The organism is Bradyrhizobium sp. USDA 4341 (assembly GCF_054063755.1).
The window spans coordinates 6774093-7000589 of the sequence record NZ_JBSSGO010000002.1 but is presented as its reverse complement, the minus strand read 5'-3'; the positions used below and the strand labels follow the sequence as shown (position 1 = coordinate 7000589).

Annotated in this window: 220 protein-coding genes, 2 tRNA genes and 2 pseudogenes (2 of these 224 running past the window's edge); 97 read left to right on the top strand and 127 right to left on the bottom strand. The window is 63.3% G+C overall.

Features of this window, described 5'->3' with window-relative positions; all coding sequences use genetic code 11:
- From ACVIGB_RS39145 to ACVIGB_RS39130, 4 genes are all read right to left on the bottom strand, one after another.
- Positions 1–491, bottom strand: partial view of a carbohydrate ABC transporter permease gene (locus tag ACVIGB_RS39145; RefSeq protein WP_171947724.1) — the 5' portion only. It extends 382 nt beyond the left edge of the window; the window shows 491 of its 873 coding nt (coding positions 1–491); its start codon is at positions 489–491; its stop codon lies beyond the left edge, outside the window.
- 136 nt (positions 492–627) lie between these two features.
- Positions 628–1941, bottom strand: coding sequence for an ABC transporter substrate-binding protein (locus ACVIGB_RS39140; protein ID WP_092116649.1), 1314 nt, complete (start codon positions 1939–1941; stop codon positions 628–630).
- A 158-nt stretch (positions 1942–2099) separates the two neighbouring features.
- Positions 2100–3053 carry a sugar-binding transcriptional regulator gene (locus tag ACVIGB_RS39135; RefSeq protein WP_456718673.1) on the bottom strand — a complete coding sequence of 318 codons (954 nt, stop codon included), beginning with the start codon at positions 3051–3053 and terminating at the stop codon, positions 2100–2102.
- A 9-nt stretch (positions 3054–3062) separates the two neighbouring features.
- Positions 3063–3728, bottom strand: a complete 666-nt coding sequence (locus tag ACVIGB_RS39130; RefSeq protein ID WP_456718674.1) for an HAD family hydrolase — start codon at positions 3726–3728, stop codon at positions 3063–3065.
- Positions 3729–3843: 115 nt separating this feature from the next.
- Between ACVIGB_RS39130 and ybaL the strand changes: the two genes are divergently transcribed.
- Positions 3844–5577, top strand: a complete 1734-nt coding sequence (gene ybaL / locus ACVIGB_RS39125) for a YbaL family putative K(+) efflux transporter (RefSeq protein WP_456718675.1) — start codon at positions 3844–3846, stop codon at positions 5575–5577.
- A gap of 39 nt (positions 5578–5616) precedes the next feature.
- Positions 5617–5850, top strand: coding sequence for a hypothetical protein (locus ACVIGB_RS39120; RefSeq protein ID WP_456718676.1), 234 nt, complete (start codon positions 5617–5619; stop codon positions 5848–5850).
- Positions 5851–5855: 5 nt separating this feature from the next.
- On the opposite strand, the gene ACVIGB_RS39115 is transcribed toward ACVIGB_RS39120, so the two are convergent.
- The 5 genes from ACVIGB_RS39115 to ACVIGB_RS39095 form a co-directional block, all read right to left on the bottom strand.
- The gene (locus ACVIGB_RS39115; RefSeq protein WP_021081495.1) at positions 5856–6080 is read right to left on the bottom strand and encodes a hypothetical protein; all 225 of its coding nucleotides are present in this window, start codon (positions 6078–6080) and stop codon (positions 5856–5858) included.
- A gap of 40 nt (positions 6081–6120) precedes the next feature.
- Positions 6121–6396, bottom strand: coding sequence for a chaperone modulator CbpM (locus ACVIGB_RS39110; protein ID WP_092116655.1), 276 nt, complete (start codon positions 6394–6396; stop codon positions 6121–6123).
- A complete protein-coding gene (locus ACVIGB_RS39105) occupies positions 6393–7295 on the bottom strand; it encodes a DnaJ C-terminal domain-containing protein (protein ID WP_456718677.1) in 903 nt (300 codons plus the stop codon). Before ACVIGB_RS39105 ends, ACVIGB_RS39110 begins: the two co-directional genes overlap by 4 nt.
- 122 nt (positions 7296–7417) lie before the next feature.
- On the bottom strand, positions 7418–7600 hold the full coding sequence (locus tag ACVIGB_RS39100) for a hypothetical protein (protein ID WP_456718678.1): 183 nt from the start codon (positions 7598–7600) through the stop codon (positions 7418–7420).
- An 86-nt stretch (positions 7601–7686) separates the two neighbouring features.
- Positions 7687–9072 carry a hypothetical protein gene (locus ACVIGB_RS39095; RefSeq protein ID WP_456718679.1) on the bottom strand — a complete coding sequence of 462 codons (1386 nt, stop codon included), beginning with the start codon at positions 9070–9072 and terminating at the stop codon, positions 7687–7689.
- Positions 9073–9727: 655 nt separating this feature from the next.
- On the opposite strand from ACVIGB_RS39095, the gene clpB reads away from it, so the two are divergent.
- From clpB to ACVIGB_RS39070, 5 genes are all read left to right on the top strand, one after another.
- Positions 9728–12340 carry an ATP-dependent chaperone ClpB gene (gene clpB, locus ACVIGB_RS39090; RefSeq protein ID WP_456718680.1) on the top strand — a complete coding sequence of 871 codons (2613 nt, stop codon included), beginning with the start codon at positions 9728–9730 and terminating at the stop codon, positions 12338–12340.
- 102 nt (positions 12341–12442) lie between these two features.
- Positions 12443–12712 (top strand): DUF2171 domain-containing protein, encoded by a 270-nt coding sequence (locus ACVIGB_RS39085; protein WP_050628119.1) that lies wholly within the window; start codon positions 12443–12445, stop codon positions 12710–12712.
- 118 nt (positions 12713–12830) lie between these two features.
- Entirely contained in the window at positions 12831–13892 is a 1062-nt protein-coding gene (locus tag ACVIGB_RS39080) for a Dyp-type peroxidase (protein ID WP_456718681.1), read from the top strand.
- Positions 13885–14700 (top strand): family 1 encapsulin nanocompartment shell protein, encoded by an 816-nt coding sequence (locus ACVIGB_RS39075; protein WP_456718682.1) that lies wholly within the window; start codon positions 13885–13887, stop codon positions 14698–14700. Before ACVIGB_RS39080 ends, ACVIGB_RS39075 begins: the two co-directional genes overlap by 8 nt.
- 85 nt (positions 14701–14785) lie before the next feature.
- Positions 14786–14977, top strand: coding sequence for a hypothetical protein (locus ACVIGB_RS39070; RefSeq protein WP_097672779.1), 192 nt, complete (start codon positions 14786–14788; stop codon positions 14975–14977).
- Positions 14978–14986: 9 nt separating this feature from the next.
- Here ACVIGB_RS39070 and ACVIGB_RS39065 read toward each other — a convergent pair whose 3' ends face one another.
- The 4 genes from ACVIGB_RS39065 to ACVIGB_RS39050 all read right to left on the bottom strand — a co-directional run bounded on the left by ACVIGB_RS39065 (position 14987) and on the right by ACVIGB_RS39050 (position 19603).
- Positions 14987–16276, bottom strand: a complete 1290-nt coding sequence (locus ACVIGB_RS39065) for an MFS transporter (protein WP_456718683.1) — start codon at positions 16274–16276, stop codon at positions 14987–14989.
- A 118-nt stretch (positions 16277–16394) separates the two neighbouring features.
- Positions 16395–17420 carry a glycoside hydrolase family 5 protein gene (locus ACVIGB_RS39060; RefSeq protein WP_456718684.1) on the bottom strand — a complete coding sequence of 342 codons (1026 nt, stop codon included), beginning with the start codon at positions 17418–17420 and terminating at the stop codon, positions 16395–16397.
- Positions 17417–18706, bottom strand: coding sequence for an O-antigen ligase family protein (locus ACVIGB_RS39055; protein ID WP_456718685.1), 1290 nt, complete (start codon positions 18704–18706; stop codon positions 17417–17419). The genes ACVIGB_RS39060 and ACVIGB_RS39055 overlap by 4 nt, the downstream gene beginning before the upstream one ends.
- Before the next feature lie 72 nt (positions 18707–18778).
- Positions 18779–19603, bottom strand: a complete 825-nt coding sequence (locus tag ACVIGB_RS39050; RefSeq protein WP_456718686.1) for a WecB/TagA/CpsF family glycosyltransferase — start codon at positions 19601–19603, stop codon at positions 18779–18781.
- Positions 19604–20086: 483 nt separating this feature from the next.
- Here ACVIGB_RS39050 and ACVIGB_RS39045 point away from each other — a divergent pair, with 483 nt between their 5' ends.
- On the top strand, positions 20087–21217 hold the full coding sequence (locus tag ACVIGB_RS39045) for a GNAT family N-acetyltransferase (RefSeq protein ID WP_456718687.1): 1131 nt from the start codon (positions 20087–20089) through the stop codon (positions 21215–21217).
- A gap of 28 nt (positions 21218–21245) precedes the next feature.
- Here the strand turns inward: ACVIGB_RS39045 and ACVIGB_RS39040 are convergent, their stop codons facing one another.
- Positions 21246–22466: an FAD-dependent monooxygenase gene (locus tag ACVIGB_RS39040; protein WP_092116684.1), complete on the bottom strand. Its 1221-nt coding sequence runs from the start codon at positions 22464–22466 to the stop codon at positions 21246–21248.
- Positions 22467–22977: 511 nt separating this feature from the next.
- Here ACVIGB_RS39040 and ACVIGB_RS39035 point away from each other — a divergent pair.
- Positions 22978–24303 (top strand): lipopolysaccharide biosynthesis protein, encoded by a 1326-nt coding sequence (locus ACVIGB_RS39035; protein ID WP_456718688.1) that lies wholly within the window; start codon positions 22978–22980, stop codon positions 24301–24303.
- Between the two features lie 66 nt (positions 24304–24369).
- Here the strand turns inward: ACVIGB_RS39035 and ACVIGB_RS39030 are convergent, their stop codons facing one another.
- Complete coding sequence (locus tag ACVIGB_RS39030; protein ID WP_456718689.1) at positions 24370–26484, bottom strand: GumC family protein; 2115 nt, start codon at positions 26482–26484, stop codon at positions 24370–24372.
- Positions 26485–26761: 277 nt separating this feature from the next.
- Here ACVIGB_RS39030 and ACVIGB_RS39025 point away from each other — a divergent pair, with 277 nt between their 5' ends.
- Positions 26762–27952, top strand: a complete 1191-nt coding sequence (locus tag ACVIGB_RS39025) for a glycosyltransferase family 4 protein (protein ID WP_456718690.1) — start codon at positions 26762–26764, stop codon at positions 27950–27952.
- Positions 27953–27967: 15 nt separating this feature from the next.
- A complete protein-coding gene (locus ACVIGB_RS39020; protein ID WP_456718691.1) occupies positions 27968–29521 on the top strand; it encodes a glucosamine inositolphosphorylceramide transferase family protein in 1554 nt (517 codons plus the stop codon).
- Between the two features lie 20 nt (positions 29522–29541).
- Here ACVIGB_RS39020 and ACVIGB_RS39015 read toward each other — a convergent pair whose 3' ends face one another.
- From ACVIGB_RS39015 to ACVIGB_RS38960, 12 genes are read right to left on the bottom strand one after another with little or no spacing between them, the layout of a single operon-like run.
- Entirely contained in the window at positions 29542–30744 is a 1203-nt protein-coding gene (locus tag ACVIGB_RS39015) for an ABC transporter substrate-binding protein (protein WP_456718692.1), read from the bottom strand.
- Between the two features lie 55 nt (positions 30745–30799).
- Positions 30800–31501 (bottom strand): SDR family NAD(P)-dependent oxidoreductase, encoded by a 702-nt coding sequence (locus ACVIGB_RS39010; RefSeq protein ID WP_092116696.1) that lies wholly within the window; start codon positions 31499–31501, stop codon positions 30800–30802.
- 39 nt (positions 31502–31540) lie between these two features.
- Complete coding sequence (locus ACVIGB_RS39005) at positions 31541–32347, bottom strand: glutathione S-transferase (protein ID WP_456718693.1); 807 nt, start codon at positions 32345–32347, stop codon at positions 31541–31543.
- Between the two features lie 25 nt (positions 32348–32372).
- Positions 32373–33533, bottom strand: a complete 1161-nt coding sequence (locus ACVIGB_RS39000; RefSeq protein WP_456718694.1) for an iron-containing alcohol dehydrogenase — start codon at positions 33531–33533, stop codon at positions 32373–32375.
- Positions 33534–33574: 41 nt separating this feature from the next.
- Positions 33575–34348, bottom strand: a complete 774-nt coding sequence (locus ACVIGB_RS38995) for an enoyl-CoA hydratase-related protein (RefSeq protein WP_456749287.1) — start codon at positions 34346–34348, stop codon at positions 33575–33577.
- Positions 34349–34360: 12 nt separating this feature from the next.
- Positions 34361–35371, bottom strand: a complete 1011-nt coding sequence (locus ACVIGB_RS38990; RefSeq protein ID WP_456718696.1) for an NAD(P)H-dependent flavin oxidoreductase — start codon at positions 35369–35371, stop codon at positions 34361–34363.
- Between the two features lie 21 nt (positions 35372–35392).
- Positions 35393–36580, bottom strand: a complete 1188-nt coding sequence (locus ACVIGB_RS38985; RefSeq protein WP_456718697.1) for an acetyl-CoA C-acyltransferase — start codon at positions 36578–36580, stop codon at positions 35393–35395.
- A gap of 15 nt (positions 36581–36595) precedes the next feature.
- Positions 36596–37726, bottom strand: coding sequence for an acyl-CoA dehydrogenase family protein (locus tag ACVIGB_RS38980; RefSeq protein WP_456718698.1), 1131 nt, complete (start codon positions 37724–37726; stop codon positions 36596–36598).
- Between the two features lie 20 nt (positions 37727–37746).
- Positions 37747–38928, bottom strand: coding sequence for an acyl-CoA dehydrogenase family protein (locus tag ACVIGB_RS38975; RefSeq protein WP_456718699.1), 1182 nt, complete (start codon positions 38926–38928; stop codon positions 37747–37749).
- 12 nt (positions 38929–38940) lie between these two features.
- On the bottom strand, positions 38941–39678 hold the full coding sequence (locus ACVIGB_RS38970) for an SDR family oxidoreductase (RefSeq protein ID WP_092116714.1): 738 nt from the start codon (positions 39676–39678) through the stop codon (positions 38941–38943).
- A 51-nt stretch (positions 39679–39729) separates the two neighbouring features.
- Positions 39730–41277, bottom strand: coding sequence for a class I adenylate-forming enzyme family protein (locus ACVIGB_RS38965; RefSeq protein ID WP_456718700.1), 1548 nt, complete (start codon positions 41275–41277; stop codon positions 39730–39732).
- A 50-nt stretch (positions 41278–41327) separates the two neighbouring features.
- Positions 41328–41966, bottom strand: coding sequence for a 2-hydroxychromene-2-carboxylate isomerase (locus tag ACVIGB_RS38960; protein ID WP_092116716.1), 639 nt, complete (start codon positions 41964–41966; stop codon positions 41328–41330).
- A 208-nt stretch (positions 41967–42174) separates the two neighbouring features.
- On the opposite strand from ACVIGB_RS38960, the gene ACVIGB_RS38955 reads away from it, so the two are divergent.
- Complete coding sequence (locus tag ACVIGB_RS38955) at positions 42175–42687, top strand: winged helix-turn-helix transcriptional regulator (protein ID WP_092126007.1); 513 nt, start codon at positions 42175–42177, stop codon at positions 42685–42687.
- A 5-nt stretch (positions 42688–42692) separates the two neighbouring features.
- On the opposite strand, the gene ACVIGB_RS38950 is transcribed toward ACVIGB_RS38955, so the two are convergent.
- The 3 genes from ACVIGB_RS38950 to ACVIGB_RS38940 form a co-directional block, all read right to left on the bottom strand.
- Entirely contained in the window at positions 42693–43568 is an 876-nt protein-coding gene (locus ACVIGB_RS38950) for a PhzF family phenazine biosynthesis protein (RefSeq protein ID WP_456718701.1), read from the bottom strand.
- Between the two features lie 26 nt (positions 43569–43594).
- Positions 43595–44638, bottom strand: a complete 1044-nt coding sequence (locus tag ACVIGB_RS38945; RefSeq protein ID WP_456718702.1) for an alpha/beta fold hydrolase — start codon at positions 44636–44638, stop codon at positions 43595–43597.
- A gap of 110 nt (positions 44639–44748) precedes the next feature.
- Entirely contained in the window at positions 44749–47070 is a 2322-nt protein-coding gene (locus ACVIGB_RS38940) for a molybdopterin guanine dinucleotide-containing S/N-oxide reductase (RefSeq protein WP_456718703.1), read from the bottom strand.
- 419 nt (positions 47071–47489) lie between these two features.
- On the opposite strand from ACVIGB_RS38940, the gene ACVIGB_RS38935 reads away from it, so the two are divergent.
- Together ACVIGB_RS38935 and ACVIGB_RS38930 are read left to right on the top strand one after the other, a co-directional pair.
- Positions 47490–48149, top strand: a complete 660-nt coding sequence (locus ACVIGB_RS38935) for a hypothetical protein (protein ID WP_456718704.1) — start codon at positions 47490–47492, stop codon at positions 48147–48149.
- Positions 48146–48412: an HGGxSTG domain-containing protein gene (locus ACVIGB_RS38930; RefSeq protein WP_456718705.1), complete on the top strand. Its 267-nt coding sequence runs from the start codon at positions 48146–48148 to the stop codon at positions 48410–48412. Before ACVIGB_RS38935 ends, ACVIGB_RS38930 begins: the two co-directional genes overlap by 4 nt.
- Before the next feature lie 120 nt (positions 48413–48532).
- Here ACVIGB_RS38930 and ACVIGB_RS38925 read toward each other — a convergent pair whose 3' ends face one another.
- Complete coding sequence (locus ACVIGB_RS38925; RefSeq protein WP_456718706.1) at positions 48533–49213, bottom strand: hypothetical protein; 681 nt, start codon at positions 49211–49213, stop codon at positions 48533–48535.
- Between the two features lie 193 nt (positions 49214–49406).
- On the opposite strand from ACVIGB_RS38925, the gene ACVIGB_RS38920 reads away from it, so the two are divergent.
- The 4 genes from ACVIGB_RS38920 (at position 49407) to ACVIGB_RS38905 (ending at position 53380) form a co-directional block, all read left to right on the top strand.
- Complete coding sequence (locus tag ACVIGB_RS38920; RefSeq protein WP_456718707.1) at positions 49407–50033, top strand: hypothetical protein; 627 nt, start codon at positions 49407–49409, stop codon at positions 50031–50033.
- A gap of 450 nt (positions 50034–50483) precedes the next feature.
- Positions 50484–51113 (top strand): HipA family kinase, encoded by a 630-nt coding sequence (locus tag ACVIGB_RS38915; RefSeq protein WP_456718708.1) that lies wholly within the window; start codon positions 50484–50486, stop codon positions 51111–51113.
- 30 nt (positions 51114–51143) lie between these two features.
- A complete protein-coding gene (locus tag ACVIGB_RS38910) occupies positions 51144–52241 on the top strand; it encodes an ISAs1 family transposase (protein WP_456718630.1) in 1098 nt (365 codons plus the stop codon).
- 266 nt (positions 52242–52507) lie between these two features.
- Complete coding sequence (locus tag ACVIGB_RS38905) at positions 52508–53380, top strand: DUF3037 domain-containing protein (protein ID WP_456718709.1); 873 nt, start codon at positions 52508–52510, stop codon at positions 53378–53380.
- Positions 53381–53501: 121 nt separating this feature from the next.
- Here ACVIGB_RS38905 and ACVIGB_RS38900 read toward each other — a convergent pair whose 3' ends face one another.
- On the bottom strand, positions 53502–54452 hold the full coding sequence (locus ACVIGB_RS38900; protein ID WP_456718710.1) for a hypothetical protein: 951 nt from the start codon (positions 54450–54452) through the stop codon (positions 53502–53504).
- Between the two features lie 319 nt (positions 54453–54771).
- On the opposite strand from ACVIGB_RS38900, the gene fabF reads away from it, so the two are divergent.
- Entirely contained in the window at positions 54772–56034 is a 1263-nt protein-coding gene (gene fabF / locus ACVIGB_RS38895) for a beta-ketoacyl-ACP synthase II (RefSeq protein WP_456718711.1), read from the top strand.
- A gap of 59 nt (positions 56035–56093) precedes the next feature.
- On the opposite strand, the gene ACVIGB_RS38890 is transcribed toward fabF, so the two are convergent.
- Genes ACVIGB_RS38890 through ACVIGB_RS38880 form a run of 3 tightly spaced genes read right to left on the bottom strand, consistent with a single transcriptional unit; the run spans position 56094 to position 61620 of the window.
- Positions 56094–58766 (bottom strand): carboxypeptidase-like regulatory domain-containing protein, encoded by a 2673-nt coding sequence (locus tag ACVIGB_RS38890; RefSeq protein WP_456718712.1) that lies wholly within the window; start codon positions 58764–58766, stop codon positions 56094–56096.
- Entirely contained in the window at positions 58763–61003 is a 2241-nt protein-coding gene (locus ACVIGB_RS38885) for a hypothetical protein (protein ID WP_456718713.1), read from the bottom strand. The genes ACVIGB_RS38890 and ACVIGB_RS38885 overlap by 4 nt, the downstream gene beginning before the upstream one ends.
- Before the next feature lie 23 nt (positions 61004–61026).
- The gene (locus ACVIGB_RS38880) at positions 61027–61620 is read right to left on the bottom strand and encodes a hypothetical protein (RefSeq protein WP_456718714.1); all 594 of its coding nucleotides are present in this window, start codon (positions 61618–61620) and stop codon (positions 61027–61029) included.
- A 435-nt stretch (positions 61621–62055) separates the two neighbouring features.
- Between ACVIGB_RS38880 and ACVIGB_RS38875 the strand changes: the two genes are divergently transcribed.
- Complete coding sequence (locus ACVIGB_RS38875) at positions 62056–64365, top strand: tetratricopeptide repeat protein (RefSeq protein ID WP_456718715.1); 2310 nt, start codon at positions 62056–62058, stop codon at positions 64363–64365.
- A 46-nt stretch (positions 64366–64411) separates the two neighbouring features.
- Here the strand turns inward: ACVIGB_RS38875 and ACVIGB_RS38870 are convergent, their stop codons facing one another.
- On the bottom strand, positions 64412–65008 hold the full coding sequence (locus ACVIGB_RS38870; protein WP_456718716.1) for a TetR/AcrR family transcriptional regulator: 597 nt from the start codon (positions 65006–65008) through the stop codon (positions 64412–64414).
- A gap of 94 nt (positions 65009–65102) precedes the next feature.
- On the opposite strand from ACVIGB_RS38870, the gene ACVIGB_RS38865 reads away from it, so the two are divergent.
- The 3 genes from ACVIGB_RS38865 to ACVIGB_RS38855 all read left to right on the top strand — a co-directional run bounded on the left by ACVIGB_RS38865 (position 65103) and on the right by ACVIGB_RS38855 (position 72011).
- Positions 65103–66398: an MFS transporter gene (locus tag ACVIGB_RS38865; RefSeq protein WP_456718717.1), complete on the top strand. Its 1296-nt coding sequence runs from the start codon at positions 65103–65105 to the stop codon at positions 66396–66398.
- 360 nt (positions 66399–66758) lie between these two features.
- A complete protein-coding gene (locus tag ACVIGB_RS38860; protein ID WP_456718718.1) occupies positions 66759–71591 on the top strand; it encodes an NAD-glutamate dehydrogenase in 4833 nt (1610 codons plus the stop codon).
- 75 nt (positions 71592–71666) lie between these two features.
- A complete protein-coding gene (locus tag ACVIGB_RS38855) occupies positions 71667–72011 on the top strand; it encodes a hypothetical protein (RefSeq protein ID WP_456718719.1) in 345 nt (114 codons plus the stop codon).
- 138 nt (positions 72012–72149) lie between these two features.
- Here ACVIGB_RS38855 and ACVIGB_RS38850 read toward each other — a convergent pair whose 3' ends face one another.
- Together ACVIGB_RS38850 and ACVIGB_RS38845 are read right to left on the bottom strand one after the other, a co-directional pair.
- A complete protein-coding gene (locus ACVIGB_RS38850) occupies positions 72150–74933 on the bottom strand; it encodes a UPF0182 family membrane protein (RefSeq protein ID WP_456718720.1) in 2784 nt (927 codons plus the stop codon).
- A gap of 222 nt (positions 74934–75155) precedes the next feature.
- Positions 75156–75245: transfer RNA gene (locus ACVIGB_RS38845), tRNA-Glu, on the bottom strand.
- Between the two features lie 105 nt (positions 75246–75350).
- Between ACVIGB_RS38845 and ACVIGB_RS38840 the strand changes: the two genes are divergently transcribed.
- Positions 75351–76736: a tyrosine-type recombinase/integrase gene (locus ACVIGB_RS38840; RefSeq protein WP_456718721.1), complete on the top strand. Its 1386-nt coding sequence runs from the start codon at positions 75351–75353 to the stop codon at positions 76734–76736.
- Between the two features lie 426 nt (positions 76737–77162).
- Here ACVIGB_RS38840 and ACVIGB_RS38835 read toward each other — a convergent pair whose 3' ends face one another.
- On the bottom strand, positions 77163–78110 hold the full coding sequence (locus ACVIGB_RS38835; RefSeq protein WP_456718722.1) for a helix-turn-helix domain-containing protein: 948 nt from the start codon (positions 78108–78110) through the stop codon (positions 77163–77165).
- Positions 78111–78119: 9 nt separating this feature from the next.
- A complete protein-coding gene (locus ACVIGB_RS38830) occupies positions 78120–78599 on the bottom strand; it encodes a MarR family winged helix-turn-helix transcriptional regulator (protein ID WP_456718723.1) in 480 nt (159 codons plus the stop codon).
- Positions 78600–78783: 184 nt separating this feature from the next.
- Between ACVIGB_RS38830 and ACVIGB_RS38825 the strand changes: the two genes are divergently transcribed.
- Complete coding sequence (locus tag ACVIGB_RS38825) at positions 78784–78996, top strand: hypothetical protein (RefSeq protein ID WP_456749286.1); 213 nt, start codon at positions 78784–78786, stop codon at positions 78994–78996.
- A 395-nt stretch (positions 78997–79391) separates the two neighbouring features.
- Here ACVIGB_RS38825 and ACVIGB_RS38820 read toward each other — a convergent pair whose 3' ends face one another.
- The 13 genes from ACVIGB_RS38820 to ACVIGB_RS38760 form a co-directional block, all read right to left on the bottom strand.
- Entirely contained in the window at positions 79392–80702 is a 1311-nt protein-coding gene (locus ACVIGB_RS38820; RefSeq protein WP_456718725.1) for an NRAMP family divalent metal transporter, read from the bottom strand.
- A gap of 701 nt (positions 80703–81403) precedes the next feature.
- The gene (gene ccoS / locus ACVIGB_RS38815) at positions 81404–81562 is read right to left on the bottom strand and encodes a cbb3-type cytochrome oxidase assembly protein CcoS (protein ID WP_456718726.1); all 159 of its coding nucleotides are present in this window, start codon (positions 81560–81562) and stop codon (positions 81404–81406) included.
- Positions 81562–83748, bottom strand: a complete 2187-nt coding sequence (locus ACVIGB_RS38810) for a heavy metal translocating P-type ATPase (RefSeq protein ID WP_456718727.1) — start codon at positions 83746–83748, stop codon at positions 81562–81564. The genes ccoS and ACVIGB_RS38810 overlap by 1 nt, the downstream gene beginning before the upstream one ends.
- Positions 83749–83759: 11 nt before the next feature.
- Positions 83760–84260 (bottom strand): FixH family protein, encoded by a 501-nt coding sequence (locus ACVIGB_RS38805; RefSeq protein ID WP_456718728.1) that lies wholly within the window; start codon positions 84258–84260, stop codon positions 83760–83762.
- 15 nt (positions 84261–84275) lie between these two features.
- Complete coding sequence (gene ccoG / locus ACVIGB_RS38800; protein ID WP_456718729.1) at positions 84276–85733, bottom strand: cytochrome c oxidase accessory protein CcoG; 1458 nt, start codon at positions 85731–85733, stop codon at positions 84276–84278.
- A 96-nt stretch (positions 85734–85829) separates the two neighbouring features.
- Positions 85830–86702, bottom strand: coding sequence for a cytochrome-c oxidase, cbb3-type subunit III (ccoP, locus tag ACVIGB_RS38795; RefSeq protein WP_456718730.1), 873 nt, complete (start codon positions 86700–86702; stop codon positions 85830–85832).
- A gap of 6 nt (positions 86703–86708) precedes the next feature.
- A complete protein-coding gene (locus ACVIGB_RS38790) occupies positions 86709–86873 on the bottom strand; it encodes a cbb3-type cytochrome c oxidase subunit 3 (protein WP_050402627.1) in 165 nt (54 codons plus the stop codon).
- Positions 86874–86883: 10 nt separating this feature from the next.
- Positions 86884–87618 carry a cytochrome-c oxidase, cbb3-type subunit II gene (gene ccoO / locus ACVIGB_RS38785; protein WP_176533347.1) on the bottom strand — a complete coding sequence of 245 codons (735 nt, stop codon included), beginning with the start codon at positions 87616–87618 and terminating at the stop codon, positions 86884–86886.
- A gap of 8 nt (positions 87619–87626) precedes the next feature.
- Positions 87627–89249, bottom strand: coding sequence for a cytochrome-c oxidase, cbb3-type subunit I (ccoN, locus tag ACVIGB_RS38780; protein WP_456724972.1), 1623 nt, complete (start codon positions 89247–89249; stop codon positions 87627–87629).
- A 26-nt stretch (positions 89250–89275) separates the two neighbouring features.
- On the bottom strand, positions 89276–89677 hold the full coding sequence (locus ACVIGB_RS38775; protein WP_456749285.1) for a hypothetical protein: 402 nt from the start codon (positions 89675–89677) through the stop codon (positions 89276–89278).
- Between the two features lie 209 nt (positions 89678–89886).
- Positions 89887–90114, bottom strand: a complete 228-nt coding sequence (locus ACVIGB_RS38770; RefSeq protein ID WP_456718732.1) for a hypothetical protein — start codon at positions 90112–90114, stop codon at positions 89887–89889.
- A gap of 223 nt (positions 90115–90337) precedes the next feature.
- Positions 90338–90547, bottom strand: a complete 210-nt coding sequence (locus ACVIGB_RS38765) for a hypothetical protein (protein ID WP_456718733.1) — start codon at positions 90545–90547, stop codon at positions 90338–90340.
- Positions 90544–91293 carry a CBS domain-containing protein gene (locus ACVIGB_RS38760; RefSeq protein ID WP_456718734.1) on the bottom strand — a complete coding sequence of 250 codons (750 nt, stop codon included), beginning with the start codon at positions 91291–91293 and terminating at the stop codon, positions 90544–90546. The genes ACVIGB_RS38765 and ACVIGB_RS38760 overlap by 4 nt, the downstream gene beginning before the upstream one ends.
- Positions 91294–91399: 106 nt before the next feature.
- Here ACVIGB_RS38760 and ACVIGB_RS38755 point away from each other — a divergent pair, with 106 nt between their 5' ends.
- From ACVIGB_RS38755 to ACVIGB_RS38720, 8 genes are all read left to right on the top strand, one after another.
- Positions 91400–91660: a hypothetical protein gene (locus tag ACVIGB_RS38755; RefSeq protein WP_456718735.1), complete on the top strand. Its 261-nt coding sequence runs from the start codon at positions 91400–91402 to the stop codon at positions 91658–91660.
- A 333-nt stretch (positions 91661–91993) separates the two neighbouring features.
- Positions 91994–92350, top strand: a complete 357-nt coding sequence (locus tag ACVIGB_RS38750) for a hypothetical protein (protein WP_456718736.1) — start codon at positions 91994–91996, stop codon at positions 92348–92350.
- Between the two features lie 101 nt (positions 92351–92451).
- Entirely contained in the window at positions 92452–92580 is a 129-nt protein-coding gene (locus ACVIGB_RS38745) for a hypothetical protein (protein WP_456749284.1), read from the top strand.
- A gap of 101 nt (positions 92581–92681) precedes the next feature.
- Entirely contained in the window at positions 92682–94112 is a 1431-nt protein-coding gene (locus ACVIGB_RS38740) for a PAS domain S-box protein (protein WP_456718738.1), read from the top strand.
- Positions 94109–94717 carry a response regulator FixJ gene (gene fixJ, locus ACVIGB_RS38735; protein ID WP_456718739.1) on the top strand — a complete coding sequence of 203 codons (609 nt, stop codon included), beginning with the start codon at positions 94109–94111 and terminating at the stop codon, positions 94715–94717. Before ACVIGB_RS38740 ends, fixJ begins: the two co-directional genes overlap by 4 nt.
- Positions 94718–94967: 250 nt before the next feature.
- Positions 94968–95225 (top strand): hypothetical protein, encoded by a 258-nt coding sequence (locus tag ACVIGB_RS38730; protein WP_456718740.1) that lies wholly within the window; start codon positions 94968–94970, stop codon positions 95223–95225.
- Positions 95226–95709: 484 nt separating this feature from the next.
- The gene (locus ACVIGB_RS38725) at positions 95710–98121 is read left to right on the top strand and encodes a phosphoketolase family protein (RefSeq protein ID WP_456718741.1); all 2412 of its coding nucleotides are present in this window, start codon (positions 95710–95712) and stop codon (positions 98119–98121) included.
- A gap of 28 nt (positions 98122–98149) precedes the next feature.
- On the top strand, positions 98150–99334 hold the full coding sequence (locus tag ACVIGB_RS38720; protein ID WP_456718742.1) for an acetate/propionate family kinase: 1185 nt from the start codon (positions 98150–98152) through the stop codon (positions 99332–99334).
- Between the two features lie 82 nt (positions 99335–99416).
- Here the strand turns inward: ACVIGB_RS38720 and ACVIGB_RS38715 are convergent, their stop codons facing one another.
- Genes ACVIGB_RS38715 through ACVIGB_RS38705 form a run of 3 tightly spaced genes read right to left on the bottom strand, consistent with a single transcriptional unit; the run spans position 99417 to position 102396 of the window.
- Positions 99417–100526: an ABC-type transport auxiliary lipoprotein family protein gene (locus ACVIGB_RS38715; protein WP_456718743.1), complete on the bottom strand. Its 1110-nt coding sequence runs from the start codon at positions 100524–100526 to the stop codon at positions 99417–99419.
- A 17-nt stretch (positions 100527–100543) separates the two neighbouring features.
- On the bottom strand, positions 100544–101281 hold the full coding sequence (locus ACVIGB_RS38710; RefSeq protein ID WP_456718744.1) for an ABC transporter ATP-binding protein: 738 nt from the start codon (positions 101279–101281) through the stop codon (positions 100544–100546).
- A 2-nt stretch (positions 101282–101283) separates the two neighbouring features.
- Positions 101284–102396, bottom strand: a complete 1113-nt coding sequence (locus tag ACVIGB_RS38705; protein WP_456718745.1) for an MlaE family ABC transporter permease — start codon at positions 102394–102396, stop codon at positions 101284–101286.
- 179 nt (positions 102397–102575) lie between these two features.
- Here ACVIGB_RS38705 and ACVIGB_RS38700 point away from each other — a divergent pair, with 179 nt between their 5' ends.
- On the top strand, positions 102576–102986 hold the full coding sequence (locus ACVIGB_RS38700; RefSeq protein ID WP_456749283.1) for a hypothetical protein: 411 nt from the start codon (positions 102576–102578) through the stop codon (positions 102984–102986).
- Here ACVIGB_RS38700 and ACVIGB_RS38695 read toward each other — a convergent pair.
- The 3 genes from ACVIGB_RS38695 to ACVIGB_RS38685 all read right to left on the bottom strand — a co-directional run bounded on the left by ACVIGB_RS38695 (position 102956) and on the right by ACVIGB_RS38685 (position 106733).
- The gene (locus ACVIGB_RS38695) at positions 102956–105727 is read right to left on the bottom strand and encodes a bifunctional acetate--CoA ligase family protein/GNAT family N-acetyltransferase (RefSeq protein ID WP_456718747.1); all 2772 of its coding nucleotides are present in this window, start codon (positions 105725–105727) and stop codon (positions 102956–102958) included. The two genes, ACVIGB_RS38700 and ACVIGB_RS38695, sit on opposite strands and share 31 nt — an antisense overlap.
- Entirely contained in the window at positions 105709–106185 is a 477-nt protein-coding gene (locus ACVIGB_RS38690; protein WP_456718748.1) for a CBS domain-containing protein, read from the bottom strand. The genes ACVIGB_RS38695 and ACVIGB_RS38690 overlap by 19 nt, the downstream gene beginning before the upstream one ends.
- 74 nt (positions 106186–106259) lie before the next feature.
- Positions 106260–106733 (bottom strand): Hsp20/alpha crystallin family protein, encoded by a 474-nt coding sequence (locus ACVIGB_RS38685; RefSeq protein WP_456718749.1) that lies wholly within the window; start codon positions 106731–106733, stop codon positions 106260–106262.
- Positions 106734–106864: 131 nt separating this feature from the next.
- Between ACVIGB_RS38685 and ACVIGB_RS38680 the strand changes: the two genes are divergently transcribed.
- From ACVIGB_RS38680 to ACVIGB_RS38670, 3 genes are read left to right on the top strand one after another with little or no spacing between them, the layout of a single operon-like run.
- The gene (locus ACVIGB_RS38680; protein ID WP_456718750.1) at positions 106865–107848 is read left to right on the top strand and encodes a zinc-dependent alcohol dehydrogenase family protein; all 984 of its coding nucleotides are present in this window, start codon (positions 106865–106867) and stop codon (positions 107846–107848) included.
- Positions 107845–109440 carry a bifunctional aminoglycoside phosphotransferase/ATP-binding protein gene (locus ACVIGB_RS38675; protein WP_456718751.1) on the top strand — a complete coding sequence of 532 codons (1596 nt, stop codon included), beginning with the start codon at positions 107845–107847 and terminating at the stop codon, positions 109438–109440. The genes ACVIGB_RS38680 and ACVIGB_RS38675 overlap by 4 nt, the downstream gene beginning before the upstream one ends.
- A gap of 54 nt (positions 109441–109494) precedes the next feature.
- Positions 109495–109749, top strand: a complete 255-nt coding sequence (locus ACVIGB_RS38670; RefSeq protein ID WP_456718752.1) for a hypothetical protein — start codon at positions 109495–109497, stop codon at positions 109747–109749.
- Between the two features lie 219 nt (positions 109750–109968).
- Here the strand turns inward: ACVIGB_RS38670 and ACVIGB_RS38665 are convergent, their stop codons facing one another.
- The 5 genes from ACVIGB_RS38665 to phbB form a co-directional block, all read right to left on the bottom strand.
- A complete protein-coding gene (locus tag ACVIGB_RS38665; RefSeq protein WP_456666038.1) occupies positions 109969–110136 on the bottom strand; it encodes a hypothetical protein in 168 nt (55 codons plus the stop codon).
- 87 nt (positions 110137–110223) lie between these two features.
- Positions 110224–112038, bottom strand: a complete 1815-nt coding sequence (locus tag ACVIGB_RS38660; RefSeq protein ID WP_456718753.1) for a PHA/PHB synthase family protein — start codon at positions 112036–112038, stop codon at positions 110224–110226.
- A gap of 85 nt (positions 112039–112123) precedes the next feature.
- On the bottom strand, positions 112124–112504 hold the full coding sequence (locus ACVIGB_RS38655) for a hypothetical protein (RefSeq protein ID WP_456718754.1): 381 nt from the start codon (positions 112502–112504) through the stop codon (positions 112124–112126).
- Positions 112501–112980 carry a CBS domain-containing protein gene (locus ACVIGB_RS38650; RefSeq protein ID WP_456718755.1) on the bottom strand — a complete coding sequence of 160 codons (480 nt, stop codon included), beginning with the start codon at positions 112978–112980 and terminating at the stop codon, positions 112501–112503. The genes ACVIGB_RS38655 and ACVIGB_RS38650 overlap by 4 nt, the downstream gene beginning before the upstream one ends.
- 15 nt (positions 112981–112995) lie before the next feature.
- Positions 112996–113721, bottom strand: a complete 726-nt coding sequence (gene phbB, locus ACVIGB_RS38645; protein WP_456718756.1) for an acetoacetyl-CoA reductase — start codon at positions 113719–113721, stop codon at positions 112996–112998.
- Between the two features lie 165 nt (positions 113722–113886).
- On the opposite strand from phbB, the gene ACVIGB_RS38640 reads away from it, so the two are divergent.
- From ACVIGB_RS38640 to ACVIGB_RS38610, 7 genes are all read left to right on the top strand, one after another.
- Positions 113887–114723: a universal stress protein gene (locus ACVIGB_RS38640; protein ID WP_456718757.1), complete on the top strand. Its 837-nt coding sequence runs from the start codon at positions 113887–113889 to the stop codon at positions 114721–114723.
- Between the two features lie 47 nt (positions 114724–114770).
- The gene (locus ACVIGB_RS38635) at positions 114771–115094 is read left to right on the top strand and encodes a c-type cytochrome (protein ID WP_456718758.1); all 324 of its coding nucleotides are present in this window, start codon (positions 114771–114773) and stop codon (positions 115092–115094) included.
- 61 nt (positions 115095–115155) lie between these two features.
- Positions 115156–115878, top strand: coding sequence for a CBS domain-containing protein (locus ACVIGB_RS38630; protein ID WP_456718759.1), 723 nt, complete (start codon positions 115156–115158; stop codon positions 115876–115878).
- A gap of 19 nt (positions 115879–115897) precedes the next feature.
- Positions 115898–116062, top strand: a complete 165-nt coding sequence (locus tag ACVIGB_RS38625; protein ID WP_456718760.1) for a hypothetical protein — start codon at positions 115898–115900, stop codon at positions 116060–116062.
- 176 nt (positions 116063–116238) lie between these two features.
- Positions 116239–116916, top strand: a complete 678-nt coding sequence (locus ACVIGB_RS38620; RefSeq protein ID WP_456718761.1) for a helix-turn-helix domain-containing protein — start codon at positions 116239–116241, stop codon at positions 116914–116916.
- A 53-nt stretch (positions 116917–116969) separates the two neighbouring features.
- Complete coding sequence (gene hemN / locus ACVIGB_RS38615) at positions 116970–118322, top strand: oxygen-independent coproporphyrinogen III oxidase (RefSeq protein WP_456718762.1); 1353 nt, start codon at positions 116970–116972, stop codon at positions 118320–118322.
- 218 nt (positions 118323–118540) lie between these two features.
- Entirely contained in the window at positions 118541–119278 is a 738-nt protein-coding gene (locus ACVIGB_RS38610; protein ID WP_456718763.1) for a CBS domain-containing protein, read from the top strand.
- A 70-nt stretch (positions 119279–119348) separates the two neighbouring features.
- Here ACVIGB_RS38610 and ACVIGB_RS38605 read toward each other — a convergent pair whose 3' ends face one another.
- Together ACVIGB_RS38605 and ACVIGB_RS38600 are read right to left on the bottom strand one after the other, a co-directional pair.
- Positions 119349–119561, bottom strand: coding sequence for a DUF6894 family protein (locus ACVIGB_RS38605; protein ID WP_456718764.1), 213 nt, complete (start codon positions 119559–119561; stop codon positions 119349–119351).
- Between the two features lie 252 nt (positions 119562–119813).
- Positions 119814–119978, bottom strand: coding sequence for a hypothetical protein (locus ACVIGB_RS38600; protein ID WP_456718765.1), 165 nt, complete (start codon positions 119976–119978; stop codon positions 119814–119816).
- 400 nt (positions 119979–120378) lie between these two features.
- On the opposite strand from ACVIGB_RS38600, the gene mgtA reads away from it, so the two are divergent.
- Positions 120379–122985 carry a magnesium-translocating P-type ATPase gene (gene mgtA / locus ACVIGB_RS38595; RefSeq protein ID WP_456718766.1) on the top strand — a complete coding sequence of 869 codons (2607 nt, stop codon included), beginning with the start codon at positions 120379–120381 and terminating at the stop codon, positions 122983–122985.
- A 372-nt stretch (positions 122986–123357) separates the two neighbouring features.
- On the opposite strand, the gene ACVIGB_RS38590 is transcribed toward mgtA, so the two are convergent.
- The 3 genes from ACVIGB_RS38590 to ACVIGB_RS38580 form a co-directional block, all read right to left on the bottom strand.
- A complete protein-coding gene (locus ACVIGB_RS38590; protein ID WP_338692189.1) occupies positions 123358–123618 on the bottom strand; it encodes a hypothetical protein in 261 nt (86 codons plus the stop codon).
- Positions 123619–123627: 9 nt separating this feature from the next.
- Complete coding sequence (locus tag ACVIGB_RS38585) at positions 123628–123840, bottom strand: YgaP family membrane protein (RefSeq protein ID WP_456718767.1); 213 nt, start codon at positions 123838–123840, stop codon at positions 123628–123630.
- Positions 123841–124419: 579 nt separating this feature from the next.
- Positions 124420–124791 carry a carboxymuconolactone decarboxylase family protein gene (locus ACVIGB_RS38580; protein ID WP_456718768.1) on the bottom strand — a complete coding sequence of 124 codons (372 nt, stop codon included), beginning with the start codon at positions 124789–124791 and terminating at the stop codon, positions 124420–124422.
- A 288-nt stretch (positions 124792–125079) separates the two neighbouring features.
- Between ACVIGB_RS38580 and ACVIGB_RS38575 the strand changes: the two genes are divergently transcribed.
- The 3 genes and pseudogenes from ACVIGB_RS38575 (at position 125080) to ACVIGB_RS38565 (ending at position 127047) form a co-directional block, all read left to right on the top strand.
- Positions 125080–125814, top strand: coding sequence for a CBS domain-containing protein (locus ACVIGB_RS38575; protein ID WP_456718769.1), 735 nt, complete (start codon positions 125080–125082; stop codon positions 125812–125814).
- A 151-nt stretch (positions 125815–125965) separates the two neighbouring features.
- Positions 125966–126262 carry a hypothetical protein gene (locus ACVIGB_RS38570; RefSeq protein WP_456718770.1) on the top strand — a complete coding sequence of 99 codons (297 nt, stop codon included), beginning with the start codon at positions 125966–125968 and terminating at the stop codon, positions 126260–126262.
- Between the two features lie 64 nt (positions 126263–126326).
- Positions 126327–127047, top strand: a pseudogene (locus ACVIGB_RS38565) (CBS domain-containing protein).
- Positions 127048–127083: 36 nt separating this feature from the next.
- Here ACVIGB_RS38565 and ACVIGB_RS38560 read toward each other — a convergent pair.
- Both ACVIGB_RS38560 and ACVIGB_RS38555 read right to left on the bottom strand, forming a co-directional pair.
- Positions 127084–128439: an MBL fold metallo-hydrolase RNA specificity domain-containing protein gene (locus ACVIGB_RS38560; protein WP_456749395.1), complete on the bottom strand. Its 1356-nt coding sequence runs from the start codon at positions 128437–128439 to the stop codon at positions 127084–127086.
- A 29-nt stretch (positions 128440–128468) separates the two neighbouring features.
- A complete protein-coding gene (locus tag ACVIGB_RS38555; protein WP_456749394.1) occupies positions 128469–129026 on the bottom strand; it encodes an LOG family protein in 558 nt (185 codons plus the stop codon).
- Here ACVIGB_RS38555 and ACVIGB_RS38550 point away from each other — a divergent pair.
- On the top strand, positions 128928–129332 hold the full coding sequence (locus tag ACVIGB_RS38550; protein ID WP_456725310.1) for a hypothetical protein: 405 nt from the start codon (positions 128928–128930) through the stop codon (positions 129330–129332). The two genes, ACVIGB_RS38555 and ACVIGB_RS38550, sit on opposite strands and share 99 nt — an antisense overlap.
- A 152-nt stretch (positions 129333–129484) precedes the next feature.
- Here ACVIGB_RS38550 and ACVIGB_RS38545 read toward each other — a convergent pair whose 3' ends face one another.
- Entirely contained in the window at positions 129485–129670 is a 186-nt protein-coding gene (locus ACVIGB_RS38545) for a hypothetical protein (RefSeq protein WP_456718772.1), read from the bottom strand.
- Between the two features lie 196 nt (positions 129671–129866).
- Entirely contained in the window at positions 129867–130328 is a 462-nt protein-coding gene (locus ACVIGB_RS38540; RefSeq protein WP_456718773.1) for a CBS domain-containing protein, read from the bottom strand.
- A 369-nt stretch (positions 130329–130697) separates the two neighbouring features.
- Here ACVIGB_RS38540 and ACVIGB_RS38535 point away from each other — a divergent pair, with 369 nt between their 5' ends.
- Complete coding sequence (locus ACVIGB_RS38535) at positions 130698–131318, top strand: LysE family translocator (RefSeq protein WP_456718774.1); 621 nt, start codon at positions 130698–130700, stop codon at positions 131316–131318.
- A gap of 40 nt (positions 131319–131358) precedes the next feature.
- On the opposite strand, the gene ACVIGB_RS38530 is transcribed toward ACVIGB_RS38535, so the two are convergent.
- Complete coding sequence (locus tag ACVIGB_RS38530; RefSeq protein ID WP_456718775.1) at positions 131359–131823, bottom strand: host attachment protein; 465 nt, start codon at positions 131821–131823, stop codon at positions 131359–131361.
- A gap of 129 nt (positions 131824–131952) precedes the next feature.
- On the opposite strand from ACVIGB_RS38530, the gene ACVIGB_RS38525 reads away from it, so the two are divergent.
- The gene (locus ACVIGB_RS38525; RefSeq protein ID WP_456718776.1) at positions 131953–132639 is read left to right on the top strand and encodes a CBS domain-containing protein; all 687 of its coding nucleotides are present in this window, start codon (positions 131953–131955) and stop codon (positions 132637–132639) included.
- 52 nt (positions 132640–132691) lie between these two features.
- On the opposite strand, the gene ACVIGB_RS38520 is transcribed toward ACVIGB_RS38525, so the two are convergent.
- The 5 genes from ACVIGB_RS38520 to acs all read right to left on the bottom strand — a co-directional run bounded on the left by ACVIGB_RS38520 (position 132692) and on the right by acs (position 137410).
- Entirely contained in the window at positions 132692–133462 is a 771-nt protein-coding gene (locus tag ACVIGB_RS38520) for a S1C family serine protease (protein ID WP_456718777.1), read from the bottom strand.
- Positions 133463–133479: 17 nt separating this feature from the next.
- On the bottom strand, positions 133480–133980 hold the full coding sequence (locus tag ACVIGB_RS38515) for a hypothetical protein (RefSeq protein ID WP_456718778.1): 501 nt from the start codon (positions 133978–133980) through the stop codon (positions 133480–133482).
- Positions 133981–134158: 178 nt separating this feature from the next.
- The gene (locus ACVIGB_RS38510; RefSeq protein ID WP_456718779.1) at positions 134159–134581 is read right to left on the bottom strand and encodes a c-type cytochrome; all 423 of its coding nucleotides are present in this window, start codon (positions 134579–134581) and stop codon (positions 134159–134161) included.
- A 211-nt stretch (positions 134582–134792) separates the two neighbouring features.
- Positions 134793–135371, bottom strand: a complete 579-nt coding sequence (locus ACVIGB_RS38505) for an adenylate kinase (protein ID WP_456718780.1) — start codon at positions 135369–135371, stop codon at positions 134793–134795.
- Between the two features lie 59 nt (positions 135372–135430).
- A complete protein-coding gene (acs, locus tag ACVIGB_RS38500; protein WP_456718781.1) occupies positions 135431–137410 on the bottom strand; it encodes an acetate--CoA ligase in 1980 nt (659 codons plus the stop codon).
- 441 nt (positions 137411–137851) lie between these two features.
- On the opposite strand from acs, the gene ACVIGB_RS38495 reads away from it, so the two are divergent.
- From ACVIGB_RS38495 to ACVIGB_RS38480, 4 genes are read left to right on the top strand one after another with little or no spacing between them, the layout of a single operon-like run.
- Positions 137852–138154, top strand: a complete 303-nt coding sequence (locus tag ACVIGB_RS38495; protein ID WP_456718782.1) for a DUF485 domain-containing protein — start codon at positions 137852–137854, stop codon at positions 138152–138154.
- The gene (locus tag ACVIGB_RS38490) at positions 138151–139842 is read left to right on the top strand and encodes a cation acetate symporter (protein ID WP_456718783.1); all 1692 of its coding nucleotides are present in this window, start codon (positions 138151–138153) and stop codon (positions 139840–139842) included. The genes ACVIGB_RS38495 and ACVIGB_RS38490 overlap by 4 nt, the downstream gene beginning before the upstream one ends.
- A 34-nt stretch (positions 139843–139876) precedes the next feature.
- Positions 139877–141679: a putative nucleotidyltransferase substrate binding domain-containing protein gene (locus ACVIGB_RS38485; RefSeq protein WP_456718784.1), complete on the top strand. Its 1803-nt coding sequence runs from the start codon at positions 139877–139879 to the stop codon at positions 141677–141679.
- A 1-nt stretch (position 141680) separates the two neighbouring features.
- Positions 141681–142325, top strand: coding sequence for a 3'-5' exonuclease (locus tag ACVIGB_RS38480; protein WP_456718785.1), 645 nt, complete (start codon positions 141681–141683; stop codon positions 142323–142325).
- A gap of 795 nt (positions 142326–143120) precedes the next feature.
- Here ACVIGB_RS38480 and ACVIGB_RS38475 read toward each other — a convergent pair.
- The 9 genes from ACVIGB_RS38475 to ACVIGB_RS38435 all read right to left on the bottom strand — a co-directional run bounded on the left by ACVIGB_RS38475 (position 143121) and on the right by ACVIGB_RS38435 (position 152528).
- Positions 143121–144476 carry an MFS transporter gene (locus tag ACVIGB_RS38475; RefSeq protein WP_456718786.1) on the bottom strand — a complete coding sequence of 452 codons (1356 nt, stop codon included), beginning with the start codon at positions 144474–144476 and terminating at the stop codon, positions 143121–143123.
- A gap of 162 nt (positions 144477–144638) precedes the next feature.
- The gene (locus tag ACVIGB_RS38470; RefSeq protein ID WP_456718787.1) at positions 144639–145691 is read right to left on the bottom strand and encodes a leucyl aminopeptidase; all 1053 of its coding nucleotides are present in this window, start codon (positions 145689–145691) and stop codon (positions 144639–144641) included.
- The gene (locus ACVIGB_RS38465) at positions 145672–146562 is read right to left on the bottom strand and encodes an alpha/beta fold hydrolase (protein ID WP_092117154.1); all 891 of its coding nucleotides are present in this window, start codon (positions 146560–146562) and stop codon (positions 145672–145674) included. Before ACVIGB_RS38465 ends, ACVIGB_RS38470 begins: the two co-directional genes overlap by 20 nt.
- Positions 146559–147275, bottom strand: coding sequence for an isochorismatase family protein (locus tag ACVIGB_RS38460; RefSeq protein ID WP_092117156.1), 717 nt, complete (start codon positions 147273–147275; stop codon positions 146559–146561). The genes ACVIGB_RS38465 and ACVIGB_RS38460 overlap by 4 nt, the downstream gene beginning before the upstream one ends.
- Positions 147272–148513, bottom strand: coding sequence for an FAD-dependent monooxygenase (locus ACVIGB_RS38455; RefSeq protein ID WP_456718788.1), 1242 nt, complete (start codon positions 148511–148513; stop codon positions 147272–147274). The genes ACVIGB_RS38460 and ACVIGB_RS38455 overlap by 4 nt, the downstream gene beginning before the upstream one ends.
- Entirely contained in the window at positions 148510–149040 is a 531-nt protein-coding gene (locus ACVIGB_RS38450; RefSeq protein ID WP_456718789.1) for a (2Fe-2S)-binding protein, read from the bottom strand. Before ACVIGB_RS38450 ends, ACVIGB_RS38455 begins: the two co-directional genes overlap by 4 nt.
- The gene (locus ACVIGB_RS38445; protein ID WP_456718790.1) at positions 149037–149909 is read right to left on the bottom strand and encodes an FAD binding domain-containing protein; all 873 of its coding nucleotides are present in this window, start codon (positions 149907–149909) and stop codon (positions 149037–149039) included. The genes ACVIGB_RS38450 and ACVIGB_RS38445 overlap by 4 nt, the downstream gene beginning before the upstream one ends.
- 2 nt (positions 149910–149911) lie before the next feature.
- Positions 149912–150361 (bottom strand): CoxG family protein, encoded by a 450-nt coding sequence (locus tag ACVIGB_RS38440; RefSeq protein WP_092117164.1) that lies wholly within the window; start codon positions 150359–150361, stop codon positions 149912–149914.
- A gap of 4 nt (positions 150362–150365) precedes the next feature.
- Positions 150366–152528 carry a xanthine dehydrogenase family protein molybdopterin-binding subunit gene (locus ACVIGB_RS38435; RefSeq protein ID WP_456749393.1) on the bottom strand — a complete coding sequence of 721 codons (2163 nt, stop codon included), beginning with the start codon at positions 152526–152528 and terminating at the stop codon, positions 150366–150368.
- Positions 152529–153023: 495 nt separating this feature from the next.
- On the opposite strand from ACVIGB_RS38435, the gene ACVIGB_RS38430 reads away from it, so the two are divergent.
- A complete protein-coding gene (locus tag ACVIGB_RS38430; RefSeq protein ID WP_456718792.1) occupies positions 153024–153491 on the top strand; it encodes a MarR family winged helix-turn-helix transcriptional regulator in 468 nt (155 codons plus the stop codon).
- Between the two features lie 146 nt (positions 153492–153637).
- Here ACVIGB_RS38430 and ACVIGB_RS38425 read toward each other — a convergent pair.
- Positions 153638–153925 (bottom strand): annotated as a pseudogene (locus ACVIGB_RS38425) (ABC transporter substrate-binding protein); the annotation flags it as partial.
- Between the two features lie 36 nt (positions 153926–153961).
- On the opposite strand from ACVIGB_RS38425, the gene ACVIGB_RS38420 reads away from it, so the two are divergent.
- Both ACVIGB_RS38420 and ACVIGB_RS38415 read left to right on the top strand, forming a co-directional pair.
- Positions 153962–154462 carry a recombinase family protein gene (locus ACVIGB_RS38420; RefSeq protein WP_456718793.1) on the top strand — a complete coding sequence of 167 codons (501 nt, stop codon included), beginning with the start codon at positions 153962–153964 and terminating at the stop codon, positions 154460–154462.
- 89 nt (positions 154463–154551) lie between these two features.
- Positions 154552–155250, top strand: coding sequence for a hypothetical protein (locus ACVIGB_RS38415; protein ID WP_456724974.1), 699 nt, complete (start codon positions 154552–154554; stop codon positions 155248–155250).
- On the opposite strand, the gene ACVIGB_RS38410 is transcribed toward ACVIGB_RS38415, so the two are convergent.
- From ACVIGB_RS38410 to ACVIGB_RS38390, 5 genes are all read right to left on the bottom strand, one after another.
- Positions 155207–155283 (bottom strand) — tRNA-Met (locus ACVIGB_RS38410). The two genes, ACVIGB_RS38415 and ACVIGB_RS38410, sit on opposite strands and share 44 nt — an antisense overlap.
- A 116-nt stretch (positions 155284–155399) precedes the next feature.
- Positions 155400–155756 (bottom strand): hypothetical protein, encoded by a 357-nt coding sequence (locus ACVIGB_RS38405; RefSeq protein ID WP_456718794.1) that lies wholly within the window; start codon positions 155754–155756, stop codon positions 155400–155402.
- 52 nt (positions 155757–155808) lie between these two features.
- Complete coding sequence (locus ACVIGB_RS38400) at positions 155809–156447, bottom strand: class I SAM-dependent methyltransferase (RefSeq protein WP_173640979.1); 639 nt, start codon at positions 156445–156447, stop codon at positions 155809–155811.
- 25 nt (positions 156448–156472) lie between these two features.
- Positions 156473–157669, bottom strand: a complete 1197-nt coding sequence (gene mnmA, locus ACVIGB_RS38395) for a tRNA 2-thiouridine(34) synthase MnmA (protein WP_456718795.1) — start codon at positions 157667–157669, stop codon at positions 156473–156475.
- Positions 157670–158069: 400 nt separating this feature from the next.
- Entirely contained in the window at positions 158070–158384 is a 315-nt protein-coding gene (locus tag ACVIGB_RS38390) for a hypothetical protein (RefSeq protein WP_456718796.1), read from the bottom strand.
- Positions 158385–158424: 40 nt separating this feature from the next.
- On the opposite strand from ACVIGB_RS38390, the gene ACVIGB_RS38385 reads away from it, so the two are divergent.
- Positions 158425–159624: a flagellar hook-length control protein FliK gene (locus tag ACVIGB_RS38385; protein ID WP_456749282.1), complete on the top strand. Its 1200-nt coding sequence runs from the start codon at positions 158425–158427 to the stop codon at positions 159622–159624.
- A 10-nt stretch (positions 159625–159634) separates the two neighbouring features.
- Entirely contained in the window at positions 159635–160351 is a 717-nt protein-coding gene (locus ACVIGB_RS38380; RefSeq protein ID WP_092117260.1) for a flagellar hook assembly protein FlgD, read from the top strand.
- 366 nt (positions 160352–160717) lie between these two features.
- Here ACVIGB_RS38380 and ACVIGB_RS38375 read toward each other — a convergent pair whose 3' ends face one another.
- Positions 160718–161758, bottom strand: coding sequence for an IS110 family RNA-guided transposase (locus ACVIGB_RS38375; RefSeq protein ID WP_456718797.1), 1041 nt, complete (start codon positions 161756–161758; stop codon positions 160718–160720).
- A gap of 863 nt (positions 161759–162621) precedes the next feature.
- Between ACVIGB_RS38375 and ACVIGB_RS38370 the strand changes: the two genes are divergently transcribed.
- A complete protein-coding gene (locus tag ACVIGB_RS38370; protein WP_420966696.1) occupies positions 162622–162804 on the top strand; it encodes a hypothetical protein in 183 nt (60 codons plus the stop codon).
- A gap of 136 nt (positions 162805–162940) precedes the next feature.
- On the opposite strand, the gene ACVIGB_RS38365 is transcribed toward ACVIGB_RS38370, so the two are convergent.
- On the bottom strand, positions 162941–163228 hold the full coding sequence (locus tag ACVIGB_RS38365) for a hypothetical protein (RefSeq protein WP_456718798.1): 288 nt from the start codon (positions 163226–163228) through the stop codon (positions 162941–162943).
- Between the two features lie 391 nt (positions 163229–163619).
- On the bottom strand, positions 163620–164612 hold the full coding sequence (locus ACVIGB_RS38360) for a helix-turn-helix domain-containing protein (RefSeq protein WP_456718799.1): 993 nt from the start codon (positions 164610–164612) through the stop codon (positions 163620–163622).
- Between the two features lie 545 nt (positions 164613–165157).
- On the opposite strand from ACVIGB_RS38360, the gene ACVIGB_RS38355 reads away from it, so the two are divergent.
- Together ACVIGB_RS38355 and ACVIGB_RS38350 are read left to right on the top strand one after the other, a co-directional pair.
- Positions 165158–165337, top strand: coding sequence for a hypothetical protein (locus ACVIGB_RS38355; protein WP_342726626.1), 180 nt, complete (start codon positions 165158–165160; stop codon positions 165335–165337).
- Positions 165338–165481: 144 nt separating this feature from the next.
- Positions 165482–166708, top strand: coding sequence for an OpgC family protein (locus ACVIGB_RS38350; RefSeq protein WP_456718800.1), 1227 nt, complete (start codon positions 165482–165484; stop codon positions 166706–166708).
- A 141-nt stretch (positions 166709–166849) separates the two neighbouring features.
- On the opposite strand, the gene ACVIGB_RS38345 is transcribed toward ACVIGB_RS38350, so the two are convergent.
- Positions 166850–167629 carry an alpha/beta fold hydrolase gene (locus tag ACVIGB_RS38345; RefSeq protein WP_342726624.1) on the bottom strand — a complete coding sequence of 260 codons (780 nt, stop codon included), beginning with the start codon at positions 167627–167629 and terminating at the stop codon, positions 166850–166852.
- A 541-nt stretch (positions 167630–168170) separates the two neighbouring features.
- Here ACVIGB_RS38345 and sciP point away from each other — a divergent pair.
- The 6 genes from sciP to flbD all read left to right on the top strand — a co-directional run bounded on the left by sciP (position 168171) and on the right by flbD (position 173769).
- Positions 168171–168446 (top strand): CtrA inhibitor SciP, encoded by a 276-nt coding sequence (gene sciP, locus ACVIGB_RS38340; RefSeq protein ID WP_002714638.1) that lies wholly within the window; start codon positions 168171–168173, stop codon positions 168444–168446.
- A 227-nt stretch (positions 168447–168673) separates the two neighbouring features.
- Positions 168674–170251 carry a flagellar basal-body MS-ring/collar protein FliF gene (gene fliF / locus ACVIGB_RS38335; protein WP_456724975.1) on the top strand — a complete coding sequence of 526 codons (1578 nt, stop codon included), beginning with the start codon at positions 168674–168676 and terminating at the stop codon, positions 170249–170251.
- Between the two features lies 1 nt (position 170252).
- Entirely contained in the window at positions 170253–171338 is a 1086-nt protein-coding gene (gene fliG / locus ACVIGB_RS38330; protein WP_021077001.1) for a flagellar motor switch protein FliG, read from the top strand.
- Positions 171338–171961 carry a FliH/SctL family protein gene (locus tag ACVIGB_RS38325; protein ID WP_092117272.1) on the top strand — a complete coding sequence of 208 codons (624 nt, stop codon included), beginning with the start codon at positions 171338–171340 and terminating at the stop codon, positions 171959–171961. Before fliG ends, ACVIGB_RS38325 begins: the two co-directional genes overlap by 1 nt.
- 18 nt (positions 171962–171979) lie before the next feature.
- Positions 171980–172330 carry a flagellar motor switch protein FliN gene (gene fliN, locus ACVIGB_RS38320; RefSeq protein WP_050631817.1) on the top strand — a complete coding sequence of 117 codons (351 nt, stop codon included), beginning with the start codon at positions 171980–171982 and terminating at the stop codon, positions 172328–172330.
- Between the two features lie 53 nt (positions 172331–172383).
- A complete protein-coding gene (flbD, locus tag ACVIGB_RS38315) occupies positions 172384–173769 on the top strand; it encodes a sigma-54-dependent transcriptional regulator FlbD (protein ID WP_092117274.1) in 1386 nt (461 codons plus the stop codon).
- Positions 173770–173811: 42 nt separating this feature from the next.
- On the opposite strand, the gene ACVIGB_RS38310 is transcribed toward flbD, so the two are convergent.
- Positions 173812–173967, bottom strand: coding sequence for a hypothetical protein (locus ACVIGB_RS38310; RefSeq protein WP_171947754.1), 156 nt, complete (start codon positions 173965–173967; stop codon positions 173812–173814).
- A gap of 135 nt (positions 173968–174102) precedes the next feature.
- Here ACVIGB_RS38310 and ACVIGB_RS38305 point away from each other — a divergent pair, with 135 nt between their 5' ends.
- Positions 174103–174480, top strand: coding sequence for a hypothetical protein (locus tag ACVIGB_RS38305; RefSeq protein WP_456718801.1), 378 nt, complete (start codon positions 174103–174105; stop codon positions 174478–174480).
- Positions 174481–174506: 26 nt separating this feature from the next.
- Here ACVIGB_RS38305 and ACVIGB_RS38300 read toward each other — a convergent pair whose 3' ends face one another.
- The 7 genes from ACVIGB_RS38300 to ACVIGB_RS38270 form a co-directional block, all read right to left on the bottom strand.
- A complete protein-coding gene (locus tag ACVIGB_RS38300) occupies positions 174507–175097 on the bottom strand; it encodes a flavin reductase family protein (protein WP_456718802.1) in 591 nt (196 codons plus the stop codon).
- 7 nt (positions 175098–175104) lie between these two features.
- A complete protein-coding gene (locus ACVIGB_RS38295) occupies positions 175105–175950 on the bottom strand; it encodes an ATP-binding cassette domain-containing protein (RefSeq protein WP_456724976.1) in 846 nt (281 codons plus the stop codon).
- 8 nt (positions 175951–175958) lie between these two features.
- Positions 175959–176765 (bottom strand): ABC transporter permease subunit, encoded by an 807-nt coding sequence (locus tag ACVIGB_RS38290; protein ID WP_092117282.1) that lies wholly within the window; start codon positions 176763–176765, stop codon positions 175959–175961.
- Positions 176762–177943: an FMNH2-dependent alkanesulfonate monooxygenase gene (gene ssuD / locus ACVIGB_RS38285; protein ID WP_456718803.1), complete on the bottom strand. Its 1182-nt coding sequence runs from the start codon at positions 177941–177943 to the stop codon at positions 176762–176764. Before ssuD ends, ACVIGB_RS38290 begins: the two co-directional genes overlap by 4 nt.
- The gene (locus tag ACVIGB_RS38280; protein ID WP_092117286.1) at positions 177925–178878 is read right to left on the bottom strand and encodes a sulfonate ABC transporter substrate-binding protein; all 954 of its coding nucleotides are present in this window, start codon (positions 178876–178878) and stop codon (positions 177925–177927) included. Before ACVIGB_RS38280 ends, ssuD begins: the two co-directional genes overlap by 19 nt.
- A gap of 39 nt (positions 178879–178917) precedes the next feature.
- Positions 178918–179868: a sulfonate ABC transporter substrate-binding protein gene (locus ACVIGB_RS38275; protein ID WP_456718804.1), complete on the bottom strand. Its 951-nt coding sequence runs from the start codon at positions 179866–179868 to the stop codon at positions 178918–178920.
- A 246-nt stretch (positions 179869–180114) separates the two neighbouring features.
- Positions 180115–181320, bottom strand: coding sequence for an LLM class flavin-dependent oxidoreductase (locus ACVIGB_RS38270; RefSeq protein ID WP_456718805.1), 1206 nt, complete (start codon positions 181318–181320; stop codon positions 180115–180117).
- Positions 181321–181539: 219 nt separating this feature from the next.
- On the opposite strand from ACVIGB_RS38270, the gene ACVIGB_RS38265 reads away from it, so the two are divergent.
- The 6 genes from ACVIGB_RS38265 (at position 181540) to ACVIGB_RS38240 (ending at position 185563) form a co-directional block, all read left to right on the top strand.
- Complete coding sequence (locus ACVIGB_RS38265; RefSeq protein WP_456718806.1) at positions 181540–182649, top strand: ATP-dependent DNA helicase; 1110 nt, start codon at positions 181540–181542, stop codon at positions 182647–182649.
- A gap of 391 nt (positions 182650–183040) precedes the next feature.
- Complete coding sequence (gene msrA / locus ACVIGB_RS38260) at positions 183041–183757, top strand: peptide-methionine (S)-S-oxide reductase MsrA (RefSeq protein ID WP_456718807.1); 717 nt, start codon at positions 183041–183043, stop codon at positions 183755–183757.
- Positions 183758–183778: 21 nt separating this feature from the next.
- Positions 183779–184192 (top strand): peptide-methionine (R)-S-oxide reductase MsrB, encoded by a 414-nt coding sequence (gene msrB / locus ACVIGB_RS38255; protein WP_212316107.1) that lies wholly within the window; start codon positions 183779–183781, stop codon positions 184190–184192.
- Positions 184193–184370: 178 nt separating this feature from the next.
- Complete coding sequence (locus tag ACVIGB_RS38250; protein WP_456718808.1) at positions 184371–184748, top strand: hypothetical protein; 378 nt, start codon at positions 184371–184373, stop codon at positions 184746–184748.
- Positions 184749–184885: 137 nt separating this feature from the next.
- Positions 184886–185050 carry a DUF3309 family protein gene (locus ACVIGB_RS38245; RefSeq protein WP_016844323.1) on the top strand — a complete coding sequence of 55 codons (165 nt, stop codon included), beginning with the start codon at positions 184886–184888 and terminating at the stop codon, positions 185048–185050.
- A gap of 222 nt (positions 185051–185272) precedes the next feature.
- The gene (locus ACVIGB_RS38240) at positions 185273–185563 is read left to right on the top strand and encodes a hypothetical protein (protein ID WP_092117298.1); all 291 of its coding nucleotides are present in this window, start codon (positions 185273–185275) and stop codon (positions 185561–185563) included.
- A gap of 111 nt (positions 185564–185674) precedes the next feature.
- On the opposite strand, the gene ACVIGB_RS38235 is transcribed toward ACVIGB_RS38240, so the two are convergent.
- The 6 genes from ACVIGB_RS38235 to ACVIGB_RS38210 form a co-directional block, all read right to left on the bottom strand.
- Positions 185675–186226, bottom strand: coding sequence for a DUF4112 domain-containing protein (locus ACVIGB_RS38235; protein ID WP_456718809.1), 552 nt, complete (start codon positions 186224–186226; stop codon positions 185675–185677).
- Between the two features lie 206 nt (positions 186227–186432).
- A complete protein-coding gene (locus tag ACVIGB_RS38230) occupies positions 186433–186801 on the bottom strand; it encodes a Crp/Fnr family transcriptional regulator (protein ID WP_456718810.1) in 369 nt (122 codons plus the stop codon).
- A gap of 63 nt (positions 186802–186864) precedes the next feature.
- A complete protein-coding gene (locus ACVIGB_RS38225; protein WP_456749281.1) occupies positions 186865–188385 on the bottom strand; it encodes an inorganic phosphate transporter in 1521 nt (506 codons plus the stop codon).
- A 389-nt stretch (positions 188386–188774) separates the two neighbouring features.
- Positions 188775–189209, bottom strand: a complete 435-nt coding sequence (locus tag ACVIGB_RS38220) for a DUF5413 family protein (RefSeq protein WP_456718812.1) — start codon at positions 189207–189209, stop codon at positions 188775–188777.
- Positions 189210–189402: 193 nt separating this feature from the next.
- A complete protein-coding gene (locus ACVIGB_RS38215) occupies positions 189403–190971 on the bottom strand; it encodes a hypothetical protein (protein ID WP_456718813.1) in 1569 nt (522 codons plus the stop codon).
- Between the two features lie 35 nt (positions 190972–191006).
- Positions 191007–192299, bottom strand: coding sequence for an adenylosuccinate synthase (locus ACVIGB_RS38210; RefSeq protein WP_092117316.1), 1293 nt, complete (start codon positions 192297–192299; stop codon positions 191007–191009).
- Between the two features lie 349 nt (positions 192300–192648).
- Here ACVIGB_RS38210 and ybaK point away from each other — a divergent pair, with 349 nt between their 5' ends.
- Positions 192649–193131 carry a Cys-tRNA(Pro) deacylase gene (gene ybaK, locus ACVIGB_RS38205; RefSeq protein ID WP_212316129.1) on the top strand — a complete coding sequence of 161 codons (483 nt, stop codon included), beginning with the start codon at positions 192649–192651 and terminating at the stop codon, positions 193129–193131.
- A 204-nt stretch (positions 193132–193335) separates the two neighbouring features.
- Here the strand turns inward: ybaK and ACVIGB_RS38200 are convergent, their stop codons facing one another.
- From ACVIGB_RS38200 to ACVIGB_RS38190, 3 genes are read right to left on the bottom strand one after another with little or no spacing between them, the layout of a single operon-like run.
- Positions 193336–193539: a hypothetical protein gene (locus ACVIGB_RS38200; protein WP_375787403.1), complete on the bottom strand. Its 204-nt coding sequence runs from the start codon at positions 193537–193539 to the stop codon at positions 193336–193338.
- A 53-nt stretch (positions 193540–193592) separates the two neighbouring features.
- The gene (locus ACVIGB_RS38195) at positions 193593–194957 is read right to left on the bottom strand and encodes a cytochrome P450 (RefSeq protein ID WP_456718814.1); all 1365 of its coding nucleotides are present in this window, start codon (positions 194955–194957) and stop codon (positions 193593–193595) included.
- Positions 194917–195573, bottom strand: coding sequence for an acyl-homoserine-lactone synthase (locus ACVIGB_RS38190; protein WP_456718815.1), 657 nt, complete (start codon positions 195571–195573; stop codon positions 194917–194919). Before ACVIGB_RS38190 ends, ACVIGB_RS38195 begins: the two co-directional genes overlap by 41 nt.
- 79 nt (positions 195574–195652) lie before the next feature.
- Between ACVIGB_RS38190 and ACVIGB_RS38185 the strand changes: the two genes are divergently transcribed.
- The 5 genes from ACVIGB_RS38185 to ACVIGB_RS38165 all read left to right on the top strand — a co-directional run bounded on the left by ACVIGB_RS38185 (position 195653) and on the right by ACVIGB_RS38165 (position 200777).
- The gene (locus tag ACVIGB_RS38185) at positions 195653–196426 is read left to right on the top strand and encodes a LuxR family transcriptional regulator (RefSeq protein ID WP_456718816.1); all 774 of its coding nucleotides are present in this window, start codon (positions 195653–195655) and stop codon (positions 196424–196426) included.
- A 420-nt stretch (positions 196427–196846) separates the two neighbouring features.
- Positions 196847–197233: a hypothetical protein gene (locus ACVIGB_RS38180; protein ID WP_092117330.1), complete on the top strand. Its 387-nt coding sequence runs from the start codon at positions 196847–196849 to the stop codon at positions 197231–197233.
- 290 nt (positions 197234–197523) lie between these two features.
- Positions 197524–198453 (top strand): DMT family transporter, encoded by a 930-nt coding sequence (locus tag ACVIGB_RS38175; protein ID WP_456718817.1) that lies wholly within the window; start codon positions 197524–197526, stop codon positions 198451–198453.
- A gap of 252 nt (positions 198454–198705) precedes the next feature.
- Positions 198706–199515, top strand: a complete 810-nt coding sequence (locus tag ACVIGB_RS38170) for an MlaD family protein (RefSeq protein ID WP_092117334.1) — start codon at positions 198706–198708, stop codon at positions 199513–199515.
- Positions 199516–199622: 107 nt separating this feature from the next.
- A complete protein-coding gene (locus ACVIGB_RS38165) occupies positions 199623–200777 on the top strand; it encodes an alpha-hydroxy acid oxidase (protein ID WP_456718818.1) in 1155 nt (384 codons plus the stop codon).
- Between the two features lie 165 nt (positions 200778–200942).
- On the opposite strand, the gene ACVIGB_RS38160 is transcribed toward ACVIGB_RS38165, so the two are convergent.
- Complete coding sequence (locus tag ACVIGB_RS38160; protein WP_456718819.1) at positions 200943–201347, bottom strand: hypothetical protein; 405 nt, start codon at positions 201345–201347, stop codon at positions 200943–200945.
- Between the two features lie 74 nt (positions 201348–201421).
- Here ACVIGB_RS38160 and ACVIGB_RS38155 point away from each other — a divergent pair, with 74 nt between their 5' ends.
- Positions 201422–202039 (top strand): TetR/AcrR family transcriptional regulator, encoded by a 618-nt coding sequence (locus ACVIGB_RS38155; protein WP_456718820.1) that lies wholly within the window; start codon positions 201422–201424, stop codon positions 202037–202039.
- A gap of 160 nt (positions 202040–202199) precedes the next feature.
- On the opposite strand, the gene ACVIGB_RS38150 is transcribed toward ACVIGB_RS38155, so the two are convergent.
- Complete coding sequence (locus ACVIGB_RS38150; RefSeq protein WP_050403288.1) at positions 202200–202601, bottom strand: DUF1330 domain-containing protein; 402 nt, start codon at positions 202599–202601, stop codon at positions 202200–202202.
- Positions 202602–202734: 133 nt separating this feature from the next.
- On the opposite strand from ACVIGB_RS38150, the gene ACVIGB_RS38145 reads away from it, so the two are divergent.
- The gene (locus tag ACVIGB_RS38145; protein ID WP_456718821.1) at positions 202735–203580 is read left to right on the top strand and encodes a metal-dependent phosphohydrolase; all 846 of its coding nucleotides are present in this window, start codon (positions 202735–202737) and stop codon (positions 203578–203580) included.
- Positions 203581–203872: 292 nt separating this feature from the next.
- The gene (locus ACVIGB_RS38140) at positions 203873–204832 is read left to right on the top strand and encodes a DMT family transporter (protein ID WP_456718822.1); all 960 of its coding nucleotides are present in this window, start codon (positions 203873–203875) and stop codon (positions 204830–204832) included.
- Between the two features lie 114 nt (positions 204833–204946).
- Here the strand turns inward: ACVIGB_RS38140 and ACVIGB_RS38135 are convergent, their stop codons facing one another.
- On the bottom strand, positions 204947–205903 hold the full coding sequence (locus ACVIGB_RS38135) for a LysR family transcriptional regulator (protein ID WP_456718823.1): 957 nt from the start codon (positions 205901–205903) through the stop codon (positions 204947–204949).
- A 135-nt stretch (positions 205904–206038) separates the two neighbouring features.
- Here ACVIGB_RS38135 and ACVIGB_RS38130 point away from each other — a divergent pair, with 135 nt between their 5' ends.
- Positions 206039–206422 (top strand): nuclear transport factor 2 family protein, encoded by a 384-nt coding sequence (locus ACVIGB_RS38130; RefSeq protein WP_456718824.1) that lies wholly within the window; start codon positions 206039–206041, stop codon positions 206420–206422.
- 263 nt (positions 206423–206685) lie between these two features.
- Here ACVIGB_RS38130 and ACVIGB_RS38125 read toward each other — a convergent pair whose 3' ends face one another.
- Entirely contained in the window at positions 206686–208371 is a 1686-nt protein-coding gene (locus ACVIGB_RS38125) for a methyl-accepting chemotaxis protein (RefSeq protein ID WP_092117350.1), read from the bottom strand.
- Between the two features lie 269 nt (positions 208372–208640).
- Between ACVIGB_RS38125 and ACVIGB_RS38120 the strand changes: the two genes are divergently transcribed.
- From ACVIGB_RS38120 to ACVIGB_RS38100, 5 genes are all read left to right on the top strand, one after another.
- Positions 208641–209537 carry a C-terminal binding protein gene (locus ACVIGB_RS38120; RefSeq protein WP_456749280.1) on the top strand — a complete coding sequence of 299 codons (897 nt, stop codon included), beginning with the start codon at positions 208641–208643 and terminating at the stop codon, positions 209535–209537.
- Positions 209440–209685 (top strand): hypothetical protein, encoded by a 246-nt coding sequence (locus ACVIGB_RS38115; protein ID WP_456749279.1) that lies wholly within the window; start codon positions 209440–209442, stop codon positions 209683–209685. Before ACVIGB_RS38120 ends, ACVIGB_RS38115 begins: the two co-directional genes overlap by 98 nt.
- Positions 209686–209830: 145 nt before the next feature.
- Positions 209831–211177, top strand: coding sequence for an ABC transporter substrate-binding protein (locus ACVIGB_RS38110; RefSeq protein ID WP_456718825.1), 1347 nt, complete (start codon positions 209831–209833; stop codon positions 211175–211177).
- Positions 211178–211308: 131 nt separating this feature from the next.
- Entirely contained in the window at positions 211309–212265 is a 957-nt protein-coding gene (locus tag ACVIGB_RS38105) for a carbohydrate ABC transporter permease (RefSeq protein ID WP_456718826.1), read from the top strand.
- 46 nt (positions 212266–212311) lie between these two features.
- Complete coding sequence (locus ACVIGB_RS38100) at positions 212312–213154, top strand: carbohydrate ABC transporter permease (RefSeq protein WP_375789772.1); 843 nt, start codon at positions 212312–212314, stop codon at positions 213152–213154.
- Positions 213155–213321: 167 nt separating this feature from the next.
- On the opposite strand, the gene ACVIGB_RS38095 is transcribed toward ACVIGB_RS38100, so the two are convergent.
- The 6 genes from ACVIGB_RS38095 to ACVIGB_RS38070 all read right to left on the bottom strand — a co-directional run bounded on the left by ACVIGB_RS38095 (position 213322) and on the right by ACVIGB_RS38070 (position 218819).
- Positions 213322–214143 (bottom strand): TonB family protein, encoded by an 822-nt coding sequence (locus tag ACVIGB_RS38095; protein WP_456718827.1) that lies wholly within the window; start codon positions 214141–214143, stop codon positions 213322–213324.
- 65 nt (positions 214144–214208) lie between these two features.
- The gene (gene exbD / locus ACVIGB_RS38090; protein ID WP_456718828.1) at positions 214209–214655 is read right to left on the bottom strand and encodes a TonB system transport protein ExbD; all 447 of its coding nucleotides are present in this window, start codon (positions 214653–214655) and stop codon (positions 214209–214211) included.
- 3 nt (positions 214656–214658) lie between these two features.
- Positions 214659–215411: a tonB-system energizer ExbB gene (gene exbB / locus ACVIGB_RS38085; protein WP_456724977.1), complete on the bottom strand. Its 753-nt coding sequence runs from the start codon at positions 215409–215411 to the stop codon at positions 214659–214661.
- A gap of 58 nt (positions 215412–215469) precedes the next feature.
- Positions 215470–215943, bottom strand: a complete 474-nt coding sequence (hutX, locus tag ACVIGB_RS38080; RefSeq protein ID WP_456724978.1) for a heme utilization cystosolic carrier protein HutX — start codon at positions 215941–215943, stop codon at positions 215470–215472.
- Positions 215944–215990: 47 nt separating this feature from the next.
- Complete coding sequence (locus ACVIGB_RS38075; RefSeq protein WP_456718829.1) at positions 215991–216323, bottom strand: antibiotic biosynthesis monooxygenase family protein; 333 nt, start codon at positions 216321–216323, stop codon at positions 215991–215993.
- A gap of 147 nt (positions 216324–216470) precedes the next feature.
- Positions 216471–218819 carry a TonB-dependent hemoglobin/transferrin/lactoferrin family receptor gene (locus ACVIGB_RS38070; protein WP_456718830.1) on the bottom strand — a complete coding sequence of 783 codons (2349 nt, stop codon included), beginning with the start codon at positions 218817–218819 and terminating at the stop codon, positions 216471–216473.
- A 251-nt stretch (positions 218820–219070) separates the two neighbouring features.
- On the opposite strand from ACVIGB_RS38070, the gene hemP reads away from it, so the two are divergent.
- The 6 genes from hemP to ACVIGB_RS38040 all read left to right on the top strand — a co-directional run bounded on the left by hemP (position 219071) and on the right by ACVIGB_RS38040 (position 224292).
- Positions 219071–219277 carry a hemin uptake protein HemP gene (gene hemP, locus ACVIGB_RS38065; protein WP_456718831.1) on the top strand — a complete coding sequence of 69 codons (207 nt, stop codon included), beginning with the start codon at positions 219071–219073 and terminating at the stop codon, positions 219275–219277.
- Positions 219278–219285: 8 nt separating this feature from the next.
- Positions 219286–220236: a heme/hemin ABC transporter substrate-binding protein gene (locus ACVIGB_RS38060; RefSeq protein WP_456718832.1), complete on the top strand. Its 951-nt coding sequence runs from the start codon at positions 219286–219288 to the stop codon at positions 220234–220236.
- Positions 220233–221333, top strand: a complete 1101-nt coding sequence (locus ACVIGB_RS38055) for a FecCD family ABC transporter permease (protein ID WP_456718833.1) — start codon at positions 220233–220235, stop codon at positions 221331–221333. The genes ACVIGB_RS38060 and ACVIGB_RS38055 overlap by 4 nt, the downstream gene beginning before the upstream one ends.
- Positions 221330–222133 carry a heme ABC transporter ATP-binding protein gene (locus ACVIGB_RS38050; protein WP_456718834.1) on the top strand — a complete coding sequence of 268 codons (804 nt, stop codon included), beginning with the start codon at positions 221330–221332 and terminating at the stop codon, positions 222131–222133. Before ACVIGB_RS38055 ends, ACVIGB_RS38050 begins: the two co-directional genes overlap by 4 nt.
- A gap of 108 nt (positions 222134–222241) precedes the next feature.
- Complete coding sequence (locus ACVIGB_RS38045) at positions 222242–223594, top strand: esterase-like activity of phytase family protein (protein ID WP_456718835.1); 1353 nt, start codon at positions 222242–222244, stop codon at positions 223592–223594.
- 254 nt (positions 223595–223848) lie between these two features.
- A complete protein-coding gene (locus tag ACVIGB_RS38040; RefSeq protein WP_456718836.1) occupies positions 223849–224292 on the top strand; it encodes a hypothetical protein in 444 nt (147 codons plus the stop codon).
- Between the two features lie 21 nt (positions 224293–224313).
- Here the strand turns inward: ACVIGB_RS38040 and ACVIGB_RS38035 are convergent, their stop codons facing one another.
- Together ACVIGB_RS38035 and ACVIGB_RS38030 are read right to left on the bottom strand one after the other, a co-directional pair.
- Positions 224314–225150, bottom strand: coding sequence for an enoyl-CoA hydratase-related protein (locus tag ACVIGB_RS38035; protein ID WP_456718837.1), 837 nt, complete (start codon positions 225148–225150; stop codon positions 224314–224316).
- 83 nt (positions 225151–225233) lie between these two features.
- Positions 225234–226497: the 3' portion of a mucoidy inhibitor MuiA family protein gene (locus ACVIGB_RS38030; RefSeq protein ID WP_456718838.1), read on the bottom strand. 398 nt of this gene lie beyond the right edge of the window; only the last 1264 of its 1662 coding nucleotides appear in the window; the start codon falls outside the window, past its right edge — the gene reads right to left on this strand; it ends in the stop codon at positions 225234–225236.

Sequence of the window (226497 nt, the reverse complement as noted above, 5' to 3'; positions counted from 1 at the left end):
CAGGAGACGATCAGGATCACCGAGAACAGCGGTGCATCGTTGAACCAGTCGATTGCCGGCAGCCCGAACAGATGCGCGATCCAGGCGAACAGTCCCGACACCGGATGCATCAACAGGTTCTTCCAGACCAGCGCGCTCACCGTCGGCATCACGAAGAACGGCGCGATCACCATCAACCGGACGATCGAGAGCCCGACCACCTGCTGGTCGAGCAACAGCGCCAGCGGCACGCCGAGGATGATCGTGATCGCGAGCACCGAGCCGACCAGCACCAGCGTGTTCTGCAGCGAGGCGAGGAAGGCCGGATCGGTGAGGAAGTAGCGGAAGTTCTCCAGCCCGACGAAGGATTCGGAGCCGGGATCGAGCAGATTGTAGTGCAGGGTCGCGAAGTAGATCGTGAGCGCCAGCGGCACGATCATCCAGATGAACAGCAGCGCCACCGCGGGCGTGAGCAGCGTGCGTGCGAGCAGTTGGGTCTGCTGGGTCGCCATCCCCGCCTCCTTCTTAAGGAAAGGAGCGACCATCCCGCTGCGGGACAGGATGGTCGCGAGTGGCCCAGCCCGGGAGGTTTGAGCTGGTCGGGCGGCCAAGGCGTTCGTCACGCCCTGGCTTTGGTCTTGGGGCGTTCTACTTGATGTAGCCCGCGCGCTTCATCTCGCGCTCGGTCACGGACTGCGCAGCGGTGAGCGCCGCATCGACGGTGGTCGAGCCGGACAACGCGGCCGAGAACTGCTGCCCCACCTGGGTGCCGATGCCCTGGAATTCAGGGATCGCCGCATACTGCACGCCCACGTAAGGCACCGGCTTCACCGTCGGCTTGTTCGGATCGGCGGCATCGATCGAGGCCAGCGTCAGCTTGGCGAAGGGCGCGACCTTCAGATAGTCGGGATTCTTGTACAGTGACGTGCGCGTGCCGGGCGGCACGTTGGACCAGCCGTCCTTCGCGGCGACGAGCTTGGTGTAATCCTTGCTGGTCGCCCAGGCGATGAACTTCTCGGCCGCCTCGACCTTCTTCGAGCCGGCAGGAACCGCGAGACTCCACGCCCACAGCCAGTTGGCGTTCTTGCCGAGCCCGGTGTTCGGCGCCAGCGCGAAGCCGACCTTGTCGGCAACCTTGGAATCCTTCGGGTTGGTCACCATGGACGCCGCCACCGTGGCGTCGATCCACATCGCGCATTTGCCGGCGCTGAACAGCGCGAGGTTCTCGTTGAAGCCGTTGGACGAGGCACCGGGAGGTCCGGCCTGCTTCATCAGGTCGACATAGGTCGTGAGCGTCTTCTTCCATTCCGGCGAATTGAACTGCGGCTCCCACTTCTCGTCGAACCAGCGCGCGCCGAACGAGTTGGACATCGCGGTCAGGAACGCCATGTTCTCGCCCCAGCCGGCCTTGCCGCGCAGGCAGATGCCGTAGACGCCGCCGGCCTTGTCGGTCAGCTTCTTGGCGGCATCGACCACGAAGTCCCAGGTCGGGCTTTCCGGCATCTTCAAGCCGGCCTTGTCGAACAGGTCGGTGCGATACATCACCATCGAGCTCTCGCCGTAGAACGGCGCGGCATAGAGCTTGCCGTCGACCGAGACCGCATCCTTGATCTTCGGCAGCAGGTCGTTGACGTCGTAGTCGGCGCCGAGCTTGTCGAGCGGCACCAGCCAGCTCTTCTTGGCCCAGATCGGCACCTCGTAGGTGCCGATGGTGAGCACGTCGAACTGGCCGCCCTTGGTGGCGATGTCGGTGGTCACGCGCTGGCGCAGCACGTTCTCCTCGAGCGTCACCCATTTCACTGATATGTCGGGGTTCTTCGCGGTGAATTCGCTGGTGAGCCCCTGCATGCGGATCATGTCGCTGTTGTTGACGGTCGCCACCGTCAGCGTGGTCTGGGCGATCGAGGGGGCAGAGATCAAAAGAGCAGCCGCGCCCGCAACGGCGCAAAGGACGTTTTTCAAGGTGACCTCCCTTATGTCACGTTGAGCATATGCCCACGTGTTGAGCGTATGTTCATCCCGTCGTTAAAATTTGTCAAGCACGCCGGTGCGCCGTCCCGCGCGATTGCGGGTTCCAACACAGCCTGGAATGGAGGTTTTTGCGGAAGCGAAGAACGCGCCTAGCGATCCAAAACGGCGCGTGCGGTGGCCTCATCCGTAATGAGGCCGTTGATCACCCGGCCCGCCAGCGCGGCCTTGATCGACGGCACCTTGGCGGCGCCGACGGCCGCGGCGATCGTGGTCGATACCGCGGGGATCTGCGGCGGAATGCTGGTCAGGCGCTTGTTGGTGCCGCCCTTGATCAGGCGACCCCTGGCGTCATAGGCCCAGCCCGTCACCTCGCCGACCGCGCCGAGCCGCATCATCTCCAAAAGCTCTTCGCGGGTGACGAATCCGTCGACATGGACCTGGGCCTTCTGGTCCATCTGGCCGATGCCGATCAGGCGCAGATCGGCCTTGGCGGCGACCGCCCTCACCCGCGCGATCGGATCGATCCGGATCATGCGGTTGCGCTCGTCCTCGCTCGACATCAGGAACGGCAGCGGCATCGGGTAATGCCGCGCGCCGGTGCGGTCGGCGAGCCGCCCCACCGTATCGTAGAAGCTCGCCGAGCCGTCGGCGGAGATGTTGCCGACCAGCGAGACGATCTGATGATCGGGCCGCTCGATCGGCGAGACCCGCTCGACCGCGGCGCGCACCGCGCGGCCGGTGCCGAGCGCCACGATCACCGGCGTCTCCGAGCGCAGCGTCAGCTCCAGCAGATTGGCGCTGCGTTCGGCGATCCCTGCATTCGACAGCGGCGCCGCCGGATCCGATGGCACGACGTCGCAATGCACCAGATCGAACCGCGCCTTCAGCCGCGATGCCAGCTCCATGCAGGCCGCAATGGGGTGCTCGAGACGAAACGTGATCAGCCGCTCGGCAAGACACAGCGACACCAGGCGCTGCGCCGAGGCGCGCGACACCTGCAGCATTTTTGCAATCTCGTCCTGGGTGTGGCCCGCGATGAAATACAGCCAGCCGGCGCGCGCCGCATCGTCAAGGCGAGACTTTTCGTTGTCGGGCGCAGCCATGATCGTGCGTCAGCCTTCGTTCCAGAAATCCGTCATCGCGGCGAAGATTCGATCCGCCCCGGCCTGCTTCAGCAGAGCACTGCCGTCCATCGACCGATAGTGGGCGCCGCCGACAAATCCCCACACTTTCATGCCGGCGGCCTTTGCCGCCGTTACCCCGCTGACGCTGTCCTCGATGACCAGCGTGCGGCGCGGATCGGCTCCCATTTTGCCGGCGGCAAACAGGAACAGATCCGGCGCCGGCTTGCCGTGCTCGACCATCTGCGCGGTGTAGAGCCGCGGCCCGAAGTTCGACGCAAGACCGGTCAGCTCCAGCGAATACTTCACCCGCTCGAGATCACTCGATGAGGCGACACAACACGGCAGATGCAATTCCGCGAGCACAGCGGCGATGCCGACGATCGGCTTGAGCTGCGCGCGGAAGGTCTCGTGCACCTGGTGCGCCAATTCAGGCAGGAAAGTCGCGGGCAACGGTTTGCCCACGCCCCGGCAATACTCGACCAAGGCCGTGGTGCTGCGCCCGAGAAAGAGTTCGAGCGCCCGTTCGGTGCTCATCTCGATGCCGGCCTTCGCCATCGCCTCGGCGAGGCAGCGGCAGCTCAACTCCTCGCTGTCGACGAGCACGCCGTCACAGTCGAAGATGACCAGATCGGTCTTGGGCAGCCGCGGATCCATTCCGACATGAGATCATATGCTCACGTCATGAGCAATAGATCACAGTTCCGCGCGCGGAATGCCGCGCCTCAAATGGTCGCGGTGCACCGCCAACCATGCTGTGCGACAAGGCGAAATGCCGCATGACACACCTCTGATCGCGACCGTCGTCGCGGGCCTCGGACTCGCCTTCGTCTTCGGAACCATCGCCCAGCGCTTTCGGGTTCCGCCACTGGTCGGTTATCTCATCGCGGGCGTCGCCGTGGGTCCGTTCACACCCGGCTTCGTCGCCGATCAAGCGCTCGCGACCGAGCTTGCCGAGCTCGGTATCATCCTCCTGATGTTCGGCGTCGGCCTGCATTTCTCGCTGAACGATCTGTTGTCGGTGCGCGCGATCGCGGTGCCCGGCGCGATTGCGCAGATTGCGGTCGCCACACTGTTGGGCCTCGGCCTCGCGCTGGTGATGGGCTGGACCGTCGGCGCGGGCCTGGTGTTCGGGCTCGCGCTGTCGGTCGCAAGTACCGTCGTGCTGTTGCGCGCGCTGCAGGAGCGCCGCCTGATGGACACCGAACGCGGCAAGATCGCGGTCGGCTGGCTGATCGTCGAGGACCTCGCCATGGTGCTCGCGCTGGTGCTGTTCCCGGCGGTGGCGAGCTTCCAGGGCGGCGATGGCGCGGCACTCACCTCCGACCCGCTCGCCACCCGCTTCGGCCTCGGGCTGACCGGCGTGCTGGTGCTGACGCTGATCAAGATCGCCGTGTTCATCGCGCTGATGCTGGTGGTCGGACGGCGGTTGATCCCGTGGGCCCTGCACTACATCGCGCATACCGGGTCGCGCGAGCTGTTCCGGCTGGCCGTGCTCGCGATCGCGCTTGGCATCGCGTTCGGCGCGACCAAGCTGTTCGGGGTGTCGCTTGCGCTCGGCGCCTTCTTCGCCGGGATGATGCTGCGGGAATCGCCGCTGAGCCAGCGCGCTGCCCAGGAGACCCTGCCGCTGCGCGACGCATTCGCGGTGCTGTTCTTCGTCTCGGTCGGCATGCTGTTCGATCCGCTCAGCGTGGTGCGCGAGCCGTGGCCGTTTCTCGCGACGTTGTTCGTCATCGTGGTCGGCAAGTCGCTCGCTGCGCTCTTGATCGTCGTGCTGTTCCGTCATCCGATGGCAACCGCCTTGATGATCTCGGCGAGCCTCGCCCAGATCGGCGAATTCTCCTTCATCCTGGCGGAGCTCGGCGTTGCGCTCAATCTGCTGCCGAAGGCCGGCCGCGACCTGATCCTGGCCGGCGCGATCTTCTCGATCATGCTCAACCCGCTGGTGTTCGCGGTCGTCGACTGGCTGACCGCGCGGCTCGAGAAGCCGCAGGCCGCCTCGCCAACCGTTGCGACCGCCGAAGCGATCCCGGTGACCGACTTGCAGGATCACACCATCCTGGTCGGCTACGGCCGGGTCGGCAGCATCGTCGGCGATGCCCTGCATCAGCGCAACGCGCCGTTCCTCGCGGTCGAGGCGTCCGACGACATGGTCGCAAACCTCAGGCAGCGCGGCATCGAAGCCCTGATGGGCAACGCCGCGCGCGCCAGCGTGCTGCGCGCGACCAATCCGGCCGGCGCGCGATCGCTGGTCATCGCGATTCCCGAAGCGTTCGAGGCCGGACAGATCGTCGAACAGGCGCGCGCCGCCAATGCCGACATCCAGATCATCGCGCGCGCCCATTCCGACGCCGAGGTCGATCATCTGAAGGGGCTCGGGGCCGACATCGTGATCATGGGCGAGCGCGAGATTGCCCGTGGCATGATCGAGGAGCTCGACCGCAGACACGCTGGTGTGGCCGCGCAAAATGCCGCAACCGCGAGGGAAGATTCCGCGGCCTGAAGCAACGGCGCCCACTGCGCGACGAAAGGAGATCAAGACATGGCGTTCAAGAGCCCGCACGTTTCATTGGTGTCGTTCTCGATCGAGATCGGCGCCGCGGCCACGACCAATGTGATGCAGATCGAGACCGATCTGCATCTGAACACCCGTCATCCGAGCTATGACACCGCGGCGATCCAGCGTCTGGTGCGCGACGCGCAGTCCTATCTTGCCGGCAATGCCGACCAGATCACGCAAATCCGGCTGGTCTCCAACCGCAGCGGCCAGACCTGACGAAATCAACCGCCGAGGAATGCCGGCGCCAGATCTTCCTGCACGATGATGTTGGCGGCTTCCGTCGTCAGCTCGCTGCCGACAAGGTCCAGGTTTTTCGCGGCCTCGAACAGCATCGCGCGGACATCGTCCGGCGTCAGCACGCCCTTTGCGATCAGCTTGCGCACCAGCGCCTGCAAGATCAGCACGTCGATCTCGCCATGGGCCAGCGGCGTCGGCTTGTCCGTCATGAATGTCTCCCGGGACCGAGGTTCGTCGCAAGCGAGGCGGCTAGCGCGGCGATGACGCGATATCCTTGTGCAATTCTTCGAACGCACGGCGCAAGCCATGCAGCTGGTCGACCAGATGGAGGATGACGTCGATCCCCTCGTCGTTGACGCCGAAGTCGCCCTTCAGATCCCGGATCAGATGCGCGCGCGCCAGGTCGGTGTCGGAAAAGCTGATCTCGTGCGTGGTCTCGTCCGGAACCAGCCATTGCTGCTCGATCCAGAACTCCAGGGTCTGCACCTCCAGACCCGCATCGATCAGGAACTGCTGCTTGTTCATGATGCACCATCATCGCGTGGATTGAATCCCTTGCGATCCCAGTTCGACACGAACGCCTCGAGCGCGGGATCGGGTCCCTTGGGCAGGACCACCTTGAGCTTGACGAACTCATCGCCATGACCGCCGCCGACCTTGGGCGCGCCCTTGCCGCGCAACCGCATTGTCGTGCCGGTGTTCGAGCCCTTCGGAACCGTCATGGTGACCGCGCCGGTCGGCGTTGGAACGTTGACCTTGCCGCCGAGCACAGCCTCTGACAGCGAGATCGGCAATTCCAGCGAGATGTCGTCGCCCTCGCGGGTGAAGCGCGGATCGGGGCGAACCTCGACCTCGATCAGCGCATCGCCGGGACCGCCCTTGCCGCTGCCGGGCATGCCCTTGCCGCGCAGACGAATGACCTGGCCGTCGACGAGCCCCGGCGGGATCGTGACGTCGAGCGTGCCACCATCCGGAAGCGTCAGGCGTTTGCTCGCGCCGGTGATCGATTCCGCGAAATCGATCGCGAGGCTGTAGTGCAGGTCGCGGCCGCGCCGGTTGGCGCGTGCCTGCTCGCTGCGCCGGAGCAGCTCGGCGAACGCGTCGTCCTGGTCCATATAGTCGGCATAGCCGGAACTGTCGGCGTAGGGATGCCCCTCGTCCGCGGTGGCGAAATCCCGGTAGTAGCGATGCTGCGGCCGCTCGGCACCGCTGGCATCGATCTCGCCGGCGTCGAAGCGCTTGCGCTTGTCGGCATCCGAGAGCAGATCGTTCGCCGCGGCGACTTCCTTGAATCTTTCCTCGGCCGCCCTGTCACCCGGATTGAGATCCGGATGCAGCTTCTTCGCCAGCTTGCGATAGGCCTTCTGGATATCGGCCGAGGACGCCGTCGGGGCAACGCCAAGAACCTCGTACGGATTTCTCACAACCTGCTCCGCAACACCGTGAGGGCACCTGCAATCATGAGGGCGCAAAAGCAGCCGATTTGCAAGTGCGCTCGCACATCGCCCGGCAATGGGCGACGCAGCATGCGCTCAGATCGCGGGCGCTACGAGGTATGTCCGGGATCGACATAGTTCGGCATGTTCTTTTTCTGCTGCGGAGTCATCCTGGCGGGATCCGGCTTGCCCGGCACGCCCCGCGGACCCAGCAGGGCTCGCTGCATATCGTCCTCGCTCAGGCGCGGCTTGCCGTCGTCAAGCTGTCCGCTGCCACCGTGACTCTGTGCCATGACCAACCTCCAGTGATGATCGCTTGCGCGCGGGTGGAAGAGAGTGCGCGCTCCGCCGGAACGAGCCGGCGGAGCGCGATTGTACCTCAGCGTTGCTCCTGTCGCTTCTCCTCTGCAGGATGACCTGCGGCGGGCGCAGCATGCGGCGGCGCCTGAACGTGCGGCTCCGGCCGTGCCGCCGGCTGCGGATGCGCCTCAGGGCGAGCCATCGTCTCCGGCCGCGCTTCCGGCCTTGCCGCAGGCTCCGGTCGTGCCTCGGGCCTTGCTGCCTGCTCCGGCCGCACGACGGGCTTCGCTGCAGGCTCGGGTCGCGGCTCCTCCTTGCGCACCTCCTCAGGCCGCCTCTCCGGTGTGGCAGGACGCGCCGCTTCCGTTGCAGGCCGCGGCTCAACCTTCGGCTCGGCGGCGGGCGCTGCGCGCTTTTCCTCGACCGCAGGCCTGCTCACCTCGGCGGGCGGATGCGCCGCAATCCCCTTCTCGGGGACCGGAAGCGCATGGGATTCGGCAGGCGCCGGTGCAGCGGGATGCGGCTCAACCTTCGTCTCGGGAGTTGCGCGCTTCTCCTCGGCCGCAGGCTTGGTCTCCTGAGCGGACGGATGCGCCGCCGGAAGCTCCTTGCCCGGCACCGGGAGCGCATGGGAGTCAGCCGGTGCAGCCGCGGCGCCTGGCCGGGCCGGCTCCCCGGCCGCCGGCCGTGCGGCGTTGGCAGGCACCACCTCGCCGGCCGGCCGCGCGCGGACCACGCCTGGTCCCTTCAATTCGCCGGGCCGTGCCGTTGCAGCGACGGCGGGCACGCCGTTGTTGGTTCGCTTGAACAGGCTCGGATCCTGGCTTGCGGTCTCGACCTGCTTGCGTTGCAACGGCGTCGCCGCGAAATGCTGTTCCTTGGCGACCGCACGTTCGGCGGGAGTCGGCCGTACCTCGATGCCGCCGCGGCCGCCATTGTAGCTGACGTTGTTGATGGTGGTCTGATTGATCGTGACGTTCTTCTCGTAGACGTTGGTGATGCGCGTGCCCTGCAGATTGTTCACGGTGCGATTGTAGAAGAAGTTGCCGTGATCCCAGCGGCCGCCTTCATAGCCTGAACCGCCGTAGCCGAAGCCGTAATTGATGCCGCCGTAGAAGCCGACGCGATCGCCCCAATAGCCCTGATGGAAAATGAAGCCGCCGCCGAACGCGCCCCAGTAACCAGGGGTCCACAGCAGCCCGACCCGCGGCGGCTGCACCCAGGTGCCCGGCACCCAGTAGTAATCGCCGCGATCCTCGTCCCACGACCAATTGCCCGGCGACCACATGTAACCGGGCCCGGGCACCGGCGGCTGATCGTAGGTCGGCAACGGCGGCGGCGCGGTCTCGACGGCAGAGACCGGCGCGCATGCCGCATCCTGCGCGATTGCCGGCACAGCCGTCGCAGTGAACAGCGCCGTGGCAATCGCTGCGCACGACGCGGTCGAAAGAAGACGAGTGATCATTGGGGGAGCCTCTTCGATGAGCACATTCAACGTGAGAACCGGAACAAAAGTTCCGTGCATCGGCAATGCACCGACACACTTCATCGCTAGCGCCTTGACCTTACATCAACCTGAAACAGCGCCAAACGCATCACACAGCCATTCATCGACGGTTCAGAGTGTGCAGTGACTCATCATCGCGCGATTCAGTGGAACAGCGCGCGACGCACGTCTGCATCATCGCGTGCATTCCGCGAGGTGCGAGATGACAGTTACTGAAATCGCGAACGTGACTTCGGCTCTCGCATGATTGCAACCATCCGGGCTCGTCGGGCCGCTCATTTCGCAAGCATCACGATCAGCCGAGCCGCCATTGGCGTGATGCCGGCCCCCGATTTGTCGGCGCGTCCGTAGCGGTGCCTCCGGATGAGCGCCAGAAGCGAACACCGGCAGTCGCAACACCTCAAAAGCGGTATGCCGGCGGCCGCGCTCCGCGATTGACACACCCCTGAAAGGACCACACGATACGAACTGCGGCAGCGTCAGGCCCGCGGTCCGCCCGGCACGATTGCACTGGACTGTCGCATGATGGATGTCATCGTTCCGCCATCTGTCGCCGGCGGCAATGCATGGCATAATGGATCTCGACGAGCCTGTGCTGCCTTGAGGTGCCACGATGAACATTGAAAAATATACCGATCGCGTCCGCGGCTTCATTCAGTCGGCACAATCGCTCGCGACGCGCGAAGGACACCAGCAGTTCTCGACGCTCCACATCCTGAAGGTGCTGCTCGACGACAGTGAAGGCCTCGCAGCCGGCCTGATCGACCGGGCCGGCGGCAACTCGCGCGCGATCCTCAAGGCGACCGAAGACGCGCTGGCGAAGGTGCCGAAGGTGAGCGGCGCCGGCTCCGGACAGATTTACCTCGCGCCCGAGACCGCGCGCGCCTTCGCCGCAGCGGAACAGGCCGCCGACAAGGCCGGCGACAGCTTTGTCTCGGTCGAGCGCCTGCTGCAGGCGCTGGCCGCCGACAAGGACAGCGAGGCCGGCAAGCTGCTCGCCAAGGGCGGCGTCAATCCGCAGAACCTGAATGCGGCGATCAACGCGCTGCGCAAGGGCCGCACCGCCGACAGCGCGTCGGCCGAGAATGCCTATGACGCGCTGAAGAAATACGCCCGCGATCTCACCCAGGCCGCGCGCGACGGCAAGCTCGATCCGGTGATCGGCCGCGACGAGGAGATCCGCCGAACGATTCAAGTTCTGTCACGCCGCACCAAGAACAATCCCGTCCTGATCGGCGAGCCCGGTGTCGGCAAGACCGCGATTGTCGAGGGGCTGGCGTTGCGCATCGTCAATGGCGACGTGCCGGAGAGCCTGCAGGACAAGGCGCTGCTCGCGCTCGACCTCGGCGCGCTGATTGCCGGCGCAAAGTATCGCGGCGAGTTCGAGGAACGGCTCAAGGCGGTGCTGCAGGAGGTGACGTCCGCCGAGGGCGGCATCATCCTGTTCATCGACGAGATGCACACGCTGATCGGCGCCGGCAAGGGCGACGGCGCGATGGACGCATCGAACCTGTTGAAGCCTGCGCTCGCCCGCGGCGAACTACATTGCATCGGCGCCACCACGCTCGACGAGTACCGCAAGCATGTCGAGAAGGATGCCGCGCTGGCCCGGCGGTTTCAGCCGGTGTTCGTCTCCGAGCCGACGGTCGAGGACACCATCTCGATCCTGCGCGGCCTCAAGGACAAATACGAGCAGCATCACGGCGTGCGCATCGCGGATTCGGCGCTGGTGGCCGCCGCCACGTTGTCGAACCGCTACATCACCGACCGTTTCCTGCCCGACAAGGCCATCGATCTGATGGATGAGGCGGCTGCGCGGCTGAAGATGCAGGTCGATTCCAAGCCTGAGGAACTCGACTCGCTCGACCGCGAGATCATCCGGCTCAAGATCGAGCAGGAGGCGCTGAAGAAGGAAACCGATCTCGGCTCCAAGAGTCGCCTGCAAACCCTCGAGAAGGATCTTGTCGAACTCGAGAAGAAGTCGGCGGACATGACGTCGAAATGGCGGTCGGAGAAGAGCAAGCTGTCCGACGCGCAGAAGATGAAGGGTGAGCTCGAGCAGTTGCGCACCGAGCTCGCCAATGCGCAGCGCAAGGGCGAATTCCAGAAGGCGGGCGAGCTTGCCTATGGCCGCATTCCGGAGCTCGAGAAAAAGCTCGCTGCCGTCGAGGCCAGCGAGACCTCCTCCGCCAGCGAGACCGTGACCGCCGACAACATCGCGCAGGTCGTCTCGCGCTGGACCGGCGTGCCGGTCGACAAGATGCTGGAAGGCGAGAAAGACAAGCTGCTGCGCATGGAGGAGATGATCGGCAAGCGCGTCGTCGGCCAGGCCGAGGCCGTGCGTGCGGTGTCGACCGCGGTGCGCCGCGCCCGCGCCGGCCTGCAGGATCCGAACCGGCCGATCGGCTCGTTCATGTTCTTGGGTCCGACCGGCGTCGGCAAGACCGAACTCGCAAAAGCGCTCGCCGAATATCTGTTCGACGACGAGACCGCGATGGTCCGGCTCGACATGTCCGAGTTCATGGAGAAGCACTCGGTCTCGCGGCTGATCGGCGCGCCGCCTGGCTATGTCGGCTACGACGAGGGTGGTGCACTGACCGAAGCCGTGCGGCGCCGGCCCTACCAGGTCGTGCTGTTCGACGAGATCGAGAAGGCGCATCCCGACGTCTTCAATGTGTTGTTGCAGGTGCTCGATGACGGCCGCCTGACCGATGGTCAGGGCCGCACCGTCGATTTCCGCAACACGCTGATCATCATGACCTCGAATATCGGCGCGGAATATCTCGTCAACCAGCCGGAGGGCCAGAGCACAAGCGCGGTGCGCGAGCAGGTGATGAACATGGTGCGGGCGCACTTCCGGCCCGAGTTCCTCAACCGGATCGATGAAATCATCCTGTTCCACCGGCTGCAGAAGAGCGACATGGGCCGCATCGTCGAGATTCAATTCTCGCGCCTGCGCAAGCTGCTCGAGGATCGCAAGATCGATCTCGAGCTCGATCCGAAGGCGCGCGACTGGCTCGCGGAAAAGGGCTGGGATCCGGCTTACGGCGCCCGTCCGCTGAAGCGGGTGATCCAGCGCAGCGTGCAGGATCCGCTCGCCGAGATGATCCTCGCCGGCGACGTCCGCGACGGCTCGCAGGTGAAGCTCTCCGCCACCAAGGCCGGCCTCACCTTCAACGGCAAGAAGCCCGAGAACGCCGCAGCGGACGAATTCGAACCGATGTGAGAGAAACCCGGACTGCCAACGACGCGCCGTCATCGCCGCGTCGTCCGGGCGCATCATATGCAAGCTGAATATACAAGACGACCTGCAACCAGGGAGAGCGCCATGACGCAGCAGAACATCAAGGACAACATGGAGGTCATCGGCGCCGACGGCGTGCATGTCGGCACCGTCGATCACGTCGAAGGCAACCGCATCAAGCTCAAGAAGAGCGAAAGCGACGGCTTCCACAAGGGCCATCACCACTATATCGAGCTCGGCTTCGTTGCCGGTGTCGAAGGCTCCAAGGTGCGGCTGTCAGCCAACGCCGCCATTGCCGTGACCCTCGAGGAGGAAAAGTCCGGAAAGCCGGTTGGTCCGTCCGCGGAAGCCTAGCAATCCGGGCTCTTGTAAAGGCTCCGATGGCATGCTCCTCTTCCCCTGTCTGGACGTCGATCCGGCGTCCGGTTCAGACCTTTTTCGCGTGGAAGTGCCGTTAGTTAAGGAGAGATGCGTGCCATCAGCCGTTCCGCAACCGGTCGCTGCGAAACTGACGCGCGCGGCCATCTTCCTTGCGGTCACGATCAAGCCCAATCCGGAATATGATACTGTGGTGCGGTCGCTGTGTGCCGATCTGGCTGCGCTGGTGCGCGCGGTCGGCTTCCGCGATCTCGAGGGCCGGCTGTCCTGCGTCATGGGCATCGGCTCGGATGCATGGGACCGGCTGTTCGGTGCGCCGAAGCCGCAAGGTCTGCATCCGTTCCGCGAGATCAACGGCGTCCACCACGCCGTCGCCACACCAGGCGACGTGCTGTTTCACATCCGCGCGGTGCCGATGGACCTGTGCTTCGAGCTCGCGACACAGATCATGTCGCGGCTCGGCGATGCGGTTGCCACCTCGGACGAGGTGCACGGCTTCAAATATTTCGACGAGCGCGACCTGCTCGGCTTTGTCGACGGCACGGAGAATCCGGAGGACCAGGCGGCGACGGAGGCCACGATCATCGGCGACGAGGACGCGGCCTTCGCCGGCGGCAGCTATGTGATCGTACAAAAATACCTGCACGACCTGAAGAAGTGGAACGAGCTGCCGGTCGAGATGCAGGAGAAGATCATCGGCCGCACCAAACTGTCCGACATTGAGCTCGACGATGCGGTGAAGCCGAGCTACGCGCACAACGCCCTGACGACGATCGTCGAGAACGGCGAGGAGCTCGATATCGTCCGCGACAACATGCCGTTCGGCAACATCAGCAAAGGCGAGTTCGGCACCTATTTCATCGGCTATGCCAAGTCCCCGCACCGGATCGAGCAGATGCTGGAGAACATGTTCGTCGGCAAGCCGCCGGGCAATTACGACCGCCTGCTCGACTTCAGCCGCGCCGTGACCGGCACGTTGTTCTTCATCCCGTCGGCGACCTTCCTGGAGGATGTCACCAGCGAGGCGCCTGCGGCCGCGCCGGCTGAGCCGTCGCTGGACGACGCCGGGGCTGACGAGGCACCTGTACCAAGAATATCGCCGTCCGACGGCTCGCTCGGGATCGGCTCACTCAAAGGAGAGGCTGGACATGAATAATCTTCATCGGGGACTAGCCCCGATCTCGGACGCGGCATGGGCCCAGATCGAAGAGGAAGCCTCGCGGACGTTGAAGCGCCATCTGGCGGCGCGCCGTGTCGTCGACGTCGATGGTCCGAAGGGCACGGACTTCTCCGCGGTCGGCACCGGCCATCTGAAGAAAATTGCGACGCCCGGCGACGGGGTCGAGGCGACGCAGCGTGACGTCCGCGCACTGGTCGAGCTGCGCGTGCCGTTCGAGCTCTTGCGCCAGGCGATCGACGACGTCGAACGCGGCTCCAATGATTCCGACTGGGACCCGCTCAAGGAGGCCGCGCGAAAGATCGCCTTCGCCGAGGACCGCGCGGTGTTCGATGGCTACACCGCCGCCGGGATTCAGGGCATCCGTCAGGGCACCAGCAACCCGGTGCTGAAGCTGCCGTCGAGCATCAAGAATTACCCCGCCGTGGTCGCGCAAGCAGTCAGCCAGTTGCGGCTCGCCGGCGTCAACGGTCCCTACACGCTGCTGCTCGGCACCGAGCCCTATACCGCGATCGGCGGTGCGACCGACGACGGCTATCCCGTGCTGCAGCACATCCAGCGCCTGATCGACGGCAAGATCATCTGGGCGCCTGCGATCGAGGGCGGCGTCCTGCTCACCACCCGCGGCGGCGATTTCCAGCTCTCGATCGGTCAGGACCTTTCGATCGGCTATCTCAACCATTCGGCGACCTCGGTCCAGCTGTATTTCCAGGAGACCATCACCTTCCTGATGCTGACCAGCGAAGCGTCGGTGGTGCTTGCGCCGGAGGCGAAGAAACCCGCCTAGACCCGCCGGCGTTGACTCTTCCAGGAAGCCTCCGGCCAATCTGCGCCGGAGCTTCCGTTGAACTTCAACGGAGAGGAGGCGCGCAATGGACTACGATCTCTACATCAACCCGAAGAAGGCGTCGGTCGGCCTTTATGTCCGCAAGGGCGCCGGCCTCCCCGATCTCGGCGACGCCAAGGACTGGGTGTTCGACGGCACCTCGGCGCAGGCCAATCTGCCGCCGCAGCTCGTGAAGGAGATCGAGGCCAACGGCCACGCCTTTCGCGACATGGACTGAGCTCAGCAGTTACTTCTCGCCGACCTTCACTGGCGCGGTCTCGGGCATCAGGCTCATCGCCACGATGCCGACCGCCGCCGCGAGCAGCAGATACCAGGACGGCGCCAGCGGATCTCCCGTCGCGTGCAGCAGCCACGTGACCACGAGCTGCGCGGTGCCGCCGAAAGTCGCGATCGCGACCGCGTAGATCGTGGCGAACACGCCGCCGCGAATATTCTGCGGCAGCGCTTCGGTGAAGGCCGCATAGAATGCCGTGAATGGCAGCGATCCGATGAATGACAGGATGCCGAAGCCGAACAGCAGCGACCACGCGCCGGGATCCCGGACGATCCACAGGAAGGCCGGATAGGTCAGCACCAGCACGACCAGCTGCGGCCAGATCATGATCGGCTTGCGTCCGAGCCGGTCAGCAAGCCAGCCGCCCAGCACCGCGCCGATGATCTGAAGCCCGTTGCTCACCAGCGAGACGGTGAACGCAAGCGACGGCGACACATGCAGCGTATTCTTGGCGTAGGTCGTCATGTATTGCGTCACGTAGGTCGAGATCGTGCCGCTGGCCAGGATCATCACGGCCAGCAGGATCGTACGACTGTGCCGGCGCGCCAGCGTGACATGGTTCGCGCGCTCGACGCCCGCCACGGCGCGGTCGCCGTGAGGCACCGTTTCCGGCAGCGTCCGGCGCATCCAGATGCCGAACGGCAGGCAGACGGCCCCGAGCAGGAATGCGACCCGCCATCCGTAAGCCTGCAGCATGTCGGGCGCCATCGTGCTGCTCAGGATGACCCCGACCAGGGCGCCGACGGTCGCTGCGATCTCCTGGCTGGCCGGCTGCCATGCCACCACCAGGCCGCGATTCCTGGGTGCCGCGATCTCGATGAGATAGGCCGTGGTCGGTCCGACCTCGCCGCCGAGCGCGAACCCTTGCACCATCCGCGCCAGGATCACGATGATCGGCGCCACGACGCCGATCGCGGCATAGGACGGCGTCAGCGCGATGGTCAGGATCGCGCCACCCATCAGCGCAAAGCTCAGCAGCATCGCCGGCCGCCGGCCGACCCGGTCGGAGAAGATGCCGAGCACGATGCCGCCGATCGGCCGCGTCAGGAAACCGGCGCCGAAGGTCGCAAGCGACAGCATGAGGCTGCCGTACTCGCTATGCGCTGGGAAGAAGGTGCGCCCGATCTCGGTCGCAAAGAAGCTGTAGGTGATGAAGTCGTAGAACTCCAGCATATTGCCGATGGTCGCGGCAAAGGCTGCGCGCTTGACATCGAACTGTTCCCTGCTCGCAATGTCCGGCAACGCTCTCGATTCCTTAAGCTTGGCTGTCCCGAGCGAGTATTATTCCTCAGGCCATGCAAGGCAAGGCATGGCGTTCCGCGCAATCCTGAATCAGAGGCCGCGCAAGGGCCGCATGGGTTCATCGAGCCGGAGGAATGATTGCGCGGAGGACGTCCCTGTTCCAGCGTTGCCGGGCGCCGTCGAATGCCGCGAAATCGTGATCGAATTGCCAATAGGCCCACGCCCAGCCGAAGCTTTCAGCGCGCTTCGCCACGAACGACAGGTACTTCGCCCGGCTCTCCGCCGGCGCGCGCTCATAGACGCCGAACTCGCCGAGATAGATCGGGCGCTGCTCCCTCTCCGACCAGGACCTGACCTTGTCGAAATCGGCGGCGGCCTTGGCTTCGTCCTCCGCGGAGCCCCAACTCAACGGGCCGATCTTCGAGAAAGTCGCCGACCACGGCGCGCCTTGATGGGTGAATTGCAGCGGCAAGTAATAGTGGAACGTGACGATCAGGTTCCTGTCGCCGGCCGGCAGCGGCAGCTGCTCGACCGGCAGCTCCTCGGTGTTCAGGACGGCGACGACGACATCGCGCTTCGGATTCGTGCCCCTGACGATGGCCAGGCATTCGCCGAGCAGCACGTTCCACTCGGCCGACGTCATATTCCCACCGGGCTCGTTCAGGATCTCGAACACCAGCGCCGGGTATTTGCCCGCGTAGCGCGACGCGATCTGGCGCCAGAACGCCGTGAGCTTCGCCGTACATTCCGGCACGTCGCGTTGGCAGAGATCGGTGTCGTGCTCATCGAGGATCGGGATCAGTTTGCTCGCCAGCACCTGCTCGATCACGGCATCGAGGCGCCGCAAGACGGCTTCATCCAGGATGTTGCCGGCATCCATGTGCTTGAAGCCGAAGAAGTTGATCCGGACGTGCGAAAAGCCCGCCTTGCGGATGGCGGTGAGGTTTTCCAGGCGAAATGGCGCGTTCGGGTAACCTTCCCAGATGCCGTCATAGCCAAGAATATTGATGCCGCGCCCCAACGCCGCGACGTCCGGTGACGCCCCCTGCCCGGCCGCACGCGCGGGCGAGATCAGCACGGCAGAAAGCGCCGCCGCCAGCAGCACGCTCAAGGCTCTTTGCGGAGCAAATCGAAACGCGGTCATGACGGCTCCGGCTCGCGCAGCTGCGGGCGCTGCGACGGCAACGAGCGGCAAGCGGCGAGGAAAAATGCGATCAACAGCACCGATGTGAACATCGTCGAACGCAGGAAGACCGTTTCGGTAAAATTGGTCTGGCAGTTGAGGAAGACGAACCCGACGATCAGCGCGCAATGCAGCCGGTCGATCGCCCGCTCCGCGATCAAACAGAGCATCTTGTAGGAAAACAGAAAGACGCTCGCCATGAACAGGAAATAGCCCAGGAATCCGGTTTCGACGAGAATGGCGATGTAGCCGTTGTGGTAATTGTCGAGCACCCAGCCGTGGTTCTGGTTGAAATAGTCATAGATCTCCGGTCTGGTCCAGAACCCGTTGATGCCAAACCCGAACAGCGGCGCATCATCGAAATGGCTGATGGCGTAATGCCAGATGAAGGTTCTTTCGGTAAAATTGATCGTGGTGTCGAACACGTGGATCGAGTCGTACCCAGTCGTGTAGAAGTACAGCATCAGCAACGCGGCCGCGACGCACATGGCACATGGCAGCACCGCGTAGACCCGCATGCAGCTGACCGACCACAGGGAGGTCAGCAACAGCGCACAGGCGACCAGCGACAAGGCCCCGGCGCCGCGCGACTCCGAAAAGACGACGCAGGTCGAAGCGAGTGCGAACGTGACGAGGAACGGCAGCCATCCCTGTCCGGTTATCTTTCGATAACAGGCAAAGAACATGAGATAGGCGCCGGCGAAGCCCAGGGTCTGCTTCGACTCGAAGACGCCCTGCCATTGCCCATTGTGCATCCAGGTCTGGTCCACGCCGATGTCCGGGAGTACGACCGCGCAAAACGCCGAGCTGGCGATCAGGACGAAGAGGCCGCGGGTGGTCGACTTCACGATGTCGTCGATGTCGACGCGAGTGACCATGCAGAACGCGCCCAGCGTCGTGATCGCGAGCGCCGCGGCCTTCATCAGCGCCGCCGCGTCCAAATTGGTCCAGAACACCGAAATCGTGGCGAACGCATAGAATGCGACGATCACAAGCATATCCAGATTGAACGCCAGCCGCAGGCAGGGACGGACGAACAGGCTCGCATAGATCAGCACGCCCCACATCAGCAGGGCGACGGCCTGCTGAACCAGTGTTACCTCGGTCGGAAGCAGCGCGGGGTGGAACGTCCCCATCGACATGATCACGTTGACGGTGATCGACCAGTTGACGACGGTTCGCGCGAAATTTTCAGCATCAACGCCCGGCGCCTGCCAGACCGAGCTATCGACTGCTCGACCGTCCATCGGTTGTACTCCGCTCATTGAAGAGCTCGCCGCTCCGGTGGATCGGAGCGGCACATTGCACTCGGTACGGACTCAGTCCCTGGTCGCCGAGGACCGGGTCCGGTTGAACAGCAGATAGAGAGCGTGCGGATTGGTCGTCAGATAGCGCCAGAACAGCCGGCGTGGCTCGAGCCAAAGCCGCCAGGCCCATTCGAGCCCGACGATCTGCATCCATCTCGGCGCGCGCGGCCGCGATCCGGACAGGAAGTTGAACAATCCGCCCGACGTCTTGATGACGCCGACATTACCAAGCCGCGACATGAATTCGTCGACGAAGGCCTGCTCGTAGGGCACGCCAAGCGCGACCCAGAGAAAGTCCGGCGCCAGGGCGTTGATCTCATCCACCTTGGCCCGAAGCGCGTCACCACGCAGATAGCCGTGCGAATGGCCGACGATCTTGAGAGCCGGATAGGCCCGGCGGACATTCGCGATTGCCGCCTTGTTTTCGGCCTCGTTGGCGCCAAACAGGTAGAAGGTCAGCCCGAGTTCTTCGGCCTTGTGCGCGACGTTGTGGAACAAATCCGTGGTCGCAACGCGCTCGGGAAGCGGGTTCGGCGAGCGCAGCTTCGACACCATGACCAGCGGCTGCCCGTCGGCATTGATCAGGTCGGCGGCGCGGAACAGCCGATCGGTCATCGGCTCGGTGGAGCAGCGCGACAACACCTCGCCATTGGCAGATGTCAGATACAGCGGCCGATCGATACGCCGGTTCGGATACACCGCCTCGACCATGAAATCCGCGGTCTGCTCGCGATCGAGCACGGCGAGCCGCAGCCCGCCGATCGTAGCGCGAGCAACGCCGGCGGTCGCAGCCCTGCCGACAGGATTGGTGCGCCGCTCCGGCACGCCGTTCGGCATCGTTGATTCGGCTGGCCCATCCGCGAAGGAAACCGGCTGCCCGGCGCTCGAAGTGTTGCAAATCCGGACAGCTGGAGCAGCCATATCCGAATCGAGACGCCGCGGCCGCTCGCGATCGGCCTGCAGGGGCGAGATTGCGTCGGAAACGCGGGCTTTTTGGCTGTTAGTCAACATTTCAGCAGGGGCTCCAGTGCTTACGTGCACCTAACTGCAATATCCGGTCCAGATGGATGCGATATCACGCGGCAGCGTGACGTGAGACGGACCGTAAGGGATTGTTAACGATGCCGGCGCTGGGCGGAGCGACAGCATCACACAGGATTCCGCAAGGCCGGCGACGTTTGAGCAGCAACACTGCGCAAAGGTCAAGGGACTACATTAATACAAATCGTAATCTCCCGGTGCCCGAGATCATCAGCCTTTGCTATAAGGAGATCACGGCGGCTCGACCGGCGCTTTGAAAACCCGTTTGTTTGGTTTCACATGAATAAGAATGATGACGCGTTCGATGTTTGCATCGACGACGCATTCGACTTCCTGTCTGAAGAATACGCGACATTGTTCGAAGGCTCGGACGCGACCGCCTTCCAGCATCCGCTATGGCTCGACAGCCTCTACCGCAAGCTCGCTCCCGCCGCGGCAGCGAAGCCGCTGGTCGTCGTCGTCCGTCATCGCGCAAACAAGGCGCTCGCGACCGTGCTGCCGCTGCTGCGGGTGCGGCGCGGCCCGATGCGCACGATTGAATTCGCGGACCTTCGCGTGTCCGACTATTTGTCGCCGGTCTGCGCCGCCAAGACATTCGCCGACCTGCTGCAGGACCGGCCGGCCTGCGAGCAGCTTCGCAAACTGGTCCGGCCATTCGACCTGCTGCGCATTCCCAAGCTGCTCGATGCCAGGATGCCGATCGAGAATTTGCTCGGGGCGCCGCACCGCAGCCTGATGGATACCAATGCCTATGCGACGGTCCTGTCCGCGCCGTTCGAGCAATGGGAGCTCAACGCGCTGGGAAAATCCTATCAGAAGGAACTGGCAAAGAAATGGCGCCAGATCCACAAGAAGGGCACGCTCACCTTCGCATGCTGCAACGACAGCACTTCCATCGGCGAAGCCATGGACGTGATGAGGAAGTTTCGCGGCCCGCGTTTCCAGGCACACGGCGACGGTGACCTGCTGCAGCGTCCGGAATATTTCGATTTCTACTCGAGCGTGGCGCTTCGCGGCATGGGCTCCTTTACCCGGCTCTACGCCATGAAGATGGATGGCGAGGTCATCGCCACCGCCCTTGGGCTGGCTCACCGCGGCAGCCTGCTCGTCGTCATGACGGCTTTCGACATCGAGGGATACAAGAGCCAGTCGATCGGCGCGCTGACGTTCGAGAGTGTTGCCAAGGACTGCATCGAGCGCGGAGACCGGGTGCTGGATTTCACCATCGGTGACGAACCCTACAAGATGCAGTTCGGAGGCCAGCCCACGCCGATGTCGAGCGTGACGCAGGCCGGCAGCGCGGCCGGATCGCTTGCACTGTTTGCGCTGAAGCAGGCGCCCTGGATCAAGCAGGCCGCCAAGCGGGTGACCGACCTCAGGCCGGTCCGCACCTCGACCGGCACGCGGTAAGGCCGCCTGGGAAAAGCCTTACTGCCGCCTAGCGGAGCGCGCTACGAACGCGCATGACCCATCCCGGATGAATCCGGTCCACCTGATGCGTGATCATGCGGCGCAGGAAGTGCAGCTTCCGCTGCATGGTCCAGCGTACATCGGTGTTGGAGGTCAAAGCCTGGCGGAAGCGCGCCAGTTGCAGTGAATGCCGGTCGGCGGCGAGCTTGTCGCGATCGGAGTAGAACTGCGCAATCTTCTCCGTGCCCATGCCGTCGGTCTCGAGCCAGCGCGGCACATATTCGGTGCAGAGACGCTCGACATCCACCAGCAGGCGGCTCACGCCGGTACCGGCCGCGGGACAGTTGGTCTGGTAGGCATCGCCGATCAGCACGACGCCCGGCTGCAGATGGCCCTCGGTCACGGACAGGTCCATCACCCAGTTGTGCACCTGGCCGACGATCTGGAAATCGCCAAGGTAGCGCTCCAGTCCCGGCATCAGACGGAGCAGCGTCCGCCTGGTGTCGCGGCGCAGCTCGCGCATGATCGGATCGGTCGGGTCGCGGAACATGAACAGGTTCGCGCGCATGCCGCCCGACATCGGAAACAGGCTGAGATAGTCGACGCCGTCAGCCGCCTGCTTGCCGTAGCAGGTCAGCGCGTCGAAGCCGAATGGCGCGTTATCCGGCCGCGCGATCGTGAAGCCGAACGTCACCGAATGGCGCGCGGCGATCATCTGCCGGCGCATTCCGAGATTGTAGCCAAGCGCGCCCGCCATGCCGGTCGCCAGAACGACCAGACGCGAGACGACGCGCTTTCCAGAGACCAGTGTCAGTTGCTGACGATCCTCGCTGCAGCTGACATTGGTCACCTGGTCGAGCAGGAAGCTCGACGCACCAGGCGTCAGGCCGCGGGCCATGTCGACGAGGTTGGCATAGGAAACCCCGTAGGACCGGCCGACGCCGATATCGACCAGTCTGCCGTCCCTGATGTTGAGCACCCGGTCATAGGACGAGGCGACGGCCTCGACATCGTCGATGAAGCCCAGGCGGCGGAAGATATCGATCTGCCGTCCGGCGATCTTTTCGACGCGGAATTCATCCGGCGGGATCGAGCGCTTGTCGATCAGGACGACCCGATACCCGGCACGCGTGAGGACGGCCCTCGCGAGCGAGCCCGCCAAACCGGCGCCAACAATTGCAACGTCCGCTTCAATCGTTTCAGCCTCGCAGGTTGCGATCGGCTGGGTCATGCTTTCCTCGGCAATCATCTTTGTCCGCTCCGACGGCTAATTGGCTACGGAACTGCAATTTCCTTGCCTACCCTGCCGCCTCGCAGAACGGACACGACGAGTTCCATGATTGAGGTTAACGACAACGCCCCCACCGCGATCAGCCCCTTCCCGGCACATGGCTTGCAGCCACAGCGGTCATGAAACCGACGTTTTGGGCGCTCCACAGCAGGCTGGCGGGGCAATTGCGCGGCCGTGGCGCTTCGACGAGTGCCGTTGACGCGCTAACGCGGCTTCAACCAGCGCAGTCCACGCTGTCGAACCGGGCGCCGGGCAAAAAATCCAATCTGCGCCGTTTGGATACAGCGAGGACGGCAGCGTTCCAGAATGGAGCAGCGAGACATATTGGCCGACTGCGTGCGCCCGGGAGCCGGTTGGAAGGAACGGAATCTTAGCAAGAGAACATTAACACTCCTGACCTCACCGATTGCTAGGGTCAGCAGCCTGACAGGATATTGAGACGTCTCTTGTGATTGCCTCTGTTCTTCAAATGCTACGGCGCGATGTCACGCGCGGCGTTGCCGGGACCATCCTCCTCAAGGTTGGCAGCGGCGGACTCGCGTTCGCCCTGTTCTCGCTGGCGGCGCGGACGATGACGCCTGACGCGTTCGGAGACTTCGCAACCTTGCTCTCCGTCGCCCAGATCGCCGCGGTCGTGGGCCTGGTCGGCCAGGAGCTGCTGCTGGTTCGCTTCCTCAATGAGTACGAGGTGCGCGGCCAGGCCGAGTTGACCAAGGGTGTGCTACTGTCGAGCCTGAAGTACTCGGCGATCGGGATGCTGATCTCGATCGCCGCGATCGCCGCGGTGGCAAGCATTCGCGGCGAATGGTGGCTCTTGATCCTCTCGGTCTCGGCGTTCACCGCCGTCAATGCCGGGCTGATGCTCGGCAGCCAGATCGCACGATCGCTGGTCAGCATCCTGATGGGCGAAGGCAATCGCGAATTCTTCTGGCGGGTTGCCGTTGTCCTGGTCCTGATCGCGGCACTGTTCGGCCACCGCCAGCTCACCCCCGCCGAACTGTTCGCCGCGATGACTGTCGCGATGGCGTTGGGACTGGTCGTGCAGATCGTGTCGATCATGCGCGTGCTGCCGAACCTGCGCGCTGTCACGGCGCGCTTCGAGACGTCGCGCTGGAACCGCAGTGCGTTCCGCTTCTGGCTCGCATCGATTCTCGAAGCGGCGAACCAGTATTTCGACGTCATCCTGGTCTACTGGATGCTGGATCCGGCCACTGCGGGCGTCTATTTCGCCGCCTCGCGTCTGGCCAACATCTTCGCGATGCTTTCCGCTGCGCTCTACACGTTCGGCGCGCGCCGGCTGCCGTCGCTGTATTTCAGCAAAAATCACCGCGAGCTCGAACATACGCTGAAGCTGATGGCCGAGGTGACCGCGCTCTGCGTGCTCAGCGGGCTCGTCATCGTCTGGGTCGGCGCTCCCTACCTTCTCGGCCTGTTCGGACCGCATTTCGCCGCGCAGCAGTGGGTGTTGATCGTGCTCGCGATCGGAACGGCCTTCCAGGCGGCAGGCGGGCCGTCCGCCGCGGTCCTGCAGCTGACGGGGCATGAGCGCGATTATGTTCCGGTTGTCGCCGCCAACGTGGCGTTGCGGCTGATCGGATTTGTCGTGCTGATCCCCTGGCTCGGCGTGCTCGGGGCAGCGATCTCGGCGACTGTTTCCCTGGTGCTCGCCACCGTCGCGCTCAATGTGCTGTGCCGCCGGCGAACCGGCGTCGACCCGTCAATTCTGGTGCTGTCGCGTCTCTCGTCGTCGAAGGCTGGCGCTTACGCAGTCCGTGTTGCGGATAGCAAGGACTAGAGCGTTTTCAAGCGAAGTGGACGCCGCTTCGCGTGAAGAAAACGCGTCAAACAAGAATCTAGACCTTCAGCTTGCCAATCCCAGGGCTTCGCGCTGAGGGTTGCTGACCGCGGCATTGGCCGCCACGCGATTGACGACGAGCGCAATCGGGACCGAACCGAACCTGGACAGATCGGCCCGCGCCTTGCCGATCGCAGCCGGGTTGGCGGCGCCCTCTCGAACCACCAGGATCACCAGGTCGGCCTGTGCGGCCAGCGCGACCGCGGCCGGCTGCATGGCAAGCGACGATGCGTCGACGATGATCAGGCCGAAATCGGCGCGAATGTCGTCCTGGGGATAGGGCGGCGCCTTGCTGCTGGCGCCCAGCAGCTCGACGACCGACGGCAGATCGGCCTTGATGATCCCCGAGCCTTGCGGCGGCGCGGCTTCGGCGCGCCTGGTTTCCATCTCGATCAGGACGCTGAGCATCCCGTTCTTCACCGCGGACCGGTTGAGCGACCGTGCGACGGTGCTGCCGCCCGCACCGGTCTCGACCGACAGCAGCAGCGCCACCTTGCCGTGCTCACCCGGAAGCTGCTCGATGTTCTCGATGAGCAACTGAAGATGCGGACTGAGATCGGGCTCGGCCGTCGTCGAAATCGGGGTCTGCCAGACGCTCCTGACGGCATCTGACGACACCATGTTGGGAATGCGGGCCAGCACCGGCAATCCCGGCGGCAGCGCAGATTGCGGCGCGGCCGGGGCCGGTGCCGGTGCCGGTGCGGGCGCCTCGGCGCGGCGAAGCGGAATACTTTTGATCGGGAGCTGCTTCAGATCCAGACCGGGCACGGCGACGATCGCCGTCGACGTCAGCAGCGAGACGATCGCGAGCGCGACGAGCAACAGCGGCAGCGGCGGAAGCGTCGAACGCACCGGCGGCGTCGCGGGCGATGCCACCTTGGTCTGCGAGTTCTGAAGACCGCGCTGCTCGTCGGTCGTCCTGTAGCGCGACAGGAACTGCTCGTAGATATTCTTGTTGGCATCGGCATCGCGCTGCAATTCCTGCAGCTTGACGAGCGCTTGACCATCGACAAGGATCTGCTGCTCGGCCGCCTTCAGCTGCTCTTCGAGCGCCTTCTGCTGGTCGCGCTGCGCCTCGTATTCCGACTTCGCGGTGTCGATGTTCTTCTTGCGCTCGATCTCGATCTGCCGGTTGAGATCGCTCAACTGGCTGAGCGCCATCACGAGGTCGGGATGACGATCGCCGAGCACGCCGCGCTTCTGCGCAATCTGGTCGTTGAGCGCGGAGCGCTGGGCGCGCAGCGCGCTCAGCAGGTCCTGCTTGACCGGCCCGTCGACATTGGCCTTCAGGTCGCGTTGCAGCTGCTCATAGCGCGACTTGGCCTCCTCGGCACGGGCGCGCGCCGCGGCAACCTGCTGCGTCAGGTCGGTGACGCGCAATTGCTGTGTGGTGGATTCCTTGCCGGCGTTGACGATCCGGTGCTCGAGCTTGAACTTGGCAACGGCATCTTCCGATGACCGCAGCCGGTCGTTCAACGTCTTGAGCCGGCTCTTCAGCCAATCGGCGGCCTCGTCGGTTGCCACGCTGCGCGTCCCGCGCTGGCTGGCGACGAATGCCTCGGCCACCGCATTGGCGTAGTACGCGGCGCGCTGCGGATTGTTGGACGTGAACTTGATGGCGATCACATAGGTTAGTCCGCGCCTTGAGATATCGAGCCGGCTGCGAAACCGGTCGAGCAGACGCGTGGCGTCGGTCCTGCCGCCGGCGATGTCGCTGTCCTCGGCGACCTTGAGCTGATCCACCAGCGGCCCGAGAAATCCATCGGACTTGGCGATCTCGACGTAGCTTTGCAGTGCTGCGGCATCTTGACCGATCCCGGGCAGGACGTCCTGGTCGGCGGTCACGCGCTGCTCGCGCGGATCGAGCACGACGAGCGCCGTCGCGGCGTAGCGCGCCGGGATCAACATCAACAGGATCACACCGACCGCGAAGATGACCGCGGCGAGCATCAGGATGCGTTGACCCTTCTCGCGAAAAAAGGCCAACACGCCCGGAATGCTAAGCACGCCCTTGGTGGTTTCCGCGGAGGATTGGCCGGCCGGCACGCCGGCAGTTTCCCACGACGCTGCGGGTTCCGTGACTTCGGAACGTCTCGGGCCTATCCGGCTACCGAACTTCATGGGTTCTGACTCGAATTCAACTGACAGTACTGCTCCAACGTAAATATCTATGGTTAATCGCCGGTTACCCCCTCTTCGCGTTGCCGTAACCAATTAGTTAACGAGCCGACTGTACCCTATCTGTGAGATAATAGCTCTCGATTGCCGACACATGTCTGATTGCTAAATGAGCAGTAACCTCAACACGCACCACTCGATGCACGAGCGCGCTTCGCGTGATAGCTACGCGCGCAAAAATGAAGGGGACGAATCCACCCCTTCAACGGGTGAGGAATCCGTGCTCCAACACACGCCAAGCACAGAATTGCGCGAGGCATCGACCGCATCACGCGATCGACCGAACGAGAGCAAGCGAAAGCTGCGTGTTGTCCTGGTGCAGACCCAGGCCGAGAACGCCGGCGCGCAGGAGATCTCGCGGCTGCTCGGCGCCGGCCTCACCGCGCGCGGCTATGACGTCGCCAACTTGTTCTTCTTCCGCAAATCGGATTCGTTCGACGAACCGCCCGATACGTTCTATTGCGCGCAGACCCGTCCCGGAAATCCGGTGGCGCTGCTGCGGATGCTATGGGCGCTCGCCGGTCATCTCAGGACCATCAAACCCGACGTCGTCCTGACCTTCCAGCACTTCGGCAATGTGATCGGCGGAGGCGTGTCGCGCCTCGTCAGCCGCGCCCCTGTTATCGCCAACCAGGTATCCTCGGCGCTGTCGATGAGCATGCCGGTGCGCGCGGCCGACATCATCATGGGCTCTACCGGTTTCTTCCACTGCATCACGCTGAACTCGCGGGACATGGAGCGCGAATACGCGCGCTATCCGGCTCCGTATCGGTCGCGCATGAAGCACGTCCCGCACGGCTTCGACGACAAGTCGCACAGCCTGCCGAAGGACGTTGCGCGGCAACAGTTCAAGCTGCCGCCGGATTGCACCCTGCTCGGCTGTGCGGCAAGGCTGCACCCGCACAAGCGGCTCGATGCGGCCATTCGCCTGCTGGCTGCCGATCCATCCTGGCACCTTGCGCTCGCCGGCCAAGGCGCGGATGAAGGGCGGTTGCGAGCCCTGGCGGACGAGCTTGACGTCGCGGACCGGGTGCACTTCATCGGCGAGATTGCACCGCGCCAGATGGCCGATTTTCTGGCCTGCCTCGACGTCTTCGTATTCCCCACGCAGGCGGAAACCTTCGGCCTTGCCGCGGTCGAAGCCGCGAGCGCCGGCATTCCCTGCGTCGTCAACGACCTCCCCGTGCTGCGCGAGGTGCTGTCCTACCAGGGCCAGCCTGCGGCGGTGTTCGTTGACGCTTGGAACGAGGCCGAATTCTCGGGCGCCGTGTCGAAGGTCCTGACAGATCGCGTGTTGAGCGACCAGCTGCGGCAAAGCGCCGTGGGCCTGAAGTCGCGTTATTCGTTGGATGCCATGATAGAGGAATACGTCCGCATTCTCGGCGATGCTATGGGGGCGGACGCGCACTAGGAAGTTGGGCTGGCCATGATTATCGAGTTTCGCTGCGACCGCGCGCAGCCGCGGCTCTGGATGTGCCGCGAGTCGTTGCGCGTCAACGATCAGGATATTCCCGTTCAAATCGCCTGGACCACGACGCCGGAGCCTCGACCCGCCGGCCTCGACATGCTGTTCGAGCTCGAACGCATCGTCCTGCGCAAGGGCAAGACCAGCGGCGCGGACCGCTTGAAGACGGTCCCGGAGCGTCCCCGTGCCGGCGACCCCGACGTGGTGATCGACTTCACCAGCGCCGCGCGGGATCCGGACTGCTCCGCCAAGCTCTATCTCCGTCCGCGGTTCAACGGGCACACGGGGGAGAGTGCGCTACTTTCGGCCATTCTCGCCGGCGATCTGCCGGTGATCGAAATCGTCAGTGAGCTCGACGGCTCGGTGATGGACCGCGGCCATCCCTCCGCGGAAATCGCGGCCGGCCTGAGCGGCGGGCTCAATACGGTGATGGCACGCACGCTGTCGATGCTGCCTCCGATTCTGTCAGGAGTTCCGCGGCTGGTGCCGCAATTGCCTGCTCCTGCGAACAGCAGCGCAGCGCCAAATCCCGCGCCCTTTGTCGTGCGTGGCGTGGCGACCTCGATCGCCAAGGAGATCTATCGTCTGTGCTGCTACGCGCCGCATTGGCATGTCGGTTGGCGCTTCGCCGGGAATACGGATATCTGGCGCACCGGCGACCTGTCGGGACCTGCCTGGAACGTGCTCGGCGATCCCGGCAGCCACTTCTATGCCGATCCTTTCCCGGTGCAATGGCAGGGCAGGACCTTCGTGTTCTTCGAGGACCTCGACCATCGGACCGGCAAGGGCATCATTTCCGCGATCGAATTCGACGGCAGCGGGCCGATCGGCACGGTGATGCCCGTGCTCGAAGAGCCCTGGCATCTGTCCTACCCGTTCCTGATCGAGGATGGCGGCGAGCTCTGGATGATCCCTGAAAGCACCGCGCATCGGGACGTTCCGATCTACAAATGCATCCGCTTTCCGGACAAGTGGGAGCGGCACTCAACGCTGCTGTCCGGCCTCGAACTTGCCGACGTGACCGTCACGCAGCACAACGGCCTGCACTACATGTTCGGAGCCTGGCGCGATGGCACCGGCGGCTATTCCGACACGCTGGCGATCTATTACGCCGGGCAATTGCTCGGCCCCTGGCAACCGCATGCGGCCAATCCGATCCTGATGGATCGCGCGACGACGCGTCCGGCCGGCAACTTCGTGACCGTCGATGGAACGCTGTGGCGGCCGGTGCAGGACTGCACCAACGGATACGGCGCGGCGCTCGGACTTGCGGAGGTGCTCGAACTGTCGCCGACGACCTACAAGCAGGCCGTCCGGCATCTGCTCAAGCCCGGGCCGTTGTGGACCGGGCGCAAGCTCCACACGCTCAACCGGTGCGGCCAGCTCGAGGTGATCGACGGGTCGCGGGTTCAACCGAAGACGGCGTTCCTGGCGAGCCTGCGATCGAGCGGCCCATCATCGCAATGGGGTTGGCACGGCACGCTGGCGAGGCCGATCGCACGACGGCTCCATTAGCGAACGATCGACGCGACGGCTCACTTCGGCTCGGCGCTCAGCACGCCGCCGAACTGCTCCCACGAGCTCCCTGTCCAGCGCTGCAGCTGAAGCTGCGTATAGGCCATGCTGTTGTCCGGCCCGGTGTTGACCGTGATACCCGGCATCAGCGTCGGCAGCACAAGCCCCTTGATGTTGCGCGCCTGCTTCACGATGTTCTCGCGCGATAGGTCGTCGCCGCATTGCTTCAGCACCTGCTCCAGGATCTGGCCCTGCTGGGTCCCGAACAGATAGTTGCTGTCGCCGATATCGGCACCCGGAAGATACTTCTCGAAGTGGGCGCGATACCATTTGATGCCGGGATCGTCGGCCCACCTCTTGTCGTTCGGATCCTTCGCGATGGTCGCCACGACGACGCCGACCGCCTTGTCCGCTCCGGCCGGCACGATGGTCGAGGACACCGAGCTCGACACGTAGTTCACGATGGTAAGCGGCGTCCAGCCGATCTCGCTCGCCTTCTTGATCGCTTGCGCTGCGAATTTCGGCGTGCCCGCGATCAGGAATGCCTGGGCCCCCGACGCCTTCAGCGTCACCACGCGGGATTCGATGGTGGGCTCGGTGACCTCATAGGGCGATGTCGTCACCTTCTTGTCGAACTCGCCCTTCAGGGTTTCCTTGAACGCGGCCACGAAGTCACGGCCGAGATCGTCGTTCTGGTAGAGGATCGCGATCTTCGCGTCGGGCGCCGTCTGGGCGATGTATTTGGCGTAGATCTTTCCTTCGGTGTTGTAGCTCGGCAGCCCGGTGGTCGTCAGCGGAAACTCGGCGAAGTTCGCAAACTTGGTTACACCGCTGACGACGAAGAGGTGCGGCACCTTCTTCGCGGTCACATATTTGATGGTAGCGCCGATGCCGGGCGTCCCCAGCGGGCTGAACAGGAACGCCACCTCGTCGCTCTCGATCAGCTTGCGGGTCTGCTCCACCGCCTTGGGCGGCGAATAGGCATCGTCATAGGTGATGAGGTTGATCTTGCGGCCGTTGATGCCGCCGCGATCGTTGATGGAATGGACGTAGGCGATCAGGCCCTTGCCGGTATTGCTGAGCGGGGATGCCGGGCCGCTGAACGGGAATGTCGCCCCGATCCTGATTTCCGATTCCGAGACGCCGGGCGTTTCCGCGCGGACCGCAGTGGCGGCAATGGCCGCGAACATCGCAATGGACACAGCAAACGTCTTCACCAACATGAACTCCCCCTGAACTCTTATGAATTGACCGGCTGTTGCGAGCGCCGCGCGGCGCCTACCAGGCTTCGCCGAACGGCCTGATCTCGACGTTGAACGACCACGCACTGCGGTCCTGATGGGCGACGTGCCAGACCTCGTCCGCGATCGCCCGCGGCTTGATGAAGAAGTCGTCCGGCCGCTCCGGCCAGCGCTTCCGCGTCCATTCCAGATCGATCACCGCGTCGATCACGAGATAGGCGACGTGGACGCCCTGCGGCCCGAGGTCGCGCGCCATCGCCTCGGCCAGAATGCGCTGCGCAGCCTTGGTCGGCGCGAACCCGGCGAAACCGGCCTTGCCGCGCAATGCCGAGGTGTTGCCGGTTGCGACGATGGCGCCCTTGCCGGCGCTGATCATCGCCGGGGCAAACCGCCGTGCCAGGTACAACAGGCCCATCGTGTTGACCTGGAAGTTGCGATTGAGAATCTGCGGATCGATCTCGCGGAAGGTGCCGAACGCGCCGCCGACGGCGTTGTGGATCACGACGCCGGGGCTGCCGAGATCGCGCTCCACGGCCGACGCCACCGTCTCGACCTGCACCGGGTCGGAGACATCGCATCGATACGCCTTTGCCCCCGGCAGCTGCTTCTCGAGCGCAGCGAGGCGCTCCTCGTTCCTGGCGAGAAGAGCGACCCGATAGCCGCCTTCAGCGAACCTCCGGGCAAGCGCCGAGCCGGTACCGGGCCCAACGCCGGATATCAGACAGACGGGTGCGGTCATGCAGACAATCCTCCGCGTTGCAGCCAATAGTTCTCGAAATCAGGCGGCCGCCTTCGACAGCAGCTTCTCGACATAAGGCTTGAGATCCGGCCTGATATGCTCGTGCTCGACCAGCCGGGCGAAGTGAGCGAACATCAGCGGATACGTATCCTGCACCCCCGGGTGCAGAATTCTCTCCAGCCCTTGCTTGCGCAATTGCTCGGCGCGCGCATGCTCATTCATGAACAGCGCGAGCTCGGCGGCAAGGCAGATGTCGGCGATCGAGATGCCGTTCCCGACCAGCGCGTCCCGCCGCGGCGACAATGCCTGCTCAATCCCCGAGGCATAGATCGCGAACGCGTCCTTGGCGCGGGCGTGAATGGCCGAATCGACCGTGCCGCCCGACAGCGCGAGCAGATAGATCTGCGTGTCCCGCGCAAAGACCAGGCTGACGTCGAGAAAGCTGTCGATCCTGGACGCCTCATAGGGGTCGCGTCCATAGAGCGGGAACGCCGCCTCACCGAGCCGCGCCACCGCGCGCATGATGCTGTTCGATTCGAAGATCCCGACCTTGCCGTCGGCGCCGAATGCGGCCGGCACATTGCCGAACGGCTGTGCCGCCATGAACGCATCGGTCTTGAAGAGCTGCGCGCCGGTCAGTCCGACCCGGCCGGTTCGCGCCAACGACGACAGCGCAGCGCGCTCCTGCTCAGCCAGCGGGCGGGCATCGTAGTCCCACAGCCAATCGCGCAACTCCTTGCCGGAGGCGCCCCTGACCTCGACGTCGACGCCGCAGAACCGCGCTGCAATGGTTGCCTTCCAGACCCGCGGGTTCGGCAGATAGGAGAAGATGCGCAAGGCGGCCATGGTGGCTGCTCCGTGTGCTGTTGCTTCAGGCGGCCAGTTTCAGGATCTTGATGACATCGCCGGGCTCGCGGATCGGCTGCGGGTTGGCGCGGGTGAAGATCGACAGCATCGCGTTCCGGCCGATCAGCTCGAAGCGGTCTTCGCCGACACCGACATCGGCCAGCCGCCGCGGCAGGCCGAGCTCCGCAATGAAGCCAGCGAACGCCTCGCTCGCGTCGCGTCCCGGCGCACCAAGGGCGGCGGCAATCGATTGCTGGGCCGCCTCCGTCACGGGACGGTTGTAGCGCAGCACGCTCGGCATCATCACTGCCGTGCAGAAATAATGCGGGACGTCGCAGGTGCCGCCGAGCACATGGCCGATGGCGTGGCTCGCGCCCATCGGCACCCGCGACTGCAATCCGAAGGCCGACAGCCACGAGCCCAGCTGGCAATTCAGCCGCGCCGCCTCGTCACCGGGATTGGTCTTGGTGCGCAGCAGGCCGTCATGCAGATAGCGCAGTCCCTGCTGGCACACCGCATCGACCAGCACGTTCGGCCGGCTGGAGCAGATCGCCTCGATGCCGTGATCCATCGCGCGCGTGCCGGAACCGAGCCAAAGCTTCTCCGGCGTATATTTTGTGATCGCGGGATCGAGGATGATGCTGCGCGGCATCATCATTGGGTGATTGAAGATCTGCTTCAGCTTGCGGCTGGTGTCGGTGACCAGCGCGCCGGAATTGTATTCGCCGCCCGAAAGCGTGCTGGGGATCGCGATCATCCGAACCTTTGGCGTGCGGAACGGTCCGAACCGGCGGTCCGGCGTGGTCTCGAAGCCGTCGAGCCCCGCCGGCTCGAAGATCGCGTGCTCCATGCACATCAGCACGATCTTCGCCGCATCGACCACCGAGCCGCCGCCGATCGCGACGACGAGGTCCGCCTTGGCCTCGCTCGCCTGCCGCGCGATCTGGGTCACGACATCCCGCGTCGTGTGCTGCGGCACGCCGTCGAAGGTCGCGGCATGGCGATCGCCGAGCGCTTTACGGATCTTTTCGATCTCGTCGGTCGTAGTGTTCAGCGTGCGGCTGGCGATCAGGTAGACGCGCTTCGCGCCCAGCCGTTCGGCCTCCTCGCGCAGCGCCTCGGCTGCCGGCTTGCCGTAGATCACGGATTCCATGCTGGGATATTGATGGCTGCCGATGACGCGCATGCTTTCGCTCCCTCGATGTATCCGTGAACTCCCCGGCGGTTTCAGGCCGACAGCTTGGTGAAATCAGGCTGACGCCGTTCGGCGAACGCGGCAAAGGCCTCGCGCGCCTCGGGCGTCGTCAGCCGCTCCTTGAACAACACGCCTTCCTCGGCGATCTGCGCCGCGATCCGCTGCTGCTCACGCATCAGCTTCTTCGTCATGCTGAGCGAACCCGCCGGCCGCTTGGTCAGCGCGACCGCCGCGTCATGCGCCTTCTTGCGCAGATCAACCTGCGGCACCACGGCGTTGGCGAGGCCGGACGCCAGCGCGCCCGCCGCGTCCATCGGCTCGCCGAGCGCAAACATCGCATAGGCGCGCGCATGCCCGATCCTTAAGGGAAGCAGCCAGCTCGACGCGGCCTCCGGTACCAGAGCGAGATTGACGAAAGGCGTGATCAGCCGCGCGGTCTCGGCGAGATAGACCAGGTCGCAATGCAGCAGCATGGTGGTGCCGACGCCGACCGCATTGCCCTGCACGGCAGCGACCAGCGGCTTGCCGACCTTGCTGATGGTCTCGATGAAGCGATGCGCGGGGCTATCGACCGCGCTCTCGCCGCGCGCCTGGCTCGCAAAATCGGCCAGGTCGTTGCCCGCGGTAAAGCTGTCGCCGTCGCCCTGGAACAGGATCACGCGGACGGATGGATCCGCCTCGGCCTGCTTCAGCGCGTTCGACATCGCGTCATACATGGCGCCGGTCAGGGCGTTCTTCTTCTCGGGCCGTTGCAGGGTCAGCGTCATGACGCCGGCGGTGACCTCCACTTTGACATGCTCGGTCATGGCACTCTCCCGTCAGGCGACCGCGCGGGCCGCCGTGGTTTCATACTTGCCGTCGAGGAAGCCGGTCAGCCGCTGCCGGATGATCTGCTCGGCCTCGCTCATGATGCGGTCGATCAGCTCCTTGACGGTCGGGATATCGTGGATCAGGCCGACCACCATGCCGCAGCTCCAGGCGCCGGCATCCATCTCGCCGTCGATCATCACCTTCGGGTAGACGCCGGCGACCTGCTCGTGGATGTCCTCGATCTTCAGTTTGGCGCCCTTCTCGCGCTCGACCTCGAGCAGCTCATCGACGCCCTTGTTCTTCAGCACCCGTTCGGTGTTGCGCAGCGCCCGCATCACCAGGCGCGTATCGAGCTCGTCGGCATCGAGCAGCGCCTGCTTCACATTGGCATGGACCGGCGCTTCCTTGGTCGCGATGAAGCGCGTGCCCATGTTCATGCCGGCAGCGCCCATCGACAGCGCGGCGACGAGGCTGCGCGCATCGGCCATGCCGCCCGAGGCCACGAACGGGATTGTCAGCTCGTCTGCTGCGCGCGGCAGCAGGATCATGTTCGGGATGTCGTCCTCGCCGGGATGGCCGCCGCATTCGAAGCCATCGACGCTGACCGCGTCGCAGCCGATCTTCTCGGCCTTCAGCGAATGCCGCACCGAGGTGCATTTGTGGATCACCTTGATGCCGGCAGCCTTGAGCGCCGGCATGTACTGCTCCGGGCTGCGGCCCGCGGTCTCCACCGCCTTGACGCCGCCCTCGCGGATCGCTGCGATATATTCGGGATAAGGCGGCGCGGTGAAGCTCGGCAGGAAGGTGAGATTCACGCCGATCGGCTTGTCGGTCATGTCGCGGCAGCGCGCGATCTCCTTCGCCAGCAGCTCCGGCGTCCGCTGGGTCAGGCCGGTGATGATGCCGAGGCCGCCGGCGTTGGACACCGCGGCCGCCATCTCGGCGAAGCCGACATAGTGCATGCCGCCCTGGATGATCGGATGCTCGATGCCGAACAGTTCAGTGATTGCTGTCTTCACAAGTCTCTCCCGCGCTTCCGATCAGTGGACGATTTCGAACAGGCCCGCCGCGCCCATGCCGCCGCCGATGCACATGGTCACCACGCCGTATTTCGCCTTGCGCCGCCGGCCCTCGATCAGGAGATGGCCGGTGAGCCGCGCCCCGGTCATGCCATAGGGATGGCCGATCGCGATCGAGCCGCCATTGACGTTGAGCTTGTCCGGATCGATGCCGAGCTTGTCGCGGCAATAGATCACCTGCACGGCGTAGGCCTCGTTGAGCTCCCAGAGATCGATGTCGTCGATCTTCAAATTGTGCCGCTTCAACAGCCGCGGGATCGCCGCGACCGGGCCGACACCCATCTCATCGGGCTCGACGCCGGCGGCGACGAAGCCGCGGAAGATGCCGAGCGGCTTCAGCCCCTTCTGCGCGGCGATCTTGTCGCTCATGATCACGCAGGCCGACGCACCGTCGGAGAGCTGGCTGGCGTTGCCGGCGCTGATGGTCTTGCCCTCGAACACCGGCTTGATCTTGGCGAGCCCATCGGCCGTAGTGTCGGGTCGCGGGCCTTCATCCTTCTCCAGCGTGGTCTGCTGGAAGCTGACTTCCTTGGTGTCCTTGTTCACCACAGCCATCCTGGTCGTGATCGGCACGATCTCGTCATTGAAGCGGCCGCCCTGAAGCGCGGCGCCCACGCGGCGCTGGCATTCGAGGCTGTATTCATCCTGCTTGTCGCGGCCGATCCCGTAGCGTTCGGCGACGACCTCGGCCGTCTCCAGCATCGACATGTACATCTCGGGCTTCATCGCCATCAGCTCGTCGTCGACGGCGTGGAACCTGTTCATGTGCTCATTCTGGACCAGGCTGATCGACTCGATACCGCCGCCGATCGCGATCTCGACGCCGTCGAGCATCACCGACCGCGCGGCGACCGCGATCGCCTGCAGCCCGGAGGCACACTGCCGGTCGATGGTGGTGCCGGCCACAGTGACGGGGAGCCCGGCGCGGATGGCGCCCTTGCGCGCCACATTCATCACCATGGTGCCCTGCTGCATGGCGCAGCCCATCACCACGTCCTCGACCTCGCCGGGCGCGATGCCGGCGCGCTTGACGGCTTCGGCCATCACGTGGCCAGCGAGGGTCGGGCCGTCGGTGTTGTTGAGCGCGCCGCGATAGGCCTTGCCGACGCCCGTGCGCGCGGTGGAAACGATGACTGCATCCTGTGACATGCTTGCCTCTCTGGCTTATGCGACCGCGTCGAGCTGCGCGAAACGCAGCACGTGATAGGCGGGATCGCCGAACTGGACGTTGATGGAGGAAATCCGCTTGAAGTAGTGGCCGACATTGAGCTCGTCGGTCATGCCCATGCCGCCGTGCAGTTGCACCGCCTGGTCCGCCACGAACTTGCCGGCATAGCCGATCTTGGACTTGGCGCCCGAGGCCAGCCGGGAAATGCCGGCCTCATCGTCGCTAAGGCTGAGGCTGAGATGTTGCATCAGAGACAGCGCCTCCTGATGCGCGATGAACATGTCGACCATCCGGTGCTGCAGCACCTGGAAGCTGCCGATCGTGACGCCGAACTGCTTGCGCGTCTTGGAATAGTCGAGTGTCGCGTCGTTCAGCTCGCCGATCGCGCCGACCGCCTCGGCACAGAGTGCACCGATGGCCCGGTTGCGGCAGGCCTCCAGCGCGGCGACGCCCTCGCCTTCTCTGCCCAGCAATTCTCCGCGTACGCCGCGCAGGCTGATCTCGGCCGCCCGGCGGCCATCGATCGTCCTGAAGCTCTGCAGATCGAGGTTGGCGGCGCGGCGATCGACCACGAACAGGCTGACTCCGCCGCGATCGTGACGATGGCCCGAGGTGCGGGCGGAGACGATCAGATAATCCGCCCAGGGCGCGGCCAGCACCGCCGTCTTCTCGCCGGTCAGGACATAGTCGTTGCCGTCCCGGCGTGCTGTCGTGGTGACCGTGGCAAGATCGAAGCGCGAGCCCCTCTCGGTCCACGCGAGCGCCCAGAGCTTCGATCCCGCCATGATGTCGGCAATGTAGGCCTGCTTCTGCGCGTCAGAGCCTGCCTGGTCAAGCAAGCCACCTGCAACGACAACAGTCTCGACGAACGGCTCGACCACGAGATGGCGGCCGAACTCCTGCATGATGATCATGGTCGACAGCGGCCCGCCGCCGAGCCCGCCGGCGGCTTCCGAGAATGGCGCGGCGAGCAGGCCAAGCTCGGCGAACTCGGCCCAATGCTTGCGGCTGAAGCCGTCCTCGCTCGCGACGATCTTGCGGCGCGCGTCGAAATCATACCGGTCGCGCAGCAGCCGCTGCACGCTGGACCGCAACAATTCCTGCTCTTCCGTGAACTGGATATCCATCCGATCCTCTCGTGCCGCTGCTAGAGACCAAGCACCGCCTTGGCGATGATGTTGCGCTGGATCTCGTTCGATCCGCCGTAGATCGAGAGCTTGCGCGAATTGAGGTATTTCTCCGACGCCGTGTGGCCGTAGTCCGGACCCGGCATGAAGTGATTGGCGCTGACCGGATGCTCGCGGATCGCAAGGCCGTCATTGCCGATCGCCCGATGGGTCAGCTCGGTGATGTCCTGGAAGATCTCGGTGCCGCGGATCTTGAACAGCGAGGCCGCCGGCCCCGGATCGATGCCACGCGCCATCTGCGCGACGACGCGAAGCTCAGTCGCCTCCAGCGCCAGCACGTCGAGCTCGACGCGGGCGATGTCCCTGATGAATTCGAGATGCGCCGGATCGACTTCCGGGATCTCGGCCTTCACGATCTTCTTCAGCCGCGCGATGTAGCGCGTCGAGCGGCCGATGCCGGCCATGCTCGTGCGCTCGTTGCCGAGCAGGAATTTCGCGTAGGTCCAGCCCTTGTTCTCCTCACCGATCAGGTTCTCGGCGGGGACGCGGACGTTCTCCAGGAAGACGTCGTTGACCTCGTGCGAGCCGTCGATGGTGATGATCGGGCGTACCGTCACACCCGGCGACTTCATGTCGATCAAGAGAAACGAGATGCCGGATTGCGGCTTGGCGGCCGGATCGGTGCGGACCAGGCAGAAGATCCAGTCGGCGTGCTGCGCCAGCGTGGTCCAGGTCTTGTGCCCGTTGACAATGTAGTGGTCGCCGTCGCGCACTGCCTTGGTGCGGACGGTGGCGAGATCGGAGCCGGAGCCCGGCTCCGAATAACCCTGGCACCACCAATCCTCGCCGGACAGGATGCGCGGCAAGAACTTCGCCTTCTGCGCCGCGTTGCCGAACGTATAGATGACCGGGCCGACCATGGTGACGCTGAACGCCAGTGGCGGCATCGTGCCGGCGCGCGTCGTTTCCTGCTCGAAGATGAAGCGGCGGGTGATCGACCAGCCTGGCCCGCCATATTCCCTGGGCCAGAGCGGCGCGATCCAGCCCTTCTCGTGAAGGATACGATGCCACAGCAGCATCTGCTCCTTGGAGAGATCGGTCTCCGGATTGGGGACGCGCATCTCCGCCGGGTAGTTGTCCTTGATGAAGGCGCGGACGTCGTCGCGAAACGCCGCGTCTTCAGGAGATAGCGCGAGCTCCATCTGTGATGCTCCCTACCACTTCTCGCCGAAGGGCCGGATTTCCAGCTCGAAGGTCCAGGCACTCTTCGGCTGCTGGTAGAGCTGCCAGTAGGACGTGGCGACCGAAGCCGGTGGCATCAAAAGGTCGGGATTGTCGAGCGCGTTCGGGCCGAGCGCCTCGATGCGGCGCTGCCGCACCCATTCGGTGTCGACGCCGGAATCGATGATCAGATGCGCGACGTGGATGTTCTTCGGTCCGAGCTCGCGCGCCATCGCCTGCGCCACGGCGCGCAGGCCGAACTTGGCGCTGGCAAAGGCGGCATAACCGCTGCCGCCGCGCAGCGACGCGGTCGCGCCGGTGAAGAAGATGTTGCCCTCTCCGCGCGCCGTCATCAGCCGCGCCGCCTCACGCCCCGCGAGGAAACCGGAGTAGCAGGCCATCTCCCAGACCTTGCGGAACACGCGCTCGGTGGTCTCCAGAATCGGGAAATTGACGTTGGCACCGATGTTGAAGATGCAGACCTCCAGCGGCGCATGCTTGTCGGCGTCGTTGAGGAAGGAGATGATCTCCTCCTCCTTGCGCGCATCGAGTGAGCGCGCATGGATCTCGCCGCCGGCGGCCTCGATCTCCTTGACCAGCGGCGCGAGCTTGTCGCCGTTGCGGCGGCCAGCGAAGACCGTGAAGCCTTCGGAGGCGAACTTCTTGGCGATCTCTCCGCCGATGAAATCACCGGCACCAATGACGGCGACCGTCTTGTTTCTCTTCTGCATGGTGTACTCCGGTCTTGTTTGAGTGAACTGGCTTGCGGCGGCGGCTCAGCCTCAGCTGCGCAGCGACTCCGCGAGCTTGTGCTTCAGGAGCTTGCCCGTCGATGTCGCGGGCAGCGCGTCCATCAGGATAATCTCGGATGGGCGCTTGTACGAGGTGAGTTGCGGGGCAATATGGGCCATCAGGTCCTGCACGGTGGCCGCCGAACCCTTGATCAGCTGCACAAACGCAATGATTTCCTCGTTGCCCTCGACCGGCCGGCCGACCACGGCGCACTGCACAACGGCGTCGTGTGTGCTCAGCACCGCCTCGATCTCGGCCGGATAGACGTTGAACCCGGAGCGGATGATCATCTCCTTGGTGCGCCCGACGATGTAGAGGACGTCATTCTCGAAGCGGGCCAGATCGCCGGTATTGAACCAGCCGTCGGGATCGATCGCCTTGGCGGTCAGATCAGGCGCGCGGTAATAGCCGCGCATCACGTTCGGGCCGCGAACATGCAGCTCGCCGACTTCACCCGATGCAACCGGCTTCAGGTCGCGGCTGACCAGTTTTGCTTCGAGGCCCGGCATCACGGTGCCGACTGCGTGGTCGGCCCGCGGGTTGTCGGGCCGGACGCCGGAGATACCGGGCGAGCATTCGGTGATGCCATAGCCGTTGAGCAGCGGCAGCCCGAGCTCCTGCTCGACCCGGGATTTGAGATCGAGATCGAGTGGCGCGCCGGCCACCGAGATCACGCGCAACCGGCCGCGATCGAGCTTCGGCAGGCCAGCGTTGCGCCGGTATTCAAGCAGACGCTGATAGGTCGCGGGCACGCCGTTCAGGATCGTGATGCCCTCCTCGGCCATCGCCCTGACCAGCGCGGCCGGATCGTATTTAGCGACCAGGCGCACGGTGGCGCCGACCATCAGAGTCATGGTCAGCAGCGAGATGCCGACGATATGCGAGATCGGCAGCACGCAATATTGCACATCGTCGGCCGCCATCTTGCGGAAGCCCGCGGTGCCCCGGGCGCTGAACAGCAGATTGCGATGGGTCAGCATCACGCCCTTCGGAGCACCGGTGGTGCCGGACGTGTAGATCAGGACCGCGACCTGGTTTGCGCCGTCGGCCTCGACCGGCTCCGCCACGGTTGCGAGGTTCAAGCCGGTGACGGCGACGCCACGCAGCGGGCCGACATCCTGCACGGCCGCTTCGTAGCGCGCAGCATGCGCGGCCGCCTCTTGGGATACATCGGCAGTCAGCAACACACGGCGGGCGCCGCTGTGATCCCTGATCTGATCCAGCTCCCGCGGCGACAGCCGCGGATTGACCACGATTGACCAGACATCGAGCCGGCTCGCCGCCAGCAGCAGGCAGGCCAGAGGAATCGAATTCTCGCTCACGATCATCATGCGGTCGCCGGCGCGGATGCCGAGCGCCTGCAATGCCTCGGCGACACGGCCGACCGTTCGATCGAGCTCGCGATAGGTCAGCCGCCCCTTGTCGTCGATCAGCGCCGGATGATCCGGCGTCGCCGCGACGTGGTGATCGATCACCTCGTGGAGGCGGTTCGGCAAGCCTTCCACACTTCCTTCGATAATCCGGATCGGCGCCTGCACTCAAACCTCCCTGTCGCTGCCCTTCGGGCTTGTGTTGAGGAATTTTCCGCTCAGGCGGTCTTGCGCTGCCCCGCAGCCAGCTGCGCGACGATCTCTTCCTCGACTTCGCGCACCTTGTCCTTGCCGAAGAAGATCTCGTTGCCGACATAGAACGTCGGCGATCCGAACGAGCCCCTCGCGACCGCGTCGCTGGTGTTGTCGATCAGCTTCTTCTTGACGTCATCCTGCTGGGCGCGGGCGATGAGACGATCGATGTCGATACCCGAGGACAGGAATGCCTCGCGGAAGACCTGCGGGTCGTCCATCTTCTTGGGTTCAACCCACATGTGGTTGTAGGCCGCCCGGAAATAGGGCTCGAACACGCCCTCGAACTGCGCGGCCACCGCGCCGCGCATCAGCGCCAGCGTATTCACCGGAAAGAACGGGTTCATGGTGAACTTCGTGACGTTGTGGCGGCGCAGGAAGCGCTCCGTCTCGAGCGCGTTGTATTCGGGCTTGTTCTTGATCCCGCGCAGCGACTCGCCGGGCGACATGTTGCCGGTCGCCTTGTAGACGCCGCCGAGCAGCACCGGGATGTAGTCGAACTTGACGCCGGTGCGCTTCTCGATCCCGGGCAGCGCGAGTTCGGCGAGATAGGCGTTGGGGCTTCCGAAATCGAAATGGAATTCGACCTTGAGCGGAGCAGCCATGGAACGCCCTTCCCTTCGATTGGCGGCAATCGCCTGTCGCCGCCGGTTGATCGTGGCTCGGACCATAAGTTCTATTTTAGAACTGTCAATATGATATTTGTCATCCAATGACCGTGCGCCAGCCACTGCGTAGGCATCCTATTGAAATTACGTCAGTTCTGTTTTAGAATTTTATGTGCGATGCCGTCGCAGATCGCAGGAGACGCCGATGAAATGGGATACCCTCGAGGAGGAGCCGTGCTCGCTGGCCCGCACAGTCGCTGTGATCGGCGACCGCTGGAGCCTGTTGATCCTGCGCGAATGTTTCCTGCGCATCCGCCGGTTCGATGACTTCCAGGCATCGCTCGGAATCACACGGCATCTGCTCGCCGACCGGCTGAAGAAGCTGGTGCGCTTCGGCGTGCTGCGCAAGATCCCCTATCAGGAGGCACCGAAGCGCTACGAATACATCCTGACGCAGAAGGGTCTCGACCTCTATCCGATCATCATGTCGATCGTGCACTGGGGCAACATCCACATGGTCGATGCGCGCGGCCGGCCGTTGCTGCACGAACACAAGACCTGCGGGAAGATGTTCGACCCTGTCATGGTCTGCTCAGAATGCGGCGAGCCGCTGAGCGCGAAGGCGGTCCATGTGCATCCGGGCCCCGGTGCTCGGAAATCGTCGCCGGTGCACGCCAGCGCGCGGGAGCGGGCCAAGCGCGCCGCTGAATCGACCTAGCTCATTCAGTGTGACGGCGCGGCCATCAACACGACATTGCCGCCGAGCAGGCAGCCGACGGGACGGCCGCCGGCAAAGCCGATGCGGACGCGGATCTCCGACAGCCGCCCCATCGCCCGGCCCTGCAGGATTCGAATCTCCGCGTCGTTCGGCGCGACCAGGCCGTTGTCGAGCAGGCCGAACGCCAGCGCCGCGGCTGCGATGCCGGTTGCGGCGTCCTCGCGGTAACCGGACGAGCGCGGGAATTGTCGCGCCTCGAACAGACGCGCCTCCCGGTCGATCACCGCGAATGGATAGAGCCCGGTCGATCCAATCCGGCCGCACACCGCTTCGACCGCCTCGGCCGCGGGATCCAGCGCGTTCAGCGCCTCCGGAGAGCGCATCGGGATCAACGTCTTGATCCGCGATGTGACCGCATTGCAGAGCGCAGCCCGGCCGATCGCATCCGGCCCGACCGCGAGCGCCCGAAGCACGTCATCGCTTTGACTTGCGGTGAGCGGAACGGTCTTTCCGGCCGGCTGGGTGATCTCGACACGGGGCTCGCCATTGCGATCCCGGCTGATGAAGCCGGTGACGGGACCGCTGCGCGTCGAGATCCGGACCGTATCGCCCGGCAGCTTTCCATGGCGCGCCAGCAGCCAGAGCGCACCGATGGTGGCGTGGCCGCACATCTCCATTTCGTGGTTCGGAACGAAGAAGCGGAAGGTGGCGTCGAAATCGTCGCTCTGTGCCGGCAACACGAAGCCGGATTCATGACCATGGCGGCGGGCAACGTCCTGCATCTCGGACGCGCTCATGCCGCTCGCATCGACCACGATCGGACAGGGATTGCCGCCCTGCCCATCCACCGTGAACACGCTGACCAATTCGGCTGTCGTCATGATGTCGTCCGCTTGTCCCACCGTTGCTACTTGACCAGCGCCGCGCCGGTTTCCGGATGCTGCAGCCAGCCGAGCAGCGCGTCGTGGAAGCGCGCCGGCGCCTGGATTTGCGGCGAGTGACCGAGGTCGGGGAACTCGATCAGCTGCGCATGCGGAATCCGCTTTGCGGCCGCCTTGCCCAGCACCGGATAATTGCCGAGCGTCTTGCGGATCTCGGGCGGCGCGGTGTCCTTGCCGATCGCGGTGGTGTCCTTGTCGCCGACGAACAGCAGCGTCGGCGGCTTGATCTGTTCGAACTCGTAGAACACCGGCTGGGTCGCGATCATGTCGTAGAGCCGCGCCGAGCTCGACGCCACGGCGGCGCGGCCCTCCCCGCGATACATGCCTGCCAGCATCTGCACCCATGTCTCGTAGGACGGATCCCAGGTGTCGGCGTAATAAGTCGCGCGCTCATAGGCGCGGATGCTGTCCGCGGTGACGCGCGTCTCGCGCTGCATCCAGCCGTCGAGGCTGAGCCACGGCACGCCCTTGGCCTTCCAGTCTTCCAGCCCGATCGGATCGACCAGCACCAGGCGGTCGGTGGCCTCCGGATACATCAGGGCGTAGCGCATCGCCAGCATGCCGCCGGTCGAATGGCCGACCATGATCGCGTGTTCGATCCCAAGCGAAGCCAGCAGCGCGCGGCTGTTGCCGGCGAGCTGCTGGAAGGTGAACTGATAGCGTTCCGGCTTGGAGGATTTGCAGAAGCCGATCTGGTCCATCGCGATCACGCGATAGCCGGCGCCGCTGAGCGCCTTGATGGTGCCGTCCCAGGTCGCGGCACAGAAATTCTTGCCGTGCAGCAGCACCGCGGTCTGCCCGTTCGGCGTCGCCGGCTTGACGTCGAGATAGGCCATGTCGAGTTCCTGCCCCTGCGAGCTGAAGCGATAGTGCTCCACCGGGTAGGGATAGTCGAAACCCTGCAACTCCGGTCCATAGGCCGGTTCGGCGGCGGATTGCGCGGATGCGCTGGACGAACCGAGCGCGACGGTCGCAGCGACGGCAAGATGAAGCAGGGCTTTCAGGTGCATCTTGGCAAATCCAGAACTCAGGAACGACTCGTGATGCCGTAGCCGAACGGTCGGGCGCCATCCAGCGGCCGACCGATGATTTGTTCGTGATCGGCCGTAAGCCTCCCCGGCTAGGCCGGATCGAACGCCCGGATCGGCGGCAGATTGCCGTTGAAGCGCTCGACCTCGACGGTCGTGAGCTGGCCGGTGCAGCCTTGCGCGAACGATGACGTGCCGACGTCGCGGGTCAGCACATTCGGATTGCCGTGGACGCAGAGCGGCGCCTCCTCCTCGGGATCCATCGGGTCGTACCAGGCGCCGGTCGGCAGCTGCACCACGCCGGGCGCGATGCCGTCGGTGACATGCACCGCGGCAAGGCAGGCGCCGCGCGCGTTGAAGATCCGGATGATGTCGCCGTCGGCGATGCCGCGCGCCTTGGCATCGCGCGGGTTCATGCGCGCGACCTCGCGGCCGCGATGCTTGGCCTCTTGCGAGTGCCCGCCGAAGTCGAGCTGGCTGTGCAGGCGCGTCACCGGCTGGTTGGCGACGAGGTAGCACGGCGCGCCCGGCGTCGGCGTGTCGGTCTTTTCGAGCCAGACCGGATGGCCCGGACAATCCGCATCGCCGTGATCGGCGATCTTCTGCGAGAAGATCTCGATGCGGCCGCTCGGCGTCGGCAGCGGCCGCGCCACCGGGTCCTCGCGGAAGCGGCGCAGCGAGCCGCCGTCGTCGAGATGCTGCGGCACCACCAGGCTGCCGCGTTGCCAGAATTCCTCGAAACTCGGGGCCTCCAGCCCGCGCGCGGCGAGCGCCTTGCGGGTCGGCTCGTAGAGATGTTCCAGCCATTGCCGCGACGTGCGTCCCTCGGTGAACGGCTCGCGGGCCCCTAACCGGTCGGCAAGATCGGCGAAGATCTCGTAGTCGTCGCGTGCGAGGCCGAACGGCTCGGCGATCCGGTGCATCGCGACCATCAAGGGATCGTTGCTGGAATAACCGATGTCCTCGCGCTCCAGCGTCATCGTCGAGGGCAGCACGATGTCGGCGTGGCGCGCCGTGGCGGTCCAGGCGAGCTCGTGCACCACCAGCGTATCGAGCCGCGCAAAGGCCTTGCGCAGGCGGTTGAGGTCCTGGTGATGGTGGAACGGATTGCCGCCGGCCCAATAGACCAGGCGGATATCCGGATAAGTCCGCGTCTCGCCATTGTAGCGATAGGTGGTGCCGGGATTGAGCAGCATGTCGGCGATGCGCGCCACCGGAATGAAGTCGGCGACGCCGTTGCGGCCCTGCCCGAGCGTCGGTCCGGGCACGGCATTGACGCGACGCCCGTAATAGCCGATCGCGCCGAGCGAATAGGCATAGCCGCCGCCGGGCAGGCCGATCTGGCCGAGCGCTGCCGCCAGCACCATGCCCATCCACACCGGCTGCTCGCCGTGCTCGGCGCGCTGCAATGAGTGCGACACGGTGATCAGCGCGCGCCGCCCGGCGAGCCGCCGCGCCAGCGCCTTGATGGTGTCGGCATCGATGCCGCAGATCGCGGCGGCCCATTCGGCGCTCTTCGGCACACCGTCGCCCTCACCGGTCAGATAGCGCAGGAACACCGGCCAGCCCTCGGTGTAGCGATCGAGGAAGGCCTGATCGTGCAGGCCTTCGCCGACCAGGGTGTGGACGATGCCGAGCATCAGCGCGGTGTCGGTGCCGGGCGTGGCCGTCAGCCATTCGGCGCCGGCCTCGGCGGGCAGATCGTCGCGCAGCGGGCTGACCAGGATGAACTTGCAGCCGCGCCGGTGCGCCGCCTCCATGGCGCCGCGCTCGACATGCTTGCTGATCGAGCCGCCGGCCACCATGGAGTTCTTCAGCGCCATGCCGCCGAACGCCAGCACGATGTCGGTCTCGGCGGCGATCTGCTCCCAAGTGACGTTGCGCTTGGTGATGTCCTCGTAACCCGTCAGGATCTGCGGCAGCAGCACCGAGGACGCGCCCGAGGAATAGCTGTTCACCGAACGGACATAGCCGCCGAGCGCGATGTTGAGGAAGCGATGCACCTGGCTCTGCGCGTGGTGGAAGCGGCCCGCGCTCGACCAGCCATAGGAACCGCCGAACACCGCGCCCGGGCCGATCGTGTCGCGAATCCGTGCGAGCTCGCCGCCGAGCAGGTCGAGCGCCTGCTCCCAGCTGACCGAGACGAATTCATCGCGGCCGCGACGATCGTCCGGCCCGGGCCCGCGCTCGAGCCAGCCGCGGCGGATCGCCGGCTGCGCGATGCGCGCCTGGTGGCGCAGCGCGCCGGGGAAGTTGTTGATGATGCCGTTCGGATCGGGATCGCCGCCATAGGGCCGGACTTCGAGGCCGGCCTTGCCGAGCCGCGCCGAGAACACCCCCCAATGCGAGGTGTGCGGCTTGAAACCATCGGACAGATCGAGGCCAGGATCGGGGTAGCCAATGGTTTCGCTCATCTCATCTCCTTGAACCGCGGGCCGGCGGTCAGGCCGCGCCTGGGTCGCAACGTTCCGGCCAGTATAATGATCTGATCGGCACGCGATACCCGCTGGCCGGTTATCGCCCCGTGCCTTGCCGGCATGACTGCGGGTGATGGTGCCGGAACGCCCCGCCGCAGGGCGCGCCGCCAAAATATCGAAAACAACCCCATGCAAAGGAGCGGCGGCGGCCGGCGTTCGACGAGGCAACTTGACACGTCGGGCAACTCAGGGGTATTTTTCCAATATTCCGAAATCGTGCAAACACCCCCTCGCCCGCACCAGCGGGCGCGCCGGGTGCGCTTGCGACCAAACCCTCCTCACAACCGACATCGCACCGGCGCCCGCAGCGAGCGATCGCCTGCGCGCGCGCCGCGCGCGTTCCTGGGACACGCGACATGACCACTGCACCTGACATCACCGTGCCGACAACCGCGGCCGCAACCGATCAGACCCCCGCTGCCACAACGCCGCGGATCAAGCTCTCGCCGCGCGGATATGCCATCGACCACCCCGACCCGAAGCTCGGCGAACAGTTGATGGCGAACGCATTGGGCGTCGCCGACCGCGAGGCGATGGACGGCATCCTGCGGCAATTGGTCAAGGCCAGCGTGAGCGGCGGCAAGGCCTGCAAGGTCAATCTCGCCTTCATGATCTCGATGGTGAAGAGCATTGGCCCGCGGGATTCCGTCGAGGCCATGCTGGTGGCGCAGATGGTTTCGGTTCATGTGATGGCGATGCGCTGCGCCCATCACCTCGCGCATGCCGACGACCTCGCCCAGCACGACAGCGCCGCGCGGGCGCTCGGCCGGCTCACCCGCACGTTTCCCGCCCAGATCGACGCGCTGACCCGCTACCGCAGCCAGCGCGAGCCCGCCATCACCGTGCAGAACGTGAAAGTGGAGGACGGCGGCAACGCCATCGTCGGCAACGTCACCCAGCATGCGAACGTGATCGTCTCGGACAAGCCGCCGGCACCCGCAGCGCGGGCACTGCGGCCCGCGGGCGCCAGGCGACGGCATGATTGCGCCGATGCCGGGCAGCACGCCAAGGCATGAGCGGTCACAGCGGCACGATCGGCCCGATGCTGGCGAGCCCGCGCTGCGGCGCCAAAACCCGCACTGGCGGTTCATGCCGCGCGCCGGCGGTGCACGGCAAGACGCGCTGCCGCATGCACGGCGGCGCACGGGGATCCGGCGCGCCAAGGGCAAACCGGAACGCGCGCAAGCACGGCCTGTTCACCCGGGATGCGATCGAAGAGCGGAGGGAGATGCGGGCGCTATTGGGGGAGGCGCGGAGGCTGCTTGAGGGGATTAAGTGATTGGCTTTCGCAACGAGCAACCCGCCTCTCAGAGAATAAAGACACGAGTTCTTGCGTGATTGAGCTCAAACGACATTCGGGAAAGCCGTCCGCCCAGCATTGGTCACGAGCGGAAATTCATCATCTTGTGCTAACCGGAACGAAGGTTCGTTGCTGCACATATTCCGATCTTCGGTAATTCGATATTGTTTCTGCACACTGGCCCATCTCGACTAGCCATCCGACCAATTCTGTGAAGACCACTGTTTGATCCCCAATGGTTAGCCTATCGATCACCTTCAATGTCTGTCCAGGCTGATCGGGGATGGGCGTTTCAGGGCCGTCCGCCGTCAGTTGGAATGGTGTGTTCTCCGGGATTTCGCCATTGGCAACCTTCTCATCCATATGCTGAATCGCGTCGCGGAGACGACGAAGCCTTCCCTTAACCTGATCTGTGGTGAATCTTGGCCTAGTTGGGAAAAGCGCCTTCAGATCGGCCGGGACCGTTGCCCTCCTGCCTCGAATCCTGGTCATGCAGAGCGTGGCTCGATGCATTGAGGTTATGCAGTCTTCGAAATATGTCGAAGACAGATTATGACTACCGACCGCAAATGAGGCGTGCGTATTCCAAAATCTGTTCACGTTTTCACGGGCAAGCGCGTAGTGGATGAATGCGCCCTCCACGAGCCGAACATAAGTTGTCACCACAGCGTGGGCTCGGTATTCGCCCGGCCGGTTGCCCAAGAAGAAGACATTCATCCAATGGCGCGGGAAGCCGTTTGCGAACTGGGTGATCTCAGGGATATCTACGTTCACAATCATGCTTGGTAACCTAGCGGATTAGCGGATTAAGTAATGGGGCATCTTCTAACCGAAAGGTTGCCTTCACTCTCAGTTGGCTGCAGGCCACTCTCGAGAATGGAGGCACAACGACAACCTCATGCAGCCTTGCGTCCCTACATCCCACTGGGTACGGTTAGCCCGGGTGAGGAAATCATTGCGGGCGGGCTCGCGGATGTCTATCAGAACAATTCTCATTGTTAGTCTTTTGGCTGTCTGTGGACATTTTCCGGCGCACGCGGCGAATTCGTGCGCAAACCTGGACATCATTGGAACCTTCGATCGCAGCGGCTTGCAGGAAAGCGAGTTTGGAATTTCCGCGGTCGGTTCGTTCAGGATTCAGAACGAGCCAGATGAAAACAAGCAGCCGAATTTCAATGTCACGATGATAAATTGCGCCCAACAGACAGACGAGAATGGCAAGTCGTCTCTTACATGCAAGGTTATCCAGGCCGTCACATGGGCCAGGAATGAAAAGCCGAACGCAGACAGTCCCAACTGTTCGCTTGATGTCGACACAAGCGAGTATTCGATGAAGCAGCTTCAAAAAGGCGTTCTTGTTGGGGCAGACGATTCGACCGGTTGCTTCAACACTATGCTTACAATCGATCGGAACACGAAGCGCGTGTATCTTACATTCACCCGCACCAAGTACGCGGACAATTTCGACAAGATAAAATCAGGAATTTGCGAGCACCTCCCGCCGACACAAGTTCTCATGAACTGCACAGCCTATCCGAGAATGCGAAAGCAAGGGGCGCCGCCACGGTACTGTGACTTTAGCGGTTCTGGCGATAAGTGAGGCGTGAGGCGTAATACTCGTCCCGATTCAGCAAGTAGCCCGCATGAGCGCAGCGACATGCGGGGACAGACCATTCCCCAGATGTGTTGTGCTCATCTGTGCTACGCTTGCTTTTCGCGGACGGCGCGCCTCGTCCGCGTGCCCGCGCTCCAATATCTCTTCCCCCGTTGTCTCCGCGTTGTCGTATGCCGCGTAGAGCACCCGGGAGACGTGTTCTAAACCAGCGCCGGAGCGCTGCGAGGAATCGCGTGCCGCATTCAGAAGGGCGGCCATGCCCAATAGGGTGAGGCGTCAATTAGCCTATCTCCGCCTTAGGACCTTGCGCGTTCATGTCATGGCTGAATGGTCCACGACGGAAGCTTTGTGCGCTGGGAGGTGTCCCGCATGGACGTTAGACGTTAGTACAACCAGTGATCCGTCCTGGGTGGACTCCTCTCGCGTCTATCGGCCATGATCACGGCTTGGGGGAGGGGGAAATCTGGATGCTGGGAAGCAGTGGTTGCTTTGGAGTTCGTGCGTCAAATGGGTGCCGGTCGCACTTGCCCACTCCTGGTGAATTGCGAGAAGCCGGACGGGTCGATCGTCTCCGTAGTCGCCAAGTTCTCAGACTTCTGTGACCAACGCGAAACCCATCTGGCGCGGGAAATTGTCGGGGCGTGCTTAGCCGGTGACCTCGGCTTGCCAGTGCCGGAACCCACGCTTATCGACATCCCAGCCGGCTGGAGCGACATCATCCCAGCCGCGCCGCTGCGGGCACGGGTGGTGGCAAGCAGCCCCATAGCCTTCGGCTCTACGTTGATGACGGGCGGCTTTTCGACTTGGACCCCCGATACAAGGGTCAAGGAGGCGATGCACAGCACGGCAACCGCCATTTTCGCCTTTGATGCGATTATCCAAAATCCGGATCGCCGTGCCACTAACCCTAATTGTCTTGTTCGGGGCGAGGACATCCGGATTATCGACCATGAACTGGCCTTCGCCCATCGAGTTGTACTAGGGTGGAGACCTCCCTGGGTACCGCAGGGGAATCGCACGTGCGCGGCTGCAAGTAGTTGCCAAATCGGGAGAAAGAGATTCTGAAGGTCGCTCCTGATCTAGAGGGAGCGGCCGATGCAACGATTTGCCGAGTGCTTTGAAGATTTGCCCGACCCGCGGGCCGACAACGCGCTGCATGACCTGACCGAGATCTTGTTCATCGCACTGATGGCGACGCTGTGCGGGGCGACGAGTTGCACCGACATGGCGCTGTTTGCCCGGATGAAGGCCTATCTTTGGCAGGATGTGCTGGAGCTCAAGAATGGCCTGCCGAGCCACGACACGTTCAGCCGGGTATTCCGGATGCTCGATCCGAAGGCGTTCGAGGTCGCGTTCCGGCGTTTTATGACGGCCTTTGCGCAAGGCGCGAAGATCAAGCGGCCGCGCGGGGTAATCGCGCTCGACGGCAAGGCGTTGCGGCGGGGTTACGAACGCGGCAGGAGCCACATGCCGCCGGTGATGGTGACCGCCTGGGCGGAGCAGACGCGCATGGCGCTCGCCAATGTGCTGGCGCCGAACAACAACGAAGCCGACGGTGCCCTGCAGTTGCTTGCGCTTCTGCAACTCAAGGGCTGCGTGGTCACGGCCGATGCCCTGCATTGCCACCGCGGGATGGCCGAAGCGATTGTGGCACGGGGCGGTGACTACGTGCTGGCGGTGAAGGCGAACCAGCCCGCTCTGTTGGAGGATGCCAAAGCCGCAATCCGCGCCGTCAAACGCAAGGGCAAGACCTCGCTGACCACCATCGATGCGGAACATGGACGCAACGAGAAGCGTGTGGCGCTGGTCGCATCGGTTCCTGGCATGGCCAAGAAGTACGACTTTCCGGGCCTCAAAGCTGTCGCCCGCATCACCAGCAAGCGGGGACAGGACGACACGGTCGAGCGCTACTTCCTGATGAGCCGCCCCTACAGCCGCAAAGAGGTCCTGCGCATCGTCCGTGCTCATTGGGGCATCGAAAATCGCCTGCACTGGCCGCTCGACGTCACCCTCGACGAGGACCTTGCCCGCAATCGCAAGGGCAACGGACCGGCCAACCTGGCCGTGCTCAGGCGTCTGGCTCTCAACGTCGCCCAAGCCCACCCGGACACGACAGTCTCCCTGCGCGGCAAGCTCAAGCGCGCCGGATGGAACGATGCATTCCTCTTCGAACTCCTCGGCCACATGCGATAGCCCTGCTGGGTACCGGGAGGGCTTAACTGGTTGGAGACGAAGGGAAGTCATATTTTCCTAGCCGATTTGAAACGTTCTGCTTTGGATTTCGTCCCAGTTCGGCAACGTTGGAGTGCCCTTGCCGATGATCGGCTGATCGAGTACCGAGCAGCGATTCCACCCGAGTGGGCTCACGTAGCGGCCGACGTAGATGCCGCGCTGACGCTCATTCGAGATGCTCGAGACAACATCGACGCGTGTATAACGGAAATTCGACGGGTACTATCATGAAGGACAAGCAGCAATACGGCTTCGTAATCCTTCGCTACGTTCATGACGTGCTGACGGCTGAGTTCATCAACGTCGGTGTTGTCATGTACGTACCCTCCGAAGGTCTGGTCATCGCGAAGACCAGAAACACGATGGGCCGCCTTCGTGGCGTCTTCCCCGATTTGGACCGCGCCGCGTTCAATTCGGCCATGGCTAGCGTCAGACGTGGTTTTCAGAAGATCGCCAAGCGCAAGTCCACGGCGGGTCTATTCAAGTCGCACGATTCCGTGATGGCAATTGCCCAAGAGGCGGTGCCTCACGATGACAGTTCGCTGCAATGGTCCCCCGTCGGAGGCGGCCTTACAGGAAACACTCAGGAGACCTTCGACCGTCTCTATAATCAATTTGTGGCTCGTTATGACCACAAGGCGTCGCACCGCCGGACTGATGACGAAATATGGCGCCCAGTGCTGGCCAAGCTCGAAGAACGAAACTTGGCGACAAAACTGCACGAAAAGGTAATCGCCGGCACCCTAGATGACGTGACATTCAAGCACGCTTGGAAGAACGGACAATGGCACGTCTATGAGCCAATCTCGTTCGACCTGGCCGAGGCGGATAGCATCAAGGGAAAAGCTCGGGAGTGGCTCGGACACCTTGCCGCCGTCGTCGCCGATGGCAAGACAGAAGCTTTCAAGCCGCATTTCTTCGTGGGGGCGCCTTCCGATCCCCGTCTAAACGCTGCTTATGAGGTGGCGAAGAAGATACTGAGCCAAGCGCCAAACAGCCCCGAGGTATTCGAAGAAGCGCAACTAGACGAATTTGTCGCCCAGATAGAGGACGAAGTTAGAGCCCACGATGCCCAGCAGTTCACGGGACCAAAGCTATAAGCTCGGCTCGTGCGTATAGTCGTTCACGCGATGCGGCACGGACCGTCTGCGCCGGCCCCGGCGATGATTGATACAGACATCACTTGTGAGCCATGGTGGAAAGGATCGCAGCGTCCTGACGTCAGTCGTCCTTCGACATCACGTGATCGCAATAGCCGCAGAACCGGTGCGAATCCCAAGAGACATTGTTTGGCGTAAGCGGCGTAAAGCACCGCTGGCATTTATCGAGTTCGAACTGGCACCAAGCGCAGCCGTTCTCATCCTCGCTCATCACATACGTCTCGCAGCTACACTCAGGGCAGGTAGCCAGCGACTGTTCGCCACCGTCAGTCATGGCGATATAGTCCTCACCGGCAAAGTGATTCTTGAGCGCGGCTTCGATCACTTCTTGTGCATCGATATCCTCGCCACATTGGCGGCATGTCGCGTCAACGTTTTCGTGCACTGCGTTGTTCGGCTTCTTCTGATGGATCAGGCGCGAGTCGCATTTCGGGCAAACCCGTTCAGCGCTCGCCATTGCGCCCGACTTCCAGTCGACCTTGTCGAAGCTCGCCTGACATTCGGCGAGCTCCTGGTCATAGACGGCCTTCACCTCAAGCATGGTCTCCCAGCATTTGCCGAGGTGCTTTGAAGGCGCTTCGTGCAACTGCTTGAACAGTTCGACAATGACCGGGAAAGCGCGTGCAACCGCCTCACGAACCTTCTTGCCACTTGCGTTAGTGTAGTAATGCTCCATATCGTTCCGGATCTTGTTCAGGTCCGCCAAGGCGGCCTTGTCGATTTTGAGGCCGAACGCTTTGAAGCGATCGCCGACTTCAGTGAAATCAACGGTCTTGTTGCTCGCCTCATAGGTCACGCCGCCCTTGCCATCCGGGACAGGGACGAATCTGGAGCCGATGATCGCCTTCATGTCAGCTTTCGGCGCCGCACGGACCAGGACTTCTTTGGCCAGCAGCAGCGTGCCGGCATAGAAATTCCGGACGGCCGAGAGCGCCCGCTTCGGGTCGTTGTGTTCGTAATCCTCGATCCCGAGCTGGATGGACTGAATAGCGTTATCAAACAATGTGTTCATGGGCGCGCGGCCTCCCGAGGTCGCTCCATCGACGTCGCAAGTTGGCTGAATAGCCACAAAACATGGGGAATCGCAAACTCAACCGCAAGAAGAGTATGCCGAGAAATCTCTAGCGCTCCCTAGCGGGATCAAACCCGTGTTTCAGCCCTGAAAGGGCCGCGTCCTAACCGCTCGACGAAGGCAGCATGAGACGGAAGTCAACACCTTGACGTACGGCCGGTCGAGTCAATAGATGATACGCATCATATAACGACCCGACGCCCGGGCAGCTGCGAATCCCGGCCATGCCGGTTCGCACCACGGGCACGACAGGAGCACCATGCGTCGAATTGTCGTAACAGGCCTAGGGACGGTGTCGCCGCTGGGCTGTGGCACCGAACTGGTCTGGTCGAGGCTGCTGGCGGGCCGTTCCGGGCTTGGCGCATTGCCGGCGTGGGCGGCGGCGCTGCCGGGGCGCGTCGCAGGACAGGTCCCTGACAAGGCCGCGGATGCAGAGGGCGGTTTCGATCCCGATTCCGCGGCGCCGCGCAAGGACCAGAAGAAGATGGACCGGTTCATCCTGTTCGCGCTGCTGGCCGCGGCGGAGGCCGTGGCGCAGGCCGGCTGGATGCCGGCCGAGGCGCTTGCGCAGGAGCGCACCGCGACCGTGATCGCATCCGGCATCGGCGGGTTTCCCGCGATCGCGGACGCCGTGCGCACCGCGGAGACGAGCGGCCTGCGCCGGCTGTCGCCGTTCACCGTTCCCTCCTTCCTGGCCAATCTCGCGGCCGGGCACATCAGCATCCGATACGGCTTCAAGGGTCCGATCGGCGCGCCGGTGACCGCTTGCGCTGCGGGCGTGCAGGCGATCGGCGACGGCGCGCGCCTGATCAGGTCCAATGAGGCCGACATTGCGATCTGCGGCGGCACGGAGGCCTGCATCGATCCGGTGAGCCTCGGCGGCTTTGCGGCGGCGCGGGCGCTTTCGACGTCGTTCAACGACACGCCGGCCCGGGCCTCGCGGCCGTTCGACCGCGACCGCGACGGTTTTGTGATGGGCGAAGGCGCGGGCGTGCTCGTCATCGAGGGGCTCGACCACGCGCTGCGGCGCGGCGCGCAGCCGATCGCCGAGCTCGTCGGCTACGGCACGACGGCGGACGCCTATCACATCACCGCGGGCCCCGAAGACGGCGACGGCGCCCGGCGCGCGATGGAGGCGGCGCTGCGGCAGGCCGGCTTGCGGCCCGGCGAGATCCAGCATCTCAACGCGCATTCGACATCGACGCCGGTCGGCGATCTCAGCGAAATCGAGGCTATCAAGCGCGTGTTCGGGCGCCAGGGGCGCGTTGCCGTCAGCGCGACCAAGTCGGCGACGGGACATCTGCTGGGCGCTGCCGGCGGCGTCGAGGCGATCTTCACGATCCTGGCGCTGCGCGATCAGGTGGCGCCGCCCACCCTCAACCTGGAGAACGCCGATCCCGCCGCGCAGGGCATCGACCTGGTCGCGAACGTCGCGCGGCCGATGGAAATCGAACACGCGATCTCGAACGGTTTTGGATTTGGCGGCGTCAACGCCAGCCTCGTGTTTCGACGCTGGTCCTGAGCCGGCTAGCGTGGCCTGGCAAGGGAGAGCGGGCTGCGCTTCCTGCTGGGATGGCCCGGCTACCGCAAGGCGCTAATGCTTTCTTTCTTCGTGCAAGCGGAGAGATCGAAATCGAGCTCGGCCTCGTCCTGCCGGAGCTCGAGCTCGGCACCGCGCCTGGGAGAGCACGGACCGAATGCGGTCCGTGCGCTCACCGAAACGATGGAATCCCGCTTGACCTTGCCAAGGACGTAGTAGCCGCCCGCATCCGTCGCCGTGGTGCGCGTCGATCCATCCTCATCGCGGAGCGTGATCGCGACGCCCTGCTGCGGCCGACCTGACGGGGCAACGACCTGCCCCGCAATCAGCAGGCTTCGATCTGCGGCAACCGCGTTGCCGGTCGGCCGCAACCCCTGCATGGCGCCGATCTCGAGGATGTCTCCCGGCTCCGCGTCGACCAGCTTGATCTCGACAGAGCGGATTTTTCCAAGCGCCAGCGGCAGAACGCGCCACTTGTCGAAGCCGGCCTTCCAGAGAAAATCGTGCTGCGCGACGGTCACCGCGTGCCATCTGCCGTCCCGCTCGAACGGCCTGGTCCAACGCCCGGTGTCGGCGCCATCCGGCGGCCGGGTGCCGGCACCTTCGGCGACCGAAACAACCGCACCCGTTTCGGTATGCCAGACTAATGCCAGCTTTGCTTTCGCAATCCTGCCGTCGTCCCTGCGGATCCGGTAGGACCAGGACAGGTGCGTGATGTTGAAAAGCTGCAGGTCGCTCGGCGCGAATGCGAGCGAGGCTTCGCGCGACGCCGCGGTGAGCTTCGCATAGGCGGGCGGCGCCTCGGAAACCTGACCGGCCGACGCCTGCCATTGGTACGTTCCGCCCGTGACACGCGTTTCGCCCAGTTTTTCCAACGGCAGCCTGTTGAAGAACGTGGTCGGGGTGTTGTCGTCGACGATCGTGACGCTCTCCCGGCCGGTCGCGTCCGCGGGGTTTCGCGTGAAAGACGCGATCGGCTTGCCGTCGATGGAGACGGTCGCGCGATCGGCGTTCGGGACGTAGATCGTAATGCCGTGCAGATCGCGTGTGCCGGCGTTCGGGTCCGGCAACTTCTCGTGCAGGACCGGGTCCACGAAGGATGCGATGTCGACCGCGGACGTGTCCGGGTTCACCGAGACGTGCTGCGCGATCTGGGAATGCACGATCCGGTAGTTCGACCAGACGGCGCTCGGGGGCACCCAGACGCGTTTTGCTTCCGGCAGTTCACCGGTCGGGTTGTAGTAGTCATCTGCGAGCTTCCGAAACTCCTCCATGGTCACCGGAGGGAACGGCGCTTCGGATGTCGCCGTGAAAGTCGGGTCGAAACGGACGGTGCCGAAATGGGTATACCAATGGTGCTGAACCGAGGCGCCCTTTGCAATGAGATGCCGGCCAAGCGCGATCTGGCCGCCCGCAGTGGATCCCTGTGACGCTTCGCGACAATAGATGCTCACCGTGCAGACATAGGCCTTGAGATCGAAGTCCTCGAGCCGGGGTTCAAGTTTCACGAGCGCGGCTTTCGATGCGTCAATCGTTTCGTTGGTCACATCGCCGAAGCTGACGTGGCTCTTCGCGAGCGCGTAGAATCCCGGAAAGACCGAAGCGAGCGGTGCGACACCTCTATGGAACGACCACGTCTCGCTCTGGTCACCGTTCCAGATCGATGTGACGCTGCGGAATCCCGTCTGCTTCAGGATATCGGCGTAATAGCCGTGCGTGCCCGCCGCTCCCGCCAGCCCTGTCGATTCCTGCCGGACGTCGGCGCCAAGCTTGTAGTCCGGCTTGTAGTGCGGCCCTGGTCCCTCGAATGACGGGTGATAGGTCAAGCCGCCATGCGAGGTCAACGATGAGGGGCGGATGTTGAGAAGATCGATCGTGTTCTTCTCGGCCAGCACCGACCATCGGCTGAAATTGTCGCGCTCGATCGCGACCAGGTTGACGGCACAGGAAGCGCCGCACGAACCCGACTTGATGCGCAGCCCGGTCAAAGCCGGAAACGGGCCGTCGCGCGCCGGCATGACGCCGATCGGCCAGGGTTCATTCAAGACGACGGTGACCGAGGTGGGACCGGCGGACGGCGGCTTGCCTGCGCTCATCCGGAGGCGTGCGGTGATTTCACCAGGAAACACATCAGTTGCGCCGTCGGCGAATTGCGCCTCGACGACCAGGTCGGCCGGCGGATCCCGGTCGAAGATCAGCCGCAATTGCTGGTAGCCGCGCGCGTCCTTGCCGCCAACCACTTCGAACGCGCGCATCCACTCGCCGGCCCCTTTCAGGTCCAGCGAGATTCCGCCGGCCGAGAGCGGCAACGGCTCCGGCAAAACGCGCCGGAACTGCGGCAGCATGTCGTCGGCCCATGAATGGATCGTATCGATGTTGCCGCGATGCCATTGCCGAAGCAGCAAGCCAAAAACCGAATGCTGCCCGACACGCGACGGCTGCGTGCTCAGGCCGATGTAGGATTTGAACAGCGCGCTGACGTTGTCGCCACCGGTGGAGCTGCTGATCCAGAAGCTGTCGGTGATGGGAAGCCCGAGCTCTTCGTTGAGGTATCGGTGGATCGAATGTCCCTGCCACGGCGTCTGATAGTCGACGTCGCTTGAGAACGTGATCATGTTGCCGAACGGGTAAGGCAGCGGGCGGATGTCCGCGGCAAACGCTGATGTGCCGGCGGCGATCAAGACAAGGCCAATTGCCAGCGCCCGACGCATCATTTTGTGATTCCGGAAGCCGGCCTGGAAAGCATCGCGGCGAGCTGGTCCGCGAAATGGCGCGCCAGCCACTGATGTCCGCGAACCGAGTAATGGGCATCGTGGTGATACGTCAGGTTCTCTTCCGCCACCGGAACCGGGGGCTGCACGCAATCGATCGACGCCTGCTCGCAAAGCATGGCGAAGTTCTCGAGCAATTGCGCGGTTCCCTTTCGGACGGTGCGGCCATCCGGCATCGCGAACGTTCCGTCGCAATTATTGCTGCCATGGCAGACGGCCTGATCATGACCGGTCGCCAGGACGAAGCGCGTGCCGGGATAATCGCTCTTCAGCTTCTTTGCGATGGCCCCGAACAGATCGAACGATGCCTTGGCCTCCGGCGCAAAATCCGAATAGGGAACGCTGAAACTCTCGAAGATGCCGAGGCCTTTGATCAGCTGCTCGTTGGTCGGGGCGACGGCGTCCAGCGCCCAGCTCGGATCCCATGGCCGAAACGTCAACGCGCCATTGGCGCCGAGATCAAAGTCGTCGAGCACGTTGTGCTCGTAGCTCCATCCGAGCGTGCTCTTCAGCATTCTGGGATTCATCTGGGTCGCAAGCCCGCTCATCTGCTCGATGAGCACGACGTCCGGGTGGAACTTCATGATGTAGTCGCGGATGACACGGTAGTTGGCCGCAAGATCGCCATTGTCGCGCCCGGCGGAAATGACCTCGACGCAGCGACCGAGGCGCCGTCCGAGTTCACCTTCGAGCACCACGTTGAATTTCTCGTAGGCCTTAACCTGCAATGCGACGAAGGTGCTTCCGCCGACTGCGCCAATGCGGATGCAGCGGTCGCGGTTATCCAATGCGCGATCGCGGTCGAGGTGTCCGAAATTGTTGGCGAAGGCCCGGCCGGCAAACTCGCGGGGAAATCCTGGACCGCCCGGCCATGTCGTGCGGCGATGCTTTGCGTATCGGAAGGTGGTCAGATTTTTCTGGTCGTCGGCGTCGAATTCGGACTTGATGTCCGTCTCCGCGGCGTTCGGTTCCTTGCGGCCGGGATTGTCGAACTCCGGGCGGACCGGAACATCCACCACCATGGCGCCAGCCAGCGGGCGAAACCAGCGTCCGAGCGACGCATAATAGTCCTCATCTTCGAACTGATACCGCAACGATGCCGCGAGGCGCGTCGGGACATCCGAAAATGCAAAACTTCCATCGAGCCCAAGCTCGGTCGATCGCGTCTGATTGTCTTCAAGGACGAGTTCGATGCGCTGCCCCGCAGTGGCCAATCCACCAACGACCTTTCCGGAGATAGTCGAGGGCGCGGTGTCGGATCCCGTGGCATCCGATGCGGTCAAGGCGAGGCGTCGAATGGCAAGTTCGCCTGGCCCGGCGCCATCCAGAATAACGACCCACGACCTGACGCTGTGTCCCGACGTATCGGCGAGTGCCGTTCTCACCGATTTCGGCAAGGTAGCGACGTAGCGGCCGTTGCCGGCGCCCCGAAGCTGCTTGAGAGGGCCGGCCTTCTCGACAGGTCCGGCGAGATCGGACGGAACATCTGCCGGCTTGAGGGCGGCATCCGGCGGCATATCCGGACCGAGACGCAGCGACCATCCGGTGAATGTGTAATCATCGAGGATCAGTCCGACCGTGAGCGTTCCGGCCCGGATGGCATCGCTGTCGAGTTCGACCTCGATCTGCTTGGCGTTGATCGCAGGGCTGCTGTCCGGCGACCAGGCCAGCCACGACTTGCGCGCGTTCGTGGTCAGGACCGCGGATTTCACGGCGATCGGCCCGGTACGCTTTTGCGTCAGCGTGCCGCCGTAGACTTCGATGAGGCCGGCCTTTTGATAGACATCGATGTCGTTCAAAAATGCCCATTCACCGAGCTGATACGCGCTTGCCTGGATGGAATTCGATGACGCGGAGTCTGCGGTATCCGTCTTCAAATCTGAGAGACGTTCGCGAAGGTCCGAGATCTCGTCCTTGATCTCCGCGCTTTGCTTTAGCTGCGCTGCCTGAATGGCGGCCAGTTCGGAGACCTGCTTCGCATGCTCGGCCTGGAGGTTGGCGAGTACGGCAGACTGTCTCAACTGCTCCCCTGGCATCGCCTTCAGGATGCCCACGTAGTAGCGCAGTTTTGGGTAGACGCGCGGACCGACGACAGCGACGCCTGCGACCGCGGCGACCAGCAGAACGATGACCGTCCGCGCCGTACGTGAGCGCAAACCTCTGGATGGGAGCTCCGCCAATTAACCGTTCCTTTGAGATTGAATTAGCGGAGGGTCTTCGGGTCGAGGTTGGTCGCGGTGACGCTGATATCGGTCCCTTCCCACTTGAAGGACACCGTTCCAATCCTGACCATTCCCCCGTAATTGGGGCGCGCGTATTCGTCCATGCTTGTCACGAGCGCGAAGATGACCTCGACGGTCGAAAAACTCCGATAGCGCTCGTCGTTCAACAGCTCGGAGACGTAGCGCTTTCCCGTTTCGACCAAGGTCGAATTGACATCATCTGCGGACAGAGCGCGCAGCTTGTCCCGATCCGGCTGCAGGTTCAGAAGCATCAGCAACCGCTCGCCGCGAGGCGCGGCGACGATATTGCTCCGCGCAACGTCGAGCGCTTTCGGCGCCTCCGCGGAGACGCCAGACATCGGAAGAGCGACGAGAAACGTCATCAGGCAGGCGAATAGCGGCTTCCACATGCGCTTGGTCCACACCAGTTTGGCGTGGGGTAACAGACTTAAAATCTCAAGTCTACCTATATGGGGGTGGGGTTTACCAATCGCGCGCTCCGCTTGGTTAAATGGCGGACGGAGACACCGCATCCACGCCTTCGCCACTCTCGCATCGATCAGCAGCTTCGCCACCGGTTTTCCAATACTCCGAAATCGTGTCGGCGTCCCGTCGCCTGCAATTGCGGGCTCACCGGTTGCGATTTGCGGCCGAACATCCTCCGGCTCCCGCAGCGAACGATCGCCGAGCGAAGGCAGGTTCAGGCGCTATTGGGTGAAGCGCGGCTTCTGGAGGGGATGAAGTGATTGGCTTTCGCGGACGGCGCGCGCTGGCCGCCTGATGTCTCTTCCCTACCTGTCTCCGCGTTGACTATTCCTAGAATTGTTCCTTGAAGCCGTTGCGCAATCGAGAGCGATCTGCCAGTTTTTCAACCTTTCATAGACGGGCGATCCATCGCGGGGCATCCGACATGTCTGGTAGCATAAGGGCCAAGACCTCAAGCTATTGACTCGCTTGTTGCAGCTGCTTTTGGAAACCCGGATCGGACCTCGAGCGTTTGAAGAAGTTGGATGCCCGATACAGGTAAACCTCAAAAATCCAATTCGACCGCCTTGCAGCTCGCCTTCGGGCAGGCTGTCGCGCTGCATCAGCGGGGGCAGTTGGCGGCAGCAGAGAAGATCTACGAAGACATTCTCCGGCAGCAGCCAAACGACTTCAATGCGCTGCATCTGTTAGGCCTGATTTCCGCGCAGACCGGCCGCAGCGAGCGCGGCGTTGACCTGATCCGGCGAGCGATCTGGCTCAACGGCAACGTCGCGGACGCGCACAACAACCTCGGCAACGCGCTGCGCGGCTTGCGTCGCCTCGACGAAGCGCTCGCGAGCTTCGACAGGGCAACCGCGCTCAAGCAAAACCTTGCGCCGGCGCTCTACAATCGCGGACTTACGCTCGCGGAGCTTGGACGCCACGAGGAGGCGCTCGCAAGCTACGATCGCGTGATCGCGCTCGTGCCTGACCATGCGCATGCCTATCGGAACAGGGGCGCCGCACTGAGGAAGCTGGAGCGGCTCGAGGAGGCCCTGGCGAGTCTGGACCGGGCGATTGCGCTCAAGCCCAACGATGCCGGTGCACACAACGATCGTGGCAACGTGCTCAATGACCTCGAAAGGTTCGATGATGCGCTCGCGAGCTACGACCGGGCGCCGGGAATTGCCGGCGCGTGTTACAACCGCGGCAACGTGCTGATCAAACTGGATCGTCTCGAAGAGGCAATTGCAAGTTTCGACCAAGCGATCGCGCTGCAACCCGATTATGCCGAGGCCTACAACAACCGCGGCACGGCGCTGTTCAAGCTCAAGCATCATGAGGCGGCGCTCGCCAGCATCGACAAGGCGATCCAGCACAAGGGCGACGATGCGGCTACTCACGCCAACCGAGGCAGGGCTCTGGCCTTTCTGGCACGCTACGACGAGGCACTCGCTGCCTATGACAAGGCCGTCGCACTCAAGCTGGACCAGGCCGACATCGAAGGCGATCGTCTGCACGCCAAATCTCACATTTGCGACTGGGTCGACTTTGACGCCGAGTGCGACCAATTCATCGAATCGATCAGGAATCGGAACGCGATTCCGCCGCCATTCCTGTTGTTTGGCGTTCCTTCATCGGCCGCCGACCAACTGCTATGCGCCACGCGATGGACCGCGAAGAATCACCCGCCGTCTGAAAGCCAGCGCTGGCGGGGTGAGCGCTACGATCACGATCGAATTCGGATCGGCTATTTCTCGTCGGATTTTTGCAACCACGCGACATCGCATTTGATGGCAGGGATGTTCGAGTGCCACGACCGGTCGAAATTCGAGACGGTGGCAATCTCATGGTCGCCCAACAACGACCCGGAGATGCGTCGACGGCTGGAGGCATCGTTCGATCGATTTGTCGACGTCCGGGACATGAGCGACGATGAGGTCGCCGACCTGATCAGACGATTCGAAATCGATATCCTGGTTGATTTGAAGGGCTTTACCGGGGAATCCCGCACCAGGGTCCTTGGCCGCCGGCCTGCCCCTATCCAGGTCAATTATCTGGGTTACCCGGGAACACTCGGTGCCCCGTTCATCGACTACATCATCGCCGATCGTAACGTGATCCCGGATCACCATCGCGAATTCTACAGCGAAAAGGTGGTCGCCCTGCTCAACAGCTATCAGGCCAACGACGACAAACGCGTCATTGCCGATCGTGTGTTCACGCGCGGCGACGTCGGGCTGGCACCGACGGGCTTCGTGTTTTGTTGCTTCAACAACAACTACAAGATCACACCTGACATGTTCGATCGGTGGATGAGGATTCTCGGCCACGTCGAGGGCAGCATGTTGTGGCTGCTCGAAGGCAACGCCCACGCTGCCGCAAATCTGCGCAAGGAGGCGGTCGCGCGCGGCGTCGCTGCGGAGCGCCTTGTGTTCGCACCACGCGTGTCGATGCGCGACCACCTCGCACGCCATCGCCTCGCCGGCCTGTTCCTCGACAACATTCCCTGCAACGCCCATACGACCGCCAGCGATGCGTTATGGGCCGGCCTGCCGGTGCTGACCATTCTCGGTGACACGTTTTCCGGTCGGGTCGCGGCCAGCTTGCTCCATGCGGTCGGCCTGCCCGAGCTTGTTGCGGAATCGCCGGAGGCTTACGAGCGCATGGCGGTCGATCTTGCGACCCATCCTTCGAGGCTCGCGGCGCTCAGAACCAGGCTGGCGGCCAATCGGCTAACGGCACCGTTGTTCGATACCAAGCGTTTCACCCGGGATATCGAGGCCGCCTACACCGCGATGTATGAGCGTCACCGGGCGGGTATTGCGCCGGACCATATCGTCGTCCCGGCGTGATCGTTGCTGCGTCGCCAGCTTTTGCAGCATCGGGCCTTCGTCTCCCTCACGCCTTCGCCACGCTCGCATCGATCACGAGCTTCGCCACCGCGAGCGCCGACTGCGCCGGTCCCTCCTCCGACTGCTGGCCGGTGACGTAGATGCCTTCGATCAGCAGCAGCAGGGCGTCGCCGAGTACGGCCGGGTGACGCGCGCCCATGCTGGCTGCGAGCTCGCGCAGGCGCTTGCGAAACAGCTTCTTGTGCGCTTCGGCGACCTGCCGCGCGGGATTGTCCCGCGCCGGATATTCCACGGTCGCATTGCTGAGGCCGCAGCCGCGATAGCCCTTGCGCACGGCGCGCGTCGACAGCTCACGAATGTAGGCGAGCACGTGCTCGCGCGCATCATGATAGGATTTTCCGCCGGGCTTCTCGAACCTCGCCCAGAAGTCCAGCTCGTAGTCACGCATATAGGCGGCGGCGAGATCGTCCTTGGATGCGAAGCTGCGATAGAGGCTCGGCTTGGTGACGCCGGCGCGGTCGACCACCTCGTCGACGCCGACGGCGCGGATGCCCTCGCGATAGAACAGCTCGGCCGCGGACGCGCGTATCCGGTCGGCGGCGCGGACCGGACGCTCCGCAGACAGCTCGACGGCTTTCTTCATGACGGCTCCCTCCCGATTTTACACACGGCACGCTTGACAGTGTTACTGACCGGTACGTATACATGCCGCATCGCAATACGTACCGGTAAGTAACATGCCCGATGCCTCCATTCAACCCGCCCCCGTGTCGAGACGGCCGTTCGGCCAGAACTACGCCTTCGTCGTCGTCGCCGTGATCTTCCTCGCGCTGCTCGCGTCAGCCGGCCTGCGTTCAACGCCGGGCGTGCTGATGCTGCCCCTGCAAAAGGCCTTCGGCTGGGATGTCGGCGTGATCTCTTCGTCGGCCGCGGTCGGCATCTTCCTCTATGGCCTCGCGGGCCCGTTCGCGGCGGCCGTGATGCAGCGCTTCGGCATCCGCCGCACGGTGCTGGGCGCGCTCGTGCTGATGTCGGCCTCGACCGGCGCTAGCTATTTCATGACCGCGCCGTGGCAATTGTTCATGAGCTGGGGACTGCTCTCCGGCATCGGCTCGGGCGCGGTCGCCAATGTGCTCGGCGCCACCATCGTCAATCGCTGGTTCACCACCAATCGCGGCCTCGTCATGGGGCTGCTGACGGCGTCGACCGCGACCGGCACGCTGATCTTCATGCCGGGCCTCGCGGCGCTGGTGGAATGGGGCGGCTGGAAGCCGGTGGTGCTGACGGTGGCCGCGTGCTGCGCGGCGCTGATTCCGCTGGTGTATTTCCTGGTGCCGGAGCGGCCGGCGTCGGTCGGCCTGCGCTCGTTCGGCAGCCGGCACGAGGATCATGCCGCGCCGCCGGCGCAGGGCAACCCGTTCACCGCCGCATTCAGCAACCTGGCGCGCGCGGCGAAGACGCGGGCGTTCTGGTTCCTGTTCGCCACCTTCTTCATCTGCGGCTTCACCACCAATGGTCTAGTCGGCACCCATCTGATCGCGTTCTGCGGCGACCATGGCATCGTCGAGGTGCAGGCGGCGAGCCTGCTCGCGCTGATGGGATTCTTCGACCTGTTCGGCACCACGCTCTCGGGCTGGCTCACCGACCGCTTCGATCCGCGCAAGTTGCTGTTCTTCTATTACGGACTGCGCGGCCTGTCGCTGATCTACCTGCCCTACTCGGATTTCTCGCTGGTCAGCCTGTCGGTGTTCGCGGTGTTCTATGGTCTCGACTGGATCGCGACCGTGCCGCCGACCGTGCGCATCGCCAACGAGGCGTTCGGCGACAAGAACGCACCGCTGGTGTTCGGCTGGGTGGTCGCAGGCCATCAGCTCGGCGCCGCCTGCGCCGCGTTTTTTGCCGGCTTCATGCGCTCGGCCCAGGGCGATTATCTGCAGGCCTTCATGATCGCAGGCTTAACCGGCATCGTCGCGGCCGTGCTGTCACTGACGATCACCCGGCGGCCGGCGCAACCAGTCCTTGTCGCAGCGTAAGCACGCGCCGACCTCGTTGCGACCCTGCAGCATGTCCGGGGTGGGCTGGCGCTCCGCCCCGGAATACAATTGCGAACTCATACACAATTGAAATTGCTTGTGATTTTGTCTGACCCCATGATCCGTCAGCCGCCAGCGCCGGCTTCGGCCTCACGCGCTGCAGCAGGGCATCTCAATACTTCTCCCGACAGCATGCGCCTTGGATAGCTTTGGGATCGGAGTATTGTCGTCGGGAGTTGTCGCAACTTTGAGACCGGGGATTTCGCGTACGCACTCGATCGCGGTCAAGGCTGTGGCGCTCGAAGCGATGCACTCCAGAATCAAGCTGATGATCGCGAACGCGATCGGACGGCGCGGCAAATGGAGGACATTATGGCTTGGCGTGACGATAAGGCCCGTTCAACCCTGATCCGCGATGCAGCGGGAAGCGTGCAGCCGGGCAAGGCGCCCCGGAGCTTTGCCGAACTTCTGTTCGGCTACACCAATGTCGAGGACCTCGCCAATCACGATGCGCTATCGCTGGCCTTCCTGGCGGAACAAGCCTGGGAGCATGTGCAGCAGCGTACGGCCGGCAGCGCCGATATCCGTGTCGTCAATCCGATGATGCCGGACGGGCGCGAGATTTCCGTGCTCGAGATTCTCAACGACAACATGCCCTTCCTGTTCGATTCCACGACGGCTGAGCTGGCCGAGCAAGGCATCGAAGTCACCCTCGTCGCTCACCCGATCCTGGCGGTGGAGCGCGATAGCCAAGGCAAGCTCCTGCGCTTCCACGGCGAAGCGTTGCCGGCGGGAGTAAACGGCACGCGGGAAAGCTTGATTCACCTCCACATCACCCGCCTGGACGCCGATGCGGATCGCCAGAAGCTGATCGACGGCCTCACCAGGACGTTGAACGACGTCCGCGCCTGCGTCACCGACTGGCGTGCCATGCGCGACCGGGTCGAGGACGCGATCAAGACCTTCACTTCCAATCCCCCGCCGCTGCCGATCGACGAGGTCGCCGAGGCCAACCAGTTCCTGCAATGGCTGTGCGCGGACAATTTCACCTTCCTCGGCGTGCGCGAATATCGCTTCTCGCCCGACAGCGATGCATCCGACGACATCACGACCGGCAAAGGCCTCGGCGTCCTCCGCGATCCGGATGCGAAGGTGCTGCGCCGCGGTAGCGAAATGGTGGTGATGACGTCGGAAATACGCGAGTTCATGCACGACCCCACCCTGCTCATCGTCATCAAGGCCAACGTCTCCAGCCGCGTTCATCGTCGCATTCGCATGGATTATGTCGGCATCAAGCTCTATACGCCCGACGGCCGGCTGGAGGGCGAATTGCGGGTGGTCGGCCTGTTCACCTCGGGCGCCTATACCCGCTCCGCACGCCAGATCCCTTATGTCCGCCACAAGGTGACGCGCGCGCTGCAACGCGCCGGCTTCGACCCGAACAGCCATTCGGGCAAGGCGCTTATGCATATTCTCGAAGAATATCCGCGTGACGAACTGTTCCAGGTCGACGTCGACACGCTCTACAATTTCATCATGGAGATCCTGATCCTCTACGAGCGTCCGCGCGTCCGCGCGCTGGCGCGGGTGGACAAGTTCGATCGCTTCGTCTCCATCCTCACCTTCATTCCGCGCGACAAATACGACACGAACGTCCGCACCCGCGTCGGTGCCTTCCTGTCGCAGATCTACAAGGGGACGCTGTCGGCCTCCTACGTTTCATTCCCTGAAGGGGCGCTTGTGCGCGTCCACTACATCATCGGGCGCTATGACGGCAAAACTCCCGTCGTCGAACGCGCCACGCTCGAAGCCGGGATCAGCGCCATTGCCGCGACGTGGGCCGACAAGCTGAAGGCCGCGCTCACTGCCTCCACCGACGGCATGCGGGCACGCATGCTCACCAACCGATATGCCCAGGCGTTTAGCGGTGGCTATACCGAGGTGTTCAGCGCGGAACAAGCGATCACCGATATCGCCACCATTGAAAAGCTCACGCCAGCCCACCCCGTGGCGATTTCGGTTCATCGTGACGAAAGCGAGGCCGATCCCAAGCGCTTCAGACTGAGGGTGTTCTCGCACGACGCGCCCCTGTCGCTGTCCTACCGCGTGCCCGTGATCGAAAATCACGGCCTGCGCGTGGTCAACGAACGCACGTATCAGATCGCGGCGCGCGCCACGCCGGCGCCCCCGCCGGTTTGGCTCCACGAGATGACGATCGAGACCAGCGACGGCCAGCCGATCACGATCAGCCCGGAATTCAGCCATCGCCTTGAAGCCTCGATCATGGCGGTGGTCCGCGATCACGCCGAATCCGACGGATACAACGGCCTGATCCTGCGCACCGCCCTGGGCTGGCGGGAAGTCTCGACCATCCGGGCACTGTCCCGCTACCTGCACCAGATCCGCGCGCCGTTCACCCAGGATTATATGTGGGAAACCTTGCGCAAGAACGCCGCGATCACGGCCAGCCTCGTCGCGCTGTTCCAGACCCGCCTCGATCCACGCCTCGCCTCCACGGATGCCGAGCGCTCGGCACGCGAGACGGCCCTGCTTGCCGAGGTCGAGGAGCAACTCAAATCCGTCGCCTCGCTGGACGAGGACCGCATCCTGCGCCGTTTCACCAACCTGGTGCAGGCGACGATTCGCACCAATCTGTGGCAGATCGGCGAGGATGGACATCCGCGTCCGGTGATCTCCTTCAAGTTCGACGCGCGCCGGATCGACGACCTGCCGGCTCCACGACCTCTCTACGAGATCTTCGTCTATTCACCTCGTGTCGAAGGTATTCACCTGCGCTTCGGCAAGGTTGCGCGCGGTGGCTTGCGCTGGTCCGACCGGCCGCAGGATTTCCGCACCGAGATCCTCGGCCTCGTGAAAGCGCAGCAGGTCAAGAACGCCGTGATCGTGCCGGTCGGCGCCAAGGGGGGCTTCGTGCCCAAGCGCCTGCCGCCGCCTTCCAATCGCGACGCCTGGCTCGCGGAAGGCACCGAAGCCTATCGCATCTTCGTTCGCTCGCTGCTGGAGCTCACCGACAATCTCGACGGCGACATCGTCGTGCCGCCCGAATCCACCGTGCGCCATGACGGCGACGACCCCTACCTCGTTGTCGCCGCCGACAAGGGCACCGCCACCTTCTCCGACATCGCCAACGCGATCTCGGCCGAGAAAAACCATTGGCTCGGCGATGCCTTCGCTTCCGGCGGCAGCCAGGGCTACGACCACAAGAAGATGGGGATCACGGCGCGCGGCGCCTGGGAAGCGGTCAAGCGCCACTTCCGCGAGCTCGGCACCGACATTCAGACCATGCCGTTCACCGCGGTCGGCGTGGGTGACATGTCCGGCGACGTTTTCGGCAATGGCATGCTGCTCTCGCCGGCGACAAAGCTTGTGGCGGCTTTCGATCACCGCGACATCTTCATCGATCCCTCGCCTGATCCCGCGATCAGCCTCGCCGAGCGCAAGCGTCTGTTCGACCTACCGCGATCGAGCTGGCAGGACTACAACAAGTCGCTGATCTCGGCGGGCGGCGGCGTGTTCTCGCGCCAGCTCAAGGCGATCCCGCTCGCTCCGGAGGTACGCGCCCTGCTCGATCTCGACAAGCCGCAAGCGACGCCTTTCGAGGTGATGACGGCAATCCTGAAGGCGCGCGCGGATCTCCTGTGGTTTGGCGGCATCGGCACTTATGTCCGCTCTGCCGCGGAAAGCGACGATCAGGCCGGTGACCGCGCCAACGATCCAATCCGCATCACGGGCGGCGACGTGCGGGCCCGGGTGATCGGCGAAGGCGCCAATCTCGGCGTCACCCAACGCGGCCGCATCGAGGCGGCGCAGAAGGGCGTCAAGCTCAACACCGACGCCATCGACAACTCGGCCGGCGTGAACACGTCCGACGTCGAGGTCAATATCAAGATCGCGCTGGCGCGGCTCGAGCGCGAGGGACGGCTCAGCCCCGCTGACCGCAACAGCCTGCTGGCCGCGATGACCGACGAGGTCGGCACGCTGGTGCTGCGCAACAACTATCTGCAGTCGCTGGCGCTCTCGCTCGCCGAACGCAAGGGCGTGGCCGAGACCGGCTTCCTCACGCGCCTGATGCAGTCGCTCGAGCAGCGCGATTTGCTCAGCCGCGCGGTGGAGTTCCTGCCCGACGACGCAGCGCTCACCGAGCGCACACGGCGCGGCCAGTCCCTCGCACGGCCCGAGCTTGCCGTGCTGCTCGCCTACGCCAAGCTGACGCTTTACGATGACCTGCTCGTCACCAGCGTGCCGGATGATCCCTATCTTGCCCGGGAACTATCACAGTATTTTCCGCGCGAGGTTCAGGACAAATACCCGAGAGCGGTCGAATCCCATCGCCTGCGGCGGGAGATCATCGCGACCAGCCTCGCCAATGCGGTGATCAACCGCGGCGGCCCGGCCTGTGTCGTGCGTCTGATCGACGAGACGGACGCCGATATCCCGACCATCGTCATGGCCTATGTGGCAGTGGATGAATGCTACGGGCTCAAGTGGCTCAGTGACGCGATCGATGCACTCGATACCTGCATCGACGGGCGGGTGCAGCTGTCCCTCTACGCTTCTGTCCAGGACCTCCTGCTCTCCCGCATGGTCTGGTACGTACGCAATGTCGATTTCAGGGACGGGCTGGAGGCCGTCGTCGCGCGCTTCGGCCCGGCTATCCGCCAGATCGTCGCCGGGCTCGACACCGCGCTGCCGCCGGACTTGCAGGCCGCACGTGCCAAGCGTCGGCAGGACCTGACCGATGCCGGTGTCCCGGCCGGCCTCGCCGGCGAGCTCGCCGATCTCGACGCTCTGGTCTCGGCACCCGATATCGTGACGGTCGCCGAGCGTACCGCCCGCCCCATCGGCGACGCCGCCGCGACCTTCTTCGCCGCCGAAGCGAATTTCCGCCTCGACCGCATCGTCGCCGCCGCGCGCAGCGTGCCGGCAAACGATTATTTCGAACGCATGGCGATCGATCGCGCCGTTGAGCAGATCGCTGGCGCCGAAAGAAGACTGGCCGCGGATATGCTGGCAACCGGGCAGTCCGGCCAGCAGGCTGTCGAGACCTGGCTCGCGGCCCACCCCGAAGCGGCGCGCATCCGCCGCTCGGTCGAGGAGATCGCGGCCAGCGGCCTGACGCTCGCCAAGCTGACGGTGGCGGCGAACCTGCTGGGGGACCTGGTCAAAGCCTGAGGCGTGCGAGGCGGCGATGTGAAACTCCAAGAGCAATGCCAGCGCAGGTTGTTCGCCGGCGAACGGAGGAATCCAATGATCCACGCGACTTGCCATACCGCCGATAATGTCCGCTGCATCGAGTTCGATGCCACACCCTGGTTCAGCGAGGCTGACGCTCCGAGCATTATCGATTTGGCCCAGCGAGGATGGGCCAGCACAGCGATTGCAGATTCCCTTGAGCGCCGACGAGGCTATGAGCGCTTGCACGACCTCGTTGAGTATGCGGCGAAGCGACTGCAACCGGAATCCCTGGAGGACCCAACCTGGGAAACCTTCGCGTGCGTTGTCGATGGACCCGACGCCGTGGCCTGGCTCGAAAGCAACCGGCCGGAGGTTGTGGCGAGGATCCGGAACGTCACCGGATGCGCCAGCAATTGATCGGCGGCATCGCAGGCGAAGCGGAAATGGCGCGCCACCCAGAACAAAACCGCGAGCTCCTGTGCGATCGAAATTGCAATGCAACCCTTAGCAATGCGATTGAGGCGCGCGTCCGCGCTTTCAAATTCCCCTCGGCCATTAGTGACCGACGGAGCGTCGGTTCATTTCCTCCAATTGCTCGCGCAGGGCATCGAACTGCGTGCCAAAACCTTTCCAGTCTCCGGCCTTCAATCGTTCCACCGCTTGATTGTAGCGATCGAGCGCCTGCTGCGCCGGGCTCGCCGTCCCGCCCGCAGGGGACATCGTTTCCGTTGCGTTTGAAACCGCCGGCACCGCACCGGGCTCTGCGAACAACGCGGCCAGGGCGTCAGCGAGCGTCTCCTTCATCACGACATGCTCGCCGTAGGCTGCGATCACGCGTTTCAGCTCCGGCAGGTGTCCAAGCTCGGCGCGCATATAGAGCGGCGAGACATAAAGGATCGAGTTCTCGATCGGGATCACCAGCAGGTTCGCACCGCGTATCACCCGCGAGCCCATCTGATTCCACAGCGTGAGTTGTTGCGATATCTCGGTGTTCTGGTTGATCCGCGCCTCGATCTGAAACGGCCCGTAGACAAGCTTGTCCTTTGGGAATTCGTAGACGATCAGTTTGCCGTAGTCGGGGGCGTCGCAACGCGCAGCGAGCCACGCGATCATATTGTCGCGACGACTCGGCACCATGGGAAGCATCAGGAAGAACTCGGCCTGCGGCTCGCCGGGCAGCCGCATGATGATGTAATAGGGGGTCATCACCGAGGTGCCATCGCCGCCCGGCTGTCGCGGAAACTGCCAGAAGTCCTCGCGGTTATAGAAAGTTTCGGCCTGCTCCATGTGGTAGGTCTGATACAGCCGCGCCTGAATCAGGAACAGATCCTCCGGATAGCGTATGTGCTTCTGCAAATCCGCCGGCATGGCCGTGAACGGCTTGAACAGGCTCGGAAAGATACGCTCGTAGGTCGCTGCAATCGGGTCGCGTGGGTCGATCAGATAGAAATCGACCGTCCCGTTATAGGCATCGACAACAATTTTCACCGAATTCCTGATGTAGTTGAGACCGAGTTCCGGCACGGGCTGCGCGGAGGGGAAATAGGAGCTCGTGGTGTAGGCGTCCTGTATCCAGAACAGCCGCCCGTTGCTGATGACCAGATAGGGATCGTGATCGAGCCTGAGGAATGGAGCGATCGTGCGCACCCGTTCCGTGATATTGCGCCGGATCATGATCCGGCTGTCGGCCGTGATGTAGCTTGAGAGGACCAGATTCGCGTCATTGAAGTAGTAGGCGAACAGCGTTCTCCATCCCAATGCTCCGATCGGAACACCGCCACTGCCGTCATAGGCCGCATAGACGTTGTCTTTCCCCTTCGGATAATCGAACTCCGGGATGCTGGTCTTGACGATGACGTAGTCGTCGCTCTCTTCGCCGAAGTAGATGCGCGGTTCCTCGATCTTGGGACCGCCGTCCGCAACCGGCGGAATATCGCGCAAATAGAAGAACGGCAGTCCTTCTGGGCTCTTGCGGGTGACCGGGCTCATCACCGCGCCGTTGCCGTGCGTAAACAGCACGTGGCGATTGACCCACGTCTGGGCGTTTGCCGGCAGCAGGGAGGCCCGCAGTTCGCGGGCCGAGAGCATCACGCTCTGGTAGGAGCCGTCGAGCCAGTAGCGATCGACGTCAAGATCGTGGAATTTGTAGTAGGTACGGATCTCCTGCAGTTGCGCGTAGGTATCCGACAGCGGCAGCCAGTCCCAGAGTCGTATATTGTCGATGGTGGCCTTGTTCGCTTCCAGCGTCTTGAAGGTCAGCCGCTGTTCGGCGGCAAACGGCTTGGCTGCGATCCGGTCGAGATTGTAGGCCTGCCTGGTGAGCGCGATGTTGCGTTCAATGTACGGCTTCTCCAGCTGCAACTCCGTCGGTTTGACGACGAAGTGCCGGAACAGCGAAGGGACGAGGCTCGACAGCACGACAGAGCCGGCGCCGACGAGGATGAACCCGGCGGCAAGAAGCCGGTAGGTGCGGGCGCGCAAATTGGCCCATGCGATGAACGCCGCGATAATCGAAAGCCCGATCATCAGCCACAGAGCCGGCAGCCCCAGATGGACATCGGTGTAGCTTGCCCCGACCACGACACCATTGTCGCCGTAGAGCAGCAGATAGCGGTCGAGCCCATAGGACCAGGCCTTCACCGCGAACAGAAGGCCAACCAGCGCCGAGCCATGTGTGATGACCGTCGGCGAGATTGATCGGTTGTGAACATCGTACTCGATGTCGCCGCGCGCCCAGTAGATCGCTCCGGCAAACAGCGCACTCAGGACGATTGCGAGCAGCATCCAGTTCTTGATCGCGAGATAAGCGGGTAGCGCAAAGAGATAGAAGCCGATGTCCCTGTTGTAGAGTGGATCCTCCGCGCCATAGGGCACATGGTAGAGAAACTGCAGGAAGATGCCCCAGTTGCCGGCTTCGCCTGCGGCAACCAGCACGCCGAGCAAACCCGCACCGAGCGCGATAAACCACGGCCGTGTTAGTCGATCGCGCAGCATTGCGGACAGATCCGGCGGCGGCGTAACACCGACCACCTTCCACGGGGCGGCCGGAATCTGTCGCGGCTGCTGCATGGCAAACCGCGCCGCCAGCACTCCGTTCAGCCAGAGGACGGCGGCGGTCACCGCCAAGACCGCGAAAAAGACGGTCGCCTTGGCGCCGATCGCCGTCAGGAAAACCTCAAGATAACCGATCGAGGAAAACCAAAGCCAATCGACCAGGAAGTCGCTCGCGAACGAGAGCAGGATCAGGCAAATCGTGATGACGACGGCCGCAACGATCAGCCTGACCACGCCACTTTGCCGTGGTACCTTCCGGCCGGGTCCGGTAATCCCGATCGTCATGGCTCGATCATAGCGGAAATGAGCGACGCCCGCCGCTTGATTTACGGGCCGAACTGCCCGCCAAGGCGGGCGACGCGGATGCTCAAAGCTCCGTCGCCGGGACCGCGGACGAGCACAAGCGCCAGACTCAGCTGACACAGGCCGGCACGATCAATCAGCTATCGAGCAGAAGGACGCTCGCGAACGGAGGCGCGTCGCACAATGTCGTGGAAAGCGAAGATTTGGCGCTCCCTAGGGGAATCGAACCCCTGTTTCAGCCTTGAGAGGGCCAAACAATGGGTTCGTCGCTATCCGCCACCATTCGCCGACGTTCAATGATTTCAATAGCTTGGATGCCAACAATCCTGTACTGTTCGCCCACGTACATCGTCGGATATTCGACGGATATTCGACGTATAACAGGATGCGACAAACGCTATGTCGAAGACACTCGCCGAGGCCCAGATGACGACGGCGAAAGCGCGTTCCAGGCTCGAGCTTGGCGTGCATTGGCGTCGCCTCGATGCGGAAGCGCATCTGGGCTATCGCAAAGGAAAACGGGGTCGCGTTTGGCTTGTGCGCTGGCGCAATCACCACGAAGGCGGCAACTATAAGCAGGCGCCAGTCGGCATCGCCAACGACATCAATGACAAGCCCACCGACGGGATTTTGACCTTCGAACAGGCCGTGAGAACGGCTCGGGAGGCCGTAGCTCTAGCCAGAACAGAAGCCGCGGCGCAGGCGGCGGGCCCGGCTCCTACCGTGCGATCGGCCGTGGAATCCTACGTCAAGGAACGCGACGCAAGAGAAAGACGCCGAACAGGTCGCGACGTCCGATCCGACGCCGGTACCAAGCTGCGGCGCTACCTTCTTGGTCAAGAAAAGCGCGGCAATCAGGAGGCTGCGGAAGCTGCTCCTCTGGCATCGGTGCGTCTGCATGCCTTGAAAGAAGATGATTTGATAACGTGGCGGGAGGGTTTGCCGGCGGACTTAAAGGTCACGACCAAGCAGCGGCTCGTGAATGACCTTAAGGCCGCTCTAAATGCCGCGTGGCCGCGACTTTCCGCCGATCGGAAGAAGCTAAACCCGACGTTCCTCGCCAACGTGAAGGCCGGCTTCAAAGCCGAGCGGATCGATGATGATGATGATGTGTCAGTTGCTCGGGATAACCAGATTCTCACGGATGACGAGGTTGGCGATATCCTTCAAGCTGTGTGCGAAGTCGATCAGGAGCAACGATTTGATGGCGATCTATATCGGATCTTCGTATGTCTGGCTGCGACCGGCGCGCGGTATGCGCAAGCCAGGCGAATGCGTGTGGGCGACGTACAGGTTTCGGCACGGCGTCTGATGGTGCCGGGTTCCTACAAGGGGCGCGGCGGTAATAGCGGCTCAGTCCCGGTCCCAGTAGGCGACGATGTGATTGAGGTGCTTTTGCCCGCAATCGCCGGGCGGCCAAGTGATGCGCCTCTTTTCGAGCGATGGATCCACGAACAAGAGCCGGGGGGGATCGCGTGGAAGAAGTCTGAACGCGGTCCGTGGAAAAGAGCCGAACTTGCACGTCCCTGGAAGGCCATTCGCGAGCGCGCCAGTATGCCGGAGGTGATTCCCTATGCTTTGCGGCATTCGAGCATCGTGCGAGGTCTCCGAAAGGGCTTACCCATCCAACAGGTCGCCAAACTGCACAACACCTCAGTCAAAATGATCGAGAGGCACTACGCGAAATACATTGCGACCGCCTTGGAAGACCTCGCAAGGGCGGCAGTAGTGTCCTTGGTGCCGCGGAGTACTGGAAACGTGGTGCCGATGGGAAAACGCGCGTAAGGGACCATCCTGCGGTCTTGATCGCATTCATTCATCTGACCGCTGGTACCCCACGCGTTAGATGCGATTGCGCCTTCTCGAATACGGCAGCGGCTTGAGCTCTGCCCGCCACGGGTTCTTCATCGCGAAATCCGTCCTCCGATCCCACGCTCAGGAGCTACGGTTTGCGGGGTGACTTGGCGTAACATCGCGGAACGACCCCGCATCAGCCTGTGTCCCGCTACTTGCTGTTTTGCTCTCGGTTCAAACGATCGGATACAAAGGAGAACAGTGCAGCGGAGGAGAGAGTGTCAGTCAATCCTTGTTGAAATGTATGACATTTCTGACTTTTTGAGGCCCCAACCCACGATTTGAACTACGGCATCGCGGCCGTCTTGGCAGGTCATTGCGCAGTATCGTCGGGCTGGCGACGGCGGCTTCGCCGATCTAGAACCCTCGTACCCGTGAGAGGGTTTCCGACGGCATTTCGCCATATGCTCGGCCATAACATCTCGCGAAGTCGCTCATGTGCCAGAAGCCGTTGGCCCGCGCCGCCGCGGTCACGGTAAGGAGCGGGCCTCCTTTGACGAGGAGCTTGCGGACCAACCACATGCGTTTCGATCGCAAATGTTGATGCAGGCTAACGCCACAGACGTGCTGCACGGCGGTCTGGAGCGTACGAACGGAAACGCCGAGCGTCAGCGCGAGACTAGCGCTGTAGAGGTCGTCCTCTCCGACCGTGGCCACCAGCTCATCCAGGCGTTCAACCAGCTTCCGATGCCGGTCGAACGAGCCCGGAAGTGCCCGCTTGGCACTGTCCTCGACCAGGGCGCTGTCGAGCCCGGCGATAAGCGTTTCCTGCAGCCTTGCGCTCAACAGTTCGAAGTCTCTGAGCTCCTTACAGCTGGACGCCAGGCAAAACATGTCTAGAATTGCCGATCGTATCGCCAGCATCTTCACCGGCGCCAGCCGGAACAGTTCGATTCCCTTGTCGAAGTCGGCCCACCCGCGATTGCTCATGTCGGAGCCGAAGCGCAGCATGAGATAGGTGTTTGCATGCCGTTCGACGACATCGACAGGCGCCCGGCCGCGAATGACGCCGATCGTGGAATCACCGACCTCGGTCCCGTTCATCGTTGCGTGGAAGGCCAGAGGAATGACGACCCCAACCCCGCGATTTGCTCCGAGATCTCCCTCCATGCGCCGGGCGAATGATCGCTGCAGCACGAGAAGGCAGTCGGGGAGCGCCAAGATGCTCCGCGAAACCGAGATGGGCGACGAATCCAGCGGCGTACTTCTCATTCCGCCAATAACATCGTTGGGACGGAATTCGTCGAAGCTGCTGAAGCGCTCGATACGTAGTACCGGCGACGGATCGAGCCAGCGGACGGGCATCGTGACCTCCTACGAAAGCGGATGATCCAGCAGGGCCTCGCCCGCGCACGCAATTCCCTTCATCAGTTCGACTGACGACCGGAAGCTATCTTCGCCGAACCGTTTGGCCAAATTCGCCTGTACTTCTCGCCAGTGCGGCAGCGCACGCGACAAGGTTTTCCTGCCTTTGGCGGAGATTGAGATGTCGCGCACGCGACGGTCCGCTCCGGGCGCGATCCTCACCAGACCGCGACGTTCAAGAATCGTGATGTTGCGTGCGAGCGCGCTTGGGTCCATCGACATCCTCCCCGCAAGTGCTCCCATGGTCACAGTCTCTTGCCGCGCACAGGCAACGAGCAGCATAAATTGCGTTGGCTCCACCCCGACCGGCGCGAAGGCCTCGGCGTAAAGCCGGGTGATCACGCGGCTTGCCTTCCGAACATTGAATGCGGCGCAGCAACTACCCACCACGGCTAGTTCCTCGGGCATTGGCGACACAACCTGCTTCATCGAGCACCTGCGTTATATGCATACACTGGTAATTTATCGGCATATGCCGTTTTTCAAAGGTTGATCACGAAATTCCCGCAATTTGCCGGATTCCGATAATCGTATTGATCAAGCAATTAAGACGGTGCCCTCAATATCCCCCGAAAGGACATCAACACCGAGCACACGCCAAGGGAGAACCACCATGCCGGACATCGCGAACCTCGATCGACGTAAGCGTCACCGCCCCGCGCCGTCGCTGGCATGCCGAGCAGCGCCGATCGATCCGTTTGAGCTTTGGAGTGTTCACCGGCAGAAAGCGCGCGAGGCGCTACAAGAGGCGGTCTTTCGCTCTTCAGATCACTCATGCACGAACATCGATCGCGATCGAAAAGATCGAAAATCTGGAGAACCGTAAACAATTACAGGCCCAATCCACGCGGATCGGTACGCTGATCGACCTCGCCTGGTGCAGACTCGGCGATATCTGAGCGCTGGCCGCCCGGTTCGGCTCGGAGGGCGTCGCACTCCCGCTGCTCATCCGATTGCTACCGCGATGCTGACGATCATTGGACATCAAAAAAGAATACGCGCCATTCCGACGAGCGTCGAAGGCGACGGCGATCACCGATCATTAAGCGGCCCGACCTGCCCTTGGGAACGCCGATGACGCAGCCTGGCAGGATACATCCTGCCGGGCTGCGGTGCATGCTGCGTCGCTTACGTATCGTTCGCGTGCGTCGAGCGGAGAGGTTTCGCTTGCACTTCTACTCGACGCTCCAAAGAAGCTAACTGGCTCGCGCGCCTCGCTGGCTACCCGGGCACGAACATCAAGACGGCGGCGATTCCCATCACGAGCGTTGCAATCCATCCTAGGGCGAGGATCGGTCGGCCAGAGGTATATGGGCCCATGACGGACGACCTCGAGGCAAGGAGAAGAATCACGACCATCAGCGGGACGGCGACGACGCCGTTGATCACGGCACTCCAGAACAGCGCCTTCATGGGGCTGATCGGCGAGTACTGGATGAGCAATCCCGTGACGACGCTGAGCGTGATGACGCCGTAGAACCCGCGCGCATCCTGCGGCGTTCTCTCGAGGCCTTCCTTCCATACCATCGCTTCAGCGAACGCGTAGGCCGCTGAACCCGCAAGAACCGGTACGCCGATCAGACCGACGCCGGCGATCCCAATCGCAAACAATTCAAAGGCGAAATCCCCTGCGAGCGGCCGCAACGCCCCCGCTGCTTGGGCCGCCGTCTCGATGTTGGTGATTCCCGCCACATGTAGCGTGACCGCGGTCGCCAGGATGATGAAGTAGGCCGTAATGTCGGAGTAGAACATCCCGCTCCAGGTATCCCATTGAATCCGCCGCAACTCGTCGGATGCATTGTTCGGATCCTGCAGGAGAGGCGCGCTGCCTTGGGCGAGCATGTCCTCGACCTCTTCTGAGGCCTGCCAGAAGAAAAGGTATGGACTGATGGTCGTCCCGAACACGCCGACAACGACGGCGGCGGTATCCGAATCCAAGCGCAATTGTGGCCACAGCGTGCGCAGGGCCACCTCGCCCCAGGGAACGTGGACTGTAAACAGCACGGCAGCGTACGCCAGCAGCGAAAGAGTCAGCCACTTCAGGAAGAAGACATAGCGATGATATGGCACGAATATCTGGAGCGGGAGTGTCGCGACGGCAAAGATGATTGCCATCGCATGTCGATCTAATCCCGTGACGAGTTCGCCGACCTCCCCCATGGCCGCGACATCGGCTCCGATATTGAGTGTGTTCGCGATTAGCAGGAGCAGCACCACACCCTTCAGGACGACAGGCGGGAACGCAGCCCTGATATTCGCTGCCAAGCCACGACCGGTGACTCGCCCGATCCGCCCGCACATCGATTGAATGGCGGCCATGAGGGGAAACGCCAGCGGCATCGTCCACAGCATATTCAAGCCGAACTGGGCGCCCGCCTGCGAGTAGGTGGCAATGCCGCTGGGATCATCGTCGGCCACGCCGGTGATCAGTCCAGGCCCCAGTCGTGCCAGCGGATGGTTCTTCAATCGCGCCCAGCGGGATCGAAACGTGCTTCCAGGCGCGGCAGTCTGCTCATCCGTCAGTTCGACCATGCGAGCTCCTGGCGCTCCTGTCTTGCGATGTCCATCGCGCTTTCATGCATGGTGCGGAGCCTCGCTTTTGTCGCTTGTCGTGCTCCATGGACAAACTGAATTCGCCAGAAGAGAGACACTTGGCTTGTCGAAGACGCTCCTGCCTGGCGCAGCATATCAAGAATATGCCGCTCTCCCGGTCACTGGATTGAGCTGAGTCAACCGAACCTTCTGCCGTTACGCCGCATGTCCGGATTGAGCCACGTCAATCGCGCTAACCGCCGCACATGCGATAAATGGCAGCATCGACCGGAGGCGATGTCATATGCGCCATATATTCATCTCATGGCTTCGCCGGCTAACCCTTTCGGGATGGCGGGATATCGCGTCGGCTCCGTTCGGCTGCGTGATCGAGCTTGCGGTGATTGGTGACGAACGTCAGCCGCTTGGCGTCCCCTGCGTCCGGTACGCCGAGGGATGGCTGGACGCTGCCACCATGCAGCCTATCGCAGTGTCGGCGACACACTGGCGCTACTGGCGGCCTGACGTGCTGCCGATGTGTTGCTGCTGACGACGATGCGGTTTGGCGCTATCAACCGACTGGTCGCAGTCTTGCTTCTCCGCTCGCGGGTGCCGCAATCGCGTCGAACGGATTGGACATTGGTACTGGCGCTCGCCTGCACCGCGTTGACCATCGCATCGGCGGTTTCACTGGTGTATTTTCATTGCTTGGACCCGCCCTGATCATCGTCGGCGATGGCGCGCCACGCCGCGCCATCGAGGTCGTCATACTGGCCGCTCTTGAGTGACCAGAGAAAGCCGAGCAGGCCGGCAAAGCCGAGCGCGAGCGCCAGCGGTACCAGAATAGCCAGAACCTCCATCAGACTGCCTCCTTCGTTCGTGCTCTCAGCGCGTTCAGCATCACGATGATTGAGGAACCCGACATCGCAGCGGCCGCGATCAGAGGCGTGACCAGGCCGGCGATCGCGATCGGCACCGCCAGCACATTGTAGACGACGGCGAGCCAGAGATTTTGCCGCATCAGCCGCAGCGCCTTGCGAGACACCTTGACCGCTGTCAGCACCGGCGCAAGCCGCTCGCCAAGGAAGACTGCATCGGCGACCGCCTGGCTCATATGCGTGGCCGTAACGGGCGACATTGAGGCATGCGCGGCGGCCAGCGCCGGAGCATCGTTCAGGCCGTCACCGACCATCAGCACCTTGCAACCCTGGCGCGCCAGCTCATCGATCCGTGTGATCTTGTCGACCGGAGAGACCCCGGCACGCCATTCATGCACGCCAAGCATCTGGGCCGCCAGCCGGACCGCAGGCTCGCGGTCCCCCGACACGATCTCGACGGCGAGGCCCATCCGGGTCAACGCCGCCACCACATCGGCCGCGTCCGGCCGCAGCCGCTGCCGAACCGCGAAGGCATATCTGCCCTCGCCGTGGCTGAATGCGACAACTGAAGCCTCCGGATCACGGCACAGAATCTCGTTGGCGAGGTCATCCGCGCCGCAGAATGACGGGCGGCCGAGCCGGATCGGACGCCCTTCGTGAAAGCCGTGCAAGCCCTGGCCAGGCTCTTCCTGAACGTCCGGCAGCGGTGAGGCTGCGCCCGCCTTGCGCGCGACGGCGGCGGCGACCGGGTGGCGGCTCGAGAGTGCCAGCCGGCCAGCGAGCCTGACGACATCGTCCGGGATTTCCGCGAGATTGGCTACATCAAGCTCGGGCAGCGTCAATGTACCCGTCTTGTCGAAGATCACCCGGTCGATCTCGGCGATACGCTCGATCGCGTCGCCAACGTTGAGCAGCACGCCAGAGCCAAACAGCGCACCGGATGCAACGGTCTGCACGGCAGGAATCGCAAGACCCAATGCGCAGGGACAGGTGATGATCAGGACCGCAATTGCCGTCACGATCGAATCATGGAAGGTGGCGCCATAGGCAAGCCAGCCCAGCAGCGTCAGAAACGCCGTTGCGTGCACGACCGGCGCATAGAGCCGCGACGCCCGCTCGGCGAGACGCAGATAGCGCGAGCGCGCCTGCAGCGCGTGATCGAGCAGCCGGGATATCTCATCCAGCAGCGTGCCACCCGAGGCCGCCGACGCGCGGACGCGCAATGTGCCGGAACGGATCAGCGTGCCCGCGAACACGGCGCTGCCGGGCGCCGCCATCGCCGGCAAGGTTTCGCCCGTAATCAGGCTCTGATCGACCTCCGAGCGGCCCTCGATCACATTGCCGTCGACCGCGCAGCGCTCGCCGGGCCGCAGCAGCACGATGTCGCCGGGGCGGATCGCAGCTGCCGGGACCGTTCTGATCTCGGTTGGGCTAATGAACTTCGTCGCGGTCTCCGCCTTGAGCGCCGCGAGGTTACCGGCAAACGCCCGAGTACGCCGTCGCATGTTCTGATCGAGATAGCGACCGGCGAGCAGGAACGCGATCAGCATGACCGCGGCATCGAAATAGGCGTGTTCGGCGTGATTTATCGTCTCGATCAGTGAGGTTGCCAGCGCGAGCACGATACCGATACTGATCGGAACGTCCATATTGACGCCGCGCGCTCGCAGGGCTGACAGCGCCGACGAGAAGAACGGCTGCGCCGAATAGGCTGCGGCCGGCAGCACGATCAGCGCCGACAGCCAGTGGAAGAAATCGCGCTGCTCCGGCAGCATGTCGGAGACGTTGCCGGACCATACGGGTATCGACAGCATCATGACGTTCATCGCGGCAAAGGCGGCGACGCCCAGCCGTCGCAACAGGCCTTGCGCCCGCTGCGCTTCCAGCGTTTCGGCGTCATTCCGCTCGAACGGATAGGCCTTGTAGCCGAGCTCGGCGAGCCGGCTTACGAACAGCGCCGGATCAAGAGCACCCGCCTTCCATTCCAGCGCCAGACGGCTGTCGGTCAGGTTTACGCGAGCCGAGGTGACGTCCGGTATGGTTGAGAGATTGCGCTCGATCTTGGCCATGCAGCCCGCGCAATTGATGCCCTCCACCGCGAGATCGAGATGGATGAGCCCGGCGCCCGCGCTCTTCAGATAATGAGAGAAATCGATATCCGCCTGCATGAGATGCGCCCTCAGTTCAGGAGGATTCGGTTCTTCGACAGGAACATGCGGCGGCCATCCGCGTCGCCCTCGATCACGAGGTCCCACTGCCCCGCGGCGACGCCTTCGGCGCGGCCGCGATAGCTGCCGGGGCCGGTCTCACTGATCTCGATCGCCCGATCGGCGCGACGATCGATCGGGCGTTCGAGCCGAGCAAGGAAATTCAATGCCGTCAGAAGCTCGCCAGCGTGATCGCGCGCCTCAAGTGCAATTGCGGCACTTCCATCAGGCCGCCGATCGATATGCGCCTGGACCTGCCAGTCGCGCTCGTTCTGCTGCCTGGCTGCGTCGATCTCGCGCTGATAGGCGAGGCTGGCACTATAGGCGCTGTCGACCTCAGTGCCCGGAAGTGTCGTGATGGCAAGGCGCATCATGACCATGTTCACGCTGATCACGACGGCGAAGAATGCGATCGTCGTGACCAGGACGAAACGTCCGGTGATGGGTCGTGCGACTGAACTTGAGGCTGCCATGGCTGGATTCCATCGTTATGGAAGGACGAAGTGATCGGTCGCGGAGGCGACCTCTCCGAGGCCGATATCAGTGACGCGGAACGTGACCGGCACCGACTTTTCCGCCTTTTCATCGAACGCCGCCGTCACCAGCACGCGAAGCTCGGTGGTGGTGTCGCGGCCAAGGACGATCATCGGCCGGTCTGGCGTTACGGAGTCCGCACCGATGACGTGCAGCTTCGCGTCGGCTGGCCCATCGACATCGATCGCGATCACGCGATCGAAGCCGCGCTTGTTGAGGAAACGCAGTGTGTATCCATTGCGGATCGCGCCGTCACTGAGACGCACCGCAATCGGATTGCGGTCGTGCAGCACGTTGACGTCGAGCAGGGTTCGCGACATCAACGCGTAAAGCATCACCGCGCAGACCACGGTGATCAGGCTGGCGTAGACGACTGTGCGAGCGCGAACGGGCTTGAAAATCTCCTGCTTGCCGGCAACGCGCCGCTGAACGTTGATATCGTTGTCGTATCCGATCAGGCCCGTCTTGCGGCTGACCTTGGTCATGACGGCATCACAGGCATCGATGCACAGGCCGCACTGGATGCAGCCGAGTTGCGCGCCATCACGGATGTCGATTCCGGTCGGGCACACGGCAACGCACTGGTTGCAATCGATGCAATCGCCGGCCTTCTCGCCGAGCGAGCGAATGTCGAACGCCTTCTTGACCGAGCAACGCGGCTCGCCGCGATCGTATTTGTATGTGACGTTGAGCGCCCACTCGTCGGTCAGCGCAGCCTGGATCCGCGGCCACGGGCACATATAGACGCAGACCTGCTCGCGCATATAGCCGGCCAGCAGGTAGGTCGACGCGGTCAGCATCGTGATCCAGACATAGGCGATCGCCGGTGCCTGAAAGGTCGCCAGATCGCGCACCAAAGTCGGCGCATCGGCGAAATAGAGCACCCAGGCGCCGCCGGTCCACCACGCGATCATCAGCCAGATCGCGTGCTTCAGCACTCGGCGACCGGCGCGCTTTACGGTCATTGGCCCGGCATCGGCCTTCATCTGTGCGCGACGGTCGCCTTCGACCAGGCGCTCGACCGCATAGAACAGATCGGTCCAGACCGTCTGCGGGCAGAGATAACCGCACCAGATTCGGCCGCCGAGCGCGTTCATCAGGAACAAGGCGAACGCCGCCAGCACCAGAAGGCCCGTGAAATAGTAGACCTCCTGCGGCCACAGCTCGATGAAGAAGAAATAGAAGCGGCGGTTGGGAAAATCGATCAGGACCGCCTGATCGGGCGCGCCGAGGCCCCGATGCCAACGCACGAAGGGCAGCAGATAGTAAACGCCGAGGCAAATGGCCATCAGCCGCCACTTGATCGAACGGAATCGGCCGGAGACGCTCTGGGGAAAAACCTTCTTGCGAGGCGCATAAAGCGGCCCGTCTTCGTCGGTTATGAGTTCATCAGGGGGCACGGGCTTGTTCATGGATTGCTCGAATGAGGCTCTCGTTGAAACCTACATCCCCGCACCAAGTCCGGGTTTGACCTCGGTCAATGAACCCGGACGCCCTCGCGGTGGCGGCTACTTGCCGCCCCCCAACGAGTGCACATAGACCGTCAGTGCCTTGATGGTGACCGGGTCGAGCCGACCGACCCAGGCCGGCATGACGCCGGCGCGGCCATTGGTGATGGTCTCGACAAGCGTCTCCTCGTCGGAGCCGTAGAGCCAGATCTGGTCGGTCAGGTTCGGCGCACCGAGCTCCGGGTTGCCCTTGCCGCTGTCACCATGGCAGCTGGTGCAGTTCTCGGTGAATATCTTCTTTCCGGCAGCGGGGTCGAATTTCGGCGCGGTGGAACGACCGGAAAGCGAGCGCACGTAGTTGGCGACGGTCACGATCTCGTCCTTCTTGAGGACACCGTCGCGGCCGAACGCCAGCATCTGCCCTTCATGGGTCTTTGCGTGTCCGGAACGTGCGCCGAACTGGATAGTCTGCATGATCTGGTCAAGCGAGCCGCCCCACAGCCAGTCGTCGTCGTTCAGATTCGGATAACCCTTCGCGCCGGCGCCGCCGCTGCCGTGGCACGGCGCACAATTGTCGGCGAACACGGTCTTGCCGCGGGCACGAGCCAGCGCCAGCAGGGCCGGATCCTTCTCGATCTCGGCCAGCGACGCGTTGCCGAGCACCGCCATCTTCTCGCCGCGCAGCTTCTCGAGATCGGCAAGGTCGGTCGCAACACTGGCACGGGTGGAATACTGGAACAGACCGGTGGTGTAGCCCGAGACCAGCGGCCAAGCCGGATAGACGACCCAGTAACCGATCGCCCAAATGATCGTTGCATAGAATGTCAGGACCCACCACCGCGGCAGCGGCGTATTCAGTTCCTTGATGCCATCCCACTCATGACCGGTCGTGCTGCGGCCGGAAACGCGGTCGATCTCATTGTGCTCGCTCATGATCGGTCAGTCCTCCCGCAGCGGCATCCGGGCTGCAGCATCGAAGAGAGATTTGTTGCGGGGCCAAAGCGCGTAGACGACGATGGCGATGAATATCCCGACAAAGACGGGGGTCCAAAGTGTACCGACCAGGCTCGACGCAAAATTCTCGACTTGAATGATCGCTTTCATGCTCGTGGCCTCACCGCAGATTGGCTTTTTCGTTGTAGAGCTTGAAGTCGACGAGCGTGCCGAGCATCTGCAAATAGGCGATCAGTGCGTCGAGCTCGGTCGGATTGCCGGCCTTGCCGTCGAAGTTGCGGACCACCGCCTTCGGATAGCGCTTCTGGAACGCGTCGGAGCCGGGGCTGTCGGGGTCGACCTGCGCCTTGAGATCCGCGGCCGCGTTGGCGATCTGCTCGTCGGTATAGGGCACGCCGACCGCGCGATTCGTGCGTAGATGGGCCGCGGTGTCCGATGGGTCGAGTTCCGTCCTGGCGAGCGCCGGGTATCCGGGCATCACCGATTGCGGGACGATCGAGCGTGGATTGATCAGGTGCGTGACGTGCCAGTCGTCGGAGTACTTGCCGCCGACGCGCGCAAGGTCCGGTCCGGTGCGCTTGGAGCCCCACTGGAACGGATGGTCATACATGCTCTCGGCGGCCAGCGAGTAGTGGCCATAGCGCTCGACCTCGTCGCGCAGCGGCCGGATCATCTGCGAGTGGCAGAGATAGCAGCCCTCGCGGACATAGATGTTGCGGCCGGCGAGCTCGAGCGGCGTATAGGGGCGTACGCCATCGACCGCCTCGATCGTGCTCTTCAGGTAGAACAGCGGAGTGATCTCGACCAGCCCGCCGATCGCAATGACGACGAGAATGCCGACGATCAGGATGATCGAGTTCTTCTCAAAGATCTTGTGTCTGTTCCAGAGAGACATGTCTTGACCTATTCGGCAGGCTGGAGAGCACCGGCGCCCTCGGTTTCGCTGGCTTGGCCGGCGTTGACCGTCATCCAGAGATTGAAGGCCATGATCAGGGCGCCGACCAGGAACAGCGCGCCGCCGGCCGCACGGATGATGTAGAAGGGATGCATGGCCTCAACGGACTCGATGAAGGAGTATTCGAGGAAGCCGAGCGAGGTGTAGGCACGCCACATCAGGCCCTGCAGGATCCCCGACACCCACATCGCGGAAATGTAGAGCACGATGCCGATCGTCGCGATCCAGAAGTGCCAGTTGACGAGCTTCAGGCTGTAGAGCTGGCGATTCCAGAGCCACGGGACGAGGCAGTACAGCGCACCGAACGAGACGAAGCCGACCCAGCCCAATGCACCGGAATGCACATGGCCGATGGTCCAGTCGGTATAGTGGCTCAGCGAATTGACCACCTTGATCGACATCATCGGGCCTTCGAAGGTCGACATGCCGTAGAAGGCGACCGACACCACCATCATGCGCAGCACGGGATCGGTGCGCAGCTTGTCCCAGGCTCCCGACAGCGTCATCAGGCCGTTGATCATGCCGCCCCAGGACGGCATCCAGAGCATGATCGAGAACGTCATGCCGAGCGTCTGCGCCCAGTCCGGCAGTGCCGTGTAGTGCAGGTGATGTGGGCCGGCCCAGATGTAGAGGAAGATCAGCGCCCAGAAATGGATGATCGAAAGCCGGTAGGAATAGATCGGACGCTCCGCCCGCTTCGGGATGAAGTAGTACATGATCGCGAGAAAGCCCGCGGTCAGGAAGAAGCCGACGGCGTTATGCCCGTACCACCACTGGAACATCGCATCCTGCACACCGCCCCAGGCGATGTAGGACTTCGAGCCGAGGAAAGAGACCGGCAGCGCGGGGTTATTGCCGAGATGGAGCACCGCGATCGTGATGATGAACGCGAGGTAGAACCAGTTGGCGACGAAGATATGCGGCTCCTTGCGCTTCACCAGTGTCATCAGGAACACGAGCAGATACGTCACCCAGACGATCGTCAGCCAGAGGTCGGCGTACCATTCCGGCTCGGCGTATTCCTTCGACTGGGTGACGCCGAGCAGGTAGCCAGTGCCGGCGATCAGGATGAAGAAGTTGTAGCCGACCACGACGAACCAGGGCGACAGGTCGCCTGCAAGGCGCGTGCGGCAGGTCTTTTGCACGACATAGAACGACGTTGCGATCAGGACGTTGCCGCCGAACGCGAAGATCACGGCTGAAGTATGCAGTGGCCGCAGGCGGCCGAATGTCGTCCAGGGCAGATCGAAGTTAAGCGCCGGCCAGGCCAGCTGCATGGCGATGATCAGACCCACCGTGAAACCCGCGATGCCCCAGAACATCGCCATGGCCGAAGCGAACTTGATCGGGCCGAGATTGTAATTGGGGCGCCCGCCGATCTCCGCCGGAGGCGGTTGGGCCGGACGGTCAAGGTAGCGATTGCCGATCATGATCACGGAGATCAGGCTGGCGGCGCAAGCAAGCGACGCGTGAAAACTGAACGCCGCATCGTGGCCCATCGCCGCGCCGAGAAAGCTAACGAAGGCCAACACTGCGAGTGCCGACGCCAAGCCGGCTTCGCCCATCGTCATCGACTTTGAAACGGAAGATGGACCTATCATGTGGAGGCTTTCTTTGGGTGCGACGGCGTCAGGGAAATCACAGTCTGGCTGCCAGACGCTTGATCGGCGTCAATTCCGGCGCCATGCCACGTGCCGCCGGCACCGCGGCTCAGCGCAGTCAGGGTCATTTCATTCGGACAGTATCTTGCCGGACTGGCCCGCCGCTCCCGCGCCAGATCCTCGGCGCAGCGTGCCTTCTCGCGGCATAGACCGCACACCCGCTGCAGATCACGCAGCACATCGCAATGGGAAGAAGCGAGCATCTGCTCGGACAAACCTGCATGCTCGAGACGCTTGCTGAGTAACTCCGGCGAGCCTTGCTCGCGGGCAAGCGCACGAAGGTCCGACGTCGAGAGGTTGAGCTCGTGAGCGATCTCGTCGACCTCTCGAGGCGTCATGAGATCGAATTCGTGTCGCCGAGCAAGAAATGCTCGCAAGCGGCCGAGTAGATTCTCGAATTGCGGCGAGCTATTGCCGGCTGATCGGTCGGTCATTTCTCAAGCCCCGTTCTGGTTCTCTACCTCTAGCGGAGAGATCCGATCTCCGATTTGATCTTGGTCAAACGCGCGATGTCACGGCAATCGATCGCGACCTCCGCGCAAGATCATTAGCCGCCCCAGGCTGATGGCAATGCCGACGGCGTTCGAAGCTCCATGGAGTCGGCAAAGATCGTCCAGTCGCGGACACCCTTCTGTCTGCAGAAGTCGGCTTCGGCTAGTTGTGCAGCCGTGGAAAGCGTGGCGGCGTCGACCTTGAACGCTGCCTGGCAGGCGCGGTGTTCATGGCCAGTGTCGTCGCAAACGGTCTTGATGAAACGAACATCAAATGATGGCATGGTACCCTCGCATGGGCTGGTTGATTGTTATTTACGCTGCCATGAGTGCGCGATGCCGGTATTGATCTTTCGCAAGAATGTCGTGCAGGAGCAGACGTCGTATCTGTGGAGGATCGCGAATGCGAGCAAGGCCAGCAGCGATCCCGACCACAACGTCCATGAGCCGCGCACTTATCGTGACGCGGAGCTCACCAGATCCGCAAACAGGGCCGGACGGGAGCGGCTATTTGCGGTGAGATTTCCGGTCTGCGGATGACGGCCGGACTGCTGATATTGACATCGTCTTGCCGTTGACGGTCCAACCGGCGGCAACGATCGCGAAGCCGACGATCAGGCAGATCGCAAGTAACGTTACGGCGAATCCCACGACTTCTGCGCTGACCACTGCGGTCGCGATCAACGGGAACAACAGGATTGCGGGACGAGCGATCATCCTGCCATCTCCCTCGTAGCTTTCGCGGCAGCCACTCGTTCGTCTTCCGCGGATTGGATATAGAATCCGGAATAGGTATCGACGTAGCACAGATGATCGTGCACTTCCTTGACGCCGGCGGCATTCTCCGCGGCGACAATCGCCGCCTGCCTCGCCCGCTCATCCATGATGACCCCACGGAGATGCACCACTCCGTCGCGCACCGAGACTTGCAGTCCGAGCGGACACCAGTTTGCACCGTCGAGTGCCCGTACGATGCGATCGTGGATGTGCTCGTCATCCGCCGTGGGATCCGGAACCTGGTGTGCGATGGACGCTACTGCCCGCAGCAGGTCCGCGCGTGTCACGAGGCCAACGAGGCGCCCGTCGTTCATCACCGGCAGCCGCTTGACGCCCTTCTTCTCCATGAGATCGACCAGATCAGGCAGAGGCGTTTCTTCCGTCACGGTGACGGGATCGCACGACATGATCTCTCCGACCTTCCGCCCGCGCTCGTGGACGAAGTCCGCGGCTGCATAGCCGGAGCCGAGAAGGAACTGAAACCAGCGTCCACGCCGGCGTTGCGTACCGATCTCGCTTCGCCGCAGAAAATCGCTCTCCGACAGGATTCCGACCAGGCTTCCAGCCGCATCGACCACCGGCAGGCCGCTGATATGGTGATCCATCATCAGCTTCGCTGCATCGAGAATGGATGTCTCGGTTCCAACGGTGATGACGTGTCTCGCCATGATCTGATGTGCGCGCATTGCCGCTCTCCTTCCATCGCCTGCCACCAAGGTCACACGCAAACGGCTCATATGCTTTGATCTTCCTCAACGCCCGCGCTTGATGGAAATCAAGGGGACGCGACCGATGATCGACGATGCTGACGCCCTGTCAGGAGATCAGAATCATGTTGCAGAACCTGCTTGCCTCGATGGGAGTGCTGACGATTGTCGTCGTAACGTTCGCCAGGATGCGCTTGCCGCCAAGGCGGCCGCTCAGGCAGCCCGCCAAGTCGAGCACCCACCAGCTCCGTCGGCGCCGACCGTTCTAGGCCGCCGCCTGCCCCAATCCGACCACCCGACTGGAATTTTGACCTGCATCAAAACGGAGCGCCGCGCCACCGTTTAGGATGGTCATCCGTCAGGATCGTGCAAATGGCAGACATAAGGGCTTGGCGCCCCATCATCTTCTCGTGTCCAAATACCGGCGATCGAGTTCAAGGCCTGCTACCTGCCGACGCATCCGAGCCCCTGGCTGACGAACTGCACTCGATCTCCTGCGCTGCCTGCGACGGCGTCCACTTCATCAATCTGCGAACCGGTGCCGTCGTCAGTCCCACGGGCAGCTAGCCTGGACACGAGAACCAGCGCGGGCCGGAAGCCGCCATCAAGTTGACGCGCGTCAACGCGCAGGCGCGGCTGGCATGAGAAACAATACTTCCCTCAACGAAGGATGTTGGACATGACAGACCATAGCGAAACCCGTCCCGTCTCCGACGCCGTCCAGAGCTACGCGAAGCGGGCGATGGCGGTCCAGTCGGAATTCTCGGAGAAACTGATCGAGGCAAACCAGCACTGGTTCGAGCAGATCCAGATCGAATCGAACGAAGCTTGGGAGCTTTTCCGCAGGTTCAATTCCACCGCCTCGGCGGCCGAGAAGATCACTGCTCTGCAGGACTGGGCCAAAGGCGTCACCGCGCGCGGGGCGAACGACGCGACGTACGCGATCGAGACCGCACGTTCGCTGGGTACGATCGAGCTGAACCTGTTTGCACGAAAGACCAGCGGCGTCGACGAGGCTCTTCAGGAGGCAGCCTGACGTGCCAACACGCGACGCTCCAGAACGCCAAGAGGCCGGCGTCAGCGCGACATGGGAGGGGGTCGCAACGGCCCCCCTTCGGTCGAGATCTTGAACTCGCCGTGATCGAAGGCAACGCCATTCACAAGCTCGTCTTTCCATGCCGCCGCATCCCGGGCGGCTGGGTAAAGGCGGAGACCGCCGAACGCATCCTGGTGCAGCCGACGCATTGGCGTGCCTGGATCAGATAGACCTGTCCCCGCCGCCGTGGCGGGCTCGTGCCGAGCGGCCGGTGGCTTCGGCCGTCCGAACGTTGTAGTATCGATCCAGCTGAGGGCTTCGCCGGGGAAATATGTCCGATCGCATCTGGTACCGCTATGGCACTGCCGTGGCAGCGGCCGCGCTCGTATTCGCGGTGCGCGCGGGGCTTGATAATTATTTCGAAGACCGGACCTTCACGATCATCTATGTCCCCGCCGTGCTGTTTGCCGCTTTCGCCGGCGGTCGCGGCCCAGCGATCGTCACCACCCTGCTCTGCCTCGTCATCAGCGCCAAATTCCTCGGGACAAGGCTGGTCACTGAGCCCGCGAATCTGATGGATATCGCTTGCTTTGCGATCCTCGGCCCGGTCCTCGGCTTCATGGGCGACCGGCTCTTGAGGGAAAGCGATCAAGCGCGAAATCGCCAGGCCCATCTACAGTCGATCCTCGACACCATCCCTGACGCCATGATCGTCATCGACGACCACGGTATTATTCGTTCCTTCAGCTCGGCGGCTGAGCGGCTGTTTGGCTGGAAACCGGACGAGGTCGTCGGCAAGAACGTCTCGAACCTGATGCCCCAGCCATATCGCGGCGAGCACGACCGGTACCTCGAACGCTACCTTACGACTGGCGAACGGCGCATCATCGGCATTGGCCGCATCGTGGTTGGAGAACGGAGCGACGGCTCGACCTTTCCGATGGAGCTCGCCGTCGGCGAGGCCAAGGTACGCGGAGAACGCTTTTTCACCGGCTTTATCCGCGATCTCACCGAGCGTCGCGCGCAGGAACGGCGGCTTCAAGAACTGCAGTCCGAGCTGGTCCATGTGTCGCGACTGACCGCTATGGGCGAGATGGCGTCCTCTATCGCCCACGAGATCAATCAGCCACTATCCGCCATTACCAACTATATGCGCGGCGCGAGCCGGCTGCTGACGCCGGAGACACCGGACGCGACACGAATTCGTGACGCACTCGAGCGAGCCGCACAGCAAGCGCTGCGAGCCGGCGACATCATCAAGCGCTTGCGCGAATTCGTTGCCAAAGGCGAGACCCAACACTCCCTGGAGAGCCCCGCCACCCTGCTCGAAGAGGCTGTCGCACTGGCGCTGCTCGGCGCCAAGGAGCAGGGAGTCAGGTTCGCGATCCGCAGCGACCGGGACATGCCCTCGATCATCGTCGACAAGATCCAGATTCAGCAGGTCGTGCTCAACCTGGTTCGCAATGCGATCGAGGCGATGGCCTCCAGCCCGCGCCGCGAATTGACCGTCGGCGTCACCAAGACTAACGGTGTAGCGACGTTCACCATTGCCGATACCGGTCCGGGCATCAGCCCTGACATCGCCGACCGCCTGTTTCAGCCCTTTATCACGACAAAGGAGCATGGCATGGGCGTCGGCCTCTCGATCTGCCGCACCATCATCGAATCCCATGGTGGACGCATCGATGTGATGCCAAACTCCGGAGGCGGCACGGTTTTTCAGTTCATCCTCCCGTTCGCGGAGGACGGAGAAGAAGCATGACGACGCGGCGTACAATTCTTGTCATCGACGACGATCCGGCGATGCGGGACTCACTGGCATTCCTGCTCGATGTCAACGGCTTTGCCGTAACGACTTATGAGACGGCAACCACCTTTCTCGACCATCTCAAGAGCAGTACGGTCGACTGCATCGTATCCGACATACGCATGCCCGGCATGAGCGGCCTCGAACTGGTCCGCAAACTCAAGGCTGACGCAGCGGCATGCCCCGTCATTCTGATGACTGGCCATGGCGACGTCGCACTTGCGGTCGAGGCGATGAAGGCCGGCGCGGTTGACTTCATCGAAAAGCCGTTCGAGGACGAAGCGCTGTTGCGTGCGATCCGCGAGGCCCTGCAAACACAGTCAGCAGCACCGGCCGACGAAACGGTCAAGCGCGACGCTGAAGCTCGTCTGGTGGACCTCTCGCCGCGCGAGCGTGATGTATTGCGAGGGCTCGTGGCGGGCAAGATCAACAAGGTGATCGCCCATGACCTTGGCATCAGCCCGCGCACGGTCGAGGTTTACCGAGCGAACCTGATGGCCAAGACCAATGCGCGCAGCATGTCGGAGCTGATGCGGATCGCGATCGCTGCCGGGCTCTAGCCTTAAGCTGCTGCCGAACGCGCGCACTCGCTCGAGAGTACCGCAGCCAACTTCTGCTCGGTTTCCGGCGACAGTTCGAGACGAGGAAGCTCAATGGCAAGCAAGCTCCCTTTCGTACCCATCAACAGCAACGAGATGCGCCTATTCCGCCTTGATCCGGATCAAACGAAATGAGCTGAGGCAGATCAAGATAGCTGTCATCGCACAATGTTTTGCTGAGTGACGTCGACCGAACGCGAAAGGGGCATCAATGGACGGAATCACGCATTTCATTGCCCTGCCGTACGACCGGACCGATGGCGGGCTCGTTCCGGGCCAGCAGGCCAAGTGCAGCAGCCCTGCAGCGGCGATAGAGCATGCCAAGCACTTATGGAAGACATTCGGCCACGCTGGTGCCGCAGCTGTCGTCTGTACCGGCTATCCGGAGACGAGAACCACCGTGCTGCGGACATATGGAATGGTGCCAAACGACCTGGAGCAAGAACCATCCGCTCTTCATTTGCGGTGAGGCGCAATCTTCGGTTCCTTGCGCTGGATCAAACCGCCGCGGGCCGCCGCATGCCTACATCAAGCTTCTAGGACGAGCACCCATACTCCCGTGAGGTTGTCTCGGCATTTAATGCCCGGCTCGCTTTTGCCGGGCATCTTTTTGTCCCGCCGCGCGAGCTGACGACAGAGCGCAGGCAGGTGATGGATGTTGTCTACGACCGCGTAGCGCCGCGCCAGCGCAGGCAATGCTCACGAAGCGACGCATCGCCGGAACTCCTGGAGCGCGAGCGAAACTGAGCTCGTGGGCGTCCGGTTCCGTTTGCGACATCGAGGTTTCCGTTCTTTGAACGTCTCCTGGTGATGCACGTCAGTGGGAACGTTGACGATCCGGTCCGAATTGGCGTGCATCTTTGAGCTGGCTCAAGCCATTCCCGTCATATTCGCCCTCTAACGTGGAACCGATAGCGGCGTCCGAGGTCATCTTCGAATTCCGGGAGAGCGACATGCAATCTGCGACCACTCCAAACGAGCAAGCACGCACGGATGATCTTGAGCTGCTCGATCGCTATTGGCGAGCCGCCAATTATCTCTCCGTTGGACAGATCTATCTGCTGGCGAATCCCCTCCTGAAAGAGCCGCTGAAGCCCGAGCACATCAAGCCGCGCCTACTTGGACATTGGGGCACCACGCCGGGGCTCAATTTCATCTATGCCCACCTCAATCGCGCAATCCGCACTTCCGACCTCAACATCATCTATATTTGCGGTCCCGGCCATGGTGGTCCCGGTATGGTTGCGAACACCTATCTCGAAGGCACCTACACCGAAATCTATCCGGTGGTGACGCGCGATGCGGACGGCTTGCGCAAGCTGTTCCGCCAGTTCTCCTTCCCCGGCGGCATTCCCAGCCACGCGGCGCCGGAAACGCCCGGCTCGATCCACGAAGGCGGTGAGCTCGGCTATGCACTGGTTCACGCGTATGGCGCAGTGTTCGACAACCCCGATTTGATTGCCGTTTGCGTCGTCGGCGACGGCGAGGCCGAGACCGGCCCGCTCGCGGCGTCCTGGCATTCCAACAAGTTCTTGAACCCGGTGCAGGACGGCGCAGTGCTGCCAATCCTGCACCTCAACGGCTACAAGATTGCCAATCCCACCGTGCTTGGGCGGATGGATGATGAGGAAATCCGCAGCCTCTACACTGGCTATGGCTACGAGCCGCTGTTCGTCGAAGGCGACGATCCGCATGCCATGCATCGGTTGATGGCCGACACACTCGATACCGCGCTCGCCGGCATCCGCTCGATCCAGCAAGCCGCGCACCAGCAGACCGGCGGCCTTAAGCGACCGCGATGGCCGATGATCGTGCTGCGCAGCCCGAAGGGCTGGACCGGACCGAAGGAAGTCGACGGGCTGAAGGTCGAAGGCTTCTGGCGTGCACATCAGGTGCCGATCGCCAACCCGCGCGGCAACCCCGAGCATCTGAAACTGCTCGAACATTGGATGAGCACCTACGAGCCCGACAAGCTGTTCGATTCGAACGGCCGGCTCGCACCTGAATTGCAAGCCCTTGCGCCCGCAGGCGATCGTCGGATGGGGGCGAACCCGCACGCCAACGGGGGCCTCCTGAAGCGGGAATTGAAGTTGCCGGATTTCCGTGCGCATGCGGTCGAGATCACCGCTCCGGGTGACGCCGTCGCCGAAGCCACGCGAGAACTCGGCAAGTTCTTGCGCGAGGTCGTGGAGCTGAATGCGGAGGCCCGCAATTTCCGCATCATGGGTCCGGACGAAACCGCATCCAACCGGCTCGACGCGGTCTTCGAGGCCACCGACCGGGTCTGGATGGAGGGCATCGAACCTTATGACGTCCACCTCGCCCATGACGGCCGCGTGATGGAGGTCCTAAGCGAGCATCTCTGCCAAGGCTGGCTCGAGGGCTACCTGCTTACCGGCCGCCACGGCTTCTTCTCCTGCTATGAGGCCTTCATCCACATCGTGGATTCAATGTTCAACCAGCATGCCAAATGGCTGAAGGTCTCGCGCGCGCTGCCCTGGCGGCGGCCGATCGCGTCGTTGAACTATCTCCTCACCTCGCATGTCTGGCGTCAGGACCACAATGGATTCAGTCATCAGGATCCCGGCTTCGTCGATCTCGTCACCAACAAGAAGGCCGATATCGTCCGCGTCTACTTCCCGCCCGATGCGAACACCCTGCTCTGGGTCGCAGACCACTGCCTGCGCACCTACGACCGCATCAATGTGATTGTCGCCGGCAAGCAACCCGCGCCGCAATGGCTTTCGATGCGCGATGCGATCACCCATTGCGAAGCGGGCATCGGCATCTGGAAATGGGCCGGCACCGAAGCAGTCAACGCCGAGCCAGACCTGGTGATGGCCTGCGCCGGCGACGTTCCGACGCTGGAAACGCTCGCCGCCGTCGATCTGCTCCGCAAGGCGCTGCCGCAGTTGAAGATCCGCGTCGTCAACGTGGTCGACCTGATGACGCTGCAGCCGACGGAGCAGCATCCGCACGGCCTGTCCGAGCGCGACTTCGACAGCCTGTTCACCCGCGACAAGCCTGTCATCTTCGCCTATCACGGCTATCCCTATCTGATCCATCGCCTGACCTACAGCCGCACCAATCACGACGGAATGCATGTGCGGGGCTTTGCGGAGGAAGGCACCACCACGACGCCGTTCGACATGGTGGTGTTGAACGGCCTCGACCGCTTCCATCTCGCCATCGAAGCAATCGAACGCGTGCCGGGGCTCGACATCGCGGCCGCCCACGTCAAGCAGCAGTTCCGTGACGCCCTGATCGAGCATACGCGCTACGTGCGCGAGCATGGCGAGGACATGCCGCAGATCCGTAACTGGGTCTGGCCCTACGGCACGACAGACCACAAATCCGTTGACTGAGGCAGCGAATACGCGAGAGAGACCGTCCATGTCCGACAGCGTCCTGGTTCTCAACGCCGGCTCGTCCAGCATCAAGTTCGGCCTGTTCGACGTCGCGCCGGCCGAGCCAAAGCTGCAATGCAAGGGCCTGCTTGACGAGCAGGAGAAGACCCCGCGCATCGTGGTGAGCGATGCCTCGGGCAAGCAGCTGTTCGAGAAGCGCCGCGCAAGCGGCACGCTGGAGGACAACGGCCTGTTCAGCGATATATTTGCCTGGATCGAGGACTATCTCGACGGCGGCAGGCTTGCCGCCGTCGGCCATCGCATCGTCCATGGCGGGCGCGAGTTCTATGGACCGGTCGTCATCGCAGGGCAGACTCTCGCTGCGCTGGAGGCCTTGACGCCGCTGGCGCCGCTGCACCAGCCGCGCTGCCTTGCGCCGGTCCGGGCCGTGCTGTCGCTGCAGCCGGAGCTGACGCAGATCGCCTGCTTCGATACGGCTTTCCATCACCGCCTGGCGCCGCCGGTGAGCCGCTTTGCCATTCCGCGGCAATTTGAGCAGCGCGGTATCCGCCGCTACGGCTTCCACGGCCTCTCCTTCGAATACGTCGCCAGCCGGCTCGCCGCGATCGCGCCGCAATGGGCCGACAAGCGCGTCGTCGTGGCACACCTCGGCAATGGTGCGAGCCTCTGCGCCTTGCGAAAGGGCGACAGCGTCGACACCACGATGGGATTGACCCCACTCGACGGTCTCGTGATGGGGACACGCTGTGGAACGATCGACCCCGGCGTGCTGCTTTATCTCATGCAGGAAGAGAAAATGTCGGTCGACGACGTGCAGCACCTGCTCTACGAACGTTCGGGTCTGCTCGGCGTCTCCGGGGTGTCAGCCGACATGCGCGCCCTGCTGGCGAGCCACGATCCTGCGACTCGCGAAGCCGTCGATCTCTTCACATTTCGTGTCGCCGCAGAAGTCGCCGTGATGGCAAATACCCTCGCCGGCCTCGATGGCCTGGTGTTCACCGGTGGCATCGGCGAGCACGCCCCGGAAATCCGTCAGAGCATCTGCGATCGCCTCTCCTGGCTCGGGGTCAGCATCGATGCAGCCGCAAATGCTCAGGGCGCGCAGCGTATCGCCGCGAAGGGCAGCCCGGTCGATGTCCTGGTCATTCCGACCAATGAGGAAGTCAGTATTGCCCGGCATTGCCGCAGCCTGCTGGTCACAGCTCGCTAGGTCGCGACGACCTTGGCTTGGCAGCAGCCGCCGAGCAAATCTGATCCAGGACGTTCGTTGTGGGACCCTGCAACGATCTGGTTCAGTCCGTCGCCGCAACCCACATCACGAGCTCCCTTGCGAGGGTGCCGAAAGCCTTATCGAAGGCAGCCGCCGCCTCGGACGGTGTCAGCGAGCTAATTCCTTCGGATCCCTCGAGAAGCTTTGCAGCCTTTACCTGACCATTTCGATCCACGATCTTCGCGGACAAAGAGATCGTCGCGCGCGGTTGAGGCCCCTGCACAATTTCGAACCGGCGCAGGTCGATCAGCAGACGCGGCGCACCTTCTATGCCGCTGTCGGCGCGCAGTGGCGCATGCTCGACGTCATAATTCTCGAAGCTCTGCAGCAACCGCGCCTCCACCAGCACCGGGAGACTGTCGCTCCACTGCGCACCTTCGAATCCCTGGGTTTCCTCATCGGGCATGAACAAAAAGCGCTGAGTCTGGAGGCGGGCGATCGCGGTCGGCTCCGCCATCACCAGCTGCACAGGCAGATTCGCATGGCGTTGCGCGCCGAAGCTGTCCACCGCGTGAAGGTCGTACGCCACCTTGCGCGGCGCGGGCGCACCGCCGCCGGTCATGCGTTCGAGTCCGGCCACAATGCCATCGAGCTTCGGCGTATTGCGCGCGAGGCCTTCAGCGAACGTGCTGAGATTGTCGATCGTGCTGTGCAGCGGCGCGGCGTTGTCGGACAGGACGTCATCGACCCGGCGTAGCGCATCGCGGGCGGCCTGCGTCATGCTCCGCCCGGCCCCCTTTTCGGCCACCAGCGGTTCGCGCGCCGGCGGCGCCTGGGGATCATCACCGCCTTCCAGCGCGATCACCGGAACGCCGGTCAACCCCTGGAAGTCGAGGCCGACACGCGTATCGGTATGCACCGGCGTACGCTCAGCGACTGCGATCCTGGCGCGAACCTCGCGCGGGCGTTCCGGAACCAGTTCAAGGGTCGTGACCTCGCCGACGCGGATACCGTTGAAGAGAACGCCCGCCCCGACGAGGAGGCCAGGCACGGGGTCGGTAAAGACGAGCTGATATGTCTCCCGCTTTCCGATTCCACCGAAATTGTTCAGCCAGTAGACGAAGCCGAACACGGCGACGATCGCCGACAATACGAATGCACCGACGATAATGTAGGGCGCGCGGATTTCCATTTTGCGTCTCTCTCTGCCTAGTTGCCGAGGCCCAGCTTCTGCGCCCGGGCTCCGTGAAAGTAGGCCTGGACCCAAGGATGATCGGACTTGAGCACCGATGACAGCCGCCCGATTGCTGCGATCCTGCCGTCGGCAAGCGCGGCGACGCGGTCGCAGATGGCTTGCAGACTGTTCAAGTCGTGCGTCACCATGAACACGGTGAAACGCAGCGTCCGATGCAGCGTCCGGATCAGGGTATCGAATTCGCCCGCAGCGATGGGATCGAGACCGGACGTCGGCTCATCGAGAAACAACAGCGAGGGGTCGAGCGCCAGTGCCCGCGCGAGCGCAACCCGCTTGGTCATGCCGCCCGAGAGCTCGGACGGATACTTGTCCCCGTCTTCGCGCGTAAGGCCGACCATCTCGAGCTTGGCGTCCGCAATTTCGTCCAGCAGCCCTGGCGACAGCCGCGCACGCTCGCGCAACGGAAACTGGATGTTCTGGCGAGCCGTCAAGGCCGAGAACAGCGCTCCCTGCTGGAACAGCACGCCCCAGCGGCGTTCGTCGTCGCTGGCGCCCGCGAAATCGATCTGCCCGCTTCGCTTCGGAAGCAAACCGACCAATGACCGCATCAGCACCGACTTTCCGCCGCCGGACGCACCCACGAGGCCGAGAATTTCACCGTCGTTCACGTCGAGGTCGAGATGATCGAGGATGATCTTCTCGCCGAAGCCGACCACGAGGTCGCGGATATGGATCGCTGGCGCGTCGACCATGGCTACATCCCGATCGAAGCAAAGAAGACCGCGAACAATCCGTCGAGCACGATCACCAGGAAGATCGATTTCACGACCGACGCCGTCGTCTGCTGCCCCAACGACTCCGCGCTGCCCTTGACGCTCAATCCCTCCACCGCCGCGACAAGCCCGATCACGAGTGCCATGAATGGCGCTTTGATGATGCCGACCTCGAAATGAGTGACTGAGACCGCGTCGTGAAGGCGTGCGATGAAGATCGCCGGACTCATGCCGCCATAGAGCCAGGCGATGAGCCCGCCGCCATAGAGCGCCGCGAGCGAGCCGAGAAAGGCGAGAATCGGCAGCGCCACCACCAGTGCCAGGATCCGCGGCAGAATCAGGACTGCGACAGGATCGAGCCCCATGGTGCTGAGCGCATCGATCTCCTCACGCATCTTCATCGCACCGATCTCGGCCGTATAGGCGCTGCCCGAACGTCCGGCCACCATGATGGCAACGATCAGCACGCCAATCTCGCGCAGCACGAGGATGCCGACCATGTCGACGACATAGGATTCCGCGCCGAAGCGACGAAAATGGAAGATGCCTTGCTGAGCAATGATGGCGCCGATCAGGAACGTGATCAGCACCATGATCGGCACCGCTTGCCAGCCCACCCGGCCGAGCTGATAGACGGTCGACGTCAACCGGAACGATCGCGGATGCCTGAGAATGCCGAGCAGCGCTGTGCTGAAGGCGCCGAGCATATGCAGGAATGCCGCCGAATCAGACGCCAACCGCCTGCTGCCGCGGCCGAGCTGATCGAGCCTCTGCAGCACGGGGTTGACTGATCTGCGTTCGGCGGGGCCGGAACGGTTCAGTCCTCGTACCTCTTCCAGCAGGTCGCCATATGGACCGTCGGCACCTGTGAGGGATGCTCTGGCAGCGCCACCGCGGGCAAGCCTTTCCAGAAGCCAGGCCCCGACGGTGTCGAGCGCGGTGACACGACGTACATCGATCGAGCCGATATCGGTACGCGCGACGTTCGCACACAGCCGCTCCAGCGCTTCGACGTTGGCAACGTTCCAGGCCCCACATGCGTTAAGCACGCGCGGATCGTCCGCATTCGATATCAGGGCCGGGGCGTTGAGCAAGATTCTGACTCCAATTTTCAGTTCACCTTAGGCTGCTGGAGAGGGTTGTGTTTGACCCAGCGCAATCGGCTTCACCGTGCCCCAGACATGCGCTTGACCCAAATCAACGGCTTGGCGCGCCGCGGCTCTAGAATTGAGCAGATTGCCCGGCAGCTCGGGCATGTTCAGGGAGATTTCTGATGAATCGCGCCGCCTTCACGCCTCTGCAAAACACTGCGTTGCCGCACTCGTTCAGGCAGGTTCGGCTTGAGCGCGCGCGCGAGCATGATCACCCCGAGGGCGCGCCCGCGATCGGCTATATCATCGTTGCCCCGCTCGACACGGCATCGCGGATCGATGTCGAGACCTGGAAAACCCATCGCGAGGCTTGCCGCGTCGTTCGTCAGCGCCCCACGGAAGACGATCAGCTCGGTCATCTCGTTCATGGTCGGGGCGGCAGCTGGCGCCTCCATTACGACGTGGCCGGTTCGACAGCCGATGAAGCCGGATATCATTTCGGCAACGAGCGCTTTCGGCTCGGCGAATACGTCTCCGTTCATGAGGCGGACGGCATGCACCCCTATCGGGTCGTCTCCGTCACACCGCTTTGATCGCGACTGCGCCGGATCAGGATGTCGGCCCCCAAGGCATCCACCACCGGAAGGGAGAGGTCGAGGACGACATTGACGATCCGGTGGTCGGTCGGCTCTGTCACGGCCGTGAACCCGAGCTCATGGCACATGTTCAGCATGGTGGTGTTCTCGGCCAGCACTTCACCTGACAGCCGCTTCAGCCCTTCCGACCGCGCATACTGAATCAGAAGCTGCATCAGCGCCCACCCAAATCCTCTGCCCTTGAGGTCGGACTGCAGCAGGATTGCGTATTCGGCATTCTCGTAGAGCGAGTCCGAATGAAGCTGGACTGCTCCCACCATGGCGCCGGTGCTCGGGTCCAGCGCCGCAAAGGCCATCGCACGCGCATAGTCGAGCTGGGTCAGCCGGGCAATGAACGCATGCGAAAAATTCTTCATCGCCTGGAAGAAACGAAGCCTGAGATCCTCGGCCGTTACACGCCTGAAGAAGCTCTCGACCATGGGCTCATCTTCCGGCCGCAACGGTCTTATCACGACGCGCGAGCCGTCCCTCAGGGCAAGCTCTCCCTCCCATTGCGACGGGTAAGGCCGCACCGCGAGCCGCGTCTGACCTGCAAACAGCCGCGCCGGCTTGCGGACCGCCACCCGCGCATCGAGCGCGAGCACTCCGGTTTCATCCGCCAGCAGCGGATTGATATCGAGCTCTGCGACTTCCGGAATATCGGCCGCCATCTGCGCCAGTTTGACGAGGGTGAGGGGCACGACATCGGCCGGGACAGCGGGCACATCGCGATAGGCAGCCAGGAGCCGCGAGACCCGTGTCCGGCTCACCAGGTCGCGCGCCAGGTTCATGTCGAGCGGTGGCAGCGCCAGCGCCTTGTCGTTGATCACCTCGACCGCGGTGCCACCGCGGCCAAACACGATCACGGGACCGAAGGTCGGATCGTCGGCAATGCCGAGGATCAGCTCACGCGCCGCCCGCCGCTCGATCATCGGCTGGATCGTCACGCCTTGCAGGACGGCATCCGGCCGCGCTGCCCGGGCGCGCGCGAGCACCGTCCTGGCCGCCTGTGCGACGCTTTCGCTAGTCCGCAAGCCGAGAATGACACCGCCGATGTCCGACTTGTGCCTGATGTCGCGGGAGAACAGCTTCACCGCTACGGCAAACCCTTGCGCAAGAAAGGGCGCGGCCTTGTCTACGGCTTCGTCGGCATCACGGGCCACGACGGTCGGAACAATCGGAATATCGTACGCCTTGAACAGGGCCACGATTTCAACTGGGTCAAGCCATCCCCGCCCCTCGGACAGCGCTTTCGCAATCACGCGCCGCGCCGACACCGTCTCCGGCGCAAACGTCGCGGCGATACTGGGCGGAGTTGCGGCCAGCGCGATGGAGGCCTCGCGATATCTCACCAGGTGCATGAAAGCGCGCACAGCGTCATCTTCGGTGGGAAAATGCGGGACGCGGGCAGCCTCGAAGGTTGCCGCGGTGCGCTCGTCGGCACCATCCCACGATGCAAGCACCAGCGCGGCAACGTCACTCTTCCTGGTCCGAGGGTCACGAACACATTGTGCCACCGCTTCGGCGATTCCTTCGGTCGGCGCGACCGCCGTTTCCACGTTCATGACCAGGACCGCGTCGCTGTTGGCGTCCTCGAGCAACGCGCCGAGTGCAGATACGTAGCGGGCAGCATCGGCATCGCCGGAGATATCGACGGGGTTGGCGCGAGACCAGCCTTGCGGCAGAACCTGACCGAGCGCCGCAATCGTCTCCGCCGACAGGCTCGCCGGAACGCCCCCGAGCTCAACGAGCCGGTCGATCGCGAGGATGCCGAGCCCGCCGCCATTGGTCAGGATCGACAGCCGGTTGCCGCGCGGAACGAAGCCGCGGCCAAGCAACTCGGCGCAGTCGAACAATTCCCGAAGGTCGTATACGCGCAGCATGCCGGCCCGGCGGAACGCTGCATCATAGACTGCGTCCGAACCGGCCAGCGCGCCGGTATGGGTAGCGGCGGCCTTGGCGCCCTGGGCCATCCGGCCCGCTTTCACGACAATCAGTGGCTTGAGCCGCGCCGCGGCGCGCGCGGCCGACATGAACTTGCGCGCATCCTTGACCGCCTCGAGGTAGAGCAGGATCGCGTTGGTATGATCGTCCTGCGCGAAATAGTCGAGCAAATCAGCGACATCGACGTCGAGCTGGTCTCCGATCGATACGATGCCGGAGAAGCCGAGCCGCCGCTCTGCCGCCCATTCAATCATCGCGGCAGCAACGGCGCCGGACTGCGAGATCAGGGCAAGACGCCCGTCGGCAGGCTGATGCGCGGCAAAGCTCGCATTGAGCTTTGCGCGCGGCACCATGACGCCGAGACAGTTCGGCCCGATCAGGCGTATACCGTGCATGCGCGCGGTCCGCGCGACCGTCTCGGCAAGCGAGCCGGCGCCGTGTCCGAGACCGGACGACAGGATCACCGCACCGGCGACACCAACCGCAGCAGCGTCCGAGATGATTCCGGGAATCGCGGTCGCGGGCGCCGTGATCGCGAGGAGGTCCGGAACGAATGGAAGTGACTTGAGATCCGGGAATGTAACCTCGCCATCGATCGCAGTGTAGTTCGGATTGACCACGGCGATGCGGCCTGAAAAGCGGCACGCCTTGAGGTTCATGAGTACCGCCAGGCCGAGCGAAGATGGACGCGAACTACCGCCGACAAGTGCGACCGTTCGAGGCGAAAGAACCCGTTCTAGACCAAACGTAGACATCGGACGGTCTCGCAGGGAACGAGCGGAGGCGCCTGCCGCTTCGTGCAGCGCGCCAGAGCCCGCATGACATCCTCGCGAGCAATGATCCCGACCAGGTGGTGATACTTGTCAATCACGGGCAGGCTCTTGAGCCGATGTGCGACCATCATCTGCAGAACACGCTGCAAATTCGTGTCCGGCTCCACCGCGATCACATCGGACGACATAATCTCATCGACCGTCGTTCCCATCCGATCGTCGTAACGTGGCAAGATGTGATCTGTCGGACAGGCGAACACCTTCAGGGCGTCGAGTTTTGTGACGAAGCCGACCACGACATCGTCGCGGAGCACGGGATAGGCGTCATAGTCGTCTTTTGCGAACAACCGGTACAAGTCGCTGACGGTCATTTCGGGAGCGACGCTTCGTACCGACCTCGTCATGTTGTTCGCGACGGTTTCCTGAAGAAACTCGTACATGGCTGATCCCCTTGGATGGATGGCTATTTCGTGGACGCGTCGCTACCTGACGAGCGACGCGCCCGGCAGGGCGGCTACGCCGCCGTCTTGATGTCGATCTGCTTGCTCTGCTTGGGAGCCGGCTTCTTGATGGTGACCTTGAGCACGCCCTTGGCGATTTCGGCGCTGACGTCCTCCGCTTTGACGCCCTCGGGCAATGCAACGGACCGCGAGAACGCGCCGAAGCTGCGCTCGATCAGGTGATAGTCCTTGTCCTTCTCCTCGCGCTCGCTCCTCTTCTCGCCCCGGATCGTGAGCGTGTTGTCGGCGAGGTTGAGCTGAACGTCCTTGGTCTCGAGGCCGGGCAGTTCGGCCGAGATCTCGACGGTCTTGTCGGTCTCGCTGACGTCCATTCGCGGCATCACCGCCTGCGGCGGGGCGAACGTCGGAAAATTGCGGCCGAATCCATCGAACAGCCGGTCAATTTCCTGCTGCAGAAATGTGAAGGGGTTGTTCTCCCGCCGCGCCAGGGCGCGCTCGGTTCGAACGGGGATCATGTCGTTGACCATCGGTACCTCCTTTTGAGTGTCGCTCGCGTATCAACGTTAGTCAGCACCAGCGACTCGGCTGTTGACCGGGATCAAAACCGGGCCAATGTGATGTGATCAAAGGAGGGGCACAGACCGAAGCGAGTCCCGTCATGCACGCCATGATCCTGCCCGCGCGAGGCGCGCGGCTGCAATATGCGGAGCGGCCCGACCCACTTCCGGGGCCAGGCGAGGTCCGCGTCAAGGTAGGCGCCTGTGGCGTTTGCCGCACCGACCTGCATGTCGTCGACGGGGAACTGCCCGACATCGCCTATCCGATCGTTCCCGGCCATGAGGTGGTTGGCCGTATCGAAGCGATCGGTGATGGCGTAGACCATGCGTATCTTGGCACGCGCGTTGGCGTCCCCTGGCTCGGATCGACCTGCGGGCATTGTCCCTACTGCCGGGAGGGCAAGGAAAACCTCTGCGACGCCCCCCTGTTCACCGGCTATACGCGGGACGGCGGCTTTGCCACACACCTGGTGGCAGACGCGCGCTACTGCTTTCCGCTCGGTGAAGACGGCGAGGACGCGGAGCTTGCACCGCTGCTCTGCGCCGGCCTGATCGGCTGGCGCTCCCTGGTGATGGCTGGCAATGGCCGCAAACTCGGCATCTACGGTTTTGGCGCGGCGGGACATATCGTCGCGCAAGTGGCGCGTTGGCAAGGGCGGGATGTGTACGCTTTCACCCGTGCGGGCGACACCGAGGCCCAGCACCTGGCTTTATCGCTCGGCGCATGCTGGGCCGGCGCTTCGGGAGATCGGCCGCCGGCCGAGCTTGATGCCGCAATCATCTACGCCCCGACCGGGCCGCTTGTCCCGCTCGCGCTGCGCACGCTGCGCAAAGGCGGACGCGTGGTTTGTGCCGGCATTCACATGTCGGATATTCCGAGCTTTCCCTACGACATCCTTTGGGGTGAACGGCAGATCGTTTCCGTTGCCAACCTGACGCGACAGGATGGCGTCGACTTTCTCAAGACGGCGGCAAGAGCTGGAATCCGGACACACGTCACCGTCTTTCCCTTGGATCAGGCGAATGAAGCACTGGCGCGCTTGCGGGACGGCAAGCTCGTCGGCGCAGCCGTCTTGAAACCATGACGACGCCGACATCAACACCCGACGCGGCCACAGGCGAGACTGGCCAAGCCGCTGTATTGTCGTTCCTGGCCGGGTCTCGCCAGCCGACCGTGCCGGTAAAGCGGATCGACACCCATTGTTCGATCGTCTTTCTCGAACCTTCGCGTGTTCTGAAGATCAAGCGAGCTGTCAAGCTGCCTTATCTCGACTTCTCGACATTGGAAAAGCGGCAGCGCGCCTGCGAGGATGAGATCGCCATCAACAAGCGCCACGCCCCCGCCATCTATCGTAGGGTGGTTCCGATCACGCGCGGGCGCGATGGGCTTGTGGTCGGGGGGACCGGACCGGTTGTCGAATGGGCTGTCGAAATGGCTCGCTTCGACGAGAACAAGACACTCGATCGTCTTGCCGAGCAAAATGCAATCCGGCCGGAACTCGGCGAGAGACTGGCCGCCATCCTGCTCGAATCCCATCGGACCGCAACCAGACGCGAAGGGACCCCATGGCTTGCCTCGCTCCCGGTCATCATCGATCGCAATACGGAGCAGTTTTGCGCCGAGCCAGTTCTGTCCCGGGAGGAAATCGATAGATTGCACGAACTGAGTCATCAAGCCCTCGCGCGCAACCTCGAACTGCTGCGCGGCCGCGCCGCCGCTGGGCAGGTCCGCCACTGTCACGGCGATGCACATCTCGGCAATATCGTCCTGCTCGACGGCGAGCCCATTCTGTTCGATGCGATCGAGTTTGACCCCAATATCGCGACGACCGACATCCTCTACGACCTCGCATTTCCACTGATGGACCTGCTGTACTTCAGACAAGAGACCGTGGCCAACAGGCTGTTCAATAGCTACACGCAGATCGCCTGGGACACGCAAACGGGTGCGTTGTGTTTGCTGCCGCTGTTCCTATCATTGCGCGCAGCGATCCGGGCCAACGTACTCTTCACCAAGGCACGGCAACATCAGCTCGATCAAGCGATCGACGCCCAAGCGAGGCGTTATTTCGAGCTTGCACGCCGGCTCATTGAACCGGGGCCGCCCCGTCTGCTTGCAATTGGCGGGAAGTCCGGTACCGGCAAGAGCGTGCTGGCGCGCGACATGGCGCATCTGATCGCGCCGCCCCCGGGCGCCCTGGTTCTGCGATCGGATGTCATTCGCAAGCAGCTCTATCACGTCGCCGAGCACACCACATTATCGCCGGAGACCTATACTCCCGAAGCATCGAACCGCGTCTACCAGACCATGCTCAAGCATGCCGCGCACATATTGGACCAGGGAGTTTCGGTAATACTCGATGCGGTCTTTCTGAAGCCGGTGGAACGTGGTGCCGCGGAAGCCGTTGCTCGCGACGCAAAAGTTGACTTTCGCGGCATTTTCTTGACCGCCGGGCGCGCCACACGGCTGCACCGCGTGGCATCGCGGCAGAACGACGCGTCGGACGCGACGTCCGATGTAGTCCTGATCCAAGACAACATTGAAACCGGAATGATCGATTGGGATATTGTAGACGCTTCCGGCACGCCCTCCACCACGCTTGAACGCAGTATTTCCGGCCTGCTCGCGTCCCCAACGGACGGGGCGAGCGGCACATCGCCTAAGGGAAACTCCTGAATTGGCCGATGCCGTCAGGTCTGGCAACATTCTCCCATTGACAGGAGGAGTTCCATGAAACGGCGATTAACCTTCGTCTTTGTCGGTAGTGCGATCCTCGCGGTCGTGCTCGCTCTATTCTGCAATTGGTACTTTCCGGATGTGGTACCGCTTGCCTCGACGGAGCCGGTACCCACAAGCTGGCGGCTTGACGCCGCCTTTGCCGTCTCCACCGTCAGATGGACCGCGGCATTTGTTGCTGCCGCATCTGCGATAGCCCTGATGTTCATGAACATCACCAAGGGCTCTTCCGGGCTCGAAGGACGATAGACGTTTCCATTCCGGACGCGTCGACGAAATCCGCCATCTGCTTTCCGAGGGCCGGCCTGAACAGCCGGCCCTCGGCGCGCTCAGTCGTTTCAAGCCCTACTGCATCACCGATCCAGCGCGTACGTGAAGTGCAAGAGCAATATTATGGGGGAATGGCGCCGATACCAGCGAACGATGGCGGACGCCCAAATCGCAAGGCCATCGACCGAGCTCGAGCTGTCACGTTTGCCGCCACAGGCTCCAGAGGCTACCGGCCAACAGGAGCCCGATCACCAGCAGGATAGCCACGAACATTTGCATGACATCAAAGTTCAGAGAATCGCGCGCGACGAACAGCGCGGTGATGGCTCCCGCTAGTATGAAGAAAACGCGGAGGATCAGACTCATGGCTTCCTCGCTGCAACCTGGTGCGACTTTTTCATCGTAACGGCTCGCGGCGGTGAGGATTTGCGACAGATCAAGCCGGTGCGACGTTCAATGCTGGAGGACGTACTGTCCCGGCGCATCACCAAGCGACGATACACCCTCGGGCGCGTGAAGCACCGATTGCGCCGGCACCCATGCACCGGAATGCGCCGTGAGGAAGCGAACCCACTCCAGCCACCAGGATCCGTCGCGATTCACCGCCGTCCGCAGCCACTCGTCGGGGCCGACATAAGGTTGATCCGCCTTCTTCTCCAACAACTGATAGCTGCGCCCCTCCTCCGACGGCGAAGCAACGATGCCGGCGTTGTGACCGCCGCTCGCCAGCACGAAGGTGATATCGGCATCGGCCAACAGGTGAATCTTGTGAACCGACCGCCAGGGCGCGACGTGATCACGAACGGTGCCGACCACGAACATGGGGGCGCGAAGGTCGGCAAGCGCCACCGGCTGTCCGTCCACCGAATAGCGGCCTTCCGCAAGGTCGTTGTTGAGAAACAGCTTGCGCAGATAGTCCGAATGCATCCGGTAGGGCATGCGGGTCGCGTCCGCGTTCCATGACATCAGGTCACTCGGCGCAGCGCGCTCGCCCATGAGATAATCGCGGACTAGGCGCGACCCGATCATGTCGTTCGACCGCAGCAACTGGAACGCCCCGGCCATCTGCGCCGTATCGAGCACGCCGCGCTGCCGCATCATATCCTCGAGGAACGCGACCTGGCTTTCATTGATGAAGAGCGTCAGTTCGCCAGCATCGGTGAAATCGACCTGGGCTGCCAAGAGCGTTACCGAGCGCAGGCAGCCGGGCCGTTCCTTCTGCAGCCGAGCTGCTGCGATTGCGAGCAGCGTCCCGCCAAGGCAGTAGCCAGCGGCATGGATCGGACGTTCAGGAACAAGCTGATTGATCGCGTCGATCGCGGCGTCGATCCCAAGTTTGCGATAGTGATCGAGACCAAGCTCGCGATCGGCCGGCCCGGGGTTACGCCATGAGATCATGAACACCGTAAAGCCGCGTTGAACCAGGAAGCGCACGAGCGAATTCTGCGGCGAGAGATCGAGGATGTAATACTTCATGATCCACGCCGGCACGATAAGTACCGGTTCCGGGCAAACGTCGGCCGTCTCGGGTGCGTATTGGATGAGCTCGATCAGCTCATTCCGGTAGACAACCTTGCCCTTGGTCGCGGCAACGTCCTTGCCGACCACAAATGGGGCGGGTGCGGACGGACTGGCGCGCAACAGGTCCCTGCAATCTTCCAGCCAGTTATGCCAGCCCGACACGAAGTTGCCGCCACCAGAATCCATTGCCCGCCGCAGCACCTCGGGGTTGCTGAACGCAAAGTTGGACGGCGCTACGACATCGAGGCAATGGCGGACGGTGAAATCCACAATTGCCGCATTTGCCTTCGAGACGCCACGCAGGTCGCTGGCCGCCGAATGCCACCACTGTTCGCCCAGCAGGAAAGCCTGGGCCATGATATTGAACGACGGCAGCAACCAATCCTGGCCGGAGAACCTATTATCGCCTGGCTGAGGCCTGACCATGAACCAGGGTTGCCAAGCCGCATGCGGCGTCGACACCATTCGCGCGAAGCGCGAGCCGTCACCAAGAGCTTTCAGTGAAAGCTCAAGCCGTTTTCCGGGCGACGCCGCGAGGTGGAGCTGCCAATCGGCAAACGCGAGCGCAAGGCTCGCCGGCGAGATGCCCCCCGTCCATCGCGCCATTGCCGCGTGAGCCAGTTGGTCGATCGATTCGGCAGCCGTCGATCCTTCACTCTCAGGGACCACGGAAGCTGGCATTCTGGCAGCCGCCACGTCGTCGTTGGCGGCGGATGTGGTCTGGTCGAGAACTGCCTGGGCTGTCATCGCTCACCTCCTTGCTCGAGCGGTATGAGCTCGGCCCTTATCTGTCTTCGCGTTCGGCGCCTGCTCCGACGCCAGACGTCCCGGCCTAGTCGAAACGGAACCGTTTCCGGCCCAACGCCACGATCTCGCCGTCCGTCGGATGATCGCTTGGCTCAACATGCAAATTGAGGTCGGGCCTTGCCGCTCTGAGATACTGCGTCAGCTCGACCTTCTCGGTGCCTGGTCCGATGACGAGCAGATCGCTGCAACCGCCCACGGCCTCCCCTACCCGGGCGAGGAATGTCGCGTCGGCCTGGACGCGGCCATCGCCGATGGTATTCGCCTTGTGATGCAGTTGCTGCGAGGGCAAATGCGCATGAACGGCCGTGGCGCTGACGCCCGTCAACCCAATGCCGAAAACCTTCGCGACAAGGTGATCGATCCAAACGACGGCATGCGCATGTGTTTGCAAGGCAATCTCGCTCATGAAGTCACTCCGGTGCTTGCTTTCCCTGCTTCTCTCAATCGGCGCGCCAATGCCGCAAGCAGCTCCCTGCGACTGACAATACCAACGACCGTTCTGGCGCAGAGCACCGGAATCTGGGCGACATTGTAGACATCCATCTGCGCGACAACGTCCTCGATCGATGCCTCGACATCGACGGTGATCGGCGAGCCACTCATGAGCGAGCCGACCTGCAGGGTGCGCATGCGCTCGCGTTCAGGCGTATTCTCCGCGATGCCAAGCAGTGACTCCAGCCAGTTTCCTGACGGCGGGCTGATACCAAGCTCGTCGCGGTGGAGGAAATCGCCCTCCGACACCATGCCGACGAGGTCGCCGGCGTCGTCGATCACCGGCAGGCCGCGCTGATCGGTTTCAAGCAGCAGCTCGACGGCACTGAGCACTGTGGTGGTCGGCTTGATCGACGCGAATGAACTGCGCATAACATCGGTTGCGAGCATCGTCATCTCTCCCATTCAGCACATGTGTTGGCCGCCATTGATCGACAGCGTCGACCCGGTGATGAACCCTGCTTCGTCGGCGGCAAGAAACGCAACGGCACGGGCAATTTCTTCCGGCTGTCCTAGTCGCCCGACCGGGATCTGCGGCAGGATGGAGTTCTGCATGACATCGGCCGGCACGGCGGTCAGCATCTCGGTATTGATGTAGCCCGGACAGATCGCATTGACCGTGATTCCGAACCGCGCGCTTTCGAGCGCGAGCGCGCGGGTGAAGCCGAGCTCGGCGGCCTTCGCCGCGGCATAGTTCGTCTGGCCGATCTGGCCCTTCTGCCCATTGATCGACGAGATGTTGATGATCCGCCCGAACTTGCGCGCCCGCATGCCCTCGATCAGCGGCCTGCACATGTTGAACAGCGAATCCAGATCAGTTCTGAGCACCGCGTCCCATTGCGGCTTCGTCATGCGGTGCAGCGTGGCGTCGCGCACGATGCCGGCATTGTTGACCAGGATGTCGATCGGACCGAGCGCGGCTTCGACCTCGCGGACACCAGCTGCACAGGCATCGAAATCGGCAACATCCCACCGGAAGGTGCGAATTCCGGTCTGCTCGCCAAATCGGCGCGCAGCGTCCGCATTTCCGGCATAGCAGGCCGCAACCCGGCACCCGCCAGCAGCGAGGGCCCGCGAAATCGCCGCGCCAATTCCCCTGCTTCCACCCGTAACCAATGCGACGCGCGCCATGCCGGCTCCTCCAAGCTGGGCACAACATTTGCGCGAAATACACGCTCGATGAATTGATCTCGCTCAATCAGAATCCACGAACGCGCATGAGGCAGATCAAATCGGCCCGCCTCGACCGGTGCTTTGATGGCACTTGCTCTTCCACCCCCCTTTGGAGAACGGCCCATGTTTAAGAACATCCTGGTCCACATTCCGACGGAGCTGTCGCCACGTCCCGCGGTCGACGGATCGGTTTCGCTCGCGCTCGGCATCGGCGCGCATCTCGACGCAATGGCGATCGGCTACGAGACTGCCAGCGTACCGTTGGTCGCTGAAGGGGGGGTGGCGGTCGCCTCGCTGTTCGAGGCCGAACACGATCAGGCCCTCGAACGCGCCGAGGCGGCGCTGCGCGTCTTCGACATCGAGGCACGGAATGCAGGGATATCCTACGCGACCCGCGCCGTGGGTGCGCTTCCGATCGATGCGCGCGAGATCATCTGCGCGAACGCGCGTCTGCACGACCTCACCGTGGTCGCCCAGCCGCTGGGCGACTACAACAGCTATGACAATGTGATCCCACGTGAGCTTTTGTTCCAGGCCGGCGGTCCCGTCCTGTTCATGCCCTACACGTTCCACGGCGCATTTTCAGCGAAGCGGATCGGGATCTGCTGGGACGGCAGCCGGCTTGCCGCCCGCGCGCTGCATGATGCGATGCCGCTGCTGCGCGCTGCCGACGCCCTTGCCATCATCACCATCGATGGCCCTGACCCTATCCCTGCGGAGAGCTCCGCCGACCATCTGGTGCGATATCTTGCCAAGGCCGGTCTTCCGGCCAAGATCACATCGTTGCCGGCGTCCAAGTCGGAGGTTCAGTCGATCCTGCTGTCGATCGCGGCGGATGAGAGCCTGGATCTTCTGGTGATGGGTGGATACGGCCACTCCCGTTTGCAGGAAACTCTGCTCGGCGGCGTCACGCGCGACATGCTGCGCGCGATGACCGTTCCGGTCCTGATGTCTCACTAAGCGAGGGTCGAATTGTGAAGTATCCTGCCGGAACATTTCCAGGGCATGTGGCCCGCGGATTCGCCATCATCGGCGCGATCTGCGCCGCACTGACTCCAGCTGCTGCGGACCAGGAGCAAGGCCGTCGCCTTGCGCAGCTCTACTGCGCCCGCTGCCATGCAATCGACAAGGTCAGCCCGAGCCCGCTGAGGATAGCACCTCCGTTCCGGACATTGCACGAACGCTACCCGGTCGAGATGCTGCAGGAATCGCTGGCGGAAGGAATCGTCACCGGCCATCCGACCATGCCCCAGTTCAGCTTCGAGGCGGACCAGGTGGGCGACTTCATTCTGTTCTTGAAATCGCTGGAGCGCGGGCAAGCAGACCGTTGAGCCAGGTCAATGTCCGGGGTGCACGGAGCTTTATTGTATGTTCTCAACACGGAGGTCCGACATGCGTGCACATCAGATCATGACCAAGCATATCATCGCGGTCAGTCCGCACACGAAGATCCTGGATGCGGCCAACATCATGCTGCGATGTCACCTCAGCGGTCTGCCGGTGATGGACGAAGACGGCACGCTCAGGGGCATGGTGTCCGAGGGAGATTTCCTGCAGCGCGGCGAAATCGGCACGGGCCACAAGCGCTCAGCATGGCTGGAACTGTTCACCGGCGTGGGTCGTGCCGCGACCGATTTCGTGCACGAGCGCGGTCGCAAGGTCGAGGATGTCATGACGGCGAACCCGATCACCGTCGAGGAGCAGACGCCGCTCGACGAGATCGTGCATCTGATGCACAAGCATGGCGTGAAGCGGGTGCCGGTCGTGAACGGCAAGACCATGGTCGGGATCGTCACCCGGGCGGACATCCTGCAGGCTGTCGCATCGCTGGCGCGCGAGGTTCCCGACCCGACCGCCGACGACGGCCATATCCGTGAACGGATCCTGCGCGAAATCAACGCCACCGGCTGGCGTCCCGCCGGCTTCCAGGTCTGGGTGCGCAACGGCGTCGTGCATCTGAACGGCCTGATCTTTGATGACCGCGCGCGCCAGGCCGCGATCGTGCTCGCCGAGAACACCTCGGGCGTCAAGGAGGTCCATGATCACCTCTGCTTCGTCGACGGTTATTCCGGCTACTATGTGGAATCGCCGGAAGACATCAAGGCGGCCGGCTGATCAGATCGAGGAGCCCAACATGGCAATGAGCACACTGCTTGTCGTCACGGCCGTCTGTCTCATCTTCTCGCTCTTTGCGCTCGTGCTCGCCGTGACCGATCGCAGCACGACGCGCTGGCTTCGGGAAGAGCACGGGAATGGAGCCAGCACGCGCGCTGCTTATCCCGACAAGAACGGCCGCTAGCCTCTCCTCTTGAGCGACGCGCCGCGCGACCGATGTCTCGGCGCGCGGCTACTTTGTCCGGGCACCTACGTATAAATACGTAAGTGGCTTCTACTTAGGGGAAATATCCAAATTTCCCGATCCAGGAGATGCGATCAATCTGCCTCCATCGATCTTCCCATCCATGGAGTGCCGCCATGCAGACCCAGAACGCCATTTCTATCGAGAACAGCCGTCACCCGACCAGCATCCTCAACCGACAGGCGCGCGTTGAGGGGCCCTTCGGCATGATTGGGACGCCGATGCGGTTCGCACGCAACAGCGAGATCTACGGCGAGGACGAGGCCGCGGAATATCTCTACCAGGTCGTTTCCGGCGCCGTCCGAACCTACAGGGTTCTGGAGGACGGACGTCGCCAGATCGGCGCATTTTATCTGCCCGGGGATATCTTCGGCTTCGAGGCCGGCGAGACGCATATCTCCTCGGCTGAGGCCGTCTCCGAGGCCCGGGTCATCGTGGTCAAGCGCGCCGCGCTCATGGTCCGTGCCGGCCACGAAAAGGATCTGGCACGGCAGCTGTGGGATGCTACGGCCCAGGAGCTGCGCCGTTTCCAGGAGCATCTGATGCTCCTGATCTGCAGCGCCGAAGATCGTGTCGTCGGCTTCCTTCATGACATGGCGCGCCGCGCCTTCAAGAATGCCGCCATCGAGCTTCCGATGTCGCGCCAGGATATCGCGGACTATCTCGGTCTGACGATCGAAACGGTGTCACGCACCTTTACCCAGCTCGAGCAGAACGGCGTGATCTCGCTTCCGACCTCGCGGCGGGTGGAACTGCGCAACCGTGCGATGTCGAACCGGATCATGGCGGCGTGAGAAGGGCGCGCCAGGCTCCGAGAGCCGGCGGCGAGTGAGAGGCAAGGAATCGAATGCGGTCGAACCTGGCGATCACCTATGGGCAGGACAGGCTGCCACGCTACACCAGCTATCCCACGGCTCCGCATTTTTCTGCGGAGATCGGCGAGACTGATTACCGGACATGGCTCAGGTCGGTTCCAGCCCGCCGGCCGGCCTCGATCTACCTGCATGTGCCGTTTTGCCGGTCGATGTGCTGGTACTGCGGGTGCCACACCTCCATCTCCCAGCGCGACGAACCGGTCGCCATTTACGCCGCCGGCCTTCGCACCGAAGCGCACCTCGTTGCGGAAGCGGTCGGTCAGCGATTACCCGTCTCCCACATCCATTTCGGAGGCGGCACCCCGACGATCATGACGCCCGAAACCTTCGCCGATCTCGTCAGCGCGCTACGTTACTCGTTCTTCGTGCAGCCCGATGCCGAGATCGCCGTCGAGATCGATCCCCGCACCCTGACCGAGCCGATGGCGGAGGCATTGGGCTACAGCGGCGTCAACCGCGCGAGCCTTGGCGTCCAGAGCTTCGATCCTGTCGTTCAGCACGCCATCAATCGTTCGCAGAGCCTTGAGCAGACCGCGGAAGCGCTCGAGCGGCTGCGCCGCGCCGGCGTCAGCCGCATCAACTTCGACCTGCTCTACGGCCTGCCCTCTCAGACTGTCGCCTCCTGCCTGGATACTGTCGACAAATGCGTCGCGCTACGGCCTGACCGGTTTTCCGTGTTCGGATATGCCCATATTCCCTCCTTCAAGAAGCACCAGCGCACGATCGACGAAGCGTCACTTCCGGATAGTCTCGAGCGGCATCGTCAGTCCGAAGCAATCGCGCAGGCGCTTACCGATGCCGGATACATCCGCATCGGCCTCGACCATTTCGCGCTCCCTGGCGACAATCTGGCCATGGCAAAGCGCGAGGGCCGGCTGCGGCGTAACTTCCAAGGCTATACGGACGATTCTGCCGAGACCCTGATTGGTCTGGGCGCCAGCGCAATCGGCCGCATGCCGCAGGGCTTCGTGCAGAATGCTGTCGCGACACGCGACTACCTTGCGCGCATCGCCGAGGACCGGCTTGCCACCGTCAAGGGCTACATGCTGACCGCAGAGGACCGTTTCCGTGCCGACATCATCGAACGCATCATGTGCGACATGGCCGTCGACCTGCCGGGAATGTGCCGCCGGCACCGCTGGGATCTTGGTTCAGCCGTCGTCGATCGTTCCCGGCTCGACAGGCTGATCTCTGACGGCGCCGTGACGATGATGGGTGATCGCCTCTCGATTAACAATGACGCGGAATTCCTGGTCCGAAGCGTCGCCTCGGCGTTCGACGCTCACCTTGGCCACGCCACGGCCCGGCATAGCCGAGCAGTCTAGGTTGTGACCATGGCGGGGGTTGAACAATCAGAAATCATGGACCGTCACCAACTGTGGGCGGCTTGCCCAACTCGGTTGCCTGCCCAATGCCGAGCATATTCAGCGCAGTTACACGATCGTCCGGTTGATAAGAATCAACACACGTTGCTCCTTCCAGGAGTTAGCTGGGGTTTGTCAGCTCATGTCGGAGGATCTACGCCGTGCGCGTACGGGAGATCATGTCACGGAACGTCATCACAATCGATGCCGATGCATCGGTGATCGATGCCATCAAGACGATGCTGTCCCATCACATCAGCGGCCTTCCTGTCGTCGATCGGGATGGAGCTCTCGTCGGGATCCTGTCCGACGGTGATTTCATCCGCCGCGTGGAAGTGGGAACCGAGAAGCACCGCGGCCGCTGGCTTGCGATGCTCGCGGGCACAAACCAGGTCGCGCTCGACTTCGCCCGCCAACACGGCCGCACGGTCAATCAGATCATGTCGCCCAACCCGATTACTATCGAGGAGGACACCCCGCTCGAGCAGGTCGTTCAACTCATGGAATCGCACGGCGTCACGCGATTTCCGGTCATGCGCGATAAAAAGCTGGTCGGGATGGTCACACGGACGGATTTCATGACCGCCATCGCGAACCTTCGCCTGGACCTATCCTCCTCTTCCGGCAACGACGACCAGATTTGCGCATCCGTCATAGCGGCACTGGCGCGTGCGCCCTGGCGACCCGCTGCGCTGAACGTGAGTGTGCATGACGGCGTCGTCAGCTTGCGCGGCAACATCCGGAACGACAATGCGCGCAAGGCCACGACCGTTGCAGTGGAGAACGTTGCGGGCGTGAAGCGGGTCGAAGACCAATTGGTGAAAATCACCTACCCACCGCCGGAGGAGGACTATGGCGGCGGCGACTTTGTCTCGTTGGAGGAAGAGCCTTCGACGGAAGACGATCAGCCCTTTTAGGCTGGCGAGAGGCCCCGATGATCGTGCCGATGGCGCCTGGGCGTCGCCAGATCAGGCGCCAGCTCGGTTTTCAGGCAGGATCGATCGCCTCCCGGTGAATTTCCTCGCCCGACTCGTCGATGACCACCACGTGACGATCGAGGTCGCCAGGGAGATTCTCGCTGCAAATCCTGCTCGCCATTTGCTTGCTGTGCGTGATCGCGGTGGAGGCGTTTGCGAATTCAAGTCCGACCCGATCACGGACCGGGACACTGTCCTTCGTGTCGAAGTAGTAGGTTCTCATCAGGATCTACAAGCCTCCGACCAAACACCCCCCGCCCAAAGAAGCTGCCACCTTACGCCTTCCGGCAGGGTGAATCTGCGCGACCCAAGCAAAGCGGATTCCGGGCGTGTCGGACTTGATCTCCATCAACCCGGCCTGCGATTTTCTGTCGCGCCTCGCGACGCAATCTGCCTCGATGCAGGCGGGAGCGGCCCGGCCCCGCAGTCGCCCAATAGGCTACCCACTGCCGCGCCCATCATCGTGACCCGGTCCTTATTCCGCGGCCTTAGGCCTTGGGTTTTGTTTGCGCCACTCGGCCAGCTTGGCCTCTTCCTCAGCCAGCAGCTTGTGAAGCATTTCGATCTTCCGTGCGTCAGCCTCTGTGGCCAGCAGTTCCCTGTAGTGGGCGATGTTCGCCCTGGATACGAAATCAGCCATGGCTCATTCCTCTCGCACAGGAGCCAAAAACGATCTTGTCGAACTGACACGCGCATAACAACATACGTTACTGTGTACACCTTCGAACTACGGTGTCCCTATCGAATTCGCTGTCGGCCAAACGTTAGCAATTCCGCCCTACTGAGACCGCCATCCCAAGCAATTCAAGCCACTGCGGTCGGAAACAGGCCAGAAACAACAAAGCCACTCCGGGCGGTCAAGTCGCGAACGGCGTTGCCAGATTCTGGCTTCGCCTCCTTCGAATCGCGAGTTTCAATACTTAGCCAATGGATTACCGGCAATGCGCGTCTTGGCCGGGCCGGCTTGAGCCACATCAATCCCGGACCCAACCGGCCGCACTAGGTTGCGTTGCCAATCCTTCCAGCACCGCGAGATCCTCATGCCGCTCAAGCCGTCTGCGTATGGCCCAGCCGTTGAAGCGTTCTGGCGGGAGCCAACCAATTCGCTCTTGCGCAGTCTCGACACCGAACGGTGCGGTCTGCGCCAACAGGAGGCCGAAAAGCGGCTCGCCCTGATCGGCCCGAACCTCGCAGAGCCATTGGGCACGCGATCGATCCTGCAGAAGATCGTACATCGTTTGGTCAATCCGCTGATTGCCATCCTGATCGTGGCGGCAGCCGTGTCGGGGTTCAGCGGCGACCTCGCGAGCTTTGTGATCATCACGCTCGTGGTGGGCCTGTCACTGACGCTGGATATCGTGCAGGAGCACCGCGCGGAGGTTGCCGCCGAAGCGTTGCGGCGCTCGGTTGCCATCCAGGCCGATGTCATTCGCGACGGCGCAATCGTCGCGTTGCCGGTGAGCGAGCTCGTCCCCGGAGACGTCGTGGAGCTGCGGACCGGTGACCTCGTACCAGCCGACGGGGTCGCGCTTATGGTCCGCGATTTCCAGCTGAACGAGGCCCTCATGACCGGTGAACCGTTTCCGGCCGCCAAGACCACCGAGCCATGTGCTACCAGTCTGCCTGCGGAAGCGAGCAATGCCCTGTTCGCCGGCACCAGCGTCGTTGGCGGTAGCGGGGTGATGCTTGTCGTCGAGACTGGGCGTCGTACGCGCTTCGGCATGATCAGCGCCGAGCTGTTGGCGAACGATCCCCCAAGCGCCCTCGAGCAGGGCGTCCAGAAGCTTGGCCTGCTCATTCTCAAGCTGACGCTTTTCTTGACGCTGTTCGTGCTGCTCGCCCACCTCGTGGCGCATCGGCCGGCCGTGGAATCATTCTTGTTTGCCGTCGCGCTGGCCGTCGGCCTGACACCCGAGCTCTTGCCGATGGTGATGACGGTGACGTTGGCGCGCGGGGCGCAGCGGATGGCGAAGCGGCAGGTGATCGTCAAGAGACTGTCCGCGATCCACGATCTCGGTGCGATGGATACGCTATGCGTCGACAAGACCGGCACGCTGACCGAAGCCAAGATCACGCTCGCGGCACATCTGGATCCTGCGGGACGCCCCAGCGATCGGGTGCTCGAGCTGGCCCGATTGAACAGCGCGTTCCAGACCGGCATCCACAGCCCGCTGGATGAGGCGTTACTTGCCGCAGACAGCCCGCCGGGAAGCAGCGCCTGGACCCGGCTCGCCGAGATTCCCTTTGACTACGAGCGGCGCTGCCTCTCGGTCCTTGCGGCGCGAGACAACGACCGATTTCTGATCGTCAAGGGCGCGCCGGAAGCGATCATGGCCCGCGCGGTCGCGGTCGAGGTCGATGGCTTGGCCCGACCGCTGGATGATAGCCATCGTGCTCAGCTCGTTCGTCTGGAGGATGACCATGCCCGGCAGGGCTTTCGGCTGCTCGGCGTCGCTATCCGAACCATGCCGCCGGACCGGGTCAATGTCACGACCGAGGACGAAGCTGTCCTGACGGTGGTCGGTTTCTGCGCCTTCGCGGACCCTCCCAAGCGCGATGCGGCCGACTCGGTCCGGGATCTGAGGGCACGCGGCGTCAGCATCAAGGTGCTCTCGGGAGACCACGCTGCGGTGGTCGCGCATGTCGCGGATGCCGTCGGTCTCCCCTCCGGTCGCATCCTGACCGGCGGCGAGATCGCCGATTTGAGCGATCAGGCGCTCGCCGCGCAGGTCGAGGATGTCGACTTGTTTGCCAGGATCGATCCCGAGCAGAAGAGACGGATTATCCGGGCCTTGCGTCAACGCGGTCACGTCGTCGGCTTCATGGGCGACGGCGTCAACGACGCTCCGGCGATTCACGCCGCCCATGTCGGAATTTCCGTCGCCGGCGCGACTGAAGTGGCACGCGCCGCTGCGGACATGATCCTGCTGGCCCCTGACCTCTCGGTGCTGGGTGCGGGCGTGATTGAGGGACGGCGAACGTTCGCAAACATCTCCAAATATGTGCGGATGGGAACCAGCTCGAATTTCGGCAACATGCTATCGATGGCGCTGGCGTCCATTGCGCTGCCGTTCCTGCCGCTGTTGCCGCTGCAGATCCTCCTGAACAACCTGCTCTACGATCTCTCCGAGATCGGCATTCCATTCGATGAAATCGACGAGGAGGATGCCGAGAGACCCCAATCATGGAATATGGCGGATATCCTGCGGTTCACCTTCGTCATGGGCTCGATTTCATCGCTGTTCGACGTTGCGACTTTCACCATTCTCCTGAAGGTCTTCCACACCGATGCGGCCGCATTCCAAACCGGCTGGTTCCTGGAATCCATTGCTACCCAGATCCTCGTGATTTTTCTGATCCGCACGCGGCGGCCGCCATGGCGCGCCAGCCGCCCGCATCGCATCTTGGCGTTGGGCTCGCTGGGCGCACTTGCTTCCGGCATCTTCCTGGCGCTGGGACCGTTCGGTTCCTTGTTCGGTTTCGCGGACCTGCCGCCTGTGCTCCTCGGCGCGATTGCTTTGATAACGATCAGCTACCTCGCCATGGCCGAGGCTGGAAAGCATCTTGCGCTCCCAGCCGCCGCACAGCCAAATCGCGCTACGCTGGCGCGACAGCATCCCGCCAGCGATACCGCACTAAATGGATGACCCACAGACACTACCCATTAGCGGGAGCGCGGATCAGAGTTGATCCGCATCAAGGCCATTCTTCCCCCGAATGCGATCCTTGCACTGGTACGATAAATGGCTTTGACCACAAATGGATCGATCACGGCAACGGAACGCACAGAGACTTGACGACACGAGCGATAGCAATGCTCGGGCCGTTACAGCCTCTACACCGGCCCCAACATTCAACCAGTTGGTCCGACGCCGCCACCGTCGAAGCGACCCGACCGTCTCATGGTACGGCCGTCTGCTGATCGTTGGAGCATTGCTGGTCGCCGCCGGCTGGCAGATATTCCAGCTGCTTCTGACCATCATCACTCTCGACTGAAAGTTCGTTGAACGGATTGCGGTTCAGCGGGACATCGGGGGCGCGTCCTGCACCAACTCGACCGAACGATACGCGTCGGAGTTCGATTTTCGGAAGTACACCGAGCCGTCTCCCGGAACGCTCACGCAATGGTGCTTCTTGGCAAATTGTGCGGACTTGGCGGCAGCGACCTCGTTGATCCCAAACAACCGCTCATAATCATGATCGGAGATTCTCAACACAGCGCCAGCGCCGAGACGATCGAGCCGCGATCGCAACTCGTCAAGGGTCAGGTCTTTATTCATACGCTATGTCTAGACCGAGCTGGACTTCTGCCGAGTGTTGATTCCCAGCAACGTGTAGAGCGGACAGTACGAGAAGAATGCTGTCGCGATCAGAACGAATCCGAGAGTGCCGGCGACCAGCCACCCCGCTCCAAGCGAGCCGTCCTTGAGCGCATATGCGATCACAGCCAGGCCGATGATGATCCGGGCGTACTGATCAATGAGTCCGACGTTGCGTGTCATGGCAATGTGCCTCCTTTGATACAGCTTCATTTTGAACGCATTCCGGCTCACGGCTCTTGATCGTGATCAATTCACACGGCGCAGACCACCAACCAGCGCCAGACCGGGCGGACACAGCCGGTCTGGCAATTGACACCCTGCCGTTCGAGATAGCTCGCGACATCTCGCAAGCGCCGGGTGGCTGCGTCCTGCTTGTCAGACGTCCGTCGCTGCCTAATCTGGATCCCGCCCGACGCTGCGAGCCGAGCGCGCGAGCGCCTCATATCCGGCCGCAATCTTCATGAAGTGATCGCGAGTGGCCTGATCCTGATGTCGTGCAGCCTGGCGCTTCGTCCGCTCGGCACGCCCAATACGAAGCGTCGTCCTGAGGCTTTCCGGCACGCGGCTTCTTCTGCGCGACCTCAACGGCATTCTTCGCCGCCTGACGTGGCGGCTGCGCTTCGGTCCCGTGTTGCTGCGACGGCCGCTGCTTGGCATATCCAGAGCACATCATACAAATCTCCCAGCCATCGAAGCACGACAGCTCAGGTTCCTTCCGGTCGTTCGCCAACTGCCTCGCGGCGCGTGGCGTCGATCGGATCAATCCATCGCCGGCTCGGCAACCACCGCGCGCTCCTGAAACTGGTCGTACGCCCCCAGAGCGTCAGCGGCATACATCAAGGACGGCCCTCCGCCCATGTAGACCGCCATCGCGAGCGCCTCCTCGACCTCCTTGCGGCCGACCCCAAGCTTGACCAGGGTCTCGACGTGGAAGCCGATGCAGCCGTCGCAGTGAGCGGCAACGCCCAATGCAAGCGCAATCAATTCCTTGGTCCGGGCATCAAGCGCGCCATTTCTGGTTGCCGCCTGCGCCATCGCCGAGAACGCGCGCATGGTCTCCGGAATGCCCTTGCGCAGCTGGTCCAGATTCCTGGAGATGTGCTTGCAGACGTCGGCATAGTCCTTTTGCATGTGACCCTCGATCTTCGATACTGGAACGGTCCAAGGGAAGAGCGGCTCCACCGACGGGGATGCACTGGCGAACTCCGCCCTCATCCAACGCAGCCCGGCAACACGATCTGGCCTCTCTGAAGGACGTGCGTGTTCGGCCTGCAAGGACGCGCACTTTGTAACGCAGCGATCCCGCGTGACATTGCGCCAGATCAAACCGCGCGCAGTTTGTCGCTTGCGTCAGATCAACACGTCCCACGCGTCTGGCGCTAGGCTGAATGTTATTCCAGAGCGATTGGAGATACTCGGATGTACGCGCACCAGATCATGGCCCGCAAGGTGCTTTCGACAACGCCGGACAGCACCATCCTCGACGCGGCAAACATCATGCTTCAGCATCGTGTCAGCGGGCTTCCCGTGGTCGATCGCGACGGCACGCTCGTCGGCATTATCACCGAAGGCGATTTCCTTCATCGCAGCGACATCGGCACCGAAAGGAAACGCAACTGGTTGGCGACTTTCGTCCTCGGACCGGGAAAATGGGCCGAGGACTACGTATTCGAGCATGGACGCAAGGTATCGGAGATCATGACACGCGCGCCGGTCACCGTGGCCGAGGAGGCACCGCTGACAACAGTCGTCGAACTGATGGAGAAGAACAACGTCAAGCGGCTGCCGGTGGTTCGCGGCGGCAAGCTTGTCGGCATCATCACCCGCAGCAACTTGCTGCGAACGGTGGCGAGCCTTGCACGCGACGTACCCGCTCCGACGGAGAACGACGACCAGATCCGGCGGCGCATTCTGGACGAGATCGAGCGGAACGCCTGGTGTCCGTTAGGACTCACCGTCATCGTCAGAGACGGCATCGTCCACTTGAGCGGCGTGATTACCGAAAGCAGATTTCGCAAGGCTGCAATCGTCGCGGCCGAGAACGTTCCCGGAGTCGTCGAGGTGCACGATCACCTCTGCTGGGGTGATAGTTTCTCGGGCTACTATCTGAAATCTCCTGAAGATCAGGAGCTCGAGGAGAAACAGGCTCACTGAGCCTCGGCGAGGAACATCTCATGTGCTTCGGGAATGCTGATGATGGCGCGGACAACTCTAAAAATCGCACGTCGCCTTGTTGATCCAGAGCAACAACGCTCCGCTGCGATCGCGCTCAACTCCAGACCACCGCGCATTCGGGGCTTCTGCAATGACCAGTGAAACGGCAAAAGCGATTTTGATGATCTTCCTGTTCGGCTCGCTATCGATCGCCATCCAGTTGTCGGAACGCAGCGCGACGAAGCGACTGAGAGCATTGGCGCTGCAGGACTACGCCGCGCGTACCCTCGATAGCATGATATTCCATACGAATGCATCGAATGCCTTGCTGATCCCGGCAGCAGCCGACCACATTGGCCGACGTCGCAATCTCGCATTGTCGAAGTCACCGTGGCGGGCATCGGGGCGCTGTTCTGGTTCCGTGGCGAACGCCGTTGTAGCCGGTTGAGCCAAGTCAAAGCAGGGAGCCGGAAAGCCCCTATTTTGACCCGACAGGCTCATTTGAGGCATTCATGCGCGCCCACCAGTTCATGACCAGGAATGTCGTCACCGTTACGCCTCGGACCTCGGTCGAGGATGCCGCCAACATCATGCTTCAAAACCATATCAGCGGCCTGCCGGTCGTCGACAACGGCAAGTTGACGGGAATCGTCTCGGAAAGCGACTTTATGCGCCGCAGCGAAATCGGAACCGGGCGCAAGCGTTCGGCTTTTCTCCAGTTCCTGCTCGGACCTGGCCGCGCAGCCGCGGACTTCGTCCACGAGCGCGGTCGCAAGATCGAGGACGTGATGACACTAGATCCGGTCACGGTCGAAGAACAAACGCCGCTCGAGCAGCTGGTGCACCTGATGGAGAAAAAGGACATCAAGCGCTTGCCCGCGATGCGCGGCAGGGACCTTGTCGGCATCGTGACCCGGTCAAATCTGCTCCAGGCCGTGGCCAGTCTGGCGCACGAGATTCCGGATCCCGACCGCAGACGACGATCATATCCGCGATCGTATCCTCCGGCAGATCGACGCCGTGAGCTGGCATCCTATCGGGTTCGAGGTGACCGTCTGCAACGGCGTTGTCCATCTGCATGGCATCGTCACCAGTGACCATGCGCGCGAAGCAACAATCGTGGCCGCGGAGAGCACCGCCGGCGTCAAGGAGGTGCATGATCACCTCTGCTTCGTGGATACCTATACCGGCTTCTACGTCGAATCACCCGAGGACATGAAGGCGGCGAGCTGAAACGACCGGATCGTCCGGCTCGCCTTCGCAGGCCACCTATAGATCAAACACGTCGCCCAGACGCGGCAGTTCGACCCGCTGGCCCTGCAAAAGCGCGGCGAGCGCCTGCATTGCGGACTCTTCGCCATGGACCAGGAACGTTGCCTCGCATCCCTCGATCGCGCGTCGCCATGCGAGCAGCTCCTGCTGGTCCGCATGAGCTGAAAATCCGTTGATCGTGTAAATCGTGCTGCGAACCGCAATGTCTTCGCCGAACAGCCGCACGGACTTGGCGCCATCGATGATCTGCCGCGCAATTGTTCCGGAAGCGGCGTATCCGACGAATACGACCGCCGATTCCTTGCGCCAGATATTATGCCGGAGGTGATGGCGAATTCTGCCGCCGGTGCACATCCCAGATCCGGCCATGATGACGGCACCGCCGGTTACCCTGTTGATGGCGACCGAATCGGCACTCTCGCGGACCAGACGCAGGTTTGCCGGGTGCAATGGATCCCCCCCTTCACGAAACATGGAAGCGGCCTCCGAGCTGAGACATTCGGAATGCCGCTTGAATATCTCGGTCGCCGAAATCGCCATCGGTGAGTCCAGGAAGATTTGCATGGCCGGCGGCAACCTGCTGCGCTCTACCCCCTGGCGCAGCACATAGAGGATCTCCTGGGCACGCTCGAGCGCGAAGGTCGGGATGATGACGTTGCCGCCGCGCGCCAGCGTGCTGCCGATCGCACCGTAAAGCTCCTCGATGGAGTCTTTCAGCGATCGATGGCGCCTGTCGCCATACGTCGATTCCATGACGACAATGTCGGCGCGAGCGGGTGGGCTCGGGAGACGCAGCAGCGGACGACCGGCGTTGCCGAGATCACCCGAGAACAGGACCGAACGCGTGCGGCCGTGCTCGGCGACCTCGATCAGGATGCTCGCAGAGCCCAGGATATGGCCGGCATCGAAGAAAGTAGCCCGGAGTCCTTCTGCGAGTTGCAGCGGGTGCCCATATTCAGCCGTCCTTCCAAACCGGTCGAAGCAATCGAGCGCATCGACGACGCTGTAGAGCGGCGACGACCTATCCTCTTCCCCACGCCTGCGCCACTGGCGGGCCCTCCGCTGCGCGTCTTCCTCCTGAAGATGCGCGGCATCGACCAGCACGAGGCGGGTCAGTTCACGACTGGCCGCAGTCGTGATCACCTCACCCCTGAACCCTCGCTTGGCGAGCAATGGCATCCTGCCGGAGTGATCGAGATGGGCATGGGTCAGCAGAACATAGTCGATGGTCGCGGGATCGAACCCGAAGGCGGCGACGTTCTCTTCCACTAGGTCGCGGCTTCCCTGAAAAAGACCGCAATCGATCAGGATGCGTCGGTTCAGGCATTCGACCAGGTGACAGGACCCGGTCACCGCCCGGTCGGCGCCTTGAAAGGATAACTTCACGATCCGACCTCTTGACTGATCGACTTTCCCCGTGAGGCATCGTCTCCGATCGGAAGAAGCGGCCTGCCGGCCGCCTCGTACCACCGCAGAATGCCTTGCCAGGCTTCCTCGGCGGACTCTGCGAACCAAAACAGGTTCCTGTCTTCCGGATCGATGACACCCTCCTCGACAAGGAAGTCTGGATCAAACGCGCGACGCCAATACGACTCGCCAACCAGCACGACCGGCACCGGCGCAATCTTTCGGGTTTGCGCCAACGACAGCACCTCGAACAGCTCGTCCATCGTGCCAAAGCCACCCGGGAATGCCACCAGCGCCCGCGCGCGCATCAAAAGATGCAACTTTCGCATCGCAAAATAGTGAAACCTGAAGCAGAGCTCGGGCGTGACATATGGGTTAGGGTCCTGCTCCTTTGGAAGGGTGATGTTCAGTCCGATCGACTGGGACCCGACGTCGTGCGCACCCCTGTTGGCTGCTTCCATGATGCCCGGGCCGCCACCGGTCATTATCAGGAGGCGGCCGCCGATGGCCTTTTCGCTTGCGGCACCGACGATCTGTCCGAACTCGCGCGCGATTCGGTAATACTTGCTGTTCGCCGCAATACGCCGTGCCGCCTCGAGACGGCGCTGCAAACCGTCGTCGTCGGGATTCAATGCCAGCGTATCAGCTATCGAGGCGACGGCCCGGCGCGCCGCCGGCGCCTCGCAAATGCGAGTGCTGCCAAAGACGACGATCGTATGAGCGATCTGATGCTCTCGCAGCAAGGTTTCGGCCTTGAGAAAATCAAGTTGGAGGCGAATGCCGCGTGTGGCTTCGCTCTGCAGGAAATTTTCGTCCTGATCCGCCTCTTGATAGCTTGACGATTGCAGGATGTTGCGCAGAGCGCCGGGCGCGCGAGTGTCCCCCTCGACGCCCTCGGGCTGATCACTCGGGAGTGCCGCGGCCTTGTCGACACGTTGGGTCGGCTTCGGGATCGAGCTCGGATGGGTTGATCGCAGACCGCCCTCGTCAATCATGCGCCGGCCTGTCGTTTTGCTTTGGAGGGAGCAAGCGCCGCATCGTGCTTCAGGACCTCACGAACTTCGTCGTCCTCCAACGCATCCAGAAGCCGGCGGCGATCGCCCGACCATTCGCAACCAATATTTGTTCCATATTTCACAGGTCGCTCGACGGCAGGCAACTTCATTCGATCAGTCATGGCGGACCTCGTCAGCACTCAATGAGCATTTGCCTAGCATCCGAGACCGGATGCATAGATGCCTTGAGCAAGGTCAATTCAGCGATAGCATTCTTGATGGAAAGGCACGGCAATTAGCCTATTTCTCGCTCTTCTTGTGCTCGACCAGAAGCGCGCTCGGATCACGCTCCACAAATTGTCTGCCGCGGTCTCCGCGTCAGTCGCCCTCGGATCGCGCGAGTATTCGCTCAAGCGCAATGATCAGTTGCACGCGGCCAACGATGCCAACGACCCGCGTATCCCGGAGAACCATGACCTGCGATATCTGATGCTTGTCCATTTCGACAACGATTTCGTCCACAGTCGCGCATTCGTCGACGCAAACGGGCTTGCGGCTCATCACAGCGTCGACGCTCAGGGCCCGAGTCCGCTCGCGGACCAGCCGCCCCTCCTCTCTGCTCAGCAGCCACTCGAGCCAAAAGCCCTCTGGCCAATGCACGCCGAGCTCGCGACGGTGAAGGAAGTCGCCTTCGGAGATAACACCGACCAGCGCCCCTGAGCCCTCGAGCACGGGCAAACCGCGCTGGCCAGTTTCCAGCAATAGACGGACGGCATCGAGCAATGGCGCGCCCGGTTTGACCGTCGCGAAAGACGTGCGCATGACATCCAAAGCCAACATGGCAAACTCCTCAGAGCTTCGTGTACACGATGACCTGCCAGCATCGGTCAAAAACGGCGGGCCACGCTGATCTGGATCAATAATGCTGTGCAGCTTTTGTAGCCGCTTGTTTTCGCCACAGGACCATTCGGCGAGCTGTCAGCTCATACAGGATTCGCCGTCGAGGATGGGGTCGTCACCCTGAATGGCCACGTCTGAAGCTACTCGCAGAAGCTCGCGGCTGTTGCGGCGGCCCCTACCGGCAACACGCCGCATCCATGTTAACTCGCAATCGGTAGAGAGGCGGCATACCTGGGAATATTTGACCCAGATCAAGCTATTAGACCGATATTTAGGGCAACCCCGCATTGGGAGCGCACGGATCGAGCCATGAGCGAAAACTCTCTCTTTGCTTTCGTTCTCACGGTCACGCTCATCGAGCTGACACCGGGACCTAACATGGGCTATCTCGCGGTGCTGGCCGCGTCGGCTGGTCGCAGAGCCGGTCTTGCCGCGACCGCTGGTATCGCTTTCGGCTTGTTAGGAGTTGGGATCGCATCGTCGCTCGGCCTTGCAGCTATCGTGGCTGCCTCGACCCCGCTTTACGAAGCTCTTCGCTGGGGTGGCGCGCTCTACCTGCTTTGGCTTGCCTGGCAAGGATGGCGTGATGCGCCGCAAGAGATCGCCAAACCTATCGAAGCGACGGCGAACACCAAATTCTTTCTCAGGGGCTTGATTACCAATCTACTCAATCCCAAGGCCGGTATTTTCTATCTATCGATTTTTCCGACTTTCATCGATGAGGCACGGCCATTGCTTCCGCAGACTGCGATTTTGCTGACGACGTACGTTACTATAGCGACCATAATTCATTCGGTTGTCGTCGTTTCAGCAAACGCCGTCCGGCCAAGCATCGAAAAACGGGCAAACACAATGCTCATCAGGCGGATAATGTCGGTGTTGCTGGCCGCTGTCGCAATCTGGCTGTTCTATACCACGAGACGGACCTAGTCTTGAACTCGCTCTTGAGACACTGTCGGCCGCACAGTGCCTATCGTGTGGGCGACGCAAGCGCTTCCACAATGTGCTTTTCAATTTCCCCGACGGGAAGCCTGGTCAAATCCTTGGGAATCTCCGCAATGATGTGACGCCTGACATCGGGAGCGAGTGTCGCCCGAAGCTGTGCCAGAGTACGCGGTGGAGCGACGATGACAAGCGCCGTCGCTCTTCCACTCCGGACAATGGCCTCTGCAGCCCGCGCAACCCGCCTTGTGAACCGATACTCCTCGAGCTCGTGCCAGTTCGTCGGTTCGACGGCTCCCCGTTGACCGGAGACGATCCCCTTTACGAAGTGTCCGGGGCGGTCCGTGCCTTGCAGATGCGTCGCCGGGTTCTGATCTTCGAAGTCAGCCTCCGCCTTCAGGTTGGGGAACCGATCGTCGCCTTCGTTGCGGAGCAATAGCGCCTTGCGCCCGTCTCCGACAAACACGAGCGCCTTCTTTGGAATTCCCGCCATCTCGACATCCTCCGCTTCAACGAGTCCTCTCTAGGGCCAGGGCACTCCAGACCGATTGATCGTGGTCAAATCACCCCTGCGCGAGATCCCGCAGGATGTGACATCTTCCCGTCTACGGAGAGCACGATCATGCAAGCGCGCGACGTCATGGTGTCACCCGTCATCACGGTGGACTCCAACGCAACGGTGCAGCGGGTTGCTTCCCTGCTGCTCCAGCACCGCATCAGCGCCGTTCCTGTTGTGGGCAAGGACAGCGAACTCGTCGGAATCGTCACGGAAAGCGATTTGATGCATCGGACTGAAGCCGGCACCGAGCGCCCGTATTCGTGGTGGCTGCGACTACTGGTCGGAGACGCGCAAATGGCGTCCGAGTACGTGAAGTCCCATGCTGCCAAGATAGCGGACATCATGACCCGTAAGGTCGTGACCGCGGCGCCGGAGACACCTCTGCATGAAATTGCGATGCTGCTCGAGAAACATGGCATCAAGCGTGTCCCCATCGTCGATGAAGCCGGCCACCTCCTCGGCATCGTCAGCCGGGCCAACTTGCTGCAGGCCGTCGCGAGCGCCCGGCCGAAGCTGGAGATATTACCCACCGATTCCGCTATCAGGAAGAAATTACTCGGCGAGCTTCGCGAGCAACCATGGGCACACACCTTCAATCTGACCGCGACCGTACAGAACGGCGTCGTCGACCTGTGGGGATATGCGCCATCCGCCGCCGAGCGCACGGCGATCCGGATTGCCGCGGAGGCAATCCCCGGTGTCGTTGCAGTGAACGATCACCTGCTGGAAACGCCGATCATGGTCTATTGAATCAGTCAGCGGATCAAACGGCTTCAAATCGATCCACGATCGAACTGAACACCTAGTTCATCCTAATAAACAGGCGATCGATGGCATCCGAGGGAATCGCAAAGGCGCGCTCGGATTCGGTCTCGCCGGTGCTAGCGGCAACAATGCCGATCACTTCGCCCCGCAGATTGAACAGCGGCCCGCCTGCACTGCCGCGATCCAGCAAGGCGTCGGTCTGAATGAGATCCTGGCAAGGGATGCCGGGCCACGAACGATGCAGAGCGCTGACGATGCCGAGGCTAATGCTTTGAGTGAGCCCCGAAGAGCCGCCGACTGCAAGGACGAAATCCCCGGGCTCTGCGTCGATCGATCGACCGATGCGGGCTGCGGTCAGGCCCGATGCCGAAATCCTCAGCATTGCCAGGTCATATCGCTCGTCGGCCACCACGAACCTGGCGTCAAGCTGGCGTCCGTCCGGCAATCGGACCGAAAGTGTCTTGGCGCCGCTGACCACATGATTGTTCGTCACGATCAATCCGGGCTCCGCCTTGATGATGACGCCCGCACCATACACATCCTTCGTCGTGGGAGGCGGTCCACTGGGAAACCCGGGCCTCGTGTCGATCGATCGGGAAACCGCCGCTGTCTCCGTAGTGGCTTTTATGCCGACGACACTTTGGATGATCTTCCCGACCAGAGGCGCAAGTGTCTGCACATCCCGGATTTCTCCTGCTCGTACCTGTCCGGGCCACAGTAGGAGCATCCACGCCATAATGACAATGGACGACGACAGGCGGCCGGCCCACTTCCTCGCCAGCCCACCGCAGGGCGTTTTCGGGTCCATCTCGTGCCCGCCCCGCGCTATTCGGCTGCGGCGATTGGCAGCGCGCCAGGCCGCTCCGCCGCAATGAGTGCCTTCCACAATGCAGCGATACTGTTCTGGGTGGCTGGCAGGATCGAGCAGTGCCCGGCGGCATCAAAATCACAGAACCGCGCGGCAGGATCGTCACACATCTCGACGAACGCCCGATTGATGAGGTCGAGGCATTCGAGGAGCTTGGTGATGTTCTCCAAACCAACACGACGCTGAAGCTCGAGGAGACGGAACGTCACGACCGGCGGCTCGCCGAAGGAGATCTCGGGATGGGCGAGCCCGAAGAACACTTCGACAGCAAACGGCACCTGTCTAATTCGATTGAGAAGGTTCGCTGCCTGAGCTCCCGTGCAAGCAACCAGGCGAGGCGACGACGCTCCGGGTGCCGGCCTTGGACCGAGAGCCGCCGATATCTGATGCTCGAGCCAGAGGCGAACGGGAGCGGGAGCGTTCTGAATTTGCTGGGCGTCGAGCACTATGCCGGTCATCGTTGATCCTCCGTTTTCCATATGACCACTAGCGACTTTGCTCGCAGCGGCCTTGACGAGGATCAATGTTGGGGCCGGTCGCCTTCATGCGCGCAGGTTGCCTCATTCATTGCGGCAGATCACGTCGCCGCGGCCGAGCGCGACAGCGGCATGGTCGTCCCGAACGCGATCGTGGCCATTACTTCTGCTGAATTCGGTTCAGATAATCGATAACCGCAAGGATGCGTGTTCGCACGACGACTTCCCGCAAGTCCCGCGACGGATCGAGCGCGTCGTAGGTCGGATCAATAGTATGAGGCACGCTCTTGACGGGATTGAATCGTTCACCCCAGATCGGCATTTCATGAGTGCCGTGCGCAGAAATTGTTCTCCGCCCATCTATGGCTTCATAGACGGCGGTTATAGGAAAGACCCCGTTGTTGTTCTTGGCCAAGGCCGTCAAATCGGCAGGTGGCACCTTCAGCTGCCCAGCAACAGGTCCTTTGCCCTTTCCATCTACGCCGTGACAGCTTGCGCACGAAGCTTGAAATTCCGCCTTACCAACATCGGCATCTTCAGCGTGAGCGGCCGCGGCGAAACCGGCGATCAGACCGGCAATCATGAAAGACTTCAGGCCACAGATAATCATATCATGCCCCCGTTTTTCGGATAAGCGCATTTAGCAGTGTTGGTTTGCCCTCGGTATGACGCGAGTCGATGCATCGCGCCCTCCCAGTCTAACGACGCGGTGCCGCTCGGGCCAGACTAAACAAACATAGGTGGAGGCGTCGGGTTTGAGCTCGGGCCTTGGCTAACCACTAACTTTCGCCCTCTCAAGCATCGAGCGCTTCCAAGAGCGAGCTTGCTACCTTGTCAATCGATTGCAGACCATTGATGCTCTTCAGAAGTCCTTGCTCGCGGTAATAGTCAGCGAGCGGTCTGGTTTGTCCGCGATACTCGGCCAGGCGCACTTTCAGCGCAGCTTCGGTATCATCCGCGCGTGCGTAGCCGTTGGATCTTGCTTCGTTCGCACGGTTGAGAATGCGGTTCAGCAGAGCGGCTTCGTCGACGTCCAATTCCAGCACGCGGTCAATTCGAAGATCGGCTGCTCGTAAAATATCGTCGAGCGCTGCCGCCTGAGCAATGGTCCGGGGAAAGCCGTCCAGGATAAACCCGGATTTCGCATCAGGCTGCGATATGCGCCCGGCAACGATGGCCACGACAAGATCATCGGGAACGAGTTCGCCGCGCTCCATTGTCGCCTTTACCCTTGTCCCGATTGGCGTTCCTTCGGACACGGCCGCTCGCAACATATCGCCGGTCGACAGTTGAGGAATGTCCAGGCGCTTGGCAAGGCGGGCCGCCTGAGTCCCTTTCCCGGATCCTGGGGCGCCCAACAGAACTAATCTCACAGCATTGTCTCCATGGGTTCAAACATTGGGCGTGCCGTTGATGCGATACGGTCGATTTCTTACGCCGGCGCGCCCTTCTTGTTCTGCCGGTTCTGCACGAGGTCGTCGACCACGGCCGGATCGGCCAAGGTCGAAGTGTCGCCGAGGCTGGACGGTTCGTCCTCGGCGATCTTGCGCAGGATGCGGCGCATGATCTTGCCGGAGCGCGTCTTCGGCAGGCCGGGCGCGAATTGAATGAGGTCCGGCGAGGCAATCGGGCCGATGTCCTTGCGGACCCAGGCGACGAGTTCCTTGCGCAAGGCCTCGGTCGGCTCGGTGCCGTTCATCAGCGTGACATAGGCGTAGATGCCCTGGCCCTTGATGTCGTGCGGGTAGCCGACCACGGCGGCTTCCGACACCGCCTCATGCGCGACCAGCGAGCTCTCGACCTCGGCGGTGCCCATGCGGTGGCCGGAGACGTTGATGACGTCGTCGACGCGGCCGGTGATCCAGTAATAGCCGTCGGCATCGCGCCGGCAGCCGTCGCCGGTGAAGTACTTGCCCTTGTAGGTCGAGAAATAAGTCTGCTCGAAGCGTGCGTGATCGCCGTAGACTGTGCGCATCTGGCCCGGCCAGGATTTTGTGATGCAGAGATTGCCGGAGGTCTCGCCCTCGAGCGTCTTGCCGTCGGCATCGACGATCTCGGGCACCACGCCGAAGAACGGCCGCGTCGCCGATCCCGGCTTCAGCTTGGTCGCGCCGGGCAGCGGCGTGATCAGGATGCCGCCGGTCTCGGTCTGCCACCAGGTGTCGACGATCGGGCAGCGCTCGTCGCCGACCACGCGGTGATACCACTCCCAGGCTTCCGGATTGATCGGCTCGCCGACCGAGCCGAGCAGGCGCAGCGATTTGCGCGAGGTCTTCTTCACGGGATCGTCGCCCGACTGCATCAGCGCGCGGATCGCGGTCGGCGCGGTGTAGAAGATGTTGACCTTGTGCTTGTCGACCACGTTCCAGAACCGGGAATTGTCCGGGTAGTTCGGCACGCCCTCGAACATCAGCGTGGTCGCACCGTTGGCGAGCGGCCCATAGAGGATGTAGCTGTGGCCGGTGACCCAGCCGACATCGGCCGTGCACCAGTAGATGTCGCCGTCGTGATAGTCGAAAACGTATTGATGCGTCATCGACGCGAACACGAGATAGCCGGCGGAGGTATGCAGCACGCCCTTCGGCGTGCCGGTCGAACCCGAGGTGTAGAGGATGAACAGTGGATCTTCCGCGTTCATCGGCTCGCACGGGCACTCCGTGGTCACAATCTCGGCGGCCTCGTGGTACCAGAGGTCGCGCGTCGGGTTCATGTCGATCTTGCCGCCGGTGCGCTTGACCACCACGACCCAGTCGACGCCGCCGGTTTTGGCCAGCGCCGCGTCGACATTGGCCTTCAGCGGGACCTTCTTGCCGCCGCGCAGGCCCTCGTCGGCCGTGATGATCACCTTCGACTCGCAGTCCTTGATGCGCTGGGCGAGGCTGTCGGGCGAGAAGCCGCCGAACACCACCGAGTGGATCGCGCCGATCCGCGCGCAGGCCAGCATCGCGTAGGCCGCCTCCGGAATCATCGGCAGATAGATCGTGACGCGGTCGCCCTTCTCGACATTCCGCGTGCGCAGGATGTTGGCCATCTTGCAGACTTCGTCGTGCAGCTGGCGGTAGGTGATGTGCTTGGATTCGGAGGGGTCGTCGCCCTCCCAGATGATCGCGGTCTGGTCGCCGCGCTTCTCGAGATGGCGGTCGATGCAATTCCAGGCGACGTTCAGCACGCCATCCTCGAACCACTTGATCGAGATGTTGCCGGGCGCGAAGGAGACGTTCTCGACCTTGGTGAAGGGCTTGATCCAGTCGATCCGCTTACCGTGCTCGCCCCAGAAGCCGTTGGGGTCCTTGACCGAGCGCGCGTACATCTCGCGATATTTGGCGTCGTTGACATAAGCGCGCTTGGCCCAGTCGGCCGACACGTCATAGCTCGCTTCCGGCGAACCAGCATTCGCGAACTTTGCATCCATTGGAATTCCTCCGAGATTGTCTTCTGTGTGACGCCAATACCAACAACACCAGGGAAGTTGGCTCTCTCTTCTCGGAGGTCATGCGGTCCGCACGCGGCCAACTGGTTGCTTTGTCCAACTCCCCACTCATTCGCCATATATGATCATATGATCGATGCCGGGTTGATCTCCATCAAGAAGCACCTCTCTGCAGCTTGCTTTCCAGACACCGCATCAGAGATATCTTCGCGCTCGAGGCCAGCAGATCAATGCACGCACGCGACATTTGATCTGCATCAAGACCCCTCTTTTTCGATCGTACATATTCACATTGCTCCAACAGCGACTGTTGTGAGTCCGCCCGCCTCACGCCCGCACGTGCCTGACGTTGAATACGCTGGAAATGAACGCCGCTCCGCGCGGCCAGACGTTCTTCCACTTATTTCTGAGGGAACCCAAACATTGAGCACCTACGAAAAGATTGAGCGAGACCCAAACTATCAAGAACTAGTTCGCCGGCGTTCGTCGCTGGGCTGGACGCTATCGGCGGTCATGCTGATAGTGTATTTCGGCTTCATCCTGCTCGTCGCCTACGCGCCACACTTCCTTGGCACACCGATGGGGACAGGCGTCACAACCATTGGCATTCCGATCGGGCTATTGGTCATCGTTTCGGCATTCCTGCTGACGGGCATCTACGTCAGCAAAGCGAACTCAAAATACGACCCTCTGATCCGCAAGATAGTTGGAGCGCGCCGCCAATGAAAAAGATCGCCCACCTGTTGGTGACGCTGTTCATTTGCATTCCTTCGGTCGCACTTGCGGCCGGGACGATCGATGGCGGCACCAAGCAAGCGGTCAATTGGTCCGCTATTGGCATGTTCATCGGGTTCGTATCTCTGACGCTTGTGATAACCTACTGGGCATCGAAACGGACGGTATCGGCCTCGGATTTCTACTCGGCAGGTGGAGGCATCTCGGCCGGCCAGAATGGGCTTGCGATCGCCGGCGACTACATGTCGGCCGCTTCCTTCCTAGGTATCTCAGGTCTTGTTTACACCTCAGGGTATGATGGCTTGATCTACTCGGTAGGTTGGCTTGTTGGATGGCCTGTCGTCACATTCCTGATTGCCGAGCAGCTCCGCAATCTAGGTAAGTTCACATTCGCCGATGTCGCTTCATTCCGGCTCGGCCAGACGAGGATACGCATCCTGGCCGCGTGCGGCTCGCTGGTGACTGTCGCTTTCTATCTGATCGCGCAGATGGTCGGCGCCGGCAAGCTGATCCAATTGCTTTTCGGCTTGGACTATTGGATTGCCGTCATCCTGGTGGGTGGCCTTATGATGGTCTACGTGACCTTTGGCGGCATGAAAGCCACGACCTGGGTGCAAATCATTAAGGCTGTGCTGTTGCTGTTCGGCGCGACGTTCATGGCAGGCGCCGTACTTTACAAATTCGGGTTCAGCCCGGAAGCACTGTTCGCCAAGGCGACCGAAGTACACCCCAAAAAGCTGGCAATCATGGAGCCCGGCAGCCTGATCTCAAATCCGCTATCGGCCATTTCGCTCGGCTTAGCCCTTATGTTCGGCACCGCCGGTCTGCCACACATCCTCATGCGTTTCTTCACCGTGAAAGACGCGCAGGCCGCACGCAAGTCCGTATTCTATGCAACAGGCTTCATTGGCTACTTCTACATCTTGACCTTCATCATCGGATTCGGCGCCATCACGCTCGTCTCGACCGATCTGGCGTTCCTCGACGCAGGGATTCTCGAGAAGACCAAAAGCGGGATCGCCGCGATCAAGGGCGGGTCGAACATGGCCGCGATCCATCTGGCCGACGCAGTAGGCGGCAATCTGTTCCTCGGCTTCATTTCGGCCGTCGCGTTTGCCACGATCCTGGCCGTCGTTTCCGGCTTGGCGCTCGCGGGAGCGTCCTCCATCAGCCACGATATCTACGCCATGGTAATCAAGGGAGGACATGCCAATGAACAGGACGAAATTCGTGTCTCGAAGATCGCGACTCTGTTCCTGGGTGTCCTCGCGATCATACTTGGCATTATCTTCGAAAACCAAAACGTCGCTTTCATGGTTGGTCTTGCCTTCGCCATCGCAGCGTCCTGCAACTTCCCGGTGCTGGTGATGTCGATCTTCTGGAAGAACCTTACCACGAGAGGCGCCTTGATTGGTGGGCTGCTCGGCCTGATCAGCGCTGTCGTCGGCGTCATTCTGTCGCCGGCAGTATGGGAGCTGACCCTGGGCTTTGCAAAGGGATCGGCCCCCATCAAACTGGATAACCCTGCTCTGTTCTCGATGACAATCGCATTCGTGTCCATCTGGCTGATCTCGGCCTTGGACCGTAGCGCGCGTGCGGGCAAGGACCGCGACGGCTTCGACGCGCAATTCGTGCGGAGCCAAACTGGCATCGGAGCGGCAAGCGCCACCAGTCACTGAAACTTCCGCACGTGCAAAATAGGCACAATGGCGAATGCCCAAGGCCTTCGATGCTGCTAATCCACCGTTCGATCGTCTGACGCCGCACGAAGTGGAGACGCTTCGTGCGGCGCTGGACGTCGTCTACTTTCGACCCGGTGAACCGGTCATCGATCAAGGCAGCGCCTCGCAGGCCCTCTTCGTCGTCATCAAAGGCACGATAGAGGAGCGCGACGGGACCGATTTGCTGGCCCTGCTCGGCCCGAAGGACAGCTTCGACAGCCGTGCCCTCGTGCACGGCAAAAGCGGACATGCCTTCCGCGCCCGCGACGAAACCCTATGCTACTCCGCCCCGCGATCTACGGTGCTCGACCTCATCCAGAATAATCCGAGATTTGCCTCGTTCTTCTACCACGATATCGCGCGCAAACTGGATGAGTTTGTCAGGGACCAGGATGAACAGAGGCACGGATCGATGATGCGCGCTCGCATTTCCGAGCTTTTTCTGCACCCTGCCGCCTTCGTTGAAGCCGACGACTCCGTGGAAACGGCAGGCCGCAAGATGCAAGAGATCAACAGCAACGCATTGTTTGTTCGCGACGGCCAACGGACCGGCATCATCACCGGCATGAACCTGTCAAAAGCCGTTGTGTTACAGCGCCAGTCTATTCAAGCATCCGTTCGCAATCTGGCGCACTTCGATCTGGTCACACTGCGGCCCGACGATTTCGTGTCGTCAGCGCTCGTGCTCATGACCAAGCTCAACAAGCGCCGCGTGGCCATTCGCGATGACGAACGTTTCGTCGGTATCTTGGAGGACATCGATGTCCTGGGCTTCCTCGCCGGTAGCGCTCAGGTCATCGCCGGACGTATTGAGCGCGCTGCGAACCAAGACGACCTGGCGGCCGCCGCCCGCCAAACGGCGGCCCAGGTGCGGACCCTGCGGCGCCAAGGGATCGGCGTCGAGCTGATCGGCGAAATCGTCTCCGATTTGAATCAGCGTCTGTTTTCCAGATTGTTCGATCTCGTGGCGCCGACCGAGATTCGCACGGGCGGGTGCCTGATGGTCATGGGAAGCGAAGGCCGAGCTGAGCAGACCGCTCGCACAGATCAAGACAATGGCCTCATCCTGTCAGGTGCAGTCCATAAGGCCACGCTTGATGCATTTCGTGCCGCATTCTCCGATGCGCTGTCAGCCTTTGGCTTTCCGCCGTGCCCCGGACAGGTGATGGTGAGCAATCCGGCGTGGTCCAAACCACTCCCCGATTATATCGCCGACATACACAATTGGCTCACATTGCCTGACGATGCCGCTCATCTGAACGTCGCCATACTTTTCGACGCACGGTGCGTTGCCGGCGACACAACGCTCCTGGCCGAAGCGAAGACGACGCTGATCGAGACGGCACGCGGTGAACAGGCGTTCCTCGCGCATTTCGCGCGGGCCATAGACCTCTTCGCGACGCCGATTGGCCTATTCAAGAACTTGATCACCTCTGCGGGCAATGGCGACGCCATCGATCTGAAGAAAGGCGGTCTATTTCCGATTGTGCATGGCGTTCGCAGCCTTGCTCTCGAGCATGGGTTGATGGAAACTGGAACTGACAAGCGCATCGGTCGCCTACGCGACATGGGCGTCTTGCACGCCGAATTCGCCCGCGAGCTTCACCAAGCTTTCAATTTCATGCTGATGATGCGTCTCGACGGACAACTGGCGGAGTCAGCCGGCGCCACAGGCACACTGGTGCGACCATCATCATTGTCGAGCATGGAGCGTGACCTCCTGCGCGACGCTTTCTATGTCGTCAAGAAGTTCCGCGAGTTCATTCGCCATCACTTCAATCTCGGTGTCTTCTGACGTGATTCCGCGCGCGATCAAACGCCTGTTCCACCAAGCTTCGATCGGCGACCAGTCTTATCGATTCATGTTCAAGCGCGAACCCACAGACGAAGTTGTCGCGATTGATTGCGAGACCACGGGGCTAAACGTACGCACGGACGACATCATCAGCATCGGCGCCATCAAGATCAGGGGCAACCGCATTCTGACAAGGGAGCGCTTCGAGAGGGTGGTACGCCCCGATGCAAGTGTACGAACGGATGCGATCAAGATACACCATCTGCGTCAGGTCGATGTTGAGCATCAAGTCCCGATCCGGAAGCTGTTGCCTGACTTCCTGCATTTCGTCGGCGGGCGGCCGCTTGTCGGGTACTACGTCGATTTCGACATCGCGATGCTGGACAAATATATTCTTCCATTCATTGGAATCGAACTGCCAAATCCGCGCATCGAAATCTCCAGCCTCTACTATGATCGGAAGTACGGTGATGCGCCCCCTAACATCTCGATCGACCTCTCGTTCTCCGCAATTCTCGCGGACCTCGAAATCCCTTCGCTTCCTCAACATGACGCGTTCAACGACGCCTTAATGACCGCGATGATGTACGTCATCCTGCGTGACAAGAAGCAGCGAGGAACACGAATTCCACGGTCAAACAGTTAGAGCCTCTCCGATCCATGCAGAGGTCAAGCGATCCTCGTATAGGACTGTCCATGCCACGAAAACCACCGGTTGCCATTGACCAAGGGTCGCCTGCACGCAAAGGGTCACACGTTCGAATCGTGTCGAGTGCCGCAAGCGGGATCCGAACCTGTGACCCTGTCATTTGCGTATGGCTGCCTGTGAACCAGGCCGCGTTTGCCGCCGCCATGGTAGCTCTTCGGTAGCTATCCGTTTAAGGGCACTTGAACGTTACGTTGATTTTTATACGCAATTCCAGCTTTTGGACTTTTTGACCTTCTGTAAAAAAGACAGCGCAAGACTTGGGCGCTGCAACGCGCCTTCCATCTCCTGGACAAATATTGCAGCGTTATCAATGTTTAACGCTGCAAGATCTTGTGTTGACGGCGCAGCATTTGGCGCCACGGTTCCGGGGGAACGATTCGTCCCACTTCCTGGTAAGGCCTAAGCTGCACCACCGCCAAAAGGCCTGGTTAGGGCATCGTTCGCACGCAATCTATCGCCGGCTTTGGTCCCCGAATAGGTTCAAATCCTGCAGGCGCAACCACCGATACCGACACTCAATTCAGGTTCCGATCTAACTGACGGCTTTTCGTCCGACATCGAGCGGCTCGAAATTTGTGCGCCATGTTCTTCATGGCGGACTTCGAACGACGCGTTCGCAGCGGTCTGGGCCCACTGGACCAGACATCTACGACCAGGACCGGTTGACGGAGCGCCGCCGCCCCCGCAGGTCGAAAACGCTTATCTCGCCGGTCAAGCGTCGTGCCACCAGGGTCAAACACCCGACACCGAAGCAGTCTTCATCGTGGCTTCCGTTTCTGCGTCGACCTCAAAACCCTTCGCGGACAAATCACGACCGAGGGTCTCTGGAAGCAGAAGCGAGGAGATAATGAAGACAGTCGCAGCCGGAAGGGCCACCGCGACCATGCCGTTCAGCAGGCTTCCGCCGAAATGGGCGGCCACAAGTGGGACGATGACAGGGGCTATGCTGCCGAGCCCTCGCCCCCCCATGTAGAATGTAGACACCGCCGTCGCACGCAGGTTGACTGGATAGAGTTCGGAGATCCAGACGCCGGTCACACCCAGTGCAACGTTGCCAATGCCAAAACCAATGTAGAGCCAGAACATCGGCCATTCGAGCTTCGATCCAGCATACAACTGGTCGCCCCACACAGCCATGCCGACCAGCGACCCGACCCAAAACAACGCCGGCACGAGAGCTCCGAAGCGACGGCCGACCCTGTCGTTGAAAAAGCCGTTCGCGAGATAGCAAATGCCGCTGACAACGGAGAGCAGAACGGCCGTCGTGCGAACGACATCACCCGGCGTATGCATATCCCGCAGCAGCAGCGTCGGAATAAAGGAAACGACGCTGTAGTAGCAGAGCATATAGCTCATCAGCCACACGAAGGCGATGACGGTCTGCCGTGCCAGCCCGTTGCGGAAGATATCCGCGAGGGGAAGTGTGCGGGTGCGGGCTTCCGTCGTGACCTGACCGGCCTTGCGTTGCGCCTCATACTCCAGCCAGATCTTGGATTCAGGCATGAAGAAACGAATGAAGATAATCAGCAGAATTGGCACGCCGCCACTCAGCAAACCGATGCGCCAGCTCCATTCGTCGCTGAACGTCGCAATCAGCCAGATGCCAACGATTGAGGCCGTGGACGACGCGATCACGGCACAGCCTTGAAGCGCGGCCGCCCCCAAACCCCGGCTGCCTTTTTTCCAAGCCTCGTTGAAGAGCACCATGCCCACGCCGTACTCGCCGCCAAGACCGATGCCGGTGATCAACCGCAGCACGGCAAGCGACCAGTAGTTCCATGCGAACGCCGAAATAATCGCGGCAACGGAGAACAATGCGATTGTGAGTTGAAGCGAGGTCTTTCGGCCGAGCCGATCACCGATGACGCCGAATAGCGCTCCACCAATGGCCGACCCGAACAATGTGAGAGCTTGCAACGAACCGACCTCGGTCAGCGATAGCGACATTGACCGCTGGATCGCAGGCAAGAGGAACGGAAAGATCAGAACGTCGTAAAAATCGAGTATGTAGCCCAGCATCGCTGAGACCATGATCGAATACCGTTGCCCCGGCGTGTAGTCTTCCGAACTCGAGATGGCTGCCGACATGTAACGCGTTTCCTGTTGGAGGATTGAAGTCGATGGATGTGCCGAGACGCTTGCCGCGTCATTGAGAGTCGAAATGCGACTTCCGCAGCATTGGCACTCGCGAACGCGACTCCGGTACCATTCGGAGTCGCATTCGCGACCCCCGTTCTTGATAGGCTGCGCTTAGCGGCCCGGCGCTCTCAGCTCCGGATAAGCGAACTCGCCTTTGTCGAGGATATGGATATCGTCGAGCCACAGGCTGCAGCCGCGAAGCGGAATGTCCAAATGACAGGGCGTGTCATTCGTACCGCCGAGCTCCGTGTTCGGTCCCGTCGAGAACAGGACGTTTCCATAGAAGGAGAGGGCATTCATGATGTGCTCCGACGAGGGGTCCTGGGAAGCCGCGATGTGGTGCCAGGTGGCACGCTCGTTTGATCCCCAACCGATATGCGAGATCGCCCAGCCGCGCGGATCGCCGAAGCTGTCGATGTAGTTTCTTATGAGCAGCGCATCGGTGCCCTCGCCCTTGAGGTCGACGATGTAACCATCCCTTACAGTGAGCGTGACCGGCGATTGGATATAGCGTTTGAAGGCGCAGAGGATGTCGCCGGGCATCAGAACGACCGTACCGTTGACATCGCCATCCGTGGCCTGTGTGAAAGCAAACCCCGATGGGAAGTGATCCCAACGCCCCGGCTCATCCGTATAGCCGTATTCGGAAATGACCGGATACTGCTTCAGGCCATAGATTACGTCTGTTCCGCCAGGCGACGTGATTCGCATTTTGCCGGCGGACTGCAGCAGACTTCGCGAGAGCTCGGTTCGACGACGCAGATCTTCTGTCGGGAACATCTTCTTGAGAATGTGGAACGGCTCCATCACCCGCAAAATGCGCGCGCCGGCTTCCTGTATTTCGGCTTGCTCGCGGGAGAACAGCAGGCCCAGAAGATCGATCACCATATCCACGCGTTTGAGCGTGTCGATCGCCGGCTGGTTACCGGTGAGGGCATGTCGGCCCTGCAGGCCGGCAACCTTGCTTTGACCGTATTTCGGGACGTTGAGATGAAAGGTTGTTGCGCCGAGGCTTTCCGCCGCCAACATGAACGTCTGGGCATATTCCGGTTGATCGTCGCCACCGCTCAAGACTGCGACAACTTCGCCCTCCTTCACTTTACATAGCGCAAGCTCCGCCTTGAACAACTCAAGCATTTCAACGTCAACGCGTTGTCGAGACATCTTTGCCGATCTCCTGTTTATCCAGGGTGGGTACACCGCCATCCAACCGATCGCGGGGTCGCGTTAGAAGTTCTTGAACGATCGAAAGGAAGCCCTCCGTATCGTCGATCTGCATTTGATGACCCCCGCTTTCCAGCGTCTTGACTACGATCGAAGGTAGCAATCGGAGAATTTCCGTTTGATCTTCGGGTCGAATGACGTCGCCGCGTCCCGCGACGATGAGTGATGTGGGAACGCTGAGTTGGGCAAGGTCACGATGAATGTCATCGTGATGAAAGCCCTTGTGACTTTCGATGAGCGCGCGCTCGTCGCAGGTATGCATCCACTCCGCCCTGGTGCGGATGTGCTGCTCAGGCCACCGAGGCGCGGAAGCGCTTCGTAGCACTGCGTCGATCTCGCCAAGCTTCGCGCTATGAAGCAATTTGAGCAGAGGTTCGATCGGGATCGGGTAAGCCCGGCGTCCCGGACCGGAGACTGGCGGATCGATCAATATCAGCTGTTCTACAGACGACGGCCGCCAGCGCGCAGCGCGTATTCCGATGCGGCCACCCATGGAGTGGCCCAACAGCGTGTACGGACCAAGTCCGAGCGCTTCGGCGAACGAGACGAGATCGGATGCGCACACGTCGAGCGAGTAATTGAGATGCGGGCCGCTTTCGGATAGGCCGCGGCCGCGGACATCGATCACGTAGACGTCGTATCCGATGCACAAGCGCTCCGCGATGAAAGCCCATTGCGCCGCTGTCGTCGATATGCCCGGCACAATCAGGATAGCAGGTCCTGTACCACCGAAACGCAGATAGTGCTGACGGATGCCGTTAGCGCGCACATTGGCGCCGTACAGCAAACGGGATGCCACGGCACGGCTCACGTCCGCTGATCCTTTGCGTCGTCATCCGACAGCGCGCGTAGCCGATAGATGGCGGTCTGCGTCGGCATGACGTCGGCATACTTGCTGGCGATATCGAACAGGTTGACGGCGTGGGATGTGGGCGAACGGTCGTAGACCGCGTCGCTCGGCACGATTGATTTGAAGTTCAGTGCGCACGCATCCACGACCGAAGCCCGCACGCAGCCGCTGGTCGTGCAACCTGTGACTACCAGCGAATCGACGGCGGCACCTATCAAATACGTCGCAAGCGGAGTGCCGAAGAACGCGCTCGCCTGTGTTTTCGGCAGGAGTAGCTCACCGGGCTTCGGAGCCACCTCGCGGACGAAATCGTACCCCTCCGGCGGGATCTGCATAATCCCTGGGATCTTCGCGGAGAACGCGCCCTGATCCTGGGTTACCTTCCGCGCGACATGCGGGAAGATCACCGGCCAGTTCTTCTCGCGAAATAAACGAGTTAATTCGGCAATGTGTGCGATGGCATACCAGCCGAGTTCACCACAGCTGGTGGGGTACTGCTTGATCGCCTCGCGGATCGGCATAGGCCTGTCGCCGACCGAGCGGTACTGCACATCGATGACGAGGAGCGCAGGTCGTTTGCCAAATCCAGCCGCGCCACCCAGCCCCGCGAGCTCATACGTCTCGCGCTCTTCCAGCGGCAGCACATCATCCCACGGCTGCTTTACGGCAGTCATTGCTCGCTCCGGTTATGTTCGTCGACGGAGTGAAGAGGAATTTTGGTCGCGTCGTACCGGTAGATCCAGTCGTAGCGTGCGGTTGTTGCTTCCGATGACCACTGCGTCTTAATGTAGTCAGCGGCCGTGTCCGGCTTGCACAACGCCTTATTATGGAAGATCGGCAGCATGCCGGCCGCCGACTTCACGACCTTGCTGGTGCGATCGAGCCGGAGACCTTGATATGCCTCGAATACCGCCGCGACGTCATTGGGATTCTCATCGAGGCAGCGTGCGAGGACGGATGCATCCTCCAGGGCCATATTCACGCCCTGCCCGAGATATGGGAGCATCGAATGGCAAGCGTCGCCGAGCAGGGTGACGCGTCCCTTTGACCACGTAGCCAGCGACGGCCGTACGAACAAGCCCCATTTGTTCAGGGTATCGACGTTCTTGACCAGGTCGATGATGTCCGGGTGCCAGCCCTCAAAATCCTTTAGACATTCCTCGATCGAACCGCTCTCCGACCACGATTCGAGAAGCCAATCGACGTGATCGACCTGGCCCGAAAACGTCATCATCACCGTGTTCTGCCAGCGGACCGGGTAGGCCGTGACATGTGCAGTGGGCCCGATCCATGTTGCCACCTCGGGCTCGCGCTGGTGCGGTGCAAGGCGGTCGACCGGCACGAGGCCACGCCAAGCGATAGCCTTCGTGTACTGGCTCTCGATGTTGCCGATCAGGCCAAGACGGACCTTTGAGTGAGCACCGTCGGCGCCGATCAGCGCGCGCCCCGTGACTTCGGAACCGTCTGCGAGCCTGGCCCGAACCCTTTCGTCGTCCTGACTGAACCCGACAATGTGCGCGTTTAAATGGATGGCGGCCGGCTTCAGCTCGCGCACGCCGTCAACAAGGATCTTCAGCAAGTGAGCGCGTAGCAGCAAATAGGGCTGGTTTCTCGCCGCATCGGAGTTGCGATTGTAGAGCGGCCACCGGTCGCCGGTATTCCAGAGCCTGATTGAGCGTCGCTCGGCGGCAATGCAATTCTGCTCTACCTGCTCGGTGAGGCCAAGATCCCTGAGAACGCGCACTCCGTTCATGGAGACCCAAAGGCCAGCTCCCACCTCGCGCAGCTCGGGCGCTTGCTCAAATACGTCGCAATCGATGCCGCGACGAAGCAACGAAAGTGCCATCGCCAAGCCACCAATGCCCGCGCCGGCAATGAGGACGCTCGATTTACTGACCTGGTGGATGCTCATGATGTCTCCAAACGAAAATTGCGCTGTCGCACTGCGGGTAAGGCGGCGTCCTCGGAGACCTGCTCCACGGCAAGGCTCCTTACGGCGTCGAATATCTTGGTGTATCCGGTACAACGGCAGAGGTTGCCGTGCAGGTAGTGGCGAATTTCCTCGTCGCTCGGATGCGGGTTCGTCTTCAGCAGCGCGGTGACCGCCATGATGAACCCGGGCGTGCAGAACCCGCATTGAAGGCCGCCATGGAGCACGAACGCTTTCTGGATCCGCGAGAGGCCATTGGGTGGCGTGACGCCCTCGATGGTCGTGATCTCCCTCCCATCGACATCAACTGCGAGCGTCGTGCAGCTCGAAATCGGATCGCCATCGAGAAGCATGGTGCAGGCGCCGCACACTTCCATGTCGCAGGACCGCTTGGTGCCCTTCAGGCCGATGCGATCCCGGATGAGATCAATCAACAGCGTATGGGCGGGCATCTCCATCTTCACCGGCTGTCCGTTCAACGAGAACGAAATGGGCTGCACATTCGTCATTTTGCGCGCCCCCGCATTGCGACCGCCTCTTCGGCATTTCGCAGCAGCAGAACGCCCGCCAGATGCCGCTTGTAGTCCGCACTGCCGTGCCGGTCCTCGTTGACGTCGAGCTCGTCCAACGTCTCCGCAAGCACGGACTGGATCGCCTTTTGCGCATCATCGACGGGCAGTCCCTTCAGCACGCTCTCAACAGCCTTCAAGGGTTGCGGCCTCGATCCGAGGGCACCAGCGCGCACACGCGCGGATTTGATCGAATGAGCACCGGCCTCCATCGACCAGGCCATTCCGACATTCACGGAGGGCCGCTCGCCATGCTTGAACCGGCGATAGGTCACAGGACCGGTTGGACGCGGAAACAGGATGACCGTCAGCAATTCGTCCGGTTCGCGCACCGTTTCGAGCTCGCTGCGGATGAAATCGTCGGCGCGAACTAAGCGAGTTCCGTTCGGACCTTGGAGCACCAGCCGTGCCTCCAACGTCGCGAGCATCGTTGGCGGATCCGCATGCTGCTCACCGAAGCACAGATTGCCGCCGATTGTTCCGACGCTGCGGACCCGAACGTTCGCCACGTTGGCACAGAGCGAGGCCAGTGCCGGCACATGTTCGCGAATGACGGGATCACCCGCGATCTTCTTGTGTGTGCACCGCGAGCCGATTTCCAGCTCGTTCGCATCGTTCAGGACGATGCGGTCGAGACCGGAGATTCCCTTGATGTCGACGAGCCGATCAGTATGGATGACGCGCATCTTCATCGCCAGTAGCAATTCCGTGCCGCCGGAATAGAACATGCCGTCGCCCTCCTGCCCGACCGCCCTGATGGCGTCGGCGATGGTGGATGCTCTCTCAAATTCGAAGGGTGTCGGCAGCATGATCAGGCGGCGCCCAGCAAGTTTTTGAGTCGCGTCTCGAATTCCTCGAAATTCTGGTCGACGCGGCGTTTGATGATGCCGAGTCCCATGGTCGCCAAGCGCCCCTGGATGTCGACCTTCGCGTCGACGGCCAGCTTGGACCCAGAGACTTCCGGGATCACGCTGACGTCCAGGACGACCGCGAGCCTGGTCCCGGTGATTTTGTCGCGGCCCATGGCCCGCGTGCGGACGTGAGACGGCTCCGTCACCGACTCGACGAGGATCTCGGCCGGCACTTCGACCTTGAAAGGACCGATCTTCTGCTTGACCGTCGCCTTGTAGGATTCCAGCCGCGCGATCTCTTCGACGTTCTCGCATCCGGGAATACAGGACGAGATGCTGGGCACGTCGATCAACGTCTTCCAGAGATCCTCTGGCGCCGCCGGCACCACCATCGACATATGGAATTCCATGAACTCACTTCCTCTTCTGCAGGGCGCGCCACACCTTTTCAGGCGTCATGGGGAGATCGGTAATCCGGACGCCGTAGGCCGCGAACAGCGCATTGGCGATCGCCGGCGCGACGGGCAGGATTGCCCCTTCACCCATTCCTTTGGCACCACCCGGGCCCGGCCCGTCGCCGTTCTCGACCAGGATGGTGTCGAACACCGGCGGCACGTCCGAAATGCGCGGGATCGTGTAATCGATCGGCGTCGCGTTGACGGGCTGACCGTCCTCGAATTCCAGCTGTTCGTAGAGCGCGTGTCCGAAGCCCATGGCGGCAGCGCCCTCGTCCTGTCCTTCGGCAGCAACGCGATCGATCACGCGCCCGACGTCGGCGGCGCTGGCGTAACGGGGCACGTGTATCTCACCGGTGTCCTCATCGACGACGATTTCCGCGAGGCCGGCGGACGTTTCCCAGAACAGCGGCGACTCTGCCAGCGCGCCATTCTTCGAGCGCGGCGTGATTGCGCCACGCCCGACGACCTCCCCGGAGTCGACGCCCAGCGTGCGGTGGAAAATCTGATGGAAGGTCAGAACCTCGGACCCGGTAGAGACGCCACCCTCGACGAGCGACAGACACTCCTTGGGCAGCTCCCAGACATCGACAACCATGTCGAGGATCTGATCGGCGGCATCGAGCGCCGCGTTCTCGACGGACAGGCCGACCACAACGGTCGATCGGCTCGCGCCCGTGCCCCAGTCGTAAGGGGCGACGGCCGTATCGGTGCGTAACGTGCTGACTGCGGAAAACGGCTGCTTTAGCGTCTGCGCGGCGATCCGGGCCATCGTCGCATGCGCGCCCTGGCCGACTTCGATGCTGGAGACCGAAACCAGGATCGATCCATCGATCTTGAGACGGACGATCGCGTTGGCGATCGGCGTGTTCGCCGGATCGGTCGCGGCGACCGCCATTCCGCGAGACTGCCGATTCGAACCTTGCGAATCCGATGCGAACGACTGGGTCACGCGGCCCATCAGCTCGCTCATGTCCATGTCGAGCGCGCGCAGATCGGGCCGCGTGCGCTCGCCGCGCGCCGCGAGGTTCTTCAACCGGAACTCAGCCGGGTCCATGCCGATGCCCGCAGCGACATTGTCCATATGGGATTCTTTGGCCCAAACAGCCTGTGGCCCGCCGATTGAGCGGAAGGCAGCGCCTGGAACGGTGTTGGTGTAGACGGCTGAGGCCTCGAGGCGCAGATTTGGCACCGCGTAGGGGCCGATGATGCGATTGGCGGATTTCGTCGCCACGGCCGAGCCCGTGTCGGAATAGGCGCCGCCGTCGAGCAGCAGTTTAGCGCTCTTCGCGAGGATCCGTCCCTTGGCGTCCACGGCCGTGCGAATCGTGATTTCGGCGCTGAGCCTTCGGCACGTCAGCATCGAGTCGGAAATGGATTGGGCCACGCGGACCGGGCGTTGCACCTTCCACGAGGCCCCCGCAACCAGCGGCTCGATCTTGACGGAGGCCTTGCCGCCGAAACCGCCGCCGACGAAAGGCACGATCACGCGGACCTTGGCCAACTGCAGACCGAACAGGCGCGACAGCACCTTTTGAACCGCGGTCGGCGTCTGTGCACCGGCCCAGACCGTGAGCGAATCGCCCTTGAAGTCTGCGATGACCGCGTGCGGCTCCATCGCAAGGTGCGAGATGGCCGGAAATGTGAAGTGATCTTCATGAACGTAGGCGGCGGCCGCCTCGGCGGCGTCGACGTCGCCGACATTGTTGCGGTACGTGTGGAAGACGTTGCTGCCTTGCGTCGGCTTGGCGCCACCCTTGAAATAGAAGTCCTGAAGATTTTCGTGGTGTTCGTGGATCAGCGGCGCACCGTCCGCCATGGCTTCCTGTATAGTCGTTGCTCGCGGAAGCTCCTCGTAACCGACATCGACCAGCTCGGCGGCATTCTCCGCGATCTCAAGCGTTACCGCGATCACGATCGCAACCGGCTCGCCTACATAGCGCACGCGGTCGATGGCGATGATCGGCCGGTCCTTCAGCACCACGCCCCAGCAGCCGAACGAGGCGACATCCTTTCCGATAAGCACGTCCACGACGCCGTCCATCGAACGGGCGGCGCTCGTGTCGATCGAAACAATTCGGGCATGAACGGCCGGCGAGCGAACCACAAAGCCGTGCAGCATATCCGGGACCGTCAGGTCGGTAATGTATTCGGCGCGACCGGTGACCTTCTCGATCAGGTCGGGCCGAACGGAACTCATGTTGTCAACTGCCGACATCCGCGAAACCGATTCTACCCGTTGCCTTCCTAAGGCGATCTGCGGACATTATGACAGTTATTGCTTGTATGCAAGTGCTACACTTGTGCACGACTGGCAACCGTATGTGCATGGATCAGCAACTCGAGGCGTAACCCCGGCAAAGCACCTCGCAGCAAGTGGCCGCCTTCGGTCGGTTTCAACCTTTTGGGGGCTCTAGATTTCGACGCTCAGAGGGCAGCCGGGCCCAAAGCGTCTCAACGGGGACGCGCGATAAAGTCGGCCGCCGTCCAACAAAGGTGGATTCCAGGGTTCAACGCATGTAGAAAACCGAGTCGGCGCCGAAGGCTTTTGGAGCCGCGAGCAGCCGAACTTCCTCGATATGAGCCGTGGCGGCGTAGCGCAAAGGGGGCTAGAGTCGTGCAACCGAATAAAAAGCGGCGTTCGGTGGAGAAGCCGAAGGAAGCTGTACAGCCATATCGGCTGGATGACGCACCGGGCTTCTTATTGCGCGTCGCACTGCGCACCCACACGGCCATCTTTGCCGCGAAGATGATTGAAGAACTAACAGGCCCCCAGTTCTCGACGTTGGCAAAATTGAGGGAGGTCGGACCTTGCTCCCAAAATCATCTGGGACGGCTGATACACTACGACTCAGCCACCATTACCGGCGTTATTAGTCGTCTCAAATTACGCGGCTTGATCAAGAGCTCTGAGGATCCTTTGGATCCACGACGGCGGGAGATCGATTTGACCGACAAGGGCAGACGAGTAGCGGACGCCGCAATCGAAACTGTCGGTGAGATTTCAAGCGAGACATTCGCTCCCTTGACCCGGGAAGAATTTCGAGCATTAACCGAAATCCTCAAGAAGATCATACGCCGCTGAGCCCGTTCCGGTCGGGGGTCGAGGATTTGTGCTTGATCCGGCGCGTTATGCCGTCGGTCCGCAGGACCGTTGTGAGGATCCCAACATAGACGGCTCCGAAAAATCGGCGGCCTACGGGCCGCCGATTGGATCTCAGAGATCAGCAACTAACCCGCGGGCCCCGCAACCTCCAGGATTGGGCCGAACAGCTCCCAGCGTTCGCCGTCGAACCGCATCATCCGCAGCCGTTTGTGGAGGCGGTAGTCGGTCGGCGAGGTGTTGATCTTGACCCCGGGCAGCGCGAGGTCGCCTACAACATCCTTGAGCGAGGCCGCCTGCTTCATGACGTTGTCGCGCGTCAGGTCGTCGCCGCACTGCCGTAGCACGTGGGCCAGGAGCTGGGCCGCGCCGTAACCATAGGTGTTGAAGTTCGAGCTCTTGTCTCCGTCCGGATAATCCAAGCCGTTCACGACGGCACGGCGGACTCGGTCTTGATTGGAATTCGCGGCCTCGTTGGACAAATGCAGCGCGAAGACGGAGCGAAGAAGGTGCGTCGCGGCATGGCCGGAGTGATACGGGACGGTCGACACGCCGGGGGACGCGCCTATGGATATCGGGCAGTTCCCGGCAAGCCCGGTGAACTTGAAATCGTCGAAGACGAAGCTGCGATCGTGCGCCGCATTTTCGCGGCATACGTCGCGGGAAGAACGCCCCGGGACATCGCACACGATCTAAACCGAGAAAGTGTTCGTCCACCGCGAGGCCGGCGATGGAACGCTTCGACGATCAATGGCAACGCCCAACGCGGTGCCGGACTTATCTTCAATGAACTCTATGCCGGCCGGATCGTCTGGAACAAAGTCCGGATGGTCAAGGATCCCGACACCGGCAAGCGACTATCCCGGCCGAACCCTCGTGATGAGTGGCAGAGCATCGAGGCGCCCCAGGTACGCATCGTCGAACAGCCATTTGGGAGCAAGCTCACGCTCTAAAGACCGCGAAGAGCCACTTGCCCAGTCACGTGAAGCGACGGGCGCCGTATCTCCTCTCCGGTCTCCTTCGCTGCGGTTGTGGATCGGGGATGTCGGTTCATGACCGTGACAAGACTGGAAAGACCAGGATTCGCTGTTCGGCGGTTCGCGAAAGCGGGAGTTGCTCGAATCGCAGGATCATCTATCTGCGCGACATCGAAAGGCTTGTGCTCAGTGGCATGGCCGAGGAATTGAAAGATCCGCGGCTGATCGAGACTTACGTGCGCAGCTACAACAGTGAACGAGAGCGGCTTGCGGGGGATGCGGTCGCGGTACGTGCGCGACTGGTGGCGAAGCGTGACCGGATCGAAGGCGAGCGGCAACGCAATATTGATCTTGTGATCAGATACATCATCTCCGAGGAGGATGCCAAGCAGCGGATCTTGGAGCTAAAGGAAGAGCGGCTGCGCGTCGAAGCCGAAATGGCCGCGCTTGAAGAAGCCCCGGTCCCCGTTGCACTCCACCCAGCTGCCCTGGATCGCTACATCAGCACGGTGAACACGCTTGCCGAGACAATGGCTGGCCATTCGAAGGCAGAGGACGATCGTGGTTCCCTGGTCCAAGATTTTCGGACCCTCGTGCACAGCGTCACTGTCCACCCAAAGGGACCCTGGAAAGGCTTCGAGGTCGAAGTAAAAGGCAAGCTCGCCACCCTAATAGGCGGTGAGGTGTTTCCTCAGGTCCACCACAATAGTGGGGGATACATGGTAGCGGGAGAGGGACTCGAACCCCCGACCCCAGGATTATGATTCCCGTGCTCTAACCAGCTGAGCTACCCCGCCATGGGCTCGCGATCGGCGGCATGCAAGCCGCGGGTGCGAACGCGCGGCATATAAAGAGTGGCACGCACGCCTGTCAAGCAAACCCGGACGAGACCGCAAACTATTGCAGATAGAGGCTATTTTGGCCTGACCGATGGGTCGCCACCGGGGCTGCCGGGTGGAGGAATCACCGGCGTGTTGCCGCCTTGCGGGGTCGGCGCACGCATTTCGGGGTCGACGCCGGCCGGCGGACATAGCACGCCGTCGGATTTGGCGAGCTTGTCGCCCAAAGCTTGCCCGGTGGTGGTTCCCTCCGGAACCGCAACACCCGGATGCGAAGGCTGCTGCGGCGCGCAATTCGCGGCGGCGCGAGACGGCGCCGGCGGCGCAGTCTGTGCCGGCGGCGTGGCGGGCGTGGGCGGCGCCTGCGCCGCGGCAACGACGGGCGCCATGATCAGGGCACAGGACAACGCGAGCGTTCGATTGATCCTCATGACGAGAAAACCGTGACGACGCGCCGATGTTCCCGTCAAAATCGCCGCATTCTCACGATTTGCGGAAGCGGATCAGCGAGAAATGCCCCATCGGCGGCATCGGCCGGCGTTCCGCAAGGCTGACGCCGCCATGCTTGGCGGCCCAATTGGTCAGCCGCTCCCACGGAAATTCCGGACGCCAGCCGAGCCGCCGCGCCAGCGGCGCGAAGGCGAGCTCGAAGATGCGGCGCGGGCCGCTCTCGGCGCCGATGTGATTGACCAGGATCAGCTCGCCGCCCGGCTTCAGCACGCGAATGAAATCATCCAGCGTGGCTTCGGGATCGGGTACTGCGGTGATGACGTATTGCGCGACCACCGCGTCGAAAAACGAATCTGGAAATGCGAGGTGCTTGGCGTCCATCACCGCCAGCGTCTCGACATTGCTGAGGCCCAGCGCGCGCACGCGCTTGAGCGCCCGCCGCAGCATCGGCTCGGAAATATCGACGCCGCACAGCTTCGTGGTGCGCGCATATTCCGACAGCGACAGCCCGGTGCCGACGCCGACATCGAGCACGCGTCCGCCGATCCGGTCGGCCTCCGCGATCGTCGACTGACGGCCCTGATCGAACACCTTGCCGAACACGAGATCGTAGATCGGTGCCCAGCGGCCATACGCCTTTTCGACCCCCTCGCGGTCGATGTCCCCAGCCATTCCCCTGCCCCGATGCTTCTTCTGTCTAGCCGCGAACCGCTTCCGCCAGCGGCGCCATCGCATCCTGCGTCGCGGCCCGCGCCGCGCGGCTCGCGCTCGCACTTCTGATGAAGCCGCCGCCGAGCACGCGCGCCTGCCCGGAGGCCGCGTCGTAGAACACGCAGGCCTGGCCGGGCGACACGCCCTCCTCGCCCGCGACGAGCTCGACCTCATAGCCGCCATCCGTGGCGCGCAACCATGCCGGCTGCGGCGCGCGCGTCGAACGCACGCGGACATAGATCTCGATACCCTCGCCGATCACGCGATCCAGCGCGCCGTCGCCGATCCAGTTGACGTCGCGCAGCGCGATGCGATCCATCCGCAGCGCCTCGCGCGGCCCGACCACGACCCGGCGCGTCGCCGCATCGAGCTTGACCACATAGAGCGGATGGCCCGAGGCGATGCCGAGGCCCTTGCGCTGGCCGACGGTGAAATGAACGATGCCCTGGTGCTGGCCGATGACATTGCCGGCGAGATCGACGATGTCGCCGGGCGCGATCGCATTCGGCTTCAGCCGTCCGATGATGTCGGTGTAGCGGCCGGTCGGCACGAAGCAGATGTCCTGGCTGTCCTGCTTGTCGGCGACCTCGAGATCGAAGCGCCGCGCCAGCTCGCGGGTCTGCGGCTTGGTCATGTCGCCGAGCGGGAAGCGCAGGAAGTCGAGCTGCTCGCGCGTGGTCGCGAACAGGAAATAGCTCTGGTCGCGATCGGCATCCGCCGCGCAAGTCAGCGAGCGCGATCCGTCGGCAAGCCGGCGCGAGGCGACATAATGTCCGGTGGCCAGCGCCTGCGCGCCGAGCTCGCGCGCGGTCGAGAGCAGATCGCGGAACTTGACCGAGCGGTTGCACTCGATGCACGGCACCGGCGTCTCGCCGAGCGCGTAGCTGTCGGCGAAATTGTCGATCACGGATTGCTTGAAGCGGCTTTCGTAATCGAGCACGTAATGCGGGATGCCGATCCGCTCCGCGACATTGCGCGCATCGTGGATATCGCGGCCGGCGCAGCAGGCGCCCTTGCGATGGGTCGCAGCACCATGGTCGTAGAGCTGCAGCGTGATCCCGACCACGTCATAGCCCTGCGACTTCAACAGCGCAGCCGTCACCGACGAGTCGACGCCGCCGGACATGGCAACGACGATCCGTGTGTCTTCAGGGCGGCCTTCAAGGTCCAGACTGTTGAGCATCTCTAAGCGGTCATTGGTCACTGTCGCGGCGAGCTTATGCGCTCCGCGACGAAATTGGAAAAAGCCTTTGTCCAGAAAGCCTTAGAACGCGTCCAAGGCCGATTCGGTCGGTTCGGGACGCGTCGGAGGCCACCTTTAATATAGGCCGTATTCCGGCGAGGCAATCCGGCGGAATCCGTGTCTTGCCGTGCGCGGACGGCAAATCTTGCCGCCGGGCAAAAAGGAGGCCTCTCTGGAACCTGTTCCAGGCCGCACACGTAACTCTTAACCAATTGAAATAACTCACTATTTGTAACGCGCGATGATTGGCCCGCTCCTTGCTGACAATACGCCGGAAGTCTCATTTGCGAGGGTTGGCAGTGGTCAGCGTGACGTCGGAAGCATGGGCAAGCCGGTCTTTTCAGGGCGCGGCGCCGCGGTCGCCGCGGCCCGATCCTGCATCGCAGGCGGGGAACGACGGCTTTGCCGCGCTGGTCGACAGCAATTCTGCGTCCACGAGCGACAACACCAGGTACGACGCCCAACCGTCGCCCGCGCGCCGGTCCGACGATTCGACCTCGACGACCGATGCACGCTCCCGCGACAACAGCACGGCCCCCGACCGGACGTCGCGGGATTCCGGCAGCTCGCGCGATGACAACAAGGTCGATAGCGGCAGCGACGCGCCACCCAAGACCAAGTCGAAATCGAAATCGGACGACGCGAAGTCGAGCACCGATGCGCAATCCACCGGCGACAAGGCCACGACGCAAGCCGTGCCGCAGCCGGACCCATCCAATGCGGCGGCGGCCAACGCCGTGGTTGCCGTCCCCGTCGCCGCCGCAGCGGCGACTGACCCGGCAGCGGCGACCGCGCCAGCCGGCCAGCCGGCCGCACCGCTTGCGATCGCGGCGGCCGCCATCGCGGCCAGCTCGGCCATCGCCGCCACCGGTGCGCCGGCCGGCAGCAGCGCGCCTGCCGGCGCCGACACCGCAACGGCAGCGACCACCGCGGCGAATGCCGACAAGGTCGCCAAGGCAGCCGGGGTCAAGACCGAGGGACAGGTCATCACGACAGATGCCGCAACAGTCTCGGGCGCAACGACGGCGACCGGCGATGCCGCACTCGCCGTCACGGTTGCCGCCGGAGCGCCCGCCACGAAGACGACGACGCCAGCCAAGGCACAGGTGGCTGCAAAGGACGCGACTGCGACAACGCCAACCAGCCAGGACGGCTCTGCGCAGGGCAACGCCAACACCGCGCAGGCTGCTCCGACCAGCATCGTTCCCGCAGCCACGCAGCCGGCGGCTGTATCCGGCAAGGCGAAGGCCACCGCGGACGGCGCAGCCGATGCCATCAAGGCCGATGCAAGCGGCGACGGCAATGCCGCGCCGACGCCGACGGCCGATGACCACGCGGCTGCGCAGGCCCAGCTCACGACGCCCGATCCCAGCGCGCAGGCGGCGAATGCACTCCAGCCGCAATTGCCGGCCAGCCAGACGACGCCGTCTGCGACCGCGCAATTGACCGTGACCAACGCCGCGCAAACCGCCGCCGTGCCGCTCAGCGGGCTTGCGATGCAGATCGCCGCCTCCGCCAAGAGTGGCAAGAGCCGCTTCGAGATCCGGCTTGATCCTGCCGAGCTCGGCCGCATCGATGTCCGCATCGATGTCGATCGCAACGGCCAGGTGACCTCGCATCTCACCGTCGAACGCCCGGAGACGCTGTCGATGCTACGCCAGGACGCCAACCAGCTGCAGCGCGCGCTCGACAATGCCGGCCTGTCGACCGGCAATGGCGGATTGCAGTTCAGCCTGCGCGATCAGTCGCAGTCGGGCCAGAACAACAACGGCCAGTCCAATCCGAACGCCCATCGTTTGATCGTCACTGAGGAGGACAGCGTCCCCGCCGCAGCGGCGGGCCGCTCCTATGGCCGCGCAACCGGCGCCCTCGGCGGCGTCGATATCAGAGTGTAAGGAGTTCACCATGGCAGTCGATGCAACCATGCCGACGCCGGTCGTCTCAGCACCGGGCACCAGCAACGGAACGAGCTCCGGAAGCAGCAGCACCGGCAGCGGCCTGACGACCTCGTCGCAGGGCATCGCCGACAATTTCCAGACCTTCCTGACGCTGCTGACCACGCAGTTGCAGCACCAGAACCCGCTCGACCCGCTCGACACCAACCAGTTCACCCAGCAGCTCGTGCAGTTCGCCGGCGTCGAGCAGCAGCTGAAATCCAACGATCAGCTCAAGCAGCTGATCGCGATCGAGAAGAGCGCGCAATCGACCCAGGCGCTGGTCTATGTCGGCAACACGGTCGCGGTCGACGGCAGCAAGACGCAGTTCAACAAATCCGCGACCTGGAATCTGGTGTCTCCGCAAGCCACCAGCGCCACCATCACGATCACCAGCGCGACCGGCCAGACCGCCTATTCCGGCAATTTCAACCTGAAGCAGGGCAACGCCAGCTTCGTCTGGGATGGCAAGGGCACGGACGGCACGCAATGGCCGGCCGGCACCTACACGCTGACCGCGACCGGCAAGGACTCCAAGGGCAACGACCTCGCTATCTCGACCGAGATTCAGGGCGTCGTCGACTCCGTCGACCTGACCGCCTCCCCGCCGCTGCTCTCGATCGGCGGCCAGACCTACACCACCGACAAGATCAAGCGCGTGGTGCGCGGCGCGACGGGCAGCAGCTAAGGCTTCGCTGCATCCAACGGCCTTCAGCTTCGCGGGAATTGCGCGTGCGCTTTTGCGCGTCGCGAGTTGCCGCATACACACCTGTCGTCCCTGCGAAAGCAGGGACCCATATGTGGACGGCCCCCGTGGCACAAGAGCCTTTTGGCAAGATCGGATCGCTTGCATCCATATGTCCGGCCTGTTGGGTGCGATCGAGTAGATCGCTGGCCAAGATGGTTTGCGCGATGCGAGTTCCAAACAACTCCGCGACCTGTTGACGGCCGATGGGTCCCACGGATTGTCTCGCATCGTTGCTCGATCGATCGCTCCATCCGCTCTTGCAGCTCCGGGTCGGCTGACGAGCGAGCCCGCCAGCCGGCCAATCTGTTAAGCGGTACCCGTCGTCGCGGCATTCAGCCGTGCGGCGTCATAACTCTCCCCCGTCACCATCAGCTTCCAGACGATGCGCGCCACCTTGTTGGCGAGCGCCACGGCCGCAAGCTTCGGCGGCTTACGCTTGATCAGCGCCAGCAGCCAGCGCGAGTGATGACCGCGCCCCCGCTTGGCCTGCTGGATCACCGCCGTGGCCCCGACGACCAGCAGACGGCGCAGGTCCTGGTCGCCCGCCCGGGTAATCTTGCCGAGCCTGGTCTTGCCGGCGGTGGAATGGTCCTTGGGCGTGAGGCCGAGCCAAGCCGCAAAGTGACGACCGGAGCGGAACGCGCCCGGTTCAGGTGTCTTCATCACCAGCATCGTTGCAATGATCGGACCGATCGACGGAATCTGCGCCAGGCGCCGGCCCGTGGCATCGCCGCGGTGCCAGGCCATCAGCTTGGCCTCAACCACCTCCAACTCGCCCTCGAGCCTGGCGCACTCCCGGCCCAGCACGACAAACAGCTCGCGCGCCAGAGCGGGAAGCGTCTCGTCCTGCGCGATCCGCGCCAGCAGCGGTTCGATCGCCTCCAGCCCCTTGGGCGCGATCAGGCCATACTCCGCCGCATGGCCGCGGATCGTGTTGGTCAATTGGGTGCGCCGGGCGATCAGTCCGTCGCGGATACCCGTCAGCATCAGCGCAGCCTGTTGCTCGGCGCTCTTCACCGGCACAAAGCGCATGCTCGGCCGGCTCATCGCCTCACACAGGCCTTCTGCGTCTCGCCCGTCATTCTTGTTCCGCATCACGTAGGGCTTCACCAATTGCGGTGCCATCAGCTTCACCTCATGGCCCAGCCTGGAAAGCTCTCGCGCCCAATATTGCGAAGCTCCGCATGCCTCCATCCCGATCACCGTCGGCGGCAATTTGGCGAAGAACTCCAGCACGAGTTTGCGCGAAAGCTTCTTGCGTAAGACCGGCTGCTCGGACGCATCAACCCCATGCAGTACAAAAATATGCTTCGACGTATCCATCCCAATGCGGATAATCTGGTTCACGGACGGCTCCCATGTATGAGATCTAGACAACCTCATTCTGGCACACTGATGCCGTAGGGGGCCGTCCACACCATCAACTCCGCGGCGGGTGTTGTTGACGGGACTCGTCATAGCAGCAACGCACAACAAAGAACTTCGGTGGTTATGGGTCCCTGCTTTCGCAGGGACGACACTGAATATGCGGCATGGCCTGTAAGTCACACATCCGCATCCTCGCGACGTGAATCGTCCGAGCTTTGCTTCTCGTTCCGCCCTCTCCTCTCGCAGAGGGCGCAGGGAAAGCCGGGTGCCGATCGCACCCATGGGCCCCGAGCAATGGTAGGAAGCTCGGGGGTAGGACCACAGGTGTAACCGGAGCAACCCGGCTTTCCCTGCGCGATGGGTTACAGCTTATTTCGTGCTCTCCCCGGCGAGACTGGGCTTGGTTGTCACCGTCTCGCGAAGATGCTTCGCATCTCGCGGGAGACACCGGCCCCTAGGGCGTCAGGACCACACGACTTCACCGTCCGCTTCACCCGCATTCGTCGACTGCGCGATCAGCGTCCACCGCATCTCACCGCAACACCCGTGACGATGCGCAGCGCCCCTCGATCAGGTGAGACGGGCGAACCATACATTGAGTTGCATTTCGGATGAAGCGAAATATTTTTGCGCCAGGGGCTTTCGCCGGCGGGCAAATCAGTGCCAAGGCCCTATGCTTCCCAAGCAACATCGGCAGACATAAACAGCAATAAATTGCGACACGTCAGCTTCCTGTAAGCAAGCGGACGTTATCTTCATATTCCGCGTTTGAACGCCGCTTCCGCCCTGAAACTCCGCAGCTGCCCGGGCTGCGCGCCTTGACCGCCGGCAAGAGCTAGCCTGTGACCCCGACACGCCCGACACCGCCAGAACGCGCCCAGACCACTCCAAGCCATGCCGGGGCACCCCACCCGCAGCTTGCCGAGACAATGACCGAGAATGCGCGCCTCAGGACCATCGCCATCACCGTCATGCTCGAGATCGCAGCGCTTCGGGAACGGCTGCCGCCGACTGCCGGCGAGTAGCAACGCAGCCGGAGTGGAATGACCGGGTGCGAGGCTGTCTCGCCGCGCTCACGAACCCCGAACGCCAGTCAAGGCTGACAGGTCTGGCCTGCGCCGGCCGCGCAACCGGCGCGGCCCGCTCCATGTGCGCGCCGCATCAATAGATGCGGACGTGATTGGCCTCGAACGTCACCGGAAAATTGTTGCGATTCTGCAAGGTCAGGATCAGGACGACGCCGACACCGCCGCGGTGATCCCAGTACACGGCCCGGTCGGTTTCGTGCAGGGGCTCCATCGAGGTCTGGTTCTTCTCGAAATGCGGCGCGATCGACACGTCGAAAAACTCGTTCGGCGCTTTCGAATCCTTGCCCCACCAGAAGGTGAACGGCTGGCTCGCATTGGCGGCAATCGTATAGGTGCCTTGCTTGTGGTCAATATTGGCCATGATGTCGGGGTCCTTCGTTTTCCATTCGTCGCTCCGATGCGACGCCCCAACAATGATGCGTGACGCGCGCACGCGCCGTGAGCTAGCTCACTCTGCTTTGCAACCGATGCAACCGCGTCAGCTGCGGCGTGGGCTCTCGCAAGGGATGTCTTGCAAGGAGCGGCCTGCCTGAGCGACACTCTCGGTTCCAGATAGCGCCGACCTCGATACTCCCGCGCAATGAGTTGATCGAATGAAGCGAGCTCCTAGCGATCGACGACCCATCCATCACTCGCCGGTGTTCTGGATCGGCATCGCCTTGTGCCTGGCAGCGATCGCGATCTACCTTTGGTCCGACGACCTGTCCTGGCGGCCGGCACCCCCGCGATAAAGGCGGGCATGCACGTGCCGATCACGTTAGCACGGCGCAGCTGGCCGCCTTTCGGGCAAGCCGAACGCCGCGCGGAGAATCGCCGAAGCGAATTCGGAACAAGCGGTTGAAATGCGAAACATCCGAGAAACCAACCTCCAGCGCGATATCGGAAATCCGCTGACGGCCGGCGTGAGACCCGGTTAGCAATTCGAGCGCCCGCTGGAGACGCAATTCATTCAGGCGCTCGGTGAACGACGTTCCGGACGACGCCATCAGGCGCTGTAGATAGCGCGGCGAGATGCCCTGGCAACGGGCGACCGTTTGAACGCTGAGCCCAGGCTCCTGAAAGTGTATGGTGATGTAGTCGAGGGCTGCATTGTGCCGCGCAGCCACGACGGCGCTCGCGCCGCTCTCGCCCAAGGCAGGACACTCGTCGATCGCCAGTGCGACGAGATCATGGATGTGAGTCACGACCGTATGACGAAGTTTCGGGGCGGTCAGTGCTCTCGCCTTGAGCACGGACTTCAGATATGTCGCGAATAGCCGGAATGCTTCCGCTCGGTGCCCAATCGGCCGCATGGCCAGGCTTTCGACACCCGATACGCGCTGCTCAAGCTCCGCGCGCGGCACCGCTAGACCGAATTGCAATCCATCGACATAGATAACGCTGGCGGGCTCGGAATGCAGAATTGCGATTGCATCGCCCGCGCGAAGCTCAACTTGGCGGCCGCGCTGCGATAGCTGACTTCTGCCGGGAGAGCAGAAGATGAGGCCGACGGAATCATCGCCATCGGCAAGGTTCGCCTGCAAGCGCTTGAAGCGCATCGAAGTGCCCTTTAGCGCGAGCATGCGCAGGCCCTGAATCGCCTGCAGCGACGCATCGGCCTGGATCGGAGTGTTCGACAGCGGCTCGATGTCGGCGTGCACGACGCATCGCCCAAAGTGCTCGCGCCATAGAGGGAGACGAATACGCTCCGGAAGGTCGCGCGTCGAAAATCGATACGATGCAAAATCGGCTGCGTCCGTAGGCATGGGACCTCCAGCCTTCACAGAGCATCAGGATGAAATGCTGCGGCACACCATTTTCAATGTCTGCATTTTGCAATTCACGCACCGGCCTTCTCAGGGTCGTGCGCGCAAGTCCAAGAAGCCATGCTATCGATCTGCTAGTCTGATTTGCCTGTGATCGATGCAGATGTGAACTGGTTCACGTGCCGGTCAGAATATTACGTTTATACTGATCGGGAAAGTCGCGGCCTTTATTTTCTCCCTTAGGAGGAGACGGTCGTGATGGCTCTATCTGTAATTGCCGCCATCGGATTCATTGGACATCCTTGGCGACGCGCGTAGAGCAGTTGATGCCCCTGTTCGCAATTGATCCGGTTTACGGAGCCGCGGGCAGGTCATTTTTGAAAGATTGCTGATACCGATTTTATTTCGCTGCTTTGGCCAAATCGCTAAGCAGAATTTGTCGGACATAAAATGCCGGCGGCACTGTTGGCTTTTGGCCGCCGGTTGAAATGGTCGAAATCTGTCACGTGGGAAGTCAACCTCAGTGATCAGGAAGGCGTTCGATCATGTCCATCATATTCGACATGCTTTATCACGAGTACTGTCGTGCTCGCCTCGCCGAAATGCGAAAGCAGCTTTTGATACCGCTCGTCGGCGAAGTCCTGCAGGCGCCGCCGGAAGACGGCGATCGTTCCGGGCCCCTTGATTGCGGCTGGCCGGCGAAAGCGCCGCCAACCCTCGGGTAGCTGGAGCGTCCAATCCTAAGGCTTGACCGGAGGCTGGTCCGGCACGCGCCCGCTCGCAGCATCCCATGGATGCTGTGCCCGACGTGGCCGTGCGCATGCCAGACAGATCGACAGATGCATGACCGAACCCACACCTCGAAGCGATTGATCGGCGAAACTCCGCCGGAATTCAGATCGACCGACCGCGACCCGCGCATCGACGTCTGCCGCGGGATCGCGTTATGGTGGATCTTTCTCGACCACATTCCAAATAACGTCGGAAGCTGGCTGACGCTGCGCAACTACGGCTTCTGCGATGCCGCCGAAATATTCATGTTCATTTCGGGCGTGACCTGCGCGCTGGCCTACGGCGGAGCACGTCAGCGTGACGGCTGGAGAGGCATGATCGGCCGTTCGCTGCGGCGGGGATGGGATATCTATGCCGCCTTTCTCTTGCTCGCGCTCGCTTGCGCCGTGCTCGTCTACGTCGCGGGCAGCGATCGTCTCGCCGACGACAGCAATACGCGGGTTCTGTTCGAGCGTCCGGGCGCGACGCTTGCGCACGCCGCAATCCTGCAATTCCGCCCTGTCAATACCGATGTCTTGCCAGTCTTTGTGATCTGCCACGTGTTGTTCGCACCGTTGTTGTGGCTGCTGCTGCGCGCACCAAACGTGACGCTTGGCCTTTCGCTGTTGCTTTATGCGCTGGTGCACGTCTTCGGCTGGCACGTTCCCGCCTGGCCCGACGGCGTCTGGTTCTTCAACCCGCTGGCATGGCAGTTTCTGGTCGTACTGGGCGCATGGTACGTCATCGAGGGGAACACAATCCGGGATTGGATAACGTCGCGCCCTGCGCTGGTCCTTTCCACTCTCTTTCTCGCGATGAGCCTGGTTCTTGCACTCGGCCAGCACGTCAAGCCGGTGGTGCCGCAGGCTTTGACGGACCTGCTATTTCCATTGGACAAATCGAATCTGAGCCCGTTGCGGCTGCTGCATTTCCTGGCTCTCGCGATCGTGGCGTCATGGCTCGTTCCCGCGGGTTGGCGAGGACTATCGACGCCGATGCTGCGTGGCGCGCGGTGCTGCGGCGAGAATTCGCTACCGATCTATTGCCTCGGCGTCCTCCTGGCGCTGGTCAGCCAGTTTGATCTGTTCAACATCTCGAACCGGCCTGCGATGCAGATCGCGCTCAGTCTCGGCGGCGTCTTGATGATGACCGCCGTCGCGGCGCTCCTGAACGCGCTCAGCACCAAGCGCAAGCCTGTGGTGGGCGCAGTTGATCGGAAAATGCCCACCGCCGCTACAAATCAGAAGGTTGAGGATCGCGCACGCAGGACCGTTCTTGATGCACAGCTGAGAGCCGTCACCGCTCCGTCGACGTACTGCCCTTGATGAAATTTGGATCGTGCCGGACATCGGCTGTTTGCCACGTTCGGCCGCACACGCATTCGCGACGCAACCATTCCGACCTCTCCCCACACGCGGGGAGAGGCGAAACGGAGTTCGCTGCCGAAGCACGCTTGCCGCCGACACTCACTCCGACCGGCCCGCGGCCTCGAGGATCAGCCGCGCAATCGGCTCGGGCTGCGAGATCAGCGCAAGATGACTGGCCTTCACCTCGATCGTGGTCGCGCCCATCCGCTTGGCCATGAAGCGTTCGAGATCCGGATTGATCGTGCGGTCCTCGGCCGAGACGGCGTAGTAGCTCGGCTTGCTGCGCCAGGCCGCGTGGCTGGTCTTGCCTGCCAGCAATTGCTTGTGGAACGGCTGCTGCACGGCATAGAGCACCTTCGCCTTGGCTTCCGGGATGTCGCCGGCGAAATCGCGCAGGAACGCCTCTTCGCTCAGCCGGCCCTCGTCGCCATCGAACACGATGCCGGCGCTCGCGGGCGGCGTCGGGTAGGTTTTGGCCAACGCGGTGTAGTCCTCATCCGCATCGGGTGCGCGCGCGGCGACATAGACCAGCGCCGAAACATTCGGATGCACGCCGGCCTCGGTGACGATCATGCCGGAGAAGGAATGGCCGACCAGAACGGTCGGGCCATCCTGGCGATCGAGCACACGCTGCGCCGATGCGACCGCTTCCGGCAGCGTGGTCAACGGATTTTGCACGGATGTCACATTGAGCCCCGCGGCCTGCAAGCGCGGAATGACCTCGGACCAGCACGAGCCGTCGGCGAACAGGCCGTGCACCAGCACGACGTTGCGCGCCTTCACCGGCGGCTGCGTTGCGGCGATGCCGCGCGAGGACACCAGCGAAGCTGCCGCTCCGGCAAGCAAGGCGGTCGAGAAAGTGCGTCTGTTCATCATCATGACAAGTGCTCGGATGGAGTGATTGGGAAACGCGCCCACCTGCGGTGAGCGGACAACGACTCCTACGCAAGGGAGAGCGCGTCGTTACGGCGCTACGCTGTTGTCAAAGAGAAGTGATGACGGTCCGTCCGGCAATCTTTCGTCACACGTCGTGACGCGCGACGAGATTGCGAAAGCGAGTTTCAATTGATCATCTCGCCCGGGGCCACCCCTCTCCCCAACCCTCCCCTCAAGGGGGGAGGGAGCCCGATAAGTGTGCTCATCTCACGTTGAGCAACCCAATTACATGTGAGGGACGCACTGGCGGACGGGTTCCCTCCCCCCTTGCGGGGGAGGGTTAGGGAGAGGGATGCAGCTTGTTCCGCTGCCCGACAAGAGGCCCACAACCGGCACCGCGCGGCTCCCAAGCGCCCCGTCCGCCGCCCTGTTCCCGGCCGTTCCAACGAGATTCGTATTGAACGCTTGGGCTTAGGCAAATTTTAAACCGGTGGGCGTAGGTTACCTATCGCGAGTTCAGTGGTTGAGAGTTTGTGAGTACGCCATGACAGAACCCCATCGCCCGAGGGTGAAATACGTCATCGGGCCTGACGGCAGCCCGTTAACGATTGCGGACCTGCCGGCCCCCGGTACCAAGCGGTGGGTCATCCGCCGCAAGGCCGAAGTCGTCGCTGCGGTCCGCGGCGGCCTGCTCTCCCTTGAGGAGGCTTGCAGCCGCTACACGTTGACCGTCGATGAGTTCCTTTCCTGGCAGTTCTCCATCGACCAGCATGGTCTGGCCGGACTGCGCACCACACGTATCCAGCAGTACCGGCAGTAAGTTTCTCCTAAAGAGTGGTATTTGACGAAAACCGGCCTCGCTTTGCGAAGCCGGTTTTTTTCATGTCCGCGTTTTTGCCGCGGTTCTTAACCTTCGTTAACCATATGGAAACCATACCCTAGGCAATATTTGCCCAGTCGGACCCGCGTGGGCCGAATCCCTGGGGGCCGTTGGTGCAAAGTCTGGTTGCTTTCTTCAGAGGTCTTGGTGCGGCCCGCCTCGCGGCCATGGTTGCGGTCACCGCGGCCCTGATCGGTTTCTTCGCGTTCGTCATCATGCGCGTCACCACGCCACAGATGACCACCCTCTTCACCGACCTGTCGACCGAGGATTCCTCGGCCATTATCAAGGAGCTGGAGCGCCAGGCGATCCCGTTCGAGCTGCGCAGCGACGGCGCCGCGATCATGGTGCCGAAGGACAAGGTGACGCGGCTCCGGATGAAGCTCGCCGAGGGCGGCATGCCCAAGGGCGGCGGCGTCGGCTACGAGATCTTCGACAAGTCGGACGCGCTCGGCACCACGAGCTTCGTCCAGAACATCAATCATCTGCGGGCGCTGGAGGGCGAGCTCGCCCGCACCATCCGCGCCATCGACCGCGTCCAGGCCGCGCGCGTTCACCTCGTGCTGCCGGAAAAGCCGCTGTTCTCGCGCGAGACGCCGGAACCATCGGCCTCGATCGTGCTCCGGGTGCGCGGCGCGCTGGAGCCGCAGCAGATCCGCGCGATCCGCCACGTCGTCGCCTCCGCCGTCAACGGGCTGAAGCCGCAGCGGGTCTCGATCGTCGACGAGGCCGGCCAGCTGCTCGCCGACGGCGCCCAATCCGATGCCGATGCCGCGGTCGGCGACGAGCGACGCGCCGCCTTCGAAAAGCGGATGCGCAAGCAGGTCGAGGACATCGTCTCCTCGGTGGTCGGCGCCGGGCGCGCCCGCGTCCAGCTCTCCGCGGACTTCGACTACAACAAGATCACCCAGACCTCGGACAAGTTCGACCCCGAAGGCCGCGTGCTGCGCTCGACCCAGACCCGCGAGGAATCGAGCCTCACCGCCGACAATTCCGGCCAAGTCACCGTCAACAACGAATTGCCGGGCAACCAGAACCAGGACAACGCCGCCCGCGCCCGCGACCAGAGCAAGAAGAGCGAGGAAACCAACAATTACGAGATTTCCCGCACCACCAAGACCGAGGTGACCGAGGCCGGCCGCGTCAACCGCATCTCGGTCGCGGTGCTGGTCGACGGCGCCTACGCCAAGAACGAAAAAGGCGAGATGGTCTACCAGGACCGCACCAAGGAGCAGCTCGACCGCATCGCCGCCCTGGTCCGCTCTGCGATCGGCTTCGACCAGAAGCGCGGCGACCAGGTCGAGGTCGTCAACCTCCGCTTCGCCGAGCCGCCGACCGCGCAGCCGATCCCAGAGCCGACCGGCCTGCTCGGCATGCTGCAATTCACCAAGGATGACGTGATGTACGTCATCGAGCTCGGCGTCATGATGATGCTCGGCCTCGTCGTGCTGTTCATGGTGGTCCGCCCGCTGGTCAAGCGCATCGTGGCGGCAGACGTGATCCCGGCGCTCGGCGGCGGCGCGGGCCTGCCCGCACTGGCCGAAGCCCATGCCGAGAGCGCCGGTGCATCCGGCCAGGCGCTGATCCCGAGCAGCAGCGGCGCGGCACAGTTGATCGACGTCGCCCAGATCCAGGGCCAGGTCCACGCCCAGGCCGTGCACCGGGTCGGCGAACTCGCCGAGCGCAATCCGAACGAAACCGTCTCCATCGTCCGTCAATGGCTGAGCGAGCCGGTAGAGAACTGACATGGCCGCCGTACCCCAGACCACCAACGCCAACGACATCGCCACCGTCCTCTCGACGCTGGCGAACCGGCAGAGCGCCCGGCCCAAGGGCAAGCCGCTGCCCGGCCCGAAGCGCGCCGCGATCCTGATGCTCGCGCTCGGCGAGCAATATGGCGGCAAGATCTGGTCGATGCTCGACGACGAGGAGGTCCGCGAGCTGTCGGTCCACATGTCGACGCTCGGCACCGTCGAGGCCGACGTGGTCGAGGACCTGATGCTGGAATTCGTCTCGCGGATGTCGGCCTCCGGCGCGCTGATGGGCAATTTCGACGCCACCGAACGGCTGCTGCAGCAATATCTGCCGGCCGAGCGCGTCACCGGCATCATGGACGAGATCCGCGGGCCCGCCGGGCGCAACATGTGGGAGAAGCTCTCCAACGTGCAGGAAGAGGTGCTCGCCAACTACCTCAAGAACGAATACCCGCAGACCATCGCCGTGGTGCTGTCGAAACTGAAGCCGGAACACGCCGCGCGCGTGCTGGCGATCCTGCCCGAGGACATCGCGCTCGACGTGGTCGGCCGCATGCTGCGGATGGAGGCGGTGCAGAAGGAAGTGATCGAGCGCGTCGAGCAGACGCTGCGCACCGAGTTCATGTCCAACCTGTCGCAGACCCGCCGCCGCGACGCCCATGAGGTGATGGCCGAGATCTTCAACAATTTCGACCGCCAGACCGAGACCCGCTTCATCACCTCGCTGGAAGAGGAAAATCGCGAATCCGCCGAGCGCATCAAGGCGCTGATGTTCACCTTCGACGACCTGATCAAGCTCGATTCCGCCTCGGCCCAGACGCTGATGCGCAACATCGACAAGGACAAGCTCGGCGTCGCGCTGAAGAGCGCCAACGAGGAGGTGCGCAGCTTCTTCCTCGGCAACATGTCCTCCCGCGCCGGCAAGATGCTGATGGACGACATGGCCGCGATGGGCCCGGTGCGCCTGCGCGACGTCGACGAGGCCCAGGCGCTGCTGGTCAACCTCGCCAAGGACCTCGCCGCCCGCGGCGAGATCACCCTGACCAAGAACCGCGCCGACGACGAGCTGGTGTACTGATGGCCGCGCCCGCAAAATTCCTGTTCGACACAGACTTCTCGGCGCCAGACCGTTCGCGCGAGCGCGCCCCGACCCCGGCTGAGGTCGCGCAGAAGGTCGCCGACGCCGAGGCGCGGGCCTATCGCGCCGGCTATGAGGCGGCGCTGCGCGAGGCCAAGGTCGAGAGCGACCGCCGCGCGGCGCAGGCGCTGGAAGAGATCGGCACCGCGATCAAGGGCATCGCCGCCCGCTTCGCCGGCATCGAGACCCGGATGGAAACCGAGGCCGTCGATGTCGCGGTCGCGGTCGCCCGCAAGCTCTGCTCCGAACTGGTCGCACGCGAGCCGCTCGGCGAGATCACGGCGCTGGTCTCCGACTGCTTCTCGCATCTGGTGGCGACGCCGCATCTCGTGGTCCGCATCAATGACGCGCTCTACGAGGCGGCGCAGGACAATATCGAGCGGGTCGCAGCGCATTCCGGCTTCCAGGGCCGGCTGGTCATCCTCGCCGAGCCCACGATTGCGACCGGCGACTGCCGGATCGAATGGGCCGACGGCGGCGTGGTGCTGGAGCGCGCCGCGATCGAAGGCAAGATCAACGAACTCGTCGGGCGCTATCTGGCGTCCCGCAGCCAGACCGGCTGAAGGATTGAGGGCTGAACCATGAGCGACACCGACACCCAAGTCCCGCTTCCCGATCTCAACGCCGCCGACGCGCCCGGGATCGACGACATCGGCTACAACGAGGACGAAAATGCCGCGCGCATCGCCGCCGATCTCGAGGCCGTGTTCGACGTGCCGGTGCAGGTCTCGGCGGTGCTCGGCCGCTCCAAGATGGACGTCGGCGACCTGCTGAAGCTCGGACCGGGCACCGTGCTCGAGCTCGACCGCCGCGTCGGCGAGGCGATCGATATCTACGTCAACAACCGCCTGGTGGCGCGTGGTGAAGTGGTGCTGGTGGAAGACAAGCTCGGCGTGACCATGACCGAAATCATCAAGGCAGAACGCTCGTAACAACCAGACGGTAGCGCGCGGAACCTGCGCGACCAGACGAACAGGAGATCATCATGCGGCTTCTCATCGTTGGCACCCTGAAGGGCCAGCTCACGACCGCGACCAAGATCGCGATGGATAACGGCGCCTCGGTGACCCACGCCGAGGCCGCCGAGCAGGCGATGAACGTGCTGCGCAGCGGCAAGGGCGCCGACCTCCTGCTGGTCGATGTCGGCCTCGACATCCGCGACCTCGTGATGCGGCTCGAGGCCGAACACATCCACGTGCCGATCGTCGCCTGCGGCATCTCCAACGATGCCCGCGCCGCGGTCGCCGCGATCCATGCCGGCGCCAAGGAATACATCCCGCTGCCGCCCGACCCCGAGCTGATCGCAGCGGTGCTCGCCGCGGTCGCCAACGACGCGCGCGACCTGATTTATCGCGACGAGGCGATGGGCCGGGTGATCAAGCTCGCGCAGCAGATCGCGGGCTCCGACGCCTCCGTGATGATCACCGGCGAGTCCGGCACCGGCAAGGAGGTGCTGGCGCGCTATGTCCATTCCCGCTCGGCCCGCGCCAAGCGGCCGTTCATCTCGATCAACTGCGCGGCGATCCCCGAGCACCTGCTGGAATCCGAACTGTTCGGCCATGAGAAAGGCGCCTTCACCGGCGCGGTGGCCCGCCGCATCGGCAAATTCGAGGAAGCGACCGGCGGCACGCTGCTGCTCGACGAAATCTCCGAGATGGATGTCCGGCTGCAGTCCAAGCTGCTGCGCGCGATCCAGGAGCGCGTGATCGACCGCGTCGGCGGCACCAAGCCGGTTCCGGTCGACATCCGCATCATCGCGACCTCGAACCGCAATCTGTCGGAGGCGGTGCGCGAAGGCAGCTTCCGCGAGGACCTGCTGTTCCGCCTCAACGTCGTCAATCTGAAGATCCCGCCGCTGCGCGATCGTCCGGCCGACATCCTCGAACTGGCGCAGCATTTTGCCAAGAAATATGCCGAGGCCAACGGCGTAGCGATCCGCCCGATCTCGACTGAGGCCCGCCGCGTCCTGACCGCGAATCGCTGGCAGGGCAACGTCCGCGAGCTCGAGAACACCATCCATCGCTCGGTCCTGATGGCGCAGGGCGACGAGATCGGTGCGGACGCGATCCTGACCCCCGATGGCGACCGTCTCGACCTCGCCAAGACCGCACCCGCAGTCGCGCACGCCACGCTGGCCGCCGAGCAGGTCACCCGCGCGCTGGTCGGCCGCACCGTTGCCGACGTCGAACGCGATCTGATCCTGGAAACGCTGAAGCACTGCCTCGGCAACCGCACCCATGCCGCCAACATCCTCGGCATCTCGATCCGCACGCTCCGCAACAAGCTGAACGAATATGCCGACGGCGGCATCCCCATCACCCCGGCCGGCAATGGCGCGCCCGACTATCAGCGCATGGCGAGCGCCGGCTGAGAAAGAGGAGCGGTGGGGCGATCCCGCCGCGACTGCCGCGCCTCACGAATAGTTGGGCGCATCGGGCTTGCGAAAGATCCGGATCGGATCGCCGGGTGTGATGTCGCGGCCGGTGAAGGTCACATACGCATAGAGCGCAAGATACGCGACCGCGATTGCGCCGACGAGATAGAACAGCCAAGCTCCCACGCGCTTCATCGAACCGTCACGTCTCCGAAACATCCGCGGCTTTTAGTGCGCTTGCCGGCAAAGCGCCACGGCCAACATGCCGCGCGGGCGGTTGCCTTATTCAATCTCCTATTGTGTTTCTATTTTAGACAACTGGAGAGTGATATGGCCCTTTACGCGCAGACCAGCGGCACCCTGTCCACCACCTCCGCGACGTTCACGGCGATGCAAGGCCTCAGCCTGACGATCCCGGAGGGCGTCGGCACCACCGCGATCATCACCCTCAACGTTCCGAATCCCTACGCCACCGGCAACGATATCCCGGGCGGCATGTTCGGCATCACCGTCAATGGCGCGGTCTCGCCGGTGGTCGCGAGCTTCACCTATAACGAGACCCCGTCGAGCTTTGGCCGCATCCCGACCACGCTCGTCGTCGGCATTCCACTGGGCAATTCGGCTCAGACCATCCAGGCCGTATGGGCCGGCGTCCGCGGCAGCAATGTGATCATCGACAGCCCGGCGTCGCTGAGCGCAGTCTTCTAAAGGCTGATCCGGACCAGCAACGGGTGCTAGCGCACGCGCCGGGGATGAACGTGACGTGACGGCAGGCTGACCTCGGCCAGCCTGGCGGCGTCTTCGTCGCGGTCGATCGCGACGTATTCGCCGTGCCAATACGCCAACGCGGCGGTGCGCTCCGATGCGATCACATCGAGCACGCGACCGATGACGATCGCGTGCGAATGCCGCTCGATGACCTCCTCGACCTCACAGTCGATCGCAGCCAGTGCCCCGACCAGCAACGGCGCGCCTGAGGCGCGCGTCGTCCATTCGGCTCCAGTGAACCGGTCGGCGCCCTTCAGGCCGCCCTTGCCGGTGAAACGCTCGGCGATCTCGAGCTGATCCGCGGTCAGGATGTTGACGCCGAACACGCCATGGCGCGCGATCAGCGGCCATGACGAGGCAGCGCGGTTGATGCTGACGACCAGCGACGGCGGCTCGACCGACAGCGACGACACCGATGTCACCGTCATTCCCGAGATTTCCTTGCCCCGGCCGGCCGTGATGACGCTAACACCGCCGGTCAGATGGCGCATCGCGCCGCGGAACTCGGTGGCGGAGACCGCGGGCTCGATCGAAACATTACGGACAACGGAATTCATGGCGACCTCACAGATCGGACGTGTCTTCGCTGCCCTCGAGCAGGTGCTTCAGGATCTCGCCTTCCAGCGCGGCGAGCTCGGCCGAACCGCGCCGGCGCGGCCGCGGCAGGTCGATCGTGACATCCTCGGCGATCCGGCCGTCCTCGATGACCAGCACCCGGTCGGCGAGCGCGACCGCCTCGGCGACATCGTGCGTCACCAGGATCGCGGTAAAACCCTGGTCGCGCCAGACCCGCTCCAGCAATTGCTGCATCGAGATCCGGGTCAGCGCATCGAGCGCACCGAGCGGCTCGTCGAACGCCAGCACGCGCGGCTGGGAGACCAGCGCCCGCGCCAGGGCCACGCGCTGCTTCTGGCCGCCGGAGAGCACCGCCGGCCACTCCCCGCGCTTGTCGCCGAGGCCGACCTCGACCAGCGCGCGCTCGGCGCGCGCCTGCGCGTCGGCAGATGAGCGCTCGCGCCCCAGCCCCACCTCGACATTGGACAGCACCCGCGCCCAGGGCAGCAGGCGCGGCTCCTGGAACATGACGCGGACATCCTGCGCCCGAGGTTCTTCACCGAAGGCGATGCTTCCTGCCGTCGGCGCGTCGAGGCCGGCGATCAGGCGCAGCAGCGTGCTCTTGCCGCAGCCGCTGCGGCCGACGATCGCGACGAACTGGCCGGCCGGGATGTGCAGGTCGACGCCGCGCAGCACCTCATTGTCGCCGAACGCCTTGCGCAAGCCGCGGATGGTCAGCGACAGGCCGCGAGCCGCGCCTTCCGCCACGCGCCGCAAATGCCGCGCCTTCACGACAATGTCGGCGTGGTCAACCGGTTCGGCGTCGACGGGCTGGAAACGAAGCGCTTCTTGCATTCTCATTCTCACTTCTTCTGGAAGGCGGGGTGCCACGACAGGGTCAGCCGCTCCAGCGCCCGCGAGGCGCTGTCGGCGAGCTTGCCGAGCAAGGCGTAGATCAGGATCGAGAGCACGACGACGTCGATCAGCATGAACTCGCGCGCCTGCATCGCCATGTAGCCGAGGCCGGACGAGGCCGCGATCGTCTCGGCGACGATCAGCGTCAGCCACATGATGCCGAGCGCGAAGCGCAGCCCGACGAAGATCGAGGGCAGCGCACCCGGGAAGATCACCCGGCGGAACAGCTCGCCGTCAGTCATGCCGTAGATGCGGCCCATCTCGATCAGCTGCGGATCGACGGTGCGGATACCGTGCAGCGTGTTGAGATAGATCGGGAAGAACACGCCGAGCGCGACCAGGAACAGCTTTGCCGACTCGTCGATGCCGAACCACAGGATGACGAGCGGGATCAGCGCCAGATGCGGGATGTTGCGCACCATCTGCAGCGTGGTGTCGGTGAGCTTCGCCGAGAGCTGCGACAGCCCGTTGGCGAGCCCGAACGCAAAGCCGATACCGCCACCGATCACGAAGCCGATCGAGGCACGCCAGAAGCTGACCCAGATGTTGCGAACCAGTTCGCCCGAGAGCAGCAGCTTCCACCCGGCGAGCGCGACATCGGTCGGCGCCGGCAGCACGCGCGAGGGAACAAAACCGGTGACGCAGGCAAGCTGCCAGACCAGCACGATCGCAAGCGGCACGATCCAGGGGATCAGGCCGTCGACCTTCGGTAGCTTGGGCGCGCCGACGCGCGGAAGACTGTCAATGAGACTCATGATTGCGATGCCTGCTTCTGCGGACGGTAGTCGTTGCCGATGGTTTCTCCGAACGGCCCGGTGTTGACGCGGATCGGCGTCACGTTGCCCGGCTGCGCCAGCGACAGCAGCGGGAACACCAGCTCGCCGAACCGATAGGCTTCCTCGAGATGCGGGTAGCCCGACATGATGAAGGTATCGACGCCGACGTCCTGATACTCCTTGATCCGCGCGGCGACGGTCTGCGGATCGCCGACCAGCGCGGTGCCGGCGCCGCCGCGCACCAGGCCGACGCCGGCCCAGAGGTTCGGGCTGATCTCGAGCTTGTCGCGCCGTCCGCCATGCAGCTGCGCCATGCGCTGCTGGCCGACCGAATCCATCCGCGCGAAGATCTTCTGCGCGGCAACGATGGTGTCGTCGGTGACGTACTGGATCAGTTCGTCGGCGGCGCGCCACGCCTCCGCGTTGGTCTCGCGCACGATCACATGCAGGCGGATGCCGAACGAGAGCTTGCGGCCGCGTTGCGCGGCAACAGCCTTCACCTTGGCGATCTTCTCGGCGACCTGCGCCGGCGGCTCGCCCCAGGTCAGGTATTTGTCGACGGTGTCGACCGCGACGTCTATGCCGGCGTCCGACGAGCCGCCGAAATACAGCGGCGGGCGCGGCGACTGCACCGGATTGAACAGCAGGCGGCCATCCTCGATCCGGATGTGCTTGCCTTCGACATTGACCGTCTTGCCTGCCAGCAGATCGCTGTAGACGTTGAGGAACTCGCGCGTCACCGCGTAGCGTTCGTCGTGGTCGAGGAAGATGCCGTCGCCCTTGTTCTCGATCGGATCGCCGCCGGTGACGACGTTGATCAGCAGGCGGCCGTTCGACAGCCGGTCCAAGGTCGCGGTCATCCGTGCAGCGACGCTCGGCGACTGCAGGCCGGGCCTGACCGCCACCAGATAGCGCAGGCGCTCAGTCCAGGGCGCGACGGCTGATGCCACCACCCAGGAGTCCTCGCAGCTCCGCCCGGTCGGCAGCAGCACGCCGTAATAGCCGAGCTGGTCCGCGGCCTGCGCGATCTGCCGCAGATAGTTGAAGTTCACCTCGCGGCCGCCAATCGACGTGCCGAGATAACGGCTGTCGCCGTGGGTCGGCAGGAACCAGAGGATGTTGGCGTTGGTTGCGGTGCTCACGTGCCCGGTCTCCATGCGACGTCGGAAATCTTGATTTGTTTGGGGATCAGGCCGAGCGCGAAGAACGTGTCGGCGACCTGTTGCTGATCCGCGATCACGGTGTCGGTGACCGGCTTGATGCCGTAGGCCTGCCGCTTCAGCGCGACCTCGACCACCGGGACCGACAGGCCGATGCTCGGCGCGAGCTGTTCGGCGACGGCGTGGATGTCGCCCTTGGCCCAGTCATCGACCTCGCTCAGCTGCGCCAGCACGAGCTCGACGATCTTCGGATCGGTCTGCAGGAACTTCTTCGAGGCGAAGTAGAATTGATAGTTCGCGACGATGCCGGTGCCGTCTGCAACGGTGCGGGCGCCGGTCGCAGCTTCCGCCGCGGCCTGGAACGGATCCCAGATCACCCAGGCATCGACCGCGCCGCGCTCGAACGCCGCGCGTGCATCGGCCGGCGCCAGGAACACCGGCTCGATCTCGGAATATTTGACGCCGGCTTTCTCCAGCGCCTTCACCAGCAGATAGTGGACATTGGAGCCCTTGTTCAGCGCGACCTTCTTGCCCTTCAGATCGGTGACCGACTTGATCGGACTGTCCTTCGGCACCAGGATCGCCTCGCCTTTCGGCGCCGGCGGCTCATAGGCGACATACTGGATCGGTGCGCCGGCGGCCTGCGCGAAGATCGGCGGCGCCTCGCCGGTGTTGCCGAAATCGATCGCGCCGACATTGAGCGCTTCAAGCAGCGGCGGCCCGGACGGAAACTCGGTCCACACCACCTTGGTGCCGACTGATTTCAGCTTCTCCTCGAGCGAGCCCTTGCTCTTCAGCAGCACCAGCTTGCCGTATTTCTGATAGCCGATGCGGACGACTTTCTCCTGGCCGTAGGAGGCGCCGACGGTGGCGGCGACGATGCTGACCGACAGCACCGCGCGGGCGACCCAGCGCCGAAATAAACGCGTCATGGGAATGTCCTCTGCATATGAATTGACCAAACGCGCCGATCAGGTCTGGGTGTTGCGCCAGACGATGTCGCGGATCGCGATCTGCCTTGGGATCAGGCCGAGCTTGAAGAAGCGGTCGGCGACGCCCTGCTGGGTCGCAATGATGTCGTCGGTCACGGGGCCGACCGAGAAGCCGGCGCGCTTTGCCGCGATGGTCTGGATATCCAGCGGCACGCCGGTGACGGCGGCCAGCGATTTCGCGACCTCGTCGGGGTGCGCCTCTGCCCATTTCGCCGTCGATGTCGTGACATCGACGATCTGCTGCAGGAGGGCACCGTGCTTGTTCGCGAAATCGCGGTTGGCGATGTAGAACGCGTTGGTCTTGGTGATATCGCTGCTCTTGACCAGAATGCGACCGTTCTGCCTGGTCTCGGCGATCGCAAAATACGGATCCCAGATCGCCCAGGCATCGATGCCGCCATTGGCAAAGGCAGGACCTGCGTCCGGCGGCGTCAGATAGACCGGGGTGATGTCGTCATAGGTCAGCCCGGCCTTCTCCAGCGTCTGGATCACGACGTTGTGCGCGCTGGATCCCTTGGTGAAGCCGACCCGCTTACCCTTGAGATCGGCGATGGCGGTGATTGCCGAATTCTGCGGCACCAGGATGCCGGAGCCATTGATGATGGGCTGCGCGGCGGCATAGACGATGGCCGCGCCCGCGGCCTGCGCGAAGATCGGCGGGGAATCGCCGACCGCGCCGTAATCGACGCTGCCGACATTCATCGCCTCCATCATCGGCGGACCCGAGGAGAACTCGACCCACTTCACGCTGACGCCCTGCGGCTTGAAATGATTTTCCAGGGCCTCACGCTGGCGCGTGATAACGAGCACGCCGTTCTTCTGGTAGCCGATACGAATTTCCTTCGCGTCCGCCTGGGCCTGCGCGCGCCCTGACAGCGCAGCAGCAGCGGCTGTGGCAAGCGACAGCTGGAGGAACTCACGACGCTTCATTCCAAGACTCTCCTGACGATCAAGCGCGTTTCTCAACACGCGATCATGCGATGTCAGGATGATGGGGCGCGCGAATGAAGCTGTCGAGCACCGCACAAAAATAGCGATATCAGCACTTCGGTGCGGGCATCGCGCGTGCCGTTTCGTTCAAGGCGCAGGTCGCGCGTAGCGAATTATTTTCTTCACGCGATCGCGAGGTCGCTGCACGGGAGCGTTTTCGAGCGAAGCGGATACCGGTTCGCGCTATCAGCCCGCGGCTGCGGTCTTCGGGCCGACATTGACCGCGAGTTTACCGTAGCGGTCCGAGAACGCCTGGGTGTCGATCTCCTCGAGCTGGATCGAACCGTCAAGCACGCCCGTCTTCCAGGCATCGTGCTCGGGATCGTGCTGGAACTCCGGCATCACTTCCTTGCCGAACAATTCGAGCGACTCGCAGATGTGCTCATGGGTGTTCTTGCCGGCCTGGTTGAGCAGGATCACCTGGTCGATATGCGAGGCGCGGAAGCGCCGTAGCTTCTTAGCGATCGTTTCCGGCGAGCCGATCAGGCCGCCGCGCAATGCGGCCTCCTGCGCCTCGGGATTCTCGCGCTTCCACTTGTTGTACTCGTCCCACATGTTGACGGTGCCGGGCGCCGGCCGCTGCCGGTTCTGCGCCTGGCCGTAATAGCGCAGCGCGAACTGGAAGAAGGTCGCGCCGTCGGCGCGCTTGCGCGCCTCTTCATCGGTCTCGGCGCACATGAAGAACGAGACCAGCGCCATATTGGGATTGATCTCGTAGTCGGCGAGCTTCTTCAGCCGCTTGGTGATCGCGTTGTAATAGGCGTGCACCCAGGCATGCGCCGCCTCGGCGCTGACGAACTGGAAGCCGAGCGCACCAAACCCATTCTGCCCGGCGCGCTCGATCGTCGGCAGTTGCGAGCAGGCCATCCAGAGCGGCGGATGCGGCTTCTGCACCGGCTTCGGCACGACATTGCGCAGCGGGATGTCGAAATACTTGCCGTGATGTTCGGTGCCGACCTTGGTGAACATCGGGAAGATCGCACTCACCGCCTCCTCGAACACCTCGCGCTTGGTCTCCATGTCGCGGCCGAACGGCGTCAATTCGGTGATCGAGGCGCTCTCGCCCATGCCGAACTCGCAGCGGCCGTTGGAGAGCAGATCGAGCACCGCCACCCGCTCGGCGACGCGCGCGGGATGATTGGTGGTGAGCTGGAAGATGCCGTGGCCGAGCCGAATGTTCCTGGTGCGCTGGCTCGCGGCGGCGAGGAAGGATTCCGGCGCCGGCGAGTGCGAATATTCCTCGAGGAAGTGATGCTCGACGACCCAGGCGTAGTCGTAGCCGAGCCGGTCCGCGGTCTCCAATTGTGTCAGCGCGTTCTGGTAGAGCCTGAGCTCGTCGCCGTCTTTCCAGGGGCGCGGCAGTTGCAGCTCGTAAAAGATGCCGAATTTCATGGCGTCACTCCCAAGGTCGCGTGCTTGACCATTTGTTGTGGTCCCCGACCATTTGTTGTTTTACGGCAGTCTAGTGCCACAGCACCCCAAGTCTAGCCTCGGGGACGAAACCCCAATTCCGCGTAGCGGAAGCCGGCTTGATCGGAACGCACGAATGGTTAGCTTGCAACGAGCTGAGTCGCGGCGTTATTGATCGCGCGCTCACCCTTCCGAAAGCTCATGACCAGCTTTACGCCGCACCAGGACTCCGCGCTGAAAGCCGTTGCCGACTGGCTGAAAGCCAAGCCCGGCCAGAATGGGACGCCGCCGGTATTCCGCCTGTTCGGCTATGCCGGAACCGGCAAGACCACGCTCGCCCGCCACATCGCCGAAGGCGTCGACGGCGAGGTGAAGTTCGCGGCCTTCACCGGCAAGGCGGCGCTCGTGATGCGCAACAAGGGTTGCGACAGCGCCTCCACGATCCATTCCCTGATCTACCGCGCCCGCGAGTCGGGCGTCGAGCAGCCGAGCTTTGAATTGTGGGACGATGCACCGGCATCAAAAGCGAAGCTGATCGTGATCGACGAATGTTCGATGGTCGACGCCGAGCTCGGCCGCGACCTGATGTCATTCGACTGCCCGCTGCTGGTGCTCGGCGACCCCGCGCAATTGCCGCCGATCCAGGGCGGCGGCTTCTTCACCGACGCCGAGCCCGACGCGATGCTGACCGAGGTGCATCGACAGGCGCAGGACGATCCGATCGTGCGGATGTCGATGGATATCCGCGAGGGCCGCGAGCTCGAGATCGGCCGCCATGGCGAGAGCGAGGTGGTCTCGCGCAAGGAGCTCGATCCCGACCGCGTGATGAGGGCCGACCAGGTGCTGGTCGGTCGCAACAACACCCGCCGCGCCTACAACATGCGGGTGCGGCAGCGGCAGAACATCGAGGATCCCCTCCCCGTCGCCGGCGACAAGCTGGTCTGCCTGCGCAACAACCGCAAGAAGGGCCTGTTCAACGGCGGACTGTGGCGGGTCAAGGCGCGCGCGCAGTCGAAGTCGAAGATCATCACCATGCGCGTGATGCCGGACGAGGATTTCGGCTACAAGGTCACCAAGGTCTCGGTGCGCGGCGAATGTTTCGACGGCGGCGTCGAGGGCGTGCCGTGGGAGCAGCGCAAGCCCTATGACGAGTTCGACTACGGCTATGTGCTGACCGTGCACAAGTCGCAGGGCTCGCAATGGGACGACGTCGTGCTGTTCGACGAGAGCTTTGCGTTCCAGGACTCGCGCGCGCGGTGGCTGTATACGGGCATCACGCGGGCGGCGAAGCGGCTGAGCATCGTGGTGTGAAGGCCCCGCAGGCGCCGACGTCATCCTGACAGCAGGTGAGCGTATGCCTCGCAGGCGGGACCAACCTTCAGCGTCGTCCTGGCGAAAGCCAGGACCCATTACCCCGCCTGCTTGTTGTTGCGGGACGCTGGGCCACGATCCCGCCTACAGTTACATTTGGTGGTTATGGGTCCTGGCTTTCGCCAGGACGACGGGCGTCGAGAGGCCGCGGGCAAAAATCCATCACCGTCATCCCTGAACCTCGCTGATTTCCCTCACGAAACCGTGTGGCCGGCGCCGTAACAAAACGCTCCCTCGCCCGTATTTTGAAGCGTCGGAGCAGCCCGGCCCGATTTGCCAATGCCGGCTCCCGCTCTAGACTGGCCCCCAATTGCGATCTCACGAGGAACCCATGCCCAAAAGCTCCCTCAGCCGCCTCTCGCTTTGCGCCGCCGCGATCGGCGCGCTGGCCGTTGCCGCTTTTGCGGTTGCGCCCTCGCTTGCCGCCGAGGACGCCGTGGTCATCCCGGCGCCGGCCGCGAGCGCGCTGGAAACCGGCATCAAGACCGCGGTGCTTGCCGGCGGCTGCTTCTGGGGTGTGCAGGGCGTGTTCCAGCACACCGCCGGCATCGTCAGCGCGGTGTCCGGCTACTCCGGTGGCAGCAAGGCGAATGCTGATTACGAGAAGGTCTCGACCGGTACCACCGGCCACGCCGAATCCGTCGAAATCAAGTACGACCCGCAGAAGATCTCCTACGGCAAGATCCTGCAGATCTTTTTCTCCGTCGTGCACGACCCGACCCAGCTGAACCGCCAGGGGCCCGACTCCGGCACGCAGTATCGCTCGGCGATCTTCACGACCAGCGACGAGCAGAAGAAGGTGGCGGATGCCTATATTGCCCAGCTCAACGCCGCCAAGGTCTACAAGAAGCCGATCGTCACCAAGGTCGGCGCGCTGGAGGCGTTCTATCCGGCGGAGGGCTACCACCAGGACTACCTGACGCTGCACCCGAACCAACCCTATATTGCGTATAACGACATCCCGAAGGTCGAGAACCTGAAGAAGATCTTCGCGGAGAATTACATCGAGAAGCCGACGCTGGTGAGCAGCACCAAGGTCACCAACTGAGCATCTCGCAAAGGAGGTTGAATGTCCGATACCAAAACCGACGGCAAGGTCCGCAAGAGCGAGGCCGAGTGGCGCAAGGAATTGACGCCGATGCAGTACGCCGTGCTGCGGGAGAAGGCGACCGAGCGGCCCTTCACCGGCGAATATGAGCATGATCCGCGCAAGGGCACCTATGTCTGCGCCGGCTGCGGGCAGCCGCTGTTCGAGTCCGACCAGAAGTTCGATTCCGGCTGCGGCTGGCCGAGCTTCTCCAAGCCCGCGGCCGAGAGCCATGTCGACGAGGAGCACGATGTGAGCCACGGCATGGTCCGCACCGAGGTGCTGTGCTCGAAATGCGACGGCCATCTCGGCCATGTCTTCAACGACGGCCCCGGCCCCACCGGCCTGCGCTACTGCATCAACTCGGCGGCGCTGAAGCTGAACGAGAAGAAGTAGCAGCTGCCGCTCTGCGATGGATTGCCGGGTCAAGCCCGGCAATGACAATGGCGGGTCCGGCAAATATCCCGCTCTCCCGTCGAACAATTTCTCCGCCCCGCGCGACCAAGAACCGGTCGCGCGGGGTTTTGTTTTGGCGCGGCCGTCCGTCCGCGCGCGTAAATACAAGGAAATTTTGATGTCGCCAATTCCAGCAAAGCTTTTGTTTGGTCTCGGTCTTGCCAGCTTCATCATCGGGAGCGCGGTGAGCATGCCGGCGTTCGCCGCCGACAAGATCTCGCTGTTCAAGGTCATCACCTCCAAGGACGAAATCGTCATCGGCCTGACGGACGCCGACCTCGCGCAGGTCGAGGGCCAGAATGCCGGCGGCATCGCCAAGATGCTGGTCGCCAAGGGCTCGATGAGCGTCTGGCAATACGCCGTGCACAAATCCGCTTCCGGCGAGCTCGAACAGGCGCCGCTGCACAAGATCGGCCTGATCGCCAGCGACTCACTGCGGGTCGAGCCCTATCCGACGCCCCTGAAGGTGCTGCCGATCGACGAAAGCAAGAAATAGCCGCCCCGGCGCCCAACAACATCCTCGTGATCGGCCGGCGGCCTTAACGACTCGTGCCCCGGAATGTGCTTTGCTCGGAATTCGCGGGGCCGTAGGCGTCTCGCCGTGCGGCTGCCGCCTGTTCTGAGGAGGGCGCCATGTCGCTTGGACTGATCCTCATCATCCTCCTGCTGATTATCCTGCTGGGCGGCTATAGCGGCCGCATCCGCGGCTACGGCTATGGTCTCGGCCACTCCGGAATGGGCCTTTTCGGGGTGATTTTGATCGTGGTCGCGATCCTGGCCTGGCTCGACAAGATTTAATGGCTGTAAGCCATTGAAGTAAATGGAGTTATTTTGATTGACCGCGTGCCATGCGCGGATTCAGCATGTGCCCTGCCGGGGGCGCTTCTGGGGTCGCATTTTTGTCAAAGAGGCCTATATTAGGGATCGAAATGACATGTACGGCGCGCCGCCGATTATAGGCAGCCGTCCCCCAAAATCCCTTTCGCCGCTCTATGCCAAGAACACAAGAGGTCGTCGACCATGCGTCCCCTGCGTCCGTTCAACTATAACACGTCCGCTGAACTGTTCCCCGCCGCGATCCGCAAGAAGAAGCGGGCCGGCTTCGCCTATCGCCGTTTCGGCACTGCCGCCGAAGCCGTGCGCTTTGCGATGGAAGAGCTGCCGGCGGACTCGCTGAACGGCGCCTACCTCCAGGTCGAAGAAGCCCGTTTCGACCAGAACGGCATCCGTTCGCTATATGAGAGCGAAGGCTTCCCGCTGCCGCGCCGTCCGCGCCCCGAGCCGGCCCAGACCGACGCCGACGCTGCATAGACCTTCTACTCGTCGCTAACGAAAAGCCCTCGGACCGATCCGGGGGCTTTTGTTTTTGAGGGCTTTTTTTGGCGCATAATCTGACGGAAAACCGCTGCACACTTTTCCGGATTATGCGCGTCTCGGCTGCTTGTCGAGCCAGCGCCGCAGCATCCGCACATTGCGGATATTGGCGCGGAACATGACGTCGAAGGCATCGCCCGCCACCGGCACCATGCCGACCACGCCGTCGACCGCGACATTGGCAAGCATCCGCGCGGTGATGTGCCAGGGCGCACCCAGCAGACGGGCCTCGCGCACCAGCCACAGCGAGATCGCGGTGGTGATGAGATCGCCGATCACCGGGATCAGGCCGATCAGCCCGTCGATACCATAGCGGACATTGGTGCCCGGCACGACGAAGGCGACGTCGAGCAGCTTTGCGATCATCTCCAGCCGCGCGAGCCGCTCCTCGCGCGTCAGGTTGCCGAACGGGTTGGCGGTGGAGTTGCGGTAGTCGAAGCGGAAGGCTTGCTGAAAGCCTTGGAACTGCGGATGCAGCGGGCCATCGCCGAGCTCGCGCCCGTCCTGATCGATGACCTTGCCGCGCGCCTGCGCCCCGCCGAAGGGCGGTCGCGATCGCGTGGCGTGGGGGGAGAAAATGTCGTCCTCGGGCATGGCCATCACATGGTAACGCAGGCAGGTGGTTCAAGTTGCGTCACATTACCACTGTGTCACATTCAAGGCCGTTCAAGCCTCGTCACGTGCCCCGCGCCGCCGACAGCGTCAAGCCGAAGCGACGGCGGACGGAAATGTCCGCCGTTTTGCAACAATCAGCGAGAAGGTTTTCGCGCGAAGCGTGAACTGGCGAGATGCTCTGTTCGCCTCGCCTAATAGACGCCCTTGTTCATGGTTCTGAGCCGCTGGGCCAGCGTCCGCATCACCTTCAGGGCAAAATGCGGCGTCTGGCTGACGAGGAAGAGAAACTGCTTTTCCGAGACCGGGACGAGCTCGACATCCGTGAGCGCCGTGGCGGTCGCGCTCCTTGGCTCGTTGTCGATCAACGCCATTTCGCCAAAGATCGTGTCGGCCGGCAGGTCCGCCATGGTCTTGTTGCCGACCTGAATGCGCACATAGCCGCTCTTGATCACGAACAGCTCGTTGGCCTCCTCACCCTCGCGAAAAATAATGCCACCGGCTCGGACCAGGCGCGTTTCGATATCGTTGCCCGTCAGAAGGCTGAAGCTTGCATCTGCCACTCGAAATTCCTTTCCCCGAACCCGGATGCAGATCTCTTGCATCCGGTTGTCTTGCTACTTCGGCTAGAACAAATGCGCGAAAACAAAGTAGAGAATGCCTGAGATCAGCATCGCCACCGGCAGGGTCAGAACCCAGGCCATAGCAATGTTGCGGATTGTCGACCATTGCAGGCCGGACCCGTTTGCGGTCATGGTGCCTGCGATGCCGGACGATAGCACGTGCGTCGTCGACACCGGCAGGCCGTATCCGTCCGCCGCGGCGATGGTCGCCGCCGCCGTGATCTCGGCGCAGGCACCCTGCGCGTAGGTCAGATGGGTCTTGCCGATCTTCTCACCCACCGTCACGACGATCCGCTTCCAGCCAACCATCGTGCCGAGGCCGAGCGCGATCGCGACCGCAATCTTCACCCAGGACGGAATGAATTTGGTCGCGGCATCCAGCGAGCCCTTGTAGCGATTGAGCGTCGCGACATCGGCATCGTTCAGCCCGCTGTCGCTGCTCTTCATCAGCGAGCGCAGCGCCTCCGATACCAGATACATGTCGTTACGCGTGTTGCCGACGGTCTCGGCCGGAAATTTCGCCAGCGAACCGTACTGAATGACCTGGTCGCTGATTTCGCCGACGAGAACGGCGAGCGACGGATAGGTATCGTCGGTGAGTTGCCGAAGGGCGATGTAGTTCGTCACCGCCGGACGCGGATTGCCCGTCACCTTGCGATCGGCTCCCTTATCCTCGATCACCTTGCTCGCCGCCGCCGAATTCGCGGTGAATGCCGCGATCTGACTTGCAGGCATCGCGCGGTTGAGTGCGTAAGCGGTTGGGACCACGCCAATCAAGATGAGCATGATGAGACCCATGCCTTTTTGCCCGTCGTTCGATCCGTGAAAGAAGCTGACCAGGGTACAGGTCAGGATCAGGATGCCGCGGATCCACCACGGCGGCGGCTGATCGCCTTTCGGCTCGCCGAACAGCGCCGGCGTTGCGCGCAACAGCGCGGTTTTCAGCCCGTAGAGCAGGATGGCAGCGAGCGCAAATCCGAACAGCGGCGACAGCAGCAGCGCCTTGCCGGTGTTGACGGCCTGCGACCAGTCCACGCCGGACGTCCCTTCCCTTCCGTGCATCAGGGCATTCGCGATACCCACGCCCATGATCGATCCGATCAGGGTGTGCGAACTCGAGGCAGGCAAACCAAAATACCAGGTACCCACGTTCCAGATGATGGCGGCGATCAGCAGCGCAAACACCATCGCGAAGCCGGCGCTGCTGCCGACCTGAAGGATCAGTTCGACCGGCAACAGCGAGACGATGCCGAAGGCAACCGCACCACTGGAGAGCAGGACACCGATCAGATTGAAGAGCCCCGACCAGACCACGGCAATGTGGGCCGGCATCGAGCGCGTGTAGATCACGGTCGCGACGGCGTTCGCCGTGTCGTGAAAGCCGTTGACGAATTCGAATCCGAGCGAGATCAGCAGCGCCACGAACAGCAGCAGGAACGCGAGATACGAGGTCTTGCCGGCGCCGGTGGCGCCAACGTCTGCGTAGATGCTGTAGGCCACGAACAGCAGCGCGGCGCCGATCACGCCGAGATAGATGATGCCGGTGAGAGGATGAAAACCTTTCCTTCCTCGAGATCGGGCCCGCCGCTACGCGCAGGCTCGATCGAACCAGGTAACGCTACATCGCTCATGGATCGCCCTCACAGCCGCGGGAGGACAAAAGCGGCCATGTGACATTTGGACTACGCTGACATGACGTCCATATGACAGTTCCATGAAAGGCAATGCGGCCGGCTTGCGGCCGGCGCCTAATCCATTGACAAGACTACCATAGTAGCGCGCCCCGTCGCTCGCCGTGCGTTAGACACGGCTTCCTGTCCGGCTGCGATGCGCTGATTGCGTCGACCGGCCAGATATCGCCGATCACGTCGAAGCTGACGATTTCTGCTTTTCGGCAGGCAACCCGTAGTGCCCTAATGCTGGGATGCGGGCGTCGCCGGCACGTGCTGCTCTTCGGCATATTTGTGCGCCAGCCAGGACGTGATCACGCCTGGGATGAAGCCGACCAGCCCGTAGAGGATGAACTGCACGGCGCCGCTTTCGGAGCCGTGCGAGGCGTAGGTCAGCGCCGCGCCGACGAACGCCACGAGACCTACGATCAGCATCCGTACCGTCGGCGTGATCCGCCGCATGTGCATCAGGATGTCGTCGACCGCGCCGAACATCAGCGACGGCACGATGCCGAACAGATAATTGTATTGCAGCGACTTCACGAACACGACGAGGAGCTTCGTCACCTCGCCGCCATTGGTCTCGGTCCAGTAGCCGGACTGATAGGTGGTCATGAGCAGCAGCAGGAAACCGCCGATGAACGGCCCGATGGCTGCGAAGATCAGATAGCGTTTCATGGCGTGCCCCTGCCCGACATCAGGCGAGTGTAACGCAGTCACGCGACGGTTCTAGGGAAAATCGAAAGCGCCCGGTAATGTTCCGGGATCATCGCGTCGATGCGCTGCAACAGCCGGACTTCGCTGCGATACGGAATCGCCCGGACTCAGCCGGGCGATGAGATCGTGAGTACCGAGGTGAGCGCTGAAGCTGTTACTCACCCCACGCGGCGAACGCGTCGTTGAAGGCGCGCTCGCCGGGGGCGCCCTTTTCGATCGCGATGATGGCGCGCCGCTGGTTGGTGTAGACCAGCGGCACGTCGAACCAGGAGCGCTCCTTCAAGAGCTGCAAATTGCGCGAGCGGTCGGCGTCGACGTTGGAGAGGCCGACGAGGAAGAAGCCGTCGGTGACCTTGACCGCGAGCCCGGCCAGCGGCGTGCCGCGCGCCTGCTCGTTGGACTTCATCAGGATGCCGGGCACGTTGCCGACGCCGCCATTGGCGAAGTCCTGCGGCAGGATGAAGGTCAATTCCGCGGTATGGCTCGCCGGCAGCGATGAATCGGTGTTGCGGCGGAACGACATCGTCATCTTGAACTTGCGATCGGGGATGTCGATATCGGCGCGCACGGCGATGTCGGGCTTCTGGTTGCCCGAGCCCTTGACCTGCTCGGTGCGCCAGACCACCGAACCGACATATTGCTTGCCCTTCGGATCCGACGGGTCCTCGTCATAGAGCACCACGCGCTGCGCCACCGGAGCGACCGGCTCGCCGGACGACGACGGCTGGCCGACGCGGTCGGTGATCTTCTTGCTCGAAGGCGTTGCCGTGGCGTCCTTGGGCGCCTCGACGGGGGCCGAGGATTTGAACAGGCTGCTGACGAGGGTGGCGGCCTGCTGATGGAACAGAAAGCCGGTGCCGACCAGGATCAGCAGGATGCCGATCGCGATCGCGGTCTTGAACGGGAACATCGAACCGACACGCGGCCGCTTCGGCTCGCGCTCGGCATTGCTGACACGCGCGCGTGGCGGCGGCGCCTGGGGCGGCTGCGGGGCGTAGCGCTCCGCCTCCTCGACCGACTCGTCGTAGGAATACGGCGCCTCGGGATCGCCGCCGCGATTTTCGAGGCTCGGCTCGAGCCGGTCGAATTCCGGTGAGGGCGACGGCACGTTGGCGTAGGTCTTGCGCGCGTTGCGGCTGGCTTGCGCCGCGGCACGGCCGAGATCGTCGGCGTCGGCGGTGATGTCGCGGAAGCCGCGCACACCCGGGGCGGCCGGCGGCGTCGGGGGGGCGCCTTCGGGGCCACGGCGCTGCGCAGCCGGCCGGGCGGGCGTCGCCTGGGTATCGCTGCCGGCAGGGGCCTGCGGCCGCGGCGGGGCCGGCGGCGGCGCATCGGGGCGCAAATTGCGCGGCGGGCGCGGTTCGGCCGGCGGCCGCGGGCGCGCGGCATTGTCGGCGGGATTGGCCTCGGGCGGCCTTGCACTTGCCTCCGGCGGCCTTGGATTGGCCCGGCGCAGCGGGTCGCTGCTGCGGGCCGCCCCGCCGCCCGGGCGCGAGGCCTCGCGAGCGCGCTGCGCGGCCTCGGACTCGACCTTGCGGACCGCCTCTTCCAGCGACAGCCGCTCGCGGGTGATCTCGGATTCGGAGAGCGGCGGCTGCACGCCGCGGAGCTGCTGGATCAATGCCGTCCGCGCCCGCGCATACAGCGCACGGCGGGCTTCGCCGGGGGCGTTGGGGTCCAGTCCGGCAATGGCACGGGCGATCAGCGGGTAGTAGTCAGCCATTTCCACACAATTGGTGGGATATAGGTAATATCCCGTTAAGCCTCGAACGGATTCTGTACCAGAATAGTATCTTCACGTTCCGGACTGGTGGAAAGCAGGGTGACCGGGCACCCCACCAGCTCCTCGACCCGGCGGACATACTTGATGGCCTGGGCCGGCAGGTCCGCCCAAGACCGCGCATTGGCGGTCGGCTGCTTCCAGCCCTCGATGATCTCATAGATCGGCTCGATGCGGGCCTGCGCGCCCTCGCCCGCCGGCAGGTGGTCGATTTCCTTGCCGTCGAGCTTGTAGCCGATGCAGACCTTGATGCTGTCGAACCCGTCGAGAATATCGAGCTTGGTCAGCGCCAGCCCGGCAATTCCGCAGGTACGGACGGTCTGCCGCACCAGCATGGCGTCGAACCAGCCAACCCGGCGCTTGCGCCCGGTGTTGACGCCAAATTCCTTGCCGCGGCGGCCGATTTCCTCGCCGATCTCGTCGTTCAGCTCGGTCGGGAACGGACCCTGGCCGACCCGGGTGGTGTAGGCCTTGCAGATGCCGAGCACATAGCCGACCGCGCCCGGACCCATGCCGGTGCCGGTCGCGGCCTGCGCCGCCACCGTGTTGGACGACGTCACATAAGGATAGGTGCCGTGGTCGACGTCGAGCAGCGCGCCCTGCGCGCCCTCGAACAGGATGCGCTTGCCCTCGCGGCGCTTGATATCCAGCAGCCGCCACACCGTCTCGGCATAGGGCAGCAGTTTCGGCGCGAACGCCGTCAGTTCGGCGAGAATCCCCTTGCCGTCGATCTCCGCCAGATTGTTGCCGCGGCGCAGCGCATTGTGGTGCGCCAGCAGGCGTTCGATCTTGTGCGGCAGGGTGTCGAGATCGGCGAGATCCATCAGGCGGATGGCGCGGCGGCCGACCTTGTCCTCATAGGCCGGGCCGATGCCGCGGCGGGTGGTGCCGATCGAGGTGACGGCGTTGGAGGATTCGCGCAGCGAGTCGAGCTCGCGATGCAGCGGCAGGATCAGCGTGACGTTCTCGGCGATCCGCAGATTGTCCGGTCCGACCGCAACGCCCTGCCCCCTCAGCTTGGCGACCTCGTCGAGGAAGGCCTGCGGGTCGAACACCACGCCATTGCCGATCACCGCGAGCTTGTTCGGGCGCAGCACGCCGGAGGGCAGCAGCGCCAGCTTGTAGGTCTCGCCATTGATCACGAGCGTATGGCCGGCATTGTGGCCGCCCTGGAAGCGCACGACGATGTCGGCCTGTTCCGACAGCCAGTCGACGATCTTGCCCTTCCCTTCGTCACCCCATTGGGCGCCGACGACGACAACATTGGCCATTGCGAAGATGTTCCCTTTAGGTGTTTCAGAGACCATGATCGCGGCGAAAACGCGTCCGCCCACAGCGACCATGCATGATATGCCCAGCCCAAATCGCGGCGCCCGGCCGCGCGCATGCAAGGCGCCTACCGGATAAAGGAAGCGGGTCGGCTGCGCAAGCAAGAAGGGGGTCGTTCGCGCCTTTTAGAGGGGCGACAAGCCTTTGATATCCCCTAAAAATTCCATGCCGCGCCCGGCCGCGCCGGACTGGCGGGAATTTAATGTTGGGGTGGCCTGTCGCTGACCGTACGGCCGATTGATCGCCGGGCCCATTGCGGCGATCATTCGCCCGTATCAACCGGCCCGGACCATGCCCAATTCGACACAAGCGACGATTGCGCTGCGCAAGCTAGGCATTGCCTTCAGGCTCCACACCTATGTCTACGATTCCAGCGCCGAGAGCATCGGGCTGCAGGCGGCGGAGGCGCTCGGCGTCGACCCGAACCGCATGCTCAAGACGCTGATGGCGGAGGTCGACGGCAAGCCGGTCTGCGCCGTGGTGCCGTCCGACTGCGAGGTCAGCATGAAGAAGCTTGCCGCAGCCCTCGGCGGCAAGTCGGCCAGGATGATGCGCCCGGCCGATGCCGAGCGGCTGACCGGCTATCATGTCGGCGGCATCAGCCCGTTCGGCCAGAAAAAGAAAGTGCCGACCGCGATCGACGAGACTGCGCTCACCCATGTCACCGTGTTCGTCAATGGCGGCCAGCGCGGCCTGCAGATCGAGATCGATCCGAACGACGCCGCGCTTGCCGCCGGCGCCACGATGAAGGCGCTGGTGGCGACGCAGGACTAGAGCTTCGGTTCCGATTGAATCAGAATCGAAGCTCTAGACTCTTGTTTTGACGCGTTTTCTTCATACGAACCGGTGTCCACTTCGCGCGAAAACGCTTTAGCGCTTCGGTTCCGATTGAATCAAAACCGAAGCTCCGGCTTCTTGCTTTAGCGCGTTTGCTTCACGCGAACCGGTGCCCACTTCGCTCGAAATCGCTCCGCGCGATCAATGCGAGGGCTTGTCCCTGTTGAACTCCGCGCCAACGTAGTCGGACAGGCCGGACAATTCCTCTGCCGAAATATCGTTGACGTTGAGCCTGAGCTGCATGATCGCGAGGTCGAGCAGATGTGCGGCGAAGGTCGCGCCGGCCGCCGTCACGATGCTGCGCTGCTCGATCAACACCGCGATGACGTCGCGCAAGCTGCGCATTTGCACTTGATCCATGGCCCTTTGCCCGATGCTGGCCGTCGTGATGTGTGTTGTCATTGGGATACCGATTGTAATGTGCTGATGGACGCCGCGCTGGCGGATGAAATGTATGGCAGCCGCTCGGCTTCCTCGCCGAGATGCAGGATGCGCGATGGCAACTCGCGGACTTCGATCTCGATCGTCATCGGCGGCGGAATCAGCGTCACCGAGGCTTTCGGCCAGGGCGCCGGATTCGGGCTGACGGCGGTGAAGCGATAGGCGGCGGCGATCTCGAGCGCGAGCAATTGCAACTCGAGCATCGCAACCCCCATCCCGGCGCAGGCGCGCGGGCCGGCGCCGAACGGGATATAGGCGTCGGTGTTGTAGCGCCGCGTCATCAGGAAGCGGTCGGGATCGGGGAATTGCCTGGGATCGCGCTGCAATTGCCAGGGACAGATCAACAGCGAGGTGCCGACCTTGAGGTCGCGCCCGCCGATCGTCACCGGCTGCATCACCTCGCGCGAGAACCACCAGGCGCTGGGATAGAGCCGGCAAACCTCCTTGACCAACGTCGCGCTCAGATTGGCGCGCTTCACCGCGTCAAGCCGCAGCTCGCCGTCGTCGCCAAGGCACTCCGCCGCCTCGTCGGCAATGTCGTCCATCAGGGCGGGATCGGCGGCCATCTGGTAGAACATCCACGCCGCAGTCGAACCCGTGGTGTGATGGCCGGCCAGCAGCAGTGTCAGGATCTCGTCCTCGAGATCGCGATCGCTCAGGCCGAGCGCCTCGAGATCCCGCAGCGCGCTGCTTGAGCCCGCCTTGCGGCGCAGGCGTTGCACCACCGTCGACATGGCAAGCTTGGCGCAGACCCGGTTCTGCCGGCGCCGGTACCAAGCCACCGGACCGAACGGCAATGCGCGGAACATCTCCTCGGCCAGATCGTCCTCGATCACGCCGACGGCCTGAACCAGCGCTTCCTCGTCGCCAGACGACATCACCTGGGAGCCGAAGATCGCGACGCAGATGGTCCGCAACGCCAGCATCGCGGTGACATGGTGCGGATCGAACGATCCGAGCCGCGCCAGGCTGGCGCCGACCGCGCGGATTTCGGCGCACATATGCGGCAGGAATTTCTCGACGCTGCCCTTGGCCATGTGCTTCTGCAGCACCGTCCGCCGCCGCTTGTGCTCCTCGCCGCTCAGCATCAGCGAGCTGCGGCCGAGCACCGGCGTCAGCTTCTTGATCAGCTTGCCCTTTCCGATGTCGGTCTCCGGCGCCTTGAGGATCGGGCGCAGCAGATCGGGATCGTTCACCAGAAAGACGGGCGCGGGACCGAGCCGCAGGGGCACGAGCCCCAGTTCGGCCTCGTTGCCGCGCGTCAGCAACAGACGCAGCGGGTCACGCTGGAATGCTCGAACGTCCGAGAACATGTGAGGCATCGTGAATCTCCAATTGCCGTCCAAGGTCGAGGAATTTGGTCAGGCCGGGATTGTCGGCGAGATCAAGCGGGATTTCTCCGGCAAGCGCCGTCAGCGGGCGGCCCATGCGATCATTGCCGATCACCTGCGGCGGGCCGTAGCGGCGGGTGCGGATGTCCATGCGGGTGAGAAAGCGCTCGTAGGAAAGGTCGGCGAGCGCCACTAGCGCCGCCGCCTCGCGCAGCTCGGCGAAGCGGAACATCAGCGCGTAGTTGACGCGTGCCGTCCGCGACCTCGCGACACCAGGCAGCACGCCGAAACGGCTGATTTCCCAGGCGTCGCGGCGGCTCGGAAAGCGGCGCACCGCAAGCTGCGGGAACACCGACTTGGTCAGATAGGGATAGTCGGTGCGGATCGCCCGGAAGCCACCGACCAGCTCGGCGCCTGCGAACAACAGGCAGTGCTCGGTATACCAGCTGTCGAACTGATCGCGTTCGACGTCGCCGGTCGTGCTCAGAAGCCAGCCGCAATGGTCGACGAACAGCCGCTTGCGCAGCCGCAGCATCGCCCCGACATGCGCCGGATCAAGCTCTTCCCTGGTGATGAGTGCATGATATCCGTCCAATGAATGCGGCATTATCCTTTCCTCCAAATGCGGAACATCTGGAACGAAAGGGGCCAAATGTGGTACCCCCGGAAACCGGGGGTTTTAGTCAATGGGCCTGGTAGACGCGATTTCAACCATCGAGGCGTCGGATACCATCGACGAGCTCAGCTCGTCATTGCACCGTGTCATCCAGAACTACGGCTTCTCCGGCTTCGCCTTTGTCGATGCCGGCCGGCCCGACCTTGATCTGCCCTATCACGTCGGCACCTTTCCCGACGCCTGGAAGCGGGCGTATGTGCAGAACGAGTTCGTCCATGCCGACCCGGCGCTGGCGCGGTCGCGACGCACCAACACGCCATTCAGCTGGAGCAGCCTGAAGCTGCCGGAGCGAAGCGGACACAAGCGGGCGCCCGAGGTCAAGACGATGGATGCCGCCCGCGAGTTCGGATTCAAGGACGGCTTCGTGGTGCCTTTCCATTATCGCGACCGGCTCGGCGCGGTGCATTCGAGCTCGACGGTGTTCTTCTGGGAAGACCAGCCGCGCGACTTCGACAAGCTGTTCGTCTGCCATCGGCATGAACTGCATCTGTTGATGATCTACTGGGTGCAGCGCGCGATGGACATCGTCAACCGCGACCAGCGCAGCGCGCCGACCATCCTGAAGCCCGCCGACGCCGCCGAGACCATCAAGCTGACGGGACGGGAGAAGGAAGTGATCGCCTGGGCGGCGCGCGGCAAGACCGTGGCCGACACCGCGCAGATCCTCGGTATTTCGCCGGAGACGGTGGAAGGCTTCATCAAGCAGGCGCTGCGCAAGCTCGAGGCCTCCAACAAGACGCACGGGGTGGCGAAGAGCATCGCGCTCGGGATCATCGACCTGTGAGCGGCGCCGCGCGGCCGTCGCGGCGCTCCGAGGTCTGCTTCCGTGCGCGCTGCTTTCGTGCGGCCGGTATCGCCGCGCTCGGCGGCAACGCCGCGAACTGTGGCAAGGTCACACATTCGGGTTGGATTCGCCTCAGCGATCGCCCCCAGATTGCATTCGCGTGCGATCTTGATAATAAGGCTGCGGCCCGATGACAGGGATTTCAGACCATGGGTGCGTATTGCAGTGCCCGCCTGGCGCGACTGCCGAGCTGTCGTGAAAGCACGGATCGTCCTGCACGTCGCCCGGTGCGCCGGGACCGATTGTCGATCCGGGTGATCCGTAGAAGTCCCGTCGCGACGAACCGCTGTTCCATTTGCTACCAATCATCGTCGCGGACATGCTGTCGACGGACGTAGCTGGAGATCGCCCAAGCGCACCATGAGCACATCGCAGGACGACCAGATCGATCAACTGGTGCAGGCGCGCTGGCGCGCAATCGGGCTGTCGCAGGCAGATCTCGCCGAGATCCTGTGCGCGGGGGCCTCCCTGCACAAGAACGGCGTGGACGGCACCGTCAAAATCGAAACCGGGCGCCTCGCGACGGTCGCCGAGATGCTCGGGATCGCCGCCGACATCCTCAATCGCCGGCCCGCCGCCACAGCGCACACACAAGGCGGCCAAGCGTCGGAATCGCTGCAATCCCTGCTCGAGCTGCGCATGCTGCGGGTGTTCCGCGACGTCAAGGATCCCGACACCAAGCGGATCCTGATCGAGCTCGCCGAGCAGATCGTCAAGCGCCAGACCACGCCGCCGGAGACCGGCTAGAGCATGATCCGGAAAAGTGCGAAGGGGTTTTCCCTCGCGACAAACGCGGAACGCGTTTGCGCGGCGATCATGCTCAAACAAGAGGCTTGCGGCGGATCGGCGTGTGCCGACCGGCCTGGCAAGGCGCCGTCGCGCCTTTCGTAAGGGGCCTTCGCGCATGGTCGCGATGCGTCGATCACCATTGATAGAATAGCGGAATCCGTGTCTGTGACAGGGTGCCGGGGCGATCCATACCGGCCCGGCGACGGCCGGGCGGGCGGGCCGCGGCGTCGTGAACCCGGGCCCTTCGCATGTCTGCCACCGATTCCACCACAACGCCTGCGTCCGGCTCCTGGATCGCCAACCAGCCATATCTGCTGCTCTGCATCACCGCGATGTGCTGGGCCGGCAATGCGATCGTCGGCCGGCTCGCCGCCGGCCATATTCCGCCGGTGACGCTGTCGTTCCTGCGCTGGTTCGTGGCGTTCCTGATCATCCTGCCGTTTGCCTGGAAGCACCTCGCCAGCGACTGGCCTGCGATCCGCAAGAATCTCGGCATCATGATGCTGCTGTCGATGACCGGCATCAGCGCCTTCAACACGCTGCAATACTGGGCGCTCGAGCACACCCAGGCGCTCAACACGCTGCTGCTGCAATCCTCCGTGCCGCTGATGGTCGCGCTGTGGTCGCTGATCCTGCTCGGCGCACGGCTGACGCTGGCGCAGCTCTGCGGCGTGTTGCTGTCGCTCGCCGGCGTGCTGGTGATCCTGCTGCACGGCGATCTCACGACGCTGTCGAAGATCGAGTTCAACAAGGGCGACCTGATCTTCATCGCCGCGCTGGTGATCTTCGCGCTGTACTCGGTGCTGACCCTGAAGCGGCCCAAGATCCACGGGCTGTCGGTCGCGGCCTTCACCTTCGGCTGCGGCGCGCTGTTCCTGATCCCGTTCCTGATCTGGGAACTCGGCACGCGTCCGGTGATGCAGCTCACCACCAGCAATCTGCTGTCGCTGTTCTATGTCGCGGTATTCCCCTCGACGGTGGCCTATCTGTGCTTCAACCGCGGTGTGCAGCTGATCGGCGCCAACCGCGCCGCGCCGTTCTTCCACATGGTTCCGGTGTTCGGCACCATCATGTCGATCGTGTTCATCGGCGAGCATCCGCAGGCGTTCCATTTCATCGGCTTCGCGCTGGTGCTGGCCGGCGTCTTCGCGGCGTCGCGGAGGCAGTCGGCGGCGTGAGCGTCAGCGAGGAGCTCTACCGTTCCCTCTCCCCGTTCTTACGGGGAGAGGGTTAGGGTGAGGGGCTCGTTCCACAGCAACGGTGAGAGATGAATCTGCGGAGGCTCCCCCTCACCCGGATCGCATTCCGCTGCGCTGCATGCGATCCGACCTCTCCCCGCAAGCGGGGCGAGGTAAGAGGACAGGCGCGGTGACTATCGGCGGCAAATCCGCTATCTCTTGAGGTCTGCTTCGCGGACAGGTCCCCAACGCATGGCGCGCGCCAGCAATCTCGTGATCGGCACCCTGACGCTGGCTTTGATCGCCGGCTCGCTCGGCGGCTGGCTGGGCTATCAGCGCTATGCCGGCATCAAGCGGATGGTGCCGTTCCGCGTCGTGTTCGAGGGCTCGGCCTCCGGCCTGCGCCGCGGCGGCAGCGTCAACTTCGCCGGCGTGCGGATCGGCGAAGTGGTCTCGATCAGGCTCGACCGTCACCGCGTGGTGGCGATGACGCGGATCGAGGGCAACGCCCCGATCAAGAAGGACACCCAGGTCGGCCTCGAATTCCAGGGCCTCACCGGGATCGCCTCGATCTCCTTCACCGGCGGCACCGACGATGCTCCGCCGCCTGCGCTCGGCGCCGACGGCATTCCGGAACTGACCGCCGACGCCGAAGGCACGATGGGCATCCAGGAGAAACTGCGGGTCGCGCTGCGCAATGTCGACCGCGTCATCACCGAGAACGAGGCCGACATCAAGGACTCGCTGCTCGGGCTCGAGAACTTCACCAACTCGCTGTCCGGCAATGGCGAGCTGATCGCGGGCTTCATCGATGCCGCCGAGGACGGCGTCGACGCGGTCGACAGCAAGTTGACGTCCGCCGACAAGTTCCTGAAGAGCTTCGGCAGCGACAAATATGGCGGCGAGCTGCTGCCGACCGTGATCTCGCTGCGCGAGCTGATCCAGAGTTTTGACAAGAAATCCGGCGCCATGATCGCCGAAACCCGCAGGACGCTCAGCGACGTCAGCCAGTCGGTCAACAAGTTCAACGAAAAAATTGTCGGGCGCGGCGGCAGGCGCTAGCCTCGCGTTCCAGCCAAGAACCAAGAACAACGGAAACACTCGACGTGCACGACCGGACCGCAGCCCCTTCCCCGACTCCCGCAACCGTCAACCGCGCGGCGAGCGCCGTGCCCCGGCATTTGCGGCGCTATCTCACGCTCGACGATTTCGAGCCGCAGGCGCGGCGGCTGCTGCCGAAATTCCTCTACGGCTACATCTCCGGCGGCGCCGAGACCGACGCGGCGCGGTCAGACAATCGCCGGGCATTCGACGAATACGGCTTCGTGCCGCGCGTGCTGAAGGACGTCTCCGGCCGCGACCAGACCACGACGCTGTTCGGCAAGAGCTACGCCTCGCCGTTCGGGATTCCGCCGATGGGCTCGTCGGCGCTGTGCGCCTATCGCGGCGACATCGTGCTGGCGCGCGCCGCGGCCGCGGCCAACGTCCCGATGATCCTCTCGGCCTCCTCGCTGATCACCCTGGAGGACGTCCGCGCCGCCAATCAGCAGGCCTGGTACCAGGCCTATCTCGCCGGGCTCGACGAGCGGATCGAGCCGCTGGTCGATCGCGTCGCGACGGCCGGCTACGACACCTTCGTCGTCACCGCCGATGTGCCGGTGCCGCCCAACCGCGAGAACAACATCCGCAACGGCTTCCAGGTGCCGCTCGAGATCACGCCGCGGGTGTTCTGGGACACCATCACCCATCCGGACTGGCTGCTGAACACCTGGGCACGCACGGTGTTCAATTACGGCATGCCGCATTTCGAGAACATGGACGCCAAGCGGGGCCCGCCGGTGCTGTCCAAGAATTTGATGCGCAACATCGGCAGCCGCGACCAGCTCGCCTGGAAACACGTCGAGCTGATCCGCAAGCGCTGGCGCGGCAAGCTCGTGATCAAGGGGCTGATCTCGCCGGAGGACGCCCGGCTGGCGCGCGAGCACGGCTGCGACGGCGTGATGGTTTCCAACCATGGCGGCCGCCAGCTCGACCATACCGTCTCCGCGCTGCGCACGCTGCCGGAGATCGCGGCGCAGAAGGGCAGCATGACCGTCATGATGGACGGCGGCATCCGCCGCGGCACCGACGTGATCAAGGCGCTCGCGCTCGGTGCGGATTTCGTCTGGATCGGCCGCCCGTTCCTCTATGGCGCGGTGGTCGCGGGCGAAGCCGGCGTCGCGCGCGCGATCTCGCTGCTGCACGCCGAGATCGACCGCGACCTCGCGCTGCTCGGCATCCGCAGCCTGAAGGAGATCACCCCGGAGCTGGTGCGGAAATATTAGAGCGGGTTGCATCCGCAACAGGACTACGCCCCTCTCCCGCTTGCGGGGAGGGTTGGGGTGGGGGTGCTTCCGCATGCGAGAGAGTTATTGAGTAGATAGAGCCCCCACCCGCTGCGCCCTTCGGGCACAGCGACCTCCCCCGCAAGCGGGAGAGGTAAGAAGCGGTCAGGCGTAGCGCGCAGCGCCCATGCAGAGCGCGGTGATCGCGAGCAGCCCGGCCGCGATGCGCTGAGCGATCGCGAGCCGCGAACGTGCGGCTGACGGTTCGGCCGCGCCATTGCGCAACTGCCTGATGGCGCCGCCGCCGACGATGATCTGCACCGCAATGGCGGCCAGCGCGGCGAGCGCGCCGCCTGCCAGGATCTGCTCCGACAGCGCGAACGAACCTTCATGGACCAGGCGCCAGAGCGTGGCGCCGGTCACGATCGCAACCGTCGCCGCGCCGATTTGGGGAACCAGCAGCTTCTCGCCACCGAGGCCGCCGGTACGCGCCAACGTGAAGCTGGAGCCGGCCCAAAACACCGATGACAGGACGTGAAGGGACAGGGCTATGATGAGGACGGTCTGCATGATCTCGCTCCAAAGGGCATTGGAAATTAGATATACATAATGTATAGTCAATCTGACGAAAGCAAGGCCAGCCGATGCCGCCGCGCAGTTACGTGAGCCCGGCGCGCAGCGCCGCCGCCGCCGAGACCCGGGAGCGCGTGATCGAGGCCGCCTCGCGCACGCTGCGCGAAGGCGAGAGCATTGCGCGCTTCTCGCTGGATACGGTGGCGAAGGCCGCCGGCGTGACGCGGTTGACGGTCTATAATCAGTTCGGCTCGCGGCGCGGACTGCTCGAAGCCGTGTTCGACGAGATCGCGCGCCATGGCGGGCTGCATCAGCTCGCCGACGCCATGGCGATGGCCGATCCGCGCGCCGCGCTCGACCGCATGGTCGAGATCTTCTGCGGCTTCTGGAGCCGCGATTCCGCGGTCGGACGCCTGCACGACGCGATGGCGACCGATCCCGAATTCGCCGAAGCCGTGCGCGAGCGCAACGAACGCCGCCGCCGCGGCGTCACCGCATTGGTCGACCGCATCGCGGGCAAGGGCGCGCCGCCGCAGGCCCGCAAGGACGCCGTCGACCTGATCTTCGCGCTGACGAGCTATCCGACCTTCGCCTCGCTGAGCGCGGGACGGTCGCGGGATGAGGTCTGCCGGGTGGTGCAGAGGGCCTGCCGCGCAGCGCTTGCTAGTCTGTCAGACCCGTCATCCTGAGGCGCGAGCGCTTGCGAGCCTCGAAGGATGAATCGGCCACAGTCGGGCCGTCGACCCTTCGAGACGCGCTTCGCGCTCCTCCAGCGACAACGGCGTAGCCGTTGCGCGGGGGTGACGGTGATATATCTGAATTTGCGGCCACCAAGGGGCACGCACACCCTCACCCCACCTTGAACTTGCTGTAGGCCTCGCGCGTCGCGATGATGACGTGCTCCTCGCAGCCGTTGCGGCGATGCGGGTCGCAGCGGGTCTCGTAGTCGGCCGAGGTCATCATGTCGAGGAAGGCCGCGACGCTCGGGTAATAAACCAGCGCGAGGTAATCCCAGCGCTGGCCGGCCGGCTCGCCCAGCGCGACCGTCTCGGCGCTGCCGGTCCAGAGCAGCGTGCCGCCGCGTGCCTTGATCATGGGGACGGTGAGCGCGCTGTAGCGCAGATAGGCATCCCAGCCCGAGCCGTCGCCATCGAGCGACCGCTGGCGAAATCGCATCAGATTGACCATCACGACCGGAGCCTCTTGATCCAGTTCGCTCAAGCCTTTGACGTTCAAGAGATCGACACCCATCCACCGGCTCCCGCCCAAAGTCGCATCAGTCCGGGCCGGGTCGGACCGGCCGCAACGATTATGTCACATCGCGGGACTACCCTGAAATGCCGGCAGGCCGTAAGCTCGTCACCCGATCTCGGAGGTCAATGCCGTGATGACCCTTCCCGAACTGGCGGCCGACGCGCTCGGCAAATTCCTCGGCGAATACATGCAGCGCCGGTTCGGCTCTTCGCAGACCCAGCTGGTCGAGATGGTGCCCTCGATCGCGCGGATCGCGATGGAATGCATCGGCAACAGCGACGCGCTGTATCACAATGTCGAGCACACCATGCTGGTGACCCTGGCCGGCCACGCCATCCTGCGCGGCCGCGCGCTGCACTCGCACATGAGCGCCGAGGACTATGCGCATGTCATCGTCGCCTGCCTCACCCATGACATCGGCTATGTGCGCGGGCTGTTCGATGCCGACGATCAGGACGGCTATCTGGTCGCCGCCGACGGCCGCAAGGTGATCCTGCCGCGCGGCTCATCGGATGCGGCGCTGATGTCCTATCACGTCGACCGTTCGAAGATCTTCGTGATGGAGCGGCTCAAGGGCGTCGCCCTGCTCGACAAGGAGCGCATCGCGCGCGCCATCGAGGGCACCCGCTTTCCGCAGAGCGCGCCGGACGGCAATGAGGAGTTCGGCGAGGAGGCCATCCTGCTGCGGGCCGCCGACCTGATCGGCCAGCTCGGCGATCCCCATTACATCCGCAAGGCCAACGCGCTGTACCTCGAATTCGAGGAGGCCGGACTGAACCGCCAGCTCGGCTACGATTCGCCGGCCGACCTCGTCGACCTCTATCCGCGCTTCTACTGGGACAGCGTCGCGCCGCATGTGCAAAAGGCGATCCGCCACCTCAACATCACCTCCAGCGGACGGCAATGGATCGCCAATCTCTACAGCAACGTGTTTCGCGCCGAGCGCGACATCTCGCTGTCGGGGCCGCAGAAATAGGTTGAAGGCCGCGCAGGCCGCACCCAAGAACTATCCCCGTCATCCTGAGGCGCGAGCGGAGCGAGCCTCGAAGGATGAATCGGCCACAGTCGGGCCGTGCATCCTTCGAGGCTCGCCGAAGGGGCTCGCACCTCAGGATGACGGAATTCAGTTCTGTTACTCGGATCCCCTGCGGGCGGACGACGCCTTAGCGGCGTAGCTTCCGCGTCAGATTGAGCCCGCGCGCGCATGGCTCCAATCCGCTCTTTCGTCTTGTGGCGGCGGCGGAATCGGGCACAACATCCGCCAGATAATGACCGCCTTGCCCGCCCCTGCCACAACTCCGCGATATCAGCCGCTGCACTGGCTCAACAACCAGCCCTATCTGCTGCTCAGCCTGACGTCGCTGTTCTGGGCTGCCAATATCGTGCTGGCGCGGCATGTCGGCAGCCATGTGCCGCCGGTCACGCTGACCACGATCCGCTGGTTCGGCGTGTTCCTGATCCTGTTGCCGTTCGCCTGGCCGCATCTGAAGGAGGACTGGCCGAAGCTGCGCAGGGCGCTGCCGCTGATGCTGCTGTTGTCCGCGGTCGGTTTCGCGTTCAACAACGCGATCTCCTACTGGGCGATGCAATATACCGAAGCGCTGAACGCGCTGCTGATCCAGTCGGCGGGGCCGCTGTTCGTGGCGCTGTGGTCGCTGATCCTGTTCGGCGTGCGGTTGACGCCGGCGCAGCTTGCCGGCATCGCGATCTCGCTCGCGGGCGTGCTGACTATCATCCTGCGCGGCGACTTCTCGGCGCTCGCCAGCATCAGCTTCAACCGCGGTGACATCATGTTCGGCGCCTCGCTGGTGTCGTTCGGGCTGTACTCGGCGCTGATCCCGCGGCGGCCGAAAATCCATCAGCTCTCGCTGATCTCGTTCACCACCTGCTGCGGAGCGCTGATGCTGTTGCCGGTGGCTATCTGGGAATTCGCCAACGGCGTGACGCTGAAGCTCGACGTTCTGACTTTCGCAACGCTGGGCTACACGCTGATCTTCCCGTCCACGCTCGCCTATCTGTTCTTCAATCGCGGCGTCGCATTGATCGGCCCGAACCGCGCGGCGCCGTTCTTCCATCTGGTGCCGGTGTTCGGCTCGGCGATGGCGATCCTGCTGCTCGGCGAGACGCTCGCTCCGTTCCATCTGATCGGCTACGCGCTGGTGCTCGCCGGCGTCATCATCGCTTCACGGCAAGGGTCCGCCAAAGGCTCGGCGAAACCTGCGAGCTGACGCCGAGGATATGGCTGGTGCGTTTTCGAGCGAAGTGGGCACCGGTTCGCGTGAAGAAAACGCGTCAAAGCAAGAATCCAGAGCTTCGGTTCTGATTCAATCAGAACCGAAGCTCTAGCCTACCTTGCGCAAGCCGGCGGATTTGCGTGGCGAATGTGGCTTTGTCGCCAGCGTTTCCGTGATGAAGTCGATGAACCGCCGCACCTTGGCCGGCACGTGGTTGCGCGAGGCGTAATAGACGTAGAGCGGGAAACGCTCGTCGGGCCAGTCCGGAAACAGCTCGATCAGCGCGCCGCTCCTCAGATGATCGTCGAGGCCGAGATCGATCACCTGCGCGATGCCGAAGCCGGCCAGGCAAGCGCCGAGCTTGGTTCCTGAATCGGTCACGGTGAGCCGCCCGTTGACCGCGACCGGCACGACCTCGCCGCCGCGCCAAAACTCCCAATCGAAGGGACGCCCGGTCGCCGCGTCGATGGCCAGGATGCACTGATGGTCGCGGCTCGCCAGCTCCCGCGGATCAAGCGGCCGGCCGTGTCGTTCGAGATAGATCGGCGAGGCCACGGTGAGCACGCGCGCATCGAGGACGCGGCGCGCAATCAGCGCCGACGGCGCCGGCTCGCCGAAACGCACCGCCAGATCAAAACCGTCGCTGACCAGATCCGCGATCCGGTCGCGGGTCTCGATACGCAGCTCCATGCCCGGATTCTGCAGCAGGAACTCGCTCAGCTTCGGCGACAGCACCATGCGGGAGAACAGCGGGTCGACATTGACCCGCAGCCTGCCGCGCACCGCATCGCGCGATTTCGAGGTCTCCGCCGCCGCCTCGCCGATCCCGGCCAGATGCGCGGCAACCCGCTCGACCAGCGCGCGTCCTTCCTCGGTGAGCTCGACGGCGCGGCTGGTGCGGTGAACCAGCCTGGCATCGAGGCGCGCCTCGAGCTTGGCGATTGCCTTGCTGACCCCGGATTGCGTCATGCCGAGCCGTTCGGCGGCCCGGCCAAAACTGCGCGCATCCGCCACCGCCGCGAGGACCACCAGGCCGCCAACCAGCCGACCGTCAACTTCGTCCATGCCGATGCCTCTCAGTCATCCAAGAGATGACCGCCCAGTCGTAGCACTCCGCCACCATATCGGCCACTGTCGGCGCAGATCACCGGTTCGATCCGGTGAGGTCACCGCCACATCATCCGCTACGGAGATTTTGCAATGAGCGACATCCAGGCCATCGCATCCGCGATCGATGGATATTTCAACCTGATGTATGACGTCGACGACTGCCGGTTCCGCGACGTCTTCTCCGATGCCTGCATCGTGCACGGCATCCGGGACGGCAAGCACACGGTGCGGTCGGCCGCGGAATTCCGCGACTTCATCCGCAGCCGTCCCTCGCCGGCGTCGATGGAATCGCCGCGCGAGGAGGCCATCATCAGCATCGACCAGACCGCGTCCGATCTGGCCATCGCCAAGGTGCGCGTCAGGGCCGGCCAGACCGGCTTCATCGACCATCTCGTGTTTCATCGGATCGACGGCAGGTGGCTCATCACCACCAAGGCCTTTCACGTCGCGCAGGTCTTCCCGGCGGGATCGTAGCGTCCCCCACGGCCGGTTTTTCGGAATATTAGAAATGTGACACTGATTTGCCCGACGTGTCAAGTTGGTGGTCGCACGCCGGCCGTCACCGGCCACTTTGCATGGGGTTGTTTTCGATATTTTGGCAGCGCGCCCCTGCGAAGCCTGCCAATTCCGTCATCCCCGCACAAAGGCTTCGCCTTTGTCGCTGGGATGACGGGTGCACAGTCGTGGAATGCGCTGGTGGGTTGCGCTTCGCTAGCTGACCCACCCTACGCGATCCGTTACGCCGCGCGCACCTTCTGCAGGAACTCGTCGACCGCGTTGCGGAGCATGCCGGATTGCGTGTCGAGCTCACGGGCATTCGACAGCACGTCGCCCGCCGCGGTGCCGGTGGCGGCGGCCGCGGTGGTGACGCCGCCGATATGGGCGGAGATCTCGCTCGAGCCGGCCGCAACCTGCTGAATGTTGCGCGCGATTTCGCGCGTCGCATCGCCCTGCTGGTCGATCGCGGTCGAGATCGAGGCCGTGATCTCGCTCATCTGCGCGATGGTCGCGGTGATGCCGCCGATCGATGTCACCGCTTCGCCAGTAGAGGCCTGCATCGCGGCGACCTGCGCCGAGATCTCCTCGGTCGCCTTTGCGGTCTGGTTGGCCAGCGCCTTCACCTCGGAGGCGACCACCGCGAAGCCGCGGCCGGATTCGCCGGCGCGCGCCGCCTCGATGGTGGCGTTGAGCGCGAGCAGGTTGGTCTGGGCGGCGATCGAGTGGATCAGCTTGACCACCTCGCCGATCTTCTCGGCGCCGGTGGAGAGCGCCTGCACGGTCGCATTGGTGCGCTCGGCATCGGCCACCGCCTGGCTTGCGACCTCGCTGGAACGCGCCACCTGGCGGGAGATTTCCGCAACCGAACTAGAGAGCTCCTCGGCCGCTGCGGCCACGGTGCCGACATTGTTGGAGGCAGAGTCGGAGGCAGCACCCACGGTCGCGGCCCGCGCGCTGGCGTCGCTGGCGGTTGCGGTCATCGACTGCGCCGTGGTCTGCATACCGGCGGCGGCGGAGGCCACCGTACGGACGATGCCGTTCACGCTGCGCTCGAAATCGCTCGCAAGGTCCTGCATCGCGCTGCGCCGCTCGGCAGTGGCGCGTGCCTGCGTCTCGGCCTCGGCCTGCTCGAGGCCGCGGATACGGATCGCATTGTCCTTGAAGACCTGCACGGTAGCCGCCATCCCGCCGACCTCGTCGCCACGGCCGACGCCGGGAATGTCACCGTCGAGCTTGCCGTCCGCGATGTCGCGCATGCGGGCACCAAGCAGGTTCAGCGGCCGGGAAATGCTGCGCCCGATCAGCCAGGCGACCGAACTCGAGATGACGCCGATGCCGATGATCGCGAGCCCGAGCAACCAGGCAATGGGACGCATCTTGGCGTCGATATCGTCGAGATAGGCGCCGGTGCCGAGATACATATCGAAGCCAGGCACTGCGACCGCGTAACCAAGCTTCCGGATCGGCGTCTCCTGACCAGGCTTCACGTATTCATAGAACAGCAGAATCTCGCCCTTGGCCTTCACGCCATCCATCAGCTCCTGCGACAGCTTGCGGCCATTGGTCACGACGTCCATCCGATTGGTGCCAACCTGCTTCGGATCGGGTGCCAGCACCGTGATGCCGTTGTAGTCCGTGCCGAACAGATAGCCCGAGCCGTTATCGTAGGTCATCGCGTTGCCGCGCTTGCCCAACTCGGCCAGTGCCGCTTCCTTGGTCATCTTTCCGGCGTCGACATCCTTCTTCAGGCTCGCTGCCATGTTCCTGGCCATATCGACCATGGCCTTGGCCTGGTCGATGCGCGCATTCGTCATCTCACGCTGCATCAGATTGATCGCCAGGATACCGGCCGCGCACAGGCCGAGGAGCGCGACCCCCACCAGAATGCCGAGCTTGGGGGTGATCTTCAGATTTGACAGCTTCACGGGGGTCTCCAGAAGAGGCGGGGAACGCGACGCGATTGGCGGATTGATTCCGCTCACCGTAATGTGAGACCCTTTACCTGATGGTTACGGAGGTTCCCCGTAGAAGCCCGGAGAATCGGGCCGCGGACCAACCGGCAATTGTGGAGCGAACAGCGCCGCTCGCGTAGAAGTAGGGACAGCGGTGATCCAAGCCGCGCTCCGGGAATCAAGAACATCAAGAAGCAAACCAGCAAGAAGCAAGAACAGAAGACCTCAATCGGGAGCAGACAATGTCGAAATTCAGGGTGGTGACGCCGAAGGGCGCGAGCTTCACGGTCGCCGGCGGCGGCTATGATTATGAGCGGGAGGCGCTCGATCCGATCGGCGCCGAGATCGTCGAGGCGCCGGCCAACGAGGCCGAATTCATCGCCGCGGCACGCACCGCGGACGCGATCTACGCCAAGGGCATGCCGATCACCAAGGCGGTGATCGACGCCCTTGAGAACTGCAAGGTGATCACGCTCGGCAGCGTCGGCGTCGACTCCGTCGACGTCAAGGCCGCGACCGCCCGCGGCATCCCCGTCACCAACATCCCCGATACCTTCATCGAGGAGGTCGCCGACCACGCCATGATGCTGCTGCTCGCCGGCTTCCGCCGCCTGATCGAGCAGGACAAGATGGTACGCAGCGGCCGCTGGGCCGAGGGCCGCCCGGCGCTCCTGAAGATTCCGCGGCTGATGGGCCAGACGCTCGGCTTCATCTCGTTCGGCCGCGTCGCCCGCGCGGTGGCGAAGCGCGCCGCGCCGTTCGGCCTCAGGATGGTGGCCTACGATCCCTTCATCCAGGAAACGCTGATGTACGACCACGGCGTGATTCCCTCGACGCTGTCGGAGGTGCTGTCGCAGTCTGATTTCGTCTCGATGCACGCCCCGGCGCGGCCCGAAGTGCATCACATGCTGACCGAGAAGCATTTTCGTCAGATGAAAAAATCGGCCATCTTCATCAACACCGGCCGCGGCGCCACCGTCGATGAGGAATCGCTGATCAAGGCGCTGCAAGAGGGCTGGATCGCCCACGCCCGCGCTCGACGTGCTGGAGAAGGAGCCGCCGTCGCACAACAATCCGATGCTCGGGATGGACAATGTTACCTTGACCGCCCATGTCGCCTCGGCATCGGCACGTTTTGACGAGGCGCGCAAGCGCCGGGTGGGCTACGAATTGTCACTAGTGCTGCAAGGCATGTGGCCGGTAAGCTGCGTCAACCCGTCGGTGCTGCAAGACACCGCGCTGCGCCGCTGGCAGCCCGTCAGCATGGATCGCGGTCCAAACAGCTAAGGCGGGATTGCGCTTTTCGCGCGAGGGCCCGTCTCATGCGGGCCCTTCGCGCGCGGGTGCGCCGACACCACAAGACCCTTCACCGGCGACCAACGCCGGGAAGGAACAATGACAACGAAACAATAAGAACGGGAGTGCGAACGACATGAAGTACGAGATTACGCGTCGCGACGCGCTGGCGCTGGGGGCGTCCGCGGCGGCACTGGCGGTCACCGGGGCCTCGGCGCAGGACGCGTCGAAGGTGAAGGCTGCCGACGTGGCAGCGCCGTCGCTGCCGATCGAGAAGGGCGCGACCTTGCGCATGTTGCGGCCGGTGCGCTTCGTCCAGGCCGACGAAGACGTGTTCCGCGCCAATGCAAAGCGCTTCACCGACAAGACCGGCGTCGAGGTCAAGGTCGACTTCGTCGGCTGGGAAGACATCAATCAGCAGACCGCGGTGACCTCGAACTCCGGCGCCGGTCCCGACATCATCATCGGCTTTGGCGACGCACCGCACATCTATATCGACAAGCTGATCGAACTGACCGACGTCGCCGACTATCTCGACAAGCGCTACGGCGGATGGCTGACGCTGGCGCGCCGCTACGGCATGCGCTCGAAGTCGAAGAGCTGGGTCGGCCTGCCGTTCGGCGCCTCGGGCGGCCCGCTGGTCTACCGCAAGTCGCTGGTCAATGCGGCCGGCTTCGACAAGGTGCCGGAAGACCACGCCGGCATCCTCGAACTCTGCAAGAAGCTGAAGGCGGCCGGCAAGCCGGCGGGCTTCGCGCTCGGCAACGCCGTCGGCGACGGCAACGGCTTCGCCAACTGGCTGTTGTGGTCGCACAACGCCGCGCTGCTCGATGAGGAAGGCAATATCATCATCAACAGCAAGGAGACAATCGCCGCGCTGAAATATTTGAAGGAGCTCTATCCGACCTTCATCGCCGGCACGCCGTCCTGGAACGACGTCTCCAACAACCGCGCCTACTCGTCGCAGGAGATCGGCCTGACCGCCAACGGCGTCTCGCTGTACTTCTCGCTGAAGAACGATCCCGCGACCAAGGCGGTCGCCGAGGACACCGAGCATCAGTTCCTGCCCAAGGGATTGGCATCGACCTCGCCGATGTCCGGCCTTACGCTGAATGCGATGGCGTTCAAGCACAGCCCGTATCCCAACGCAGCGAAGGCGTTCCTGCAATTCATGCTGGAGAAGGAGCAGTACGAGCCGTGGCTCAACGCCAACTCCGGCTACTGGTCGCAGCCGCTCGCGGCCTACGCCGACGCTGCGGTGTGGTCGGGCGATCCCAAGGTCGCGATCTTCAAGGACACGATGAAGAGCCCCTACTACAACGGCTACAAGGGGCCGATCTCGACCGCGACCGGCGCCGTCAACGCCGACTACGTGCTGGTGCAGATGTGCGCCTCGGTGGCGACCGACGCGGCAACGCCTGAGGCTGCCGCCGCGGAAGCCGAGCAGCGCGCCAAGCGGTACTTCCGGCGGCAGGGCCGGTAACCGCGGTCATTGAACTGCGAAACTTAATCAACCGTCATTGCAAGCGAAGCGAAGCAATCCATAACGCCCCAGAGGAGAGATGGATTGCTTCGTCGCTTCGCTCCTCGCAATGACGACAAGACGAGTATTCAATGTCCGTAACCACCCTCAATTCACGCGGCGCGGCACTACGCCAGCCCGGCTGGCTCGCGCGGCTGTTCGACTACAAGCCGTTCCTGATCGTGATGTGCCTTGCGCCCGCGGTCGGCCTGCTGCTGGTGTTCCTCACCTATCCGCTCGGCCTCGGCATCTGGCTCGCCTTCACCGACACCACGATCGGCCAGCGCGGCGTCTATATCGGGCTCGAGAACTTCCAGTATCTGCTCAAGGATCCCCTGTGGTGGAACGCGGTGTTCTACTCGATCTTCTACACCGCGGTCGCAACCTTCGGAAAGTTCGCGCTCGGCTTCTGGCTGGCGCTGCTGCTCAACAACCATTTCCCGCTCAAGAGCCTCATCCGCGCCATCGTGCTGCTGCCGTGGATCGTGCCGACGGTGCTCTCCGCGCTGGCATTCTGGTGGATCTACGATCCGCAGTTCTCGATCATCTCCTACCTGCTGGTCGACGTGCTGCACCTGCGCGACAGCAATGTCGACTTCCTCGGCTCGCCCTGGCCGGCGCGGTTCTCGCTGATCGCGGCCAACATCTGGCGCGGCATCCCGTTCGTCGCGATCTCGCTGCTGGCCGGGCTGCAGACCATCTCGCCCTCGCTCTATGAGGCGGCGATGCTCGACGGCGCCACCTCCTGGCAGCGCTTCCGCTACATCACCTTCCCGATGATGATGCCGATTCTGGCGATCGTGATGACGTTCTCGATCATCTTCACTTTCACCGATTTCCAGCTCGTCTACGCCATCACCCGCGGCGGCCCGGTCAACTCGACCCATCTGCTCGCGACGCTGGCGTTCCAGCGCGGCATCGCCGGCGGCGAGCTCGGCGAGGGTGCCGCGATCGCGGTCTCGATGATCCCGTTCCTCGTGTTCGCGACGTTGTTCAGCTACTTCGGCCTCGCCCGCCGCAAATGGCAGCAGGGAGAAGCCAATGACTGACGTTGCAGCCCAATCCTCCAACGTCTCCAGCGCCACGCCCGACACGATGGCGTGGGATTCCCGCGCCCGGCGCGTGGTGATGATCTATCTGCCGCTCGCCTGCTTCATCCTGATCCTGCTGTTCCCGTTCTACTGGATGGCGATCACCTCGTTCAAACCGAACGCGGAGCTCTTGAACTACAAGGAGCACAATCCGTTCTGGATCACCTCGCCGACGCTCGCGCATGTCAAGCATCTGTTGTTCGACACCTCGTATCCGCGCTGGCTGAAGACCACCATGCTGGTGGCGATCGGCTCGACCTTCCTGTCGCTGTTCGCCTCGACGCTCGCCGCCTACGCGATCGAGCGGCTGCGCTTCCGCGGCAGCCCCTATGTCGGGCTCGGCATCTACCTCGCCTATCTGGTGCCGCCGTCGATCCTGTTCATTCCGCTGGCGACCGTGATCGTGCAGTTCGGCCTGTTCGATTCACCCTTGGCTCTGATCCTGGTCTATCCGACCTTCCTGGTGCCGTTCTGCACCTGGCTCCTGATCGGCTATTTCAAGTCGATCCCCTATGAGCTGGAGGAATGCGCGCTGGTCGACGGCGCGACGCGGCTGCAGATCCTGTGGCGGATCACGCTGCCGCTCGCGGTGCCCGGCCTGATCTCGGCCGGCATCTTCTCCTTCACGCTGTCCTGGAACGAGTTCATCTACGCGCTCGCCTTCATCCAGAGCGGCGCCAACAAGACCGTGCCGGTCGCGATCCTGACCGAGCTCATCACCGGTGACGTCTACCAGTGGGGCGCGCTGATGGCCGGCTCCCTGCTCGGCTCGCTGCCGGTCGCGTTGTTCTACTCGCTGTTCGTCGACTACTACGTCTCATCGCTGACGGGGGCGGTGAAGGAGTAGCGGGGCATCGGTCGAAGCGAACTCAGCCTTTCCCGTCATCATGAGGAGCGCGAAGCGCGTCTCGAAGGATCGACGGCCACCGGCGCCGTGCATCCTTCGAGGCTCGCTCCGCTCGCACCTCAGGATGACGGGAAAAGAGGTGCGGCCTAGGTCAGTGAGGCTTGGTACTACCGCGGCACGAACGCGACCGGCACGCTGAAAGCCATCGAGCCCTGCGTGACCTCGGATGGAAACGCCGGAAACGGCTGGGCCTGGCGCACCATCGCCAGCGCCCGCGCGTCGAAGGTCGGATTGCCGGAGGAGCCGCCGAGATGGCTCGACAGCACCTGCCCGCCGCGGCCGAGCGTGAACACCAGCCGGACCACGCCGCGCTGGCCGTTGCCCCCGGCCGGATAGGAGTGGAAGCGCAGCAGATGCGCGCGAACGCGTGCGTTGTAGGCCGCGATCGCAGACGCGGCTGCGCCGGCGCTGATCGCGGATGCCGCCGGCGCCTGACGCTCGGCCCGGCTCGGCGCGCTGGTGCGCGGTGCCGGCGCTGCCTCGGACGGCTTCTTGGCCTCGCGACGGACGACCTTCGGCTTGGTCGGTTCGGGTTTCCGCTCCGGAACGACCTTCGCGGGTTCGGGCTTCGGCGGCGTGGCCTGCTGCTTCTGCTCCGGAGGCGCTGTCACCTCGGGCTTCTCCTGCAGCGGCGTCGGCGCGATCTCCTGCTGCACCGGCTGGGCGGCGGCAGGCTCCGGCGGCGAGATGTCAGCCTCCTGCATCGCCGGGCCCGGCGGCAGCTCGGTCTCCGAGATCGCCGGCGAGGACGTGATCGGCGTCAGGTCGACCAGCACCGCCGGCACCACGACACCCGGCGGCGGCGGCGAGACCCAGGTGATGCCAAGCGCAATCAGCACCACATGCGCGGCCAGAATCGCGGTCGCCGACAGGCCCCACCGCCGCAACCTGATATCGTCGCCCGCATCATGAAGCGCATACGCATTCATCGAGATTCGTCTTGTTTGCGCATGATCTTGCCGGAAAACCGGTACCCACTTTTCCGGATCATGCGCTAGCTGCGTCCGTCGAGGCCGACCAGCGCGATCTTGAGATAGCCGGCATTGCGCAACAGGTTCATCACCTCCATCAGGTCGCCATAGCTGACGGCCTTGTCGGCGCGCAGGAAGATGCGTTCGTCCTTCTTGCCCTGCGTGGCGCCGTCGAGCGTCGCGGTCAGCGCGTTGCGCGCGATCACGTCCTCGCCGACCGCGACCGAGAGGTCGGGCTTCACCGTGACGAACACCGGCTTGTCCGGCCGCGGCTGCGGCTCCGCGGTCGAGGCCGGCAGGTCAACGCCGAGATCGACGGTCGCAAGCGGCGCCGCCACCATGAAGATGATCAGCAGCACCAGCATCACGTCGATGAACGGCGTGACGTTGATCTCATGCGCCACGGCCAGATCGTCGTCGCCGCGACGCCGGCCACCGAATGCACCGCCAGAACCGAGCTTCGCGCCCATCGCCTACTCCGCGGCGCGCGCCAGCCGGAACAGGCTGCGATCGCCCTCGCGGCTGACCAGCAGCATCACCATGACCGAGGCGTCGCCGAGCAGCGCACGGTAGGCCGCGATCGAACGCGTCAGGTGATTGTAGATCACGACCGCGGGGATCGCGGCGACGAGACCGAGCGCGGTCGCAAGCAGCGCCTCCGCAATACCAGGCGCGACCACCGCAAGATTGGTGGTGTGGGCCTCGGAGATCCCGATGAAGGCATTCATGATGCCCCAGACCGTGCCGAACAGGCCGACGAACGGCGCGGTGGCGCCGATGGTCGCGAGCACGCCGGTGCCGCGCGCGATCTGCCGCGACATCGCCGCCTCAACCCGCTCCAGCCGCAGCGCGATGCGCTCCTTGAAGCCGTCGTCGAACATGCCGCCGGAAAGCGCGGCCTCGCGCGACGCCGATTGCACGATCTGCGCCACGGCATCGCTGCCGTCGCGGCTTGCCTGCTCGACCTCGGCAAGGTGCGTGTCGCGCTCCAGCAGGCCGATCCGCTGCCGCGCAAGCGTCGTCTTGCGGCGGATCTCGACGGTCTTGGCGAGCCAGACCGTCCAGGTCACGAGCGAGGCGAAGGCCAGCCCGATCATCACCGCCTTCACGACGATGTCGGCGCTCTCGAACATGCCCCAGGGCGAGAGATTGCGCAGCAGCAGCGCGGCGTCGGCTGCGGCAAGGCTCGCGCCCGGCAGCATTCCGAACATGGCGCCCGCCAACATCCCGATGCGTCGCCCAAGCCTGCGATGCGACATGGTCGCCTCCCGTCCTTCGTCGGTCTCAGCCCGCTTTCGGTGCGATGCGATCCGCCAGCGCGCGGAAGCGCGCCAGCTGGTCGCCGCGCAACGCGCGCGTCTCGTCGCGGCCGACGAACACCTTGAACATGATGCCGCCGTCGCAATTGATGAAGGCGATGAACGCCGACACCTTGCCCATGAAGGGCCGCTCGACGAACGCGATCGCCGCACAGCGCTCATGCCTGAGATGGCCGTGCAGGCCCTTCGGCTGCATCAGGTTGAAATAGCCGCGGCCCACCTCGCCTTTCGGAATGGCGCCGGTGAACTCGAAAATCGCGTCATCGGTGTGCACGATCAGCGTCACCTCGCCCCATTCCGCGATGTCCTGCATCGCGGCGGCGAACTCGCCTTCGCCAATCCGCACCATGCTCTCAGGCAGCGCCTCGAGCACCGTGCGGGGCGTCACCTTGCGCTCGCGCGCAACGTCCTCGATCACTGCGCCCGGATTGTCAGCCATATAGGCCTCCAACCCGGCAAGCCCTGCGTTCTGCACGGCCGCCTCCGTCACGCCGGGCTCTTGGCGCGCTCGGTGATCAGCACCTCAAAGCCTTCGAATTTGGGATGGCCGAGATAGAGGCTGCCGCCGGTCTCGTTGCCTGCACGGGAATGGGCGCGGCGGAACGCATCAGACCTGGTCCAGTCCTCGAACGCCGACTTGCTGGCCCACACCGTGTGGGTCGCATAGAGCGTGTGGTCCTCGGCCTCGGGGCCCTTCACGAGGTGAAACTCGATGAATCCAGGCAGATCGCCGAGATAGGATTCGCGGGTCCTCCACACGGTCTCGAACGCCTGTTCCTTACCCTTGATCACCTGAAACCGGTTCATTGCGATGAACATGAAAGCCTTCTCCTGATTGGCGGCGGATACACGGGATCCTGCCGGTTGATCTCGTTAATAACATGAATGTGCCAAGGAATACGCCAAGGCCGCACTGGGGCACCAGCGCGGCCGGAGCAACCTGGATGGAATGATCGGCTCGTCGCGTTACGCTCCACCTAGGTGAATCCTGAGCCCGGCCTTGTAGACAGTGCCCGGACCGGGGCTCGAAAACAGCACGTCGTTCTGCGTCGTGCCGTCGGTCGAGGAGCCCGGGATCGCATAGGGCCGGTAGTACTGGTTCAAGAGATTGTCGACCGACGCCGTGAAGGTGATGTCCTTGGTGGCGTTCCAGGTCAGATAGAGATTGACCAGTTCGTAGCCGGTCGAGGGCAGATAGCCCGCCGGCAGGTCGTTATTCGCACCGAACGAGGACCATTGCGCTGCAATGATCAGCGTGCGGTCGAGCAGGCGGACCCCTCCTGTCGTCGTCACCTTGCGCGGCGTGATGGTGGCGAGCCCGACATTGGTCCCGGTGTTCCGGCCGCGCATCAGATGGCCGGCGACGCCAACGAACCAGTCGCCCGCGTCATACATCGTCTCGAGCTCAAAACCCTCGATGCGGGCATGGGCGATGTTCTGGTACTGGTAGAACTGGCTGAAGCGTCCGAACGGCGTCAGGGTCGGCGCCGAAGGGACGAGGTCGATATAGCCGTCGACGTCGTTGTGGAACACGTTGATCTTGCCGCGGAATGAATCGTTCGCGGCGAAGATGCCGTCATACTTCAGATTGATGCCGGCTTCCTTGTTCTTGCCGACCTCGGGCCGCAGCGCCGCATTGGGCAGGAAGCAGAACAGGCCGCTGGTGCCGTCGGGGCAGTTGAACAGCGCCGGCCCGCCGCCGGTGGCGTGGCCGCCCGAAATCAGGGTTTCGGTGATCGACGGCGCGCGATAGCCCTCGGCATAGCTCACATAGGGCGTGAAGCCGGTCACCGGCGTGATGCCGACCGTGATCTTCGGCGACAGCCGGTCGCCGCTTGTCGTGGTGTTGATCGAGGTGAGCTCGTAATGATCGTAGCGGACCGCACTGACAAGCTCGAGCCAGGTCGAATAGTTCTGCTTCAACTGCACGAAGCCGCCGGACACCGTGCGCTGGCCGCCGGGCGTCGTGATGTTGGAATTGCCGCGGGAGTCGAAAGTCTCGACATCGTCGCGGAAGGCGTCGAAGCCGTAGGTCACGGCGTTGCGCCAGTCGCCGAAATTGAAGCGCGAGGTGTTGTTGACGTCGAGGCCGACGGTGTCGAGCGAATAGCCGCGCTTGTCGCCGACGCAGCCGGAGATGTTGTTGCCGGGATTGGCGAGCGTGCAGACGCCGCCGCCTGACGTGATGCGGTTGTTGTAGGTCTTGACCTGGTCATTGTCGGTGCGGTTGCCGTAGACCGAGATGTTCCAGTCGAACAGCATGTCGTCGGGCTTGGAGTATCGCCAGCTCAGCGTGCCCGTGTAGATCCTTGCATCGGACGCGTAGACCGACGAGCCCGCGATCGCCGCCAGCGGCGCCGCCGTCGTGGTCGGGCCGCGGTTTTGCTGACCGATATTGTACTGGTAGTCCTGGAAGACACCGCCGATCTTGAACTCGTGGCCTTCAGCCGGGCGGATCGTCACCTTCATCAGGCCGGCCGCGATATCGTTGCCGGTGTTGCCGATCTCGGTGCCCGCGCCGTCCTCGTAGTTGCTCTGGGTGCGGTAGACCGCGCCGCCGAACACATCGACATTCGGATCGGCGCGCACGCCGCCGAACACCGAACCCATGCCGCGGTCCTTGTTGCTGCCGTATGACCCCGACATGTCGACGCCCCAGCGCTCGCCGGGACGCACCACATCGTCGATGTCCTTGGTGCGGAACGAGACCAGGCCGCCGATCGCGCCGGAACCGTAGATATTCGCGGTCGGGCCGCGCACCACGTCGACGCCGCCGATCAGTTCGGGATCGAGGAAGAAGGAGCCGTTGGCGTTGTGGCCAGTGCGCTGATAATTCTGCCGCGCGCCGTCGACCACGACGGCGACGCGGCCGAAGTCCTGCAGGCCGCGGATGTTGATGACGGTCGCCGGATCGTCGCCGCGCTCCTGGAACGAGACGCCGGGCACGTTATAGAAGATGTCGGACACCCGGTTCGGCTGCAGGCCTTGAATCTTCTCCAGCGTGACGGAGCTGACCGGCGCCAGCGCGTCGATCGCGCGCTCCTCGGTCTTGGATGCCACAGCCGTGATGGTGTCGAGCGATTGCACCGACACCGCGCCGATCTGCGCGCGTGCATTCATCGCAGGCGACGCCGCTGCCTGCGGTTCGGCCGCAGGCTTCGGCTTGCGCTTGGCCTGCTTCGGCCGCTCGGTCGCGGGACGCGTAGCCGACGCATCGGCGGTTTGCGCCAAACCGCTTGCCGGCAGCGCCGCCGATAATGAAAACACCGACGCACCCAAAATCAAGGCGCGCGAAACCCTAGCCCCGTCAGCCATTCTAGCCCCAGCCCGATCATCGCATTTCTGGTTTGGCTGGCGTGCGCTCGACCGAGCGGCTTGCTGGCTACGTTGCGATGCAAGCCACAAGCTCGCATCGTGTGATGATTGGTTACGAGCCGGCAACAAAACGGTCAAGAATGCGGCAGCGCTGTTTACATCGATTGTAAAGTGCGGCCGTTGGAATGCGCCTTCGCCCGCTTATACAAGCAAGCATCATTTGAAGATTTCGCAGGCGCAGCACCACGAGCATGTCGGCACCTTCCGGAGACAACATCGGCGCGGCGGGAAAGCAGGCCGTATCAGCGTCTGACGCGGCCAAAACGCTCATCATGCACGGGAATCGCCTCGACAGCCGCGACCTGTTCTCGGCTGAGCGCGAGATCATCATCGTGCATGGCGAAGAGCGTTACCGCTTGCGGTTGACCTCGCAGAACAAGCTGATCCTGACCAAGTGACGGCCCCGATGACAATTTGTCGCACGCTCGCTCTGCTCGCGCTCTCCTGTCTGCTGCCGATCGGCGCAGCGATCGCCGAGGGCATCACCGTGCACGACGCACGCGACCGCGACGTCGTGATCGATGATCCCACGCGGATCGTCTCGATCGGCGGCGCGATCACCGAGATTCTTTATGCGCTCGGCTTCGAGGACAGCATCGCCGGCGTCGATGCCACCAGTCTCTACCCGCCGTCCGCGCTGCGGGAGAAGCCCGACGTCGGTTACATGCGCCAGCTGTCGCCGGAGGGCGTGCTTGGCCTGCACCCGTCGCTGGTGCTTGCGGTGCAGGGCTCCGGGCCAAAGGAGACCATGGACGTGCTGGAGGCGGCCAAGGTGCCGCTGGTGCTGGTGCCGGAGACGTTCTCGGAGACCGGGCTGGTGGAGAAGATCAAACTTGTGGGCCATGCCATGGGCGCCGATCCGCGCGCCGCCTGCCTGGCCACGGCGGTGGAAAGCGACCTCGCACAATTGCGCACGTTGCGCGCCAAGGTCACGAAGCCGATGCGCGTGATGTTCGTGATGTCGCTCTTGAACGGCCGGGCGTTGGCCGCCGGCCACAAGACCGCCGCGGACGAGATCATCCAGCTCGCCGGCGGCGTCAACGCGATCGACGGTTACGACGGCTACAAGCCGGTCAACGACGAAGCCATCGTGGCAGCGAAGCCGGATGTCGTGCTGTCGATCGATCGCGGCAAGGACTCGCTGACGTCGGAGGCCGTGTTCGCGCATCCGGCTTTCGCACTGACGCCGGTTGCGGCCAACAAGGCCTTCATCTCGATGGAGGGGCTTTACCTGCTCGGCTTCGGGCCGCGCACCGCGGCCGCGGCACGCGACCTCTCGGTCAAGCTCTATCCGGCGCTGGCGCCGGAGGCCGCCACCTTCAAGCCGGCGGCGTTGACCGCGAACTGCCGGCAATGAGCGTGCTGGCCGAACGCCCCGCGCGTGCGAAGCAACGGCGCGCCGGCATGTCGCTGCGGCCGGCGGCGACACTCACTTTGCTCTGCCTGCTTGCGGCGCTCGCAGCAAGCGCGCTGGTCGCCCTGACGGTCGGGGCCGCCGGCATTCCATTGGCGCGACTTCCCGCCGCGCTCGGGCTATGGGCCGACGGCGTGGCCAATCCGCTGCTCGCGCGCGACCAGCTCGTGGTGTGGTCGATCCGGATCCCGCGGATCGCCGCGGCCGCGATGGTCGGCGGGCTCCTTGCCGTCTCAGGCACAATCATGCAGGGCTTGTTCCGCAACCCCCTCGCCGACCCGGCGCTGGTCGGCGTCTCCTCCGGCGGCGCGTTTGCCGCGGCGGCGGCGATCGTGTTCACCGACAGCCATCTCGGCGAGAGCCTGCGCTTCGTGCAGCATCAGCTGCTGCCGATCGCGGCCTTCGCCGGCTCGCTGATCACGACCATCATGCTTTATGGCATTGCGAGCCGCGGCGGCCGGACCTCGATTGCGATCTTCCTGCTCGCCGGCCTTGCAATTGCCGCGATCGCCAATGCCGGCATCGGGCTGCTGGTCTTCGTCGCCGACGACCGCCAGCTGCGCGACATCACCTTCTGGATGCTGGGTTCGCTGAGCGGCGCGACCTGGACCAAGCTCACGGCGCTGGCGCCGGTGCTGGCCGCGGCCCTGATTGCCTGCCTCTGGATCGCGCGCGGGCTCGACGTGCTGGTGCTCGGCGAGGCCGAGGCGTTCCACAGCGGCGTCGATGTCGAACGGCTGAAGCGGATTTCGATCGTGCTGGTGTCGGCGATGACCGGGGTCGCGGTTTCGGTCTGCGGCGTGGTCGGTTTCGTCGGCATCGTGGTGCCGCATCTGCTGCGGCTGGTGATCGGACCCGGGCATCGCCTGCTGTTGCCGGCGTCCGCGCTGCTCGGCGCCATCCTGCTGGTCGGCGCCGACACCGTGGCGCGCACCATCGTGGCCCCCGCTGAAATGCCGATCGGCATCCTGACCGCTGCAATCGGCGCGCCGTTCTTCCTCGCCATGCTGCTGCGCCAGCGCTCCCTGGTGTCGCTATGAGCGCGCTGCTGGAGGCGCAGTCGGTATCGATGACGGTCGGCGGCGCCGCGCTGGTCGATGCGGTCTCGCTGCAGATTGGCGCCGGTGAGATGGTCGCGATCGTCGGTCCCAACGGCGCCGGCAAATCGACCTTGCTGCGGATGCTGTCGGGCGATCTCCGTCGCTCGCGCGGAACGATCCGGCTCAGGCAGCGCGACCTCAACGCCTATGGTCCGCGCGCGCTGGCGCAGCACCGCGCGGTGCTGTCGCAGCACGTCAACGTCACCTTCCCGTTCACGGTCGAGGAAATCGTCAGCATGGGCGCCGGCGAGAGTCCGCGCGCGGTGACGCGTGCACTGGTCGCCGCGGCGCTGGACGAGGTTGGCCTCGCGCATTTCCGCTTCAGGCAATTGACGACGCTGTCCGGCGGCGAGCAGCAGCGCGCGCATTTCGCCCGCGTGCTGGTGCAACTTGCCTGCGGCGAGGCGCTACATGGGCCGGGACTGTTGCTGCTGGACGAGCCGACCTCGAGCCTCGATTTGCGGCATCAAATCGACCTGGTCGAAACGGCAAGGCGGCGCGCCGCGCGCGGCACCGCCGTGATCGCGATCCTGCATGATCTCAACCTCGCGATGCGGTTCGCCGACCGCATCCTGCTGCTGCATCGCGGCCGGCTTGCCGTCGACGGCGACCGCGCCGCCGCAATGCGGGCCGACACGCTGAGGCAGATCTTCGAGGTCGACGCCACGATCGACTATACCGCGAGCGGCGTGCCCTTCCTGCTGCCGCAGACGATGCGGCCGGCGGGCAAGGCGACGTAACGCCGCAAGGCTTATCCCGTCGCAACATCCGCGGTTCACAAAACTGTCAGCCGGCTGTAACAGGCGGCTCGGAGAACGTCGCATCGTTTATCCTTTGGGAGATCAACCATGCGCCTGTCACTGCTCTGTTCCGTCGCCTCGATCCTGCTCGCCACATCGGCGTTCGCGCAGAGCGAGGGCGAATTCCCGGCGACGCTGGCAGGACACGCCGTGATGCCGGCGGAGAGCTTCATCGACGCCCCCGCCGATGCGCCGGCGGATTTGAAGACATCGGGCAAGTACACCACCGGCAAGCGGGTCGACGCCATCGGCACCGTGATGGGAAAATCCTACGAGCGGCCGACCGGCGTGTCGCTGCCGTTCAAGGGCCAGCCGCTGCAGGGTCATTCCGGCATCAAGGCGATGCCGGACGGCGCGTTCTGGGTGATCACCGACAACGGCATGGGCGCGCGCTACAACTCGGCGGACTCGATGCTGTACCTGAACCGCTACAAGATGGACTGGGCGAACGGCAAGATCGAGCGTCAGGAGACCGTGTTCCTGCACGATCCCGACAAGAAGGTGCCGTTCCGCATCGTGCATGAGGACACCGCCAAGCGCTACCTCACCGGCGCCGACTTCGATACCGAGGGCTTCCAGATCATCAACGACACCTTCTGGATCGGCGACGAGTTCGGACCCTACATCCTCAAGGCCGACAAGACCGGCAAGATCCTGGCCGTGTTCGAGACGGTCGCCGACGGCAAGCCGGTGCGCTCGCCGGATCACTGGGCCGTGCAGTCACCCGGCGCGCCTGGCGCCACCTACACCAACGTCAACCTGCGCCGCTCCAAGGGCTATGAGGGCTTTGCCTCCTCCAAGGACGGCAAGTTCCTCTACGGCCTGCTCGAAGGGCCGCTGTGGGATGCCGACAAGAAGGATTGGGAGAAGGTCGACGGCAAGGAAGCCTCGCGCATCCTCGAATTCGACGTCGCGGCGGAGAAGTTCACCGGTCGCTATTGGCAATATGTGTTCGAGCAGAACGGCAATGCGATCGGCGACTTCAACATGATTGATCCGACCCAGGGCCTCGTGATCGAGCGCGACAATGGCGAAGGCACCGCCGACAAGGCCTGCCCGCAGGGCCAGCGCGGCGCGAACTGCTTCCCTGACCTCGCCAAGTTCAAGCGGGTCTACAAGATCGAGCTGTCCGACACCAATGTCGGCAAGCCGGTGCGCAAGATCGCCTATATCGACCTGATGAAGATCCGCGATCCGAACAAGAAGGCCCGCAAGCCGCTCAACGACGGTGTCTACACCTTCCCGTTCTTCACCATCGAGAACGTCGACCGGGTCGACGAGACCCACATCATCGTCGGCAACGACAACAATCTACCGTTCTCCTCGAGCCGCGACCCGAACAAAGCCGATGACGACGAGTTCGTGCTGCTCGAAGTCGGCGACTTCCTGAAGGCGAAATGAGGCGATTGCTCTCGCCACCCACAACGGGGTCGTCGCCCGGCTCGACCGGGCGACCCAGTATTCCAGAGGCGTCCGAATGCAGCGGATAAGCCGCGGCGTACTGGATGCCCCGCTCAAGGCGGGGCATGACAGTGAATTTGCGGAAACAGTCCCCGTCATCCTCCGATCAGAAGGGTTGTTCGACAATTGCCCTTCTAGCAATGCGCTAGAAGATGATAGCCTCGGCCGATACTTGAATCGCTTCGGGGCAAATCATGCGAGAAAAATCCAGCCTGACCTACATCGAGGCGTTGATCGCCGCGGGCTTCGTTGCGTATCTGAGCTGGGACCAGAGTTGGGGGCTTCCGCCCTGGCTCATCGCTTTGATTCTCGGCGTGATCGTCTACTTTGCTTACCTATGCTTGATGCGACGCTTGGTGAGATTTCATCAAAACAGCTATGAGGCCGTGGCGACGATTTTGGCCGTTGCGTGGGGCGTGTTGGCCTATCTGGTAACTGGCGCGCTGCAGGCGGGATTCGCCAATCAGATACCCGCCTCGCTGCTGATGCATCTGTGGCCCTGGATCGCGGCGATCGTGGCTTTCATTGGAGCACTCGCCAGCAAAGTGCGCTTCATGGACGATGTTCGCGAATATGCCGTCGGCCGCCGCGCGCGCTGGGACAATCAGCAATGGTTGGAGGAGGATGCGGGCTTCTAGCCCGCGTTCGCCATCAAGCCGTCACTCCTTCTTGGTCCGATAATCCCCGAACGTCGCGTCGCGCTGATCGAGCTGGGTCTTCACGCTGGCGCCGTCGCGGCGGAAGCCGGCCATGTAGGCCTTGCTCGCCTCGGTGGTGAAGGCCAGCGCCTGGATTTCGGTGCCGGCGCGTATCGCGGCGCGGGCACCCATGATTTCCATCGCGCGATGCACGCTGCGCTTGTTGAGCTGCTGCAGCTCGACCGGCACCTTCGCCGCGCGCTCGGCGAAATCCAGCGTCTTCGCCTCCAGCTCGGCGAGCGGGAACGAGCGGGTCGCATAGCCCCACTCGGCGGCCTCGCGGCCGGACATCGCATCGCCGGTCAGCATCAATTCCATGGCGCGGCGCATGCCGACCAGCCAGGGATGATACTGCATGTCGGGCGGGCTCATCAGCCGCACCGGCGGATAGCCGATCTGGGCATCGTCGGCGACATAGACCACGTCGCAGGCGGTCGCGAGCTCGGTTCCGCCGGCGAGGCAATAGCCGTGCACTTGCGCGATCACCGGCTTGGCAAGATCCCAGATCGAGAACCAGCCCTCGACGACATGGCGCGACCACTGGCCGGGGCCGCACGCCGAATGATAGGGCTGGTCGACGCGGTTGTCGGCGGAGAGATCATAGCCCGCCGAGAAGCACGGACCCGCGCCGCGCAGGATCGAGATCGAAATGTCGGGATCGCGGTCGGCCTGTTCCAGCACCTCGAAAATCTCGCCGCGCAGGCGGTTGTTCAGCGCATTGCGCTTCTCGGGCCGGTTCAGCGTGATGCGGCGGACGCGCGGACGCGGATCATCGACGATGATGTGCTGGTAGCTCATGGATCCTCCCGATCGCAGGCTTTTTTGCCGTTGGCAAAGTGATGCCCGAGATCGGGAGGGATGTCATCGGCAGTTGACGCAGATCAGCCGGCCGGCACCATCACGACGCCCTTGTCCTTGGGCCAGCGCATCCGCCAGGCGAAATTGATGTCACGGACTTCGCCCGCCTTGGCCTCGAACGCCCATTCCAGCACGCCGCGCTTGTCGCGCAGATTGGTTGTCGTCGCAGGCGTCGACGACGGCAGCATCTCGACCACGATATCGTCGTTCTCGCTGACCGGGAGCTGATCCTGGATCGCGACCTTGATCGGGAAGTCGTGGCCGTTGCGCACCGTGGTCTTGAACGCGCGCTCGTCGGTCTTCGACGTGGTCACGATCAGGCCGGCGGAGCCTTCATTGCGCTTCACTACCGTGCGCTCGATCTTGACCTTATCGTCGGCGCCGAAGCCGAGCCGCACGGTCTCGTCCTTGGCGGCGGTGGCCATCCGGCTGCGGCCGACAAAGATGCCGTCGCGATAGATCGAGACTTGCCCCGGCAACAGCGGCGCCTCGTCGGCCTGCACGAAGCTCGCCTCCAGGAACGCGGTCGGATCAATCACCGGGACTGAGCGGACCGCGAGATCGGGGGTGATCGTCGCCGTCGAGATGCGCAGGCTCTTGGCGCCCTCGTTGGCGGCGACGTTGACGCGGCCGGGGATCTTGAAGGTGGCCTGGAAAGCGCCGATTTCGGCAACCGCCTCCCGCTCGTCGGCACGCTTGCTGATGAGCCCTTGGACCATGTCGGCCTGCGGTGCAGGCGCCAGAGCCTCGCGCGATCGCATGCTTGCCGACGGTAGCGCCAGCGGCCGCGGCGGCTGCGGATACTGCACGAGCAACGAATTGAGGTCGGGCGCATTGCCGCCGCGGGCGACGTGCACGGTGGAGACGACGAGCGCAACGTTCGACCAGTCCTCGCCGGTCGACTGGGTGATCTCGGCGCGGCGCACCAGTTCGATCGCCGGCTTGCGATCCTTGGCGCCGGTGTCGAGACGGGCGTCGTAGATCGGCATCCAACGGGCGTTGCGCACCGCATAGGTCACGCGCAATGTCGCGCGGGTCGCGGCCGCGGAGGCAAGCTCGATCCGCACCTCGAGCTTGCTCGGCGGCTTGGCGGCGCGATCGGCCTCGAGGCGCGCGATGTCGCGGTCGATGTCGCGCTGCTTGCGCGCGGCGTCGCGGATCGCGGTGTCGGCGGTCGCGACTTCGTCCCCGACCGCCGAGAACGCGGCGCGCCACTCGCTGACCGGACGGGCCTCGCCCTTCTCGCCGATCCCGACCGGCGAGGCCTCGGCGAAGTGTTCGGCGAAT

Bases quoted from the DNA above. Each gene is read 5' to 3' on its own strand.
- ACVIGB_RS39135 (WP_456718673.1), bottom strand. From the start codon at position 3,053: ATGGCTGCGCCCGACAACGAAAAGTCTCGCCTTGACGATGCGGCGCGC.
- ACVIGB_RS39130 (WP_456718674.1), bottom strand. From the start codon at position 3,728: ATGGATCCGCGGCTGCCCAAGACCGATCTGGTCATCTTCGACTGTGAC.
- ybaL (WP_456718675.1), top strand. From the start codon at position 3,844: ATGCCGCATGACACACCTCTGATCGCGACCGTCGTCGCGGGCCTCGGA.
- ACVIGB_RS39120 (WP_456718676.1), top strand. From the start codon at position 5,617: ATGGCGTTCAAGAGCCCGCACGTTTCATTGGTGTCGTTCTCGATCGAG.
- ACVIGB_RS39115 (WP_021081495.1), bottom strand. From the start codon at position 6,080: ATGACGGACAAGCCGACGCCGCTGGCCCATGGCGAGATCGACGTGCTG.
- ACVIGB_RS39110 (WP_092116655.1), bottom strand. From the start codon at position 6,396: ATGAACAAGCAGCAGTTCCTGATCGATGCGGGTCTGGAGGTGCAGACC.
- ACVIGB_RS39100 (WP_456718678.1), bottom strand. From the start codon at position 7,600: ATGGCACAGAGTCACGGTGGCAGCGGACAGCTTGACGACGGCAAGCCG.
- ACVIGB_RS39095 (WP_456718679.1), bottom strand. From the start codon at position 9,072: ATGATCACTCGTCTTCTTTCGACCGCGTCGTGCGCAGCGATTGCCACG.
- clpB (WP_456718680.1), top strand. From the start codon at position 9,728: ATGAACATTGAAAAATATACCGATCGCGTCCGCGGCTTCATTCAGTCG.
- ACVIGB_RS39085 (WP_050628119.1), top strand. From the start codon at position 12,443: ATGACGCAGCAGAACATCAAGGACAACATGGAGGTCATCGGCGCCGAC.
- ACVIGB_RS39075 (WP_456718682.1), top strand. From the start codon at position 13,885: ATGAATAATCTTCATCGGGGACTAGCCCCGATCTCGGACGCGGCATGG.
- ACVIGB_RS39070 (WP_097672779.1), top strand. From the start codon at position 14,786: ATGGACTACGATCTCTACATCAACCCGAAGAAGGCGTCGGTCGGCCTT.
- ACVIGB_RS39060 (WP_456718684.1), bottom strand. From the start codon at position 17,420: ATGACCGCGTTTCGATTTGCTCCGCAAAGAGCCTTGAGCGTGCTGCTG.
- ACVIGB_RS39055 (WP_456718685.1), bottom strand. From the start codon at position 18,706: ATGGACGGTCGAGCAGTCGATAGCTCGGTCTGGCAGGCGCCGGGCGTT.
- ACVIGB_RS39050 (WP_456718686.1), bottom strand. From the start codon at position 19,603: ATGCCGAACGGCGTGCCGGAGCGGCGCACCAATCCTGTCGGCAGGGCT.
- ACVIGB_RS39045 (WP_456718687.1), top strand. From the start codon at position 20,087: ATGAATAAGAATGATGACGCGTTCGATGTTTGCATCGACGACGCATTC.
- ACVIGB_RS39040 (WP_092116684.1), bottom strand. From the start codon at position 22,466: ATGATTGCCGAGGAAAGCATGACCCAGCCGATCGCAACCTGCGAGGCT.
- ACVIGB_RS39035 (WP_456718688.1), top strand. From the start codon at position 22,978: ATGCTACGGCGCGATGTCACGCGCGGCGTTGCCGGGACCATCCTCCTC.
- ACVIGB_RS39030 (WP_456718689.1), bottom strand. From the start codon at position 26,484: ATGAAGTTCGGTAGCCGGATAGGCCCGAGACGTTCCGAAGTCACGGAA.
- ACVIGB_RS39020 (WP_456718691.1), top strand. From the start codon at position 27,968: ATGATTATCGAGTTTCGCTGCGACCGCGCGCAGCCGCGGCTCTGGATG.
- ACVIGB_RS39015 (WP_456718692.1), bottom strand. From the start codon at position 30,744: ATGTTGGTGAAGACGTTTGCTGTGTCCATTGCGATGTTCGCGGCCATT.
- ACVIGB_RS39010 (WP_092116696.1), bottom strand. From the start codon at position 31,501: ATGACCGCACCCGTCTGTCTGATATCCGGCGTTGGGCCCGGTACCGGC.
- ACVIGB_RS39005 (WP_456718693.1), bottom strand. From the start codon at position 32,347: ATGGCCGCCTTGCGCATCTTCTCCTATCTGCCGAACCCGCGGGTCTGG.
- ACVIGB_RS39000 (WP_456718694.1), bottom strand. From the start codon at position 33,533: ATGCGCGTCATCGGCAGCCATCAATATCCCAGCATGGAATCCGTGATC.
- ACVIGB_RS38995 (WP_456749287.1), bottom strand. From the start codon at position 34,348: ATGACCGAGCATGTCAAAGTGGAGGTCACCGCCGGCGTCATGACGCTG.
- ACVIGB_RS38985 (WP_456718697.1), bottom strand. From the start codon at position 36,580: ATGTCACAGGATGCAGTCATCGTTTCCACCGCGCGCACGGGCGTCGGC.
- ACVIGB_RS38980 (WP_456718698.1), bottom strand. From the start codon at position 37,726: ATGGATATCCAGTTCACGGAAGAGCAGGAATTGTTGCGGTCCAGCGTG.
- ACVIGB_RS38975 (WP_456718699.1), bottom strand. From the start codon at position 38,928: ATGGAGCTCGCGCTATCTCCTGAAGACGCGGCGTTTCGCGACGACGTC.
- ACVIGB_RS38970 (WP_092116714.1), bottom strand. From the start codon at position 39,678: ATGCAGAAGAGAAACAAGACGGTCGCCGTCATTGGTGCCGGTGATTTC.
- ACVIGB_RS38960 (WP_092116716.1), bottom strand. From the start codon at position 41,966: ATGGCTGCTCCGCTCAAGGTCGAATTCCATTTCGATTTCGGAAGCCCC.
- ACVIGB_RS38955 (WP_092126007.1), top strand. From the start codon at position 42,175: ATGAAATGGGATACCCTCGAGGAGGAGCCGTGCTCGCTGGCCCGCACA.
- ACVIGB_RS38950 (WP_456718701.1), bottom strand. From the start codon at position 43,568: ATGACGACAGCCGAATTGGTCAGCGTGTTCACGGTGGATGGGCAGGGC.
- ACVIGB_RS38945 (WP_456718702.1), bottom strand. From the start codon at position 44,638: ATGCACCTGAAAGCCCTGCTTCATCTTGCCGTCGCTGCGACCGTCGCG.
- ACVIGB_RS38940 (WP_456718703.1), bottom strand. From the start codon at position 47,070: ATGAGCGAAACCATTGGCTACCCCGATCCTGGCCTCGATCTGTCCGAT.
- ACVIGB_RS38935 (WP_456718704.1), top strand. From the start codon at position 47,490: ATGACCACTGCACCTGACATCACCGTGCCGACAACCGCGGCCGCAACC.
- ACVIGB_RS38930 (WP_456718705.1), top strand. From the start codon at position 48,146: ATGAGCGGTCACAGCGGCACGATCGGCCCGATGCTGGCGAGCCCGCGC.
- ACVIGB_RS38925 (WP_456718706.1), bottom strand. From the start codon at position 49,213: ATGATTGTGAACGTAGATATCCCTGAGATCACCCAGTTCGCAAACGGC.
- ACVIGB_RS38920 (WP_456718707.1), top strand. From the start codon at position 49,407: ATGTCTATCAGAACAATTCTCATTGTTAGTCTTTTGGCTGTCTGTGGA.
- ACVIGB_RS38915 (WP_456718708.1), top strand. From the start codon at position 50,484: ATGATCACGGCTTGGGGGAGGGGGAAATCTGGATGCTGGGAAGCAGTG.
- ACVIGB_RS38910 (WP_456718630.1), top strand. From the start codon at position 51,144: ATGCAACGATTTGCCGAGTGCTTTGAAGATTTGCCCGACCCGCGGGCC.
- ACVIGB_RS38905 (WP_456718709.1), top strand. From the start codon at position 52,508: ATGAAGGACAAGCAGCAATACGGCTTCGTAATCCTTCGCTACGTTCAT.
- ACVIGB_RS38900 (WP_456718710.1), bottom strand. From the start codon at position 54,452: ATGAACACATTGTTTGATAACGCTATTCAGTCCATCCAGCTCGGGATC.
- fabF (WP_456718711.1), top strand. From the start codon at position 54,772: ATGCGTCGAATTGTCGTAACAGGCCTAGGGACGGTGTCGCCGCTGGGC.
- ACVIGB_RS38890 (WP_456718712.1), bottom strand. From the start codon at position 58,766: ATGATGCGTCGGGCGCTGGCAATTGGCCTTGTCTTGATCGCCGCCGGC.
- ACVIGB_RS38875 (WP_456718715.1), top strand. From the start codon at position 62,056: ATGCCCGATACAGGTAAACCTCAAAAATCCAATTCGACCGCCTTGCAG.
- ACVIGB_RS38870 (WP_456718716.1), bottom strand. From the start codon at position 65,008: ATGAAGAAAGCCGTCGAGCTGTCTGCGGAGCGTCCGGTCCGCGCCGCC.
- ACVIGB_RS38865 (WP_456718717.1), top strand. From the start codon at position 65,103: ATGCCCGATGCCTCCATTCAACCCGCCCCCGTGTCGAGACGGCCGTTC.
- ACVIGB_RS38860 (WP_456718718.1), top strand. From the start codon at position 66,759: ATGGAGGACATTATGGCTTGGCGTGACGATAAGGCCCGTTCAACCCTG.
- ACVIGB_RS38855 (WP_456718719.1), top strand. From the start codon at position 71,667: ATGATCCACGCGACTTGCCATACCGCCGATAATGTCCGCTGCATCGAG.
- ACVIGB_RS38850 (WP_456718720.1), bottom strand. From the start codon at position 74,933: ATGACGATCGGGATTACCGGACCCGGCCGGAAGGTACCACGGCAAAGT.
- ACVIGB_RS38840 (WP_456718721.1), top strand. From the start codon at position 75,351: ATGTCGAAGACACTCGCCGAGGCCCAGATGACGACGGCGAAAGCGCGT.
- ACVIGB_RS38835 (WP_456718722.1), bottom strand. From the start codon at position 78,110: ATGCCCGTCCGCTGGCTCGATCCGTCGCCGGTACTACGTATCGAGCGC.
- ACVIGB_RS38830 (WP_456718723.1), bottom strand. From the start codon at position 78,599: ATGAAGCAGGTTGTGTCGCCAATGCCCGAGGAACTAGCCGTGGTGGGT.
- ACVIGB_RS38825 (WP_456749286.1), top strand. From the start codon at position 78,784: ATGCCGGACATCGCGAACCTCGATCGACGTAAGCGTCACCGCCCCGCG.
- ACVIGB_RS38820 (WP_456718725.1), bottom strand. From the start codon at position 80,702: ATGGTCGAACTGACGGATGAGCAGACTGCCGCGCCTGGAAGCACGTTT.
- ccoS (WP_456718726.1), bottom strand. From the start codon at position 81,562: ATGGAGGTTCTGGCTATTCTGGTACCGCTGGCGCTCGCGCTCGGCTTT.
- ACVIGB_RS38810 (WP_456718727.1), bottom strand. From the start codon at position 83,748: ATGCAGGCGGATATCGATTTCTCTCATTATCTGAAGAGCGCGGGCGCC.
- ACVIGB_RS38805 (WP_456718728.1), bottom strand. From the start codon at position 84,260: ATGGCAGCCTCAAGTTCAGTCGCACGACCCATCACCGGACGTTTCGTC.
- ccoG (WP_456718729.1), bottom strand. From the start codon at position 85,733: ATGAACAAGCCCGTGCCCCCTGATGAACTCATAACCGACGAAGACGGG.
- ccoP (WP_456718730.1), bottom strand. From the start codon at position 86,702: ATGAGCGAGCACAATGAGATCGACCGCGTTTCCGGCCGCAGCACGACC.
- ACVIGB_RS38790 (WP_050402627.1), bottom strand. From the start codon at position 86,873: ATGAAAGCGATCATTCAAGTCGAGAATTTTGCGTCGAGCCTGGTCGGT.
- ccoO (WP_176533347.1), bottom strand. From the start codon at position 87,618: ATGTCTCTCTGGAACAGACACAAGATCTTTGAGAAGAACTCGATCATC.
- ccoN (WP_456724972.1), bottom strand. From the start codon at position 89,249: ATGACGATGGGCGAAGCCGGCTTGGCGTCGGCACTCGCAGTGTTGGCC.
- ACVIGB_RS38775 (WP_456749285.1), bottom strand. From the start codon at position 89,677: ATGACGCCTCGAGAGGTCGACGAGATCGCTCACGAGCTCAACCTCTCG.
- ACVIGB_RS38770 (WP_456718732.1), bottom strand. From the start codon at position 90,114: ATGCCATCATTTGATGTTCGTTTCATCAAGACCGTTTGCGACGACACT.
- ACVIGB_RS38765 (WP_456718733.1), bottom strand. From the start codon at position 90,547: ATGATCGCTCGTCCCGCAATCCTGTTGTTCCCGTTGATCGCGACCGCA.
- ACVIGB_RS38760 (WP_456718734.1), bottom strand. From the start codon at position 91,293: ATGCGCGCACATCAGATCATGGCGAGACACGTCATCACCGTTGGAACC.
- ACVIGB_RS38755 (WP_456718735.1), top strand. From the start codon at position 91,400: ATGATCGACGATGCTGACGCCCTGTCAGGAGATCAGAATCATGTTGCA.
- ACVIGB_RS38750 (WP_456718736.1), top strand. From the start codon at position 91,994: ATGACAGACCATAGCGAAACCCGTCCCGTCTCCGACGCCGTCCAGAGC.
- ACVIGB_RS38740 (WP_456718738.1), top strand. From the start codon at position 92,682: ATGTCCGATCGCATCTGGTACCGCTATGGCACTGCCGTGGCAGCGGCC.
- fixJ (WP_456718739.1), top strand. From the start codon at position 94,109: ATGACGACGCGGCGTACAATTCTTGTCATCGACGACGATCCGGCGATG.
- ACVIGB_RS38730 (WP_456718740.1), top strand. From the start codon at position 94,968: ATGGACGGAATCACGCATTTCATTGCCCTGCCGTACGACCGGACCGAT.
- ACVIGB_RS38725 (WP_456718741.1), top strand. From the start codon at position 95,710: ATGCAATCTGCGACCACTCCAAACGAGCAAGCACGCACGGATGATCTT.
- ACVIGB_RS38720 (WP_456718742.1), top strand. From the start codon at position 98,150: ATGTCCGACAGCGTCCTGGTTCTCAACGCCGGCTCGTCCAGCATCAAG.
- ACVIGB_RS38715 (WP_456718743.1), bottom strand. From the start codon at position 100,526: ATGGAAATCCGCGCGCCCTACATTATCGTCGGTGCATTCGTATTGTCG.
- ACVIGB_RS38710 (WP_456718744.1), bottom strand. From the start codon at position 101,281: ATGGTCGACGCGCCAGCGATCCATATCCGCGACCTCGTGGTCGGCTTC.
- ACVIGB_RS38700 (WP_456749283.1), top strand. From the start codon at position 102,576: ATGAATCGCGCCGCCTTCACGCCTCTGCAAAACACTGCGTTGCCGCAC.
- ACVIGB_RS38695 (WP_456718747.1), bottom strand. From the start codon at position 105,727: ATGTCTACGTTTGGTCTAGAACGGGTTCTTTCGCCTCGAACGGTCGCA.
- ACVIGB_RS38690 (WP_456718748.1), bottom strand. From the start codon at position 106,185: ATGTACGAGTTTCTTCAGGAAACCGTCGCGAACAACATGACGAGGTCG.
- ACVIGB_RS38685 (WP_456718749.1), bottom strand. From the start codon at position 106,733: ATGGTCAACGACATGATCCCCGTTCGAACCGAGCGCGCCCTGGCGCGG.
- ACVIGB_RS38680 (WP_456718750.1), top strand. From the start codon at position 106,865: ATGCACGCCATGATCCTGCCCGCGCGAGGCGCGCGGCTGCAATATGCG.
- ACVIGB_RS38675 (WP_456718751.1), top strand. From the start codon at position 107,845: ATGACGACGCCGACATCAACACCCGACGCGGCCACAGGCGAGACTGGC.
- ACVIGB_RS38670 (WP_456718752.1), top strand. From the start codon at position 109,495: ATGAAACGGCGATTAACCTTCGTCTTTGTCGGTAGTGCGATCCTCGCG.
- ACVIGB_RS38665 (WP_456666038.1), bottom strand. From the start codon at position 110,136: ATGAGTCTGATCCTCCGCGTTTTCTTCATACTAGCGGGAGCCATCACC.
- ACVIGB_RS38660 (WP_456718753.1), bottom strand. From the start codon at position 112,038: ATGACAGCCCAGGCAGTTCTCGACCAGACCACATCCGCCGCCAACGAC.
- ACVIGB_RS38655 (WP_456718754.1), bottom strand. From the start codon at position 112,504: ATGAGCGAGATTGCCTTGCAAACACATGCGCATGCCGTCGTTTGGATC.
- ACVIGB_RS38650 (WP_456718755.1), bottom strand. From the start codon at position 112,980: ATGCTCGCAACCGATGTTATGCGCAGTTCATTCGCGTCGATCAAGCCG.
- phbB (WP_456718756.1), bottom strand. From the start codon at position 113,721: ATGGCGCGCGTCGCATTGGTTACGGGTGGAAGCAGGGGAATTGGCGCG.
- ACVIGB_RS38640 (WP_456718757.1), top strand. From the start codon at position 113,887: ATGTTTAAGAACATCCTGGTCCACATTCCGACGGAGCTGTCGCCACGT.
- ACVIGB_RS38630 (WP_456718759.1), top strand. From the start codon at position 115,156: ATGCGTGCACATCAGATCATGACCAAGCATATCATCGCGGTCAGTCCG.
- ACVIGB_RS38625 (WP_456718760.1), top strand. From the start codon at position 115,898: ATGGCAATGAGCACACTGCTTGTCGTCACGGCCGTCTGTCTCATCTTC.
- ACVIGB_RS38620 (WP_456718761.1), top strand. From the start codon at position 116,239: ATGCAGACCCAGAACGCCATTTCTATCGAGAACAGCCGTCACCCGACC.
- hemN (WP_456718762.1), top strand. From the start codon at position 116,970: ATGCGGTCGAACCTGGCGATCACCTATGGGCAGGACAGGCTGCCACGC.
- ACVIGB_RS38610 (WP_456718763.1), top strand. From the start codon at position 118,541: ATGTCACGGAACGTCATCACAATCGATGCCGATGCATCGGTGATCGAT.
- ACVIGB_RS38605 (WP_456718764.1), bottom strand. From the start codon at position 119,561: ATGAGAACCTACTACTTCGACACGAAGGACAGTGTCCCGGTCCGTGAT.
- ACVIGB_RS38600 (WP_456718765.1), bottom strand. From the start codon at position 119,978: ATGGCTGATTTCGTATCCAGGGCGAACATCGCCCACTACAGGGAACTG.
- mgtA (WP_456718766.1), top strand. From the start codon at position 120,379: ATGCCGCTCAAGCCGTCTGCGTATGGCCCAGCCGTTGAAGCGTTCTGG.
- ACVIGB_RS38590 (WP_338692189.1), bottom strand. From the start codon at position 123,618: ATGAATAAAGACCTGACCCTTGACGAGTTGCGATCGCGGCTCGATCGT.
- ACVIGB_RS38585 (WP_456718767.1), bottom strand. From the start codon at position 123,840: ATGACACGCAACGTCGGACTCATTGATCAGTACGCCCGGATCATCATC.
- ACVIGB_RS38580 (WP_456718768.1), bottom strand. From the start codon at position 124,791: ATGCAAAAGGACTATGCCGACGTCTGCAAGCACATCTCCAGGAATCTG.
- ACVIGB_RS38575 (WP_456718769.1), top strand. From the start codon at position 125,080: ATGTACGCGCACCAGATCATGGCCCGCAAGGTGCTTTCGACAACGCCG.
- ACVIGB_RS38570 (WP_456718770.1), top strand. From the start codon at position 125,966: ATGACCAGTGAAACGGCAAAAGCGATTTTGATGATCTTCCTGTTCGGC.
- ACVIGB_RS38545 (WP_456718772.1), bottom strand. From the start codon at position 129,670: ATGACTGATCGAATGAAGTTGCCTGCCGTCGAGCGACCTGTGAAATAT.
- ACVIGB_RS38540 (WP_456718773.1), bottom strand. From the start codon at position 130,328: ATGTTGGCTTTGGATGTCATGCGCACGTCTTTCGCGACGGTCAAACCG.
- ACVIGB_RS38535 (WP_456718774.1), top strand. From the start codon at position 130,698: ATGAGCGAAAACTCTCTCTTTGCTTTCGTTCTCACGGTCACGCTCATC.
- ACVIGB_RS38530 (WP_456718775.1), bottom strand. From the start codon at position 131,823: ATGGCGGGAATTCCAAAGAAGGCGCTCGTGTTTGTCGGAGACGGGCGC.
- ACVIGB_RS38525 (WP_456718776.1), top strand. From the start codon at position 131,953: ATGCAAGCGCGCGACGTCATGGTGTCACCCGTCATCACGGTGGACTCC.
- ACVIGB_RS38520 (WP_456718777.1), bottom strand. From the start codon at position 133,462: ATGGACCCGAAAACGCCCTGCGGTGGGCTGGCGAGGAAGTGGGCCGGC.
- ACVIGB_RS38515 (WP_456718778.1), bottom strand. From the start codon at position 133,980: ATGACCGGCATAGTGCTCGACGCCCAGCAAATTCAGAACGCTCCCGCT.
- ACVIGB_RS38510 (WP_456718779.1), bottom strand. From the start codon at position 134,581: ATGATTGCCGGTCTGATCGCCGGTTTCGCCGCGGCCGCTCACGCTGAA.
- acs (WP_456718781.1), bottom strand. From the start codon at position 137,410: ATGGATGCAAAGTTCGCGAATGCTGGTTCGCCGGAAGCGAGCTATGAC.
- ACVIGB_RS38490 (WP_456718783.1), top strand. From the start codon at position 138,151: ATGAAAAAGATCGCCCACCTGTTGGTGACGCTGTTCATTTGCATTCCT.
- ACVIGB_RS38485 (WP_456718784.1), top strand. From the start codon at position 139,877: ATGCCCAAGGCCTTCGATGCTGCTAATCCACCGTTCGATCGTCTGACG.
- ACVIGB_RS38475 (WP_456718786.1), bottom strand. From the start codon at position 144,476: ATGTCGGCAGCCATCTCGAGTTCGGAAGACTACACGCCGGGGCAACGG.
- ACVIGB_RS38470 (WP_456718787.1), bottom strand. From the start codon at position 145,691: ATGTCTCGACAACGCGTTGACGTTGAAATGCTTGAGTTGTTCAAGGCG.
- ACVIGB_RS38460 (WP_092117156.1), bottom strand. From the start codon at position 147,275: ATGACTGCCGTAAAGCAGCCGTGGGATGATGTGCTGCCGCTGGAAGAG.
- ACVIGB_RS38455 (WP_456718788.1), bottom strand. From the start codon at position 148,513: ATGAGCATCCACCAGGTCAGTAAATCGAGCGTCCTCATTGCCGGCGCG.
- ACVIGB_RS38450 (WP_456718789.1), bottom strand. From the start codon at position 149,040: ATGACGAATGTGCAGCCCATTTCGTTCTCGTTGAACGGACAGCCGGTG.
- ACVIGB_RS38445 (WP_456718790.1), bottom strand. From the start codon at position 149,909: ATGCTGCCGACACCCTTCGAATTTGAGAGAGCATCCACCATCGCCGAC.
- ACVIGB_RS38440 (WP_092117164.1), bottom strand. From the start codon at position 150,361: ATGGAATTCCATATGTCGATGGTGGTGCCGGCGGCGCCAGAGGATCTC.
- ACVIGB_RS38435 (WP_456749393.1), bottom strand. From the start codon at position 152,528: ATGCTGCACGGCTTTGTGGTTCGCTCGCCGGCCGTTCATGCCCGAATT.
- ACVIGB_RS38415 (WP_456724974.1), top strand. From the start codon at position 154,552: ATGTCGGTTCATGACCGTGACAAGACTGGAAAGACCAGGATTCGCTGT.
- ACVIGB_RS38405 (WP_456718794.1), bottom strand. From the start codon at position 155,756: ATGAGGATCAATCGAACGCTCGCGTTGTCCTGTGCCCTGATCATGGCG.
- ACVIGB_RS38400 (WP_173640979.1), bottom strand. From the start codon at position 156,447: ATGGCTGGGGACATCGACCGCGAGGGGGTCGAAAAGGCGTATGGCCGC.
- mnmA (WP_456718795.1), bottom strand. From the start codon at position 157,669: ATGCTCAACAGTCTGGACCTTGAAGGCCGCCCTGAAGACACACGGATC.
- ACVIGB_RS38380 (WP_092117260.1), top strand. From the start codon at position 159,635: ATGGCAGTCGATGCAACCATGCCGACGCCGGTCGTCTCAGCACCGGGC.
- ACVIGB_RS38365 (WP_456718798.1), bottom strand. From the start codon at position 163,228: ATGGCCAATATTGACCACAAGCAAGGCACCTATACGATTGCCGCCAAT.
- ACVIGB_RS38360 (WP_456718799.1), bottom strand. From the start codon at position 164,612: ATGCCTACGGACGCAGCCGATTTTGCATCGTATCGATTTTCGACGCGC.
- ACVIGB_RS38355 (WP_342726626.1), top strand. From the start codon at position 165,158: ATGTCCATCATATTCGACATGCTTTATCACGAGTACTGTCGTGCTCGC.
- ACVIGB_RS38345 (WP_342726624.1), bottom strand. From the start codon at position 167,629: ATGATGATGAACAGACGCACTTTCTCGACCGCCTTGCTTGCCGGAGCG.
- sciP (WP_002714638.1), top strand. From the start codon at position 168,171: ATGACAGAACCCCATCGCCCGAGGGTGAAATACGTCATCGGGCCTGAC.
- fliF (WP_456724975.1), top strand. From the start codon at position 168,674: ATGGTTGCGGTCACCGCGGCCCTGATCGGTTTCTTCGCGTTCGTCATC.
- fliG (WP_021077001.1), top strand. From the start codon at position 170,253: ATGGCCGCCGTACCCCAGACCACCAACGCCAACGACATCGCCACCGTC.
- ACVIGB_RS38325 (WP_092117272.1), top strand. From the start codon at position 171,338: ATGGCCGCGCCCGCAAAATTCCTGTTCGACACAGACTTCTCGGCGCCA.
- fliN (WP_050631817.1), top strand. From the start codon at position 171,980: ATGAGCGACACCGACACCCAAGTCCCGCTTCCCGATCTCAACGCCGCC.
- flbD (WP_092117274.1), top strand. From the start codon at position 172,384: ATGCGGCTTCTCATCGTTGGCACCCTGAAGGGCCAGCTCACGACCGCG.
- ACVIGB_RS38310 (WP_171947754.1), bottom strand. From the start codon at position 173,967: ATGAAGCGCGTGGGAGCTTGGCTGTTCTATCTCGTCGGCGCAATCGCG.
- ACVIGB_RS38305 (WP_456718801.1), top strand. From the start codon at position 174,103: ATGGCCCTTTACGCGCAGACCAGCGGCACCCTGTCCACCACCTCCGCG.
- ACVIGB_RS38300 (WP_456718802.1), bottom strand. From the start codon at position 175,097: ATGAATTCCGTTGTCCGTAATGTTTCGATCGAGCCCGCGGTCTCCGCC.
- ACVIGB_RS38295 (WP_456724976.1), bottom strand. From the start codon at position 175,950: ATGCAAGAAGCGCTTCGTTTCCAGCCCGTCGACGCCGAACCGGTTGAC.
- ACVIGB_RS38290 (WP_092117282.1), bottom strand. From the start codon at position 176,765: ATGAGTCTCATTGACAGTCTTCCGCGCGTCGGCGCGCCCAAGCTACCG.
- ssuD (WP_456718803.1), bottom strand. From the start codon at position 177,943: ATGGAGACCGGGCACGTGAGCACCGCAACCAACGCCAACATCCTCTGG.
- ACVIGB_RS38280 (WP_092117286.1), bottom strand. From the start codon at position 178,878: ATGACGCGTTTATTTCGGCGCTGGGTCGCCCGCGCGGTGCTGTCGGTC.
- ACVIGB_RS38275 (WP_456718804.1), bottom strand. From the start codon at position 179,868: ATGAAGCGTCGTGAGTTCCTCCAGCTGTCGCTTGCCACAGCCGCTGCT.
- ACVIGB_RS38270 (WP_456718805.1), bottom strand. From the start codon at position 181,320: ATGAAATTCGGCATCTTTTACGAGCTGCAACTGCCGCGCCCCTGGAAA.
- ACVIGB_RS38265 (WP_456718806.1), top strand. From the start codon at position 181,540: ATGACCAGCTTTACGCCGCACCAGGACTCCGCGCTGAAAGCCGTTGCC.
- msrA (WP_456718807.1), top strand. From the start codon at position 183,041: ATGCCCAAAAGCTCCCTCAGCCGCCTCTCGCTTTGCGCCGCCGCGATC.
- msrB (WP_212316107.1), top strand. From the start codon at position 183,779: ATGTCCGATACCAAAACCGACGGCAAGGTCCGCAAGAGCGAGGCCGAG.
- ACVIGB_RS38250 (WP_456718808.1), top strand. From the start codon at position 184,371: ATGTCGCCAATTCCAGCAAAGCTTTTGTTTGGTCTCGGTCTTGCCAGC.
- ACVIGB_RS38245 (WP_016844323.1), top strand. From the start codon at position 184,886: ATGTCGCTTGGACTGATCCTCATCATCCTCCTGCTGATTATCCTGCTG.
- ACVIGB_RS38240 (WP_092117298.1), top strand. From the start codon at position 185,273: ATGCGTCCCCTGCGTCCGTTCAACTATAACACGTCCGCTGAACTGTTC.
- ACVIGB_RS38235 (WP_456718809.1), bottom strand. From the start codon at position 186,226: ATGGCCATGCCCGAGGACGACATTTTCTCCCCCCACGCCACGCGATCG.
- ACVIGB_RS38220 (WP_456718812.1), bottom strand. From the start codon at position 189,209: ATGAAACGCTATCTGATCTTCGCAGCCATCGGGCCGTTCATCGGCGGT.
- ACVIGB_RS38215 (WP_456718813.1), bottom strand. From the start codon at position 190,971: ATGGCTGACTACTACCCGCTGATCGCCCGTGCCATTGCCGGACTGGAC.
- ACVIGB_RS38210 (WP_092117316.1), bottom strand. From the start codon at position 192,299: ATGGCCAATGTTGTCGTCGTCGGCGCCCAATGGGGTGACGAAGGGAAG.
- ybaK (WP_212316129.1), top strand. From the start codon at position 192,649: ATGCCCAATTCGACACAAGCGACGATTGCGCTGCGCAAGCTAGGCATT.
- ACVIGB_RS38200 (WP_375787403.1), bottom strand. From the start codon at position 193,539: ATGCGCAGCTTGCGCGACGTCATCGCGGTGTTGATCGAGCAGCGCAGC.
- ACVIGB_RS38195 (WP_456718814.1), bottom strand. From the start codon at position 194,957: ATGCCTCACATGTTCTCGGACGTTCGAGCATTCCAGCGTGACCCGCTG.
- ACVIGB_RS38190 (WP_456718815.1), bottom strand. From the start codon at position 195,573: ATGCCGCATTCATTGGACGGATATCATGCACTCATCACCAGGGAAGAG.
- ACVIGB_RS38185 (WP_456718816.1), top strand. From the start codon at position 195,653: ATGGGCCTGGTAGACGCGATTTCAACCATCGAGGCGTCGGATACCATC.
- ACVIGB_RS38180 (WP_092117330.1), top strand. From the start codon at position 196,847: ATGAGCACATCGCAGGACGACCAGATCGATCAACTGGTGCAGGCGCGC.
- ACVIGB_RS38175 (WP_456718817.1), top strand. From the start codon at position 197,524: ATGTCTGCCACCGATTCCACCACAACGCCTGCGTCCGGCTCCTGGATC.
- ACVIGB_RS38170 (WP_092117334.1), top strand. From the start codon at position 198,706: ATGGCGCGCGCCAGCAATCTCGTGATCGGCACCCTGACGCTGGCTTTG.
- ACVIGB_RS38160 (WP_456718819.1), bottom strand. From the start codon at position 201,347: ATGCAGACCGTCCTCATCATAGCCCTGTCCCTTCACGTCCTGTCATCG.
- ACVIGB_RS38155 (WP_456718820.1), top strand. From the start codon at position 201,422: ATGCCGCCGCGCAGTTACGTGAGCCCGGCGCGCAGCGCCGCCGCCGCC.
- ACVIGB_RS38150 (WP_050403288.1), bottom strand. From the start codon at position 202,601: ATGGGTGTCGATCTCTTGAACGTCAAAGGCTTGAGCGAACTGGATCAA.
- ACVIGB_RS38140 (WP_456718822.1), top strand. From the start codon at position 203,873: ATGACCGCCTTGCCCGCCCCTGCCACAACTCCGCGATATCAGCCGCTG.
- ACVIGB_RS38135 (WP_456718823.1), bottom strand. From the start codon at position 205,903: ATGGACGAAGTTGACGGTCGGCTGGTTGGCGGCCTGGTGGTCCTCGCG.
- ACVIGB_RS38130 (WP_456718824.1), top strand. From the start codon at position 206,039: ATGAGCGACATCCAGGCCATCGCATCCGCGATCGATGGATATTTCAAC.
- ACVIGB_RS38120 (WP_456749280.1), top strand. From the start codon at position 208,641: ATGTCGAAATTCAGGGTGGTGACGCCGAAGGGCGCGAGCTTCACGGTC.
- ACVIGB_RS38110 (WP_456718825.1), top strand. From the start codon at position 209,831: ATGAAGTACGAGATTACGCGTCGCGACGCGCTGGCGCTGGGGGCGTCC.
- ACVIGB_RS38105 (WP_456718826.1), top strand. From the start codon at position 211,309: ATGTCCGTAACCACCCTCAATTCACGCGGCGCGGCACTACGCCAGCCC.
- ACVIGB_RS38100 (WP_375789772.1), top strand. From the start codon at position 212,312: ATGGCGTGGGATTCCCGCGCCCGGCGCGTGGTGATGATCTATCTGCCG.
- ACVIGB_RS38095 (WP_456718827.1), bottom strand. From the start codon at position 214,143: ATGAATGCGTATGCGCTTCATGATGCGGGCGACGATATCAGGTTGCGG.
- exbD (WP_456718828.1), bottom strand. From the start codon at position 214,655: ATGGGCGCGAAGCTCGGTTCTGGCGGTGCATTCGGTGGCCGGCGTCGC.
- exbB (WP_456724977.1), bottom strand. From the start codon at position 215,411: ATGTTGGCGGGCGCCATGTTCGGAATGCTGCCGGGCGCGAGCCTTGCC.
- hutX (WP_456724978.1), bottom strand. From the start codon at position 215,943: ATGGCTGACAATCCGGGCGCAGTGATCGAGGACGTTGCGCGCGAGCGC.
- ACVIGB_RS38075 (WP_456718829.1), bottom strand. From the start codon at position 216,323: ATGTTCATCGCAATGAACCGGTTTCAGGTGATCAAGGGTAAGGAACAG.
- ACVIGB_RS38070 (WP_456718830.1), bottom strand. From the start codon at position 218,819: ATGGCTGACGGGGCTAGGGTTTCGCGCGCCTTGATTTTGGGTGCGTCG.
- hemP (WP_456718831.1), top strand. From the start codon at position 219,071: ATGTCGGCACCTTCCGGAGACAACATCGGCGCGGCGGGAAAGCAGGCC.
- ACVIGB_RS38060 (WP_456718832.1), top strand. From the start codon at position 219,286: ATGACAATTTGTCGCACGCTCGCTCTGCTCGCGCTCTCCTGTCTGCTG.
- ACVIGB_RS38055 (WP_456718833.1), top strand. From the start codon at position 220,233: ATGAGCGTGCTGGCCGAACGCCCCGCGCGTGCGAAGCAACGGCGCGCC.
- ACVIGB_RS38050 (WP_456718834.1), top strand. From the start codon at position 221,330: ATGAGCGCGCTGCTGGAGGCGCAGTCGGTATCGATGACGGTCGGCGGC.
- ACVIGB_RS38045 (WP_456718835.1), top strand. From the start codon at position 222,242: ATGCGCCTGTCACTGCTCTGTTCCGTCGCCTCGATCCTGCTCGCCACA.
- ACVIGB_RS38040 (WP_456718836.1), top strand. From the start codon at position 223,849: ATGCGAGAAAAATCCAGCCTGACCTACATCGAGGCGTTGATCGCCGCG.
- ACVIGB_RS38035 (WP_456718837.1), bottom strand. From the start codon at position 225,150: ATGAGCTACCAGCACATCATCGTCGATGATCCGCGTCCGCGCGTCCGC.